This is a genomic window from Microbulbifer sp. TYP-18, from assembly GCF_040932045.1.
Classification (GTDB): domain Bacteria; phylum Pseudomonadota; class Gammaproteobacteria; order Pseudomonadales; family Cellvibrionaceae; genus Microbulbifer.
Genome location: NZ_JBFRBC010000001.1, coordinates 115,344 through 346,029, shown reverse-complemented (window position 1 = coordinate 346,029; position 230,686 = coordinate 115,344). Strand labels below are relative to the sequence as shown.

General features: G+C 58.3%; 183 protein-coding genes, 3 tRNA genes, 1 other RNA gene and 1 pseudogene (2 of these 188 only partly in view). 78 read left to right on the top strand and 110 right to left on the bottom strand.

The window, feature by feature from the left end:
• The 4 genes from ABVT36_RS01320 to ABVT36_RS01305 form a co-directional block, all read right to left on the bottom strand.
• Positions 1–375 carry the 5' portion of an ATP-dependent zinc protease gene (locus tag ABVT36_RS01320; RefSeq protein WP_368454897.1) on the bottom strand. Its footprint begins 324 nt before the window's first position, so 375 of the gene's 699 nt are visible here — the first part of the coding sequence; the start codon lies at positions 373–375; its stop codon lies off the left edge, out of view.
• Positions 376–610: 235 nt separating this feature from the next.
• Positions 611–946 carry a YqcC family protein gene (locus tag ABVT36_RS01315; protein ID WP_368454896.1) on the bottom strand — a complete coding sequence of 112 codons (336 nt, stop codon included), beginning with the start codon at positions 944–946 and terminating at the stop codon, positions 611–613.
• A gap of 88 nt (positions 947–1,034) precedes the next feature.
• Positions 1,035–3,182: an ATP-dependent DNA helicase DinG gene (dinG, locus tag ABVT36_RS01310; RefSeq protein ID WP_368455060.1), complete on the bottom strand. Its 2,148-nt coding sequence runs from the start codon at positions 3,180–3,182 to the stop codon at positions 1,035–1,037.
• A gap of 75 nt (positions 3,183–3,257) precedes the next feature.
• A complete protein-coding gene (locus tag ABVT36_RS01305; protein WP_368454895.1) occupies positions 3,258–4,427 on the bottom strand; it encodes a 1-acyl-sn-glycerol-3-phosphate acyltransferase in 1,170 nt (389 codons plus the stop codon).
• Between the two features lie 335 nt (positions 4,428–4,762).
• On the opposite strand from ABVT36_RS01305, the gene nhaC reads away from it, so the two are divergent.
• Together nhaC and pgi are read left to right on the top strand one after the other, a co-directional pair.
• Positions 4,763–6,268: a Na+/H+ antiporter NhaC gene (gene nhaC, locus ABVT36_RS01300; protein WP_368454894.1), complete on the top strand. Its 1,506-nt coding sequence runs from the start codon at positions 4,763–4,765 to the stop codon at positions 6,266–6,268.
• A gap of 1,113 nt (positions 6,269–7,381) precedes the next feature.
• The gene (gene pgi, locus ABVT36_RS01295) at positions 7,382–9,004 is read left to right on the top strand and encodes a glucose-6-phosphate isomerase (RefSeq protein WP_368454893.1); all 1,623 of its coding nucleotides are present in this window, start codon (positions 7,382–7,384) and stop codon (positions 9,002–9,004) included.
• A 23-nt stretch (positions 9,005–9,027) separates the two neighbouring features.
• Here pgi and ABVT36_RS01290 read toward each other — a convergent pair whose 3' ends face one another.
• From ABVT36_RS01290 to ABVT36_RS01250, 9 genes are all read right to left on the bottom strand, one after another.
• Positions 9,028–9,801: a slipin family protein gene (locus ABVT36_RS01290; protein WP_367148546.1), complete on the bottom strand. Its 774-nt coding sequence runs from the start codon at positions 9,799–9,801 to the stop codon at positions 9,028–9,030.
• Positions 9,802–9,837: 36 nt separating this feature from the next.
• Complete coding sequence (locus tag ABVT36_RS01285) at positions 9,838–11,280, bottom strand: nodulation protein NfeD (RefSeq protein ID WP_368454892.1); 1,443 nt, start codon at positions 11,278–11,280, stop codon at positions 9,838–9,840.
• A gap of 87 nt (positions 11,281–11,367) precedes the next feature.
• Positions 11,368–13,032, bottom strand: coding sequence for a gamma-glutamyltransferase (gene ggt / locus ABVT36_RS01280; RefSeq protein WP_368454890.1), 1,665 nt, complete (start codon positions 13,030–13,032; stop codon positions 11,368–11,370).
• Positions 13,033–13,101: 69 nt separating this feature from the next.
• On the bottom strand, positions 13,102–14,118 hold the full coding sequence (locus ABVT36_RS01275) for an aspartate carbamoyltransferase (protein WP_368454889.1): 1,017 nt from the start codon (positions 14,116–14,118) through the stop codon (positions 13,102–13,104).
• A gap of 354 nt (positions 14,119–14,472) precedes the next feature.
• Positions 14,473–15,909 (bottom strand): exodeoxyribonuclease I, encoded by a 1,437-nt coding sequence (sbcB, locus tag ABVT36_RS01270; RefSeq protein WP_368454888.1) that lies wholly within the window; start codon positions 15,907–15,909, stop codon positions 14,473–14,475.
• A gap of 549 nt (positions 15,910–16,458) precedes the next feature.
• Positions 16,459–16,944, bottom strand: a complete 486-nt coding sequence (locus ABVT36_RS01265) for an N-acetyltransferase family protein (protein WP_368454887.1) — start codon at positions 16,942–16,944, stop codon at positions 16,459–16,461.
• A 127-nt stretch (positions 16,945–17,071) separates the two neighbouring features.
• Positions 17,072–17,590: a GNAT family N-acetyltransferase gene (locus tag ABVT36_RS01260; RefSeq protein ID WP_368454886.1), complete on the bottom strand. Its 519-nt coding sequence runs from the start codon at positions 17,588–17,590 to the stop codon at positions 17,072–17,074.
• A gap of 220 nt (positions 17,591–17,810) precedes the next feature.
• The gene (locus ABVT36_RS01255; protein ID WP_368454885.1) at positions 17,811–18,311 is read right to left on the bottom strand and encodes a GrpB family protein; all 501 of its coding nucleotides are present in this window, start codon (positions 18,309–18,311) and stop codon (positions 17,811–17,813) included.
• 168 nt (positions 18,312–18,479) lie between these two features.
• Positions 18,480–19,019 carry a hypothetical protein gene (locus ABVT36_RS01250; RefSeq protein WP_368454884.1) on the bottom strand — a complete coding sequence of 180 codons (540 nt, stop codon included), beginning with the start codon at positions 19,017–19,019 and terminating at the stop codon, positions 18,480–18,482.
• 683 nt (positions 19,020–19,702) lie between these two features.
• Here ABVT36_RS01250 and argS point away from each other — a divergent pair.
• Positions 19,703–21,439 (top strand): arginine--tRNA ligase, encoded by a 1,737-nt coding sequence (argS, locus tag ABVT36_RS01245; RefSeq protein ID WP_368454883.1) that lies wholly within the window; start codon positions 19,703–19,705, stop codon positions 21,437–21,439.
• A 42-nt stretch (positions 21,440–21,481) separates the two neighbouring features.
• Here argS and ABVT36_RS01240 read toward each other — a convergent pair whose 3' ends face one another.
• Positions 21,482–21,805, bottom strand: coding sequence for a DUF2007 domain-containing protein (locus tag ABVT36_RS01240; RefSeq protein WP_368454882.1), 324 nt, complete (start codon positions 21,803–21,805; stop codon positions 21,482–21,484).
• A 530-nt stretch (positions 21,806–22,335) separates the two neighbouring features.
• Positions 22,336–24,054, bottom strand: coding sequence for a diguanylate cyclase (locus ABVT36_RS01235; RefSeq protein ID WP_368454881.1), 1,719 nt, complete (start codon positions 24,052–24,054; stop codon positions 22,336–22,338).
• 603 nt (positions 24,055–24,657) lie between these two features.
• Here ABVT36_RS01235 and gcvP point away from each other — a divergent pair.
• From gcvP to ABVT36_RS01190, 9 genes are all read left to right on the top strand, one after another.
• Positions 24,658–27,546: an aminomethyl-transferring glycine dehydrogenase gene (gene gcvP, locus ABVT36_RS01230; RefSeq protein WP_368454880.1), complete on the top strand. Its 2,889-nt coding sequence runs from the start codon at positions 24,658–24,660 to the stop codon at positions 27,544–27,546.
• A 627-nt stretch (positions 27,547–28,173) separates the two neighbouring features.
• Positions 28,174–28,464, top strand: coding sequence for a hypothetical protein (locus tag ABVT36_RS01225; protein WP_368454879.1), 291 nt, complete (start codon positions 28,174–28,176; stop codon positions 28,462–28,464).
• A gap of 84 nt (positions 28,465–28,548) precedes the next feature.
• On the top strand, positions 28,549–28,950 hold the full coding sequence (locus tag ABVT36_RS01220; RefSeq protein ID WP_368454878.1) for a hypothetical protein: 402 nt from the start codon (positions 28,549–28,551) through the stop codon (positions 28,948–28,950).
• Positions 28,951–29,017: 67 nt separating this feature from the next.
• Entirely contained in the window at positions 29,018–29,590 is a 573-nt protein-coding gene (locus ABVT36_RS01215) for a hypothetical protein (RefSeq protein WP_368454877.1), read from the top strand.
• Positions 29,591–29,737: 147 nt separating this feature from the next.
• Positions 29,738–29,956, top strand: a complete 219-nt coding sequence (locus ABVT36_RS01210; RefSeq protein ID WP_368454876.1) for a hypothetical protein — start codon at positions 29,738–29,740, stop codon at positions 29,954–29,956.
• A 974-nt stretch (positions 29,957–30,930) separates the two neighbouring features.
• Entirely contained in the window at positions 30,931–31,353 is a 423-nt protein-coding gene (locus ABVT36_RS01205; RefSeq protein ID WP_368454875.1) for a hypothetical protein, read from the top strand.
• A gap of 1,448 nt (positions 31,354–32,801) precedes the next feature.
• Positions 32,802–33,641 (top strand): hypothetical protein, encoded by an 840-nt coding sequence (locus tag ABVT36_RS01200; RefSeq protein WP_368454874.1) that lies wholly within the window; start codon positions 32,802–32,804, stop codon positions 33,639–33,641.
• A gap of 135 nt (positions 33,642–33,776) precedes the next feature.
• A complete protein-coding gene (locus ABVT36_RS01195; RefSeq protein ID WP_368454873.1) occupies positions 33,777–34,676 on the top strand; it encodes a hypothetical protein in 900 nt (299 codons plus the stop codon).
• Positions 34,677–35,471: 795 nt separating this feature from the next.
• A complete protein-coding gene (locus ABVT36_RS01190) occupies positions 35,472–35,942 on the top strand; it encodes a DUF3224 domain-containing protein (RefSeq protein ID WP_368454872.1) in 471 nt (156 codons plus the stop codon).
• Positions 35,943–36,039: 97 nt separating this feature from the next.
• On the opposite strand, the pseudogene ABVT36_RS01185 reads toward ABVT36_RS01190, so the two are convergent.
• Positions 36,040–36,804, bottom strand: a pseudogene (locus ABVT36_RS01185) (IS256 family transposase); the annotation flags it as partial.
• Between the two features lie 677 nt (positions 36,805–37,481).
• Between ABVT36_RS01185 and ABVT36_RS01180 the strand changes: the two are divergent.
• From ABVT36_RS01180 to ABVT36_RS01170, 3 genes are all read left to right on the top strand, one after another.
• Positions 37,482–37,682 carry a hypothetical protein gene (locus ABVT36_RS01180; RefSeq protein WP_368454871.1) on the top strand — a complete coding sequence of 67 codons (201 nt, stop codon included), beginning with the start codon at positions 37,482–37,484 and terminating at the stop codon, positions 37,680–37,682.
• A 971-nt stretch (positions 37,683–38,653) separates the two neighbouring features.
• Positions 38,654–38,902: a hypothetical protein gene (locus ABVT36_RS01175; RefSeq protein ID WP_368454870.1), complete on the top strand. Its 249-nt coding sequence runs from the start codon at positions 38,654–38,656 to the stop codon at positions 38,900–38,902.
• Between the two features lie 675 nt (positions 38,903–39,577).
• On the top strand, positions 39,578–39,904 hold the full coding sequence (locus ABVT36_RS01170) for a hypothetical protein (protein ID WP_368454869.1): 327 nt from the start codon (positions 39,578–39,580) through the stop codon (positions 39,902–39,904).
• A gap of 150 nt (positions 39,905–40,054) precedes the next feature.
• Here ABVT36_RS01170 and ABVT36_RS01165 read toward each other — a convergent pair whose 3' ends face one another.
• From ABVT36_RS01165 to ABVT36_RS01125, 9 genes are all read right to left on the bottom strand, one after another.
• On the bottom strand, positions 40,055–42,346 hold the full coding sequence (locus tag ABVT36_RS01165; RefSeq protein ID WP_368454868.1) for a hypothetical protein: 2,292 nt from the start codon (positions 42,344–42,346) through the stop codon (positions 40,055–40,057).
• Positions 42,347–42,735: 389 nt separating this feature from the next.
• Positions 42,736–43,470 (bottom strand): gluconate 2-dehydrogenase subunit 3 family protein, encoded by a 735-nt coding sequence (locus ABVT36_RS01160; protein WP_368454867.1) that lies wholly within the window; start codon positions 43,468–43,470, stop codon positions 42,736–42,738.
• A complete protein-coding gene (locus ABVT36_RS01155; RefSeq protein WP_368454866.1) occupies positions 43,471–45,153 on the bottom strand; it encodes a GMC family oxidoreductase in 1,683 nt (560 codons plus the stop codon). It abuts the gene before it with no gap.
• Positions 45,154–45,168: 15 nt separating this feature from the next.
• Positions 45,169–45,864: a DUF1080 domain-containing protein gene (locus ABVT36_RS01150; protein WP_368454865.1), complete on the bottom strand. Its 696-nt coding sequence runs from the start codon at positions 45,862–45,864 to the stop codon at positions 45,169–45,171.
• 38 nt (positions 45,865–45,902) lie between these two features.
• Entirely contained in the window at positions 45,903–47,159 is a 1,257-nt protein-coding gene (locus ABVT36_RS01145) for a sugar MFS transporter (protein WP_368454864.1), read from the bottom strand.
• Between the two features lie 23 nt (positions 47,160–47,182).
• Positions 47,183–48,247 carry a sugar phosphate isomerase/epimerase family protein gene (locus ABVT36_RS01140; RefSeq protein WP_368454863.1) on the bottom strand — a complete coding sequence of 355 codons (1,065 nt, stop codon included), beginning with the start codon at positions 48,245–48,247 and terminating at the stop codon, positions 47,183–47,185.
• Complete coding sequence (locus tag ABVT36_RS01135) at positions 48,240–49,424, bottom strand: Gfo/Idh/MocA family protein (protein WP_368454862.1); 1,185 nt, start codon at positions 49,422–49,424, stop codon at positions 48,240–48,242. The genes ABVT36_RS01140 and ABVT36_RS01135 overlap by 8 nt, the downstream gene beginning before the upstream one ends.
• A 225-nt stretch (positions 49,425–49,649) precedes the next feature.
• The gene (locus ABVT36_RS01130) at positions 49,650–52,454 is read right to left on the bottom strand and encodes a TonB-dependent receptor (RefSeq protein ID WP_368454861.1); all 2,805 of its coding nucleotides are present in this window, start codon (positions 52,452–52,454) and stop codon (positions 49,650–49,652) included.
• 609 nt (positions 52,455–53,063) lie between these two features.
• A complete protein-coding gene (locus tag ABVT36_RS01125) occupies positions 53,064–53,789 on the bottom strand; it encodes a helix-turn-helix domain-containing protein (RefSeq protein WP_368454860.1) in 726 nt (241 codons plus the stop codon).
• A 799-nt stretch (positions 53,790–54,588) separates the two neighbouring features.
• On the opposite strand from ABVT36_RS01125, the gene pepQ reads away from it, so the two are divergent.
• A complete protein-coding gene (gene pepQ / locus ABVT36_RS01120; RefSeq protein WP_368454859.1) occupies positions 54,589–55,899 on the top strand; it encodes a Xaa-Pro dipeptidase in 1,311 nt (436 codons plus the stop codon).
• Positions 55,900–55,983: 84 nt separating this feature from the next.
• Here the strand turns inward: pepQ and ABVT36_RS01115 are convergent, their stop codons facing one another.
• Positions 55,984–57,327 carry an ankyrin repeat domain-containing protein gene (locus ABVT36_RS01115; protein ID WP_368454858.1) on the bottom strand — a complete coding sequence of 448 codons (1,344 nt, stop codon included), beginning with the start codon at positions 57,325–57,327 and terminating at the stop codon, positions 55,984–55,986.
• 342 nt (positions 57,328–57,669) lie between these two features.
• Between ABVT36_RS01115 and ABVT36_RS01110 the strand changes: the two genes are divergently transcribed.
• Positions 57,670–59,715, top strand: a complete 2,046-nt coding sequence (locus ABVT36_RS01110) for an amidohydrolase family protein (protein ID WP_368454857.1) — start codon at positions 57,670–57,672, stop codon at positions 59,713–59,715.
• 28 nt (positions 59,716–59,743) lie between these two features.
• Here ABVT36_RS01110 and dcd read toward each other — a convergent pair whose 3' ends face one another.
• Complete coding sequence (gene dcd, locus ABVT36_RS01105) at positions 59,744–60,313, bottom strand: dCTP deaminase (RefSeq protein ID WP_367148326.1); 570 nt, start codon at positions 60,311–60,313, stop codon at positions 59,744–59,746.
• Between the two features lie 231 nt (positions 60,314–60,544).
• Here dcd and imuA point away from each other — a divergent pair, with 231 nt between their 5' ends.
• The 3 genes from imuA to ABVT36_RS01090 all read left to right on the top strand — a co-directional run bounded on the left by imuA (position 60,545) and on the right by ABVT36_RS01090 (position 66,070).
• Complete coding sequence (imuA, locus tag ABVT36_RS01100; RefSeq protein ID WP_368454856.1) at positions 60,545–61,240, top strand: translesion DNA synthesis-associated protein ImuA; 696 nt, start codon at positions 60,545–60,547, stop codon at positions 61,238–61,240.
• 13 nt (positions 61,241–61,253) lie between these two features.
• Positions 61,254–62,765: a DNA polymerase Y family protein gene (locus tag ABVT36_RS01095; protein WP_368454855.1), complete on the top strand. Its 1,512-nt coding sequence runs from the start codon at positions 61,254–61,256 to the stop codon at positions 62,763–62,765.
• A gap of 191 nt (positions 62,766–62,956) precedes the next feature.
• Entirely contained in the window at positions 62,957–66,070 is a 3,114-nt protein-coding gene (locus ABVT36_RS01090) for an error-prone DNA polymerase (RefSeq protein WP_368454854.1), read from the top strand.
• A gap of 186 nt (positions 66,071–66,256) precedes the next feature.
• On the opposite strand, the gene ABVT36_RS01085 is transcribed toward ABVT36_RS01090, so the two are convergent.
• The 3 genes from ABVT36_RS01085 to ABVT36_RS01075 form a co-directional block, all read right to left on the bottom strand.
• A complete protein-coding gene (locus ABVT36_RS01085) occupies positions 66,257–67,687 on the bottom strand; it encodes a DUF6531 domain-containing protein (RefSeq protein WP_368454853.1) in 1,431 nt (476 codons plus the stop codon).
• Positions 67,688–69,089: 1,402 nt separating this feature from the next.
• Positions 69,090–70,175 (bottom strand): hypothetical protein, encoded by a 1,086-nt coding sequence (locus tag ABVT36_RS01080; RefSeq protein ID WP_368454852.1) that lies wholly within the window; start codon positions 70,173–70,175, stop codon positions 69,090–69,092.
• Between the two features lie 161 nt (positions 70,176–70,336).
• Positions 70,337–70,810 (bottom strand): pilin, encoded by a 474-nt coding sequence (locus tag ABVT36_RS01075; RefSeq protein WP_368454851.1) that lies wholly within the window; start codon positions 70,808–70,810, stop codon positions 70,337–70,339.
• A gap of 454 nt (positions 70,811–71,264) precedes the next feature.
• On the opposite strand from ABVT36_RS01075, the gene pilB reads away from it, so the two are divergent.
• The 5 genes from pilB (at position 71,265) to ABVT36_RS01050 (ending at position 76,578) form a co-directional block, all read left to right on the top strand.
• The gene (gene pilB / locus ABVT36_RS01070) at positions 71,265–72,977 is read left to right on the top strand and encodes a type IV-A pilus assembly ATPase PilB (RefSeq protein ID WP_368454850.1); all 1,713 of its coding nucleotides are present in this window, start codon (positions 71,265–71,267) and stop codon (positions 72,975–72,977) included.
• Positions 72,978–73,080: 103 nt separating this feature from the next.
• On the top strand, positions 73,081–74,289 hold the full coding sequence (locus ABVT36_RS01065) for a type II secretion system F family protein (protein WP_368454849.1): 1,209 nt from the start codon (positions 73,081–73,083) through the stop codon (positions 74,287–74,289).
• A 3-nt stretch (positions 74,290–74,292) separates the two neighbouring features.
• Positions 74,293–75,165 (top strand): A24 family peptidase, encoded by an 873-nt coding sequence (locus ABVT36_RS01060; protein ID WP_368454848.1) that lies wholly within the window; start codon positions 74,293–74,295, stop codon positions 75,163–75,165.
• A gap of 585 nt (positions 75,166–75,750) precedes the next feature.
• Positions 75,751–76,356 carry a dephospho-CoA kinase gene (gene coaE, locus ABVT36_RS01055; protein ID WP_368454847.1) on the top strand — a complete coding sequence of 202 codons (606 nt, stop codon included), beginning with the start codon at positions 75,751–75,753 and terminating at the stop codon, positions 76,354–76,356.
• Positions 76,357–76,362: 6 nt separating this feature from the next.
• Positions 76,363–76,578, top strand: coding sequence for a DNA gyrase inhibitor YacG (locus tag ABVT36_RS01050; protein WP_368454846.1), 216 nt, complete (start codon positions 76,363–76,365; stop codon positions 76,576–76,578).
• A gap of 151 nt (positions 76,579–76,729) precedes the next feature.
• Here the strand turns inward: ABVT36_RS01050 and mutT are convergent, their stop codons facing one another.
• The 21 genes from mutT to rsmI form a co-directional block, all read right to left on the bottom strand.
• Positions 76,730–77,128: an 8-oxo-dGTP diphosphatase MutT gene (gene mutT, locus ABVT36_RS01045; protein WP_368454845.1), complete on the bottom strand. Its 399-nt coding sequence runs from the start codon at positions 77,126–77,128 to the stop codon at positions 76,730–76,732.
• Positions 77,128–78,324: a bifunctional glutamate N-acetyltransferase/amino-acid acetyltransferase ArgJ gene (gene argJ / locus ABVT36_RS01040; RefSeq protein ID WP_368454844.1), complete on the bottom strand. Its 1,197-nt coding sequence runs from the start codon at positions 78,322–78,324 to the stop codon at positions 77,128–77,130. The genes mutT and argJ overlap by 1 nt, the downstream gene beginning before the upstream one ends.
• A gap of 323 nt (positions 78,325–78,647) precedes the next feature.
• Positions 78,648–81,395, bottom strand: coding sequence for a preprotein translocase subunit SecA (secA, locus tag ABVT36_RS01035; RefSeq protein WP_368454843.1), 2,748 nt, complete (start codon positions 81,393–81,395; stop codon positions 78,648–78,650).
• Positions 81,396–81,555: 160 nt separating this feature from the next.
• Positions 81,556–82,494 carry a M23 family metallopeptidase gene (locus tag ABVT36_RS01030; RefSeq protein ID WP_367148340.1) on the bottom strand — a complete coding sequence of 313 codons (939 nt, stop codon included), beginning with the start codon at positions 82,492–82,494 and terminating at the stop codon, positions 81,556–81,558.
• Positions 82,495–82,714: 220 nt separating this feature from the next.
• A complete protein-coding gene (lpxC, locus tag ABVT36_RS01025) occupies positions 82,715–83,626 on the bottom strand; it encodes a UDP-3-O-acyl-N-acetylglucosamine deacetylase (protein WP_367148341.1) in 912 nt (303 codons plus the stop codon).
• Between the two features lie 392 nt (positions 83,627–84,018).
• Positions 84,019–85,230: a cell division protein FtsZ gene (gene ftsZ, locus ABVT36_RS01020; RefSeq protein ID WP_367148342.1), complete on the bottom strand. Its 1,212-nt coding sequence runs from the start codon at positions 85,228–85,230 to the stop codon at positions 84,019–84,021.
• Positions 85,231–85,325: 95 nt separating this feature from the next.
• On the bottom strand, positions 85,326–86,561 hold the full coding sequence (gene ftsA / locus ABVT36_RS01015; protein ID WP_367148343.1) for a cell division protein FtsA: 1,236 nt from the start codon (positions 86,559–86,561) through the stop codon (positions 85,326–85,328).
• A gap of 222 nt (positions 86,562–86,783) precedes the next feature.
• On the bottom strand, positions 86,784–87,614 hold the full coding sequence (locus ABVT36_RS01010) for a cell division protein FtsQ/DivIB (protein WP_368454842.1): 831 nt from the start codon (positions 87,612–87,614) through the stop codon (positions 86,784–86,786).
• Positions 87,604–89,061, bottom strand: coding sequence for a UDP-N-acetylmuramate--L-alanine ligase (gene murC, locus ABVT36_RS01005; RefSeq protein WP_367148344.1), 1,458 nt, complete (start codon positions 89,059–89,061; stop codon positions 87,604–87,606). The genes ABVT36_RS01010 and murC overlap by 11 nt, the downstream gene beginning before the upstream one ends.
• Positions 89,062–89,063: 2 nt before the next feature.
• A complete protein-coding gene (murG, locus tag ABVT36_RS01000; RefSeq protein WP_368454841.1) occupies positions 89,064–90,203 on the bottom strand; it encodes an undecaprenyldiphospho-muramoylpentapeptide beta-N-acetylglucosaminyltransferase in 1,140 nt (379 codons plus the stop codon).
• The gene (ftsW, locus tag ABVT36_RS00995; protein WP_368454840.1) at positions 90,200–91,426 is read right to left on the bottom strand and encodes a putative lipid II flippase FtsW; all 1,227 of its coding nucleotides are present in this window, start codon (positions 91,424–91,426) and stop codon (positions 90,200–90,202) included. Before ftsW ends, murG begins: the two co-directional genes overlap by 4 nt.
• Positions 91,423–92,808 carry a UDP-N-acetylmuramoyl-L-alanine--D-glutamate ligase gene (gene murD, locus ABVT36_RS00990; protein ID WP_368454839.1) on the bottom strand — a complete coding sequence of 462 codons (1,386 nt, stop codon included), beginning with the start codon at positions 92,806–92,808 and terminating at the stop codon, positions 91,423–91,425. Before murD ends, ftsW begins: the two co-directional genes overlap by 4 nt.
• Positions 92,809–92,815: 7 nt before the next feature.
• Positions 92,816–93,901 carry a phospho-N-acetylmuramoyl-pentapeptide-transferase gene (mraY, locus tag ABVT36_RS00985; RefSeq protein ID WP_367148348.1) on the bottom strand — a complete coding sequence of 362 codons (1,086 nt, stop codon included), beginning with the start codon at positions 93,899–93,901 and terminating at the stop codon, positions 92,816–92,818.
• Positions 93,901–95,286: a UDP-N-acetylmuramoyl-tripeptide--D-alanyl-D-alanine ligase gene (gene murF, locus ABVT36_RS00980; RefSeq protein ID WP_368454838.1), complete on the bottom strand. Its 1,386-nt coding sequence runs from the start codon at positions 95,284–95,286 to the stop codon at positions 93,901–93,903. The genes mraY and murF overlap by 1 nt, the downstream gene beginning before the upstream one ends.
• The gene (locus ABVT36_RS00975) at positions 95,283–96,800 is read right to left on the bottom strand and encodes a UDP-N-acetylmuramoyl-L-alanyl-D-glutamate--2,6-diaminopimelate ligase (protein WP_368454837.1); all 1,518 of its coding nucleotides are present in this window, start codon (positions 96,798–96,800) and stop codon (positions 95,283–95,285) included. The genes murF and ABVT36_RS00975 overlap by 4 nt, the downstream gene beginning before the upstream one ends.
• Positions 96,797–98,530 (bottom strand): peptidoglycan D,D-transpeptidase FtsI family protein, encoded by a 1,734-nt coding sequence (locus ABVT36_RS00970; RefSeq protein ID WP_368454836.1) that lies wholly within the window; start codon positions 98,528–98,530, stop codon positions 96,797–96,799. Before ABVT36_RS00970 ends, ABVT36_RS00975 begins: the two co-directional genes overlap by 4 nt.
• A gap of 55 nt (positions 98,531–98,585) precedes the next feature.
• Positions 98,586–98,861, bottom strand: a complete 276-nt coding sequence (ftsL, locus tag ABVT36_RS00965; RefSeq protein ID WP_367148352.1) for a cell division protein FtsL — start codon at positions 98,859–98,861, stop codon at positions 98,586–98,588.
• Complete coding sequence (rsmH, locus tag ABVT36_RS00960; RefSeq protein ID WP_367148353.1) at positions 98,858–99,784, bottom strand: 16S rRNA (cytosine(1402)-N(4))-methyltransferase RsmH; 927 nt, start codon at positions 99,782–99,784, stop codon at positions 98,858–98,860. The genes ftsL and rsmH overlap by 4 nt, the downstream gene beginning before the upstream one ends.
• Before the next feature lie 18 nt (positions 99,785–99,802).
• Positions 99,803–100,246, bottom strand: coding sequence for a division/cell wall cluster transcriptional repressor MraZ (gene mraZ, locus ABVT36_RS00955; protein WP_367148354.1), 444 nt, complete (start codon positions 100,244–100,246; stop codon positions 99,803–99,805).
• Positions 100,247–100,886: 640 nt separating this feature from the next.
• Positions 100,887–101,256: RNase P RNA component class A (gene rnpB / locus ABVT36_RS00950), an RNA gene on the bottom strand.
• 38 nt (positions 101,257–101,294) lie between these two features.
• Positions 101,295–102,134 (bottom strand): 16S rRNA (cytidine(1402)-2'-O)-methyltransferase, encoded by an 840-nt coding sequence (rsmI, locus tag ABVT36_RS00945; protein WP_368454834.1) that lies wholly within the window; start codon positions 102,132–102,134, stop codon positions 101,295–101,297.
• Between the two features lie 36 nt (positions 102,135–102,170).
• Here rsmI and ABVT36_RS00940 point away from each other — a divergent pair, with 36 nt between their 5' ends.
• The 4 genes from ABVT36_RS00940 to ABVT36_RS00925 are packed head-to-tail and all read left to right on the top strand — an operon-like array spanning position 102,171 to position 105,647.
• Complete coding sequence (locus ABVT36_RS00940) at positions 102,171–104,087, top strand: penicillin-binding protein activator (protein WP_367148356.1); 1,917 nt, start codon at positions 102,171–102,173, stop codon at positions 104,085–104,087.
• Entirely contained in the window at positions 104,077–104,448 is a 372-nt protein-coding gene (locus ABVT36_RS00935; protein ID WP_368454833.1) for a YraN family protein, read from the top strand. The genes ABVT36_RS00940 and ABVT36_RS00935 overlap by 11 nt, the downstream gene beginning before the upstream one ends.
• 12 nt (positions 104,449–104,460) lie before the next feature.
• Complete coding sequence (locus tag ABVT36_RS00930) at positions 104,461–105,051, top strand: SIS domain-containing protein (RefSeq protein ID WP_367148357.1); 591 nt, start codon at positions 104,461–104,463, stop codon at positions 105,049–105,051.
• Positions 105,052–105,053: 2 nt separating this feature from the next.
• Positions 105,054–105,647 (top strand): BON domain-containing protein, encoded by a 594-nt coding sequence (locus ABVT36_RS00925; protein WP_367148358.1) that lies wholly within the window; start codon positions 105,054–105,056, stop codon positions 105,645–105,647.
• 123 nt (positions 105,648–105,770) lie between these two features.
• Here the strand turns inward: ABVT36_RS00925 and ABVT36_RS00920 are convergent, their stop codons facing one another.
• A complete protein-coding gene (locus tag ABVT36_RS00920) occupies positions 105,771–106,961 on the bottom strand; it encodes an acetyl-CoA C-acyltransferase (protein ID WP_367148359.1) in 1,191 nt (396 codons plus the stop codon).
• Between the two features lie 194 nt (positions 106,962–107,155).
• Here ABVT36_RS00920 and ABVT36_RS00915 point away from each other — a divergent pair, with 194 nt between their 5' ends.
• A complete protein-coding gene (locus ABVT36_RS00915) occupies positions 107,156–107,749 on the top strand; it encodes a LemA family protein (RefSeq protein WP_368454832.1) in 594 nt (197 codons plus the stop codon).
• Between the two features lie 211 nt (positions 107,750–107,960).
• On the opposite strand, the gene ABVT36_RS00910 is transcribed toward ABVT36_RS00915, so the two are convergent.
• From ABVT36_RS00910 to zapE, 8 genes are all read right to left on the bottom strand, one after another.
• Positions 107,961–108,572 carry a Yip1 family protein gene (locus ABVT36_RS00910; protein WP_367148361.1) on the bottom strand — a complete coding sequence of 204 codons (612 nt, stop codon included), beginning with the start codon at positions 108,570–108,572 and terminating at the stop codon, positions 107,961–107,963.
• A gap of 402 nt (positions 108,573–108,974) precedes the next feature.
• A complete protein-coding gene (locus ABVT36_RS00905) occupies positions 108,975–109,370 on the bottom strand; it encodes a ClpXP protease specificity-enhancing factor (protein WP_367148362.1) in 396 nt (131 codons plus the stop codon).
• Positions 109,371–109,395: 25 nt separating this feature from the next.
• Entirely contained in the window at positions 109,396–110,022 is a 627-nt protein-coding gene (locus ABVT36_RS00900; protein ID WP_367148363.1) for a glutathione S-transferase N-terminal domain-containing protein, read from the bottom strand.
• Between the two features lie 111 nt (positions 110,023–110,133).
• The gene (locus tag ABVT36_RS00895; protein WP_367148364.1) at positions 110,134–112,335 is read right to left on the bottom strand and encodes a cytochrome b N-terminal domain-containing protein; all 2,202 of its coding nucleotides are present in this window, start codon (positions 112,333–112,335) and stop codon (positions 110,134–110,136) included.
• The gene (petA, locus tag ABVT36_RS00890) at positions 112,332–112,928 is read right to left on the bottom strand and encodes a ubiquinol-cytochrome c reductase iron-sulfur subunit (RefSeq protein WP_367148365.1); all 597 of its coding nucleotides are present in this window, start codon (positions 112,926–112,928) and stop codon (positions 112,332–112,334) included. Before petA ends, ABVT36_RS00895 begins: the two co-directional genes overlap by 4 nt.
• 303 nt (positions 112,929–113,231) lie before the next feature.
• Positions 113,232–113,624 (bottom strand): 30S ribosomal protein S9, encoded by a 393-nt coding sequence (gene rpsI / locus ABVT36_RS00885; RefSeq protein ID WP_367148366.1) that lies wholly within the window; start codon positions 113,622–113,624, stop codon positions 113,232–113,234.
• A gap of 15 nt (positions 113,625–113,639) precedes the next feature.
• Entirely contained in the window at positions 113,640–114,068 is a 429-nt protein-coding gene (rplM, locus tag ABVT36_RS00880) for a 50S ribosomal protein L13 (RefSeq protein WP_367148367.1), read from the bottom strand.
• A gap of 112 nt (positions 114,069–114,180) precedes the next feature.
• The gene (gene zapE, locus ABVT36_RS00875; protein ID WP_368454831.1) at positions 114,181–115,305 is read right to left on the bottom strand and encodes a cell division protein ZapE; all 1,125 of its coding nucleotides are present in this window, start codon (positions 115,303–115,305) and stop codon (positions 114,181–114,183) included.
• 480 nt (positions 115,306–115,785) lie between these two features.
• Here zapE and ABVT36_RS00870 point away from each other — a divergent pair, with 480 nt between their 5' ends.
• Positions 115,786–116,262 (top strand): YhcB family protein, encoded by a 477-nt coding sequence (locus ABVT36_RS00870; protein WP_367148369.1) that lies wholly within the window; start codon positions 115,786–115,788, stop codon positions 116,260–116,262.
• A gap of 58 nt (positions 116,263–116,320) precedes the next feature.
• Here ABVT36_RS00870 and sat read toward each other — a convergent pair whose 3' ends face one another.
• Entirely contained in the window at positions 116,321–117,511 is a 1,191-nt protein-coding gene (gene sat, locus ABVT36_RS00865) for a sulfate adenylyltransferase (RefSeq protein WP_367148370.1), read from the bottom strand.
• A 159-nt stretch (positions 117,512–117,670) separates the two neighbouring features.
• On the opposite strand from sat, the gene ABVT36_RS00860 reads away from it, so the two are divergent.
• Positions 117,671–118,819, top strand: coding sequence for a S1C family serine protease (locus tag ABVT36_RS00860; RefSeq protein ID WP_367148371.1), 1,149 nt, complete (start codon positions 117,671–117,673; stop codon positions 118,817–118,819).
• A 51-nt stretch (positions 118,820–118,870) separates the two neighbouring features.
• Here the strand turns inward: ABVT36_RS00860 and hisD are convergent, their stop codons facing one another.
• The 5 genes from hisD to ABVT36_RS00835 form a co-directional block, all read right to left on the bottom strand.
• Entirely contained in the window at positions 118,871–120,181 is a 1,311-nt protein-coding gene (gene hisD / locus ABVT36_RS00855) for a histidinol dehydrogenase (RefSeq protein ID WP_367148372.1), read from the bottom strand.
• On the bottom strand, positions 120,171–120,821 hold the full coding sequence (hisG, locus tag ABVT36_RS00850) for an ATP phosphoribosyltransferase (protein WP_367148373.1): 651 nt from the start codon (positions 120,819–120,821) through the stop codon (positions 120,171–120,173). Before hisG ends, hisD begins: the two co-directional genes overlap by 11 nt.
• A 107-nt stretch (positions 120,822–120,928) precedes the next feature.
• Positions 120,929–122,191: a UDP-N-acetylglucosamine 1-carboxyvinyltransferase gene (murA, locus tag ABVT36_RS00845; protein WP_367148374.1), complete on the bottom strand. Its 1,263-nt coding sequence runs from the start codon at positions 122,189–122,191 to the stop codon at positions 120,929–120,931.
• Positions 122,192–122,204: 13 nt separating this feature from the next.
• Positions 122,205–122,438 carry a BolA family protein gene (locus tag ABVT36_RS00840; protein ID WP_367148375.1) on the bottom strand — a complete coding sequence of 78 codons (234 nt, stop codon included), beginning with the start codon at positions 122,436–122,438 and terminating at the stop codon, positions 122,205–122,207.
• An 88-nt stretch (positions 122,439–122,526) separates the two neighbouring features.
• On the bottom strand, positions 122,527–123,177 hold the full coding sequence (locus ABVT36_RS00835) for a phospholipid-binding protein MlaC (protein ID WP_367148376.1): 651 nt from the start codon (positions 123,175–123,177) through the stop codon (positions 122,527–122,529).
• Positions 123,178–123,537: 360 nt separating this feature from the next.
• On the opposite strand from ABVT36_RS00835, the gene ABVT36_RS00830 reads away from it, so the two are divergent.
• From ABVT36_RS00830 to yjgA, 12 genes are all read left to right on the top strand, one after another.
• Positions 123,538–124,509 carry a KpsF/GutQ family sugar-phosphate isomerase gene (locus tag ABVT36_RS00830; RefSeq protein WP_367148377.1) on the top strand — a complete coding sequence of 324 codons (972 nt, stop codon included), beginning with the start codon at positions 123,538–123,540 and terminating at the stop codon, positions 124,507–124,509.
• A gap of 15 nt (positions 124,510–124,524) precedes the next feature.
• A complete protein-coding gene (locus ABVT36_RS00825) occupies positions 124,525–125,091 on the top strand; it encodes a KdsC family phosphatase (RefSeq protein WP_368454829.1) in 567 nt (188 codons plus the stop codon).
• Positions 125,092–125,173: 82 nt separating this feature from the next.
• Positions 125,174–125,740: an LPS export ABC transporter periplasmic protein LptC gene (gene lptC / locus ABVT36_RS00820; protein WP_367148378.1), complete on the top strand. Its 567-nt coding sequence runs from the start codon at positions 125,174–125,176 to the stop codon at positions 125,738–125,740.
• On the top strand, positions 125,727–126,269 hold the full coding sequence (gene lptA / locus ABVT36_RS00815; protein ID WP_367148379.1) for a lipopolysaccharide transport periplasmic protein LptA: 543 nt from the start codon (positions 125,727–125,729) through the stop codon (positions 126,267–126,269). The genes lptC and lptA overlap by 14 nt, the downstream gene beginning before the upstream one ends.
• A gap of 95 nt (positions 126,270–126,364) precedes the next feature.
• Positions 126,365–127,090 carry an LPS export ABC transporter ATP-binding protein gene (gene lptB, locus ABVT36_RS00810; RefSeq protein WP_367148380.1) on the top strand — a complete coding sequence of 242 codons (726 nt, stop codon included), beginning with the start codon at positions 126,365–126,367 and terminating at the stop codon, positions 127,088–127,090.
• A 249-nt stretch (positions 127,091–127,339) separates the two neighbouring features.
• The gene (locus ABVT36_RS00805) at positions 127,340–128,782 is read left to right on the top strand and encodes an RNA polymerase factor sigma-54 (protein WP_367148381.1); all 1,443 of its coding nucleotides are present in this window, start codon (positions 127,340–127,342) and stop codon (positions 128,780–128,782) included.
• Positions 128,783–129,390: 608 nt separating this feature from the next.
• Complete coding sequence (gene raiA / locus ABVT36_RS00800; RefSeq protein ID WP_367148382.1) at positions 129,391–129,681, top strand: ribosome-associated translation inhibitor RaiA; 291 nt, start codon at positions 129,391–129,393, stop codon at positions 129,679–129,681.
• A gap of 3 nt (positions 129,682–129,684) precedes the next feature.
• Positions 129,685–130,146 (top strand): PTS IIA-like nitrogen regulatory protein PtsN, encoded by a 462-nt coding sequence (gene ptsN / locus ABVT36_RS00795; RefSeq protein ID WP_367148383.1) that lies wholly within the window; start codon positions 129,685–129,687, stop codon positions 130,144–130,146.
• A gap of 102 nt (positions 130,147–130,248) precedes the next feature.
• Complete coding sequence (gene rapZ / locus ABVT36_RS00790) at positions 130,249–131,109, top strand: RNase adapter RapZ (protein ID WP_367148384.1); 861 nt, start codon at positions 130,249–130,251, stop codon at positions 131,107–131,109.
• A 31-nt stretch (positions 131,110–131,140) separates the two neighbouring features.
• Entirely contained in the window at positions 131,141–131,410 is a 270-nt protein-coding gene (locus ABVT36_RS00785) for an HPr family phosphocarrier protein (protein ID WP_367148385.1), read from the top strand.
• Between the two features lie 216 nt (positions 131,411–131,626).
• Positions 131,627–132,994 (top strand): magnesium transporter, encoded by a 1,368-nt coding sequence (gene mgtE / locus ABVT36_RS00780; protein ID WP_367148386.1) that lies wholly within the window; start codon positions 131,627–131,629, stop codon positions 132,992–132,994.
• 36 nt (positions 132,995–133,030) lie between these two features.
• The gene (gene yjgA / locus ABVT36_RS00775; RefSeq protein WP_367148387.1) at positions 133,031–133,549 is read left to right on the top strand and encodes a ribosome biogenesis factor YjgA; all 519 of its coding nucleotides are present in this window, start codon (positions 133,031–133,033) and stop codon (positions 133,547–133,549) included.
• A 121-nt stretch (positions 133,550–133,670) separates the two neighbouring features.
• Here yjgA and ABVT36_RS00770 read toward each other — a convergent pair whose 3' ends face one another.
• The 8 genes from ABVT36_RS00770 to ABVT36_RS00735 all read right to left on the bottom strand — a co-directional run bounded on the left by ABVT36_RS00770 (position 133,671) and on the right by ABVT36_RS00735 (position 144,128).
• Positions 133,671–134,525 (bottom strand): hypothetical protein, encoded by an 855-nt coding sequence (locus tag ABVT36_RS00770; protein WP_368454828.1) that lies wholly within the window; start codon positions 134,523–134,525, stop codon positions 133,671–133,673.
• A 167-nt stretch (positions 134,526–134,692) separates the two neighbouring features.
• Positions 134,693–135,226, bottom strand: coding sequence for a peptide-methionine (R)-S-oxide reductase MsrB (gene msrB / locus ABVT36_RS00765; RefSeq protein ID WP_368454827.1), 534 nt, complete (start codon positions 135,224–135,226; stop codon positions 134,693–134,695).
• A 101-nt stretch (positions 135,227–135,327) separates the two neighbouring features.
• Positions 135,328–139,488 carry a YhdP family protein gene (locus ABVT36_RS00760; RefSeq protein WP_368455059.1) on the bottom strand — a complete coding sequence of 1,387 codons (4,161 nt, stop codon included), beginning with the start codon at positions 139,486–139,488 and terminating at the stop codon, positions 135,328–135,330.
• 57 nt (positions 139,489–139,545) lie between these two features.
• Positions 139,546–141,033, bottom strand: a complete 1,488-nt coding sequence (gene rng / locus ABVT36_RS00755; RefSeq protein ID WP_368454825.1) for a ribonuclease G — start codon at positions 141,031–141,033, stop codon at positions 139,546–139,548.
• The gene (locus tag ABVT36_RS00750) at positions 141,026–141,643 is read right to left on the bottom strand and encodes a nucleoside triphosphate pyrophosphatase (protein ID WP_367148391.1); all 618 of its coding nucleotides are present in this window, start codon (positions 141,641–141,643) and stop codon (positions 141,026–141,028) included. Before ABVT36_RS00750 ends, rng begins: the two co-directional genes overlap by 8 nt.
• A 127-nt stretch (positions 141,644–141,770) precedes the next feature.
• Positions 141,771–142,259: a rod shape-determining protein MreD gene (gene mreD / locus ABVT36_RS00745; RefSeq protein ID WP_367148392.1), complete on the bottom strand. Its 489-nt coding sequence runs from the start codon at positions 142,257–142,259 to the stop codon at positions 141,771–141,773.
• Positions 142,237–143,079 (bottom strand): rod shape-determining protein MreC, encoded by an 843-nt coding sequence (mreC, locus tag ABVT36_RS00740; RefSeq protein ID WP_368455058.1) that lies wholly within the window; start codon positions 143,077–143,079, stop codon positions 142,237–142,239. Before mreC ends, mreD begins: the two co-directional genes overlap by 23 nt.
• A 14-nt stretch (positions 143,080–143,093) precedes the next feature.
• Positions 143,094–144,128: a rod shape-determining protein gene (locus ABVT36_RS00735; RefSeq protein ID WP_367148393.1), complete on the bottom strand. Its 1,035-nt coding sequence runs from the start codon at positions 144,126–144,128 to the stop codon at positions 143,094–143,096.
• A 461-nt stretch (positions 144,129–144,589) separates the two neighbouring features.
• On the opposite strand from ABVT36_RS00735, the gene gatC reads away from it, so the two are divergent.
• Genes gatC through cysZ form a run of 5 tightly spaced genes read left to right on the top strand, consistent with a single transcriptional unit; the run spans position 144,590 to position 149,038 of the window.
• Positions 144,590–144,877: an Asp-tRNA(Asn)/Glu-tRNA(Gln) amidotransferase subunit GatC gene (gene gatC, locus ABVT36_RS00730; RefSeq protein WP_367148394.1), complete on the top strand. Its 288-nt coding sequence runs from the start codon at positions 144,590–144,592 to the stop codon at positions 144,875–144,877.
• Between the two features lie 45 nt (positions 144,878–144,922).
• A complete protein-coding gene (gene gatA / locus ABVT36_RS00725) occupies positions 144,923–146,395 on the top strand; it encodes an Asp-tRNA(Asn)/Glu-tRNA(Gln) amidotransferase subunit GatA (RefSeq protein WP_368454824.1) in 1,473 nt (490 codons plus the stop codon).
• 2 nt (positions 146,396–146,397) lie between these two features.
• A complete protein-coding gene (gene gatB / locus ABVT36_RS00720; RefSeq protein WP_368454823.1) occupies positions 146,398–147,849 on the top strand; it encodes an Asp-tRNA(Asn)/Glu-tRNA(Gln) amidotransferase subunit GatB in 1,452 nt (483 codons plus the stop codon).
• 31 nt (positions 147,850–147,880) lie between these two features.
• A complete protein-coding gene (locus ABVT36_RS00715; protein WP_368454822.1) occupies positions 147,881–148,180 on the top strand; it encodes a PA4642 family protein in 300 nt (99 codons plus the stop codon).
• 12 nt (positions 148,181–148,192) lie between these two features.
• Positions 148,193–149,038, top strand: a complete 846-nt coding sequence (gene cysZ, locus ABVT36_RS00710) for a sulfate transporter CysZ (protein ID WP_368454821.1) — start codon at positions 148,193–148,195, stop codon at positions 149,036–149,038.
• Positions 149,039–149,224: 186 nt separating this feature from the next.
• On the opposite strand, the gene rhlB is transcribed toward cysZ, so the two are convergent.
• On the bottom strand, positions 149,225–150,682 hold the full coding sequence (gene rhlB, locus ABVT36_RS00705) for an ATP-dependent RNA helicase RhlB (RefSeq protein WP_367148399.1): 1,458 nt from the start codon (positions 150,680–150,682) through the stop codon (positions 149,225–149,227).
• A 92-nt stretch (positions 150,683–150,774) separates the two neighbouring features.
• A complete protein-coding gene (locus ABVT36_RS00700) occupies positions 150,775–151,410 on the bottom strand; it encodes a DoxX family protein (protein ID WP_368454820.1) in 636 nt (211 codons plus the stop codon).
• Positions 151,411–151,508: 98 nt separating this feature from the next.
• Here ABVT36_RS00700 and ABVT36_RS00695 point away from each other — a divergent pair, with 98 nt between their 5' ends.
• Both ABVT36_RS00695 and ABVT36_RS00690 read left to right on the top strand, forming a co-directional pair.
• A complete protein-coding gene (locus tag ABVT36_RS00695; protein WP_368454819.1) occupies positions 151,509–152,897 on the top strand; it encodes an MATE family efflux transporter in 1,389 nt (462 codons plus the stop codon).
• A gap of 96 nt (positions 152,898–152,993) precedes the next feature.
• The gene (locus ABVT36_RS00690; protein ID WP_368454818.1) at positions 152,994–154,409 is read left to right on the top strand and encodes a succinylglutamate desuccinylase/aspartoacylase family protein; all 1,416 of its coding nucleotides are present in this window, start codon (positions 152,994–152,996) and stop codon (positions 154,407–154,409) included.
• A 206-nt stretch (positions 154,410–154,615) separates the two neighbouring features.
• On the opposite strand, the gene ABVT36_RS00685 is transcribed toward ABVT36_RS00690, so the two are convergent.
• Genes ABVT36_RS00685 through hemA form a run of 4 tightly spaced genes read right to left on the bottom strand, consistent with a single transcriptional unit; the run spans position 154,616 to position 158,753 of the window.
• On the bottom strand, positions 154,616–155,530 hold the full coding sequence (locus tag ABVT36_RS00685; RefSeq protein ID WP_368454817.1) for a cation diffusion facilitator family transporter: 915 nt from the start codon (positions 155,528–155,530) through the stop codon (positions 154,616–154,618).
• The gene (gene prmC, locus ABVT36_RS00680; RefSeq protein WP_368455057.1) at positions 155,499–156,380 is read right to left on the bottom strand and encodes a peptide chain release factor N(5)-glutamine methyltransferase; all 882 of its coding nucleotides are present in this window, start codon (positions 156,378–156,380) and stop codon (positions 155,499–155,501) included. The genes ABVT36_RS00685 and prmC overlap by 32 nt, the downstream gene beginning before the upstream one ends.
• Positions 156,381–156,393: 13 nt before the next feature.
• Positions 156,394–157,476: a peptide chain release factor 1 gene (gene prfA, locus ABVT36_RS00675; protein ID WP_368454816.1), complete on the bottom strand. Its 1,083-nt coding sequence runs from the start codon at positions 157,474–157,476 to the stop codon at positions 156,394–156,396.
• Positions 157,473–158,753, bottom strand: a complete 1,281-nt coding sequence (hemA, locus tag ABVT36_RS00670; protein ID WP_368454815.1) for a glutamyl-tRNA reductase — start codon at positions 158,751–158,753, stop codon at positions 157,473–157,475. Before hemA ends, prfA begins: the two co-directional genes overlap by 4 nt.
• Positions 158,754–159,065: 312 nt before the next feature.
• On the opposite strand from hemA, the gene ABVT36_RS00665 reads away from it, so the two are divergent.
• From ABVT36_RS00665 to ABVT36_RS00615, 11 genes are all read left to right on the top strand, one after another.
• A complete protein-coding gene (locus tag ABVT36_RS00665) occupies positions 159,066–160,871 on the top strand; it encodes a tetratricopeptide repeat protein (protein WP_368454814.1) in 1,806 nt (601 codons plus the stop codon).
• Positions 160,855–161,529 carry a lipoprotein insertase outer membrane protein LolB gene (lolB, locus tag ABVT36_RS00660; RefSeq protein WP_368454813.1) on the top strand — a complete coding sequence of 225 codons (675 nt, stop codon included), beginning with the start codon at positions 160,855–160,857 and terminating at the stop codon, positions 161,527–161,529. The genes ABVT36_RS00665 and lolB overlap by 17 nt, the downstream gene beginning before the upstream one ends.
• A 128-nt stretch (positions 161,530–161,657) precedes the next feature.
• A complete protein-coding gene (gene ispE / locus ABVT36_RS00655; protein ID WP_368454812.1) occupies positions 161,658–162,587 on the top strand; it encodes a 4-(cytidine 5'-diphospho)-2-C-methyl-D-erythritol kinase in 930 nt (309 codons plus the stop codon).
• Positions 162,588–162,606: 19 nt separating this feature from the next.
• A tRNA-Gln gene (locus ABVT36_RS00650) sits at positions 162,607–162,681 on the top strand.
• A gap of 159 nt (positions 162,682–162,840) precedes the next feature.
• Complete coding sequence (locus ABVT36_RS00645) at positions 162,841–163,770, top strand: ribose-phosphate pyrophosphokinase (RefSeq protein ID WP_367148438.1); 930 nt, start codon at positions 162,841–162,843, stop codon at positions 163,768–163,770.
• A gap of 199 nt (positions 163,771–163,969) precedes the next feature.
• The gene (locus tag ABVT36_RS00640) at positions 163,970–164,602 is read left to right on the top strand and encodes a 50S ribosomal protein L25/general stress protein Ctc (RefSeq protein WP_367148409.1); all 633 of its coding nucleotides are present in this window, start codon (positions 163,970–163,972) and stop codon (positions 164,600–164,602) included.
• 6 nt (positions 164,603–164,608) lie between these two features.
• On the top strand, positions 164,609–165,217 hold the full coding sequence (gene pth, locus ABVT36_RS00635) for an aminoacyl-tRNA hydrolase (RefSeq protein WP_368454811.1): 609 nt from the start codon (positions 164,609–164,611) through the stop codon (positions 165,215–165,217).
• Positions 165,218–165,299: 82 nt separating this feature from the next.
• Complete coding sequence (ychF, locus tag ABVT36_RS00630) at positions 165,300–166,391, top strand: redox-regulated ATPase YchF (RefSeq protein ID WP_368454810.1); 1,092 nt, start codon at positions 165,300–165,302, stop codon at positions 166,389–166,391.
• 136 nt (positions 166,392–166,527) lie between these two features.
• Complete coding sequence (locus ABVT36_RS00625) at positions 166,528–167,442, top strand: DMT family transporter (protein ID WP_368454809.1); 915 nt, start codon at positions 166,528–166,530, stop codon at positions 167,440–167,442.
• Between the two features lie 130 nt (positions 167,443–167,572).
• Positions 167,573–167,649 (top strand) — tRNA-Met (locus tag ABVT36_RS00620).
• A 43-nt stretch (positions 167,650–167,692) separates the two neighbouring features.
• A tRNA-Gln gene (locus ABVT36_RS00615) sits at positions 167,693–167,767 on the top strand.
• Between the two features lie 470 nt (positions 167,768–168,237).
• On the opposite strand, the gene ABVT36_RS00610 is transcribed toward ABVT36_RS00615, so the two are convergent.
• The 6 genes from ABVT36_RS00610 to ABVT36_RS00585 form a co-directional block, all read right to left on the bottom strand.
• Positions 168,238–168,963 carry a SapC family protein gene (locus tag ABVT36_RS00610; RefSeq protein WP_367148413.1) on the bottom strand — a complete coding sequence of 242 codons (726 nt, stop codon included), beginning with the start codon at positions 168,961–168,963 and terminating at the stop codon, positions 168,238–168,240.
• A gap of 165 nt (positions 168,964–169,128) precedes the next feature.
• Positions 169,129–170,694, bottom strand: coding sequence for a tryptophan halogenase family protein (locus ABVT36_RS00605; RefSeq protein WP_368454808.1), 1,566 nt, complete (start codon positions 170,692–170,694; stop codon positions 169,129–169,131).
• 36 nt (positions 170,695–170,730) lie between these two features.
• Positions 170,731–171,435: a SapC family protein gene (locus ABVT36_RS00600; RefSeq protein WP_368454807.1), complete on the bottom strand. Its 705-nt coding sequence runs from the start codon at positions 171,433–171,435 to the stop codon at positions 170,731–170,733.
• A gap of 19 nt (positions 171,436–171,454) precedes the next feature.
• Positions 171,455–173,023, bottom strand: a complete 1,569-nt coding sequence (locus ABVT36_RS00595; protein WP_368454806.1) for a tryptophan halogenase family protein — start codon at positions 173,021–173,023, stop codon at positions 171,455–171,457.
• A 152-nt stretch (positions 173,024–173,175) separates the two neighbouring features.
• Positions 173,176–175,749 carry a TonB-dependent receptor gene (locus ABVT36_RS00590; RefSeq protein ID WP_368454804.1) on the bottom strand — a complete coding sequence of 858 codons (2,574 nt, stop codon included), beginning with the start codon at positions 175,747–175,749 and terminating at the stop codon, positions 173,176–173,178.
• A 482-nt stretch (positions 175,750–176,231) separates the two neighbouring features.
• On the bottom strand, positions 176,232–176,852 hold the full coding sequence (locus ABVT36_RS00585; protein WP_368454803.1) for a DUF3047 domain-containing protein: 621 nt from the start codon (positions 176,850–176,852) through the stop codon (positions 176,232–176,234).
• Between the two features lie 525 nt (positions 176,853–177,377).
• Between ABVT36_RS00585 and ABVT36_RS00580 the strand changes: the two genes are divergently transcribed.
• Positions 177,378–178,448 carry an IS5 family transposase gene (locus tag ABVT36_RS00580; RefSeq protein WP_368454802.1) on the top strand — a complete coding sequence of 357 codons (1,071 nt, stop codon included), beginning with the start codon at positions 177,378–177,380 and terminating at the stop codon, positions 178,446–178,448.
• 311 nt (positions 178,449–178,759) lie between these two features.
• On the opposite strand, the gene ABVT36_RS00575 is transcribed toward ABVT36_RS00580, so the two are convergent.
• The 7 genes from ABVT36_RS00575 to edd all read right to left on the bottom strand — a co-directional run bounded on the left by ABVT36_RS00575 (position 178,760) and on the right by edd (position 187,391).
• On the bottom strand, positions 178,760–179,635 hold the full coding sequence (locus ABVT36_RS00575) for a GyrI-like domain-containing protein (RefSeq protein WP_368454801.1): 876 nt from the start codon (positions 179,633–179,635) through the stop codon (positions 178,760–178,762).
• 406 nt (positions 179,636–180,041) lie between these two features.
• Entirely contained in the window at positions 180,042–181,478 is a 1,437-nt protein-coding gene (gene pyk, locus ABVT36_RS00570; RefSeq protein ID WP_367148419.1) for a pyruvate kinase, read from the bottom strand.
• Positions 181,479–181,480: 2 nt separating this feature from the next.
• A complete protein-coding gene (gene gap / locus ABVT36_RS00565) occupies positions 181,481–182,515 on the bottom strand; it encodes a type I glyceraldehyde-3-phosphate dehydrogenase (RefSeq protein WP_368454800.1) in 1,035 nt (344 codons plus the stop codon).
• Positions 182,516–182,596: 81 nt separating this feature from the next.
• Positions 182,597–183,229 (bottom strand): bifunctional 4-hydroxy-2-oxoglutarate aldolase/2-dehydro-3-deoxy-phosphogluconate aldolase, encoded by a 633-nt coding sequence (gene eda, locus ABVT36_RS00560; RefSeq protein ID WP_367148421.1) that lies wholly within the window; start codon positions 183,227–183,229, stop codon positions 182,597–182,599.
• A gap of 35 nt (positions 183,230–183,264) precedes the next feature.
• Positions 183,265–183,978 (bottom strand): 6-phosphogluconolactonase, encoded by a 714-nt coding sequence (gene pgl, locus ABVT36_RS00555; protein WP_368454799.1) that lies wholly within the window; start codon positions 183,976–183,978, stop codon positions 183,265–183,267.
• Between the two features lie 77 nt (positions 183,979–184,055).
• A complete protein-coding gene (gene zwf, locus ABVT36_RS00550) occupies positions 184,056–185,516 on the bottom strand; it encodes a glucose-6-phosphate dehydrogenase (protein ID WP_368454798.1) in 1,461 nt (486 codons plus the stop codon).
• Positions 185,517–185,573: 57 nt separating this feature from the next.
• Positions 185,574–187,391 carry a phosphogluconate dehydratase gene (gene edd, locus ABVT36_RS00545; protein WP_368454797.1) on the bottom strand — a complete coding sequence of 606 codons (1,818 nt, stop codon included), beginning with the start codon at positions 187,389–187,391 and terminating at the stop codon, positions 185,574–185,576.
• A gap of 1,014 nt (positions 187,392–188,405) precedes the next feature.
• On the opposite strand from edd, the gene ABVT36_RS00540 reads away from it, so the two are divergent.
• Complete coding sequence (locus ABVT36_RS00540; RefSeq protein WP_368454796.1) at positions 188,406–189,494, top strand: LacI family DNA-binding transcriptional regulator; 1,089 nt, start codon at positions 188,406–188,408, stop codon at positions 189,492–189,494.
• A gap of 28 nt (positions 189,495–189,522) precedes the next feature.
• Here the strand turns inward: ABVT36_RS00540 and ABVT36_RS00535 are convergent, their stop codons facing one another.
• The 5 genes from ABVT36_RS00535 to ABVT36_RS00515 all read right to left on the bottom strand — a co-directional run bounded on the left by ABVT36_RS00535 (position 189,523) and on the right by ABVT36_RS00515 (position 195,809).
• Positions 189,523–190,851 carry a sugar MFS transporter gene (locus ABVT36_RS00535; RefSeq protein ID WP_368454795.1) on the bottom strand — a complete coding sequence of 443 codons (1,329 nt, stop codon included), beginning with the start codon at positions 190,849–190,851 and terminating at the stop codon, positions 189,523–189,525.
• Positions 190,852–191,010: 159 nt separating this feature from the next.
• Positions 191,011–192,138, bottom strand: a complete 1,128-nt coding sequence (gene nagA, locus ABVT36_RS00530) for an N-acetylglucosamine-6-phosphate deacetylase (RefSeq protein ID WP_368454794.1) — start codon at positions 192,136–192,138, stop codon at positions 191,011–191,013.
• Between the two features lie 18 nt (positions 192,139–192,156).
• The gene (gene nagB-II, locus ABVT36_RS00525; protein ID WP_368454793.1) at positions 192,157–193,155 is read right to left on the bottom strand and encodes a glucosamine-6-phosphate deaminase NagB-II; all 999 of its coding nucleotides are present in this window, start codon (positions 193,153–193,155) and stop codon (positions 192,157–192,159) included.
• A gap of 84 nt (positions 193,156–193,239) precedes the next feature.
• Positions 193,240–194,181, bottom strand: a complete 942-nt coding sequence (nagK, locus tag ABVT36_RS00520) for an N-acetylglucosamine kinase (protein ID WP_368454792.1) — start codon at positions 194,179–194,181, stop codon at positions 193,240–193,242.
• A 473-nt stretch (positions 194,182–194,654) separates the two neighbouring features.
• A complete protein-coding gene (locus ABVT36_RS00515; RefSeq protein WP_368454791.1) occupies positions 194,655–195,809 on the bottom strand; it encodes a tetratricopeptide repeat protein in 1,155 nt (384 codons plus the stop codon).
• Positions 195,810–196,147: 338 nt separating this feature from the next.
• Here ABVT36_RS00515 and ABVT36_RS00510 point away from each other — a divergent pair, with 338 nt between their 5' ends.
• Positions 196,148–197,674 (top strand): peptide MFS transporter, encoded by a 1,527-nt coding sequence (locus ABVT36_RS00510; RefSeq protein ID WP_368454790.1) that lies wholly within the window; start codon positions 196,148–196,150, stop codon positions 197,672–197,674.
• 288 nt (positions 197,675–197,962) lie between these two features.
• Here ABVT36_RS00510 and ABVT36_RS00505 read toward each other — a convergent pair whose 3' ends face one another.
• The 6 genes from ABVT36_RS00505 to ABVT36_RS00480 form a co-directional block, all read right to left on the bottom strand.
• The gene (locus ABVT36_RS00505; RefSeq protein WP_368454789.1) at positions 197,963–198,787 is read right to left on the bottom strand and encodes a sulfite exporter TauE/SafE family protein; all 825 of its coding nucleotides are present in this window, start codon (positions 198,785–198,787) and stop codon (positions 197,963–197,965) included.
• A gap of 43 nt (positions 198,788–198,830) precedes the next feature.
• Positions 198,831–199,604: an MBL fold metallo-hydrolase gene (locus ABVT36_RS00500; RefSeq protein ID WP_368454788.1), complete on the bottom strand. Its 774-nt coding sequence runs from the start codon at positions 199,602–199,604 to the stop codon at positions 198,831–198,833.
• Positions 199,604–200,785 carry an outer membrane protein assembly factor BamC gene (gene bamC / locus ABVT36_RS00495; RefSeq protein WP_368454787.1) on the bottom strand — a complete coding sequence of 394 codons (1,182 nt, stop codon included), beginning with the start codon at positions 200,783–200,785 and terminating at the stop codon, positions 199,604–199,606. The genes ABVT36_RS00500 and bamC overlap by 1 nt, the downstream gene beginning before the upstream one ends.
• Positions 200,786–200,819: 34 nt before the next feature.
• Complete coding sequence (gene dapA, locus ABVT36_RS00490; protein WP_368454786.1) at positions 200,820–201,695, bottom strand: 4-hydroxy-tetrahydrodipicolinate synthase; 876 nt, start codon at positions 201,693–201,695, stop codon at positions 200,820–200,822.
• Between the two features lie 107 nt (positions 201,696–201,802).
• Complete coding sequence (gene lpxL, locus ABVT36_RS00485; protein ID WP_368454785.1) at positions 201,803–202,768, bottom strand: LpxL/LpxP family Kdo(2)-lipid IV(A) lauroyl/palmitoleoyl acyltransferase; 966 nt, start codon at positions 202,766–202,768, stop codon at positions 201,803–201,805.
• Between the two features lie 152 nt (positions 202,769–202,920).
• Positions 202,921–203,154: a DUF2789 domain-containing protein gene (locus ABVT36_RS00480; RefSeq protein ID WP_367151728.1), complete on the bottom strand. Its 234-nt coding sequence runs from the start codon at positions 203,152–203,154 to the stop codon at positions 202,921–202,923.
• Between the two features lie 300 nt (positions 203,155–203,454).
• Between ABVT36_RS00480 and ABVT36_RS00475 the strand changes: the two genes are divergently transcribed.
• Positions 203,455–206,100 carry a TonB-dependent receptor plug domain-containing protein gene (locus ABVT36_RS00475; protein ID WP_368454784.1) on the top strand — a complete coding sequence of 882 codons (2,646 nt, stop codon included), beginning with the start codon at positions 203,455–203,457 and terminating at the stop codon, positions 206,098–206,100.
• A gap of 190 nt (positions 206,101–206,290) precedes the next feature.
• On the opposite strand, the gene fabV is transcribed toward ABVT36_RS00475, so the two are convergent.
• A complete protein-coding gene (fabV, locus tag ABVT36_RS00470) occupies positions 206,291–207,469 on the bottom strand; it encodes an enoyl-ACP reductase FabV (RefSeq protein ID WP_368454783.1) in 1,179 nt (392 codons plus the stop codon).
• Between the two features lie 310 nt (positions 207,470–207,779).
• Between fabV and ABVT36_RS00465 the strand changes: the two genes are divergently transcribed.
• A complete protein-coding gene (locus tag ABVT36_RS00465) occupies positions 207,780–208,352 on the top strand; it encodes a tRNA-(ms[2]io[6]A)-hydroxylase (RefSeq protein ID WP_368454782.1) in 573 nt (190 codons plus the stop codon).
• 18 nt (positions 208,353–208,370) lie between these two features.
• Entirely contained in the window at positions 208,371–209,576 is a 1,206-nt protein-coding gene (locus ABVT36_RS00460) for a hypothetical protein (RefSeq protein ID WP_368454781.1), read from the top strand.
• Positions 209,577–209,613: 37 nt separating this feature from the next.
• On the opposite strand, the gene ABVT36_RS00455 is transcribed toward ABVT36_RS00460, so the two are convergent.
• From ABVT36_RS00455 to ABVT36_RS00445, 3 genes are all read right to left on the bottom strand, one after another.
• Entirely contained in the window at positions 209,614–210,234 is a 621-nt protein-coding gene (locus ABVT36_RS00455; protein WP_368454780.1) for a sterol desaturase family protein, read from the bottom strand.
• 179 nt (positions 210,235–210,413) lie between these two features.
• On the bottom strand, positions 210,414–211,316 hold the full coding sequence (locus tag ABVT36_RS00450; protein ID WP_368454779.1) for a universal stress protein: 903 nt from the start codon (positions 211,314–211,316) through the stop codon (positions 210,414–210,416).
• A complete protein-coding gene (locus ABVT36_RS00445) occupies positions 211,316–212,806 on the bottom strand; it encodes a SulP family inorganic anion transporter (RefSeq protein ID WP_368455056.1) in 1,491 nt (496 codons plus the stop codon). The genes ABVT36_RS00450 and ABVT36_RS00445 overlap by 1 nt, the downstream gene beginning before the upstream one ends.
• A gap of 383 nt (positions 212,807–213,189) precedes the next feature.
• Here ABVT36_RS00445 and ABVT36_RS00440 point away from each other — a divergent pair, with 383 nt between their 5' ends.
• The 8 genes from ABVT36_RS00440 (at position 213,190) to ABVT36_RS00405 (ending at position 223,898) form a co-directional block, all read left to right on the top strand.
• Entirely contained in the window at positions 213,190–214,470 is a 1,281-nt protein-coding gene (locus ABVT36_RS00440) for an efflux RND transporter periplasmic adaptor subunit (protein WP_368454778.1), read from the top strand.
• A 71-nt stretch (positions 214,471–214,541) separates the two neighbouring features.
• On the top strand, positions 214,542–215,243 hold the full coding sequence (locus ABVT36_RS00435) for an ABC transporter ATP-binding protein (protein ID WP_368454777.1): 702 nt from the start codon (positions 214,542–214,544) through the stop codon (positions 215,241–215,243).
• Between the two features lie 12 nt (positions 215,244–215,255).
• Complete coding sequence (locus tag ABVT36_RS00430) at positions 215,256–216,575, top strand: ABC transporter permease (protein WP_368454776.1); 1,320 nt, start codon at positions 215,256–215,258, stop codon at positions 216,573–216,575.
• Positions 216,576–216,584: 9 nt separating this feature from the next.
• On the top strand, positions 216,585–217,787 hold the full coding sequence (locus ABVT36_RS00425; protein WP_368454775.1) for an FtsX-like permease family protein: 1,203 nt from the start codon (positions 216,585–216,587) through the stop codon (positions 217,785–217,787).
• Between the two features lie 91 nt (positions 217,788–217,878).
• Entirely contained in the window at positions 217,879–218,430 is a 552-nt protein-coding gene (locus ABVT36_RS00420) for a nuclear transport factor 2 family protein (protein WP_368454774.1), read from the top strand.
• Between the two features lie 108 nt (positions 218,431–218,538).
• On the top strand, positions 218,539–219,891 hold the full coding sequence (locus tag ABVT36_RS00415; RefSeq protein WP_368454773.1) for a sigma-54-dependent transcriptional regulator: 1,353 nt from the start codon (positions 218,539–218,541) through the stop codon (positions 219,889–219,891).
• Positions 219,891–221,216: a PAS domain-containing sensor histidine kinase gene (locus ABVT36_RS00410; protein WP_368454772.1), complete on the top strand. Its 1,326-nt coding sequence runs from the start codon at positions 219,891–219,893 to the stop codon at positions 221,214–221,216. The genes ABVT36_RS00415 and ABVT36_RS00410 overlap by 1 nt, the downstream gene beginning before the upstream one ends.
• 366 nt (positions 221,217–221,582) lie before the next feature.
• A complete protein-coding gene (locus ABVT36_RS00405) occupies positions 221,583–223,898 on the top strand; it encodes an immune inhibitor A domain-containing protein (RefSeq protein WP_368454771.1) in 2,316 nt (771 codons plus the stop codon).
• A gap of 119 nt (positions 223,899–224,017) precedes the next feature.
• On the opposite strand, the gene ABVT36_RS00400 is transcribed toward ABVT36_RS00405, so the two are convergent.
• Positions 224,018–224,980, bottom strand: a complete 963-nt coding sequence (locus ABVT36_RS00400; RefSeq protein ID WP_368454769.1) for an AraC family transcriptional regulator N-terminal domain-containing protein — start codon at positions 224,978–224,980, stop codon at positions 224,018–224,020.
• A gap of 388 nt (positions 224,981–225,368) precedes the next feature.
• On the opposite strand from ABVT36_RS00400, the gene ABVT36_RS00395 reads away from it, so the two are divergent.
• Both ABVT36_RS00395 and ABVT36_RS00390 read left to right on the top strand, forming a co-directional pair.
• Complete coding sequence (locus tag ABVT36_RS00395; protein WP_368454768.1) at positions 225,369–226,511, top strand: efflux RND transporter periplasmic adaptor subunit; 1,143 nt, start codon at positions 225,369–225,371, stop codon at positions 226,509–226,511.
• A gap of 108 nt (positions 226,512–226,619) precedes the next feature.
• Entirely contained in the window at positions 226,620–229,826 is a 3,207-nt protein-coding gene (locus ABVT36_RS00390; RefSeq protein WP_368454767.1) for an efflux RND transporter permease subunit, read from the top strand.
• Positions 229,827–230,327: 501 nt separating this feature from the next.
• Here ABVT36_RS00390 and ABVT36_RS00385 read toward each other — a convergent pair.
• Positions 230,328–230,686, bottom strand: partial view of a sugar MFS transporter gene (locus ABVT36_RS00385; RefSeq protein ID WP_368454766.1) — the end only. It continues 967 nt past the right edge of the window; the window shows 359 of its 1,326 coding nt (coding positions 968–1,326); the start codon falls outside the window, past its right edge; it ends in the stop codon at positions 230,328–230,330.

Sequence of the window (230,686 nt, the reverse complement as noted above, 5' to 3'; positions counted from 1 at the left end):
GGTAAGTTCCTGGGCGTTCAGCGAAGAGGTCGCAGCCCCTGTGTCGATCAGCGAATCGAGAATCACCCCGCCGGGTTCGATTGCGAAGCGCTCAACCGCACCCAACACCAGTTTGTCTTTGGCGACGGGCACTTCGACTATTTTTTCGTGGGTTCGTTCGATCACCCGCTCGACCACTTTCACTTCCGGCTCGGCACAGACCACCGGCTCCTGGGCCGGGCACTGCACACCCGGGGCAGAAGTCCGGCCGGGCTCACCCGCTACCGCGCTGGCAGAGGATGCGGGAGCGGGCTGCTGCCAGGGCATATGCAGCGATTCACAGCCAGCCAGCAACTGGGCAGCCAGCACCAACCACAGATGAGAAAAGTTTCGCATTCTTACCTACTACCTTAACGACCGATTATTGTGACCATCCTTGCGCTTGGATCGCAATCCGGCCTCTCCCTGTTGGTCATCTTGGGGGAATGCCCTGCTCCGATCTGGACAGGGGGCCGATGTTACCGCATCGGACCCTCAGCTGAACAGCCGCCCTCCATAGCCGGCGCTACGGACAATCGAAGATGGCACTCCCTCTTTGACGGGATCTATGACGTTGATCACAAACCATGGCTCAAACAGTTCCCGGGCCGCGCTCCAGGCGCCGGTCTATTTCCCGCAGCTGCTCGATCAGGGCGTGAAAACGACCGCTGTTTTCGAAAAACTCCTCCGCCACAGGTGCGATACCGCACCGCTGGGGCAGCGGTTGTCCCGACTCCACCAGTTGGCGCATACGGGGCAGGAACACAAATTGCAGCCACTGCGGCAGCGTCAGAGTGTCCAGGCAAAAGGGTTCGGTGCTTGCGAGCGCCTCCGCCGTGGGCCTTTCCAATGACCACAGCTTCAGCCGTCGCAGCTCCGCCTCCAGCCGCAACAGCTGATCGGCCAGCTCCATATAGATTTCATCCATCAGGGTATTCCCGCAGCCTGTTCACAATCAATTCGACGATCCCTGCTAGGGTTAACGGTTCACAGCGCCCCCGGAGTGAGCCGTCCCGCTACTCGATATGACGGCTGAAAGGGGGCAGCGAATCGAGCATCGCGCGCCCGTAGCGCCGGCTGACAACACGTCTGTCCAGCAGGGTCACAGTGCCGCTGTCCACCTCGGTACGCAACAGGCGTCCACAGGCCTGGACCAGCTTCAACGCTGCATCCGGCACTGTAATCTGCATGAAAGGGTTGCCTCCACGGGTCTGGACCCACTCCGCCAATGCCGCATCGATCGGATCATCAGGCACTGAAAATGGCAGCTTGGCCACCACCACATGCCGGCAATAAGCGCCCGGCAGGTCCAGCCCCTCGGCGAAGCTGGCGAGCCCAAACAGGACACTGTGGCCGCCGCTGTCCACCACCTCCCGGTGCATTTCCAGCAGCTGCCGACGGGACTTTTGTCCCTGCATCAGTATTCGCTGACGCCAGTCATCGGGCAGAGCCTCGCACACCGTTTCCATCTGTCGCCGTGACGAAAACAGCACCAGTGCTCCCGCCGACTCCTCCAGAATTTGCGGCAGAGCCCGCACCACCGCATCCGTGTGGCGGTCACTGTCACCCGCATCCACGGCACTGGCCGGCACCTGTAAAGTCGCGCGGGAGAAATCGAATGGGCTGGGCACCACCAGATAAGTGGCGCTGTCGGGGGTGCCCGCACGCATTTTCAGGCGGTCGAAACGCCCCAGGGCGGTCAGTGTCGCGGAGGTGAGCACGGCGCCATAGCAGCGGCGCCAGAGGCTGTGGTTCAGTGTATCGCCCGCGAGAATCGGCGAGCAACATACCTCAAAGTCTATGCCGCCACTCCGTTCCACCAGCGTTACCCAGCGCGCCCGGGGCACGGACCCGGCTTCATCCGCCCGCGCGTAGCTGGCCCACAGCAGCAGGTTGGCCTCGCCCCGACCGTGCCAGCTGCCAAGCACTGGATACCATCGCTGTAAATCCACCTCCGGCACCGGGCTGTAGGGATCCTCCAGCAGTCGCTGGACAGTCTGCAGCATTTTGCCCAGCAGGTCGTGCAGCTGGTCAAACTCCTCGCGCAACTTTTCCGCCAGCTGCATCAAAGGCTCCGGCACCACACCGCCGTCAAAGCGATACCTCGCGCTGGCACCGCGGGCCCTTTGATCCTCGAACTCACAAATCTGCTCAATCAGCGGCCACATTTGCTCCAGGCCCTGCTTCGCGGACGCCATTGCCGCCGGCAGCTGCTCCCCGCACCGATCCAGATCGCCGCCATCGCCAATCTCAGCCAGCATCTGCGCGAGATTCTTGTTGGCCTGGTCCAGCCAGCCGCTGGAGGCACCGATGCGACTGTGGTGGGAAAAGTGGCTCAAGGCCTTTTCCGGCAGGTGGTGCGCCTCGTCCAGCACATAGATGCTCTCTTCCGGGGGTGGCAGAATGGCTCCTCCCCCAAGGGCCAGATCCGCCATCAACAGATCGTGATTCGCCACTATCACCCGGGCTTTACCCAGGCTCTCCCGGGCGCGAAAGAAGCTGCACTTGCTCACATGCTGGCAGCGCCGGCCGCTGCACTGGCGGTGATCGGTAGTAATGTGGCTCCAGTCGGCCGCCGCAATGGTGTCGGGCCAGTTGTCCCTATCCCCGTCCCAGGCGCCGGAGGCCAGCTGGTCGGCCATGCTGCGATAGAGCTTGACGCCGGCCTCATCCGGCTGCTGGGGCTGCTCGTCCGGGTAGAGGCCCATATTGAACGCCTGTGTATCCGGCGAGAAACTCGACAGCAACTGGTCCAGTTTGCTCAGGCAGAGATAGCGTCCCCGCCCCTTGGCGAGGCTGATATCGAACTGCAGGCCGCTGTACTGGGCCACCTCGGGCAGGTCCTTGTGTACCAGTTGCTCCTGGAGCGCCACCGTCGCGGTGGACACCACCAGGGTTTTGTCACTGGCCTCCGCCAGCGGGATGGCGGCCAGCAAATAGGCAACCGTCTTGCCGGTGCCGGTGCCGCCCTCCACCACACAGATATGCTCGCCATCGGTTTTTTCCGCGTCCCGCGCTCCGCTGCTGTCCTGGGCGATACCGCCGAGCGTGCGGGCGATGGCCGCTACCATCAGCTTCTGGCCGTAGCGGGCTTTCAACTCACGGCCGTTTAAAAACTGGCTGTAGGCGGCCTGAATGGCCTTCTTTTGCGGATCTTTCAGCACTTGGGAATAGTGGGCAAGAGGTTTGTCTGGATACTGGGCGGCATTATCCACGAACCACCCGGCACCCTCCAGTCATTACCGGTAAGCCAGTTTGGACACCACCGGGTTGGCGTAGGCCTGCAGGGCCTTGGGGCGCCAGCGCTGGTCGATATGCTGCATACGCTGCTCGAACTGCCGCCGGATATCCCCGTCTGCATCGGCACTCCAGGGCCTCTGTGGCCAGGACACCGGCAGGTCCGGGGTCTCCCCGTAGAGCATCTCGTAGGCGATCAGGTTGGTGGGGTGCAGCACATAGTTGCCAATAACCTGCCGGTCTATCTCTTCCGCAAGGCTGCTGACATCGGCGCAATCCCCCTCAATGGGGGTGCCGAAAGCCGCGTGGACATGCCCTTTGTGACCAACCACGCCCTTGGCGATAGCGCCCAAGTCCTCGTGTTCGGCCTTGCGATAGGCCTCCCGGTGCTCTTTGACGTACAGCTCTTTGGCTTTCCTACGGTCACAGGGATCCCACTCATAGGAGATCGCCAGGGGCACTATGTGCAGCTGGCGCCAAAAATCGGCGAAGGAGGTCTCCCGGTCCTTGGTCATCGCAAACATGGCCGCCAGTGCCGGATTGGTACGGTCCATTCCATCCTTGGCGCGCCCGGACATCTGGGCGATCCACACATGCTCATTGTCGTGCACGATTGAATGGTAAATATAATTTGACAGCTCAGTGGCCGCCTGCAGCTTCTCGCGGCGGTTGCTGGACTCGCGCCTCACGGTAAAACACTTGTTCAGCTTCATGATATCGGTGGCAAACTGCTTCGAAAGCAGATTGTCGCCAATGGCGATACGGGCTGTTTCGTGCCCTTCCTTGTACATGGCCAGAATCGACAGCGCCGGATCCATGGCGATATCCCGGTGGTTGCTCACGAACAGACAGGCGCGGTCCCGCGGCAGTGTGTCGAGCCCGGAGATAGTCAGGCCGCTGCTGGTGCGGTTCACCACCATGTCCAGGTACCGGGACACCACCTTCTGCACACCGCGCACATCCTTCACGCCGCGGAACTCAAAGCGCACAAACTGCCGTACCAGCCAGGCCACAGGCCCCTCCAGCCTGGCCAGTTTCGGCACCAACAAGTGTGCTGCCGCGTGGGACATTTCCGGATCGGCGATCAGGCGATCCAGCACATCGCGCACCTCCTCGTCGCGATAGGGGCGGATTTCGTCAAACCGGGAGCTATCCCAATCACCTGCTGTCATGCAATCATCACCTAAACCTGCCTGTGGACGCCATGCCACCTTCCGTCACGCCCCAGACCCGCGGCCGTGAACCCGGCGCACCATATTGCCGGGAAACCGCGGCACTATAAAGGTGCCGCCGGCCGTTCGCTGGGGCCGGGTAGCCCGGTCGTGCCGGCGCAGAACATACCGGAAGCACCGGCGAACTGCCAGCGCAAAAGCGACCGGCCCCTATGGACAGTTGGAGGTGCAGTCGCCAGAATAGCCCGCTGATCAAGGCTTGCGATGATCCACAACAACGATAAAACGACACCCAGTGGCTTCCCAAGAGCCTCGCAGCAAACCAGGAGTCCAGCTTGAACCAGCCAGATACCAGTTCCACCCCCCGCACCCCCAGCCTCGGGGACTCCCTGCTCCCGCTGGGTATCCTGATCGCCCTGCTGTCACTGTCGGTCTACCTCTACGGCTCCGACTCCTCCTATGGGCCCAATCAGATAGCGCTGCTGTTGTGCGCCGGCGTCGCGGCGCTGATGGGCATGAAGAACGGTCGCAGCTGGCGCGATATGGAAGACGGCATGCTGAAAGGCATAGGGCTGGTGTTCGGCGCCATACTGATACTGCTGGCGGTGGGTGCCCTGATCGGCAGCTGGATTCTGGCGGGTACGGTCCCGTCGATGATTTACTACGGGGTACAGATACTGTCGCCGCAGTGGTTCTACGCCGCCAGCTGTGTCATCTGCGCCATAGTGGGCCTCAGCATCGGTTCCAGCTGGACCACCGCCGGCACCCTGGGTGTGGCACTGATGGGGATTGCCGCCGCCCTGGGCCTGTCCCCGGCAATAACCGCCGGGGCAGTAATTTCCGGCGCCTATTTCGGCGACAAGATGTCCCCCCTGTCCGACACCACCAATGTCGCCGCGGCGGTGACCTCCAACGACCTTTTCCTGCACATCCGCCACATGCTCTGGACCACCATGCCGGCGTTTGTCATCGCCCTGGTGATCTTCGCGGTAATCGGCCTGTCAGCGGAAACCGCCAGCACCTCCTCGGCGGATATCCAATTGCTGCTGGGTGCGCTGCAGGAGGAGTTCAATATCTCCAGCGTCAGCCTGCTGCCACTGGTGCTGCTGCTGTTTATGGCCTGGCGTAAGATCCCCGCCTACCCCACCCTCATCATCGGCGCCCTGGTGGGCTGCGTCATCGCACTCATCTTCGAACCGGAGACGGCGCGCCGGCTGGGGGGTGGTGAGGGCTCCCTGGCGGGTCTCAAAGGCGCCTGGCACAGCCTTTTCGACGGCTACAAATCCTCCTCCAGCAATGAGAATGTTGCCGAGCTGCTGTCCAAGGGCGGCATGAGCAGCATGCTCAACACCATCTGGCTGATTATTTCCGCCATGGCATTTGGCGGCGCCATGGAGCGGGCCGGATTCCTCGAGCGGATAGTCCACTGGGCCCTGTCCCGGGTGCGCACCGTGGGCGGCCTTATCACCTCGACGGTGCTCACCTGCTTCGGCATGAACGCCGCCGCCGGCGACCAGTATATGGCCATCATCATCCCCGGCCGTATGTTTCGCGACGCCTTTGCGGAAAAGGGCCTGCACGGCCTGAACCTGTCGCGCACACTGGAAGACTCGGGCACCATCACCTCCGTGCTGATTCCCTGGAACACCTGCGGCGCCTATATGAGCGCCACCCTTGGCATCGCCACCTTTGCCTACGCGCCCTTTGCGCTGTTCAACATCCTCTGCCCGCTGATGGCAATCACCTACGGCTGGCTTCACTTCAAGCAAATGCCACTGCCATCGGAAGCTTCAGAGCCGGCACTGGAACCCGATAGCCAGATGGCATCGAAATCGTCTTAATGACTTGTTGAAAAGCCTTCCCTGGCTTTTTTCAAAAGCCAGCGAGGTTGATCCCTGGCTGATGCGCGCCGACCGCACACTTCTCACAGTTTGTGTAAAGGCGCCCGATGGAGCCACCCCTGCGGCGGCACTTGTGAACCGGCCAGGTAAAAGCATGGCGAAAGGCGCTGCGTTTTGGAAAAAAAACAGTGGCGCGGCATTTCATCCCCACAAAAAATATTTTCCCGGACCAGGGACCGTCGGCAGGGGCGGGTGACAGAAAAACCTTTAAATTAAGGTGTTTCCGTGCGCCAAACTGGCACCATAAACACCCCAACTTCATCGGTGGCAGCTATTTAAACAGTACGCCTATTACACTCCATTGGGCGGTTCCTTTGTAGAAAATATTTTTGCAAAGCCGGCCGAACGGATGACGTTTTATTGGCTATGCTAATGGCTAACATCAACGGAAAGGAGTTAGGGGATGAATTTCACTCCAGCCAAGTACTTACTGGGAATTATCGGTGCACTGATTCTAGCCGGCTGTTGCGCAGCGCCTCCCGCGCCCGTTGCTTGCCCTCCAGGCGCTGAACAGATTCCTATGTCCATGGCCTGTCCTGCGGACGCGGATTGTTGGATGGCTTCGGATCAGGTTCGGTGCATGAAAGTGGTCAAGTGAGATCACCGTCGAACAGGCCCAGTATGGTGATACATACCGGGTCCTGTTCACACCATTAACCCGGCAATCGAGTAGATGGCTTTTCATCTATCGGATTGTCGCCGTTGAAATCCTGCGCAAACACGCGTAACCGTCGCTATTTCAAATGGCCCCCAGCGGCGCTTCCCTGTGCCTCATTGAGCCGACAACCTTTGCGGTTGCCGCGTGAATGCAATGGGTGGCCACTGCGGAGGCGTTTTTTCAGCCAGCGGTTTGCCCGAATTCCCACAGATGCCCTTCCGCGGCGAAGCCCGCTGCAGTTATTTTCAACTCCTTAGTCCTGGCTAGATTCGCGGTTTGCGGATAGCATTGTGCGTCCATTCGGCCAACCCGGGCGCTCCGCGATCCCGCCCCGGTTCCTGGGACGACAATCCCGCACGGCCTCCCGTGAATCAAGAGCAACAACATAAATCGACATGACCAGCGAAAACTCGGCCAACAGTCGCTTTGCCGCTATCGCCCGACTCAAATCCCACCGACAGCAAAACCAATGGTCCCTGCGCGACCTGTTTGCCAGTGATGGGGGGCGGGCACAGCGTTATAGCGCAACGGCGAACGGACTCTACCTGGACTACAGCAAGAACCATCTGCGGGAAGAGACCCTGCAGCTTCTCCTCGACTATGCACAGCAAATCTCGCTGCGCAGCCAGATAGACGAACTGCTGTCCGGCGGCAACATCAATAACACCGAACACCGCCCGGCACTGCATACGGCGCTGCGGTTTCAGGGTGAGCCCCGCAACGAACACGAGCTTGCGGTGGCGGACTGCCGCGCGCAGATGCGCGACTTCGCAGAGCGGGTATACGAGGGCCAATGGCGGGGATTTTCCGGCAAACCCATCCGCCATATCGTGAATATCGGCATCGGCGGTTCCGACCTGGGACCGCGCATGGTGGTCGAGGCGCTGCGACCCTGGCACCGCACCGGTATTGCAGTGCACTTTGTCGCCAATATCGATGGTGCCGACTTGAGTGACACTCTGGAGACACTGTGCCCCGAGGAAACCCTGTTTATCATCGCCTCCAAATCCTTTTCCACGCTGGAAACCAGGCACAATGGGCTGTCCGCCCGCGCCTGGATGCTAGGGGCCGGCTGCGCCGAGACACAGCTGGCGCAACACTTCGTGGCAGTGAGCAGCAATATCGTCGCGGCACAGGATTTCGGTATCTCCGCCGACAATATTTTCCCCATGTGGAGCTGGGTGGGGGGGCGCTACTCCCTCTGGTCCGCCATAGGACTTCCCATTGCCCTGGCCTGTGGTTTTGACGTCTATCAGCAGCTGCTCGCCGGTGCCCATGCAATGGACCGGCACTTCGCCGATACTCCAGCGAGTGAAAACCTGCCTATCCTGATGGCGCTGATCCACTTCTGGTACCGCCAGTGCTGGGGCGCCACCAGCCAGGTGGTACTGCCCTATGCACAGCGGCTGGCGAAATTCCCCGCCTGGTTACAACAACTGGATATGGAGAGTCTCGGCAAAAGCGTGGACCGGCAGGGGCAGCCGCTCCACTACCCCAGTGGCAGTGTTATCTGGGGGACCGAGGGCAGCAACGGCCAGCACTCCTTCCACCAGCTGCTGCATCAGGGTACCGACCTGATTCCGGCGGATTTTATCACCATCCGGGAACCCACCTCAGAGCTGCATGAACAACACAGGTGGCTGCTGTCCTGCTGCCTCAGCCAGAGCCAGGCGCTGCTGCAGGGCAAAAGCCTGCGCGAGGCGCACCGGGAACTGGAGGATCAGGGCTATACCCACCGCGAGGCCCACGCCCTGGCGCCGCACAAGATGGTACCCGGCAACCGGCCCAGCAACACGCTGATCGTCGAGAAACTCGACCCTTTCAATCTCGGCGCACTGCTGGCCCTGTATGAGCACAAGGTATTTGTGGGCGGCTGCCTGCTGGGCATCAATCCCTTTGACCAGTGGGGAGTGGAATTGGGCAAAGAGCTGGGAGCCAGGGTCTATGCAGCCGCGGGGGCGGAGGCGCCGGAGGACTGGGATGGATCGACCCGCGAGCTGCTCAAGCGCCTCTTCTGACCGGCACACTGCCACCCGTGGGATTAATCCCTAACCGGACTCCTGTCCCCGTTGAACTGTTTCAGCATCGGCTGGATCAGGTCCAGTGGCAGTGGGAATACGATGGTGGAATTCTTCTCGCCGGCGATGTCGATCAGCGTCTGCATATAGCGCAGCGTCATGGCGTTGGTATTTTTCGACAGCTGGTCCGCCGCCTCGGTCAGTTTCAGCGCGGCCTGGGCCTCGCCCTCCGCGTGAATCACCTTGGCCCGGCGGGAACGCTCTGCCTCCGCCTGCCGGGCGATGGCGCGAATCATGCTTTCGTCCAGGTCGATATGCTTGATTTCCACATTGGTGACCTTGACGCCCCAGGCATCCGTTTGCTCGTCGAGAATCTGCTGGATGTCGATATTGAGCTTGTCCCTTTCCGACAGCATCTCATCCAGTTCGTGCTTGCCGAGCACCGAACGCAGTGTCGTTTGCGACAGCTGACTCACCGCCTCGTGGTAATTCTCCACATTGATGATGGCCGATTGCGGATTCACAACCCGGTAATAAACCACCGCATTCACCTTGACCGATACGTTGTCGCGGCTGATAACGTCCTGGGTTGGCACATCCATCACCACCGTGCGCAAATCCACCCGCTCCATAGTCTGGATGATGGGGATGATGATGATCAGCCCCGGACCCTTCACCGCCTGGAAGCGGCCGAGAAAAAACACCACCGCCCGCTCGTACTCGCGCAGGATGCGGATGGCGTACATGACGATCAGCACGATCGCCGCGACTAGAAGCCCCAAAAAATAGCTGACCATATCGGTCCTCCTGTTTCAGTTCCTTCTCTCAGTGCTTTATTCGGGTTTTACGCTCAGGGTCAGTCCGTGTTGCTCCACAATGGTCACCTGCTGCCCGGGCACCAGTGGCTGCTCGCAGCTGGCACTCCAGATTTCCCCACCCACATGGACCAGAATGTCGCCGCCCTGTATTTCCATCACCACCGCCTGGCGCCCCACCAGAGCCTGCTCCACCACCGGGCGGGGCTTGCGCAGACTGCGCCCCGCCGCCGTCAACAACGCCAGCAGCAAGAGTCCACTGACACCGGCGATAGCGCCGATCAGTTTTCGCGACACCTGCATACCCGGCACATCGCTGTCGATCAGCATCACCGACCCTATCACCAGCGCTATCACGCCGCCTATGCCGAGCGCGCCAAAACTCGGCATAAACACTTCCGCCACAATCAGCAGTGCACCGAGAATAATCAGCGCCAGCCCAGCGTAGTTGATCGGCAGCACCTGCAGTGCGTAAAAGGCCAGCAGCAGGCAGATAATACCGACGATGCCGGGCACCAGTGCGCCCGGGTTGTAGCCTTCGAAAATCAAGCCGTAGATACCGATCAGCAGCAGAATATAGGCCACCTGGGGATTGGTGATCAGCGCCAGCAGTTCATTGCGCCAGTCCGGCTCGTAGCGCTGCACCGGAAGTTCGGCGACGTCCTCGGCGATCGTCACCTCTCCCGACTCCAGCACGACTTTGCGACCGGCAATCTGCTGTAACAGGTCCGTGGGGTCCTTCGCCACTATGTCGATGACATTGTCCCGCAGCGCCTCTTTGGCGGTCAGTGTTGCCGCATCGCGCACAGCCTTTTCGGCCCACTCGGCGTTGCGGCCGTGGCGGTTGGCAAGCCCGCGGATAAACGCCACAGCATCGTTGGTAACCTTGCGCTCCATCGCCGTGCTGCCACTCGCTTTTGCGGTGGCCTCATCTCCGTTTTTTTTCTCCGCATCGGCATCTTCCTTACCGCCGGAGTCGCCCGAATCGTCACTGCCCGGTTGCGACCCGGGTTGCGGCTGCCCCGGCATACCCCCCATCTGCACGGGTGTGGCGGCTCCCAGCGTGGTGGCGGGCGCCATCGCCGCTATATGGCTGGCATAGAGAATATAAGTGCCCGCGCTGGCAGCGCGGGCGCCGGAAGGATAAACGTAAGTTACGACGGGAATCCGGGCCGCAAGGATATGCTTGATAATGTCCCGGGTGGCGGCGTCCAGACCGCCGGGAGTGTCCATTTCGATAACAAACAGCTGACCGCCATTGTCCTCGGACTCTTCCATAGCCCGGAGCAGGTAATCAGTGGTCGCCGGTCCTATGGCGCCCTTGATTGTGAACAGCGCCACATGAGCGCGTGCCTCCGCCTGCTCTGTTGCCTGCCCTGCCGCAAGCATCGCCACCCCAAAAAACAGCAGTGCGGCGCACAGAAACAACCCCCTTGAAACCCCTGCAAATCGGTTCAGCATGGCACCAATCCTGGATGCGAGTGTGGCGGTGAACCCAGAGTAACAGAAATCTCCAGTGATGGTAGCGCTTAGGGCCTGTAACTGATGTCAGTCGAAAAATATTACCCGTGAATCGCCGCGGCCACTGGATTGGGAGGCGGCATCAAGCTTTCCGCCACGCTGCAGTATCACCTGCAGATCCCCGAAGCCGCGGGGGTCCAGCTGATAGCCCATACCGCTGAGATCCCCCAGGACAGAGGCATCCAAATGCCCGTGATGGCGAATCGTATCCCGCGGCCACAGCTGGTGGTGAAACCGCGGTGAATCGACCACCTGCTGGGCGCTCATGTCAAACGCCAGCGCATTCAGGATCGACTGGTAAACACTGGTGATAATGGTAGTACCGCCGGGTGACCCGGTCACCATCTCCACCTCCCCTTCCCTGAGCACAATGGTCGGACTCATCGAGGACAGCATACGCTTGTGGGGTTGTATTTCATTGGCCTTGCCGCCCAGGGCGCCGAACACATTCGCCACCCCCGGCTTGACGCTGAAATCATCCATTTCATCGTTGAGCAGAAACCCTGCCCCCCGGACCACAACCCCGCTGCCAAAACTGAGATTAATGGTGGTGGTGTTGGACACCGCATTGCCCCATCGGTCCAGGATGGAAAAGTGGGTCGTGTCCTCACTCTCCTTCAGGCCGGGCCGCACCGCCGGTGTTGGGGAGATCTCCGCCAGGTTGAGTTCGGCGCTGCGTTTGCGGATATACCCTTCCGCCAGTAGGGCATCTACCGGCACAGCGTAGAAATCCGGATCCCCCAAATATTCCGCCCGGTCGGCGAATACGCGTTTGCCGATCTCAGCCAGCAGGTGCGCGTATTCAGGGCTGTTATGTGCCGGAGATTGCCCGCCGCGGGTGGCCCGGTCATACATTTTCAGCCACTGCAACACCGCGATACCGCCGGAACTGGGTGGCGGTGCCGCCACAATCTCCCGACCCCGCCAGCGGGCGACAATCGGCTGGCGCCACTTGGCCTTGTAGGCGGCGAGATCCGCTTCGGTAATCAGGCCGCCCTCCTCGCGCATAAAACGGGCGATCAGCGCCGCCGTCTCACCGCGGTAAAACCCGTCCATTCCCTCTTCGCGGATACGGCGCAGGGTCGCCGCAAGTTCCGGCTGGCGAAACACCTCGCCGGCCCTCATACGGCCAAAATACTGGGGGAAATTGACCGAAGGGTGGGTTTTGCCCACTGCCTGCGCGTAATCCGCCACCTCCCGCGCAAGCTGGTCCGGCACCACAAAACCCTTTTCCGCGAGTTCCACGGCCGGCTGTACCAGGTCCGCCCAGCGCATGCTGCCATGACGCTGGTGGGCCTGCCACATACCCGCCACAGTACCCGGCACACCAGAGGCCAGGACGCCGTAGAGGGACAGGTCTGGAACCACCGCACCATCCCGGTCCAGGAACATATCCCGGCTGGCGGCGCCCGGGGCCGTTTCCCGGTAGTCGAGAAAATACTGGCCGCCATCCTTGTGGATCAGCATAAATCCACCACCGCCGATATTGCCGGCTTCCGGCAAAGTTACCGCCAGCACAAACTGCGCGGCAATGGCGGCGTCGACGGCATTGCCGCCGCTGGCCAATACGTCGCTGGCCACTTGCGCACTGAAACTATCCGGCATGGCCACCGCCGCCCGGTCGCCCCGCTCCCCCGCAAGCGTGGCAGCGGCGAACCAAAACGACATAAAAAACAAGCAGATAAAGCGCACAGACTTCCCCCTCTTTATTGCTTTAATTTCGATCCAGGTTGCAAACCCCGGCGAAGAAGACAGCCGCCGTCACACCGGCGAGCGGCGACTGTGCCAGCGCACCGGACAGGCGTAGTCGTCCACCAGTTCTTCAACACCCAGCAGCATGGCGAACAGCGCCATGCGCACCAACAAGCCATTGTCGGTTTGCCTGAATATCGCCAGGCCGGGATGCTCGTTGAGATCCGTATCCAGCTCATTGGCCTCGGCGCGGGAGTCCCGCGGCAGCGGGTGCATGATAACGGTGTTGGGTTCACAGTGACGGGTGAAGATTTCCCGGTTGAGGCGAAAGCGCCCGCGGTACTGGTTGGCCTCCTCCGGAGAGGCAAAGCGCTCCTCCTGAATGCGTGTGGAGTAGACGATATCCACATGGGAAATCGATGCCTCCAACTGATCGGTGATGACCACCTTGTGCCCCGCTGCGCGGAGTTTTTCCACCACCGCTTCCGGCATCGCCAGCTCCGGTGGGGAGACGAAGGTCAGCTGTACCTTGTCGAACAGACACAGAAGCTTGCACAGGGAGTGCACGGTGCGCCCGTATTTGAGATCGCCGATTACAGAGATACGGAAATCGTCCAGGGTGCGACCATTGGCCAGGAGTTCCTTGCGGATGGTATAGAGATCCAGCAGCGCCTGTGTGGGATGCTCATTGGCGCCGTCACCGCCGTTGACCACCGGCACCCGGCTGGCGGCCGCGAACTCAGCCACCGAGCCCTCTTGCGGGTGGCGCATGCAGATAACGTCGCTGTAACCGGACAGCACCCGCGCCGTATCGTAGAGGGATTCCCCCTTGGCCATGGCGCTGGCGGTGATACCGACGGTTTCGCGCACCGTCCCCCCCAACAGGTTGAAGGCGACACCAAAACTCAGGCGGGTTCTGGTACTCGGCTCCAGAAACATATTGCTGAGAATGGCCCCCTCCAGCACCCGGGTAACCTTGCGCCGCTGCGCATAGGGCGCCATGGCATCCGCCACCGCGAACACGCGATCGATATCCCCGCGCTCAAACTGGCACACAGAGAGAATATTGGCTCCGACAAAATCCATCACTACTCCATCTGTAGACGCCACAGCGGCGCCCTTTCTCACTGATGCGCTATTCTACGCCTGCCCCGGCCGGGAGAATAGCGGCCGTGAACACTCTGTTCGGGGGTCTAGGGCCTGTTGACACTAACTGAGATAGCCCTGCTGCTACTGGTTTTGTGGCCTGCAAGGCAGGAATTGCGGAGTGTGGTGGGTCCACATAAGCAATTTCTAACGCCGCAGGGCGCGAAACCAGGGGCAGCCCTTCGGGTTGTGCCGGAAAAGGCGCCACTCTTTGTTGCTCGTCGCTCATTTGGAACAACCAAACCGCGCTCCTCTTGCCTCGATTGGCACCTTTTCTGTCACAACAGGGCCAACTCAGTTAGTGTCAACAGGCCCTAGCAAACTATCACCCCAGGCCTCGAGTTGGTCCAGCAGCGCCGACCGGTCGGGAAACTGCTGGCGCAGCTGCGTCAGCAGCTCGAAATAGGGCTCCAGGGTGATACTGGCACCGGCGGCCGGGTCGGTCAGGCGCCGGTAGCGCCAGGCCTCCCAGCGCTCCCGCTCTGCGGCAGACAGAGTGGTGGGGAAATTGCGCGCCCTTAAACGAAACAACAGCTCCGGCAATCGCTGATCCGCGAAGGGCACCGCCTCCGCCAAGGCCTCGCCGCCGCGCTGTTCCAGCTCCCGGTGCAGGTGACGGCACAGGTCCCGGTCCGCATCGCTGAGAAAACCCTCGTAAAGGCTGGCCTCCACATCCCGGGGCGGAAACTCCCGGTCGAGAAAGACCCGCTCCAGTTTGTCCGCAAGATCCAGGCTCCTGAGACGTTGCCAGTTCGCCTCGCAGGCGGCCCTGTCGATACCCAATTCAGCGGCGCGTCGCTGGTCGAGCATTTTCGCGGGCACTAATACCGGACACTTGTTTAAATGCACCAGTTTCAGCCCCACCGGCAGCTCCCCTTCCCGCAACTGGTCGCGGGGCTTATACAGCCTTTCCCGCAGGTCGTCCGCGTCCAGGTCCAGCAACGGCTGGGGGTCCATGGCCAGGTTGGCGACAATAACAGCGTTGCGATTCACCGGGTGTGCCGCCAGCGGCAGCACATAGGTGAGGTGCCCCTGGCTGGCGGAGACCTTGCCGGACACATGCAGCAGCGGCTTGCGGCTGGGTAGATCGATCCGTCTGGCTGCCTCCCGCTTGTCCCGCATTCGGTATACGTAGTCGTAGAGCTGCGGCTGTCGGCTGCGAATCAACTGTGCCAGCCCGATGGTGGCCCGCACATCGGAGAGTGCGTCGTGTGCGCCCTCGTGGGCAATGTCGTTGGCCTGGGTCAGGGCCTCCAGGCGAAAGGACGGCTGCCCATCCTCCCGTTGCGGCCAGTGGATACCCTCCGGTCGCAGAGCGTAAGTCAGGCGCACCATATCGATGATGTCCCAGCGTCCGTTGCCACCGCGCCATTCGCGTTCGTAGGGGTCCAGCAGATTTCGGTAGAGGGTGTAGCGCGTGACCTCGTCATCGAAGCGCAGGCTGTTGTAACCCACACCACAGGTACCGGGAGCCCCCAACTCGTCCAGAATACGGCGGATAAAGTCAATTTCCGCCACCCCTTCCGCGAGCGCCCGTTGCGGGCTGATCCCGGTCACCAGACTGGCCATGGGCTGTGGCAGGCAATCGCTGGCGGGGCGGCAGTAGAGGGTCAGCGGTTCACCGACAATATTCAGGTCCTCATCGGTACGAATACCCGCAAACTGCGCCGGCTTGTCCGCGGCGGGATCGGTACCCCAGGTTTCGTAGTCGTGCCAAAACAATGTCGTCAAAATCGATTCCCCATTTTTAGTCCAGACTGGAACTGCAAGCCCCTGTGACTGCTTTATATTCGTGCCCGACAATCACAAAGTACCCGTCAGTGGGACCGTTTAAAACTCTGTTTCAGCCTGCCGGGACTGAGAAAACCATGCACAGTTTTTTCCGTAAACGGTTTGCTCCCCAGGCCGGTATATTTCTTATGGCGATCCGGGAACTGGTTAGCTGCCAGCGCCAGACTTTCATGCGGTATCAGGTGCGCCCACGCTCACAGGCCGTCAGTATACCGGCCTGGTGCAACTTGAGTAAGCCGCCCCTGTCCCCGACCCGCTTGCAAAACCGCCGGGCAGCTCCACGAGCGCAGAAGGCCCGCAGGCCCAGCCAGCCATAGCCCGCTTGTGCGGGGGTTTCGCGGGCAAGCGCCACAAGCCCGGGCTGACTTGTTACAGAAAGCCGTAACTAACAAAGCCCTCTATTTATTTGCCAAGACAATAACACCCAAAAGGAGGCGCTCCGCAGGGCGAGCCCGGCAGAGGCGTAGGGCTCCGGATCGACTTTGATTTTTAGGTAGTGACTGCGAAATTTCTAAGGGCGGAACCCTCGAACCTGAAATACTGCTTTTCCATAATTTGCTCGGCGCCAATTGCAGCATAGAATTCGCCTGCCACAGGGTTTGAAGTTTCCGCCGTCCAATCAAGTCGGTTACAACCATTATTAAGAGCATATTTTGCGATAAATTTCATAAGCATCCTGCCAACTCCAAGGCCTCGCGAAGATACCGAAACAAACAGGTCTTTCAGGTAAATCTGCCCGGCTAGTTTTGGCGCAGGATACAACACGGAGATGGTTGCAAAACCGACTACTTGATCTAACTCAGTTTTGGCCAGGAGAACCTGGACCCCGGATATTCTGGAAAATACACGATCCTGGAAATACTCCCTGATATCTGCAATCGCAGAGGCTTTTTCCCCAAAGTAATACTCCTCCAGCTCCCTGAATATAGGCAGTATTTGCTCAACATCGGTTTTTTCAGCAAACAGAATTTTCATAGTTATGTATTGGATAAAGAAACTCTTCAGTCAAACATTTTTTAACTTAGGAAACCTCTGATTAATTCTATAACTGTTAATACCAGGCGAAGAGCTAAGAACCAAGTTAGCCTGGTACATTTTTCGCCTACAATTTAACTCTATAAATATTTAGATTCTGAAGCTTACCATTAATCTCCATATAGTTTGGGACTGAATTTATGTGGTTGGCTCCAGCCCTTTCAGCAACCGCAATACTTGCCTTATTTTCATCGAGACACATGATTTTTATACTGGAAAGGCCCTGGTCCTTAAGTATTTTACCTACAGCGATTATAGCCTTAGAAATAATTCCATTCCCCCGCGCGGCTTCTGTAAGCCAATATCCTATTTCGGCTTCCAACAACTGGTAGCATGTAGACTTGACCCCAAAGATCCCCACAATTGCATGCTTTTGTTTAATTTTAAACCAACTTGCTCCCGGTTCACCACTATTTATACGTTTCATAATGTAGTTTTTAGCTGTTTCCTTATCTTTTACTTTTCCCACCCAATATAAGGATTGCTCAAGAAAGGTTCTATTTTCATCAATCACCGAATAAAGAACCCCTGCATCTCTTATGGATAGCGGTTCAAGCATGATCTCGTCAGATATTTTGATATTCATACTGGCATTTATCCGAAAATCAGAAGCATGCATAAAATCCACTCTATTTTTCTATCCAAACTTCTGTCCACATTGTCAGCAGCTAGACGCCTATCATTAAAAACAAATGAAACATTTAAAATTGCAATTAAGTTCAGTGTTATTTGTGTTTTTTGAAACAGAAAGCAGAATGCGAAGATCGCAAATTAAGCGCACAAAGTAAACCTTCGACTCGTTAGCTTTATTGGCAATCGCTTGATAGCACTCTTTGAATAAACGGCCATTTCTTTTCGGTATATGCTTCCCTATCATATGCCAGATCCTTTGCAAGCTGTCGCTTTAGGGCACTATACTCATCCGCAATAGTTTTATTACGCCTAAGTATATTTCTAAATCTAATACGCTCTATCCATAGATCACTCTTATACGGAACAAGATGCAAATGGTGTGTCCTGTAATCCGGAGCAGGCTTGCAGAACCAGTGCATAATTTCGGGCTTATAAGGATAGTAGCAGTAGCCATTATTTGAAAGTACTGGGATGGCTTCTTTTGAGCTAACGAGATCTTCTACCCCAAACATAATATCTATAACTGGTTTTGCCAACATGCCTGGAACAGCCGTGCTCCCCACATGCTCTATTTTACCAATCAGCCATCGGCCAATTTTTTCTTCGAGAAAATATTTTTCCTTTTCGAAGGCATTAATCCACTTATGACTGTATTCTTCTAACTGAATTTTCATACCAAATAAATTGAGCCAATAACGTCGCAATGAAAAACAAGATCTTAAAGCCTGATCCTTATTTATTAATTATTGATCTAAATCTGAAACACAATTTTGAACCGAACCCCGCACTGCAGGTTAGTGCAACAATAACCCAAAACCCATAAGCTACAGCATCGCCGACCTTTACACAGCTTCTCGTGGGCGCCCAAGTGCCGCAGCCGATAATGCACACCCTGCAAATACAATAATATGTGGAATATAAATAGTGTGTGCAGCGGTATACGCTGAGTACAAAGCGAACTCGCAGGTAATAAATGCAACTACAGAGGTTATCCATGGATTAACTTTTAAAAGCTTGGCTGCAGCCAGTATGAGCACGAAAACAAGTACGCCATACCCTAAGAGCTGCGTGACAAAAATATCCCAAAGTAAAAAACTACGACCAGAAATAAAATTTGCAATCGTCTCGGGTATAGCAATTGCTGCGGAGTATCCAGTTAGTATAACCCCAAGATACGCAGTAATTAGCCCGATCAACACGCCGGCAACTGTACTCTTCACTCTTCCCCCTGAATCCCCAACCTTTGAATAGTGGTTACACCAATCACTATTATGCTCATTGTTCTCTCGAATGCAATTATGCGCCATAACTATCAAAATGCCGCTGCGGATCAAGCAAATATATAAAACTAGCACTAATGCGCCATATAGGAGAATAATCATGCCGACCAGTATCCCAATAGCCAGCCCAGAGTTTAGCCTTCTGCATTTATGATTATTTGGTGAAATAAATCGCTGGGCTTAACCAGCAGTCATAATGATTAAAACCCCTCGTCTCACTTGGTCATTTCATTTGTAAAGCTGTGCCCATAACCCAGCGCCGCTCCTTTATGGCCGACACCTCTATATGGTTGCACTCTCTCTATATGGTAGGTGCTCTTGCAGCTGCTATTTTTGACGAGCATCCGGCAGCTCCAACGTATACTGGGTAAAGCAGTTCCCCGCGAGGGGTATTAAGCCACACGCCCGGATCGTCGAATCCATGCCTCCCGGCTGCGTGAGCAGAGCCCTTTGGTGGGTTTCGCTGCGGCTCTGGTCATAGGGGTAAAATACCTCCAGCGGAGCGCTGTCCGGAGTCAGGTGGCCGCCCTGGGTGTGCTTCCCTGCCCGACTCCTTTCAGGAGGCCCTGCCCGCGTGGGATCGCCCCTATGCCGCCAACCCGGGCCTGGAAGGGTCCCGGAAGGCTTATCAGCAGGCGATAACAGTACCCTGCCCGCTTCAATGCCACCCCTTTTTTAGCCTATGATACCGCTGCACTCGAGCGGTCACGGGGGCGCCGGCTTGCAAAGCCATGCCCCTCCCTTAAAATCGCGCCTTCCCAGACACCAAAGCAACGCTGTTTCCCATGAATATTCGCCAGCTCCTATCTGACAAATTCCACGCCGCCATGTTGGCCGCCGGCGCTCCATCTGAGTGCGACCCGACGGTGGCACCGTCCAAGCGCCCTGAGTTTGGCGATTACCAGGCCAACGGCGCCATGGCGGCCGCCAAGCGGATGGGTTGTGCCCCCCGCGAACTGGCGACCCGAATTGTGGAGAAGCTGGATAAGGGGGAAATGATCGACCGGGTGGAGATCGCCGGCCCGGGGTTTATCAATATCCACCTGAGTGATTCCTGGCTGGCGGACAGCCTGGGTGCAGCGGCGGCGGACAAGCGCCTGAACATCCCCCCGGAGGACAAGCCGCAGACCATCGTCATCGACTACTCCCACCCCAATCTGGCCAAGGAAATGCACGTCGGCCACCTGCGCACCACGATTATTGGTGACGCCCTGGCGCGATTGCTGGAATTCCAGGGCCACAGGGTTATCCGCCAGAACCATATGGGTGACTGGGGCACCCAATTCGGTATGCTGCTGGCCCACCTGGCGGACAAGCTGGAAAGCAGCGATGCCGAGGTCGCCCTGGCCGACCTGGAAACTTTCTACCGCGAGGCCAAGGTCCGCTTTGATGAAGAGGAGGGCTTTGCCGACCGGGCGCGGGAGTATGTGGTCAAGCTGCAGGGCGGCGACCCCGAGTGCCGGAAACTGTGGCAACAGTTTATCGATATCTCCATCAGCCACAGCGAGGAGATCTACCGCAAGCTCAATGTCACCCTGAAACGAGGCGACATCTACAGTGAAAGCCGCTACAACGACGACCTGCCGGTTCTGGTGAAACAACTGCTGGATGCGGGTATCGCAGTGGAGGACCAGGGCGCAATCGTGGTGTTCCTGGAGGAGATGGCGGACAAGGAGGGCAACCCCAGCGCAATGATTATTCAGAAACGCGGTGGCGGCTACCTCTATTCCACCACCGACCTGGCGGCCATCCGCTACCGCGCCGGCAAACTCAAGGCGGACCGGATTCTCTATGTGGTGGATGCCCGGCAGTCACTGCACCTGCAACAGGCGTTCACCGCTGCGCGCAAAGCGCATTTTCTGCCCCCATCGGTAACACTGGAGCACTGCGCCTTCGGCACCATGATGGGCGCAGACGGCAAGCCGTTCAAAACCCGCACCGGCGGCACCGTCAAGCTGGCGGAGCTGCTGGACGAAGCCGTCGAGCGCGCGGAAAAACTGGTGGCGGAGAAAAATCCCGACCTGGACAGTGGGGCCCGGAGGGAAATCGGCCGCGCGGTCGGTATAGGTGCGGTCAAGTACGCAGACCTGAGCAAGACCCGCACCAACGACTATGTGTTCAACTGGGAGGCGATGCTGAGTTTCGACGGCAACACGGCCCCCTACCTCCAGTACGCCTATACCCGGGTGCGCAGTATCTTCCGCCGCGCCGCTGTGGAGCCGGATCAGCTGAGCGGCCGGATAATCCTGGGCACAGCGGAAGAGAGGGCGCTGGCTCTCAGGCTCTGCCAATTTGGGGAAATCCTGCAGCAGGTGGCCCGGGATACTTTCCCCCATGTGCTCTGCACTTACCTCTATGAACTGGCCAGCGTCTATATGGCTTTTTACGAGGTCTGCCCGGTCCTCAAGGAGGGTGTCCCCGCGGAATTGCGCCAGAGCCGGCTGCGGCTGTGCGACCTGGTCGCCCGCACCCTGGCCACAGGTCTCGACTTGCTGGGTATAGAAGTACTGGAACAGATGTAGCAGAACGACCGGGGCCTTAGCCCGGCCCGCAGAAGAGCATTTTCAGGCGATATCGGCGGAGGGGGGAAAACCGGAGGTCTCGGGCATATTGGTGGTGCTGAGGTCCGGTGTCATTGTCACCAGCCCGGCCACCAGTTCCGAAGGGGTCAGGTCCCGGGGCTCCTCACGCAGTATTTCCTGCAGCAGCCGCCAAGCCGTATCGAACTGGCGATCGTCCAATACCCAGAGTTCCGTGCACCAGTCCGGCTCCCCCTGGCCGTGGGCCGATTTTTTTTGCGTGATCGCCGAGATCCCCGCTTTTTCAAGCAGGTTGTGGAGGTGGCTGACCATCAGCTGGTCACTGGCGATAAAAACCCTCTGCGCCATGACGAAACTTTCCCCTAGTCTCTGTTGCCCCCCGGTAACCTTCACGGTTTCCAGGGGGTACCTTTCAGACTAGATCAGCGACGCCGATTGCGCGACTTCGCCGCCGATAAAGATTGACAGAAATCCCCAAACCGGGCTGAGAAAAACCAGGGGGGCTTTTTTACAACCTGCAAAACCCGCGATTGCGCCTGAACGCGGAAGATTCAGGAGCGGTATTCCAGCTGGCGAGGGTCCATCGAAGGGGCTCTAAAAAAGCTATAAAGCTATGGAACCGGGGGCCAGGCTTCAGCGTTTCGATGGGGTATCTACCGGCGGCGGCAGCACCGGAAGAAACAGCCCCGACCGACACCTAACAGGTTGTTGAAAAAGGCATCCTGCCTGTTTCAAAACACGAAAAGCGAAAAATGTGAATTTCACTTTTCTCCCAAAATCAACGACTTAGACGTCGTCGATTTTGCCGGAACATCCATATTCCGGTACCAGGCGTCGAAATTCTGCGAATTTCAACAGCCTGCTAGGGCCTGTTGGCCCTAACCCGTCTCACTGCCCGCGGCAAATTCCAGCCGGCCGGCCGTGGTGCTTCCATCCGGCGGGGTTTCGTCTTCCGCCAGTTCCGGTGAAAATAACCGATAGCTGTTTTTACCGCCACGCTTGGCGTGGTACATGGCAATATCGGCATTGTCCATCGCCTGCTCCAGGGTCGCCCCGTGGACGGGAATAGCCACCACTCCGATGCTCAGGGTAACCTGCACCAGACTCTCGCCGATGCGAATGGGCTCGGCGACGATGCTTAACATCTTTTCCGCCAGCGCCACGTAGATGCCGTCATTGCCCAGGTCACGAACGAAGACACAGAATTCATCCCCCCCGAGTCGGGCAACCACACTGTCCGCCCGCATCACACCAGACAGGCGCCTGGCCACGATGCGCAGCAGTTCGTCGCCCCCCTGGTGCCCCAGGGAATCGTTGACCTTTTTAAAGTCGTCCAGGTCGATAAAGAAGAGGTAGCCACCCCCCCGCTGGTAGGCGCAATCCTGCAAAAACTGATTTAACTCTTCGATAATGCAGTGGCGGTTAGCGAGCCCGGTGAGCGCATCGCGCATGGCCATGCGCTCCAGCTCGGCCGTGTTCTGCGACACAATTTGCTGCATCACCTCCAGCTGGTCGCACACCGAAAGCACCATGTAATCGAGCACCTCTATTTCATCCAGGCGGTTGTGGTATTTGTTCACCGGCTCCACCAGATTGCGCACCGCCTCGAATTTGCCGTCGCTGAGCAGCGGAAGCGCTCCCGCCAGGCGTCGCAAACGCAGGATCGGCAGCCACAACATCATCATTACGGCGCCAATAAACACCAGGGTACCGATCACCGAAAGCAGCACCAGTTTGCGCAGCGATGCATCGATATGATCCATCTGCGCCGTCACATCGTCGACGATCACAAACCGGGCGCCGCCGCTGTCCCCATCGATAACCGGGAAGGTCTGCACGTCGTAACTGCGGCCATCATCCAATGGATAACTGCCGGAAAGGCGCGGCCCCGGCATAGCGGCTTGCCCGGCCGCAAACCGGCGCAGGAGCGGCAACACCGTCTCCTGTGAGGTGAGCGCAAGCACCTGGCGATGCCACTGCTGCAGGTACAGATCCCCCTCGACCTTTTCCCGCGGCTGCCTGGCGGACAGAATGCCGATATCGGATCCGGTGGTTTCCCGAAAGGCGGACAACTCGCTGGACAGAGAGCGGTCCACCTGGAGGGTCAGATCCGTGCCGTCACCGGCCACAACCGGCACCACCAAGCTCTGCACACAGGTGTCCGCACAGTGAATACTACTGAGGGGCCGGCCACCGATCACCACCTCCTGCACCTGCGCCGCGCTCAGGCGGCGGCTGGGCCTTCCCCAGGACACCAATTGCCCGCCCGAGCCGGAGTAGAGACTCAGGGATGCCAGGTTCCAGGTATGGCGCAGATAGTCCCACTGTCGATCAAAAATCCCGCGCAGACTGTCCGCATCCGCAGCCCTGTCTCCGTGCCAGAGAACAAACAACTGAGTGAGCCGGGTGAGATCCTCGCGGGCCCTGTGCCGCAGGCCCGCGACCTGGTGCTGGTAGGCCAGGTGGCGGTCAGTGCGGTTCTTTTCCACCAGCGATTTCAGGCTGTCTACCCCCATCAGGGTCAGAAAAAGACAAATCGCCAGCACCAGCAGTAGCAGACAGATAGTCGCCTTCACCCGCAAACTGTATAAACGCATCGTCCTGAATACTCCGGCCCCGTTGTTGCAGGCCCCGCTAAACTTTCGACGGTCCGGTTCCATCCGCATCCGTCACCTCCAATTTTTACCGGCGAAACTGCTAAAGCAGCCGCCAAAAGTACATTCGCAGGCCCCCGCCATCCCCGGGGCGGCGGGCCCCGTGTCGCGCATTCCAGTGCCGCCGCCGGCCACCGGGATACAGGCGCTGCGCGAAAAACCTGTGTGTATAACGTCGGACCGGCATTCTTCCAGAATAAAATTACGTCACGCCGAAAACAACAGCATAAGTGTCACAAATTCAGACACTTAAAAGCACATTGTTTCGCAATCCACGACAGATTGCCCCTCTTGTAACCGGTTGTTAAGATGCGCCCGGCCCGAGCCGGCCCACAATAGGTCCCAGCGCCGCTATTGCGCCGCACCCGGCCTCGAAGGACTGAGTCCGCCCGCCGATCACCGGGGCCAGCCAGCATCATCCCCGAGCGGGAAGCGCTGGCCGGGCGAGCCACGCCGCTACCTTCACAATCGGTTTTACCGGCGTTCGACAGCGGCGGTTGGCTCTATTCCAGCGACTTATCCCTGCGACTACAGGAACCGAAGTTTATGACCCAGCGAACTCTTCAGCAGTTGGAACAGCACGACGCCTTCATCCACCGTCATATCGGCCCCGACGAGCAGCAGGTCAGAGAGATGCTGGAGACCCTCGGCGTGGCCAGCCTCGACCAACTGCTTGAGAAAACCGTTCCAGCCGCGATCCGCGACGACCACCTGGATCTCGCCGACCCGGTCAGCGAAGAGGAGGCCCTGGCGGAGCTTCATTCCCTGGCGCAGCGCAACAAAATTTACCGCACCTTTATCGGCATGGGCTACCACGACACCATTACACCCAATGTCATACTGCGCAATCTGCTGGAAAATCCCGGCTGGTACACCGCCTATACCCCATACCAGCCGGAGATAGCCCAGGGCCGCCTGGAGGGGCTGCTGAACTTCCAGCAGATGGTCATGGATCTCACCGGCATGGAACTCGCCAACGCCTCCATGCTGGATGAAGGCACCGCCGCCGCGGAAGCCATGGCCATGTGCAAGCGCCAGGTAAAGCGCAACAAGAGCAATGTGTTCTTTGTCGATGCCGACTGCCATCCGCAGACCATCGCAATAGTCCAGACCCGCGCCGAACACTTTGGCTTTGAAGTCGTCGTGGGCTCGGTGGACACAGACCTGCCGGCCGAACTGTTCGGCGCCTTGCTGCAGTATCCCGGCTCCACCGGAGAGGTGCGCGACCTGACCGACATCATCGCCAAAGTGCACCAGGCCAACGGCCTGGTCACCGTGGCCACAGACCTTATGGGCCTGGTTGCGCTCAAGCCTCCCGGTGAAATGGGCGCAGACGTGGTGGTCGGCTGCAATCAGCGCTTCGGTATTCCCATGGGCTACGGCGGTCCCCACGCCGGCTTCTTCGCCTTCCGCGAAGCCTTCAAGCGTTCGGCGCCGGGGCGGATCATCGGCGTGTCGGTGGACAGCAAGGGCCGGCGCGCTCTGCGTATGGCCATGCAGACCCGCGAGCAGCACATCCGGCGCGAAAAGGCCAACTCCAACATTTGCACCTCCCAGGTACTGCTGGCAGTAATGAGCGCCTGTTACGCCATCTACCACGGGCCGGAGGGGCTCAAGACCATCGCCGCGCGCATCCAGCGCCTGACCGACATCCTCGCCACCGGCCTCACCAGGGAAGGCTTCAACCTGGCCCAGGATACCTGGTTCGACACCTTGAACATCACCGTGGGCGACAAGCAGGCGGAAATCTACCAGCGCGCCCTCGAGGCCCGGATCAACCTGCGCAAAGTGGGCGACGACGCACTGGGAGTCAGCCTGCACGAAACCGCCTCGCTGCAGGATGTCTCCGACCTTCTCGACGCCTTTACCGGCACCGCGCACGGGCTCGACCTGCAGGCGCTGGACAGTGAAATTGCCACCAAGGGCCCCCTGGGCGTGCCCGCCGCCCTGGTGCGCAGCAGCGACTTCCTCACCCACCCGGTGTTCAACAGCTACCACTCAGAAACCGAAATGCTGCGCTACCTCAAAACCCTGGAAAGCCGGGATATAGCGCTCAACCACTCCATGATTCCGCTGGGCTCCTGCACCATGAAGCTCAACGCCACCGCGGAAATGATCCCGGTGACCTGGCCCGAGTTCGGCAAGCTGCACCCCTTCGCGCCCGCCGACCAGGCCCAGGGCTACGCCGAAATGTTCTCCCAGCTGCAGCGGATGCTCGCCGCCTGCACCGGCTACGACGCCGTCAGCCTGCAACCCAACGCCGGCTCCCAGGGCGAGTACGCCGGCCTGATCGCGATCAAGAAATACTTTGCAGCCAGGGGCGAAACCCAGCGCGATATCTGCCTGATCCCCGCCTCGGCCCACGGCACCAACCCCGCCTCCGCCATGATGGTGAGCATGAAAGTGGTGGTGGTCGCCTGCGATGACAAAGGCAACGTGGACATGGCCGACCTCAAGGCCAAGGTGGACGAACACCGGGACCGGATCGCCGCACTGATGGTCACCTACCCCTCCACCCACGGCGTGTTCGAAGAAGGAATTCGCGACATCTGCGACCTGATCCACAGTGCTGGTGGCCAGGTTTACATAGACGGCGCCAACATGAACGCCCTGATCGGTGTGGCCGCACCCGGCAGGTTCGGCGGCGATGTCTCCCATCTCAACCTGCACAAAACCTTCTGTATTCCCCATGGCGGCGGCGGCCCCGGCATGGGCCCCATCGCCGTCGGCGAACACCTAAAACCCTTCCTCGCCAGCCACCCGGTCATCGGCATAGCGGGCACCGACCCCGGCAATGGCACCATTTCGGCGGCGCCCTGGGGCTCCGCCAGTATTCTTCCCATCAGCTGGATGTACATCAGGATGATGGGACGGAGCGGCATGAGGCGCGCCACCGAGATAGCGATTCTCAATGCCAACTATGTGGCCAGGCGCCTGTCCGAACACTATTCCCTGCTCTATACCGGCGCCAACGGCTTTGTTGCCCACGAGTGCCTGGTGGACCTGCGGCCCCTCAAGGACATCAGCGGCATCACCGAGGAAGACATTGCCAAGCGCCTGATGGATTTTGGCTTTCATGCCCCCACCATGTCTTTCCCCGTTGCCGGCACCCTGATGATCGAGCCCACCGAGAGCGAGTCCAAGGAGGAGCTGGACCGCTTTATCCTGGCCATGACCACCATCCGCCAGGAAGTGGAGGACGTGGTCAGCGGCAGCTACAGCGCCGAGGACAACCCGCTGCACAATGCCCCTCACACCCTCGAGGACGTGATGGCAGACCAGTGGCCCCACAGCTACTCCCGCGACGTCGCCGCCCGCCCGGCGCCCTGGCTGAAAGAGCACAAGGTGTGGCCCGCATCAAACCGTATCGACAATGTCTACGGCGACCGCAACCTTATCTGTTCCTGCCCGCCCCTGGAGAGCTACCTGGACTGAGCCCGGCCCTATAAGAAAAAATAAAAAAAGAAAAGGCGGCACTGGCAGGCTATTGAAATTCGAAGAATTTCGACGCCTGCTACCGGAATATGGATGTTCCGGCAAAATCGCCGATGCCTAAGTCGTTGATTTAGCGAAAAAAGTGAAAATCACATTTTTCGTTTTTCGCGTTTTGAAACAGGCAGGATGCCTTTTTCAACAACCTGCTAGCACCCTCAATAGAGGTAGGTTTTAGTGGCGCGAGCGAAGCTCACAGCGGACTGAGTCAAGAAATGGAGATCGGGACACGAGTTCATCTCGCTGAATACTGTATATACATCCACTCAAAAGATAAATTAACGCCATATCCCAGTAGCCGGCCTCATAAGTACCGACATGCCCCAGGCTCAAAAAGCCCGATTGATATTGGCTATCTGACTGATTTTATAGGATATTTGCAGAGATAACGGATGCTATAGAAGCCCCCCGGAGTTCTCATGAGTACCGAGGCTTGTTTTCCGCTGCAGGGAGCGGCCACTACCAAGGTGTAACCTTATGATTTTCATCGGTTTTTCATTCGATCAATACCGACGAAATGGGTGCTATAGACGGAATTCCGCCCAATAAGCCGTTATGTGCCATAGAGATATGGATAAACCAAGAGTTCTAGTCGAGTTTAACGAGATAGTACAAGATGAAGTCGTCTTGTTGTCACAATCCGATGAAGTTACGGATTCAGCGGGCAACTCCTTTCTTCTCAAGGAAGGCTTAGAGGTTTCTGTATATGAGTTCAATCATTACGACGGTGGCATCAAAGAATTTTTGTTTGCAGATGGCGTAGCAGAGTTAAACGAATTAAGTATAATTAGTGAGTGGAGCAAGGCAGTAAAATGGTGTTGCCGAATAAATGAAAATGGCATCACGGTTAAAAACACATAACAAGTCAGTTAACTTCGCGCCTACGGCACCAGATGCAGCTAAGCTGCACCGGTTATTGAGGTGTTATGCTTATAGGTGTTCGAGATGGAACTAAATTTTCAGTATGCTCACAATGATCATGACGAATCTGAAACTAAGCCAATTTCCGATTTACAGGAAGCACTAAAGGCATTTGATGACTTTGATTGGGAGGGCGAGGTCAAGAAAGCGAACGAGATCCAAAAATGTTCACCTACATTATCATTAATACTTGAGAGAAATAAAAATATGATTTGGGTTTCTTCCTGGGGTGAAATCCATGTGGAAGGTTTTGTATCTGAATGTTATTTTCTTGGGGTGTCCCCAATATTCCTAGGGTTTGGGAAAAAGAAAGGTACAGTTAACTTACATACTAATGACTTTTCTATGAATCAAGCTAGAGAGGCACTTTCATTATTTATTGATGGTTCTTACGAAAAGTTGAGAACATTGTACGAGAAGGCATAACAAGGTTAGCAACAGGACGCAGCAAGCTGCGCCTATTCTAACCGCGTTAAATTTGGCAAGCCCCAAGATGCCGCATGGGAAATTTGGTAAAAAAGTAATGCGAAAAATTGCCACAAGTATTTTGTTTGTTTTTACGATCTTGCCGAGCATTGTTTTTTCTCATTCGAAAGAGGATATAGCTCGGGAAATATTTATTAATGATAATGCCAAGAAGGAAATTTCGACTCTAAACGAAACCTTTGAAAATCAAAGAAAAATTTTCTTAGAGTCATATGAGCCATCATATGGAATAAATGAAGCTCATCCAGAAATTCTTGCCATGCAAGAGCAACTGTACATAGATGCAGTCGCGTCAAATGTTTTTAAGTTTGATTCAGATACGTTTGAAGAATCGTTAATTGCTGATGTGGTTTCATTGCTAACTCTCGAAGAGCTGTTGGAGTTAAGGAGAATTTATCAGCGCCCTGTATTCAAAAAATTAGAAAGTATAAATGAGTCAATGTTGAAAACCACAAAAGAATACATCGAAAAATGGAAGGAAAAAAATCAGCGTTCAGTTGAAGAATTCAAGGCAAGAAACGATAAAATTTCAATCAAACTTAAAGAGCTATTGGAGCTCCGTAAGAAGGATAAAATATAACAAGGCGTTGCAGACTGACATCTAACCAGATGTAGCCTAAGCAAGTGTCGGAACAATTACGCACTAGCAGGATGTTGATTTTGTCGCCCGGGGACATTGGCTTAGATACAATACGGAAAACTAGAACCCATAAAGGATTTCGGTTCAGTGCCCGGTTTGGATGTTATTCAGAAATCTCTTTTCACAACAGTGCAGTCGGAATCGCTTGTTCCAGCAGATCAACCCCTGAGGCCGATCAAAGCGCTCCTGAATGAGGCGATGAAGGACCTCAATGGCACCTACAGCTTCATGTTTGAGCCAAATAGGATCTATATGGCGGAGATTCTCAGTCCGCTGACCGGTGAAGCCGCAAAAAATAAAAAGTAAGGTACCCCTGAAAGCCTTGCCAAGTCCTGGGTTTCGGGCCGAAGTATTATTTGCGGCGGGGATGTCCCTAGTACCCCCAAGTAGAAGTAGGTTTTTTCGGTTCGCAGACTGTAGTGACGCGAGCGAAGCTCACAGCAGACTGACTCAAGAAATGGAGATCGGGACACGAATTCACCTCATGGAATACTGTATATGCATCTATTTAAAACGTAGGTTAACGCCATATCCCAGTAGTGAGCCTCATGAGTACCGACATGCCCGAGGCTCAAAAAGCTCGATTTATATTGGCTATCTGACTGATTTTATAGGATATTTGCAGAGATAGCGGATGCTATAAAAGCCCCCCCGGAGGTCTCATGAGCACCGAGGCTTGTTTCCCGCGGCAGGGAGCGGCCACTACCAAGGTGTAACCTTATGATTTTTATCGATTTTTCATTCGACCAATACCGAAGAACTGGACCGTATAGACGGAATTCCGCCTAATAAATTGTTATGTTTCATGAGAGCGTGAGTGGATGAAACTAATCGGAAGCAAAATGGAGAGAGATTTTCGGGAGGAACTGCAGAAATCAAATGAGCTTTTCTCTTCTCCTTCGAGGCTCCTTGATGCGCTTGAGTCTAAGGGGCACAACACTAACAATGCTTATGTTTTGCATTGGACTCCAGATCAAGGCGAAGACATATATATGATATTAATAAATGGCTCCTATTTGGTTAGTGTCGAACTAGATCGAATCAACCCAGGCGCACCTCCAATGTTTGAGCGCATAGAACTAGAAGAGTACAAGCAGGGTCTCAGTAGAATGAACCAAGTTAGGCTGTTAGTTGCACAGGACCTAGCGAGTGAAAAAACATAACAAGTCAATTAACTTCGCGCCTTCGGTGCCGGACAGCTTACACTGCGGTTCGCTCCGTTCCAGCTGCCGGTTATTGAGGCGTTAGTTTCCAGCATTAAACAAGGACATGAAATCCAGTTGAAATATTTCACAATACTGATATTCACAGGATCGCTCTTAGGGTGCAATGCCGGAAGCATAAAGCCAGAGACATTGGGTATAGGCTCAGTGGAGATTTTCCCTGATAAAAGTGTGTCTGTACTGGTCGATATCCAAAACGGTAATGTCGTAAGTGTTTCACCGGATAATTCCTCAGGAAACGTTACATTTGAATTATCAAAAATGTCGTCAGGGATGATGCTGTCGGCCACAAATACGCTAGATCAAGCTGTGAAATATGACATATACATGATCGATTACAGTGGTAAAAGACATTACACAAGCAGTTGCCCTATGATGGCTGGAGCTGGTGTATTTGAAAGCTGGCCCCATAATATCCCGGAATTAAGCATTGAAAATTTCAGAGTTCTTTCGGCTGGCGACGAACTTTCATGCCAATAGCAATGCATAACAAGGTGCTGTTTGGGGTGGCAATCCGCTGCGTTCTTTGCAACCCAAAAGCACGGTGTTACGGGCTAATCGAGCATGCTTAAAAGGAAATGCCCAAACTGCTCAAAAAAGGGCCTGAGAGTGCCGGTTCATAGCAACAATTATGTGTGTGGGGAGTGTGTCTCAATTTATCAGCGACCATGGCGGGCAAATTTCATCGAAGGAATGTTCGGATCAGCAATAGGAACTGAAGCGCCCTTTTATTTGTTCTTCTACTTTAGCTGGCTATCGGTTTTCGTGATCTTTGTCGTGTTGCCGCTGTTGGTGGATCAAGTGTTTAGAACGTTTGGTCCGATAAGATTCGGTCGCGTAAAAGATGCACTTCGTAGGTGCTCATAATAAGTTTAGGCAACATCGCTCTTTGGGGGCTGGACAGCCTAGCGGCTGCTGAATCCGATAATTGATAGAGAATAAAACAATGGATGAACTAAGAGGCCGAGCTTGGAGAAGATCCAGGACTAAAACTAAATCCCGAAAGAACAGTGCGAAAACTGAGAAGCCGTGGATTTCGGAGAAAAACTGGAAAATGATGTATACGCGCTCAGCAAAGCTACGTCGAGCTAGGCAGCTCGGTGCTGAGTACCCTAGGAGGGCTGTGCGTCAAACACTGGATATTGCGCAACTGCAGGATAAGTAAAGTATGAAGAACCTCCTGTTCATATGCAGTCGAAACCAGTGGCGTAGTCCTACGGCAGAAGCTATATGGCGAAAACACCCTGATTTCAATGCTAAGTCTGCCGGTACTAGCCCTAGGGCTAAGAAGAGTGTCAGCCCAGCGGAAATCCGTTGGGCTGACATGATATTCGTTATGGAACAAAAGCATAAAAACAGGCTTAAAGCGGAGTTCACTCGAATACTAGATCACAAGCCAATTTATGTTTTAGACATCCCTGACGAATACAAGTACATGGACCCAGAGTTAATCCGAGAGCTTGAAACTGCGATTGGGTCGTACCTGGAAAATTAGTTCCAAGATTGGTCCTTAACAAGTTGGTGTTGGTCGCCACTACTTGGCTAGGACAATTTGTAGCTGTGCCCTTTTGTGCATGGCTACGCCATAATTGCACAATGCCCACAACTACAAACTGCCTCAAATCAAGGCGTTATATATACTTAATAAGTTAAGTATCGCTACTAGAAGGTTGTTGAAAAAGACATCCTGCCTGTTTCAAAACACGAAAAGCGAAAAATATGATTTTCACTTTTCTCCCAAAATCAACGACTTATGCGTCGCCGAGTTTGCAGGAAGATCCATATTCCGGTAGCAGGCGTCGAACTTCTTCTAATTTCAACAGCCTACTAGAACAAAATCATATAAAAGTCATAAGAACGTCAGGAGTTTTAACACCAGTTCAATTAAACTGACTTATTTCTCAATAATATTTAAATAAGGATAAGTTATGAAGCATATTTGTATTTCAACTCTTCTGCTACTTCATGTGCTACTCATAAATAGCAGGAGTTATGGTCAAGATACAGTTTCAGCCTCTAAGGACCTTTATTTTGGGCTAACGCCTCCGGACATGGTAGCAATGCCTCTTGCATTAGACGCCATGTCTGCAGAGGGATGGGAGCTAGGTGGACTACACGGTTCAGGCATGGATGAATTTTACTTTATCTCCTCCCTTGCTGGACCTTTTCGGCCTGACGTTATCAGCTTTCGCAAGGAAGGTCGAGTCTGGAAGAAATACGACTTTTATTCTTCGGCAAGCGATATTATGTACTCGAAAGATAAGTACATAGAGCGAACCGAAACTGGCTGGTCTGAGATGAAAAGCATTGGAGCTGCTTTCGAAGACATAAGAATCATGCGCCTTACCGCTTCGTTAAAAGGAACCTTGGTTTTTGACGAAGTAGGTACTAATGGAAACGGCATTATTCGCTATTCACGTTTAGTAGATGGAAAACGTGAAGCGCCGAAACCCTTCGCTAAGGAAATAAATACTGGCAAATGGAATGCTCACCCTTTCATCGCTCCAGATGAGTCCTATATCATTTGGGATAGCGAGAGAGAAGACGGATATGGGAGAACTGATATGCATATCAGTTTTCGAAAAAAAGATGGCTCCTGGGGGGAGGCTATTAATTTTGGAGATAAGATAAACACAGACGGTTGGGATGGCGGAGCGTACGTAACGCCCGATGGAAAATACCTTTCCTTTTGCCCGAACTGCAACCCACCCTATGACAGGATGTGGGTGGATGCGAAGATTATTGAAACACTTAGGCCCAATGAGTAAACCATATAACAATCGCGACAAGAGCGACGCCAAAAGGCAGCGTGCCTTATGCTAGCGATATATGCACAGGTAAATCAATCGTCATCTGCATTATGGAAACTAAATCAATAATTGATTTTAAATTAAGGATAAACTATGAACCGCACTTACTCTTCAATTTTTATATTTCTCTTTACTGTAATATTTAGTGTTACTGGTTACGGTTTTGATAAACTTCCAGATTTAGAAAATCGCTATTTTGGTGAACAACCACCAGGCATCACACCCAAGCTATTTGCACCCAAAATACTTTCACCAGATGGTTTGTTTGAAGGCGGCGCATTTTCACCTGATATGAAATCATTTTATTTTACCAGGAAAAATGGCAAATATAAAGAACGTACATTTTTTGTTATTCATTATGAAAATAATCAGTGGAGCGAAGTGTATGAGACAGATTTGAAATGGCCTTTATTTTCTGCTGATGGTAATACCATGTACCTTGGAAAACAGTATAGCGAACGGACGGAAACTGGTTGGTCTCAGCCTAAAGAGATGGGAGAGTTCTTGAAAGAACAAGCTCACGGTTTGTCAGTTTCAGCTAAGGGTACCTTTTATTTTCCTTTTTTTAAACAGGAAGATAATGGCCATGGCAACATTGGTTATTCTCGCTTGGTAAATGGAAAATATGAAGAACCCATTAAATTGGGACCTGAGATTAACCAAGGTGATTATATCGCTCACCCATATATTGCGCCAGATGAGACTTACTTAATGTGGGATGTAGAACGAGATGAAAACCACGGTAGTAGCCAAGCAGATATTTATATTAGCTTTAGAGAGAGCGATGGTTCATGGGGGCAGGCTATAAATATGGGAAACGAAATAAATACACCAATTCATGAATCAAGCCCTCTTGTCTCGCCAGATGGAAAATATTTGTTTTTTAAGCGTGGTGAATGGGTAACGGAAAAAGATGGCAGCCGTAACTGGGTAAGTAAAAGTTACTGGGTGGATGCGCAAGTTATTGAAAACCTCAAGGCAAACAATAGTTGATTGAATATAGCGCATATGACAAGGCATTAAAGGCGGATTCGTAATAGTTGACTCGGCTTCGCTTCTCAGTATAGTCAACTATTACCCTTGCTTGAAGCGTTACGTGTCACAAGTATGGAACCAGAGATTTATAAAGTAGAATTGATTGGTAGTGGGTCTCTGTCTGTAATGGCCAAGCCGGTGTCTGGAGAATGGATAGAGGGGGAATTCGCAGGTATAGCGAGGTTTGGTATAAATAGAATAGTCTCGTTGCCAAAGGAGCACGAAGCAGCTTAAGTAGGATTGGATAGAGAGGCTGAGCGCACTACAGCCACCTTGATGACTGTTTTTCCACCTTACAAAATTGCACAAATTTTGTGCAGCGGCACGACTTTAGTAAAAGCGTTGGAAGACTGCAGTAGAATTGCTTCCGAAAGTGCAATTAAAATAATAAGTGGTGACGGTGGCCGATCTATATTGAAACTGTGCTGTATTTTCTGCAGGTTATACGGTGCTGCATACTAATTTTCATGTTTATATTAAATTCTGAATGATCAGTTCACAGACATGAGATAGTTGGGTTTTTCATGTTGGCTTTTTCGAAGGAGTAATGGTATTTATAAATATTTAGTATTTTTACAAATGGGAGCACAGAAATTTTTTTTCAGTGAGGTAGCTGGATTTTGTTTCGGTCACCATATATGCGTATATACAACTCCATCCACAACAAGACAAATCTGGGGATGCGTTGCAGACATTTCCCTTGAGCAATGCGCTCAGATTAATGAAATTTAATTTATTAGGAAAGGCAAGGCCATGCGAGCAAAAATCAGTGCATACTGTATTTTATTATTATTTTCTTTTTCTATTTTTGCGGAAGAAAATTCAGTCCAGGAAGGAAAAGAAATGAAAGCAGAAGGCAGTTTCGAGATAAAATTGGAGCCAGCAAATGACACAGTCGCTCCAGCCGGCCGAATGATTATTAACAAAAGTTATACCGGAAATATGGTTGGTACCGGCACTGGTCAGATGCTAAGCAAAAGAGCTGAGAGTGGCGTGGCTGTCTATTCAGCAATTGAAGAATTTGTCGGTAGCATAGGGGACAAATCCGGAAGTTTCACTCTCAGTCACTATGGTTTGATGTCTAAAGGTTCGCAGGAATTAACAATTAAAATCATACCTGGCTCCGGCAGCGGTGATCTGGCTTCGATTACAGGCTCACTTCAAATTAACCAAAACCAAGGCAAACATTCTTATATCCTTACTTATAAGCTGGAATCCGAATAACACCTGAAATAGATGTATTAATGGGTTAGACACGCCGGCCACAGAAGAAGTACAACGACAGAAAACAATAGCTGTTGTAGTGACAGCTGAGGAAGTGGATCTGGTGGATGATGCAGTGCTGGATCTCGGTCTTTGGGTAGATGCTCTCAATGGCCTCAGGGAAGCCCTGTAGGCCATCCACACAGGCAATCATGATGTCTTTGACCCCGCGGTTGTAGAGGTCGGTCAGAACGCTCAGCCAGTGGTGAGCACCTTCCTGGTCGGAGAGATAGAGCCCCAGTAACTCTTTCTTACCTTCGATGTTCAGGCCAAGGATCGTGTAAATGGCCTTGCTGGTATAACGGCCGTTTTCCTTGATTTTGTAGTGGATAGCGTCGAGCCAGACAATAGGGTAGACAGCCTCCAGGTCGCGCTCACGCCAGGCCTGCAGTTCAGGCAGCAGCTTGTCTGTAACGGCGTTGATGGTGCCGTTGGAGAGCTCCATGCCGTAGATCTCGGCAACGTGAGTACGAATGTCCTGGTAGCTGTTGCCGAGGGCAAATAGCGCGATGACCTTGCGCTCGAGTTCGTCGGTAAGCTGGGTTTGGTGCTTCTTAACGATCTGTGGCTCAAAGGTGCCGGCGCGATCCCGCGGCGCCTGCAGCTCGAAGCTGCCAGCGGGACCTTTCACGGTTTTGGAAGTGGTGCCATTCTTACGGTTGGGCTTGTCCTCGCTAGCGAGGTGCTCCTCCAGCTCCGCCTTCATGGCAGTTTCGGTGAGTTGTTTGATCAGTGGGGTGAGGATGCCGTCTTTGCCGCTGAGGTCTTTGCCCTCACGCAGCGCCTTGACAGCGGCATCCATATCGAAAGTAGGTTTGGTCATGGGTCATCTCTTTTTTTGCTAATGATAAAGAAATGACACAGAATTCTGAACACTACCGCTGTTCACGCTCCCCATGCACTGGACGGCCATGGCATCGAACACAAGGATCAACCGCTTGGGTGCCTTCTCGTGGCGGGCCACGAACTGGTCGAATAGCACCTCGTGCAAACCTACTGCCACGGAGCGATCCTGTTGGTGCCCAAAGCGGGACAGATGAGGCGCTGATCGCACTCGCACAAAGCAAAATGCCAGCATCGGAGACCAGGTCACCACCAGTGAAACCTGCAGTGATTTTGCGACGGGAAAGGGATGAAAATCGGAGTTCAGGCTGGTAGCATTCTGTCACGGCGTAATTTCTTATCGGACTGTTTTTAGCACCAATAACGATAAGGCTTTCCGCTGTTCTTGTATCCGGGCTCGTGCAAGATCCGGGTTAAAGCTTACAAAACCTTTGAGATTTTGCGAAGATAGTCGTTGTGACTACTATCTTGACTGGCTCTGTAGTACCAAGTAGTCGGAATGATCTGTCCTTCAATTGGAAAATAATTCGGCAACGAAGAATCGCTGAGAAAATAATAATCAGGATAGTAGTGATCGCGATGATTAAGATTTAAGGGGTATGTGAGAGTATGTGAATTGACACCGGGGTTGCAATCACTCAATTAGGGGAATAGAGAATGCAAAATGAAGAGATTGAAAAGAAGAGAGAAAAATTACTTACCTACTGTATAGCAATAGGCGCAGGAATGGGTGCCAGTCTTGGATCAGCTTTCGGTGCTGCATTCGGCAGCGTTGCAATGGGGGTCTCTTTTGGCCCGATAATAGGTTCTTGTTTGGGAATAGTCTATTGGGCCCTGATGAAAGATAAAAAGAATTAGTACAAAACTCCAGCTCCATATAAAAATGTGGTCGAATTCACAGCCTCTCGTCATTTGGCTTATGAACTAATTATTACGCTGGTGCAATATCAGTCAAATGTGGAGCTAAGAGTAATCACGCTATTAACTTTTGTAGTGGTCTACTAAACTCGGACACCAATTCCTGCGGTAGCGTTACCACCTGAAATAGAAGTGTTGAATGATTAGCTATACCAGCGGTACTGGTTGAATTTTAACCAGCCACCCTGGCGAGCAGACTTTGGGTTACCGGGGAACAGATTATTGATGCCTTGATGGACGGCAGAACGCTTCGCCAGCGTTGGAAAAACACACTCACTGTCACCTGATTCTTCAGCTCGATTGAATTAGTTGCAAAAAACGAATACCTTAGGTCAGCTGCCCTGGCGTCCAGCCGACAAACCTGTGCCGGCTATAAAAAATGGCAAAACAGATTAAAAATAGATAAAAAGCTCATTAAATAGCGCAAAGATGCTTACTCAGCCCACGATCGCCCCACAACAGTGGCGCTCGCGGGAAATCCATAACCACAGCCAATCGAATAACAAATTAAAATCAAATAGAGAAGGACCACATCATGACCGCGTAAATCAGGCATAGGCGCCACCTCCCGGTGCTGTCACACCGAGAGATGGCTAACCCCGAAAGATACACACATATCTAGCGAGGCTGTCTTGGATGATACGCCACACATTCGCTCGTCTTCAATAAGGTTCCCCCTGAAGCCGGGCTCTACTGGCCACCCCCGCCCCTGGCGCCGGGGTGTCCTGTGGCGTAGCGCGACCATTGGTGTGGTGCTTTACTTCAGCCGCGCACCGCCCCGGCTACGCGGCCTCTCCCCGGATTTATCTCTCATTTTCCCTAAGGACCGCGCCTGCGGCGAGAGAACCGACGTAAAGCTAATCGCGTTGTCAGCGCCTTTCCGTCACAGGCGATTTAAGGAGCCTATAAAGATGGCCGTATTCCCCTGTCGATTGTCTGAGCCACTACAACTGGAAAGCTTTTATACCATTACGCCCGTAGCCATCCACGACGATATCGTGGAGTTGGACATTGCGCCGTGCGAAGTTGGTCGCCCCCTATGGCTCAAGCGCTTATTTGAGCTGCAGGAACAAGCCTGGGAGCTGGCGGACTACCAGGCCATGTACCCCTCTTCCCATACACCAGCCCAACCCAAACCGACCAAACGAAAGCGACCTTGACCCCAAGGGCAGTATGCCCCTGAGGATTGTAAGGTCCCAGCCGTACCCAAGCGTCTACCCTCTCTTGCCCACACTGTGGGAAGGTAGGCGCAGTTAAGAAGATCTGTCAGCGACCTGCCTCTCCCCATCGGTACCGCTAATCGCTGCAGGCGACACTGCCCGTGTCTGTACCCAATAGAGGCCTCAAGGGGGAGATGGAGGGCGCCCTGCCGATACTCGTATCTGGGCAATGGTGCCGTTTTGTGGGAAGCGTGGCGTACCAACTATATACGGATCACAGTGATCATTATTTGAACGGGATATAGGACCGCATCAGAAAATACAGTAAATACAATGAGTTAGCGGTTCTAATATGATTCCATGAAAGTAATCTTGACGACCAATTCCCTACCATAGGTAGTTGTACCCATCTTATGTAAATGGGCAATTTTTAATCAGGTTTTCAGGGTTGGCGCAGAATTGCTTCCGAAAGAATAATCAGGATAATAGTGGTGATAACGAACACTATATCAATGTTATGCCGAATAGGAAGTTATGAGTCTATTCACAGTTAAAATAAGTGCTTCGAATTACTGGCTCAGGAACTCTGTGGATAGAGTAGCAATGCTCATAACAATCGCCATCTCAAGAACACACCTCGTGCTTTGGGTATTATAAATTTTCAGGAATCACACTATGAAATGGATGGTTTTACTTTTCACCCTTATATCTGCTAATGCATCATCCGAAGAAAAACCACCGGAACTATGGTCTTGGATAAAGGATTTAGATAAATCCAAAGAAGCTTGCGAAATTCAAAGTTCATATGTTTTACAATCACTTCATCTCGATAATCAAATAGAGAATCAGCACGGAATCTACGGTAACGTCAAATCTAATCGTGTAGTAGTTAAATGCATTGCAATTTCGCCCAACCAAAGCAAGCTGCTAGTCGCAGTAGCTGGAAACGACAGAAACTCCGTTGAAATAGTTCGCAATAAAATTATTCAATCAATAAACTAAATAATCTGAACTACTACACATAAAACCGTGTCTACTTTTCGTGGGTAGGATCACTTCCCGAGTTACCGATGAAAACCAGCCACCTCACTACCGCTAAACCAATTTTCCACTCCCGAAGATTACTTTTATACTCCGAATACCAAAACCCGCTTACCTACCCTGTGGGTTGCCGCTCCCGGGCAATGGAAATCCCACCGGGTCATCGACCAAATCCCCGGTGAGGCGCCCCCGAAAAGTACAGCCATAGGGCAGCGGGTAGACATCCAGCGGTCTCAGTTCAAACACAAACTCCACCTGCGGCTGTCCTGGCAATAGAACCGGACTGGGAAACAGGCGAATCTGGAAGCGGAATTCCTGCTCTTCATCGACGATGACCAAAACGCCGTCCCGGGTTATAGACCAAAGAACCAGCGTTGTTACAGGTTCCAGCGGCTCCAGGTCACTCAATAGCGCCCTGGCTTGCGTAAGGAATTCCAGCCGGAAGGGATTTCCGCAATTGATGCTAATTGCCTCCACTCCTTCCAGCGTACGAAACAGGCGCAGGGCTTCATCCAGCGTCACCAGCAGGTCGATATCCACCAGGTGGTCCTCGACCCTTTGCAGCCTTACAAATTCGTCCAGGCTGCGCAGCAGGTCGCTCTTTGGGGGCAATGTCTCAAATGGCTGTCTGGAATAGACGGAAGGCCTTTGAATCCACAACAGTGCGGCCCGCCAGTTGATTCTGGAGAGGATAAATGTCTGCTCAAAGTCCACCCCCCCATCCATGCGGTTATCGCGCTCGACACTCAGCAGGTTGCCCCGCTCGTCATAACCATAGATAAACGCAACCCTCGCGCCGGTGGCGAGCAGAGGCGAGTCCGGCCGAAGATCGCTTCTGGTTTTTACCAAAACCTGTCCCGATGCATTGTATTGATAGGTGACCTCAAACACAGCAGTCTTCTGACTGCCCACATGATCAAACCAGACTTCCCTCACCAGCTGTATGTCATCGTCATAAACAAATTCGCGCGACCGGTCGATATTGCCATCCTCGCCGAAATCCACCGTAACCAGCAGCAACTCTCGGCCCAATCCATACTCTCTCTCCACCAGCAGGCGCAGGGGGATATGATCCGGCGTTGTGCCCCGAAAACGCTGGCGAACTATTTGTCCCCGCTGGTTGTAGAAAAACTGCCACTGCCCTGTGCCAAGTTCCGCTGTATCGAAACCCAGCAGGACCAGCTGCGCCAGTTGGTCAAACTCCCTTACCCGGACCGGTATAGCTTCACCGGCAACAAAGAGCCGCTCGGTTTTCAGTACGCCTCCCGCAAAATAATCAAAACTGGCCAGCAGCTCCCGGTCCCGCCGCAATTCTGTCAGGCGCCCGGCGCTGTCCAATTGATAGAAGAGGGTAAACTGAATCCTGTGGTCACTGGTGGCGTCGCGGGTCTCGGTAACCCGAATTTCGTAAGCCAGATCCCCAAAAACATAGTCCCGGGTCTGGATCAGATCGAAGTTGCCATCTCCGTTGGTATCCCTGCGGATTTCGATCAGGTTGCCCGCACTGTCATAGTCGAAGCGGGCCAATTCATCGTCCACCCGAAGGGCTTCGGCCTCCAGGGTCAAACTGAGGATATTGCCGAATTCATCAAAGGTTGCCAGCTCGGCAATCGCCGTCAGGGGATCGCAGTCATAGTCCCGCAATATCTCTATCAGGTTACCCGGATCGTCGTACTTGTAGTCGATGATTTCATCCAAAAGCGGGGCGGTGAGGAAATCCAGGGTTTCCCCCACCGGCAAATAAAAACCGCTCACCAGCCCCACTGATCTGTAGTAGCTATCCAGCACCATTCCGGCATTCCTGACCGCAGCGGAATCCACCAGGCCCAACTCATCGGCGCGATTGGCAAAATAGATAAGGGGGGGGAAATGGCGGGAAAACACAAAAATACTGATCCCCAGATCCATCTGCACCCCGTTGAGAAGGTCCGGCACACCGGCGTCAAGCACCACGCCATTGCCCAGATCGGAATCCCGGTCAAACGCCTCCAGCAAAAAGAGGGTATTGTGAAAACGGTTAAAGGCACGCAACTCCGGCCAACTGGGAATTTGCGCGAATAGAAACTTCAGGTCGTTAAAAACCCTGTAAAGACGGAGTTGGGGAAAGAGGTCCCGCAGCCGGAGCCGTTCCCGTGCCGGGACCGCAAAGCCGATGGGAATGTCACCAATAAAAAAAGTGATGGTTTCGTCTTCCCTGAAGGAAAACTCACCCCCGCTTCCGGTGACACCGGATTGTGTTTCCGTGCGATAGGGCAAGCCGGCTACAACAACCTCGGTCAGAACACCGATCTGCACCCCGCCACTATCGCCATTGGTTGTGCCGTCACTCCCGTCCCCTCCACATGCCATCAATAAAGACAGGATTCCGGCCAGCAGACACCAGCACCATAGAAATCGCAACACCAGGCCCTCCCTGGCCCAAAACTCCTGGAGCCAACGCAATTAAGTGTGACTGGATAAGTTTTCGTGTCGATGAGGAATCATCTATTGGATCACTGGGTTAATAGTGTAATAGGTGTGCGGCGGTATATGCGGAGCAGTGCGCCAACAAACCCGGGCACGGCGCTCAAACCGCGATTTCACCACAGTGGGTCTCTGGCAGCTTGCTGAAAAAGTCCTCCCTGGTTTTTCCCAACCAGGGTTTGCGACCCGAAGCTCCCTGTTAAGGACAGCAGGGAGCCTTGCTTATGGAGAGGGCCTTACACAGTCGGCCTTACAGGGGGGGAGCGCCCGTAGAATGGGATTAAAATCCGGCCAGTGCCGGGTGGGGCAAATCTCCGTTGCCCCTGTCTCTACAGCGCCAGTCCAAGTTCATCCAGCAGTCCGTGCAAATGCTGCATCGCCTCCTTGGTGGGTCCGGGATAATCGCCGGCAATGGGTACATTGCCCAGGTAACCAATATCCTTGGTGCCCTGCGGGGTGCAAAAGAAGGCTGCCAGAACCAGTGCGCGCAAACGGGCAAAAGCCGCCGCCGGGCGCGTGAACTCCGCTGAAGCCAGCGCTTTTTTATAGGCGATGTCGTCAATAATCGACAGTCTCTGCGCGTCCCCCGCCACCAGGAACCCCTTGTCGAACCTGCGCCTGGCCTCATCCTCCAGCCAGCCGATAAGGCGCAGGATCGAGTCCCTGTCCCGCTGCTGCCCGGCGTAGGGGGCACTGACCCACTCGTTGACCACGTCGGGCACCTTCAGCTCCCTGGCGGAAGGCACATTGCCCTCCCGCGGCACCACAAGCTCCGAGAGCAGGGCCACCGTTTCCAGTTCCCGGGGTGCCAGTGTCAGTGGCCAGGGCGCCTCCGGGGGAACGATAAGATTGGGGTCCTTGCCATAGCCATTGCCGGTAATGGGTTTTAGCGACATGTTGGGCCAGTGTCCCTTCCCTGGGGAGTCGCCTTTGAGGCTGGATGCAAGCACCGGCGGCACTACCACACTGGCGGACAGCAGCCCCAGCCATTTCAGGGACTCCCTGCGTGTCAGCGCAGTCCTGTAACGCGCGTCGCTCTGCGCCTTATCATTATTGGAAGCCATTTAGAGCACCCCCTGCTTTAACTGCCCCGCCAGCCAGGAAGCGTTGCGCATGGCCAGGGTCATGATGGTCAAGGTACAGTTTTTGTGTGGATTGGATGCAAAGACGCCCCCATCCATCACAAACAAGTTGTCGCAATCCCAGGTTTGCCCCCACTGATTGGTTACCGAGTCCCGGGGGGAGTCGCCCATTCTTGTGGTGCCCACCTCGTGGATAATCTCACCCCCCTTGGAGATGGCATCCTCCGCCCTGGGCAGGGGGCCGGTAAACCTGGCGCCCATGGTTTCGAGGATCGCCCTGGCGGTTTTCAGGCCGTGGTGAACCTGCTTTAGTTCATGCTCCGACCACTTCCAGTGAAACCTGGCCACAGGAATACCCCACTGGTCCCTGACTTTGTCATCTATCTCCATATAAGACTGGGGGTTGGGTAACATTTCACCGCGCAGCGCAAGGCCCACATAGGAGCCGTAGGCTCTCTTGGCGATATCCTTCAACGGTTTGCCGTAGCCGTCCAGATCACCGGATACACCGGCGCCCGGCTCCCCGAATCCGCTGCCGATTTCGAAGTGATATCCCCGTGGAAAATCCAATGCACCCTTCGCCTGCTGCTTGTGGCCCCACCAGGGAATAAACAGGTGATTGGCGGTGTGTCCGTCCTCGTTGTAAATCGGCCGGCCCTGCAGCCCCGGAATCATCGCGCCCAGGTTGGCACCGGTGGAATCCATCAGGTTTCTGCCCACCTGACCGCTGGAGTTGGCCAGCCCCTGCGGATAACGCCTGCTCTTTGAATTCAGTAAAATACGCGCGGACTCGCAGGCGCTGGCGGCCAGGATAATGACACGGGCTTCCAGGGTGCGGCTGCTTTTGGTTTTTTTATCGACGAAGGTGACCGCCGTCACCCTCCCTTTGTCATCCACGCTCAATTCCCTGACCATGGCATCGGTGACCACCTGCAGACGACCGGTGGCTTTTGCCATGGGTATCAGGGAGGTGGTGGTCTGGAAGGCTGCGCCGATGGAACAGCCGTGACCACAGGGGGTGGCATAAAAACAGGCCGCGCGGTCGCCTTTGGGGCGCGTCAGCACCGCTCTGTGCATGGGTGCCGTTGGAATACCCAGCTTCTTCGCCGCCGCCGCTACCAGAAGTTCCGGCACCCGCGCTTTCGGCGGTGGCTGCAGTATGCCCTCGGAGGAGTCCGGCATATCGTCCAGGCCCGTGTTGGTGCCACAGACCCCGACCAGTTCCTCGGTCCTGTCATACCAGGGGGCCAGGTCGCTGTATTCGAAAGGCCAGTCAGCCCCCAGTCCATCGCGGCTTTTGCCCTTGAAATCATGCTCACTGAAACGCAGTGAAAAACGCCCCCAGTGGTTGGTTCTGCCCCCCAGCATACGGGCCCGCCACCAGTAAAAATCCGATCCTTTGGCGCGGGTATAAGGCTCGTTCGGCACCGTCCAGCCGCCATCCACAGTCGCATCGTAGAAACCGAAATTCTTGTCCGCATTGCCCGCGCCCATCAGGGGCGCATCGCCGTTGCGCCGGAACATGGGGGTTTCGGTTTTGGGGTCATAGTTGCGGCCCGCCTCCAGCATCAATACCCTGTGTCCCGCTTTTGTGAGCGTATAGGCAGCCATGGCACCACCGGCGCCGGAGCCGACGACAATCACTTCATAATCAAAATTTTCCATGCCAGGCACCCCGGATTAAATCTCTTTTATTTTGATATTCTTGAAGGCGACGCTATCGCCGTGATCCTGCAGACCGATATGCCCCGCATCCCCTTTGGCAAACCCTTGCCAATCCCTGAATTTGCTGTTTTCAACCAGTCGATCCCACTCCTCTCCACCAATCAGAATATCCACTGTCTGGTAGCCATTCTGCCAAACTTGCAGGTGTTTTTTCTCGAGCAGTATCCGCACCTGGTTCCATGCACCGACGGGTCTGTGGGAGTTTTTGGGGGACGCAATAAGGTCATAGATGGATCCGGACAGATGGGAGGCCACCTTGTTGTCCGCGTGGCGCTCATTGTCCAGCACCTGCACCTCGAGGGCATGGGAGTAGATCTGGCTGCCCAGTTCGTCCGCCAGCACAAAGATGCCACTATTGCCTGCCAGGGATATTTTCCACTCCAGTTTCAGGTCGAAATCCCGATAGGTTTTTTTCGTCAGGATATCGCCACCGCCACCCTCGGTCAGGACCATTTCCCCATCGACCGCCTGCCACTGTTTGCTCAGACCCGGCTTTTTAAAATTTCTCCATTTCCCCAGGTCGCGGCCGTCAAAAAGCAACTCCCAGCCCTGCTCTACCTCCTTCTCTGTCAACTGGTTATCCTGGGCGCACAGGCCCCAGGAAGCCCCAACAAGCACCACCGCTAAAATACTGTTTAATATTCTCTTCATTGCGACCTACCTCCTATGCAGCCGTAGGAATTGAAAAGCTAAATCTTATTTGAACCCAGGCCAGTGGATTCCGCAGAGTGATCAAGGTGAGTTGCATCGGAATTGCGGGTTTTATGCATATATATATTCAGCGCAACAAAAGCCAAAATACAGACCAGCGGAAAAACCCCCAGGTTCTGCAGGGTGGCCTGGCCGGCGATAAGCTCCGCCTCCTCGGGGCCGGCGCTGCGGGCGAGGGCAGTTTCCCGCGCCTGATCGATCCAGCGCCCGATAACCGGATTCCAGATGCTCACTGCGAACATGCCGATACCGCCCATTACCGATAGCCCGACCGCACCGGCCTGGGGAATGTTTTCCGCAACGAATCCCAGCATGGTGGGCCAGAAGTAGGTGACACCCAGTGCAAAGACAAGGGCCGATACATAGAGCATCCCCCCCGTAGACAGGCTCATACTGTATATACCGATGGACGTGGCCACCGCCGAATAGAGCAGAACCCCCTCCGCATTGAACTTTTTAACCACCGGGCCGGCAAAGTAACGCCCCACCGCCATGACGCCGGTGATCATCGCCATAATCAGCATCGGCGATGCCCCTGCGGCCCCTAAAATTCTCTCTATCCACTGCTGGGTGCCAAGCTCGCTGGTGGCAGTCAGGGTCATGCACAGTGCCATAAACAAAAACAGTGGCGAAACCAGGGCTGTCAGGTTATTTGTGGTGGAAGTGGTCGCCTGCTCCTCCCGGGGGAAATCCTGTTGCAGAACCAAATAACCGTACAGGACGGTTGGCAGCAACATAACAGCGATTTGCAGAGTCCAGTCCAATCCCAGATCGGTCATCAATTTTGAAACCAGGGCGCCCACTACGATTCCACCCGGAAACCAGACGTGAAACTTGTTGAGCATGGCGGTCTTGTTGTTCTGGTACAGGTTGGCCACAAGCGGGTTGCACCCCGCCTCCACCGAACCATTGGCAAACCCGATACAGAAACTGGAGATCAACAGACCCCAAAAACCTTCGGCCGCAATGGTGAGAACCAGGCCCAGCAGGTGGCCAAAAAATGCCATCAGGATCAGCTTTTTGGCACCGACCAGGTTGTAGAGCACTCCTCCGATCATGGTGGCGACGGGAAATCCCAGGAACGCCATCGCATTTATCCACCCCAGCTCGGCATCGGTCAGGGAGAAATCCCGGCCCAGCTGCGACAGGATACCGGCCCTGATTGCAAACGTCATAGCGGTCACTGTCAGAGCCAGACAGCTCGCAAAAAACAATTTATTTTTATTGATAGACATATGCCACCTTTAGGTTCATTTTTCTAGCCGGTAAAATCAAGCCCCAGTATTTCCCGGTTTAAACCCGGATCATCTCCGCTGGATGCGAAATCATCGAACTCCCGATCACTGGTTCTGATCAGGTGCCTGGCGATAAACTCCGCCCCTTCCCGGGCGCCGTCCTGGGGATGTTTAAAACAACACTCCCACTCCAATACGGCCCAGCCATCATAGCCATACTGTGTCAGCTTGGTGAATATCTGCGAGAAATCTATCTGTCCGTCACCGAGGGAGCGGAAGCGCCCCGGCCGCTCCCGCCAGGTCTGGTAGCCGCCGTAGACACCGCTGCGGCCGCTCTGGCGGTACTCGGCATCCTTTACGTGAAACGCCCTGATACGTTCATGGTAAATATCGATAAACTCCAGATAATTCATCTGCTGCAATACGAAGTGGCTGGGATCGTAGAGGATATTGGCTCTCGGGTGATTTCCCACAACCTGCAAGAACCGCTCGAAGGTCACCCCGTCGTGCAGGTCCTCACCCGGATGCAGCTCAAAGCACACATCGACCCCCGCGTCTTCGAACCGGTCCAGTATCGGCAGCCACCTGGCACCCAGCTCCCTGAACCCCTCATCCACCAGCCCCGGGGGGCGCTGTGGCCACGGATAAAAAGAGGGCCACAACAGCGCCCCGGAAAAGGTCGCGTGAGCGGTCAGGCCCAGTCTCTGGCTGACTTCCGCGGCCATGACAAGCTGTTCGATTGCCCAGGCTGTACGGCACTGGGGGCTGTTTCGTACCGATTCCGGTGCAAACGCATCAAACTGCCGGCTATAGGCGGGATGCACGGCCACCAACTGGCCCTGCAGGTGTGTGGACAATTCACTGATGGCGAGACCCGAGTCCGCCACCAGGCCCTTTATCTCGTCACAGTAGGTGGCGCTCTTGTAGGCGAGCGACAAATCGAACAGGCGTCTATCGGTCGTCGGTAGTTGTATTGCCTTGTACCCGAGCCCGGAAGCCCAGCGGCAGATATCAGCCAGGTTGTTGAACGGCGCTTCATCACTGGAAAATTGCGCCAAAAAGATTCCCGGACCTCTGATTTTACTCACCGACTACACCCTCGGACATCTCTGCTGTTAGTGAAAACGGCATCCAGTTCAGGCTGGATTGACCCGCATCCATGGTTTTTTCGATAAACGCCATACCCCGTATGGCCGCCTCTATACCGGGTACGTCAAAGCTGTTGTTGTCGCAATCCCGTCCATCCCGTTGCGCACGTATCTGCGCGCTGAAATTTTTGTAGATATTGGCAAACGCCTCCAGGTAGCCCTCCGTATGCCCGGCCGGGGCATAGGCGGCGCGGGTCGCCGCTGGGCTCATTTCCCCCACTCCGGTACGGATCTGTTGTGTAGGCTCGCTGTTGGATCTCAGCCACAGGGTGTTGGGGTCCAGTTGCGACCACTCGATGCTCTTTTTGTCCCCATAGATTCGCAGACGCAGATTGTTTTCGTCGCCAACCGAAACCTGGCTGGCCAGCAATACACCTTTGGCGCCGTTGTCGAACCTCAGGAGCACAGTGCCGTCGTCATCCAGTGTCCGGCCCTCTACCACTGTGGAAATGTCCGCACACAGGGCGGTTATTTTCAGGCCGGAGATATACTCAATCAGGTTTGCCGCATGCACGCCAATATCGCCAATACAGCAGCTTCTTCCGGAGCGCGCGGGGTCCAGCCGCCAGGCGGCCTGCTTGCTGCTCTCCGACGCTTTTGTGGCCAGCCAGCCCTGGCTGTACTCGGCGACGACCTTGACAATATTTCCCAGCTCTCCCCTCTCGACGAGGTGCCTGGCCTGCTTGACCAGGGGGTATCCCGTATAGACATGGGTGAGGGCATAGAGGCAGTTGGTTTTTTCGATAATTTCCTTAAGCTGTATCGCTTCCTGCAAATTCAGTGTCGCCGGCTTGTCGGAGATAACGTGAAAGCCATGTTCCAGTGCCGCCCGGGCCACTGGAAAATGCAGGTGGTTGGGCGTAACCACCGCCACCAATTCCATCCGGATATCTTTCGGCAGACTGGACTCCCGGGCAAACATCTCATCGTAACTGCCGTAGCAGCGGTCGGCCTCCAGATCCAATAGCCGTCCGGTTTGCAGTGTTCGCTCCCTATCGGAGGAAAAGGCCCCGCAGACCAGCTGGATATCCCGGCTGATGGCCGCGGCAATACGATGGATTTCCCCTATAAAGGCACCGCTGCCACCACCGACCATTCCCATACGCAGTTTTTTCATCTTACAAGCACCTGCGCTCATTATTCATAGTACCCACTCGACGACCGGATCACCGGGGAAGAGGTAAAAACTTTCACTGGACTTGCTTGGATTAATACTTCTCAAATTTATAACCCCCGAGAACTAACCATTGACCTGAAGCGATTTTCATATTCACATATTCCCGTGTCGGCGGGCGGGAACACTCCCTAAACACCAAAGCCCGCCGTCACAGGAGTTTGCAACTCAGAACTTATAGTTCAGGCCCAGGTAAATGCGGCGACCATAATAGTTGTAATAGGTCAGCCGGTTCTCCTGCTTCCAGAACCCCTCCTGCTTTTCCTCGGTAAGGTTGATCACCGAGGCGGTCAGGCTTAATCCCTCGTTGATGTAATAACTGGCATTTACATCCAGCTGACCATAGGCCTTGTCGTAGAGGTTATAACCCTGGTGGAGAGAACTGGCGCGGTCCTCCTTCCAGTTGTAGGAGGCGCGGACGCTGTAGGCGTCCCGCTCATAATATCCGGAAAGGTTGTACTGATGTTTTGCAGTGCCGGGAATTTCGGCCTCTGTCCTTACGCCGTTGTTCAACACGTCGGAGGTGCTGGTATCGGTATAGGTGTAGTTGGCCAGGACACCGAAGCCGTTTTCGAAGGCGTACTGGGCAAACAGCTCAACGCCCTGGGAAGTCGCCTCCCCTCCCCCGACTTTGGTGTTCATTTCAACTTCGATGGGCCCGTTGCAGCAGCTGTGCTCCCGTTCGACAATCTCGACGATGCTGATGGGTATATTGCTGATATCCTTGTTAAACAGGGTTATACCCAGCGCGGATGCATCGGCGTAGTACCACTCGATACCAATATCATATTGATCCGCCAGCAGTGCCTCCAGGTCTGTATTGGCGGAGGTCCCGGAACCGCGGCCGGTCCAGGAATCACTGGAGTTTATATTTACCGGCGGGCCATAGGATTCGGCCTGCCCGAGATCACTGTAACTGATTCTGGACATGGTTCTGGCAGCGGCGAAACGCAGCACCAGGGAATCGCTCAGATCCCAGGCCAGGTTCAGGCTCGGTAAAATATTGGTTGTATCACTGCTTCGATTGTTGGCGGTGGCCTCAGTGGATTCCTGGCCGATAATATCATCGTAGGTGGAGGTGGTGAGGTCCGTATTCACATAGCGGACACCGAAATTACCACGCAGGTCCTGCCAGAAAAAATCCGCCTGGGCATAGGTGGAGAGGATTTTTTCATTGATGCTGTAGGTGCCCGACAGGACAGGTACCACGGTGCGGGTGAAATTGTCGCTCACATAGCCTTTCAGCGCATTCAGGTCGAAAGGGAGGAAATTGATTGCCCCGGTTTCCCCCGCGCTGTTGTCCACCACCCCGTAGCCCAGCAGGGTGGAGGTGTCCGGGTGGAAATCCGGATTGTGGAACCACTCGGTTCCCGGCAGCCAACCCCGGTAACCGCCATTGTCTGCAATGCCATCATCCCAGCGGAATGTGTTTCTGAGTGAACGGATTTCGTGGTCCCGGTACTTGGTGCCCAGGTAGATCTTGCTGATAAATTCCCAGTCGGTATCAAATTCCAGGTCCAGCTGATAGTAATCCTCCCGGTCTTCGTTCTCTGTCGAATCAGAGCTGAACCAGTCGTAGTAGGGGTAGGCGTCGCGGTCTGTGGTCAGGTCCGTGGAGACCTCATAGCTCGGCTTTCCATCCGCGATGGACCAGAGCCAGCTGTTTACCGAGCCGTAGCGGGCATCCATGTTGGCCATGATGCGCTCGGAAACGCCGCCCTTGGCCTCGGTGCGGCCGATATTCAGGGTCGCGGAATAAGAATCCCCCTGGTAGCTGACCTCAAAATCAAAGGTGTCCGACTGCGAGTCCCCGGTGATGTCCTCGCCGGTGACCTGGGGAGACATCAACCCACGGCGTACCGCCACGCCGCCATTCACATCCGCATCGCCCCAGTTGGCGTCGTTGAGCAGCCCATTGTCGCCAAAACCGTAGGTGACGACGGTATCTCCATCCAGCTCCACGCCAAAGTAGGGATTGTGGTTGTCATTCCATTCAGCGAACGTCAGGCGCTGCTCGCGGCGGTTGTAGCCCAGGGAGGCACCAAAGTAGTTAAACGACAGTTCCAATTGGTCCGTGGGGCGCCACTGGGTCGTCAGCTGGTAGCCGTCCCGGGTCCTGTCCTGTCTCTGGTTTGAAATATCCATAGCCCGGGGTGCCCATACATTGTTGTACACCTCGCCGGTGGCCTGGTCGACAATCGCGGGTCTTTCGGCATCTGCCACAGTATCCGAGTGGAAGCGCCAGTGCCTGGCACCATTCTCAATACCAACTACCGTCCTGTCCTGATTGGTATATCCGGCCAGAATGCCGAAGGTTTCATCGGCGTTCTTCCAGGAATAGAGAGAACTGAAGTTCGGCTCCCACTCTTCGGTAGTATCCGAGTAGGTTGATTCCAGGGCGACAATGCCCTCCCCGGCGCCCAGTTCCAGGGGCTTGCGACTGTGGAGGATGACCGTGCCCCCTATTCCCCCCTCGTCGAGCCTCGCTTCCGGGCTCTTATAGACTTCCACCCGGCTGATCATGGCGGAGGGCAGCAGGGCGTAGTTGAAACTGCGAGTGGGCGATCCGCTGTCTGATGTGGAAATATAGTTTCCATTCAGCTGGGTGAGGGTCCAGTTAGCGCTGGTGCCGCGAATACTCACACGACTGCCCTCGCCACCACTGCGGGTAATCGTTATGCCGGGGACTCTCTGCAGGGAATCGGCCACGTTCTTGTCGGGGAATTTACCGATATCCTCTGCGGTGATGGCATCCACGATGGAATTCGAATCCCGTTTTATGGCCAGGTTTTTGGTGTTACTTCCCAGAATGCCAATAACCTCGATCTCTTCCAGTGCAGCTTCCTGCCCCGGAACCTCCTGTGCCACCGCCAGCCCGCTTGCCGCGACGGAAATCGAAACATACAATGCGGAGTGTTTGAAGAGTTTCACTCCCGATGCCGACAGGTGTTGGTAATCTATTTTATTTATCATCACGACCCCTCCCTTGCTATTCAAATTATCGCCGCCCGATTTAGTGTTGTTTTCAATACTTCCCCACGCGGTTTCACAAGCCCGGCTGAACCGCGGAAGACTGCAGTAACCCCTTGGAAATAACAGCTACTTGTCGAGCACTTCGATACTAGGCAAGAAGGGCCAATGGGAGGTAACCGATATTCGGTCTTCGATGCAACAAAATCGGCGTTTAGACTTTGTGCAAAGACCCAGAAGAATGAGTCCAGAGCCAAACTCTGCGCCTGTTAACCCGGCAACCCAATAAATGGTTCCCTGTCGATTGGATTGTCGCCTTTGAAAATCTGCGCAATTTCACAAAACGGCTGGTATCGGCCTTGTCCGACGGTGGACAGCCCCGTATAGCCCTGTCAGAGGGCGAACTCGACCCACAGCCTGAGGTTGCACCGAATTCATCAGAGGTTCCCTGACCCGTTGCTGAAAAAGGCATCCTGCCTGTTTCAAAACACGAAAAGCCAAAAATGTGAGTTTCACTTTTCTCCCAAAATCAACGACTTAAGCATTGCCAATTTTGCCGAACATCCATATTCCGGTACCAGACGTCGAAATTCTTCGAATTTCAACAGCCTACTAGGGCTGGACCTCCGCTCGATAATTGGCGGGCAGGAATCCAAACATCGCTTTGAAATGCCGACTGAAATAGCTGTGGGAGGCGAAGCCACTCGAGTAGGCAATTTCGGACACCGGCATTTGTGTTTCGACCAGCATACGGCGCGAATTCTCCAGGCGGATTTCTCGGAGAAACTGCATCGGCGTCTTCTTCAAATATTTTTTAAAGCGTCTCTCCAGGGCGCTGACCGACAAGCTGGCCACCTCAGCCAGTTCCTCAATCGTTATGTTGCGGCCATAGTTGTTCTTGATATATTCCACAGGCCTTTTTATCTTCTCCATGCCCGACAGGGTTTTTACGGTTTTCTTGAGGTTCCTGGCTACACCATAGGTACCAATAATCTCCCCCTGGGCGTTCTTTAGCGGTCGCTTGGAGGTGGTGAACCAGGCCAGCTCCCCGGACCTGTCTATATTCAGCTCCAGCCTTTCGGTGATAATTTCCCCGCCCATCACCCGCTGGTCATCCATCATAAAATTCCTGGCCAGGTAGGGGGGCGAAAAATCGAGATCGGAATGCCCCAACACCTGGCCTATGGACTTGCGACCTACATGCCGTACAAATTCCTGATTGCAGTGAATTACCCGTCCCGTATCGTCTTTTATCCAAAAAATCACATCGGAAAGCAGGTCGAACATGGCGATAATCTGCTGGGTTGTGATCTGGGCGAATATGGATTCGTATTTCATAGTTTCTCCATCGGCGTCCGTGCAGGTTGTGGCTGACGGCGGTCAGGTCGGTCACGCGTTTATTATGTAATGCAGCCGCACCCGCTACTTGCGGCCCTGGCGAGCTGCCGGTATCCAACCCTACCGGTTGGAAGTCCGCACTCCTGAGACGGAATTCACCCATTTGACCGCAGCCCTGAACGGCAAAGCAGCCGCGGTCGAATAAGGGGGCCATGGGACTATCTGTAATAGAGGGTAGGCAGAGGAATCCAGTGTCCGCACAAATCGGGGTTTGGGTCTCCAGTTTCTGCTGGCGTCCAGTTTGGGGAATCAGGCGGCAATACACAGAGACCGGGGGCGGGACACCCCTGTGCCGATTTAGCCCTGGACACATGGGCCCGCCCCAATTGACTGACCGGGCCAGCAACCCGCACCGACCGATCAGAAAACAACCACCTTATTAAACAACTATCGCCAAACCGGCGATATTCGAGCCAATTTGGGCGCTGATGAGGTTATTGAAGTTGACGGGGGCAATCAATCGGACACAATAAAATCGCAAAACCTTATTAAAAACGGGGTATTTGTTGTTATAAAAAATAATGATTTAGACGACAATGGAAGACCTGAGTACTCCATCGGGCAGGGGCCCTGGGGCCTATCGGGGGGCTGTCCATCAACCCATTGCCGCGGTGGCAATACTCCAGCAGTATCTGCTGTGACCCGGCGGAAATTCAGGTCAAATAACCGGCCTTGCGGCCATACACTATGCGGACGATTTAACCTGCGTTTTTGACGCGCCAACTCACAACAGGCAGCCATGGACAAACAACTCTTTGCCGAGCACCTCGCCACACTGCGGGAGCGCTACGATGACATCCTGGAACAAACCGGTTTCGATACCCTGAACGTGTTCAGCGGCAGGCCCAAGGTGCAGTTTCTGGACGACAACTACTACCCCTTCCGCTGCAACCCCCAGTTCAAGGCGCTGGTACCCGTCACCGACAATCCCCACAGTTGGATTATCTACCGGCGCGGGCAAAAGCCCAGGTTGCTGTTCTACCGCCCGGTGGATTTTTGGCACTATGTTCCGCCGGCGCCCCGCACCTTCTGGAGTGACCAGTATGATATCGACCTGCTGAACAGCCCGGCCGATGCCAAAGCCTTTCTTCAATCAGAGAACGCCGCCTTTCTGGGGGAGACCGACGGCCTGGAGGGCTGGCCCATCGGTATTCCCAACCCCGAGGAGCTGCTGGCCCGGCTGCACTGGTCGCGGGCCTACAAGACTCCCTACGAAATGGCCTGCCTGCGGGAAGCCAACCGCATCGCCGTGCGCGCCCACCGGGCCGCGGAAGCCGCTTTTCGCGAAGGCGCCAGTGAGTTCGAGATCAATCTCTCTTACCTGCGGGCGGCGGGCCAGGGGGAAAACCAGATGCCCTACGGCAATATTGTCGGCCTCAACGAGCACGCCGCCATACTGCACTATACCCACCTGTCGGGGCAGCGTATCCCCGAGTCGGAGCTGAAGAGTTTCCTCATCGATGCCGGCGCCGACTGCAATGGCTACTGTGCCGATATCACCCGCAGCCACGCCTTTCGCGATGGAGAATACGCGGAGCTGGTGGCGGCGATGGACGCAAAGGAACAGGAACTGGTGGCGGGGCTCAGACCCGGCGTCGCCTATGGGGAACTCCACCGCCAGTGCCACCTGAAGATCGGCCAGTTGCTGCAGCAGTTCGGTATTATCAGGACCTCCGCCGAGGGCGCGGTGGAATCCAACCTGACCGGCACCTTTATGCCCCACGGCCTGGGTCACTTCCTCGGTCTGCAGGTGCACGATGTGGGCGGCCACCAGACGGCAGCGACCGGGGGCATCACCCCGCCCCCGGCAGAGTATCCGTTTTTGCGGACCACGCGCACGGTGGAGGCAAACCAGGTGTTCACCATCGAACCCGGCCTCTATTTTATCGACCCATTGCTGGCGGCCCTGCGGGAGACCGACCTTGCGGCTGAAGTGCACTGGGACAAGGTGGACGCGCTGCGGCCGTTCGGCGGGGTGCGTATCGAGGACAATGTGATAGTCCACGGGGACCGCACGGAAAATATCACCCGGGACTGCTACGCAGAGTAATCCGCAGCTGCGGGCCCGGGCAGGCCCGCACATTCCTGCTTGGGACAGCAAGCTTTCAAGGGCGGCAACCCAATGGGCCAATCATCAATTGGATTGCGATAACCCCTTCTCCACTGTTTGGATCAATTCCGGGTTACCGGTCTCACGGGCCAACTCCAGAGCCGACTGACTAGTAACCGACTTCACCTGCGGATCTGCCCCCAATGCGAGCAAACCCTTTACCCAGGCCAAATCCTGGTCGCGAATGGCGTCGATCAATACCGGATTGTAATGAACGGCGTTTATATCGGCCCCGCCATCAACCAGCAGGCGTGTGGCCTCTAACTTACCCTCGTCGCGCCACCTGACATTATTCAGTGGCGTCCACCCCCGGCTATTGGTTTGGTTGGGGTCCATCCCCTTGTCCAGCAGAAATTCCAGCATTTCAGGGGAGCTTTCGCGGGCCGCCAAATACAGTGCGTTGCTGCCATCAGACCAGAGCGCATTCAGGTTGGCGCCATGCTCCAAAAGCAGTTGTGCCATCTCAAGCTGGCTTTTCTCCACAGTGCGCAGGAAAGGCGTCTTGCCTGTGGGCAACTTGCGGGCATCTACAGGCGCCCCCCGACTCAGCAGATAGCGGGCCAGGGCCAGATCGTTTTCATCCACCGCTTGGTCCAGCGGCGTCCTGAGAATATTGCCGTGGTAACCCAGCTCGGCACCGGCCTCGATCAGCATCGACAGCAGCTGTGGCGATTTGCCAAAATTTCGAAGGGATACCTGTAACGGCGTCTTGTTAAAATTGTCCAGCGCGTTAACGTCGGCACCCTTTTCCAGCAGCAGTTCCACCAGTTCGGCCTTGCGACTACTCACTGCCAAATGCAGCATTGTATTGCCTTGCCCATCCCGCAGTGCCACCAGCTCCGGGTGCTTGTCGATGTACTCCGCCGCCTTTTCGAATTCAGCGTTCACCGCCCACAGGATACGGTGCCCGGGTGAAGTGCCCGGATCAGGGTCCCGCTCAGCGTCTCCCATCTTTCCATTGAATGCCGCAAGCTCCTCCGCATTGAGCTTGCGATAGGGAAGAGGCTGTCTCGACGACTTGGCGCCAAGAACCAGAATATTGCCGTCGATCGAGGCGAGAAATTCGCGACCTTCAACCAGAATGGTGATGTCATTGCCCACGACCGACACCACCTGGTACTCCTTGGATTTCGACCGCGAGGCCCCGCGGATTTCACGGACTTCCGTCGCCGTAAATTCCACACCCTGGTTGTTCGCTAAGCGCCGCAGCATAGGCTCCATTACATTTATGAGGGAATCTTCGTTCTGGTCCCCGGCGGCCTTTCGAGCGGAGGCAATGAAGGCATTGATCGCAGTGTCATCCACTAACCAGGTGCCAATTAAATCCTTTTCGGTGACAACTTTGTCGCAGGCAGTGGGAAAACCCACGATTAAGACAAGTCCAATTATTATTGTTAGTTGTCTCACGACTCCCCCTATTGTTATACCGGCGATCCAACAGGTAATCCCTCATCTATTTTGTCGCCTTTGAAAGTCTGCGCAATGATATGGAAGGGCCTGCGTCGGTCTCCGCCCGGCAGTGGCATATCTTTTTACCACATTAACCGGTCAGTTGACTGAGTTGTCGGATAGATAAATGCCCAAAAAGTCACAAATATTATAAATGGCGGCACCTAAACTTCCTCCGTAATCAATCGCAATAGCCATAGTTGCCTTATTGGTGTAAACAGGCCCTAAGTTATATCAATAATCACAATAAGGTCCCCAACAATGAAAATCCCAGTCTGGTCCATTGCCCTGTCCGCAGTCCTGCTGGGAGGCTTTAGTCCTTCCCACGCAGAAACCATCGAATATGTGTTTTACGATAAGGAGGGCATCGCCGGCACGGAAGTGATTGAGTGGCAGGGAAACCGAGTCACCGGGCAGCTCAAACTGGGCTGGAACAATCGCCGCCTCGACCTGAAAGAGAGTTTCACTATCGGCGCCAAACAGGTGCCTGAGCAACTGCACATAGAGGGCACCAGCCCATTCGGCGCGCCGGTAAATGAAAAGTTTTCCCTGGTCGACGGTCTCGCCCAGTGGCACAGTGCCGACGAGCGCGGCAATGCGAAATCTTCCGCGCCGCAGTTCTACATACCCAAAAGCCCGACCCTGGCAGTGGAGTCGCAACTGGTAAAAGCGCTGCTGGCCAGTGACAACCGCACTATCAGCCTGCTGCCCCAGGGACAGGCGCGACTGTTTGAGCTGGACCGGTTGACCCTGGCCCAGGGCGAGGTGGAAGAAACGGTTTATCTCTACGGTGTCAGCGGCCTTTCCTTCACACCGCAACTGGGCTGGTTCGACCAGCGGGGCAACCTGTTCGCGGCGGACGAAGGGGGCTGGTTTGCAATACTGCGCAAAGGCTGGGACAAATCCCACCTGGCCCAACTCAAGGAACGGCAAATCCGCGCCGCCGACAAATACCTGCAGGACCTCTCCGCAAAACACACACTCAAGTCCAAGGCGCCGATTCTGATCAGCAATGTGAACCTGGTGGACGTAGAAGCGGGCAAGCTGTTGGAACAGCGCCACCTGCTGATCGAGAATGGCAAGATCACCCGCATGAGCATCGCGCCGATCCGGTTGCCCGGGATTACCCGTATCGACGGACGCGGCAGGACCCTGATCCCCGGGCTCTGGGACATGCACAGTCACCTCTCCCCCACAGATGGTGTGCTGAATATGGCCGCCGGCGTGATCAACGTAAGGGACCTGGGCAACACCCACGACAATATCATGCGCATCGAGCGGCTCTTCTCCTCCGGCCAGATAATCGGCGGCGATGTCTATCGCGCCGGGTTTATGGACCGGGAAAGTGAAAACGCCATGCGCATGGGCAAGACCACCACCAGCCTTGAGCAGGCCAAGGAAATAGTCGACTGGTATGCCGACCGCGGCTATATGCAGATAAAGACCTACAGCTCCATGGAGCCGGAGTGGATAGCCCCCCTGGCCGAGCATATTCACAGCCGCGGTCTGCGCCTGTCCGGCCATATCCCCGCCTTTATGACCGCCGAGGAGGCAGTGGATGCGGGCTTCGACGAAATCCAGCATATCAACATGCTGTTTCTCAATTTCATGGGCGCCATAGACACACGCAAACGGCTGCGCTTTACCGAAGTCGGCGAACACGCCCACGAACTGGATTTAAACAGCAAAGAAGTGGCACGCTTCCTGGACAAGCTGGCCCGCAAAGGCACAGTCGTGGACACCACCACCACCGTATTCAGCTCCATGCTGCTGCGCCAGCCAGGTAAGCTGGACCCGGAATTTGCCGCTATCGCCGATCATTTGCCCATCAATGTGCGCCGCCAGTTTATTGGCGCGGAACTGGATGTAAAACCGGAGCACCGGGAGGACTACGACCTGTCCGCCCAGGCGTTGCTGAACATGGTGCGCAAGCTCCACGAGCACAGGGTGCCGATGGTGGCGGGGAGCGACGGCATCCCCGGTTTCACCCTGCTGCGGGAGCTGGAACTCTACGCCAAGGCCGGCATCCCCAATGCAGACGTATTGCGCACCGCCACGCTGGTGCCCGCCAGCCTGGTGGGCAAACTGAACACAGGGGGCACTATTTCCGTCGGCAAGGACGCGGACCTGGTACTGCTGGACGGCAACCCCCTGGAGGACATCAGTGCGCTGCGCCGCACCGCACTGGTGATCGAGGGACAGAACCTCTACCGGCCGGACCAGCTGTACAGCGCGCTGGGCATTGAGCCATTCCACCCCTCAGTGCCGGTGTCACTGGACCAGCCCGGGGACACCGCCATCAATTGATTACTCCGGGCACCGATAGAGAAGGGAATCAGGCCCGCGGCAGGGTGACGCCGCGCTGGCCCTGATATTTGCCGCCGCGGTCCCGGTAGGACACATCGCAGACCTCATCGGACTCGAAGAACAGCATCTGCGCCACGCCCTCGTGGGCGTAGATCTTTGCCGGCAGGTTGGTGGTGTTGGAGAATTCGAGGGTCACATGCCCCTCCCACTCCGGCTCCAGTGGCGTCACATTGACGATAATGCCGCAGCGGGCATAGGTGGACTTGCCCAGGCAGATGGTCAGCACCGAGCGCGGGATACGGAAGTATTCCACCGTGCGCGCCAGCGCAAAGGAGTTGGGCGGAATAATGCAGGAGTCCCCCTCCACATCCACGAAGCTGTTCTCGTCGAAGGTCTTGGGGTCCACGGTGGCGGAGTGGACATTGGTGAAAATCTTGAACTCACCGGCGCAGCGCACATCGTAGCCGTAGCTGGAGGTACCGTAGGAGATCAGCCGCTCGCCATCGCCGTTGCGGCGCACCTGGCCCGGCTCGAAAGGCTCGATCATACCCTGCTGCTCGGCCATCCGGCGTATCCACTTATCGGACTTGATACTCACTCCGCCCCCTTCGAGTCGCTTCTGCTGGCCAGTAAAGAGGCCGAATCATAGCGGGTTTGCGGCGGGCACAAAAGTGCCGGCCCCGGCGGCCATTTGCCGGACGGGTGAAGGCCCCCGCCACAAGCGTCACCCGGCGCTTGCCGCCCCGAATGAACTACTGTATAAAAGCACAGTAACTACTGTATATAAATATAGTATTTTATTCCCGGGGCACAAGGCGAGGACGTCAGTGTGAACAGTGCAGAAAACTTCATACAGAACAAGGTGTTAAAGCAACAGCGCCTGCGCCGGCTGCTGGACCGGGCAGATATCTGGCAGGCCGCCAATGAACAGCGGCGCCCGCGCAACGGCATTGCCACCGGCTACCGGGGCCTGGATGCCCTGCTCAGCGGACACGGCTGGCCCCGCGGTGCCACCACCGAATTACTGGCGGACCAGTCCGGCATCGGCGAGCTGAGCCTGCTGCTGCCCACTCTGGCGGAGCTGACCCGGGACGGACAGATGGTGGTGCTGGTGAACCCGCCGCATATCCCCTATGCCCCGGCCCTTGCCGCCGCCGGCGTGCAGTTGGACAAACTGCTGATACTGCACCCCCGCGGTCAGCGGGACCAGCTCTGGGCCATGGAACAGTCGCTGCAGGCCGGCTGCTGTGGCGCACTGCTCAGCTGGCAGCCATCCCGGGAAGCAGGCGACAGGGATTTGCGCCGCCTGCAGATAGCCGCCCGCCAGGGCGACTGTCTGCACTTCCATTTTCGCCCCGGCAACTGCGCCGCTGCGCCATCGCCCGCCAGCCTGCGGCTGCAGCTGAGCAGCGACGGCGAACAGCTGACCCTGCAACTGCTAAAACAGCTGGGCGGACACTCTGGCCAGCGCCTGCAGCTGCCCCGCAGTCCCGACCTGACCCGTCGCGACCAGCCGCTGCACTGAGGGAGTCCGAACCATGCTCTGGCTGTGCATACAGTTTCCCAGGCTGCCCCTGGAAACCCTCACCCGCGCCCAGCACAAGCGCACGGAAACGGTGCCCCAGGCGGTGGTGGAAAAGCAGCTGGTGGTGGATGCCAACGGTCCCGCCCGGCAGCGCGGTGTCGAGACCGGACTCACCGTAGCCACCGCCTGCGCCCTCTGCAGCGACCTCTCCCTGCTCACCCGGGACACAGAGCGGGAGGCGCAGCTGCTGCGGGAACTGGCCCAGTGGGGTTACAGCTTTACCCCGGTGGTCTCCCCCCAGGCCGCCGGCACCATCGCCGACGGCGACATGCAACACGCCTGCCTGCAGCTGGAACTGAGCGGCTGTCTCAAAGCCAGGGGCGGCCTGCAGCCGCTGTTGCAACAACTGCGGCGCGAGCTGCGGCAGATGCGCATCAGCGCCCGCATGGGCCTGGGCCACAGCCCCAGTGCCGCACGGATGCTCAGCCAGTTGCCGGAGCACAGCCAGTGGCTGCGGGACACCCGCACCCCCCCCAGCCCGCAACAGTGGCGCCAGTGGATCAGCTTCTCCCCCTGCAAACTACTCGACTGTGACAACCGGACCCTGGCCAAGCTCTACGCCTGCGGTATCAAACGGGTCAGCCAGTTGCTGGCGATTCCGCTGTCGGAAGTGGGCAGCCGTTTCGGCCGCGACTTCGTCCAATACCTGGCGCGCCTGAACGGCAGCCGCCAGGACCCGGTCCCCGGCTACCAGCCGCCGGTGGAGTTTCACCGCGAACTGCCCTTTCCCAGCCCCCTGGAAAACAGCGAACAGCTGCTGTTCCCCGCCGGCCGCCTGGTGCGCGAGCTGTGCCAGCAGTTGCAGCGGCGCCAGCTCTACACCCAGAAACTGCGCTGGAAACTGGATTTCGGCCGGCAGGGCTGCAAGGTGGTGTCCGTGGAGACGTCGCGGCCACTGCTGGACCCCCAGAGACTGATCGCCCTCACCCGGTTGCAACTGGAGCGGCTCAGCCTGGAGCAACCGGTGCAGTCGCTGCACCTCACCTGCGATCAGCTGCAGCCGTTGGAACAGACGCTTGTGGACGAGGACCTGTTCGCAGACAGCGGCAAGCTGCAGCGCAGCCACCAGTTGCTGGACAAGCTGCGGGCGCGCCTCGGCCACCAGGCGCTGTCCGGCGTCAGCCTCAGGGAGAGCCATTTGCCGGAGCAGGCCTGGCAAACCGCCGACACCCCGCTAGCGGACCGCAGGGGCGGGCGCAAGGGCCGGCAGTTGCAGCCCGCCGGCGCCTGCCGGCCCAACTGGCTGCTGGCGCGCCCCACCCGCCTGCGCCATCGCGGGCAGCGATTGTTTCACCAGGGCGAGATGCAGTTGCTGCAGGGCCCGGAGCGTATCGACGGCTACTGGTGGCAGCGGTGCCGCCACGCCCGCGACTACTACATAGCCAGCGGCAGGGATGGCAGCCTCTACTGGGTGTTTCAGGATCTCAGTTCGGAGGAATGGTACCTGCACGGTATCTATGCCTAGCAGGCTGTTGAAAAAGTGTTTTTCAGCAGTCTGCTGTCCCCAACAGAAATGTGCCGCGCCGCCGGCCGCAAGCCGACGCGAGTCCTTGTAGAGCCAGCCGCGTAATTGCGCAGGTTTTCAAGGGCCACAATCCAATGGATGAGGGACCATCACTTGGATTGCCCGGTTAATAGTTCCATTCCGATCATTGCATGCAGTACGCCGAACTCTTTTGCCAGAGCAACTTCTCTTTTCTGCAGGGTGCCTCCCACCCTCAGGAACTGGTCCGGACCGCGGACCAGTTGGGCTACAGCGCCCTCGCCATCACCGACGAATGCTCCCTGTCCGGTGTGGTGCGCGCCTACAGCGAACTGGAAAAACTGAAAAGCACCCAGGACAGTTCGCTGAAACTGATCTGCGGCAGTTTTTTGCGGCTGCAGGAAGGCGGCGAGCTGGTGCTCCTCGCCCCGGATCACAGCGCCTACAGCGGCCTCTGCCAGTTGATTTCCGCCGCCCAGCTGCGCGCCCCCAAAGGGCAGTATCGGGCGGGCATCGGGGATATTGTGCAGTACTGCAGCGGCGCCATCGCAATCTGGCTGCCGGAAGCGGAAATCCGCCCGGTTCCGGCGGCGCTAAAACAACACTTTTGCGGCCGGCTCTATTTCGCGCTCTGCAATGGTTTGCAGTCCCAGCAGGGCGCCCGTATCCGCGAACTGGTGGACGCGGCCCGCAGGGAAACACTGCCCCTGGTGGCCACCAACGCCGCACTGATGCACTGCCGCAGCCGCAAACCGCTGCAGGATGTGCTCAATGCCAATTATCACAACTGCACCCTGGAGCAGTTGGGCTATCGGCTGCAGCAGAATGCCGAGCGCTACCTGCGCCCCCTGGAGGATATAGCCGCACTCTACCCCGGCCAGGCCATCGCCAGCACCGCAGACATCGCCGCACAGTGCCGATTCAGCCTGGCGGAACTGCGCTACCAGTATCCCTCGGAAGTTTTGCCGGCCAACCAGAGCGCCAGCGGTTATCTGCGGCAACTGGTAGAAGCGGGCCTAAAACAGCGCTGGCCCGGGGGGCCAAAAACAGAGATCGCGGAACAGATTGAAACGGAACTGGCGATCATCGCCGAACTGGGTTACGAGCACTATTTCCTCACCATTTACGACATAGTGCACTATGCCCGCAGCCAGCATATTTTGTATCAGGGCCGCGGCTCCGCCGCCAACTCCGTGGTCTGCTACTGCCTCTTTATCACCGAAATCGATCCCCACCATATCGGGCTACTGTTCGAGCGCTTTATCTCCCGCGAGCGCAGGGAACCGCCGGATATCGACGTGGATTTCGAACATGAGCGGCGCGAGGAAATTATTCAATATATTTACCAGAAGTACGGCCGCGACCGGGCCGGCCTCGCCGCCAACAAAGTCACCTATCGTTTTAAGAGCGCCCTGCGGGATATCGGCAAGGCGCTGGGCATAGGTTCCGCCACCATAGAGCGGCTGCAGGCGGAGCGCGCCTGGTGGGACAGCCTGGAGGCATTTCCCCAGCAGATGCAAAAAGTGGGGATAGATCCCGACAGCGCCGCCAGCAAAATGCTGCCGCAGTTGCTGCAGCAGATTTACGGCTTTCCCCGGCATTTATCCCAGCATGTGGGCGGCTTCGTAATCACCGAAAAACCCCTGCACACTTTAGTGCCCATCGAAAACGCGGCCATGGACGGGCGCACCATAGTGCAGTGGGACAAGGAGGATATCGAGGACCTGAAATTGATGAAGGTGGACGTGCTCGCCCTGGGTATGCTCACCGCCCTGCGCAAATCCCTCACCTATATGGGACTCTATGGGCCAAAGCTGCGGCTGCAGGATATTCCGGCCCAGGACCCGACGGTTTACGCAATGCTGAGTCGCGCCGACACCATCGGCGTGTTCCAGATCGAATCCCGCGCCCAGATGAGTATGTTGCCGCGACTGCAACCGCGCAATTTTTATGAGCTCACCATCGAGATTGCCATAGTGCGCCCCGGCCCTATCCAGGGGGGCATGGTGCACCCCTATCTAAAACGCAAGCAGGGGCTGGAGCCGGTCACCTATCCCCACGAAAAACTGCGCCCGGTACTGGAACGCACCCTCGGCGTTCCTATTTTTCAGGAACAGGTGATCAAGCTGTCCATGGTTGCAGCTGGGTTTAACGGCGGCGAAGCCGACCAGCTGCGCCGCGCCATGGCCAGCTGGGGCAAAAACGGGGATCTCTACCAGTTCCGGGACCGGCTGGTGCAGGGGATGCTGGCCAACGGCTACCAGGAAGCCTTCGCCGAGCAGTTGTTTAACCAGATGAAAGGCTTCGGTGCCTACGGCTTTCCAGAATCCCACTCCGCCAGTTTTGCCCTGCTGGCCTATTTTTCCGCCTGGATCAAACACCACCACCCGGCCGCCTTTTACTGCGGCCTGCTCAACAGCCAGCCGATGGGTTTCTACGCCCCCGCGCAGCTGGTCCAGGACGCCCAGCGGCACCATGTAAAAATACTGCCGGTGGACGTGCTCCACAGCCACTGGGACCACCGGCTGGCATTGCCTGTGGAGCAGCGGCCAGGGTCCGGCGCAGCTGGCGCACAGAAAACACCGGAAACAAAAGCGCCCATGTTGCGCCTGGGCATGCGGCTGGTCCGGGGTTTGAGCCAGTCCAGTGCCGAGAGCATCAGTGAACTGCGGGCAAAACAGGATTTTCGCTCCCTGGCGGATTTCCGCCGTCTCACCCAACTGAGCCGCGAACAACTGGCGCTGCTGGCCCGCGCCGACGCCTTCGGCAGCCTGGGGGGCAACCGCTATATGGATACCTGGCAGTCCCTGGATCGGGAGCCCCACCGGCAGGCCCCAGCCCCTCACAAACCCGCCAGTTCCCTGGAGGACCAGACCCGGGACGACTACGCCAGCACCGGGCTCAGCCTGCGGGAGCACCCGGTCGCCCTGCTGCGCCGGCGGCATCAATTGCAGAGTAATGCCAGGGCCGAAGAACTGTTCCATATCCGGGATGGGCAAATGGTGACCGTGATGGGGCTGGTCACCTGCCGGCAGCGGCCCGGCAGCGCGTCGGGAGTACTGTTTCTCACCCTGGAGGACGAGAGCGGAACCATTAATGTGGTGGTGTGGGAGCCGCTGCAGCAGCGCTTTAAAGCCGAGATCAAGCGGGGGGCTGTTTTACAGGTCCGCGGCAGGGTGCAAATCAGCGCGGTGGACAGGGAAAGCCAGCCGGTAATTCATCTGGTGGCCGGGGATATCCGGTGTTTGCAGTGGCAGAAGGTGCAAACGGTTCGAAGTTTCCACTAGCAGGCTGATGAAAAAGTAGCTTTCAACAGCCTGTTGTCCCGAACAGGGATGTTCGGGTCGCAAATCAAGCGTGTAACTGCTTGATTTGTCGTGGAGGGTTTGCGGACATGCGCCGCAAACCCGGGCTGAGAAAAGCCAGGGAGGGCTTTTCTCAGCAACCTGTTAGTTGCCGGGTTAATGCTGCTTTTAGGGTCCCACTACTGGTGTTGTCTGGCTGCCCAGCAAAAGGCCCGAACTGTCGTAGGTAAAGTCCGTCACCGATTCCGGTGTGGTGATTTTCAGCACCAGATTTAATGTGGCGTGCCACTGGGTGGTGACGGTCCTGGCTTCCGGCGTGCCGGCGGCCTCGGTTCTGCTCAGCTCCCGACCCAGGTTGTCCCGGGTAAAACTGGTGATATTCCCTTCCCAGTCGGTCTCGGTGGCCACAAAACCATTGCTATCGTAGGTGTAGGCCCTGTTGGCCGCCGCACAGTTGGCCGAAGCTTCGCCATCGATGGAGACAATACGCTTGACTCCATCTATATCCCCATAGTGATAGCTGGTCTGCTTGCCCAGGGCATTGGTCAGGCGCCGGGTATCGGCATCCACATAGGCCACATCCAACGACTCGGCGCCGCCATTGTGCTCGGTGCGAATGGCCCGCCCCAAGTCGTCATAGGCAAAGCTGCTGTAGATCGCACCGGCTTCATCTGTAACACCGGTCAGCGCATTGGGGAAGCGGCTGTCTTCATAACGAAAAAGCCGTTGCGGCGTGCTAATACCCGGGAAGGTGATGGAATGCAGCAAATCATTACCGGTGTAGGCAAACTGGTAAACAGAGTTGTCATTGCGGGTGATCTGGGTCAACTGACCATCCGTGTAGGCCAGGGTGATGCTGTTGCCATTGTTATCGGCGATTGAGGTTTGCTGGGCACCACTGCCATCGTAGGTGTAACTGATACCTTCGCCCTGCTGGTTCTCCATCCGCAGGATGCGCCCAGCTATATCATAGCGCTCCGTAAAACCATCCACTCTTAGCGTCCAGCCCAGGGGCTGCAGCTCTGCATCCAGGTCCCTGGTCACCTGCCAGTTGCGGTTGGCCAGGGCCACAAAGACTCCGCTCTCATTGACAAAATGCAGGTCACTGCCATTGGGACGGTAGGCAATCACCCTTTCCGTTACCCCATCCGCTAACGTGTAATGGGCCAGGAAATAGCTGTGGTTATGGCGCCACTGCTTTGAGGCATCACCGGTATATTCCAAAGCAGGGTCCCTGTCCAACGGCAGGGTGATAGGTTCCTCTCCGGCAGGCAGCGGCTGCTCAGAGTGTACTATGGTCCCGCCGGCAACCGAACCCAGGCTGTAACCAGCGCCGCTTTTGCTATGATTGCCAAAGCTGTTGTAAAACCAGGAAAAACTCAGGGGAAAATCCCCATTGGCCGCAAAAACCAGTTCCCGCTGCAGTTTATGGCCACTAAGAAAATTAATGGGGTTGCCGGCCTGACTGCTACAGTTATCGGGTTCCGGTGGAGCTACACAGTCCCTTGCGGCTTCGGACCAGGGCTTGTCTGCCGGGCATTCCTTTTCGCAAAGAGCGGTATCGTCGTTGTAAATGGTTGGGGATTGGCAGTTAGGCATTTCACAGGACTGGGTATCAGGATTAATCTCCCCGGAGGCACAAACACACAGATTGCCACTTTCTGATGAGGCTGAGCTTCCTACAGGACAGCCAGCCCTTGCCCAGTGTGCATAAAAAGCTTGATACTCATAACCCGGCAATGGTGCAACACTTTCGCATTTAAAATGCCATATCCAAGTAATTACCCCATCAATTATGCGGTTTTTTTTTGTTATAAATGAAGCATTCAGAGCCCCATCTGGAATAATACCAGTTACTGCAATTTCCACATCAGCCCCTGCACCCGACGCATTATATACCGCATTTTCTGCCGATTGACGATCGACAAAAAAACCAAGATAGAAATCCTCGCAAGAAGCACTGGCCTGTACCGGCAAAAAAGAAAAGCTAAAGAAAATAAAAAAAACTTTATAGATCAATTTTCCCGCCCTTATTTTATGGCACATTATAGTTAGCCTGGATCGAGAAAGCATCCGTAAACTCCAGAGTATCACGGAGATAGAAATAAAAAAATCATATTATAAGGAAACGTAACCATTTCCCTTAAGTGCATGAGCTGAAAAAACTTCCTTATATATCTCATACGTCTTACTTTTATCTCGCTTGAGAAATACCAAATCGATTACACATTCATTAAGTTTCGACAAATCGCTCAGAAATGAGTCCAGCTTCTGAACCGGTCAAATACTATTATACTCCTGACTATGCCAAATCCTACTACAATTTAATAGCCCTCTGTTTAACCCCATATTAACAGCCAGGATCTTGTTTACACCAACTAGCTAGCCCATTATATACCCCAGTCTTACTCTATTTGGAACCTCCAAAGTTCCCATCCCAGGATCAATAACAAGTTGCCAGATTTCATCAAGCCCGCAGACTATCATGACCATCTCGGGAGCCTCCCAATCGGGGGGAAGGTGGGTTTTTGCATTACCTTCCCGACTTCCGAGGCGCCATTTACCTATCCGAGAGAAATATAAAATACCCAGTTACGATTATGACCAGCTACAACACTACAAATATTGACGATCCAGCCCCACTTGGGCTGCCAGAAAATTGATACATGTCTTAATGTACCCATACTGTTGGGGCTAATCTTTGCCTCCGCAGTGATTGGAAAATAGGATTTGCCAGAAAATTTACGACACTTTTTTTGAAGTGACAGAAATATTCAGCCTACCCCCTTGCCCAACTCAGCGATTTTCACATATGAGAAGGCTATGGAAAGGATAAAATAGTTTGGCAAGGCTCGGCATTTTCAACCATATTCGGCTCGACAAGGAGTGGTGCTTGTTAGGTGCGGAATTCGCTAGCTTGACATTACCATGCTGAATACATTTTGAATTGTTGTGCCGCGAGCTCCGTCTACAATTCTACAAGAATTAGTCCAAGCAAGCTTTAAGAAATTGGACGCAATCTCTCCCTTACAATAGTATTTTTTCCTTTCCACATTACACTATCAATCAAATAGTGATGTATATTTATAAAAAGAACAAAGGCAATTAAGAAAAACAAGCCTCCAAATGCCTCACTTATCTCCGAAAAAGATTTATCCAAAATATCGGGCACAAAATGAAAGCACAAGGCGCCCAAAATAAAGGCGGGCCCCCACCAAAACAAAACTACCGGCTTAAGATAACCACTCCCTGCATCCCGGGCCTTTTCCTCATTAACCACTAAAACATGCGAAAAGAGCATATATTGCAGAGAGTGAAAAAGGGGAATAAAAAGAGCAAATCCGGGCAGCCTAAACAAAGGCAATAACCAAACATAGGCCGATATAAGTGCCAAAACTGCCGAAAACGTATCCTTAACGCCAGATGCACGACGATAAAGCAACCAACCTGAAACCAACCCCAGACTCAGGTAACCCAAAAATTCCGCTATAGATAGGACAGGCCTTGGGATTGCAGGCACCACATAATCATAATTCCAAAACTGGCTCTCAACCTCTAGATTTGAAAACAGTGCAAAGAAGGAGCAAAACCACAGTAAAAAGAGAGAATACTTTAAGAAGGACTGCTCTACAAGAGACAATTTAACCCCATTCATTCCATTTAAAATAATAAAGCACCCAAAGCATTGTTTGATATAGTGCCAACCCACTAGGAAAAACATGACAAATAGCGGCACTACAAGCAAATCCGTACGCTGCGAAAAACCAAGTACCAAAAACAAGCTTAACAATACTAGAGGAACAGCAATGCCCACAGAAAAAAACGGCAACTGTTTAAATAACAGCCCTTTATGTAAGCGATAAAATAGCAAATAACTTATCAAAAAGTGTGGCGAATTAATAAGAAAGGCCAATAGCCAACTGGTATACCACCAATCTCCCTCTTTCAAAGACTCACCGAACAATAGAAAGAGAATAAAAACAATGCCAGACAGGCCAAAAACAAAAAAACTATCTGTTGCAGGCCCTATCAACCCCTTTGATCCAGAGTTCCCAGTAGTTATAGCGAGTGATTCTGAATATGCCATAAGCCCGCGGCTATCTAGTAGAGTTAGTATTTACAATAGAAAGTAGAGCTTATCGGAATAACTTAAAAACTTGCTCCACAACACGTTTACAATCCCGAACCTCCAAATGCCAAGACCACCCGGAAACCAGGTAGTCTTGACAAAGAAGTTTTGACCCAGTGTTAGGGGGTAGGACCAGGAGCAGGACCAGGAGCAGCAGCAGTACTGCGGCACTCCGCAGGAACATATTTACTTTTAGCAGAATCTGTTACTTTACATTGCCAGGTAATACCACTAGCGTTAGCGCCAGCGGTAGGAGTAATGTCCAATATAACGCCTGCAGCAGCATTGGTATCCATGGTGACGGTAATCTTACCAGTTGCTGTTTCACAGGCCATACTCGCAACACTTCCTACTGCTGTTGTGAATGTATTAACTCCGTTACAGTAATTACCACTAGCTACAATATTACCGCCACCATTGGCAATATTTTCAGCGATTGTTGCTTTGGCTCCGGATGCCAGACTAAGCCCCTCGGATACGCGGGCACGGATCGTGTAGTCCTGGTAGGCCGGCAGCGCCACTGCGGCCAGAATACCGATAATCGCCACCACGATCATCAGTTCTATGAGTGTAAAGCCCTGTTGTTTTTTCATTGTAACCGTCTCCATACAGACATTGTGATTCGAGTTCGTTGTTCTAAATTCCCCTTAGGAAATCGCATTCAACAATACAATCTTTGTGCCAATTTGCGCAAGCGGGGTTTTACCCGGTAATAGTGCATTTTTGCCTGTTTTTTAAGCAAAAAACTTCCATTTTGGCCTTTTAACTCAGATAGTGACAAAAAACGTCACTTTAATCCCCAAACCGTCAAGGCTTACCCGGGTGCAGTTGCAGATTTTCCAGAGATATATTGGGAACGCTTAGAGAAGTTGGTTTTGCTCGATAGGACATAGATAAGGATAAAAGCGGGAGCCGCGCCGATTGGCGATACCGGCGGGTTTGGTTATAGTTGGACCTGGGCTGGCCCCGGGCCGCAGCTTTTTTCGCACCGGATTCGCACTGGCCCAGCCCATTAAAAATACAACTATCTTGAGCCAGATCAGAATCATGAGCAGTACCCCCCTCAACGGCCTGGCCAAGCGGCTGGTGGCGGACCAGGTCCTGGACGAGTCCACAGCCCTGTCGGCCACCAAGGCCGCCAAGCGGGAAAACCAGACCTTTGCCCAACACCTGGTGGAGGCCAAGCTGGTAAAGAGCCGCGAGCTGGCCCTGATTGCCTCCCAGGCGTTCGGCTCGCCCCTGTTCGATCTGGGCAGCTACAACTTTGACCTGATCCCCAGGGATATTGTCGACGAGCGGTTGATCGGCAAACATTTCGCATTACCGTTGTACAAACGGGGCAACCGGTTGTTTGTGGCGGTGGCCGACCCTACCAACCTGTCCGGACTGGACGAATTCAATTTCAATACCGGCCTCAACACCGACGCGGTGCTGGTGGAGGCGGACAAGCTGGCCAAGGCCATCGACGGCTACCTGTCCGACAACAGCGATATGGGGGCCGGCCTGGAGGGCCTGGACGACGAGGAGCTGGAGGGGCTGGAAGTGGGGGCCGAGGCCCCCGAGACCCGGGATAATGATGACACCGTTGGCGACGAGGCGCCGGTGGTGCGGTTCGTGAACAAGGTGCTGCTGGACGCTATCCGCGGCGGTGCCTCGGATATACACTTCGAACCCTACGAAAAAACCTACCGGGTGCGTCTGCGCACCGACGGGGTGTTGCAGGAGGTGGCCCGCCCCCCTATCCAACTGGCATCGCGGATCTCCGCCCGGCTGAAGGTGATGTCCCGGATGGATATTTCCGAGCGGCGCCTGCCCCAGGACGGCCGTATCAAGATGAAGCTGTCCAAGACCAAGGCCATCGATTTCCGTGTCAACAGCCTGCCCACCCTCTGGGGGGAGAAAATCGTGCTGCGGATTCTGGACCCGTCATCGGCCAAGCTGGGGATCGACGCCCTGGGCTATGAGGACGAGCAGAAAAAGCTCTATATGGATGCCCTGGCCCAGCCCCAAGGCATGATTCTGGTGACCGGGCCCACCGGCTCCGGCAAGACCGTCTCCCTCTATACCGGGCTCAATATCCTCAACACTCCGGAGCGCAATATCTCCACCGCCGAGGACCCGGTGGAGATCAACCTGGAGGGCATCAACCAGGTCAATGTAAATCCCAAGGTGGGCCTCAATTTCGCCGAGGCGCTGCGCTCCTTCCTGCGCCAGGACCCGGACATCGTTATGGTGGGCGAGATCCGCGACCTGGAAACCGCCGAGATCGCCATCAAGGCGGCGCAGACGGGGCACCTGGTGTTGTCCACTCTGCATACCAACTCCGCCCCGGAGACACTGACGCGACTGATGAATATGGGGGTGCCCACCTTCAATATCGCCACTTCCGTCAGCCTGATTATCGCCCAGCGGCTGGCGCGCCGCCTGTGCAACGAGTGCAAAAAGCCCGTCAACCTGCCGGAGGAGGTTTTGAAAAACCAGGGTTTCGATGTGGTCGCTATTCCCCGGCAGGAGTGGAAACTCCACCAGCCGGTGGGCTGTGAACACTGCTCCGATGGCTACAAGGGTCGGGTGGGGGTCTATGAAGTGGTTCGCATCACCGACGGCATCTCCCGCATTATAATGGAGGGCGGCAATTCCATTCAGATCGCCGACCAGGCGAAACAGGAAGGGTTCAACGACCTGCGCACCTCGGCCCTGCGCAAGGTGGCGCTGGGGGTCACCAGCCTGGAGGAGGCCAACCGGGTGACCAGTGATTAGACAGCCCAGCTTTTTAAACACAAATAGCCAAAAATAGCCACAGACAGTTCACTCAGGGTGCGGACCGCCGCACCAAGCCAGAATAACAAGGGGAAGCCTCACTATGGCCAATGCCAGCGCAGTCGCCTATGTCTACAAGGGTGTGGACAGCAAGGGCAACAAGGTTGAAGGCGAGATCAACGGCACCACTCCCGCGCTGGTGAAAGCCCAGCTGCGCAGGCAGGGGATCATCGCCCGCGTGCAAAAGAAACCCAAACCCCTGTTTGGCGGCAAGAAAAAGGTCAAGCCGGCGGATATCGCCCTCTTCACCCGCCAGATGGCCACCATGATGAAGGCCGGGGTGCCGCTGGTGCAGAGCTTTGAGATAGTGGCCGACGGCCTGGACAACGATGGGGTCAAGGAACTGATATTCAAGATCCGCGACGATGTGGCCTCCGGTATGCCCTTCGCGGAAGCCCTGCGCAAGCATCCTCTGTATTTTGACAATCTGTTCTGCAACCTGGTGGCCTCCGGCGAACAATCGGGGGCACTGGAAACCATGCTGGACCGCATCGCCACCTATAAGGAAAAAACCGAGTCCCTCAAGGCCAAGATCAAAAAGGCCATGACCTACCCCATCGCAGTGGTGGTGGTGGCCATAGTGGTGACCTCCATTTTGCTGATCAAGGTGGTGCCGCAATTCGCCGAGACCTTCTCCAGCTTTGGAGCCGACCTGCCCGCCTTTACCCAGATGGTGGTGGGAATGTCCGAGTGGATGCAGGAGCACTGGCTGATACTCCTGATCGCTGTGGTGTTGGGCATCGGCGGCATTATCGAGGCCAAGAAACGGAACAAAAAAGTGGCGGAGTTCTTCGACCGGTTGATTCTGCGGCTGCCCATTTTCGGCCAGATCACCTATAACTCCATTGCCGCCCGCTTTGCCAGGACCCTGTCCACCACCTTTGCCGCCGGCGTGCCCCTGATCGATGCGCTGCAGTCGGTGGCCGGCGCCACCGGCAATTCCGTCTACGAGAAGGCCACCCTGAATATCCGCGATTCCGTCGCCACCGGTATTCCCCTCAACAACGCCATCCGCGCCTCGGGTCTCTTCCCCAGTATGCTGGTGCAGATGGCGTCCATCGGCGAGGAGTCCGGTGCCCTGGACGATATGCTGGCCAAGGCGGCGGACTTCTACGAGGAGGCGGTGGACAATATGGTGGACAACCTCACCACCCTGATGGAACCCATGATTATGGCGGTGCTGGGGATACTGGTGGGGGGCCTGATGATCGCCATGTACCTGCCCATCTTCCAGCTGGGCCAGGTTGTATAGCCTATGTTGGAGACCCTTCTCTCCCACCAAACACTGCAGGTCGGTGGCGCCTTTGTATTGGGGCTACTGATTGGCAGTTTTCTCAATGTGGTGATCCACCGGCTGCCCATAATAATGGAGCGGGCCTACCGACGGGATTTCTTCGACTATTTTGGCCAGCAGCCGGATGCGGCGGAACAGCAATTGCTGGACACGCCCTTTAATCTATTTCTGCCCCACTCCCACTGTCCCCACTGCGAAGCGGAAATCAAGCCCTGGCACAATGTGCCCCTACTCAGTTACCTGGCGCTGAAGGGACGTTGCCGCCACTGCGGCAAGCCCATTTCCAAACGCTATCCGCTGGTGGAACTGGCCACCGGCCTGCTTACCGCCATTGTGGTCTGGCAACTGGGTTTCACCTGGCAGGCACTGGCGGCCTGCGGCTTCACCTGGGCGCTGGTGGCGCTTACCGGGATCGATTTCGACAAACAGCTGCTGCCGGATACCATCACCCTGCCACTGCTGTGGGCGGGGCTGCTGGTGAATATCTGGGGGCTCTTCGCCCCATTGCAGGATGCGGTGATTGGCGCCATGGCCGGCTACCTGTCCCTGTGGCTGGTGTACCACCTGTTCAAACTGGTGACCGGCAAGGAGGGTATGGGGGCCGGGGATTTTAAAATTCTGGCGGCCATCGGCGCCTGGTTTGGCTGGCAGCTGCTGCCGCTGGTGATTCTGCTGTCCGCCGCCGTGGGCGCCGCGGCGGGGATTACCTGGAGCCTGGTGGCCGGCCGCGACCGCCGCCTGCCCATCGCCTTCGGCCCCTACCTGGCCGGCGCCGGCTGGATTGCGATGCTGTGGGGGGCGGAGATTATGAGCTGGTATTTTTCCCTTTGGTAATCCAATCGATGGTCCCTTTGGTAATCCAATCGATGGTTCCTTTGGTAATCCAATCGATGGTTCCTTTGGTAATCCAATCGATGGTTCCTTTGGTAATCCAATCGATGGTCCCTCATCGATTGGATTGTCGCCTTGAAAATCTGCGCAATTACGCGAAATTGCTTGTTTTTCAAGGGCTCGCGCTGGCCTTCGACCAGCGGCGGTACATTCCTGTGCCGCGTTAATCCGGCAATTCAACCCTGAACCCGTATCGATTGGATTGTGGCCGATGAAAATCTGCGCAATGATGCAAAACCACCCCAGCTAGGGCCTGTTGACACTAACTGAGTTGGCCCTGTTGTGACAGAAAAGGTGCCAATCGAGGCAAGAGGAGAGCGGTTTGGTTGTTCCAAATGAGCGACGAGCAACGAAGAGTGGCGCCTTTTCCGGCACAACCCGAAGGGCTGCCCCTGGTTTCGCGCCCTGCGGCGTTAGAAATTGCTTATGTGGGCCCACCACACAGCGCAATTCCTGCCTTGCAGGCCACAAAACCAGTGGCAGCAGGGCTGTCTCAGTTAGTGTCAACAGGCCCTAGGAAAGCACCCTATGTACACAGTTGGCCTGACCGGCGGTATCGGCAGCGGCAAGTCCGCCGCGGCGGCCTGCTTCCGGGCCCTGGGCGTGCATGTGGTGGACGCGGACCAGGCGGCGCGCCTTGTGGTGCAGCCGGGCCGGCCGGCGCTGGAAAAAATCGCGGCCCGTTTCGGCACCGAAGTACTGCTGGAAAACGGCGAACTGGACCGCGCCTGCCTGCGCCGCCTGGTGTTCGACGACCCGGACCAGCGCCGCTGGCTGGAGGGACTGCTGCACCCGCTGATCCGCACGGAGATTATCGCCGCCCTGCAGGTGAGCAAAAGCCCCTATGCGATGCTGGAGTCGCCACTGCTGATCGAGTCCCGCCAGGACCAGCTGGTGCGGCGAATCTGTGTGGTGGACCTGCCGGAGCAGCTCCAGTTGGAGCGCGCCTGCCGGCGGGATGGCGCCGACCCGGTGCAGATCCGCAAGATTATGGCGGCGCAGCTGAGCCGCGCCCAGCGGCTGGCGCGCGCCGACGACCTGCTGGATAATAGCGGGGATTCCGGTGACCTGGAGCGGCAAGTGCAACCACTGCACCAGCGCTATCTGCAACTGGCCGCGTCAGACAAGAGATGAGATTTTATGCCGCAGGACACTTCCGACCCGACACCGACACTCCCCTGCCCCAGCTGCAAGCGGCCGATTACCTGGAGTGCTGATTACCCCCACCGGCCTTTTTGCAGCGAGCGCTGCCAGCTGATGGACCTGGGGGACTGGGCCAGCGAGTCGCACCGGATTCCCGGCCAGCCGGTGTACGATGATCTGCTCAGCGGGGATCTGGACCCCTCCCAGCACTAATAAGGTTGTTGAAAAAGGCATCCCGCCTGTTTCAAAACACGAAAAGCGAAAAATGTGATTTTCACTTTTCTCGCAAAATCAACGACTCAGGCGTCGCCGATTTTGCCGGAACCTCCATATTCCGGTACCAGGCGTCGAAATTCTTCGAATTTCAACAGCCTGCTAGGACCTGTGCGCGGATCGCTTCGATAATGGCCAGATTGGCGTCGGGAAAGCGAAACTCCCCCAGGGATTCCACCGGCACCCAGCGCACTTCCTGACCCTCGGCGCCACTGGGCTCGCCGTCGAAACCGGTGACCCACCAGGTATCCAGCAATACCCGCTTGTCGCCGTAGTCGTGCCGGATCTCCACCAGGGGTTGGAGCTGCGTAACCCGAATGGCCACTTCCTCGCGCAGTTCGCGGGTCAGTGCCTGTTTTGCGGTTTCACCCGCCTCCACCTTGCCGCCGGGCAGTTCCCAGCGGTCCCCCATATGCCGGTGGGCATGGCGCCGGGCGATCAGGATGGCGCCCTGCCGGTACACTGCGCCCACCGCCACATGCACCCACATCAGCTGCGGTACTCGGCGTTTATGGCCACATAGTCCCGGGAGAGGTCGCAGGTCCAGATATGTTCCGCCGCCCCGCCGCGGCCCAGGTCCACGGTGATGGTGAATTCCGGCCGGGCAAACACCCGCTGGCCCGCCTCCTCCGTATAGCCGGGCGCCAGCCCGCCGCCGGCCACCAGCTGCACTTCATCCACAAAGAGGTTGACCCTGGAGGGGTCCAGCCCCTCCACACCGGAATTACCCACGGCCATCACCAGCCGTCCCCAGTTGGGGTCCGAGGCGTAGAGGGCGGTCTTGACCAGCGGTGACTCCCCCACCGCAAAGGCCACTTTGAAAGCTTCGTCACTGGATGCGGCGCCCCGCACCTGGACGGTGACAAACTTGGTGGCCCCTTCGCCGTCCCGGACTATGGCCTGGGCCAGCTCCACATGTACCTGGACAATGGCGTCCCGCAGGCGCCGGTAGTTGTCATCGTCGGCCTTATCCAGCCGCGGCCCGGCGGTGCCGCTGGCGATCAATACAGCCGCGTCGTTGGTGGAGGTGTCCCCATCCACGGTGATACGGTTGAAGGATGCCGCCACCGATTCCCGCAGCAGTGACTGCAGCAGTTGCGGTTCTATATCGGCGTCGGTGGCCACATAGGCCAGCATGGTAGCCATATTCGGCTGAATCATGCCCGAACCCTTGGCCATGCCCACCACGCTGATGGTCTCGCCATCCAGTGTGACACTGCGCTGGGCCAGTTTGGGGCGGGTGTCGGTGGTCATAATGGCCCGGGCGGCATCACTCCAGCCATCTGCAGCCAGCCGCGAGGCGGCCACTGGTATGGCTTCAAGCAGCTTTTCCAAAGGCAGGGGTTCGCCGATCACACCGGTACTGAAGGGCAGTACCTGTTCCGGCGGCAGCTGCAACGCCCGGCCCACGGCGGCGCAGCAGGCGCGGGCATCGGCGATGCCCCGCTCTCCGGTGGCGGCATTGGCATTGCCGGCGTTGATCAGCAGTGCCCGCACGCCACCGCTACAAAGGTGCTCCTTCGCCACAGTCACCGGGGCGGCGCAAAAACTGTTGCGGGTAAAGGTGGCAGCCACGGCCGCACCCGGGTCCAGCGCCACCAGCACCAGGTCATCCCGGTTCCAGGGTTTGATATTGGCCGCTACGCTGGCCAGCCGGACTCCGGCGATGGACGCTATTTCCGTCATAGTGCCTTTCTGTCTCCCTAAGGTTGCCTGTACCCGGGACGGGGCTTTTCAGCAGACTGCCGACCCCTGCGCCCGATGAAGGGTCGCTATTATTTCCCCTGAAATTCGGGGACTCAAGGCATTTCCAAATTTATCTGCGGAATTCACTTAAATATCCGCAGATACTATTAACACGGCAATCCAAGAGATGTTTCTCCACCCATTGAATTGTGGCCCTTAACCCAGCGCGGCTACGGCACATCCCTGTGCCGCATTAAATCGGTATTCGTTGACGAAAAAGGCCCCGCTGAGCGGGGCCTTTGGGTCAATACAGGAATCGCGGCTTAACTCTGGGGGGACGACACCAGCTTGCCGCAACACTGTTTGTATTTTTTGCCGGACCCGCAGGGACAGGGGTCATTGCGCCCCACTTTGGGTCCGCGGCGCACCGGCTCCTGGGGCGGTGGCGCCGGCTGGTCGCCGGCCTCGGGCAGGGCGCTGGCCTGGGCGTGCTGCAATTCCAGCTGCTGGCGGCGCTGCTCTTCCAGGCGGCGCTGCTCCATTTCCTCCATCTGTTCGCGGGTCATGGGCTCCACATGGGCCAGCACGCGAATCACCTCATGCTTGAGGTTGTCCAGCAGACTCTGGAACAGGTGGAAGGACTCGCGCTTGAACTCCTGCTTGGGGTTCTTGTTGGCGTAGGCGCGCAGGCCGATACCGGCGCGCAGGTGATCCATGCTGGCCAGGTGCTCTTTCCACAATTGGTCCAGCACCTGCAGCATAATCTGCCGTTCGATGGTGGCCATCAGCCCGGTATCGCCGGTGGATTCGCCGATACGGGTCACCTTGGCATCGTAGGCTTCCTGTACTGAGGTGGTGATTTTCTCCCGCAGACTCTCCTCGTGCAGGGTGCGGTCCTCGTCCAGCCACTGCTGCACCGGCAGGGGCACACCCATTTCGGCGGTCAGCTGCTTCTCCAGGCCGGAAATGTCCCACTGCTCCTCGACACTCTGGGGGGGCACATGGCCTGAGATAAGTTCGTTGACCACGTCGACGCGAACAGCGGTGATGGTGTCGCTGATGTTGTCCGCCTGCAGCAGTTCGTTGCGCTGGCTGTAGATCACCTGGCGCTGGTCGTTGGCGACGTCGTCGTACTCCAGCAGCTGTTTGCGGATATCGAAGTTGCGGCCCTCGACACGGCGCTGGGCTTTTTCGATGGCGTTGGAAACCATCCGGTGCTCTATAGCCTCGCCCCGCTCCATCCCCAGCATCTGCATAAAATTCTTTACCCGCTCGGAGGCGAAAATCCGCATCAGGCTGTCTTCCAGGGACAGGTAGAAACGGGTTGCACCCGGGTCCCCCTGGCGCCCGGCGCGGCCCCGCAGCTGGTTGTCGATGCGGCGGGATTCATGCCGCTCGGTGCCGATAATATGCAGGCCGCCGGCCTCGATCACGGTATTGTGGCGCTGCTGCCAGGCCGCCTTTATCTCCGCCACCTCGGCTTCGGTGGGCTCCCGCCCCTGCTGTTCGCGCAACTCGGCGATTTCCGCCTCCCAGTTGCCCCCCAGCACTATGTCGGTGCCGCGCCCGGCCATATTGGTGGCGATGGTGACGGTGCCGGGGCGACCGGCCTGGGCAATGATCTGCGCTTCCTTTTCGTGGTACTTGGCATTCAGCACCTGGTGCTTGATCTTCGCCTTGGTGAGACGCCGGGACATTTCCTCGGAAGTCTCGATGGAGGCGGTACCCACCAGTATCGGCGCCTGCTTGTCCCGACACTCCTCGATGTCGGTGATCACCGCTTCCATCTTTTCTTCTTTGCTCAGGTATACCAGGTCGTTGCGATCGTCCCGCTGCACCGGCATGTTGGTGGGAATCACCACTACGTCGAGGCCGTATATCTGGCGGAATTCGAACGCCTCCGTGTCGGCGGTACCGGTCATGCCGGACAGCTTGGGGTAGAAGCGGAACAGGTTCTGGAAGGTGGTGGAGGCCAGGGTCTGGCTCTCGCTCTGGATCTGCACCCCCTCCTTGGCCTCCAGCGCCTGGTGCAAACCCTCGGACAAGCGCCGGCCGGGCATGGTGCGGCCTGTGTGCTCGTCGATCAGCACCACCTGGCCATTCTGCACTATATAGTCCACATCTTTGTTGAACAGCACATGGGCCCGCAGCGCTGCGTGCACATGGTGCAGCAGGCCCAGATTGCCCGGGGCGTACAGGGATTCGTCCTCCTGTATCAGGCCGCTGCGGGCCAGCAGGTCCTCGACCAGCTGGTGGCCGTCTTCGGTCATTTCCACCTGGCGGGTCTTCTCGTCCACCGAATAGTGGCCTTCGCCCCCGTCCACAGACCGCTGCAACTGCGGCACCAGTTTGTTCATGGCCACATAGAGGTGGGAGGAGTCCTCCGCGGCACCGGAAATAATCAGCGGGGTGCGCGCCTCGTCAATGAGGATAGAGTCCACCTCGTCCACGATGGCGAAGTTCTGCGGGCGCTGACTGCGGTCCTCCCGCCGCAACACCATATTGTCGCGCAGATAGTCGAAACCGAATTCGTTGTTGGTGCCGTAGGTGACATCGGCCTGGTAGGCGGTTTTTTTGTCCTCGGGGTTCTGATTGGAGACGATGACCCCCACGGACATACCCATAAACTCGTACACCGGCCGCATCCAGTTGGCGTCCCGGCTGGCGAGATAATCGTTGACGGTAACTATGTGCACGCCCTTGCCTTCCAGCGCGTTCAGGTAGGCCGGCAGTGTGGCCACCAGGGTCTTGCCCTCACCGGTGCGCATCTCGGCGATGCGCCCTTCATGGAGCGTCATGCCGCCGATCAACTGTACATCGAAGTGGCGCAAACCCAGGGAGCGGCGACCGGCCTCGCGCACTGCGGCGAAGGCCTCCGGCAACAGCTGGGCCAGGGTCTCGCCGGCGCCGAGGCGCTGCCTGAATTCATCCGTCTTGGCTCTCAGGGCGGCGTCGTCCAGCTGTTTGTATTCGTCTTCCAGCGCATTGATCTTTACGACTGCACGGCGCATGCGCTTCAACTCGCGGTCATTTTTTGAACCGAAGACCGTCTTTATCAGTTTGCCAATCATTATTCAGTAACCACTCAATTCTGTAGTGCGGTAGCGGCCATCTGGGGCGCCGGTTCAAAGCCGGGGCCGGGCGGCGGTACCGGGTTGGGGTGCAAGTAAACAGGAAGGCGCTGCGGCTGGCAACTCCAGCGGCAGCGCTGCGCACAGGGAAGAGTAGTTGCTAGCGGCCGGTGCGGCGGATGTAGCTGGCGGGATCGACCGGGCGGTCGTTCTTGTACACCTCGAAGTGTACATGGGGGCCGGTGGAACGGCCGCTGGACCCCATCAGGGCTATGACCTGGCCCCTCTTGACCACATCGCCCAGTTTGACCTTGAGCTTGCTGTTGTGCCCATAGCGGGTTTTGTAACCATTGCCGTGGTTGATCTCCACCAGCTGGCCATAACCATAGCGCTCCTCCGCCCAGGTGATGACACCGGCGGCCACCGCCACCACATCGGAGCCTTTCTTGCCGGCGAAATCAACTCCCTTGTGCCAGGAGCGGCGCCCGCTGAAGGGGTCGGTGCGGTAACCGTAGCGGGACGACATCCAGCCGCGGCCGATAGGGCGGCCGGCGATAAACTGCTCGTCCTGCAGCTGGCGCTCCGCCAGCAGGGATTCCAGGGTGGTCAACTGCATCTGCCGGTCTTCGATCTCGCCGGACAGGTCATCCAGTGCCTGCAGAAACTCGGGGGGCTGGTAGGGCAGTTCGGAGGCCCCGGCTATGCCCGGATCCTCCGGGCCGCCCACGGCGGGGGGGGTGCCGAACTGAAACTCCCCCTCGTCCAGTTTGGCTACAGTGGTGAGGCGTTCCCCCAGGGCGTCGATACGGGTCAGGCGGGCCTGCATTTCCGCCAGCTTCACCGTGACAGCGGTGAGCTGCTCGCGGGCCTCGCGATCCGCCCTGTCTATCTGCGCCTGCTGCTTGCGCAGGGCCTTGTTCCAGGCCTTTACGGTGCGGGCGTCAAAGGTGTCGCTTTCCGCCACGGGGATATTCATACCCAGCCAGAAGGCGGTGGCGGGCAGACCCAACAGGCACAGCCCCAGCAGGGCTCTGCTGAGGCCACCGAAGTTCAGGCTGCGGGAAACGCCGCTGCGCTCGTTGACGAAAATTACTTTCATATCAGGCGTTGTTGTAGAGTTGGGACTTTTTTGTTGTCGTAATTATTGTCGCACCGTAACCGCGGTCGCTTCTGTGCACTTCGTTCCACTCACGCCTTTCCAATGGCATTTGCGACTGTACTCTTTACTACCGGACCATACTTCTAAGTGGGTTGCCGAAAAACCCTTTTCAACAGGCCATCGGCAAAAAGCCGGCACTTCTGCCGGCTTTGTGTGTGATTCAAACTGCCAGTATTGGCTTCACATAGGAGATGGGCGCTTCTTCCTCTTCCTCGAAGGTCACCATTTCCCAGGCATCCGTCTGCGCGATGAGGCTGCGCAGGGATTTGTTGTTGAGCGCGTGACCGGATTTGTACGCCTTGTACTCACCGATCAGGCTGGTTCCCAGCAGATACAGGTCGCCGATGGCATCCAGTATCTTGTGCTTCACAAACTCGTCCTCGTACCTCAGGCCGCCTTCGTTGAGGATGCGGTAGTGGTCGATAACCACCGCATTGTCCACACTGCCCCCCTGCACCAGGCCCTTGGAGCGCAGGTATTCAATTTCGTGCATAAAGCCGAAAGTGCGCGCGCGGCTGACTTCCTTCACAAAGGAGGTGCTGGAGAAGTCCACTGAGGAGGTGAGGTTGCGGCCCTGGAATACCGGGTGATCAAAGTCGATGGTAAAGGTGACTTTGAATCCGTTGAAAGGCAGGAAGCTGACAACCTTGTCGCCCTCCTCAACGGTAACCGGCTTCTTGATCCGCAGAAACCGCTTGGGTGCCGACTGCTCCTGGATGCCCGCCGACTGAATCAGGAATACGAAGGGACCGGCACTGCCGTCCATAATCGGAACTTCCTGCGCACTCAACTCAACGATGGCGTTGTCGATGCCCAGGCCGGCCATGGCGGACAGCAGATGCTCGACGGTGGCCACCCGCACGTCATCCTTCACCAGGGTGGTGGAAAGCAATGTGTCACCTACATTCTCGGCCCGGGCCTCTATCTCGACCACCGGGTCCAGGTCTGTGCGACGAAACACTATGCCGGTGTCCGCGGGCGCCGGTTTCAGGGACAACACGACTTTCTTGCCCGTGTGAAGACCCACGCCTGTGGCGCGAATAGCATTTTTGAGTGTGCGCTGTTTGATCATGAAACCATCATTTTCCGGTAGGTGGGACTGGCACAGGGGCCACAGCAAGCGGCCGATAGTACCAGAAATCTAACGCCAAAACTATTGTTCGTCCGGCAGTCATCGGTTTTTGGCGGTTATCCCTTTTTCCGCACCTGCTAATCCAGCATAGCCACACAAAAACTGCGGCGCCAACCGGTCAAACTGCATCTATGATAGGGCCACAGAGGCGGGTTGAGCAGTCATCATCCCTGTCGCCCGGATAAACCGGGCACAGGCCCGGTCTCCGGCAGCGACGACCGGACTGGCCGGTCGCTGTATTGAGCGCCACCGAGACAGCTGCCGGCCCCGGGGAGCCGGCCGGCATGAGCGGTGCTGTTGCCGTCTCTAAGTGACGCCGGGACCTGACTTGACTAGTCCACCTGTTGGCGCAGGAAGGCCGGAATATCCAGATACCGCAGATCGGGATCATCCGGGTCATTGAGAGACGGCGCTGGGCGCTTGGGGCGCTCGCTCTCCGCACGGGTCCGAGTGTCGGCACTTTCCCGCACGCCGAGAGAGGCGCGAGCACTCTGACCTTCGCGGGTCTCGCGAAGTTCCCCGCGACGACCGGTTTCCACCAATTTGGCCGGCCGCGGCGCCTGCTGAACACCATCGCCGAGCCCGGCGGCCACCACGGTAACGCGCATCTCGTCACCCAGCTTGTCATCCACGGCGGTACCTATGACGACGGTGGCGTCATCCGAGGCGATTTCCTGCACTATCTCGCCCACCTCGGAGTATTCCCCCAGGGTCAGTTCCTGACAGCCACTCTCCTCGCTGCCGGTGATGATGTTGACCAGAATACCCCGCGCACCCTGCAGATTGACATTGTCCAGCAGGGGACTGCGCACGGCCTTTTCCGCCGCTTCGCGGGCGCGGCTCTCTCCCACCGCGGCACCGGAACCCATCATCGCCATGCCCATCTCGGACATCACAGTGCGCACATCGGCGAAGTCCACATTCATGATGCCGGGCCGGATCATCAGGTCGGCGATACCCTGCACCGCACCCAGCAGCACATTGTCCGCTTCGCTGTAGGCGGCCTTCATGGTGATCTTGGTTCCCAAGACCTCCAGCAGGCGGTCGTTGGGGATGGTGATCAGGGAGTCCACCTTGTCGCGCAGTTCCAGGATGCCCTCTTCGGCCACCTGCCCGCGTTTGCGCCCCTCGATCTTGAACGGGCGGGTCACCACCGCCACGGTCAGGATACCCAGGTCTTTGGCGATCTCGGCGACGACCGGCGCCCCGCCGGTACCGGTGCCGCCGCCCATGCCCGCGGTGATAAACACCATATCCGCGCCCTGCAGAACCTCGGCGATACGCTCCCGGTCCTCCAGCGCCGACTGGCGCCCCACATCCGGGTTGGCGCCGGCGCCCAGACCGCGGGTGATGTTATTGCCCAATTGCAGAATGGTGCGCGCCTGAACATCTTTGAGCGCCTGGGCGTCGGTGTTGGCGCAGATAAAATCCACGCCCTCCACCTCACTGACGATCATATGTTTGACCGCGTTACCTCCGCCACCGCCAACACCAATTACTTTGATGACAGGCTTGTCCTGTACGCTGTCCACTAGTTCGAACATTGCTGTTCCCCTTTTCTTGCTCATGCCAAATTCTTTCTTCAGTCCTTGATATTCAGCGCCGCGACACAGCGACCGCAGCGCCGATCTCAACTCGTTTACAAATTGCCCCGGAACCAGTGCTTCACCTTGTCCCACCACTGGTTCTCGCCGTGTGTCGGTGTCCGGCCGCCCGCCTCAACCCCTTCGTGCTGCATGGCGTGCATCAGTAAACCGACCCCGGTGGAATAAATCGGATTGCTGACTATGTCCGTCAGCCCCGCGATACCCTGCGGCACTGCGAGCCGCACGGGCATGTGGAAAATCTCCTCCGCCAGCTCGACCGCCCCCTCCATCTTTGACGAGCCGCCGGTGAGCACCACGCCCGCCGCACACAAATCCTCGAAACCGCTGCGGCGCAGCTCCGCCTGCACCAGGGTAAAGAGTTCGTCGTAGCGGGGCTCCACCACTTCCGCCAGTGCCTGGCGGGACAGGTCCCGCGGCGCCCGGTCGCCGACACTGGGCACCTTGATGGTCTCCCCTTCGCCGGCCAGCTTCGCCAGCGCGCAGGCGTATTTGATTTTCAGGTCCTCGGCGTGGGGAGTCGGGGTGCGCAGTGCCATGGCAATATCATTGGTCACCTGGTCGCCGGCGATGGGGATCACACCCGTATGGCGAATGGCACCGCCGGTGAAGACGGCAATATCGGTGGTGCCTCCACCAATATCCACCATGCACACACCCAGCTCTTTCTCATCGTCCGTCAGTACCGAGTGGCTGGAGGCCAGCTGCTCGAGAATGACGTCCTCCACTTCGAGGCCACAGCGACGAATACACTTTTCGATATTCTGCGCGGCGTTTACCGCGCCGCTCACCAGGTGTACCTTGGCTTCCAGGCGCACACCGGACATGCCCAGGGGTTCTTTCACCCCCTCCTGGTTGTCAATCAGGAATTCCTGCGGCAATGTGTGCAGAATTTTCTGGTCCGCCGGAATCGCCACCGCGCGCGCTGCGTCAATTACCCGGTCCAGGTCCTGCTGGGTCACCTCCCGGTCTTTGATCGCTACGATGCCGTGAGAATTGAGACTGCGGATATGGCTGCCGGCGATGCCCGCATAAACCGAGTGAATTTCACAGCCGGCCATCAGCTCAGCTTCTTCCACCGCGCGCTGAATCGACTGCACGGTGGACTCGATGTTCACCACCACACCTTTTTTCATTCCGGTGGATCGATGGGAACCGATACCGACCACATTCAGTTCCCCATTGCCGGAAACTTCACCGACAATGGCGACCACCTTTGATGTGCCGATATCGAGACCAACGATCATGCGCTGATCAGTTGCTTGCGTCATCTTTTTGCCAACCTCGCTGAACTGTACTCAGAACCGCATTTCCAATTCCGGCTTGGGCCCAAGCTCTGTGCCCGCCATTACCAAATCGATCGCCAAACAGTCCCTGAAAGATTGCTGAAAACCACTTTTCCAACAGCCTGCCAAAAAACCTGTTTGACACCAGCTTAACCAATTCTCATCCCTGCCTCTGCGCCCGGGCCGACACCAACCCCCAGTGGGTTACTACTCCTTCCGCTCTCTCCACTGCACCGCCACAGCGTTGCTATAGCGGGTATCCACCCGCGCAACCTTTGCCAGGTACGGAGCCAATACGCCGCGGCTCAAGTTGAGAAAGCGGTTGATTCGCTCCAACAACTCATCGTGCCCCAGATACAACTCAATGCCGGACACCAGTTCCAACTGCCATCCGGCCAGGTCGTCAAACGTCAACCGTTTCACTTCCATATCCCGTGCGGTCAGCAGCCCCGCAAGTGCCTGGTACTGCGACATAATCTGCTCAACCAGTTCCTCGTCACCGGCCAGTTCCGGCAGCCGCCCGGTGACCATGCCCGGCGGCCGCGGCAGCAATGCACCGCTGGCCACCAGCAGCTGGTCGCCGCCCCACACCGCCAGGGGCCGCGCCTCCTGCACCACCACCTCGACGCCGCGGGGCCAGCGGCGACTGACCGATGCCGCGGTGATCCAGGGGTGCCGCAGCAGGGCGGCCCGCATCCCCTGGATGTCCACCGAGAAGAAACCCCGCCCCAGGAACGGCAGTAGCATCTCCTCGATCTCGCGCTGGGAAACCGCGCGAAACGGCCCCCTCACCTCTACCTGCTCCAGCGCTTTCGCCCCGACCAGTCCGCCGATCGGAAATTGACGCCAGCCCTGCAGGCCTGCATAACCGACACCGGCGACGAGAGCGACCAACGCAACCGCCAGCAAAAGCAACTTTGGCACCCGGCCCATACCGGTATGCCCTTGCTTTTCAGGGCGGCGACTCGCTCCCCGCCCCCGCGTTTTTTTGACGGCCGCCTTCTTACCCGGCGAATTCGCCACCCGCTTAACCGTCATTGTCTCCCAGCCGCCACTCGGCGAGCTTCTGTGCCAGAGCGCCGACGTTGCCGGCCCCCTGTGTCAGCACTATGTCCCCGGGTTCTAACAAGTCCGCAAGGATCGGCGGCACCTGCTCTATCACCTCGGCAAAAATCGGGTCCACCTGACCGCGATTGCGCAGGCTGCGCGCCAGGGTGCGACCGTCGGCACCGGGGATCGGCGCTTCGCCAGCGCTGTAAACATCCAACAGCACCAGCTTGTCCACCTGCGACAGCACCTGTACAAAATCCTCGAATAAATCCCGCGTACGGGTGTAGCGGTGCGGCTGGTAGATCATCACCAGACGTCGCTCCGGCCAGCCGTCGCGCACCGCCTGTATGGTGGCCGCCACCTCGCGCGGATGGTGACCATAGTCATCCACCAGCATCACCTTGTGCGCCCCGTCGATGTCGCTAACCGCGTAATGGCCGTAGATCTGAAAGCGGCGCCCCACACCCTGGAAGCTCCGCAGGCCCTCCTTGATGGCCTCGTCGCTGACACCCTCTTCAGTGGCCACCGCAATCGCCGCGGTCGCATTGAGCACATTGTGGATACCCGGCGTCTGCACGCACACTTCCAATAGATCGCCGCCGGGTCGCTGCACCTTAAAATGGCTGCGCAGCGGTTCCTGATTCACATTCAGAATCCGGTAGTCGTTGCCCTCCTCAAAACCGTAAGTGGAGACAGGGCGGGAAAATTGCGGTATCACCGCGCGCACATGGGGATCGTCACCACAAGCCACCACCAGGCCGTAAAACGGCAGATTGTGTACAAAGTCGACGAAGATCTGCTTTACCTTCTCGAAGTCACCTCCATAGGTCTCCATATGATCCATGTCGATATTGGTGACCACCGTGACCATGGGCTGCAAATGCAGGAAAGATGCATCACTCTCATCCGCTTCCGCAATCAGGTAACGGCTGGCTCCAAGAGCGGCATTGGCCCCGGCCGCATTAACCAGCCCGCCGATAACAAAGGTGGGATCCTTCTTGTCGGCGGCAAAAATAGAGGCGATCAGGCTGGTGGTAGTGGTCTTGCCGTGGGTCCCCGCCACGGCGATGCCATAGCGGTAACGCATCAGCTCACCTAGCATCTCCGCCCGGGGCACCACGGGTATGCGGTTTTCCCGCGCGGCCACCAGTTCCGCATTGTCCTCGTGCACAGCGGACGAATTCACCACTACATCCACGCCTTGAATATTCTCCGCCGCATGGCCGATCTGCACCGCGACCCCCAGCTTGCGCAAGCGCTCAGTCACCGATGAGGTGCGCAAATCCGAGCCCGACACTTCATAGCCCTGGTTCTGCAGCACTTCGGCTATGCCGCTCATACCGGCACCGCCAATACCGATAAAATGAATGCGGCGGATACGGCGCATCGCCGGCACCCTGTAGCCGTTTTTCTCCACCGGCACTTGCAAAGACATATTCAAATCACCTCCCCGCGCCCGGTCGCACCCAGCCCCAGGACTTCAGCACAATTCGCCAACACCTGTTCGGTGGCATCCGGCCTGGCGACACTTCTCGCCGCCCGCGCCATTTGCAGCAGTTCTTCCGGCTGTGCGAAAAGCTGCTGTAACTTCACTGCAAGTTTCTCCGCACTCAGCGCGTCCTGCGGCATCACCAGGGCGCCACCGGCACGCTGCAGCCAATCGCCATTTTTTTTCTGGTGGTCATCGATCGCGAAGGGGAAAGGCACCATGATTGCCCCGACACCCGCTGCGGCGATTTCCGACACCGTCAGCGCCCCTGCGCGACAGATAACCAGATCGGCCTGACCATAGGCCCGGGCCATATCGGTAATAAACGGCACCACTTCCGCCTCCACCCCCAGCTTGCGATAGGTGGCGGCGGCGATATCCAGGTGACGCTGACCCGCCTGGTGGACAATATGGGGGCGAATAGCTTCCTCCAGCAGCGCTATGGCCTGGGGGACCACTTCATTGATCGCCAAAGCACCCAGGCTTCCCCCCAGTACCAGCAGGCGGGGATGGGACCCTGTCCCGATCCGCTGCTCCGGCGCCGGCAATTGCGCTATCTCTGCACGCACAGGATTGCCCACCTGCCGCCCCTTGCGCAGACCGCTGGGAAATGCCTCCAGAACCCGGGTCGCCAGCGGGGCCAGCAGGCGATTGGTGGTGCCGGCCACGGCATTCTGTTCATGTATGACCAGGGGTATGCCGCGCAGCCGCGCCGCCACCCCGCCCGGTCCCGTGGCAAATCCGCCGAATCCCAGCACCGCGTCCGGGTTAACTTTCTTCACTAAAGCCATTGCCTGACCCAGTGCCCGGGCAATCTGCAGCGGCGCTCTCAACAGTGCCAGCTTGCCCTTGCCCCGCACACCCTCAACAGCAATGGTGTGCAGCGGTATACCCGCATCCGGGACCAGCTGTGCCTCTATGCCGCCCTGTGTACCCAGCCATTCGACCCGTGCACCTCTCTGTTCCAGGGCACGGGCAACTGCCAGTGCGGGGAACACATGGCCGCCGGTACCGCCGGCCATCAACAGAAATTTGCGCCCCGCAAAAAGCCCGTCGTCCGGTACCGCACTGCGATTCGTCATCATCATGCGGCCTCCCCTTCCAGTTGCCGGTCACCCAACTGCACTGGATTGACGATCGGCAGCGGGCGGGCCACACCCTTGGGCGATTTTTTCCCGGCGGCGGATTGGGAGACTTCCATCTGTACCCGCAGTGCCAGTGCAAACAGTGCGCAGCAAACCACCAGACTGCTTCCGCCCGAACTGACAAACGGCAGGGTCAACCCCTTGGTGGGCAGGAGGCCCGACGCCACCCCCATATTGACGAACGCCTGGCTCGCCAGCAGAACGGCAATACCAAACGCCAGCAGTGCGGGAAATATCTCCCCCCGATCCAGTGCACTGCGAACCAGGCGCAACAGTGACCAGGTGAGCAGGGCGAACAGGGAGATCACCAGCAGGCCCCCGGCCAGGCCCCATTCCTCGGACAAAATTGCAAAGATAAAATCCGTGTGGGCCTCGGGCAGGTAAAACAGTTTCTGCACACTGTTCCCCAACCCGACGCCAAACCACTCACCGCGGCCAAAGGCGATTAACGACTGGGTCAGCTGGTAGCCGCTGGCAAACTGATCGCCCCACGGATCCAGAAATGTGGTCAGGCGCTGCAGGCGATAGGGACTCACCAGTGCCATAACCACCAGTGCACCGGCGGCCAGTCCCACCAGTGCGAAGGTGTGGGGCAGCCGCGCCCCGGCCAGGAACACCATCGCCAGTGCGGTTCCCGAAATCACCACCACCGAGCCGAAATCCGGCTGCAACAGCAGCAGCGCAGCCACCCAGGCGAGAATGACCACCGGCACCATAAAACTGCTCCAGTGGCGCAGGCGCTGATTGCGGCGGGTGAGGAAACTGGCAAAGAAAATCAGCATACAGAATTTGGCCACTTCCGCCGGTTGCACTGTGACCGGACCGAACATCAACCAGCGGCGGCTGCCGTTTACCTCGCGGCCAATACCGGGGATCAACACCAGCAGCAACAGCAGGCAGGAAAAAAACAACAGCGGCCAGGAGAGCCGCGACCAGACCGACAGGGGAATCTGACTGACAATGGCCGCCACGGCGATGCCCAGCGACAAAAATATCAGGTGCCGCTTGAGGAAAAACCAGGGATCGCCGTAGACGTCGGCCGCAAATGCGATTGAAGCCGACGCCACCATCACTATGCCGATGCTGGCGAGCGCAAGCACACAAAACAGCAAAATCGCTACGGACTGCTGACCGCCCTGGGGCAAAATTCCCTGCCGCCAACTCACGGCGCACCTCCCGCGGGAGCCGTGTCCATAAGGGCGGTGACGGCGCGGCGAAAATCCTCACCCCGCTCTTCGAAATTGCGATACCTATCGAAGCTGGCACAGGCGGGGGAGAGCAGCACATAATCCCCGGCCCGCGCCTGTGCGTAGGCTTTCGCTACCGCATCCTCCATGGAGTGCGCGCGCAGCAGCGGGCATTTGCCGGCGAATACACTGGCAATTTTTTCTCCGTCGGCCCCAGTGCACACCAGGGCCCGCAGCTTGCCGGCACTTTTGGCCATGGGCGAGAAATCGGCACCTTTGCCGTCGCCTCCCGCAATCAATACCACCTTGCGCCGCTCGTCGGCCAACCCCTCCACCGCGGCGCAGGCCGCGCCCACATTGGTTCCCTTGGAATCGTTGACGAATACCACCTGTTCCAGATCCGCAACCCTTTCGCAGCGATGAGCCAGGCCGTTAAAACGGCGCAGCACACTGAGCATCGGCTCGAACGCCAACCCCAGCGCATTTCCCAGGGCCAGGGCCGCCAGGGCGTTGGCGACATTGTGTCGCCCCACCAGCGCCAGCTCAGAGACCGGCATCAAGGGCTCTGTACCCTGCACCAGCCATTCCTGTCCGCCCCTGTGTTCGATCCCGAACTGGTGCAGGTCCGGCTTGTCCAGACCGAAACTCCACTCGCGCATATGAGTGTTCAGCGGAGCCCGCGTGAGGGAATCCGCCCGATTGATTACCACCTGCCCAGCGTGCCGGTATATGCGCTGCTTGGCACTGTGGTAAGCGGCCATGTCCGCATAGCGGTCCATATGATCCGCGCTGAGGTTAAGGATCGTCGCCACGTCGGGCGCCAGGGAAAAAGTGGTTTCCAACTGAAAACTGGACAACTCGAGAACGAACAGCTGTGGCAACGGCTGCTCCAGCATATCCAGCACCGGCACGCCGATATTGCCGCCGACACCTACCCTTGTCCCCGCCTCCGCGGCCATCCTGCCGAGCAGGGTTGTGACGGTGCTCTTGCCGTTGGAACCGGTAATGGCGGCGATTTGCGGCTTGTGTGCCAGTCCGTCCAGTTCCCGCGCAAACAGTTCTATGTCACCGACAATGGGAATCCCGGCCCCGGCCGCCTGGACCAGCGCCGGTTGGCTCAACGCCACACCGGGGCTGGCGATAATCTCACTTGCGGACAACAGGGTTGCCGGGTCCAGTGGACCCGTCTGCAGTGTCAACTGGGGAAACTGATGGCGGAAAGCCTCTAGCCCCGGCGGCTGACTGCGGCTGTCCACAACCACGGGGGTGTGACCGCCGCGCAACAGGTAGCGCACCACCGAAACGCCCGTAGCGCCGATGCCGATTACCACCTTTTTTTGCGAAGTCGCGATCAGTGCCATAATTTTGTCAACGCAGTTTCAGCGTCGCCAGCCCCGCCAGTACCAGTACCACCGTGATAATCCAGAAGCGCACTATGACGCGCGGTTCCGGCCAACCCTTCAGTTCAAAATGATGGTGCAGAGGCGCCATGCGAAAAACTCTCTTTCCGGTCAGCTTGAATGAAGCCACCTGTATAATCACCGACACCGTCTCGGTGACAAAGACGCCGCCCATGATGAACAGCACTATCTCGTGACGGGTGATGACCGCAATAATTCCCAGTGCAGCCCCCAGCGCCAAAGCGCCGACGTCACCCATAAATACCTGTGCCGGATAGGTGTTGAACCACAGGAAACCCAACCCGGCGCCGCCCAGCGCAGCGCAGAACACCGCCAGCTCACCGGCCCCGGGAATCGACGGGATGTGCAGATAGCTGGCGAACTCCACATGCCCAACGAGATAAGCGATGATGCCCAGTGCCCCGCCCACCATGACCGTCGGCATTATGGCGAGGCCGTCCAGGCCGTCGGTTAGGTTGACCGCGTTGCTGCAACCGACCACGACGAAATAGGTCAGCAGGATAAAAAATACCGGCCCCAGGTTGATGGCAACATCCTTGAAAAAGGGCACGAACAACTGGGTCTCCGCCGGAATGGTCGCGCTGAAATAGAGATACAGGGCCGCACCCAGACCCGCCACCGACTGCCAGAAATACTTCCAGCGCGCAATCAGCCCTCGGGGGTTTTTCTCCACGACTTTTTTGTAATCGTCCACAAAGCCCACGGCACCAAATACAAAAGTGACAAACAGTGTGACCCACACATAGCGGTTGGTGAGGTCGGACCACAGCAGGGCCGCGGAAAAAATCGCAGCCAGAATTAATGTACCGCCCATGGTTGGGGTGCCGGACTTGCTCAGATGGGTTTGCGGCCCGTCGTCGCGCACCGCCTGGCCCACTTGCAGCTGGTTCAGCCAGTGAATCATGTGCGGTCCCACCAACAGCGAAATTCCAAGCGCGGTGAGCACGCTCAGAATTGCCCGCATGGTGAGATAGTTGAACACCGCAAAGGTGCTCACATGTTGCTGCAGAAGTTCTGCCAGCCAGAGCAGCATCAGTTGTATCCTCCACCTTCACCGGTGTCAGTCAACGCCCGCACCACCAGCTCCATATGTGCGCTGCGCGAGCCTTTCACCAGTACCGTGGTGTTTTCATCCAGTTCATTTTTCAGCGCCGCAACCAGTGCCTGGTGCGCGCGGAAGTTGTGCAGCGGCTGCGCGGCGCTGCGGCCGAAGGCCTCGCTGGCCGCCACACCCAAAGGCCCCAGTGTGTAGAGGGCATCCAGCCCCCGCTGGCGCGCCAGCTCGCCCACCTCCCGGTGCATGGCTTCCGCATCCGCACCGAGTTCCGCCATATCCCCCAGGGCCAGAATTTTTCTGCCGCTGCGTTGCGCCAGCAGTTCGATAGCCGCCGACACTGAGCCCGGATTGGCGTTGTAGCTGTCGTCGATCACCGTAATACCCTTCCAGCCCCGTATTACCTGCAGCCGCCCTTCCACCGCCCCGGCCTGCGCCAGGCCCGCGGCGATTTCAGCCGCCGGAATTCCCGCCGCGCGGGCACAGCCAGCGGCGACCAGGGCGTTGTGCACCATATGCTCACCCAGCATCTGCAGCTTGACCGGGTGCGCCAGTTCGTCGACAACCAGGTCGAAGCCCGCCTGCCCCTCTTCATCCAGGGCAATATTGTCGGCGTGCACCGCGCAGTCCCGCCCCAGTCCAACCCGGAGCACCTGAACCCCCGGCGGTATCCGGTCCAGCCAATAGCCGGCATAGTGCTCATCCGCGTTGACCACCGCCGTCGCACCCGCTCCCAGGCCGGTATAAATTTCCCCCTTGGCGGCGGCGATCCCGGCCACCGAGCCGAAACCCTCCACATGCGCCGGCATTACGTTGTTGACCGCCGCGATAGTCGGCCTGCCGATACCGCAGAGATAACCGATATCGTCCGGCCCGTTGGCGCCCATCTCCAGAATCAGCACCTGGTCGTCGGGGGTCAATCCGAACAGGGTCAGGGGCACGCCGATGTGATTGTTCAGATTTCCCCGCGTGACGCAGACCTGGTGACGGCGGGAAAAAATTGCCGCGAGCATCGCCTTCACCGAGGTTTTGCCACAGGAGCCGGTAATTGCAATGACCGGACCCGAAAACTGTTCCCGGCACAGCCGGCCTATCTGCCCCAGCGCAATAGTGGTGTCAGCCACTTTCCACTGGGGCAGGTTCGAAGCATGAATCTCCCGCTCGACCACCGCGCCGAGTACCGAACCCTCCAGTTCGGCGACAAAATCGTGTGCGTCGAAATTTTCACCCACCAGGGCCACGAACAACGACTGTGGATCCAGATTGCGGGTGTCGGTACACACGCGATCAAAGGTGACGGAACCATTGATCAGCTCACCGCCAAATCGCTGCTGCAGCTGCCGCAGTGAAATCGGGCTGATCACGGCGCCGCCTCCGCACCGCCCGCTGTACCCGTCTGTGCCACGCGCCGCTGCAGTGCCGCCGCGGCCTGCTCGCGGTCGCAAAAGTGAATCCTTTCCGCACCGATGATCTGGTAGTTCTCGTGCCCCTTGCCGGCAATCAGGACAATATCGCCCGGCTCTGCCGCCGCCACAGCACGATCGATGGCGCGCCCGCGATCCTCCTCTACCTGGATATTGCTGGCAGCGCCCTCCAGCACATCCGCAATGATTTTCTGCGGGTCCTCACTGCGGGGATTGTCACTGGTGACAATGGCGTAATCCGCCATTTCCGAAGCGATGCGCCCCATGGGTGCGCGCTTGCCACTGTCCCGGTCGCCACCACAGCCAAACACGCACCAAAGTCTGCCTTTGCAGTAGGGCCGCGCGGCGGCGAGTGCGGCGCGCAACGCTTCCGGGGTATGCGCATAGTCCACCAGTACGCTGATGTCCTCCGCTCCCTGCACCCGGACCCGCTCCATGCGGCCGGGAACCGCCGCGATAGTCGGGAAGGCCGCGAGAATATCGGCGAACGGCATGCCTCCTGCGGCAGCGGCAGCCACCACAGCCAACGCGTTGTGGATGTTGAAGTCGCCGATCAGCGGCGCCCGCAACTCACCACTGCCCCAGGGCGTGGTCAACTGCACGGAAAAACCGCTGTCGTGACGCCGCAGGTCTGTCGCGTGCAAATCACCCGCCTGCAGACCGTAGGTCAGCACCTTGAGCCCGCGCAGCTTGCAGCGCTCCGCCAGCTGGGCGCCGAAGGGGTCGTCGAGATTGATAATGCCGCGCTTCAATTGGGGCAGGCCAAACAGCTTTTCTTTCGCCGCACCATAGGCCGCCATAGTGCCGTGGTAATCGAGGTGATCCCGCGACAGGTTGGTAAAGATCGCCGTATCGAACACCAATCCGTGCACACGCCCCTGGGACAGTGCGTGGGACGACACTTCCATGGCCGCAGCCCTGACGCCGAGGTCGCGAAAGGCCGCATACTCCGCCTGTAAACGCACAGGGTCCGGTGTGGTCAGGCCGGTTTCCCGCAGCTCGATACGGCCGTCCCGCCACACGCCGTTGCCCACGGTACCCATGACACCGGCACTGCCGAAATGCTGCGCCAGCAATTGGGCGGTGAGATAAGCGCAGGTGGATTTGCCGTTGGTGCCGGTCACCCCCACCAGGTAGATGGCGCCGGTGGGATGGTCGTAAAAACGCGCGGCAATCTCGCCGACACGCTTCGCCAGCCCGGGTACCACAACCACCTGAACCCCCGCGCGGGTCTCAGTGCTCAGAGCGTCGCCATCGGCCAGTACGGCGGCGGCGCCGGCTTCGATAGCCGCGTCGATAAACTGCCGGCCATCGACGGTGCTGCCGCGCAGCGCCAAAAACAAATCGCCGGGCTGCACCTGACCGCTGTGCAGGGCGACACCGGAAACCTCGACCTCGGGAATGCCCGCGTAACCGGGGACCAGTTGTATGAGAGAAACCCTGCGCTGACTCACGATTTACTACCTCTTTCGCTCAACTGCACTGCCAGCTGTTGTTCCGCGGGGGGCACCTGCGTAGGCGGCACCTGCAACAGGCGCATGGCACCCGCCATCACTGCTCCAAACACCGGCGCCGCCACTTCACCGCCATAGTATTTGGCGTGTGTCGGCTCATCGATCACCACCACCGCCGCCAGGCGGGGGCGCTCCGCGGGGATAAAACCCGCGAACACCGACCGGTAGCGATTATCCGCATAGCCCTGGCGACCGACCTTGTGCACCGTGCCGGTTTTGCCGGCGACCTTATAGCCCTGGACCGCCGCCTGCTTGCCGGTACCCCGCGCGCTGACAACAGTCTCCAGCATGGCCGTAACCTCCCCGGCCAGGTCCGCCTCCACCACCCGCTCACTGGCCGACGCCGTTTTGTCACTGCCCAAAACCAGGGAAACCGGGCGTTTGAGCCCGGCGTTGGCAAAGACACTGTATGCGCGGGCCAGTTGCACCCCGTTGACGGTCAACCCGTAACCAAAGGCAAAATTGGCCCGTTCAATGGGCCGCCATCGGCTGCGGGTGGGCAATATACCCGACGCCTCCCCGGGAAAGCCGCTGCCCAGCGCCTGCCCGAGACCGAGGCGGGCAAAGAGTTCGCGCAACTTGTCTGGCTGCAGGTCCAGGGCAATCTTGGTAATACCCACCTGGCTCGACTTGGTAATCACGCTGGTCAGGTCCAGCCTGCCGTAATTGACCGGATCCAACAGGGTCTTTCCCGGCAGTCGCACATAGCCGGGATTGGTGTCGATTGCCGTATGGGGCTGGTAGCGGCCGGTTTCCAGCGCCGCCAGGGCCGTCAGGGGCTTGACTGCCGAACCCGGCTCGAACTGGTCGATCAGGGCCCGATTGCGCATTGCCGCCGGTCCGACACCGATACGGTTATTGGGGTTGAACGAAGGCTGGTTGGCCATGGCCAGCACGTCGCCGCTGCGGGTATCGAGGATCACCATAAAACCGGATGCGGCATCATTTGCAGCGACGGCCCGCTTCAACTCCCGATAGGCGAGATACTGCAGGCGCATATCGATGCTGAGTTTGAGGTCGCGGCCGGGGCGGGCTTCCTGTTGAGTGGCCAGATCCTGGACGGTGCGCCCCTTGAGATCCTTGACCACCTGCTGGCGTCCCGGCTTACCTGTGAGCCAGTCGTCATAGGCCAGTTCAAGCCCCTCCTGGCCGCGATCGTCGATATTGGTAAAGCCCACCAACTGCGCCACCACCTCGCCGGCGGGATAGAAACGGCGGTATTCCTTCTTGCTGTAAACACCCGCTATGTGCAGGCCCAGGACCTTTTCCGCCTGCTCCGGTGCCATGTGACGGCGCAGGTATACGAACTCTTTACCGCGGTAACGCTGCAGGCGCTCGGCCAGGGCGGAGGGCTCCATCGCCAGTGCTACTGCCAGCTGCCGCAGCTGGTCCGGCCCTGCCTCGCGCAGCAGCGCCGGGTTGGCCCAGAGGCTCTGCACCGGGGTGCTCACCGCCAGCAGTTCGCCATTGCGGTCCAGAATCGAACCCCGGTAAGCGGCAATTTCTTCCGTGCGGATGGTGCGCGCACGGCCCTGGTCCTGCAGGAAGCGGTAACCCCGCTCCTCTTCCGGCAGTACCTGGAGGCGCGCCAGATGAAAGATCAGCGACAGGGCGAACAAACACAGCAGCAGAGCCACCAGCGCAAAGCGCCAGCGGGCGATACCCTGCATTGATCTCTGTTGTTTTTTTACAGCGCCCATGAAACTCCCTGTTCGCCTTATAAAACTATTGCCCGGTGACCATGACCCGCTCCTCGGGAGCCGGCACATGCATATTCAGCTTTGTCCGCGCCACCTTTTCGATGCGGCTGTATGCCGACCAGGCGCCCTTTTCCAGCAGCAGGCGCTCCTGTTCGGTGCGCAGCTGGTCGCGCATCTTCTGTGCGGCTCCCAATTGCGCGGTCAGCTCGCGACTGCGCTGCGTGCTGTGCACCACCGCCAGTGAGGACCCAAGCACCGCCAGCCACAATGCGCACAGGAGCAGCAGACCGGCCCGCTTCATACCAGTTTCTCCGCCACCCGCATCACCGCGCTGCGGGCGCGCAGATTCTCGTCCAGCTCCACATCGCCCGCCTTCACCGCCTTGCCCAGGGGGCGCAGGGATCTGTCGATCTGGCTCTCCATCACGGGCAGGCCCCGCGGCAGCTGCGGACCCCGCGCCCGGTCGCGCACAAAGCGCTTCACCATACGGTCCTCCAGCGAGTGAAAGCTGATCACCACCAGCCTGCCACCGGGCGCCAGCAAGTCGACCGACCGGCCCAGCGCCTGCTCCAGGTCCCTGAGCTCTCCATTGATATGAATCCGGATGGCCTGAAACACCCGTGTGGCCGGATGTTTACCTTTTTCCCAGGCCGGATTGGCCGCCTTGACCACTGAGGCCAGATCGAGGGTGCGTTCGAAGGGTCTCTCGGCCCGGCGGCGTACGATTGCCGCGGCCATTCGCCTGGCGAACCGCTCCTCGCCATACTCCTTAAAAACCCGCGCCAGCTCAGCTTCGGATTCGGTATTCACCCACTCCGCCGCACTGACGCCGCTACCGCTATCCATGCGCATATCCAACGGGCCGTCCTGGGTAAAGCTGAAACCCCGCTCGGCCTGGTCCAACTGGGGCGACGAGACGCCCAGGTCCAGCAAAATACCTGTCACCCGGCCGGGCCGGACTTCCGCAGCCCTATCCATGTCGGCGAATGAGCCGTGCCAGACCGCGAAACGGGGCTCGGCTGCAAAACGCTCCCTGGCGTAGGTCACCGCCTGCGGATCCTTGTCCACAGCCACCAGCCGCCCGCCCTCGTTGAGGCGCTGGAGGATCAGGGCACTGTGCCCTCCGCGGCCAAAGGTACCGTCGATGTAAAAGCCGCCCGGATCAGTGACCAGGGCATCGACGGCCTCGTGCAACAACACACTGCGATGCAAACCCTGGGACACCCGGGCCTTCTCCTTCGTCTACAGCGAGAGCGAAGCCATCTCCTCCGGCACATCACCCTCACCTTCGCTACTGTCGAGCCAGTCCATCCAGCGGTCCTCGCTCCACAACTCCAACTTCTTGCCCTGCCCCACCAACATCAGTTTCTTTTCCAGACCGGCGTATTCGCGCAGGGTCGGCGGGACCAGTACCCGCCCGCTGGCGTCCACCTGCAGCTCGCAGGCATAGCCGATCAACAGCCTCTGGGCACGGCGCGCCACCTTGTTAAAACTGGACAGCGCTTCAATCTTTGGCAGAATTTCACGCCACTGGGGCTCCGGGTAAACCAGCAGGCAGCGTTCCTCTGTGTGCGCTGTGACCACCAGCCGCCCGGCACAATCCTCCCGCAGCGTGTCGCGAACGCGCGCCGGTATCGCCAGACGCCCCTTGGCGTCCATATTGATGGCGTGGCTGCCTAGATACACTACTCTTCCCGGTTGACTGCTACCGCCTCGAAACAGACGCGACAGTGGTCGGGAAACTGCGGATAAAAATCAATGTCGCGCCATGCAGATAACCACCAATTAGCACTTACGCGCCACCGATACCCACAAAATCCCACTTTTCCCCACTTTCGACACTATAAATCTGACCGGCTCAAAGTCAAGGAAATAGACCGGGAAAAACCGACTGGGTACCAGTATCTACGGGGGTTTCAGGTGCTCGGCGGGCGTAGAAAGTGCATTTTTTAACCAGGCAAAACTGCCACTGAAGCAAGTGCTTACTTATAGAAGCTAAGAGTCTACTTTAAGTTCCTTGGGGCAGCTAATGACCTCGCCTCGGGCCAGCGTCAATCCTCGCCCGGGCGGCTCTGACAGCGGCCGATTCACAAGAATCCACTACGCAAACCACGTGTTAGTGGCCGCTAACATTGTAAGATTCCGCCGCAGGTCCCCGGCGACTCACCCGTTCATCGCCACAAAGGAGCTTTTTTGATCCACGGCAACGACACAGACGACAACCGGGGCTGCCCGCCAGGGGGCTGTGCAGCGGATTTGATGCGGATCTTTTGCGCGCCGAAAAAAGGCCGCCCGCGGCAAGGTCGCAGGGGGATTGAGGTCGAATTGGGTGAGCTGGCCTGTAAGCCGGGTTCTGTCGAGGACAATCATTCATCTGGGATGTCTGTCACCAGACACCTCAAGCGACCTACCCGCCCTCAGTGCGGGTCACACCTGTAGAGGGCCTATTTGGTCTTGCTCCGGACGGGGTTTACCGTGCCGCGGACTGTTACCAGCCGCGCGGTGCGCTCTTACCGCACCCTTTCACCCTTACCTGTACTTTCCCGGACCGAAATCCGGAAGAGCCATCGGCGGTCTACTCTCTGCTGCACTTTCCGTAGGCTCACGCCCCCCAGGGGTTACCTGGCGTCCCACCCTATGGAGCCCGGACTTTCCTCCGCCTCCAAAAAGGAAACAGCGATTGTCCAGCCAGCTCGCGCGCAAGCCTAATGAGCCGCGGGCAGAAGCGCAAGCGCTATTTCTGCGTGAGGCTCCAGTTGTAAAGCGCCTTCTTACTCGCCCCAGTAATCTCCGCCGTCAGCGCGGCGGCCCGCCTGGGCGGCAACTCCCCCAGCAACAGTGCCATGACCCGCTCCGCTTCACCGCTCAGCTCCTCCTCCCGGCGGGGTTCGGCACCCCGCACCAGCAGCACTATCTCACCCCGCTGCTGGTCGCTGTCCGCCGCCACCCAGTCCGCCAGCTCGCCCAGAGGCGCCAAGTGGATAGTCTCGAACGCCTTGGTCAGCTCGCGGGCGATCACCGCCTCGCGATCGGCACCGAAGGCTTCCGCCATCGCCCGCAGGGTATCCGACACCCGGTGCGGGGCTTCATAGAACACCAGGGTCCGCTCCTCCCGGGCCAGGGCCTGTAGGGCAACCTGTCTGGCAGTGGGTCGCGATGGCAGAAAGCCTTCAAAAGTAAAGCGGTCACAGGGCAGCCCGGCGGCACTGAGGGCAGCCACAAAGGCGCAGGCACCGGGTACCGGTATCACTTTGACCCCGCGCGCGCGGGCCTCCCGCACCAGTCGGTAACCAGGGTCGGAGATCAGCGGTGTGCCCGCATCGGAAATCAGCGCTAGGGTTTGTCCGCGCTCCAGGCGCTCCAGCAACTGCTCGCTGCGCCGTCCACCGGAGTGGTCGTGATAGGCGACCAGCGGGGTATCGATATCAAAATGGGATAAAAGTCGCTGACTGTGACGCGTGTCTTCCGCTGCCACCAAATCCGCGCATTGTAGAACTTCAATCGCTCGCGGTACCATGTCGGCCAGATTACCAATGGGTGTAGCAACGATATAAAGCACCTTGTCCGGCCCCATAGTTCACTCCAATTGTAAGTTTTGCGGGAGAAGAATATGTCCGCCTTTTCACGGCGCCGCTGTCCGCTTGCGGCAATCATCGCCACAGGCGTGCTGAGCCTGGCGTTGACCGCATGCCAGACAGTGGCCCCGCAGCGGGACAACCAGGCACCGGCGGGTACCAGTGCTGCCTCGGCAACGCGCGCCGACGCGGTGCAACTGCTGCAAAACGCGCAGAAATTGCCCTCGCCCCAGCGCGATCAACAGCAACTGCAGGCGGCCGCCATTCTATATGAGCTGGGGGACGCCGGGAGTGCCAAAAGCGCCGTAGCAAGCGTGGAACCGGCCCGGCTCGACGATGTACAGTTTGCCAGATACGTCCAGGTATACGGCAGCCTGCTGGCCGCTGACGACGAGTTCTTTCGCGCCCTGGACCTGGCCACTGCCCCGCGCCTGGAACACTCCTGGGCGCGGATTCCGGTATCCACTGCCCTTTCGCTGCGCAGCCTGAGGGCGGACCTCTGGGGCCTGCTGGGGGATCTGGACAGCGCGATTGAGGAGCGGCGCCATATCGCCGGCATCGCCTCCGGTGAGGCGGCAATTGAGGCCAACAACGACGGCTTCTGGCAACTGCTGACCCAACTTCCCTCCAGTGAGCTGCAACTGCGCGCAGACGAGGCCAGCGACGCACAGATGCGCGGCTGGTACCAGCTGGCGCTGGTGGGACGCGATACCCAGAGTGACATCAGTGCCCAGCTGGCAGCTCTCAGCCGCTGGCACCAGCACTGGCCCCATCACAGCGCCAGCCTTTATCCGCCCCGGGCGCTGCAACTGATAGAGCAGCTGGCCGCGCAGAGGGCCCAGCGCATCGCCCTGCTGCTGCCGCTCAGCGGCCAACTGGGCGGTGCCGGGCGGGCGATTCGCGACGGCTTTATGGCCGCCTACTACACCGGGCTGAACACCGGTGCCCCCGTCCCTGAGGTGCAGGTCTACGATACCGGCACTGAGCAGCCATTTGAGGAAATCTATCAGGCGGCGGTTGACGCCGGCGCCCAGGCTATCGTCGGTCCGCTGGACAAAACCAGGGTGGCCAACCTTCTGGCCACGGAAAAACTGCCGGTGGCGACGCTGGCGCTCAACTATGGGGAACAGGGCCGCCTCACCGACGACCTGGTCCAGTTTGGGCTGGCCGTGGAGGATGAGGCGCGCCAGGTTGCGCGTCAGGCCTATCGCCAGGGCCATCGCCAGGCGATGATCCTGGCCACCGACAGCGGTTGGGGCCAGCGCGGAGCCGACGCGTTTCGCGAGGAGTGGCAGCGGCTGGGAGGCAGTGTCAATTTCAGCTCCAGCTTCCACAACAGCACCAACTTCTCCAAACTGGTGAGCGATGCGCTGCTCATTCCCGAGAGCAAAGCCCGCGAGAGCGCCCTGCGCCGCAAGCTGGCCGCCCCGCTGGAATTCACCCCTCGACGTCGCGGCGATGTGGACATGTTATTCCTGGTGGCCCAGCCACAGCAGGCGCGGCAGATCAATCCGATGCTGACCTACTTCTACGCCAGCGACCTGCCGGTATACGCCACCTCACATGTGTTTCAGGGCAGTGTGGACCGCACCCGCGATCGCGATATCAACGGTGTTCGCTTTACTGCACTGCCGTGGCTGTTTGAGAGCGACAATCGCACCAAGCGCAGTATCGAAGACGAGGCGTCTCCGGCACCGGCCTTCGCCCGCCTCTATGCGCTGGGGGCGGACGCTTTTCGACTGCTCCCGCGCCTGCCGATGCTGCGCCAGTTTCCGGCGCAAAAGGTCTATGGCCTGACCGGTGCCCTGAGCCTCTCGGCGGATGGCCGTATTGAAAGAGAGCAGATTTGGGCACAGATCGACAAAGGGGCACCAGTACCCATAACCACTGCCAGCGGCCCCCTGGTTCCTCCCCCGGACAATCTCGATCTGTCCGGCACCAGTGACTTCTGACCAGGTGGCGGCCGCCGGCGGGACAGGAGCCGCCATGGAGGCCGTCGCAGCCCGCTACCTGACAGAAACGGGGCTTAGCATTGCGGCCCGCAACTATCGCTGCCCCGGTGGTGAAATCGACATCGTTGCCTGGGACGGAAACACTCTGGTGTTTGTGGAGGTCCGCTACCGGCGCAGCGATGCTTTCGGCTGCGCGAGCGCCAGTATCGATAGGCGCAAACAACAAAAATTACACACCGCCGCCGCCGATTACTTGCAGCGTCACAAAGTGGATTGCCCGTGCCGCTTCGACGTGGTCGCCATCGATGGCGGGATCGACAATATCCGCTGGATTCCCCATGCGTTCGAAGCTCGGGGATAGGGAATATCAACGATGGAACAAAGAGTCGTAACACTTTTCCACCGCAGCCTCGAAGCCACCATGAACGCCGGCGAGGAACTGGCTCCCCTGATCGCCGAGGCCAGCGAAATGGTGGCGCATACGCTGCTGGCGGAAAACAAGCTGCTGCTGTGCGGCAACGGCGTGAGCGGTGCCCTGGCGCAGAGCTTCTGCGCACAAATGCTGGGCGGGTTTCAACGCGAGCGCCCGGGGCTGCCCGCCATCGCCCTCAACGGCGACGCCGTCTCCATGGGTACCGTGGCCAGCAACCACGGCGGGGCGGAATCATTCGCCGGGCCGGTGCGCGCCCTGGGCCAGCCGGGAGATCTTTTGATCATCATCAGTAACGACGGGCGCGACTCCAACCTGGTCCAGGCGATGCGCGCCGCCCGGCACCGGGATATGGGTATCCTGGCCCTCACCGGCGGCGACGGCGGCGACTGCGCCGCCCTGTTGGACAATCACGATATTGAACTGCGCGTGCCTTCTGAGGTCGCTTCAGAGGTACACCAAATACACTTGTTAACCATTTTCTGCCTGTGCGACCTCATCGACAGCAGCTTGTTCGGTGGATATGAGGACTGACCATGACCAACAAATCAAACAACAGACAAGGCATCAGCCTGCTGCTGACCCTGTGCAGCGCTGTACTTCTCACCGGCTGCGCCACCTTACTGGAGGCCACCCACGACGGCCCCATTAAGCAGGACCCGGGCAAACGCTCCTTCGGTACCTATATAGACGACCAAAAGATCGAGACGGTGGCCACAGTAAACATCAACAAGGCAGACCCGGAACTCAAGGCCGCTAACATCAACGTCAATGTATTCAACGGCGTGGTGCTGTTGACCGGGCAGGTGGGCAGCAATGAACTGCGTATGCTGGCGGGCCGCACTGCGCAGCAGGTACACAATGTGCGCCAAGTGTACAACGAGATACAGGTACGCGGCAAGACCTCACTTCTGGCCAGCGGCAGCGATACCTGGCTGACCACCAAGGTGCGCAGCACCCTGTTGGCCAACAAGGAAGTCGATAGCGGCCGCATCAAAGTGGTTACCGAAAACGGTGTGGTTTACCTGATGGGTCTGCTGACCCGGGGGGAGACCGAACGCGCTGCAGATGTAACCCGCGGTGTGGGCGGCGTGCAGAAAGTGGTCAAAGCCGTGGAATATATCGACTGAACCGGGCCTCCCCGGAAGCAGCAAAACGCGCGGGCTGTGCCTGCGCGCTTTGCTCCAACAGGTGGTTGAAAACTACTTTTTCACAACACACTGCCAATGGGCGCGGCAAAAACTAAGGGGTGCTCACACCCGTTCAATCGCCACCGCTGTGGCCTCGCCACCACCAATACAAAGGCTCGCCACGCCCCGGCGCAGGTTGCGATTTTCCAGCGCGCCCAGCAGAGTGACGATGATCCGCGCTCCGCTGGCACCCAGTGGATGTCCCAGGGCACAGGCACCACCATTCACATTGACTTTGTCGTGGGGCAGCTCCAGTTCACGCATTGCCGCCATGGTGACCACGGCAAATGCCTCGTTGATCTCGAACAGGTCCACCTGATCCAGGGCCCAGCCCGTCTGCTGCAGGAGGTTCTGCACGGCTCCCACCGGCGCGGTGGTAAACCACTCCGGCTGCTGCGCATACTGGCTCTGGCCGCGCAGCACTGCGAGCACTTTCAGGCCCCGCCGCTGGGCCTCACTCTCGCGCATCAGCACCAGAGCCGCGGCGCCATCGGCAATGGAACTGGCGTTGGCGGCGGTCACAGTGCCGTCCCGGCGGAAGGCGGGTTTGAGCTGGGGAATTTTCTCCGGGCGGGCACTGCCCGGCCCCTCGTCCACAGACACCTCCACTTCCCCGCGGCGCGACGCCACTGTCACCGGGGTGATCTCCCGCGCGAAGCGACCGCACTCGATGGCTGCCTGGGCGCGCGCCAGGGACTCCAGGGCGAAACTGTCCTGTTCCTCGCGGGAAAAGGTGTACTTGTCGGCGGTGCACTCGGCGAAGCTGCCCATCAGCTGGCCATCGTAGGCGTTTTCCAGACCGTCGATAAACATATGGTCCTTGACCTCACCGTGCCCCAGGCGCATGCCCCCCCGGGCCTTGGGCAACAGATAGGGCGCGTTGCTCATACTCTCCATACCACCGGCCACAACCACCCTCGCCTCGCCGGTCAGCAGCGCATTGCGGGCCATCATGACGGTTTTCATACCGGATCCGCAGACCTTGTTGACGGTGGTGCAGGGCGTGCCGACAGGAATTCCCGCAGCCAGTGCCGCCTGGCGCGCCGGTGCCTGTCCCACTCCCGCGGGCAGTACACACCCCATCAACACTTCGTCAATATCGGTGGGAGCCACGCCCGCATCCTTCATGGCCGCGGCGATCGCAGCCGCGCCGAGCTGTGGCGCCGTCACCGCTGCCAGGGAGCCCTGCATGGCTCCCATGGGCGTGCGCGCCATACCTACTATGACGACCGGATCTGCGTTCACTTCGCTCATAAAACTGCTCCCAGGGTTGGTGCCATCGCCACTGTTGGCGACAACGGACTCATTATCGGTGCGGCATTATACCCGATGCGCCCTCAGACGATGTATCGACAGAGAACCGGCAGGTGGATGGAGTAGCCACAGCCTCTCCCGGCGAGGCCGCCGTGTTACTATCCCACCAAACCAATAACAAAGCGGAAACTCCTGTGGAAAACTCGAGCGCGATCTGGATATGGGCAATCGCCGCTGCTGCGTTGATATTCTATGTTGTTGGGGTTTACAACAAGCTGATCGCGCTGAAGAACCGCTGCCAAAATGCTTTTGCACAGATAGAGGTACAACTGAAACGGCGCTACGACCTGATACCCAACCTGGTGGATACCGCCAAGGTGTATTTAAAGCGAGAACGGGAAACCCTGGAGGCGGTCACAAGCGCCAGGAACCTGGCCCTGACAGGGCTACAAGCTGCCGCCGCCAACCCCGGCAGTGCCAGCGCTATTGCCGACCTGGGCCAGGCGGAAGGCGCCCTAGCCACTGCCCTGGGCCGCCTGCAGGTGGTCATGGAAGCCTATCCCGAACTCAAGGCCGACCAGAATATGCTGCAGCTCACCGAGGAGTTGACCAGCACTGAAAACAAGGTGACTTTCGCCCGCCAGGCATTTAACGATTCGGTGATGGCCTACAACATCTACAAACAGAGCTTTCCGCCGGTATTCGTGGCCGGTTTTTTTGGCCACCGACAGGACGGCAAACTGCTGGAGTTTGCCGATTCCGAGCAGTTTCAGGCGGCCCCCCGGTAGAGCCCTAGCAGGCTGTTGAAATTCGAAGAATTTCGACACCTGCTACCGGAATATGGATGTTCCGGCAAAATCGGCGACGCCTAAGTCGTTGATTTTGGGAGAAAAGTGAAAATCACATTTTTCGCTTTTCGTGTTTTGAAAAAGGCAGGATGCCTTTTTCAACAACCTGCTAGGCCAGTGGCGACCGGATAGGGTTCGTCAACTTACCCCCCTACTGATAGACCGGCTCTACTCCTATAAACCAGAGAATGACGGTGCCAATGCGCACCGTCACCAACAATACCAATCCCACCGTCACCACCGAAGTGGCGTACATGAACGACCGCTCCTTGTTGAGATTCATTAATATGGGAATCCCCTCGTAAATCAGGTAAATGGAATAGCAGGCGGCAAGCATATGCACCGCCACGTTCAGCCACAGATCCGGGTAGAGACCGATGAACCCAACCAGGAAAATAGGAGTGGTCACAAAAACCGCCAGAGCCGTACCCTCGTAGTGGCGGGTCGCCTCATCCCCCTCTACGGCGTAAGTCCGGGCCATCCAGTTAATAAATTCTCCAAACAGGTAGACGCCGACGAGAATTGCAACGTAAGTGACGATCGCCAGGGAAAGTGCACTGCCCTCGGTCAGTTTTGCGGTGTTGGTACCGATGGTGAAACCCACTCGGGTCACGCCAAAGTACAGCGACACACAGGGGATCAGGGCCAGAATCGGCACATGGCTGAGAAATACCTGTACGAAGGAGTGCTTGTCGGCACGGATGGATTTCCACTCTTTATCGGGATTGATGAGAATTCCGAGGGTATGGCTGAGGAATCGCATGGTGAGTCTCCCTGGTGTGCTTTGGCTGCAGAACCTCCGCCGCAGTCCCTATTGTCTCTGCGGGCACTGGCAGGTCGGGCCACCGGTTATTGCCGCCAGCCCTGTGAGGCTTTCAGCGCAATTTCCGCTGGGTATCCAGACCCATCGCCGGGCGCAATAGCCGGCGACAGAGGACACCGGTCTGTGTGACCGACAGAGACATAGCGTAGCGATACTAAGGTTCCATAGCAGTATCGGGGGCCGGCTCGCGATAGATCAATGCCCGGGAGAAATAAGTCGTGAAACTCAACGAGTATTCAGGGAGTGCCCACAGGCAACTTTGACTGCGGGGTTAAGTGCCGCCGCTAGAGAAGTTTAAGCGCCACAACCAATCGGTGGCGCTACAGGGGGAAGCTTTCGGCGCTATTTGACCACCCGCAGTGCCGGTTTCTTGGCGGACTTGCGGCCGAGACTGGTTGGGGGTGTGGGTTCCGGTGGCTCCGGCGTCTCCTCCGCCTCAAAGACCATACCCTGTCCATTTTCCCGCGCGTAAATTCCCACCACTGCGCCGACCGGTACCTGGATATCGGTGGGGACTCCGCCGAAACGGGCGCTAAAACGGATAGCGTAGTTATCCATACTGAGCCCCACCACCGCCGTCTCGGAAATATTCAGCACCATTTGCCCGTCTTCGTTGACATGCTGCTGGGGCACGAGGACACCCGACATAGCGGTATCCACCAAAATGTAAGGCGTGCACCGGTTGTCGGTAATCCACTCGTAAAAGGCCCGCAGAATATACGGGCGATTGGATGTCATAGCCGGCTTGCTCAACAGTAATCCCTCAGCGCATCTCGCGCTCGTATTCGGTCAGACTCTGCTGAAATGCCTCCCGGGAAAAAAGGCGGTCCATGTAATCCTGCAGGGGTTTGGCCTGCTTGGTCTTGGGGAGGCTGATCTCAAACTGCTCCAGGCGCCACAACAGCGGTGCCATGCAACAATCCACCAGTGAGAATTCCTCGTTCAAGAAATACGGCAGATCGGTAAACATTGGCGCTATACCCACCAGACTGTCCCGAAGCTCCTTGCGCGCAGCGGCGGCATCTTTGCCCCCGGCGACAATCCTGTCCACCAGCGGACACCAGTCGCGCTCGATACGGTACATGATCTGGCGGCTCTGCGCCCTTGCCACCGGGTATACCGGCAACAGGGGTGGATGCGGGAAGCGCTCGTCTAGGTATTCCATCATTACCTTGGTTTCGAACAGCACCAGCTCCCGGTCCACCAGAGTCGGCAGAGAATTGTAGGGGTTGAGGTCAGCGAGCTCAGCGGGCTGGTTGTCCGGCTCCACGTCAATGACGTCCACGGAAACCCCTTTTTCGGCGAGTACAATGCGCACACGGTGGCTTAAATGACTGCGACCATCAGAAAAGAAGGTCATGGAGGAGCGCTTGTTGGCGGGCACACCCATTTTCTAACTACCTCAGGCTATCTGGCCGTCACTGTCCGGCCAATGATCAAAAACACAAAAAGGGTGGCGGAGCGACTCCACCACCCGAAGTTTTTACTATCCAATGCACCTTCAGTGGTGCACGTCTTTCCAGTATTCGCGATTCAGCAGCCAGGCAAAGACAAAAAATACCAGGATAAACGCCAACACGAAAAAGCCGATACGCTTGCGCTCCAGAGCCATAGGCTCGGCGATGTACTCCATGAAATTCACCAGGTCGTACATAGCCTGGTCGAATTCCGCCGGATCCATGGAGCCCTTGACGCTGCCGACTTCGAGGCTGCCGCAATCGGCATCCATGATGGGATTGCCCAGTTCATCCCGCACCACGCTGCCGTGCTCCCGCTTTGGACCCGGTGCGCACTCCTGCAAACCCTGTAGTTCCATCAGCACATGGGGCATACCCACGTTGGGAAACACTTTGTTGTTCACGCCGGTGGGACGACTGTCATCCCGGTAAAAGCTGCGCAGATAAGTGTAGAGCCATTCCGGCGAGCGGGAGCGGGCCGACAGGGTGAGGTCCGGCGGCGCAGCGCCGAACCACACCTTGGAATCATCCGTGCGCATGGAGATCTGCATCAGCTCCCCGATTTTGCCATCACCCAGAACCAGGTTCTGCACCATCAGCTCATTGGGGATTCCCAGGTCGGTGGCCACTCTCTCCCAGCGCGAGAAGTTGGCGCTGTGGCAGCCCATGCAGTAGTTGACGAAGTATTTGGCACCTCGCTGCAGGGACGGCTTGTCCTGCAGATCCACATTGATCTGGTCCAGCTCAATAGTGCTCTCGGCACCCACTGCCTTGATTGGAATAAAGGCCAGCAGTAGCACAACGATTATGCCGCCGAAAAGGGTGCCAAAGGTCTTCTCCCCGGAGGGGCTAGTCACGCGCTCCGGCTCTGGCTTCACATGGTCACGCGCGGTGAGCCAGGGCAGTGCAGCGAAAAAGACCGCCATCGCCAGCGCCATGAGCGTCACAAACAGATTCACATCCCAGCTACCCACTGCCATCCACAGGAACAGGAAGCCGAACACGCCACTAACCACCCAGGAGGCAGCGCCTTTGCGGCCAGTGGGGTTGGTCCAAATCGGCATGGTGAAGAAATAGGCGAAATAGAACAGAGTGCCCACCTGTGCCAGAAAGTTGCGCCCCGGTGTCGGCGATTGCACACCCAGATACCCCAGGATAATAAAGACAGCGGCAAATACCAGCAGCAGCGCCTTCGGCAACAGTCCCTTGTAGCGGATAGAGCGCACCGGACTCTTGTCCAGCCAGGGCAGCACAAACAGTATGGCGATGGCTGCGCCCATGGCTATCAGGCCGAGGAACTTGGCGGTAAACGGCCCTATATCGATTGTCACCGCGCGCAAGACGGCATAAAAGGGAGTGAAGTACCACACCGGCGCTATGTGCTCCGGCGTTTTCAGCGGGTTCGCCTCCTCGAAATTGGCATGCTCCAGGAAGAAGCCACCCATCTCCGGGAAGAAGAACACCACCACACAGAAAATAAACAGAAATACGGCGATGCCCACCAGGTCGTGGACCGAGTAGTAGGGATGGAAGGCGATACCGTCGAGGGGTACGCCGTTTTCATCCTTGTTCTTCTTGATCTCAATACCATCCGGGTTGTTGGAGCCCACCTCGTGCAGCGCCAGAATATGCAGTACCACCAGCAATACCAGCACCAGCGGCAGCGCTATGACATGCAGGGAGAAAAACCGGGTCAGGGTGATACCGGAAATCAGATAGTCGCCGCGAATCCACTCCACCAGGTCTTCCCCGATACCGGGGACGGCCCCGAACAGGGATACGATGACCTGGGCGCCCCAATAGGACATCTGCCCCCAGGGCAGCACATAGCCCATAAACGCCTCGGCCATGAGCACCAGGTAGATACACATGCCGAAAATCCACACCAGCTCGCGCGGCGGCTTGTAGGAGCCGTACATCAACCCGCGGAACATGTGCAGATAGACAACAACGAAAAACGCCGACGCACCAGTGGAGTGCAGATAGCGAATCAGCCAGCCCCAGTCCACGTCGCGCATGATGTATTCCACCGAGGCGAAAGCGCCGTCAGCGGAGGGGTTGTAGTTCATCACCAGCCAGATGCCGGTCAACAGTTGGTTGACCAGGACCAGCAGCGAGAAGACACCGAAGAAATACCACAGGTTGAAGTTCTTGGGCGCATAGTACTTGCCCATGTGCCTGTCCCAGGCCTGGTAAATCGGCAGGCGCTGGTCTACCCAGTCACCGAAATCTGCCAGCCACTTCATGCGCTGCCCTCCTGGTTAACACCGATCACGATGATGTCATTGCTTTCATAGAAGTAGGGGGGCACTTCCAGGTTGGTGGGGGCAGGTACGCCCTTGTAGACACGGCCGGCCATGTCAAACTTGGAGCCGTGACAGGGACAGAAAAAGCCGCCCATCCACTCGGCGCCACCCAGGTCTGCAGCACCGACCTCGGGGCGATACATGGGGGCACAGCCCAGGTGAGTGCACAGACCCACCAGTACCAGTGTCTTCGCCTTGATCGCACGGTTTTCGGGATTCACATATTCCGGCTGGACGGACTCCTCGGAAAAGGGGTCGCGCAGAAATGGCTCCACCTTCACCAAGTTTTCCAACACTGCATCGGTGCGGCGCACCACGTACACCGGCTTGCCCCGCCACTCGACGGTAACCATCTGGCCCGGCTCCAGCTTACTGATGTTGTACTTCACCGGGGCGCCGGCGGCCTTGGCCTTGGCACTCGGATTCCAGGATGCGACAAACGGTACAGCCACGCCCACAACACCGGCCCCTCCCACCACCGAGGTGGCGGCGGTCAGGAATCGGCGCCGGCCTACGTTTACACCGTCACTCATGACGTTATTCTCCCATCACAGCGAAATTTCGCTGACCCAAACCCAATATATTCTTCCCACACCGAGGTCCCCGGAAACGCGTTTCGCGCCCAATTAACCCCAGAAATCAAGCGGATACAAATCCGCGCAATGTTAAAGAAAATGCCAATTTGATACAAGGCGAAGACTGTGGCGAACGTCGTCAAATGCCCATGGAATTGGCGAGCAATTGCACAAAAATACCGGGACCGGCGCCACACCGGGGCCGGTCCAAAAATCGCAGATATAAAAAAACCCGGTCGCGGACCGGGTTTTGAAAGCAAATTATCGCTTGGAGAACTGCGGCTTCTTGCGCGCCTTGCGCAGACCCACCTTCTTGCGCTCCACGGCGCGGGCGTCGCGGGTCACATAGCCGGCGCCACGCAGTGGCTGCCGCAGTGCTTCGTCGTACTGCATGAGCGCGCGGGTGAGGCCGTGACGGATAGCGCCCGCCTGGCCAAAGGAACCCCCGCCCTTTACGGTGACGTTGATGTCGAACTTATCCACCATATCGACCAGCTCCAGCGGCTGTCGCACAATCATGCGCGCCACTTCGCGGCCGAAATAGTCATCGAGGTTGCGGCCATTGACGGTGATCTTGCCCTCGCCCTGCTCGACGAACACGCGGGCGGTCGAGGTCTTGCGGCGGCCGGTACCATAGTATTGAGTCGTTGCCATTTGAGTCTTTCCCGTTTAGATCGCCAGTTCAATCGGCTGCTGCGCCGCATGAGGATGTTCGCTGCCGCTGTACACTTTCAGCTTCTTGAACATGGCGCGACCCAACGGACCCTTCGGCAGCATACCTTTCACTGCGCTTTGAATGGTGCGCTCGGGCGCTTTTTCGATCAGCTTCTCAAAGCTGATGGATTTGAGACCTCCCGGGTAGCCGGAGTGGCTGTGGTAGATCTTGTCCTTGGCCTTGTTGCCGGTCACGCGGACCTTTTCAGCGTTGATTACAACGATGTAATCACCGGTGTCCACGTGGGGCGTGTATTCAGGCTTGTGCTTGCCGCGCAGACGGTGAGCTATCTCAGCGGAAATACGGCCGAGAGTCTTACCCGCAGCGTCGACAATATACCAGTCGCGTTTTACCGCTTCCGGCTTGGCACTGTAAGTCTTCATGTTATAAAACACCTGCACTGGGCCGCAAAAGAGGCGGCCGTCCCACAAAAGAGCGCGAATACTACATAAGCGCCACGGGCTTTTCAAGGGATTTGTGGCCGCTATCCGACGCCTAATCCGACCGGTGCGGGCGCGCCAGATACTCCCGTGACTGCATTTCCAGCAGGCGGCTGATGGTACGCTGGAACTCAAACCCCAGGTGCCTGCCAGCGTACAGCTCCTCCACCGGCACCTCGGCCGAGATCACCAGCTTGACGCTGCGGTCATAGAATTCATCCACCAGGTTGATGAACCGGCGCGCCTGACTGTCCATCAGCCCTGTCAGCCTGGGCACCCCGGCCAGCAGCACACTGTGATACTCCCGCGCCAGCTCGATATAGTCGTTTTGCGAGCGGGGGCCATCGCAGAGCTGTGCGAACTCGAACCAGACCACACCGTCCGCCTCCCGCACCGTATTGATGTTGCGCCCCTCAATTTCCAGTACAGCCGCCTCGTGCACCGCCCCTCCCCCGACCATCAAGCCGTGAAAGCTTCGCATCAGGCTGGCCTCCGCCTCCGGATCCAGCGGCGAATGGTAGAGTTCGGCCTTTTCCAGTGCCCGCAATCGGTGGTCCACCCCGCCATCTACGTTCACTACCCTGGTGTGCCGGTTCAGCAGGTCGATGGCCGGCAGGAAGCGGGCCCGCTGCAAACCGTTGCAGTAGAGTCCCGCCGGCTCGATATTGGAGGTTGCTACCAGGGTGACACCGCGGCGAAACAGGGCATCCAGCAGGTTCGCCAGAATCATGGCATCGCCAATATCCGATACAAAGAACTCGTCAAAACAGATTACCCGGGCATCCCTGGCAATGTCCTCGGCCACCCTCTCCAGGGGGTTTTTTACCCCACCCAGGCGCTGCAGCTGCCGGTGCACATCGCGCATGAAACGGTGGAAGTGGGTACGGCACTTGTCCGGGAACGGCAGGGATTCATAAAAGGTGTCCATCAGGTAGGTTTTGCCGCGGCCCACGCCACCCCACAGGTACAACCCTTTCTGTGCAGCCGGACGTGGCGCCAATAGCTTTCTCAAGCGCGCAACAACCCCCTTTGGCGCGCGGGCTGCCAACAGGCGCTCATAGAGATCCTGCAGCTCCCCCAGCGCCACCCTCTGGGCCGGATCGGCGACAAAGTCCGGGCGCGCCAGATCGCACTGATAGCGCTGCATGGGTGTGAAGGGTACTACTTCGACTGGAGACATGACCTACTGAACTGAGAGTGGAGGCGACGGCACTCTACCAAAATCGTGCCGCAAACCGCTAGCCCCCGCCGCCTCTGGCTACGGTCAGCACCTGGCCACTTATTAACCGGGCAATAATAGGTGGCCCTGAGCTGGAAACCCTTGACACCTACCGGATTGTCCTCTTTGGAAACTTGAACAATTACGTAGAATCTCATGTTTTTCAATGAGTTACGACGGGCTCCGACCGGCAAGGGTACGCCCTTGAGCCACACTAGCCCGGCAGTCTATTCAGCTGCCGCGTTGATATTTAGGCGGTTTCAGGCGGCAACCCGACAGCGCGGCCGACGCGGGAGGTGGAATCGCGTATACTAAGGGCTGTCGCGCCAGCCTGGAAAAACGGACAATCCGCGCGGCTACAGCACTACGTCAGGAGCAGTAACCCGGCAGGCCCCAAAAGCCTGTCAGATGGCCGGGTTAACAGTCGAGGAGAAAGTATCAGTGCACTCTACATCGGTTTTGATCCTGGTTGGCGTCGTCGGTCTGGCACTGGGTGCCATACTTGCATTTCTCGCCAACCGCGGCCGCGGCGGTACAGATCGCACCCAGGAACTGGAGCTGCGCCTGAGCGAGGCCAACAGCAAGCTGGAGGATTTCCAGTTGCAGGTCAATGAACACTTCGACCAGACTGCACAACTGGTTCACAACCTGACTAAAAGCTACCGCGAAGTACACGAATACCTGGCCAACAGCGCAGTGCGGCTTTCCAGTCAGGATATTGGCCGGCAGATGCTGGAGGCCGGCAGCGGCAAACTGAGCGACAATGACGAAAGTCTCCGCGATGTGGTCCCACCGCGGGACTGGGCCCCCAAAGAACCCGGCGCGAAAGGAACCCTGGCTGAGGATTTCGGCCTGGACAAAGAGGCTATGGCGGGGCTGGAAAACACCGATGCCGCCGAGACCGGTGTTAGCCGCTGACAGCAACCCCGGTAGATACGCGCCCGCGGGAGCCCGGCGGGCGGTAAATTAGAGCCCGCTACAGGCTTTGGTAGTAATCCATCAGGATCTTCGCCACTTCCGGGCGGGAAAACTCCGGGGGCGGCGCTATCCCGTCACCCAGCATTTCACGCACTTTGGTGCCGGACAGCAGTATAAAGTCTTCCTTACTGTGATCCGGCGCATCGCGCATCATCACCACCCGGTTCAGCTTTTTCGAATAGGCGGTGTGGTCGGCGCGGAAAATTTCAATTTCCAGCGCGCCTTCCGGCACCCTGTCATCGAAGATGGACTGGGCATCGAAGGCCCCGTAGTAGTCGCCAACACCGGCGTGGTCGCGCCCGATAATCAGGTGGCTGCAGCCACAGTTCTGGCGAAACACCGCGTGCAGCACCGCTTCCCGCGGGCCGGCGTACAGCATGTCGAAACCGTAGCCGGTCACCATCACGGTATTGGCGGGGAAATAGAGTTCCACCATTTTGCGAATAGAGGCATCGCGAACCGGAGCGGGGATATCGCCGGATTTGAGCTGTCCCAGCAGCATGTGGATCAGCACACCATCTGCGTCCACACCCTCCATCGCCATCTTGCACAGCTCTTCGTGGGCGCGATGCATGGGGTTGCGGGTCTGGAAGGCCACCACCTTGCTCCAGCCGCGCTCGATGAACTCGTTGCGAATTTCCACCGCGGTGCGGAAGGTATCCGGAAAGTCATTCTGAAAATAGCTGAAATTCAATACCTCGATGGGCCCGGAAATCAGCTGGCGACCGGAGGACCTGAAGTTGGCCACGCCCGGGTGCCCCTCGTCCCGGGTACCAAACACCTGTGCGACCATGTCGTCCATCTGCCGCTCGGAAATCGACTCTATTCCCTGCACTTCCATCACTGCCAGCACCGGGTGCCCCTCCACCCGGGGGTCGCGCAACGCAATACGCCCGGCACCGGCAATGGCGCTGGCATCCCGCACTATATTGAGGACCGGTACCGGCCAGAAGAGTCCGTTCTCAGTGCGCAGCGTTTCGGCAACGCTCAGGGCGTCCGTAAGATTCATATACCCATGCAGAGGATTGAAGTAGCCAGCACCCAGCATTACCGCATTGGCAGCCGCAGCTGAGCTGACCACTATGGACGGCAGGGATTCGGCCTCGTGCGCCAGCTGGTGGTGCCTTTCGCTGTCGTAGACGAATCTGGGTTGCAGCTCGGCGCTGCCGTGGGGGCGAACCAGGGACATAGAGGTCTCCAAACTGAGAGCTAGACGAAATTAGCGGGATTTTGCAGCCGCCATTATACGGATTCGCGTCCACCGCCCAAGGGGCGCGGCGCAGGACAGAGGCCGCCGGTGCGCACGCGGCGGAAAACCGTATAATAAACACAAATCTAGGAGTTACCTGTGTCCCTGAAACGATTTTTGCAAGACTGGGCAATCCCCGCGGCCATTGGCCTGGCCCTGGCCGCAGCAGCCTTGCTGGTGTTCCCGCAACTGCGCGACGTCGACGTCGATCCAGGCGATAGCCAGTGGCAGGGGCCTGTCTCCTACGCCGATGCGGTCGACCGGGCTGGGCCCGCGGTGGTGAACATCTACACCCGCACTGCCATACCCCAGCGGAGTCACCCGCTGTTTAATGACCCGCTGTTTCGACGCCTGTTCAACAGCATGAACCCACCGCAAAAACAACGGCTGCAATCCAACCTGGGCTCTGGCGTTATCGTCAGCGACCGGGGATATATCCTCACCAATCACCATGTGGTCAACCAAGCTGATGCCATCGTCGTACTGCTGGCGGATGGACGCGAGGCACAGGCGGAGCTGGTGGGAAGCGATGCGGATTTTGACCTGGCGGTGCTCAAGGTGGAGTTGCCGCAACTCACCTCTATCGAGGTGGGAGATCCGGAACACGCACAGGTCGGCGATGTGGTACTGGCCATTGGCAACCCTTTTGGGGTGGGGCAGACCGTGACCCAGGGCATTATCAGTGCCACAGGCGCACGCAACGTCAAACTGGGTAGCAATGGTACCGGCGGCTACCTGCAAAACTTCCTGCAAACCGATGCGGCAGTGAATCCCGGCAATTCCGGCGGAGCACTGGTGGACGCCCACGGCCGCCTGCTGGGTATCAATACCTCCATTCTCAACCAGTCCAGCTACGCCGGCGGTATCAGCTTTGCCATACCGGCAAATATCGCCTTAAAAATCATGCAGGACATTATTGAGTACGGCCGCGTGGTGCCAGGCTGGCTCGGCATAGAGGCCAGTGGAGTCACCCCGGAAGTGGCGCGCGCTTTCAATCTCACGTCCACCCACGGGGTCATCGTGACCGGAATCTACAACCAGGGTCCGGCACACCGGGCGGGACTGAAGCCGGGAGATGTGATCACCCATATCGACGGCCTGCCGATCAACGATGGCAGACGCGGCGCCGCCGCTATGGCGACCCTGCGCCCCGGAGATACGGTTTCGATTACCTTTATGCGCGAGGGCGCCGTCAATACGGTGGAAGTCACCGTATCGGAAATGCCCCAGTCGGAAAAACGCACCTAAAGGTCCGGTCGAACACCAATCAGCACCGCCAAGGGCCTGTTGACACTAGCGCTACTCTTTCCTGAATCGGTACTCCGCCGAGCGCGCGTGAGCCTCCAGGCCCTCGCCCCGGGCCAGAGTGCCGGCGACCCGCCCGAGCCGATCCGCAGCCTGGGGCGAACAGCAGATGATTGAACTGCGCTTCTGAAAATCGTACACGCCCAGCGGTGATGAAAAACGCGCGGTACCGCTGGTGGGGAGCACATGACTGGGCCCGGCGCAATAGTCCCCCAGTGCTTCCGCAGTATAGCGGCCGAGGAATATTGCCCCGGCATGGCGGATCATCGGCAGATACTGCTGCGGGTTGTCCACCGAGACCTCCAGGTGCTCCGGAGCAATGCGGTTGGCCAGCGCGATGGCCGATTCGATGGAATCCACAGAGATCAGGGCACCCCGCCGCGCCAGGGAGGCGCCGGCAATGTCCCGCCGCGGCAATTCTGCCAGCAGCCTTTCCAGGGCGGCCGCCACCGCATCGAGAAAGCTATCGTCGGGACTCAGCAATATGGACTGGGCCTGCTGATCGTGCTCCGCCTGTGACAGCAGATCCATGGCGACCCAATCCGCATCGGTGGCGCCGTCGCAGATCACCAGTATCTCCGACGGCCCGGCGATCATATCGATCGCCACCTGTCCGAACACGGCGCGTTTGGCGGCGGCAACATAAACATTGCCCGGCCCCACTATCTTGTCGACCCGACGTATGCTTTGAGTGCCATAAGCCAGGGCCGCAATGGCCTGAGCGCCGCCCAGGGTATACAGCTCATCCACCCCGGCGATCGCCGCCGCTGCCAGTACCAGGTCACTGAGCTGATCGTCCGGCGCCGGCACCACCATGGCCACCGAGTTCACGCCCGCGACTTTGGCGGGAATCACATTCATCAGCACTGACGAGGGGTAACTCGCCTTGCCCCCGGGAACATAGACCCCTACCCGCTCCATAGGTGTAACTTTCTGCCCCAGAACAGTGCCGTCGGCCTCGGTGTACTGCCAGCCATCCTGTAACTGGTGTTGGTGATAGCTGTGTACCCGCTGGGCTGCAGTTTCCAGTGCGAGGCGATGCTGCTCGGAAATGCGCCCCAGTGCCACCGCCATTTCCTTTGGGGTCACGCAAAAATCCTCGGCGTTGACCAGCCGGCGGCGGTCCAAGCGGTTGCTGTATTCGATCAGGGCGGCATCACCCTGCCGGCGTACCTGCCGCAGTATGTCGGCCACTATCTGCTCCACCTGGGAATCGACAACCGATTCCCAGGCCAGCAATTGGGCCAGCTGCGCGTCGAAATCACTGTCCCCCGCGTCCAGGCGGCGAATCAAGTCACTGTGCATCCGCCCCCTCCCAGCGCGCTGCCACCACATCGGACAGTTTGCCGATCAAACTGCTGATCGACTGGTATTTCATTTTCATGGATGCTTTGTTGACGATCAGACGGCTGCTGATGTGGGCAATAGTGTCCCGCGCCTCCAGACCGTTGGCCCGCAACGTATTGCCGGTATCCACGATGTCCACTATCTCATCCGCCAGCCCCATCAGAGGCGCCAGCTCCATAGCCCCGTACAGCTGGATAATGTCCGCCTGGCGACCCTGTGCTGCATAGTAGCGTTTGGCGCTCTGTACAAACTTGGTGGCCACTTTGATCCTTCCGCGCGGCGGCTGGGCACCCCGGATACCCGCAGTCATCAGCCGACAGCGAGCGATACCCAGGTCCAGGGGTTCGTAAATGCCGTCGATCGCATGTTCAAGCAGGTTATCCTTGCCCGCCACCCCCATATCGGCGGCGCCGTGCTGTACATAGGTGGGCACGTCTGTGCCCCGCAACAGCAGAAAACAGACCCCTGGCTGATTGGTGGGAAAAATGAGTTTGCGGCTCTTGGAAATGTCTTCCAGCGGCTCCAGTCCGGCAGCATGCAGCAGCGGCAGGGTTTCCTCAAGGATTCTGCCTTTGGTCAGGGCGATGGTGATTTGCATGGGGTCCTGTTCTGGGTCGCGTGAAAAAAAACGGTGGAGCCCGTGTGTGTCTGGCCTGCTGATATCGATTGGCCACATCCGAGGACCCCTTTTTAGCCCGGGCGGCGTCAGCCCGGCAGGCGGCGGATATTCGCCCCCAGTTGCCGCAGCTTCTCCTCGATACATTCATAGCCGCGGTCGATATGGTAAATCCGATCGACCACCGTGGTGCCTTCAGCCAGCATACCCGCGATCACCAGGCTGGCTGATGCGCGCAGATCGGAGGCCATCACCGGGGCCCCTTTTAACCGCTCGACCCCGGTCACGATAGCTGTATTGCCCTCCAGGGTGATGTCAGCGCCCATGCGGTTCAACTCGTGAACCTGAATCAGGCGGTTTTCAAAAATAGTCTCCACCACCGCCCCCTTGCCTTCGGCCACCGCATTCACCACCATCAACTGCGACTGCATATCGGTGGGAAAGGCCGGGTAAGGTGCGGTGCGAAAGCTCACCGCTTTGGGCCGATTGCCGCGCATATCTAGCTCGATCCAGTCGTCGCCGGTATTGATATACGCACCCGCCTCCTCGAACTTCACCAACACCGCATCGAGAATATCCGCGCGGGTGTGTGTGAGCCGCACCTTCCCCCGCGCCGCCGCCGCCGCCGCGAGAAAAGTGCCGGTCTCGATTCGGTCGGGCATTACACTGAAGGTACAGGGATTCAACCTGGCTACACCGTGTACTCGCAGCGTATCGGTGCCCACCCCTTCGATCTGGGCGCCCATAGCAATCAGGAACTCGGCCAGATCGACGATCTCCGGCTCGCGCGCTGCATTGTGCAGTACCGTGGTTCCCTCGGCGAGCACCGCCGCCATTAGCAGGTTCTCGGTGCCGCCCACGGTCACCTTTTCCATCACTATGTTGGCGCCCTTCAAGCGGCCCCGGGAGCGGGCACGGATAAAGCCCCCGTCCACCGTAATCTCAGCACCCATGGCCTCCAGACCTTTGAGGTGAATGTCCACAGGCCGACTGCCGATGGAGCAGCCGCCGGGGAAGGACACATTGGCCAAGCCGTGGCGGGCGAGCATCGGACCCAGCACCAGGATGGAGGCGCGCATGGTCTTGACCAGCTCGTAGGGCGCGGTGAGTTCGTTGAGTGAGCGCGGGTCTATCTCCACGCCCAGTTTTTCGTCGATGGTGACATCGCAACCCATGCACCGCAGCAGGGTGAGCATGGTGGTGATGTCATTGAGATGCGGCAGATTGTGTATCTGCACGGGGCCGTCCGCCAGTATTGCAGCGGCGAGAATGGGCAGCGCCGCATTCTTGGCACCGGAAATCTTGAGGGTCCCCGAAATGGAGTTGCCACCCTCGATCAGTAATTTGTCCATTCGCTATCGAGCCCTATTTGCCGGCTTCTTCCGGCGTCAGCGTCTGCATCTGAACCGCGTGCAGCGTGCCATCGGCGATCTTGTCGCCCAGGGCCGCGTATACGAGCTGCTGTTTTTTTACCCTGCTGAGGCCTGCAAATGCGCTGCTGACCACAGTTACCACCAGATGGCTGCCCTCGAAGGCGACATCAGCGTGACTTTCGGGAATGTGCCCTTCCACCAGGGCTTTGATTTCATCGGCTTGCATAGGTGGGAAATATTTGAGTTGCCCAAGACAGCGGGCCAGTTTACTGCAAACTGCCGGGTTGCGCAGCCTCGCAACCCGGAAGCGGTACTCAACCCACCGTGTTGGCCACCTGCTCGGCTGACCAGGTGGCGATGACCTTGTCGATATCCTGATGGGTCTGCATAGCCTGGGCGAACTGGCTGCGGAAAGTCTTACCCAGATTGACCCCGTTCAGGATCACGTTGATCAGCTTCCACTGCCCGGCACGATTGCGCACCAGGGTATAGGAAACCTTGGTGACCCCCTCCTTGCTGCGCACTTCCTGCAACACGTTTACACGCCTTTTGGTAGGCGTGGAGCCGGGGTTGACCACCCTGACATCCATATCCCCAAAGTTGGCAATGCCCCTGGCGAAAGTCGACACCAAATCGCGGCGGAAAGTACTGGTGAAGCGCGAGCGTTGTGCTGCCGTGGCCTGCTTCGCATAGGTCCCCATGACCCCGCGGGCAATAAAATCGAAATCCACCACCGGCGCCAGTACACTATCCACAGCGCTGTAGTAGCGCTGGGGGTCCGAGTGCAGATACTGAGCATTGGCACGGATTACTCCCAGCAGATTCTGGGACACACCCTCGATCATCGCATAGGGATTCTGGGCCGCGCTGGCGACAGGCGCCCAGACGGAAATCAACAGGGCGACGCATGACGCGCTTAACCATTGCTTGAACTCCGAGCGGCGGAACAGTGATATCAGACTCACAAAAAACTCCTATTGGTAAATCATTCCTTGGACGCACACAGAGCCATAAAGTGCCGTGACGCCACTGCCCGATGTATAACCGGCAGCTCGACCCACCCGGCCTGGGTGCGATGCGAGCGGCCACACAGCTGACAGCAACGGCGCCAGACTATACCATGTCGCCCCCCTTGGCGTGACCCTACTGCGCTCAACGCACGGCTATTGTAGACGTCTGTGGAGGTTTTGCCCGTGGCGGGGGCGGTGTGGCATCGATCCCTCCTTAAAGGTTAGCACTGGGGAGGCCCGGTCGGCGGCCAGGTGGGATTTACGGTATACGCAGGATGTTTCTAAACTCAACAGAACCCGACGCGGAGTGACGCAATGACGCAGGACCTTATATTGCAGGCGGGGCGCCGCACTGTACGCATGGAAAATGCCGCGGTTGCCGCCCTGGAAAGCCGTATCGACGAGAATTTTAAACGCGCCTGTGAACAGATTTTACAGTGCCGCGGACGCACCATTGTCACCGGCATGGGTAAATCGGGCCATATCGGCAAGAAGATCGCCGCCACCCTCGCCAGTACCGGCACCCCCAGTTTCTTTGTGCATCCGGGCGAAGCCAGCCACGGCGACCTGGGCATGATTACACGCGACGATCTGGTGATCGCCATATCCAATTCCGGCTCCTCCGCGGAAGTGTTGACCCTGCTCCCCCTGCTGAAGCGGCTGGGCACCCCCTTGATCAGCATGGCCGGCAAGGCCGACTCACCCCTTGCCCAGGCCGCCGACGTCAACCTGGACATTGCGGTGGAAACCGAGGCCTGCCCGCTCAACCTCGCCCCAACCTCCTCTACCACAGTGACCCTGGTCATGGGCGATGCACTGGCGGTGGCTCTGCTGGAAGCGCGCGGTTTTACCGCGCAGGATTTTGCCTTCTCGCACCCCGGCGGCGCCCTCGGGCGGCGCCTGCTGCTAAAAGTCGAGGATGTGATGCACCGCGGCGACGAATTGCCGCAGGTCTTCCCGGAAACACCGCTGTACCAGGCGCTGCTCGAAATGACCAGCAAAGGCTTTGGCATGACCACTGTGGTCGACCGACAGGGCACTCTGTTGGGCGTCTTTACCGATGGCGACCTGCGCCGGGTAATCGACCACAAGGTTGAACTGGACAGTGCCACCATGGCAGAAGTCATGAGCCGCTACCCCAAGACGGTCGCGGCCAACACTCTCGCCGCCGAGGCACTCGGGGTCATGGAGGACAACCGGATTACAGCACTGGTGGTGGAGGACGACGCCCACCATCCCATTGGTGTGCTGCATATGCACGATATACTGCGCGCCGGCGTAATCTGATCAGGACGGTAAATCGTGAGCTCAAAAACAAATTCGAAAGAAAAAATTGAACGCCAGCTGTCCAGGGTGCGCCACCTGATACTGGATGTGGACGGCGTGCTGACCGATGGCAAACTGTACTTTGACAACAATGGCAATGAGCTGAAGACTTTCCACACGCTGGACGGCCACGGTATCAAAATGTTGCAGAAGTCCGGTGTGCAAGTGGCCATCATTACCGGGCGGCGCAGCAGTGTAGTGGAACGACGGGCGCATGATCTGGGAGTCCACAAGCTGATCCAGGGCCGCGAAGACAAACTCACTGCCCTGCACGAACTGTTTGCCCAGGAAGGGTGTCGGATGGAAGACATGGCTTATGTGGGGGACGACTATCCCGACCTGACGGTAATGACGCGGGTGGGATGCCCCATCGCAGTGCCCAACGCCGCGCCGCCAGTGCGCGAGAGAGCAATATGGGTCACCGAGGCCCGGGGTGGCGAAGGCGCGGTGCGGGAAGTCTGCGACCGGATCATGCGGGTGCAGGGCACTTTCGCAGCCGCCCTGGCCCCCTATATTGACACAGACACCCCCATTGGAAAGTGAGACAGAATAACGCATTGGCTGTCTCATCGGGCTCGGGGCCACCTTTGGGTCCGGGCGCGAAAATGTTTGACGGAGGAACCCTATGCGCAGCTGGTTGCCGCTGTTCATCCTCGCCACGCTGATTGGCGTCAGCCTCTGGTACGCCGACAGTGCCCCGGAGCAACTGCTGGGCAAAAGGCCCACCCAGCAGGAGAAAAACCGTGCTGCGGACCTGGTGATTCGCGATGCCCACACACGCCACTTCGACACTGAAGGCGCGCTGGCGTACATAGTCAACGCGGAGCAAATCACTTATTTTCAGTTTGCCCGTCGCGACCAGGCCGACCTGGCCGAGCCCCGCATCGTGTTCTATCAGGACGATAGACCCAAATGGCTTACAGAATCCAGACAGGGCATCGCATACAATAACGGCCAGAAAGTGGAACTGAGCGGCGATGTGGTCATCAACGAATTACCCGAGCCAGGCGGCCTGACGCTGGAGACCCAGGCCATAACCGTTTTGCCGCAACAGGAATTCGCCGAGACCGACAAACTTGTTACCATTACCTCCGGCACCAGCATAACGGAAGGCATTGGTATGCACGCACTGTTGAAAGAGAATCGGGTGAAAATCCTCTCCGAGGTAAAGAGTACCTATGAAAGCGATTAGTTACCTGGTGCCGGCCTTGTGTGCGGCCCTGCCAATGCTTTCCGGGCCGGCACTGGCACTGCCGGAAGACCGGGAACAGCCGGTCAGGATTCTCGCACACAATCTGGACGCCGATGGCGGCACCAACCTAACCATCTACAGCGGCGATGTGGTGATCACCCAGGGGTCGCTGCAAATTCACGCAGACCGGGTCGAAGCCCACCTGAGTGAAGGGGGCAAAATCCGGCGGGTGATCGCGGTGGGCAAGCCGGCGCGCTTCCAGCAGCAAATGGCGCAGAGCACAGTCCCGGTCAAAGCCCGCGCCCAGCGTATCGAATACACTGTGAAAACCGCCGAGCTGCTCCTCACCGGCAGTGCCCATGTGGACCGTGACGGCAATACCCTGGCCGCCGAGCGCATTGACTACGATCTCAACAGTGAGCAGATGCAGGCCAAGGGACAATCCGACGGTGGCAGGGTTGAGATGATCTGGAAGCCGGAAACACAAAACAACGGGCAATCCACCGACGATACAGCCCAAAGCCAGTAACACCCTGCGCTGTTACCCTAGAAATTTGCGACCCGCTCCCCCTGGCACCCTGGGTGCCGCTGCAGGAGCCGGGTGGGAAGTAAGTGGAAGACACTATGCCGACGCTGAAAGCGTTACACCTCGCCAAGCAGTACAACAAAAGGAAGGTTGTACAGGACGTCTCGGTAAGCGTCAGCAGCTCCCAGGTGGTGGGACTGTTGGGCCCCAATGGCGCCGGTAAAACCACCTGCTTCTACATGATCGCAGGCCTGGTACGGGCCGATGCCGGACAGGTGATGATCGACAATCTGGATATCACCCGCCTGTCGATGCACGGCCGGGCGCGCAGGGGTATCGGCTACCTGCCGCAGGAGGCATCGGTGTTCCGCCGCCTGACGGTGCGCGACAACATTCTCGCCATCCTCGAGACACGCCGGGACCTGAGCAGGGCCGACCGCCTGCAGCAACTGCGTGAACTGATGCAGGAATTCAATATTACCCATATCGAAAAGAGCCTGGGTATGGCGCTTTCGGGTGGCGAGCGTCGCCGGGTGGAGATAGCCCGCGCGCTGGCCACGGATCCCGACTTCGTGTTGCTGGATGAACCCTTTGCCGGGGTGGACCCCATCTCCGTCAAAGACATCAAACAGATAATTCGCCATCTGCGCGATCGCGGTATCGGGGTCTTGATCACGGATCACAATGTACGCGAAACGCTGGATATCTGCGAAACCGCCTACATAGTCAGTGAGGGCCATATCATCGCCGCCGGCACTCCGGCGGAAGTACTGGCCAACCAGCAGGTCCGGGAGGTCTATCTGGGTCACGAGTTTACCATCTAGCTGGTTGTCGAAAGCCCTCCCTGGCTTCCCTCAATCTGGCGTGTCCGCAACCCCTCCACGGCAAATCAAGTAGCTCACGCTTGATTTGCCGCGGCCCGATTACATTGGGGCGCCCATATTTACCCAGCCTTTCCCTCGCCCATTCCAAGCGGCACAGTTATTGCTTGTAATTGACCAGTCAGGAGTTTAGTCTGCTTCCTCGTCTCCCTAAAGACGATTCCTCCGCCGACTCAGTGTGCGACTCCTGGTATGAAGCAGTCCCTGCAGCTAAAACTCGGTACCCAGCTGACCATGACCCCTCAGCTGCAACAGGCCATTCGCCTATTGCAGTTGTCGACGCCCGACCTGCAGCAGGAAATCCAGTCCATACTCGACAGCAACCCACTACTTGAGGCGGACCAGGAGGAGCCTTCCGAGTGGTCCGGGGAGCAGCGGGAGCCCGAGCGGGGTACCGACAGCAGCGATGAGCGCACCACCGAAGAGGGCGACTGGAGCCAGGACATCCCCAGCGAGCTGCCGGTGGACACCCGCTGGGACGATATCTATGGCGGAGGCAGCTACAGTGGGGGCTTCGACACCGGGGACGAACTCTCCACCGAGCAGGGCAATGCCACCCCCGACAATCTCCGCAGCCATCTCTTGTGGCAATTGAACCTCACCACCCTCTCGGTGGAAGACAAGCGCATCGCGGAAAATCTTATCGACTGCATCTCTCCCAGCGGGTTTCTGCTCTCCAGCGTCGAAGAACTGGGCGCAGCACTGGGCGTCGACACCGACGATGTCGTGGCGGTGCTGAAAACGGTGCAACAGCTCGACCCGGCTGGCTGCGGAGCCCGCGATCTGCGCGAGTGTCTGCTGCTGCAACTGCGCCAGTTACCGGCAGACACCCCCTGGCTGAAACAGGCCCAGACCCTGGTAGGCGAGCACCTGCAGCTTCTGGGCAAGCGGGATTTTCGCCAGCTCAGCCGCCGCACCCGCCTCAGCGAGGCCCAGTTGGGTGAAGTCGTACGGCTGATCCAAACCCTCAATCCGCACCCTGGGATCGCATTTGACAATGATCAGCCCCAGTACCTGGTGCCCGACGTGGTGGTCACCCGGAAACAGCAACGCTGGCTGGTGGAACTGAACCCGGAAGCCACGCCGCGACTGAGAATCAACGGTAACTATGCCTCCATGATCAGGCGGGCCGACAAATCCAGCGACAATAACTTTCTGCGGGACAACCTGCAGGAAGCGCGCTGGTTTCTGAAGAGTCTGCGGAGCCGCAATGAAACCCTGCTGAAGGTCGCCTCCAGTATCGTTGACAGGCAGCGCGATTTTTTTGAACTGGGGCCGGAGGCGATGAAACCCATGATCCTGGCGGATATCGCCGAAACCATCGGCATGCATGAATCGACCATCTCCCGGGTCACCGCCAACAAATATATGCTGACGCCGCGCGGCACCTTCGAACTCAAGTACTTCTTTTCCAATCAGGTCAGCACCGATTCCGGGGAAGAGGCATCCTCAACAGCCATCCGCGCCATCATCCGCAAGCTGATCGACGCCGAATCACCCCGCAAGCCATTGTCCGACAATAAAATTGCTCAGGAACTCGGCCAGAGCGGGGTCAAGGTGGCCCGCCGCACCGTGGCCAAGTACCGCGAGTCCATGGGAATCCCCTCATCCAGCGAGCGCAAGAGACTGGTCTAGGGCCTGTTCACACTACCTGAGTTGGCCCTGCTGCTACTGATTTGGTGGCCTGTAGGGCAGGAATTGCGCAATGTGGTGGACCCACATAAGCAATTTCTAACGCCGCAAGGCACGAAACCAGGGGCAGCCCTTCGGGTTGTGCCGGAAAAGGCGCCACTCTTCGTTGCTCGTCGCTCATTTGGAACAACCAAACTTCTCTCCTCGTGCCTCGATTGGCCCCTTTTCTGTCACAACAGGGCCAACTCAGGTAGTGTGAACAGGCCCTAAGAAACCCAATCGCTGAGAGATTATCGACTGGATTGTCGCCCTTGAAAACCTGTGCGATTACGCGAAATCGGTTACTTTTCAAAAGCTTGCAACGGTCTCCACCGGCGGTGGCACTGTCTCAGGACGCCCCGCCCCGCCAAGCTGCAAGACCCCCGGTTACAGCTCCGGGCCCGGGGTCACCAATTCGAGACACCAATCTGTCGCCGACAGATAAATCAACCCGGCGCATCTCCAAACCCCCGACTTTGAGTGTATCCTTCCATTTTGGCGTACTTCCTAGTAGGGTTGCCGCCCTGGCGGAGCTAGCGCCAGCAAGCAATACTCTCTTTGAGGAGAATTCCATGCAGATCAACATCAGTGGCCGCCACCTGGAACTGACCCCGGCTCTGCGCGATTACTGTCGTGAAAAACTGGAACGGCTCTCCCACCACAACGATTTGATCACCAGCGTCCAGATCACCCTGTCCATCGAGCGGGAGCTTCAGCGCTCCGAAGCGCTGATACACGTGAACGGGGCCGAAATCTTCGCCAATTCCGAAGCGGACGACATGTACGCTGCAATCGATGCACTGACCGACAAACTTGACCGGCAGTTGGTAAAACATAAAGAAAAGTTGCGCAAGCACCGCTAAGTTATGATCCTGGAAGCATTACTCTCACCCACCCTGAGTCTGTGCAAACTGCCGGGAAGCAGCAAAAAAAAGCTGCTCCTGAACATCGCCCAAGCCATCGCCGAACAGTATCCGCAACTGGACGCCGATACCGTGTTCAACCGGCTTATCGCCCGGGAGCGGCTGGGTTCCACCGGCATCGGTGAGGGAGTGGCAATTCCCCACTGCCGCCTCCCCGGTTGCGAAGGGCCCATTGGCGTTCTGTGTACTACCGACCCAGCAGTGGATTTTGACTCTGCTGACCGCCAGCCAGTCGACCTGCTGTTTGCCCTATTGGTGCCGGAAAACTCCGAGCAACAGCACCTGGAAACCCTGGCCGAGATAGCGGCACTGTTCAGCGACAGCCGGGTTAGAACCAAATTACGTCGAGCCCAGAGTGGCGACGAGCTGTACGCACTGGCAATTGACAGCGCTGCCGCCGCATAATGCACCAGTGGTGAGAATTATTGCCGCCCGGGACAGAGCTCAAACCCACCTGTCATACCCCGTTTGCATGAGGCGGCAAGCCAGTCACAAAGGGATTTCCCCATGCGCGTGGTCATCATCAGCGGTCGTTCCGGTTCCGGCAAGAGTTCTGCGCTGCAGTTGCTGGAGGACGTCGGCTTCAACTGTATCGACAATATTCCCGCCAGCCTGCTGCCGGAGCTGATCAACCGGGTCCGGGAACAGCAACGCGGAGAGGAGACCAGCCTGGCGCTCGGCATCGACGCGCGGAATCTGTGGCAGGACATCCAGCAGGCCCCGGAAGTCATCGAGAAACTGCGTACGAGCGGGGTCAAATGCGACGTCTTCTATCTGGATGCCCGCTCGCCGGTGCTGGTCCAGCGTTTCAGCGAGACCCGCCGCAAACACCCCCTGAGCGACAATCGCACCCATCTGGTCGAGGCGCTGAACCGCGAGAAGGAGCTGCTGGCCCCGCTCGCCGCCATGGCCGACCTGGTGATCGATACCAGCAGCCTCAGCCTGCACCAGCTCCGTGAACTGGTAAAAAACCGCGTCGTGGGCGACGACTCCCCCGAGATGGCAATACTGTTCCAGTCGTTCGGGTTTAAACACGGCGTACCGATTGATGCCGACCTGGTGTTTGACCTGCGCTGCCTGCCCAACCCCTACTGGGTGGCGGAACTGCGCAATAAAACCGGTCTCGATCCGGAGGTGGTGGAGTTTTTGCGCCAGCACCCGGAAACCGGGGCCATGCAGAGCGATATCACCCACTTCCTGCAGCGCTGGCTGCCGTCGTATCAGAAGAGCAACCGCAGCTACACCTGCGTAGCCATCGGTTGTACCGGGGGGCGCCACCGCTCTGTCTACATGGTTGAACAGCTGGCTGGGATATTCCGGGAGCAGTTCCGCAACATCCAGATTCGCCACCGGGAGCAACAGAAATAATTCGTCAATCCCCCGCAAGTCGCAGAAAAAGATGCTGAAAAACCGTCTGCTCATCGTCAATAAACTCGGACTGCACGCGCGCGCCGCAAGCAAGTTTGCGCAGACCTCCGCGCGCTTCGAGGCGGATATCAGGGTCCACTGTCGCGGCAAGTCCGTCGATGGCAAGAGTGTCATGGCACTGATGCTGCTGGCTGCAGCCAAAGGCACAGAGCTGGAACTGGAAGTGTGTGGTGCAGATGAGGATGTCGCGCTCGCCGCCATCAGCTCACTGGTGACCGATCGTTTCGGCGAAGCTGAGTAGAGATCAATCCCGCATATCATTGACCCGGCGACTCAAAAAGCTGCAGGGTACACGCATGTGCCAGCGCCGAACTGAGAGCGGCGCAGGCCCGGTGAGAAAGCCAGGCAATACGCTTTTCAACAAACTGGTGGTACCGCTATTGCCGACACTCGCGCCGGCCCGGGGTCGGCAGCTATAATTCCCGCCTCACCTCATTCCGGCAGCAAGGGGAAGCCTGTGTCCAACCCGCCTTCCGCGGAAATCCAGTTTCCCGCTCAAAATCGCCTCGGCGAACTGTTTGCCGCCCTGGACAGTGGTACCGGGCGCGAGGTGCGGCACATGCTCAGCACCCTGTCCCCGCAGAGTATCGCCCAGCTGGTGGAAAGCTCTCCACCCAAAATCCGCCAGGTATTGTGGAAACTGATCGACAAGGAGGTGGAAGGCGAAGTCCTGCAGGAACTGAGCGAAGAGGTACAGAGCCAGATCCTGGCAACCATGGACACCGAAGAGATGGTGGCCGCCATGGAGGGGCTGGACGCCGACGACGTCGCCGATATTTTGCAGCACCTGCCGGAGCGGGTAATGGCGGAAGTGCTGTCAGCGATGAGTGAAACCGACCGCCTGCGGGTGGAGAGTGTCCTCGCCTACGACGAGGAGACCGCCGGTGGTCTGATGAACACGGACACCATTTCCGTGCGCCCCAATCTCACCCTGGACGTGGTACTGCGCTATCTGCGCCGCCATGAACAGCTGCCGGAATCCACTGACAACCTGTTCGTGGTCAACCGCAAAGACCAGTATATCGGCCTGCTGCCATTATCCCGCCTGCTCACCAGCGATCCATCGATCACCGTGCGGGAAGTGATGAACACGGATGTAGACCCGATTCCGGCGGATCTCAGTGACACAGAGGTCGCACGGCTGTTTACCAAATACGACTGGATCACCGCCCCTGTGGTGGACGAGCACAAGCGTCTGCTCGGGCGGATCACCATCGACGATGTGGTGGATGTGATCCGCGAGGAGGCGGACCATTCGCTGATGAGCCTCGCCGGCCTGGACGAAGAGGAAGACACCTTCGCCCCGGTGCGCCGCACAGCGCCGCGCCGGGCCATCTGGCTGGGCGTCAACCTGCTGACTGCACTGCTGGCCTCCTGGGTCATTAATCTGTTTCAGGATACCATCGACAAGGTGGTGGCCCTGGCCGTGCTGATGCCCATCGTCGCCAGTATGGGCGGCGTCGCCGGCAACCAGACTCTGACGGTGGTGATTCGCGGCATGGCACTGGGGCAGATAGGCCGCAGCAATCTCAGCTGGCTGCTCAACCGGGAACTGCTGTCCGGCGCCCTCAACGCCCTGCTCTGGTCCCTGGTCCTCGGCGCCATCGCCGGCTTGTGGTTTAACGACAGCAGGATCGCCATCACCATCCTCGCGGCGATGGTCATCAGCCTGATTACCGCCGCGCTGGCGGGCGCCACACTGCCGGTAATACTGCGCGCGCTGCACATAGACCCGGCGCTGGCCGGGGGCGTGGCACTGACCACCGTCACCGACGTGGTGGGCTTCCTGTCGTTCCTCGGCCTGGCCACCTGGTTTTTTGCCTGACCCAGAGTTTTGATAAGACTGCAAAAGAATTTGTGTATGGAACAACCCGACGACTTTAGCGACTCCGGCGACGAACTGCCAAAAAGCAAGACCCAGGTCAAACAGGAAATGCACGCGCTGCAGGAACTGGGGCGCCGTTTAAGTAAATTGTCACCGGCACAGCTGGACACTATTCCCCTGGAAAATGATCTGCGCGAAGCGCTCGACACTTTGCACCGGATCAAGTCCAACGAAGCGCGACGGCGACAGCTGCAGTACATCGGCAAGCTGATGCGACGGGTCGATAGCGAGGCCATTGAAGTGGCCCTGAACCAATTCAGGGAAAGGGACCAGCAACACCTGCGTGTGGACCGCTTGGCGGAGGAGTGGCGCAGGCAGCTATTGGAGGGCGGCAAAGACGCGCAAAAGAAATTTTTTGATCGTTTCCCCCAGGCAGACCACCAACACCTGCGACAACTGGTGCGCGATGCCAAGCGGGAGATTCAACACAACAGGCCCCCCGCCAATCAGCGCAAACTGTTCCGTTACCTGCGCGACCTTCTGGCATCACTTTAGCGGGCTGTCGAAAAAGTAGCTTTCAACACCTTTTGTCATGGACAGGAATATTCGGGCCCACGCAACCCTCGTCGCCCGATGGTATCCAAGCGACGACAGTGATCAACCACAGGCAATCGGCTCAGCCCGTCTGCACCGCCGGCTCAGCGCCGGTTTCCGCCTGCCACTGGAACAGGTTCATCTCGATACAGAAGAAGGCCACCAGCCACAGAAAGGCATCCCAGAAATCCAAGAAAGTGCCGCTGATCCCCCAATAAAGGGCACACAGCAACAGGGTGAAATACAACGATGCCTTGATCATCCGCGAGTAGTGCATTATCCGGTTGGACAATTCGTGCCGCAGTTGCAGCCACACATCGAACGCCAGGACAGCCACCAAAAGTAGCCAGGCGCCGGCATTGATCACATCGGTCCAAGCCAGCCTTTGGATGCTATGCCAGGAGTCCACTGAGCCGAGCACCTGGGCACCGGCCAGCCGCAGTGTTTCGCCGCTGCCCAGAGCGGCGCAATTTGCTGTAGTAAGCGCCACATAGTCATCAGCCCCCTGGACCAGCGACCAACCGCCCTGCGCCGCCAGCTCGCAAACCGGCTGAAGATTGGGCAGCAACTGGCCCAGCGAAATCATTTCAACCACATAGCCGTAAAAGGAATACACGATAAACAGATAGCAGACAGCGGAAATTGCATTGAGGGACCATTTCACCCCACCGCGCAGCTTGTGGTCCGGCAGGACGAAAGTCTCCAGTTCGAACACCAACAGCAGGATCACCCAGGCCAGGGTGTCAATGGAATCGTTGTAGGCCTCGATCACCCGACCCGGCTGCACGCCGTCGGCAAACACAGCCGCGGCTACCGCATGGTTTTCCAGGAAAAACGCGCCCACATTGAAGACGAGCAACAGGTAGACGGTGTACTTGAACACCCGGAACAGGGTGTAGCGGTCTATGGGTATTCCCGCCGTGGTGGCATCAGACATCTGCACGGACCTCAGCTTATTGATTATGCTTCGCGGAAGCCGGCGGCGGGTACATTTGTCACTGTGCAGCGAGTGGCAAAACGCCGGGCAACCGGCGCTTCGCAATACCACTGCTCAATCCCTGCCTGCGGCACGACCCTTGGGCCACAGGCAACAATATCGAACAATTATTCGGTTTTTGCAACACTGGGAACGAAATCCAGTGCCAGTGAGTTCAGGCAGTAGCGCAGGCCGGTGGGTCCGGGGCCATCCTTGAACACATGGCCCAGGTGCTCACCGCAGGCCGACAGAACTTCGGTGCGTTTCAGCCCCCAACTGTAGTCGTCTTTGAGCACTACATTTTCCGGATGCGCCACATCCCAGAAGCTCGGCCATCCGGTGCCCGACTTGTACTTGTGAGAGGAGCTGAACACCGGCAGGCGACAGCCGGCAGAGACGTAAACCCCCTCCGCCTTGTTGTTCAGCCACTTGCCCGTAAAGGGTCGCTCAGTGCCCTTTTCCCACAGTATCTCGAACTGGTCCGGTGGCAAAAGCTCCCGCCAGACCGACTTGGGAATCGCAGTCAGGTTGGTTCCCACGGCAATATTTTCCCGAGCCTGGGCCGCGGTCATCGACTTGTCCCGCTCGTGCTCCGCCTCGGTACAGGCCGACAGAGTGGCGAACACCAGTAACAGCGGCGTGAGAAACCTTAGATTACCCATGGAAGACTGCCTCTCATGTTGACTTATTGGGTACAGCTTTGAGTATTCTTTCGCGCCACAGTTCAACTGGCAACCTGTGGGAAAGCCTCTTTCAACAGTCCCTAGGGCGGAGGGGACGAAGGCGTGCCCGGTCCCGGCCACTCGGCCACGTCCGGTTTGGCACCCTGTTCGCTGGCCGCACTGCCCTGCCGCTGGGCTCCCTCGTCATCAAACATCTTGTCGAAACGAATATCCGGGTCCGCCCAGTCACCACTGATGCGGTAGCTGACCGAAGCCACTTTGTTCACCTGTTTCTTGAACACTTTGCTGATCAGATACACACCCGCGGCAGCGGGCAGTCCACCGGCAATCGCCGCCACCAGCGCCAGGTTGTTACCCACCGGCAGGGTGGCCACCAGGGTCAGGTCCAGGTCCTCGCGGGCCACGTTGAGCTGCCCCGCCATCTGCAGCTCACTGGTGGGCCCGTCCACCTGAATAGGCACGGCGATCAGCAGCTGGCCATCCCCTTCGAAATTCACTTCACCGCGCACCCGGTCGAACGCCATGCCGCTCTGATACAGATCGGAGAAATCCAGTCGCAGCCGCCGTGCCCAGGTGTCGAAATTGAACAGCGACAAAAGCCGCAGCAGCGCCGAGCCGGCGCTGCCCGTGGAGCGCAAGAAGCGCCCCTTGCGGATATCGATTTTCAGCTCCCCCACCAGCTGTTTGCCCACTGCCGCTGCCGGCGAGCCACTCCAGCTCAGGGCGGTATCAAACCGCGCATACTCGCTTTCGATCGCGGGCTCCTGCCCCCAGGCCTTCTGCACATCGGCCAGGTCGGCGGCGCGCAGAGCGCCGATAAACTGGGACGACTCGCTGCCGTCCGGGTGGCGCAACCACATCAGCTGTGCGCCCAGTCTGTCCTCTCCGGAGCCGCGTCCCTCCACCGTGATCCCGCGCGCGGTGCCGCGAATATCACTCAACACCAGGCGGTCCGCAGAGGGGCGCAAGCGAAAGGACCAGCGGCCCAAATCCTCTTCCCCCAGGCTGACACTGTCGGCACTGAAGTCGAGTTGGGGCAAACTGCTGAAATCGAAACCCGACCAGGGATCGGCGACCAGCTCCACTGCCCCGGACTCGCCTTCGGCGGATTCCGGTGACGGCTTCTCCGATGCCTTTGGTGCGGGCAGGCGCAGATACCGCAACTTCAGCTGCAGCGGGGTCTCGGCATTCAAAATACCGCTGAACTGGCCACTCGCGGTCTCGCTGTCGAAATCGATACGCCAGTCCGCGCCGACCCCGCGACCCCGCGCATGCAGGTTGGCGATCTCTTTCTGGCCCAGGATCAGCCGGTCGGTCCCCAGATCCAGGGTGACGGGCAGCGGGCTGCTGTCCGCCGCCGGCGTATCCTCGCCCTGCGCCTGACCTTCGGCGGCGATATCATAGACTTCCAGTACCCGGCGCCAGGAGGTCAAATCCACTTGTGATAGGTCCCCGGTAATCGACAGTTCACGAGCGGTGGGGAGCTTGGCCGCTGTATTGAGGGCGATGTTGCCGCGCACCAGCTCGCCCCCGACCTGCCAAAAGCGCCCCTGCAGTTGCTCGCCGTAACTGAGATGGTAGAGACTGCCCTGCTCGCCCACCGGTACGCGCAGTACGAGATTGCTCCTCTCCTCTGCGGTTTTGTCCAGTGGCGGCGGCAGGTTAACCGCCACTCCTTTGAGGTCAGTAGTCACCTCCACCACCGCTGCGTAGGGCATCTCTTTGGTCCGCGCGGGAATGGTCACCAGGGTGCGGTAATCGAATATGCCATCCAGCCACTTCAGCTCCGGGCGCCCGGACCAATCGCCCACCGCCGCCACGTCGGCACTGCCGCGGACCACCACCTGCGTATCGCGCTGCGAACCCTGACCCGGGTGCTCTATCTCGGCAGTCAGCGGGCGGCCCCACAGACTGCCGTTCAAGCGGGTCCCGCTCAGACCGCCGTCGCTGTCGTAGAGCACCCGCCCGGCGAGTTCTTCGATATCCAGCCGCAGGTCGCCCAGCTGCAGTTTTCCCTCCCGCAAATCCACCTGCACAGTTTGCTGCGGTTTCAGGCCACTGCCCCCCAGTGGCTGGGACAGGGTCAAGCTGCCGCTCAGATCGCCATCCAGTTCCCAGCTGTCGAAAGCGTCGCCCAGATGCTCGCGCAGAGGGGAATCCCGCAGCAACCGCAGGCCACTTTGGGCCGGCCCCGCCACCTGCGCGCGCACTCCCAGTAAGGAACCCCCTCCCAAAGGCGCCGGCGTCAGGGCTACCTCGATGTTGCGCGCGGTGATATCCCAGAGCTTTGCAGCACTGGCGCTGACCTGGACATTGCGATCATTGACCAGCAGCCGGGCGTCAACCTCGCGGGCTGTTGGCCACCCCGACGCATAGTCGATACGCCCCTGACTGACCTCCGCCTGCAACTGTACAGTCTGCCGTTCCGCATGCCGGCCCAGTGCCAGCAGTTGCGCGTCGTCGCCCTTTTGGAAGGAGTAGCCGCGATAGATAAAGGCGGCCTGGGGCACCCGCCCGGGGTTGTCCGCTCCCAGTGCCCCGTCGAGCCAGGCGCGGAGACTTTCACTGGTGGTCACCGGTACCAGCGCCCCTTGGGCGGATACGGGTGCATCGCGCAACCCCAGCGCCAAAGTGAATTCAGTTGCGCGGCTGCCGGGAGTGAACGGCAGCCTTAACAGAAACTGCCCCGCAACCTGCCCCAAGGCACCGTCCATTTGCAATTCGCCGGAATAGACCTGCACCGAGTTTCGATCGCGATCCACATGCCAGGCAACCGAGCCGGCGGTGCGCTCAAATTCGAAACCCTGGGGATAGAGTTTGGGGAAATGCAGGTCCAGGGCGCTGCCGCTATCCAGGTCGACGCGCCCGTTGGCGCCCTGCAACTCCAGATAACCGTTCAGGCCGCGCACCGCCGGCGCGCCGAGATGCGCCTGGGCGGTGACATCCACCAGGTTGGCCGCCAGAGTGATTTTTCCATCGACACCCCGGGCAAATTGGATTGACTCCAGTCGACCCTCCGGTGCCAGCGCCTCCAACCAGTCCCGCGCCGGCCCCTGCAACACTTGCAGCCGCCGCAATATACGACTCCAGGCCCCCAGCTCCAGCCGGTCGGCGGACAGCCGCAGACCGGTCTCCTCATCGTTGCGGACCAGCAGATTTAGCGCCGGTATCGGCTGATCCCGCCAGTCCAGGCGCACATCCTGCAACGCCAGCTGCCAGTTCTGGCCCGGCTGCCACTGCCCGGAAATATCTCCGGCCAGCGATTGCAATGGCGCCAGCAACGGCGGCCGGCTGTCCGCAGACGCTTCCGCATCACCTTCTGCCACCGGCGCCGCTTCCCCCACCTGTGCCAGGCTCACCTGGCCCTGCAACCGGTAGCCCACCTGGAAATCGGAGCTTAACCACAGGCTGCCGCTGGCCAGTTTGCTGCCCGTCCAGTGGAAGCGCTCCGGCACCGGGGTCAGCTGATGCAACAGAGTGATCACCTCCTCATCCACCTGCAGATCGTCCAGATGCAGATAGCCGCTGAGCGCGAAGTTTTCCCTGTCCCGCGGATTGCCGCGCCCCTCCAGTATCAGGCGCAGGGTTTCCCGGCCGACCGGCGGAGCATCCGTGTCGTCACTGTCCCGGGACAGGAATGCCCGCGCACTCAAGCGGCGAAAGTTGCCGCTGTACTCCAGCAACACCTGCGGTACATTCAACTGTGCGGTCCCACCGTCTTCGAGGCGCACCGCCAGCGCGGCATCCCGCACCAGCACCTTTGGACTCAATTGAAAAATACGCGCCGGATCCCCCAGGGCCAGGGTGGAGCCGCCACTACCCGCTGGCGGCTCCGCTGCGGGGATGGGAAACCCCTCAATATGCCAGCGGCCATTGTCCAGTTGGCGAATAGCGGCGCTGAAATCGTGTACCTCCAGGTTCTTCCAGACCAGTTCGCGGTTCCACAGGCTGGCCAGCAGGTCCAGGTGGAAGAGACCGAAGCCCATTTGTACCTGCCCGGCGTCACCGAGTCGCAGATTGTGCAGCTCCAGCGCTACTTCCAGCGCCCGCCAGCGCAGTGACAGCCCCGCCACCTGTACCGGCACCCCCAGCTGTTCTCCCAACCAATCGCTGATCTGTGGACGGTACCGCTCCACCTGTGGCGACAGGAGACGACCCGTCTGCACCATCAGCGCCAGGGCGATCACCAGTGTGATCACCAACAGCCAGAACTTGCGCGCCAGCCAGCGCAGGGCGCGCATCACGGCGAGCTGGCCCTTTGCGGCCCCGGCCTGGGGTACGGCCGGTCTGTTGCGACGCTACACGAGAACAATATCGTACTGCTCCTGGTTATAGATGGGCTCCACCTGAAACTGAATCGGACGCTCGATGAACTCCTCCAAATCGGCGACATTGGCCGACTCCTCGTCGAGGAGCAAGTCAATCACCACCTGGCTCGCCAGGACCATGATCTTTTCGCTATCGTAAGCACGCGCCTCGCGGAGAATTTCGCGAAAGATCTCGTAGCAAACGGTTTCAGCGCTCTTGAGGGAGCCGCGCCCGGCGCATACGGGGCAGGTCTCGCACAAAAACTGTCCCAGCGACTCGCGGGTACGCTTGCGGGTCATCTCCACCAGGCCCAGTTCGGAAACACCAGTGATGCTGGTTTTGGCGTGGTCCTTCTCCAGCGCCTTTTCCAGTGTGCGCAACACCTGCCGCTGGTGCTCGGCATCCTTCATATCAATAAAGTCGATAATGATGATTCCGCCCAGATTGCGCAGTCGCAGCTGGCGGGCGATGGAGGTGGCCGCCTCGAGGTTGGTCTTGAAAATCGTCTCTTCGAGATTCCTGTGACCCACAAAGGCCCCAGTGTTGACATCGATTGTGCTCATCGCCTCGGTCTGTTCCACCAGAAGGTAGCCGCCGGACTTCAGAGCCACCTTGTTGTGCAGCGCTTTTTGAACCTCTTCCTCCACACCGTAGAGATCGAACAGAGGTCGCTCACCGGGATAATGTTCCAGGCGGGCGGCGATTTCCGGGGCATACCTGTCGGCGAATTCGACCGCTCGACCCAGGGCCTCGCGGGAATCGATGCGAATCTTCTCCATATGCGGCCGCGCCAGGTCGCGCAGGGCACGCATAAACAGCGGCAGGTCCTCGTAGATCACCGACGGCACGGAACCGGCGCCAATACTCTGTTCCAGCTCACTCCAGAGTTTGTACAAAAAAGGAATGTCCCGCAGCAGCTCCTCTTCACTCACGCCCTCGGCGACGGTGCGCAGGATAAAGCCCCCATCGCCGTGCTGGCCCTGCTCAGACAGCTTTGCCGAAGCCTGTTCCACCAGCCCGCGCAGGCGCTCGCGCTCGCTCTCCTCCTCGATCCGGTTGGAAATACCAATGTGGCGTGTCTGTGGCATATAGACCAGAAAGCGGGTGGATACCGAAAGGTGGGTAGTCAGGCGGGCCCCCTTGCTGCCGATGGGGTCCTTGACCACCTGCACCACCAGCGACTGGCCTTCGCGCACCGATGCGCCTATATCCGCCACCTCAGCATCGCGCGCCTCCATGCCCTCATCATCCAGCGGCGCTATGTCCGAGGCGTGAATAAACCCAGCCCGCTCCAGACCGATATCCACGAATGCCGCCTGCATACCCGGGAGCACCCGCACCACTTTGCCCTTGTAGATGTTGCCCACAAGTCCGCGGCGGGCGGTGCGCTCCAGGTAAACTTCCTGCAGCACGCCGTTTTCCACCAGGGCGACGCGGGTTTCCATCGGCGCCACATTGATCAGCAACTCCTCACTCACCGCAAGCCCCCTGCCAGTAGTGAATACCAGCCTGCTCCAGCATCGGCGCCAGCGTTTCCAGGGGCAGCCCCACCACATTGCTGTAACTGCCGTTGATAGCCTCCACCAGCACGGCGCCACGCCCCTGTATGCCGTAACCTCCCGCCTTGTCCTGCGGCTCACCGGTGCGCCAGTAGGCGTCGATCTGTGCGCGGCCCAGGGAGCGGAAACACACCCGGGTCTCCGCCAACTGGCAGTCTGAGCGCCCTGAGTCCGCAAGGCACACAGCGGTCAGCACCCTGTGTTCAGACCCGCACAGTAGCGCCATCATACGGTGGAAATCCGCCAGATCCCGCGGCTTCTCCAGCACTTCACCGCCCTCCGCCAGGACCAGGGTGTCGGCACCCAGGACCCAGTCGGCCTCTCCGGCGGACAGCCACTGGCGGCCGGCCTCGGCCTTCTCCCGCGCCAGTCGCAGCACATAGGCCCGCGCCGACTCGGAAGGGTGCCGGCACTCCACCAGTGCTACCGGCCGCTGGCAAAAGGGCACACCTATCTGCGCCAGCAGCTGTGCGCGGCGCGGCGAGGCGGAGGCAAGGAGAAGCCGGCTGTCTGCGGGGGAATTTGGCACTTCAGGACTTATTGTTGGTGAATCAGCAGCTGATTATAATCATATCGCTCGAAAAATAAGCGATTTTTACGCAAATTAACCTTCGATAACGGCACCTGGCCGATTTCGGGGCATTCGCCCGCAGAGGTCATCGCACCTGCAGGCGGTCGGCCATCAGGTTCAGCCAGAACGCCAGCCAGGGCCACAGGAGGGCACTGGTGACTGCCGGCCACAAAAAGACCAGGCCGGGAGCCGATTTGCCCGCGAAACTGTGAATCCAGTTGCCAACAACCTGATTGATACCCACCAGAACGAATACCCAGAGCAGCTGCTGCGCCGGATTGAACGCCCGCGTGCGCCTGTAGGTCAGCAGGCTGAAGTACGCCAGCACCGCCAGCGCCAGTGCGTGGGAGCCGAGCACCGCACCGGTCACCAGGTCCTCCACGATGCCCACCAGCCACGCAAACACAACGCCCAGGCTCTCCGGCATACGAGTGGTCCAGAAGACTACCAACAAGGCTGTAAACGCCGGGCGGAACCACAGCCACTCAACCGGCAGTGGCATCACCGCCAGTAGCAGCGCCGCTACGGCGGTGGCGAGGATAAACCAGCGATTATGGGGTTCCAGCAGATTCATCTTGTTCGCTTATCACCGCCAGCACAAACCGACTGCGGTTCATTCTCCCCTGGGGCCGCACCTCCGCATCCGCAAATGGCCGCCCGGGATCCCGGCGCACGGAAATGACCTCCCCCACCGGATAACCGGAGGGAAAACGCCCGCCCAGGCCGGAAGTCAATAACAGGTCCCCCTCGCGGATATCACTGGTGTTGGCCATATAGCGAAGCTTGAGGCGATACAGGTCACCGGTGCCCTCCACCACGGCGCGCACACTGTTGCGCAGCACCTGCACCGGCAGTGCGTGACTGGCATCCGTAATCAGCAAAACCCGGCTGCTGGAGCTGCCGGCCTCAATCACCTGCCCCAGCAAACCGGTGGCATCCATAATCGGCGTGCCGGGCCCGACTCCGTCGTCGCGCCCCTTGTCGATCACCAGCACATGCTCCTGCGGATCCGGGGACACGCCAATCACCTCCGCCACCAGAACCCGCTCACTGACCGTTTCGGCGGAATTCATCAGTTCCTTGAGCTGGGTATTTTCCGCCCTCACCGCTGCCAGCAGCTGACTGCGGTGCTCCAGCAGCAGCAAGCGGCGCCGCAAACGATCGTTCTCCTGCTCCAGCTCTTCGCGGGATTGCAGGCTCTCAGCCACCCAGTCGCTGACTCGACCGGGGGTATCGGTGATCTGGTAGAACGGAGCTGCCAGGGTCGCGGCACGCTCGCGCAGGGGCTGCAGCCAATCGGTGAAAAGGCCTATAGAGATAAGTGCGACCGCCACCAGACCCAGTAGCAGGATACGGGACTCCGGCGAAGGGCCGCGGCTGAATAACGGCTTAATGGGATTCCCCGAATTCAGTTAGACACCAGGTAGAGGCGGCTCTTGTCCATCATATCGAGCGCCTTGCCTCCACCCCGGGCGACACAGGTCAGAGGGTCATCGGCAACGATCACCGGCAGCCCGGACTCCTCCATCAACAACCGGTCCAGGTCCCGCAGCAGGGAGCCACCGCCGGTCAGGACCATGCCGCGCTCGGCGATGTCCGATGCCAGCTCCGGCGGGGACTGCTCCAGCGCGCTTTTCACCGCCTGTACTATCCCCGTCAGGGGTTCCTGCAGCGCTTCCAGGATTTCGTCGGAATTGAGCGTAAAGCTGCGCGGCACCCCTTCCGCGAGATTGCGGCCGCGCACGTCGATTTCACGCACTTCGCTGCCAGCGTAGGCGCAGCCGATTTCCTCCTTGATGCGCTCGGCGGTGGCATCCCCGATAACACTGCCGTAATTGCGGCGCACATAGTTGACGATGGCCTCGTCAAACCGGTCGCCGCCGATACGCACGGAATCGGAGTAAACGACACCATTCAGGGAAATGATGGCGATCTCAGTGGTGCCCCCACCAATATCCACCACCATGGACCCGCTGGCCTCTTCCACTTTCAGGCCGGCGCCAATGGCGGCGGCCATGGGTTCTTCAATCAGCCACACCTCGCGGGCGCCGGCACCCATGGCGGATTCGCGGATAGCGCGGCGTTCCACTTCCGTGGACTGACAGGGTACGCAAACCAACACCCGCGGGCTCGGGCGCATCCAGCTGTGCTCGTGCACTTTCTTGATGAAGTGCTGCAACATCTTTTCAGTGACCTGAAAATCGGCGATAACGCCATCTTTCAGGGGGCGGATAGCGGTGATGTTGCCGGGGGTCCGGCCCAACATGCGCTTTGCCTCGACACCTACCGCCTCGACGATCTTCTGGCCGTTGTAGTGGCGAATGGCGACAACGGATGGCTCGTCCAGCACTACCCCCCGGTCGCGCACATAAATCAGCGTGTTGGCGGTTCCCAGGTCGATGGATAGATCACTGGAAAACATGCCGCGCAAACGTTTAAACATGAAATTCTGTTACCCTGTACTGATGGCGGTGCCCGGAGAAGGGCAACGCAAGTGCGAACTTAATGCACCGTCATTAAACCGGCAGTCTGCCTGATTCGCCGGGTTAATCGCTGCTGAAAGCCTAGTTGGTCCACGGAAAAAATTCTGAGTTCCGGGCCGCATTTTTTACCCGTAGGTCCGGCGCCGGCCAGAGCCGCGCCAGAATCGGCAAACTCTAACAACGGCGGGAATTGAGGGCAAGGCTGAATCCGGGTTATCGCCATCGGCTCAAGTTCCGCCGATCCGGGCCTGCCGCCCAGTGTCCGGGTGCACATCACCCACAGCCGCAACCGGGGCGTTTGTCAGCGAACGGCTCTTTTGTGCTAAATTTGCCCCTCTTTGCGCCGCGTCCCACAGTCCAGTGCGGATCTGGCAGCGCCCACCGGAGAGACAGCAAGCAATCCAAAGGAGCCCAAAGCACCATGGCCGTGGACACTCAGACTATCGACCGACTGGCGGAGCTGGCCCGCATCGCCATTTCCACGGAAACAGTGGCAGAGGTTGCCGACCGGCTCGGAGAAGTGCTGCAACTGGTGAATCAGTTGCAGAGTATCGACACTCGGGGAATCGAGCCCATGTCCCACCCGCTGGACGCGGTACAGCGTCTGCGCGCCGATGAAGTCACTGAAGCGGATCAGAGCCGGGCCCTACTGGCTCTGGCTCCCGAGACCGAGCGGGACCTGTATCTGGTGCCCAAGGTAATCGACTGAGACAGACCCGACTTTGGCCGACTGACCACATTCCCGGAACCCCCAATGCACCAGCTAACCATCGCCGACATCATTCGCGGCCTGCGCGCCAGGCAGTTTTCCTGCACCGAGATCACCCGACACTTTCTGGACCGGATCGCACAGCTGGACCAGCGCTACAACAGTTTCATTACCGTCACCGAAGAGCAGGCGCTGCGGCAGGCGCAGGCGGCGGATAAGCGCCTGGCGGCCGGCGATGCGCCGGCCATGTGCGGTGTTCCCATCGCCCACAAGGACATCTTCTGCACCAGTGGTGTGCGCACCAGTTGCGGCTCGAAGATGCTCGACAATTTCGTGCCACCCTACGATGCCGCGGTGGTGGAGAACTTCAACCGCGCCGGCAGTGTCACCCTGGGGAAAACCAACATGGACGAGTTCGCCATGGGCTCCTCCAATGAAACCAGCCATTATGGTGCGGTGAAAAACCCCTGGGATACCACCCGCGTGCCCGGCGGCTCTTCCGGCGGTTCCGCCGCCTCCGTGGCTGCCCTGCTGGCACCGGGAGCCACCGCCACCGATACCGGCGGCTCCATCCGCCAACCGGCGGCCCTGACCAATACCACCGGGGTAAAACCTACCTATGGTCGCATCTCCCGCTGGGGCATGGTGGCCTTCGCCTCCAGTCTCGATCAGGCCGGGCCCCTGGCCCGCAGCGCCGAAGACGCCGCCCTGATGCTGTCCGTGATGGCCGGCAGTGACCACCGCGATGCCACCAATCTCGGGCACGCCTCCCAAGACTTCACCAAAGGGCTGGACAAGGAAATCTCCGGTGTGAGAATCGGCGTGCCCAGGGAGTACTTTGGCGACGGTCTGGACAATGATGCCGCCGCGCGGATAGAGGCGGCACTGCGGGAATTCGAAAAACTGGGTGCCGAACTGGTGGATATCAGCCTGCCCCATGTCCATCTGGCGGTACCGGCCTACTATGTCATTGCGCCGGCGGAGGCCTCCGCCAACCTTTCGCGCTTCGATGGTGTCCGCTATGGCCACCGCTGCGAAGAACCCAAAGATTTGCGCGATCTGTATATGCGTTCCCGGGGGGAAGGGTTCGGTGAAGAAGTGCAGCGGCGGATTCTGGTGGGCACCTATGTGCTCTCTGCCGGTTACTACGATGCCTACTACAACAAGGCGCAGCAGGTGCGCCGCCTGATCAAGCAGGATTTTGTCCAGGCCCTGGAGCGGGTGGACGTGATTATGGGGCCTACTTCGCCATCTCCGGCATTTCCCCTGGGAGCCAAGAGCGCGGACCCGGTTGCCATGTACCTGGAGGACACCTACACCATCGCCATCAATCTGGCCGGACTGCCCGCAATGTCGATGCCCTGCGGACTTGTGAACGGCTTACCGGTGGGACTGCAAATTATCGGCAATTACCTCGAAGAGGCGCGCATGCTGAATATTGCGCACATCTACCAGCGGGCGACGGACTGGCACCTAGCCGCCGCACCCGGCCTGGTATCGGACCGGACGGGAGCATAGCTGTGGAATGGGAAATCGTTATCGGGCTGGAGGTACATGTCCAGCTCGCCACCAAGTCGAAACTATTCTCCGGCGCCAGCACTGCGTTTGGGGCTGCACCCAACACCCAGGCCTGTGCCATCGACCTGGCCATGCCCGGCACCCTGCCGGTGCCCAACGAAGAGGCATTTCGCTTCGCCGTACTGTTTGGCTTGGCGATGAATGCGGAAATCGGCCAGCGCTCGGTATTCGAACGCAAAAACTACTTTTACCCGGATCTGCCCAAGGGGTACCAGACCACCCAGCTGGCGCAACCGATTGTGGGACCGGGGGAAATCGAAATTCATCTGCCGGACGGGCACCGCCGGACAGTTCGCCTGCACCATGCGCACCTGGAGGAGGACGCCGGCAAATCACTGCATGAGGATTTCCACGGCATGTCCGGCATAGACCTGAACCGCGCCGGCACGCCACTGATCGAGATCGTCTCCGAGCCGGACCTGCGCAGCGCCGCCGAAGCGGTGGCCTATCTCAAGAAACTACACAGTATCGTCACCTATCTGGGTATTTCCGACGGCGACATGTCCCAGGGGTCCATGCGCTGCGACGCCAATGTCTCAGTGCGCCTGAAGGGCGACGAGAAGCTCGGCACCCGCACCGAACTCAAGAACATCAACTCCTTTCGCTTTGTGGAAAAGGCCATCAAAGTGGAAGCGCAGCGACAGATCGACATTCTCGAGGATGGCGGCCACATAGAACAGGAAACCCGCCTCTACGATGCGGACAAAGACGAAACCCGCTCCATGCGCAGCAAGGAGGTGGCCAACGACTATCGCTACTTCCCCTGTCCGGACCTGTTGCCGGTCGAGCTTTCCGATGACTATATCGCTAAGCTGCGCGCCCAGCTGCCGGAACTACCCGATGCCAAGAGCGCACGCTTCGCCACTGAATACGGATTGTCCTCCTACGACGCCGACCAGCTCACCCAGGAGCGGCCGCTAGCCGATTACTTCGAAGCGACGGCGCGCCAGTCCGGCGAGGCAAAACTGGCGGCCAACTGGGTTATGGGCGAACTGGCGGCGCTGCTGAACCGCGAGGGGCTGACGATCGAGAAAACACCGGTGACCGCACAGCAACTGGCGGGGCTGATCGCGCGTATCGTGGACAACACTGTCTCCAGCAAGATTGCCAAACAGGTGTTCGAGGCCATGGCAAACGGCGCGGGTGACGCGGATACGGTCATCGAACAGCAGGGACTCCGGCAGGTCTCGGATACCGGCGCCATCGAGCAGATGGTGGACCAGGTCATCGCCAACAGTGCCACCCAGGTGGCAAACTATCGCAACGCGGATGAAACCAAGCGCCCGAAAATGATGGGCTATTTTGTCGGCCAGATTATGAAAGCCTCCAAGGGCCAGGCCAACCCGCAGATCATCAACAAGATCCTCAAGAAAAAACTCGACGCATTGCTGTGAGCTGCAACGACACCGCAATTAGGGAGGCACTATGAGCCTGAAGAAAGACAAACAGAAAGTTCTCGGAGAAGTTTTCGACCAGCAGCGTATCGCGGGCTTTCTGGTGGGCGAAGCACCGGCGGGGGTCTCCCGGGATTACCATTTGCTGGAGCGCGCCTACCGCGGCATGAAGGCGGAAAACTTCGCCACCTTTGTACAGCTTTTCCTGGCGCAAAACCTGGATATCAACAGTACCGGACCTGACGGGAAAACCCTGCTGGAGCGCATAACAGGACACCGCCAGAGCGCAGAATATGCTGAAGTTCTGCGGGCTGCCGGAGCCCGCGACTAACTAGGAAACACCATGACATCCAATCCGGCGCACGGGGCCCACGCACTGGTACGCGGCGCACAGCTGCTGACTCAGCGGGAATTGCGCCCCTTTATCATAGTGCCCCTACTAATCAATCTGGTGCTGTTTATAGCCCTCACCGCCTTGATGCTGTCGCAGCTCAGCGGCCTTGTGGACTATTTACGCAGTCTGCTTACACATACGCCGGTGGACACGGAAAGCATGTCCTGGTGGCGCGCCTGGATGGCAACAGCAGCGGCCTGGGCAGCGATGGTGTTCCAGTGGCTGGCCTGGCTTATCGCCATTGCGGTGGTATTGATGTTTCTGTTTATCTACGGGTATGCGTTCGGCATCATTACCAATATCATCGCCGCACCCTTCAACGGCCTGCTGGCGGAGAAAGTCGAGGAGCTCCTCACCGGCAGGGCACCGCCCTCGGAACCCCTGCACCGGATGGTTTGGCGCACCCTGGGCCGCGAATTGCGCAAACTGGGGTATTTCCTGGGTTGGGGCATTCTGATTTTTATTGTCGCACTCCTGACCAGCTGGACCGTGTTTCTGCCCGCTGCACTGGGTGCACTCTGGGGTGCCTGGTGTATGGCGATTCAATATGTGGACTACCCGCTCGACAACCATCAGCGCCCCTTTCAGGAAGTCAAAAGCGTGCTAATGCGACGCAAGCTGACCACTCTGGGTTTTGGCGGCACAGTAATGCTGGCCAAAATGGTGCCGGTATTGAATATCTTTGTAATGCCGGCCGCGGTTGCCGGCGGCACGGCCCTGTGGGTGGAGCGGCTGCGCAAGGAGGGAGATCCGGGTGCTGACGCCCTCCCGGGAAGGGATTTGGAAAAAAGGTAAACCCTGGCCCCGGTAAATTCTGCCAGCCAACGATGATCCCCTATCGTTGGCCTACCGGCCGCTTAGCCGGTTGTTAAAAACTACTTTTTCAACAACCGATCCAACCCTGTGCAACTAACTACAGAGCACCGGGCCACAGCGCGTTTTGAGGTGGCTTGCGCCCGGGGGCCTAAAATTCCGTGTTCGCTACCTGCGCCTTCTCTCGCCAGCTCCGCGGCGGCCGCCCCCGCGACTACTTTGACTGTGCGAAACCCTGACTTTTGGGGGCCGCACCAACAGCGTCTCCGGAGGCTGCTCACATTTTAATTTGTGCCCCAGCAGTGCCTCGATTGGCTCCAGGCGCATGGCATCGTCCTCACAGGCAAAACTGATGGAGGTGCCCTTCTTGCCGGCCCGGCCAGTGCGCCCAATGCGGTGCACATAGTCCTCCGGCTCCTCCGGCAGAGTGAAGTTCACCACATGGCTGATACCGTCGATATGGATACCGCGACCGGCCACATCGGTGGCCACCAGCACCTTGGTCCTGCCGCTTTTGAAATCCTCCAGCGTGCGCACACGCTTGTTTTGCGCTATCTCTCCCGACAGCAGGCCGGCAGACACACCGTGGGCAAGCAGGTGCTCGTGCAGCCGGCGACACTGGTCGCGCCGGTTGGCAAACACGATCAGGCTGTCAACCTGATCGCTCTGCAGTATGTTGTACAGCAATGTGTACTTTTCCTCACTGGCAGCGAGATACACATGTTGCTCCACTGTGTCAGTGGCCACCCGCTCCGGCTCGATTTCCACCACCACTGGGTTGTCCGTCCACTGTTCAACCAGGGAATCGACCTCCGGGGTGAAGGTGGCGGAGAAGAACATAGTCTGGCGGTGACTTTTGCGCGGCGTCTGGCGCACGATACGGCGCACCTGGGGAATAAACCCCATATCCAGCATGCGGTCCGCCTCATCGATCACCAGCACTTCCACCTGATCCAGGTAGCAATCCCGGTTACCGACAAAATCCAGCAGGCGGCCGGGGGTGGCCACCAGGATGTCCACCAGCCGCTCGTTTAAATTACGCTGCTGTTTGGTGTAGTCCATGCCGCCCACCAGGGTGTGGATTTCCAGGTCGGTGTACTTGCACAGGGCTTTGGCATCGTCGGCGATCTGCATCACCAGCTCGCGAGTCGGAGCGATGATCAGCGTGCGGGCCTCGCCCGCGTAGCGCTCTCCCTCGAAGGGGTTTTTCAGCAGGTCATCTATGATGGTGATCAAAAACGCAGCCGTCTTGCCGGTGCCGGTCTGCGCCTTGCCCACCAGATCGTGTCCGTTGAGGGTGTGGGGCAGGGAGCGCCCCTGGATCGGCGAGCAATACTGAAAACCGAGGTCATAGATGCCGTGCATCAGCTCCAGCGGCAGGCCCAGGTCGTGGAATCGCACCTTGCCCTTCTGCTGCTCCGGCAACTTGAACTCATCCAGGCTCCAGGGCTTGGCAGTTTGCCGCGATCTCTGACCCCGGCGCCCACGACCACGAGCACGCCCGCCACCACCCTTTTTGGCGGCAGCTTTGTTACCTTTTGGCTTGACCTCGGCCGAGGCCGGTTCGGGCTGGGACTTGTGCGCTTCCTGGCTGGCTGAAGTGCGGCGGAACAACTTTCCTATCAAATGTATTACTCGCTGACATGATCAAATAATCGGCGAGTATATCATCTAAATGGACAAGAAAGCGCGGTGTGTATCAGAAAGCCCGGCCCCAGCTAAGTGGCAGCTGACCCGCCATTCGACATTCTCCGGCACAGCCAATAGTCGAGGCTGACGAAACGCCCGCCCCCACTGCCGAGCAGCGCCAGCAGCATAATGAAGTAGGTCGCCGCAAACTCGATGCCGTTTTTCAGAATAGTGAAGTTGCCTGCTTGCGTCAGCCAGTCGTAGTTGCCGTATTCCTGCAGCAGTTCCACGGCCTTGGCCTTGCGCACCACCGCCTCCTCGATCAGATCCTTGCGCCACTCCCAGGGCATGGTCAGCGTGGTTTCCGGCAGCGCATGCCATCCGTACTGCCAGTGAGCAGTCACCGCGGCCACCGCCATCACCACCAACAGCGGGACAGCCACCAGGCGCACAGCCAGTCCCACCAACAGCGCCACCCCGCCCAGCAGTTCAGTCAGCGCCGCCAGCCACGCCATCAACATCGGCGCGGGCAGTCCCAGTCCCCAGTCGGGGTTGCCGAACCAGGCCGCCACATCGTCGATATTGGCTACCTTGTTGAGACCGGCGAGAATGAATATCGGCGCCAGAAACAGCCGCAAGGCCAGTGGACCCAGCCAGTCCAGCCTGCCCACAAAGTGGAGAAAATTCCCGTAAAGTCGATTGAACCCGTTGACAGCGCCATCCATAATCCCGCCCTCTTTTGCGATTGATTTTAATTTGGCTTTAGTCGAGCTGTAGTCCCATCTGTTACACATCTCGCAACATGGTCCACCGGCTGCACCCCATGGTCAAGATTTACAAACGGGCCACATCCGCCGAACTGTCCCGTATTGCCACACTCGGCGGCCCACTGGTGATCAGCAACCTGGCGGTCATCAGTATGGGGGTCGCGGACACTATAGTAGCCGGCCGCGCCGGAGATGTGGACCTGGCCGGACTGGCTCTGGGTTCCAGTATCTGGGCGGTCTGTGCGGTGACCCTGATCGGCCTGCTGGCCGCTGTCTCCCCTCTGGTCGCCCACCTGCGGGGTGCACGGAACGAAGCCGGCGCTGCGCAGGAACTGAAACAGTCCCTGTGGATAGCCCTCGCGGGCGGGCTGACCGTCCTGGCGGCACTGCTGTCGGCACCCTGGTGGAGCGGATGGATCGATACCGAAGCGCCGGTACGCCAGGTGATGCTGGACTACTTGCAGGCACTGGCCACCTGCGCCCTGCCTTTCGCCCTGGGCATCGCGCTGCGCGGTTACTGTGAGGGCATGGCCCAGGTGCGCGCGGTGATGCGGATCTACCTGGCGGCGGCGCTGCTGAATATACCGCTGGATGTGATCATGGTTTTTGGCTGGGGGCCCATTCCCGCCATGGGTGGCGCCGGCTGCGGCTGGGCCACCAGCCTGGTGAACTGGGCTGTCGCCCTGGCGCTGTTCTGGCACGCGCGCCACGAGCCCACCTATCGCCACCTGGATTTGCGGCTGGCCCTGCCCCGGCCCAGGTGGGAAACACTGCGGCGGCAGATGGCTATCGGTTTGCCCATCTGTATCGGCTCCGGCAGTGAGGTGACCTTCTTCGCCAGCCTCACGCTCCTACTGGCGCCCTATGGCGCCACCATTGTCGCCGCCCACCAGATCGCTATGAATATCGGCTCGATTTTCTATCTTGTCGCCCTGGCCCTGGCCCAGGCCCTGAGTATTCGCGTGGCCCAATTGCTGGGTCAGGGGCGCCCGCGGCGGGCGCGTTTCTCCAGCAAGGTGGGGGTTGCCAGCGGTCTCTTGTACGCCTGCGGCACAGGGTTATTGTTGATCACACTGCGCCAGGCTTTTGCCTCCGTGTATACCAGTGACAGCGAAATTATTGCAGTGGCCGCCAATCTGCTGCTGCTGTGCGCCGCCTTCCAGCTTGTGGACGTGGCCCAGGCCATGGCCTGGGGCGCACTCAGAGGCTACAAGGACACCAGAGTCCCCATGTACCTGCAGATCTTTTCCTACTGGGGCATCGGCCTGACCAGCGCCTATTGGCTGGGAGAAAATCTCTGGGGCGTCTATGGCTATTGGGTGGGTATTTGTATCGGGCTGGGTGTCGCGTCGATTCTGCTGGGGATTCGCCTGTGGCGGATCAGTCGCAGGGCCATAGACTATCCGGGCGGGTTTCAGCTGTCGGCAAAGGAAACGCAACCCTGATGGAACGGTTTCGCTATACTCGCGCTCCAATCCTTCGCTCAACCCCTGGCCCAAGGGTCGGTTAGGCCTTACCGATACAACCACCGGAGTCTCCGCATGCCCCCCCACCCGTCCCTGTGCCAGCCGTACCGCGTCCTGTTGCTGGCGCTGTGCCTGACATCCACAGCGGTCGGCGCCTCGACCGGGGGGGAAAGCAACCCGGGTGAAGAATCACTGCCCCAGGCGGAAAATCTGCAACTGGACCAGCCCACCAGCGAAGAGGCGCTGGCCACACCCATGCCGGTGTCGGTGGTGGACGACAGCGATTCACAGCCTGTCGAGAGCGAAGGCGAAGAGCCGGAAGCGGGCGACGGAGAGGAGCCCAGACCCCTGCGCCTGCTGGGAGCGGAAGTGCCGCCCGCCACCTCGACGCGCCTGGCCTGGTCCCCGAGCCAGCACTTCGAGGGGGTCTACAGCCCCACTGCGGTACTGGTTGTGAACGGGGCAGCGGAGGGCCCCACACTGTGTCTCACCGCCGCAGTTCACGGCGATGAACTGAACGGTATCGAAACGGTGCGACGGGTGATGTACAACCTGGACGCCGCCACGTTGCGCGGAGCAGTGATCGGTGTACCCATTGTCAATCTGCAGGGGTTTCACCGCGGCTCCCGCTACCTGACCGACCGCCGGGATCTGAACCGACACTTTCCCGGCGACCCGCAGGGGTCGTCGGCAGCGCGTATCGCGCACTCGTTTTTTCACGAGATCATCAGCCACTGCAACGCCGTTGTGGACCTGCACACAGGCTCTTTCTATCGCACCAATTTGCCGCAACTGCGCGGCGACCTGACCGACCCCAAAGTAGTCACCCTCACCAAGGGTTTCGGTTCCACTGTGGTGCTGCACAGCGAGGGTGCCAAGGGCACATTGCGCCGCGCGGCTGTCAATGTGGGAATTCCCACGGTTACCCTGGAAGCCGGCGCGCCGATGGTACTGGACGAAGTGTCCGTGAGCCACAGCGTGAAAGGCATTCGTACGCTGCTGAACCAACTGGATATGGTCAAACAGTTCCGACTCTGGGGCGACCCGGAGCCGGTGTACTACAACTCCACCTGGCAGAGGGCCACCACCGGCGGCATTATCTTCAGCGAGGTAAAACTGGGCGAAGTGGTGCGCAAGGGCGACCTGCTCGGCACCGTCACCAACCCCATCACCAACGTGCGCACCGAGATTCGCTCGGAGCACGATGGACGGGTGTTGGGAATGGCGCTCAATCAAGTGGTGCAACCGGGATTTGCCGCCTACCACATAGGTATCCAGGCACCGCAGACACAAATCAGTGCACCGCAAGAGGTGACTGCGGAAAGCGGTTCTGAAGAGCAGGTGGATATCACCACCGCGGAAGCCGGGGCGGAAGGGACTGCGCCAACTGTGCCTGTAGATGCTGGAGAGGGGAATCCCCAGCAGGAAGAAGAGCCGGACGCTCAGGTCAATCCCGCTGCAACCGTCGATCCTGATGGTGAAGACGACTAGCGGTTTTTTCTAACAGGTTGTTGAAAAAGGCATCCTGCCTGTTTCAACACACGAAAAGCGAAAAATGTGATTTTCACTTTTCTCCCAAAATCAACGACTTAGGCGTCGTTGATTTTGCCGGAACATCCATATTCCGGTACCAGGCGTCGAAATTCTTTGAATTTCAACAGCCTGCTAAACCCGGGTCTGCAGCCCAGCTCCCCGCGCTAGTCCAGCGTCTTTGGGTCACCGATAGAATCGCCAATCCAGTGCCGGTGCTCCGACAGGGGTTCCGGCTGCAAGGTGATATGGTCGATGTCGAAGCGTCGCACCAGCGTGTCCCGCAGCCGCTCCAGCACTGCCGGCCAGCACTCCAGATCGTCTACCACAACATGGGCGGACAGGGAGATAGTGCGCGAATCCAGACGCCAGATATGCAGGTCGTGCAAGGATCGCACCCCCTCAACCCCCGCCAGGGTCCTGCCCACCACCGGCAGACTCAGCTCCCGCGGCACCCGCTCCATCAACACGTCCACCGCATCCCGCAGCAGGCGCAGGCTGGAGACCGCGATGAGCGCGCAAATCAGCAGCGAGAGCAGCGGGTCTATGGGTGTCCAGCCGGTAAAAAAGATAACCGCACCCGCCAGCAGCGCCGCCACCGAACCCAACAGGTCCCCCATGACGTGCAACAGCGCACCGCGGATATTCAGGGTCTGCTCGCCGCGGTGCAGCATCCAGGCCACCAGCACATTCACCAGCAGTCCTATGGCCGCTATCGCCATGACCATGCCCCCGCGAACCGGCTGGGGGTCCATCAGCCGGTCGATGGCGGCAGAGCCGATGGCGAAGATGATCAACAGCATGAATACCGCATTGGCCATAGCGGCCAGCACCTCGGCCCGCCCCCAGCCGAACGACAATTGGCGGTCGGCCGGCCGCCGCGCCAGCAGCGCCGCCACAGCGCCCAGCGCCAGAGCCAGACCGTCGGTGGCCATGTGCCCCGCATCGCCGAGTAGCGCCAGAGAGCCGGACAGCCAGCCGCCCACCGCCTCCACCACGGCGAAAGCCAGGGTAATTACCAGCCCCCATACCAGCGGGCGCAGGTGGCCGTCACCCTGATGGTGATGTACGTGATCGTGCATGAACTCGCTCCGTGGATTGCGCGACTCGCCGCCCTATGGTCAGCCGCTCACGCCCGCCATAGTCGCGGCGACTACTCACCTCTCCCAGCCCCGCGCCGGTAAAAATATCGCGTACCGCGGGCGCCTGTTGCCAGCCGTGTTCCACCACCAGCCAGCCAGCCAGTGCGAGAAACTCCGGCGCCCCCGCGGCAATCGACTCGATATCCGCGAGGCCGCGCCGGGCCGCGATCAGCGCCGAACGGGGTTCAAAGCGCAAATCACCCCGGCGCAGGTGGGGATCGGCGGCGTCGATATAGGGGGGATTGCTGACAATCAGGTCGAAGGTTTCTGGCGGGACCCGGGCAAACCAGTCACTCTGCACCAGCACCAGGTTCCCGCATCCCAGCGCGTCGCGATTGCGCTCCGCCACCGCCACGGCACTCGCGGATTTGTCCACCGCCAGTATCTGCCAGCCCGGCCTCTCGTGCGCCAGCGCCAGTGCTATGGCGCCGCTACCGGTACCGAGATCCAGGGCCCGGCATTGCGCCTGGGGACTCAGCTCCAGCGCAACTTCCACCAGCAGTTCGGTTTCCGGGCGCGGGATCAGAGTGGAGGTGTTCACCTCCAGGGGCAGCGACCAGAATTCCCGCCGACCGGTCAGGTAGGCCACAGGCTCGCCCCCGGCGCGCCGCCGCAGAAGACTGTCGAAGCCGTCCTGCTCCCGGTCCGACAACAGGTATTCCGGCCATGCATAGAGCCAGCTGCGCCCTCTGCCCAGTATGTGTCCCAGCAGCACCTCCAGGTCCAGCCGCGCACTGTCGCTTTGCGGCAGCTCGGCGGTACGGCGCAGATTGTCGCGGACACTGCCCACCGGCCGGCCCGCGTCAGCCGCCAAGTGCCGCGAGCTGATCCGCCTGGTGCTCGGTGCGCAGCGGATCGATGACTTCGTCCAGCGCGCCCTGCATCACCTCGTCCAGCTTGTACAGGGTCAGGCCGATACGGTGGTCGGTCACCCGTCCCTGCGGGTAGTTGTAGGTACGGATACGCTCGGAGCGGTCGCCGCTGCCCACCAGGTTGCGGCGCGCATCAGAGATTTCCCTGGCCGCGGCGTCCTCCTGCTCACTGGTGAGCCTGGCCTGCAGCAGCGCCATGGCCCTGGCCCGGTTTTTGTGTTGCGAGCGCTCGTCCTGGCACTCCACAACAATACCGGTGGGAATATGCGTTAAACGCACCGCCGAATCCGTCTTGTTGACATGCTGGCCACCGGCCCCGGAAGCGCGGTAAGTATCGATACGCAGATCCGCCTTGTTGATCTCGATGGCATCGCGCTCGTCGGGTTCAGGCATGACCGCGACGGTGCAGGCAGATGTGTGGATACGCCCCTGGGATTCGGTTTCCGGCACCCGCTGCACACGGTGAGCGCCCGATTCGAACTTGAGTCTGGCAAACACATCCTCACCGGCCACGCGGGTGATGATTTCCTTGTAACCGCCGTGCTCACCGGGGTTCTCGCTGAGGATTTCCAGGCGCCAGCCACGCTTTTCCGCGTAACGCGAATACATGCGGAACAGATCCCCGGAAAAGATCGCCGCTTCGTCGCCACCGGTGCCGGCACGGATTTCCAGGAACACGTTTTTGCGGTCGTTGGGATCCCGGGGCAGCAACAGCGCCTGCAGCTCGCGCTCCAGGGGCGCCAGCTGCTCCTCCGCCGCGCGCAACTCCTCCCGCGCCATCTGCCGTATTTCCTCGTCGCGCTCATCGAGCATTTCCCGCGCCGCACCCATATCCTCCTGCAGGCGCTTGTAGCGGCGGTAACACTCGACCACCTCCTCAAGTTCGGAATACTCCCGGGAAAGATCCCGGAACTGCTCCTGATTGCCAATAATCTCCGCATCGCCGAGCAGCGCCGAGACCTCCTGGTGGCGTTCAACGAGATGATCCAGCTTGTTTAACAGCGATACTTTCATCGGTCCTTCTTACTCTCTGCTTCAGTTCCATCGACGGCATCCAGGCCGACGATTTCCCTGGCGACACGCAACCGTTCCAGATCGCCTTCGGCGGTGGCGCGCCTGATGCTGACTGTGGGTGCGTGAATCAGTTTATTGGTCAGTGAGCGCGCCAACTGCTCCATCAACTGCCGCGGATCGCCGCCCTGGTCCAGTTGCTGTAACACCCGGCGCAGTTCCCCCTCACCGATTTCCTGGGCCCGGCGACGATAGCCGCGAATAGTGTCCACCGCTTCCAGTGAGCGCCGTTCGCGCATAAATTCCCGCGCCGCACCCGCAACGATTTCCTGCGCCGCTTCGGCCGCCTGCTGGCGCATCCTGCGACCCTCGTCAATCACGCCGCGGAGGTCATCCACCGTGTACAGGTAGACGTCGTCCAACTGGCTCACCTGGGGCTCGATATCCCTCGGTACGGCGATATCCACCATAAAGACAGGGCGGTGCCGCCGCTGCTTGAGTGCCGACTCCACCGCACCCTTGCCCAAAATCGGCAGCTGGCTGGCAGTAGAGCTGATAACGATGTCCGCGCGCGGCAGGTGTTCGGGGATATCCGCCAGCAAAATTGCCTCGGCACCGAAGTTCTGCGCCAACAGCTCCGCACGATTGAGGGTTCGGTTGGCGACGATCAAGCGGGTAATGCCCTGCTCCAGCAGGTGGCGCGCGACCAGTTCGATCGTCTCCCCGGCACCGATCAACAGCGCTGTCTGCCGGCTCAAATCCGTAAAGATCCGCGATGCCAAGGACACTGCGGCATAGGCCACGGAGACCGGGTTTTCGCCGATCGCGGTTTCTGTCCGCACCCGCTTGGCGACGGCGAATACCTGCTGGAATACATTGTGCAGCACCGGGCCGACGCTGCCGCTTTCCCGCGCTACCGAGTAAGCGGACTTGATCTGGCCCAGGATCTGCGGCTCCCCCAGAACCATTGAGTCGAGCCCGCAGGCGACGCCCATCATATGCCGCACCGCATTCTCACCGCTATAGGAGTAACAACTCTGCTGCAACTGGTCCACTGACAGCCGGTGGTAGCTCGCCAGCCACTGGAGCAGCTGCAGCTCGTCTACAGCGCCGTAGATCTCCGTGCGGTTGCAGGTAGACAGTATTGCCAGCTCGGCACACTGCAGCGCATGTCGCGCATCCGCCAGGGCGCCCGCGACCACTTCCGGGGCAAAAGCAACACGTTCGCGCACCGCAACCGGCGCACTGTCGTGGTTGATTCCCAGAACGAGGATCGGCATAGGACTCCGTCGGTATTGAATTTCTGGCTGGGGAGGGCCCACCAACCATAGTAAGGCGGCCGGTGCTCCGGCGCGCATTTTCCCGGCCAGCCGCTGCGCATGCAAGCGCCCGGGACAATCCCTCTGCCGCCAGGCCCCCTGGCAGCTCAACCTGCCGGCCAAATCGCGACTAGAATTATACGGCGGTTGGCGAGAGCGGCACTCTGGCTCACCGGCATAATCCAAGGTTCACCAAACCACAGAAATTGCGCTTGCCGCCCACAACCCGCTAGGCTAACTGCGGCGCCATCGCAACCATGGACAAAAGCCCCTATGCAGTCTGCCAGTATTTCCACAGCCGCCGGCAAAGTTGTCTCCATCCGGCTTGCTGGCGCAGTACTTTCCTTTCTGCTCTCCTCCTGCGCCCCGGTCGGCCAGGCGCCGGCACCGGAAGATACCGCCGTAGCCCCCGCTCCGCCGCCCCCGCAGAATACCAGAGCTGAACCGGCATCCCCGGAGGTAAAGGAGAGACCCTTCCCCATCGAAACTTTGTACACCCTGCTGGTGGCCGAAGTCGCAGGCAGTCGCGAACAATACGACTTGGCACTGGCGAACTATCACCACCAGGCGGAATATACCCGGGATGCGGGTATCGCCGCCCGCGCGACCCGCATAGCGCGCTTTCTCAATGCCCGTCGCGCAGCCCTGAGCTCGGCCAGACTCTGGGCGGAGCTGGAGCCGGACGAAGCGGAGGCACATCTGACCGCGGCCGCAGAACTGACTCTGGCCGGCGACCTGGACTCGGCGCTGGTACATGCAGAGCGCGCCCTGGAACTGGGTGGAAATGCGCCGCTGCAATCGCTGGCCGCCGCCGCTGTCTCCAACCGCGCCGTGGCCGAGCGGGTGATACCGGAGTTTGCCCGCCTGGCGCTGCGGTACCCCACCAATCCCGAGGCACTCCTGGCCCATGCCATGCTGCTGCGAGCCACGGAGCAATACCAGCCGGCGCTGGCCATAGTCCGCAAGGTGCGGGAACAGCATCCGCTGTTGATGGACGCACCACTGCTGGAGTCCCGTATTCTGGCGGATCAGGGTGACCGGCAACAGGCATTGCGACTGCTGGAACAGCTGGTCGATCGCTATCCCGACAAAACCCGCCCGCGCCTCCAGTACGCGCGCCTGCTGATTCACGAGGATCTCGACCTGGCCCGGCAGCAGTTCGCCACTCTGGTGAAGCAGCGTCCAGATGATGGCGGCCTGATCCTGTCGCTGGCGCTGATTCGCTACGAAACCGGCGACTTGGCCGGATCCAAACCACTGTTTCAGCGACTGCTGCAACTCCAGCAACACCAGTCGGCAGCCCATTTTTATCTGGGCGGTATCGAAGCCAAGAATGGCAACGCCCTGGAGGCGGTCAGCCACTATCGGGCGGTCGAGCCCGGCAACGATTATCTCAAGGCCATTTCCCGCGGCACTGAACTGCTGGCTGCCGCGGGTCTCGACGACCGCAACAGCGACTGGTTCAACGAACTGCGGGAGGACCACCCGGAGCAGGCAGAGCACTTCTACCTGCTGCAGGCCAACCTGCTGCGCAAGTACGATCGGCACCGGGCGGCACTGGAGCTGCTCGATCGGGCGCTGGCCAGCCACCCCCAAAGCGGTCGGCTGCTGTACATCCACGCCCTGGTCAATGAACACCTGGGGCACGACGCCGAATTCGAGCAAGGCATCCGCGGACTGCTGAAAAGGGATCCCGACAACGCCACACTGCTCAACACCCTCGGCTACAAGCTCAGCCAGGACGACGCGCGGCTGGACGAGGCATCTTCACTTATCCGGCGCGCCTTCGCGCTGCGCCCGGACGATCCGGCCATTATCGACAGCATGGGGTGGATAGAATACCGTCTCGGCAATTATCCGGCGGCCGTAGAGCATTTGCAGCGGGCGCTGGAAAAATACCCGGACCACGAAATAGCCGCACATCTCGGCGAGGTTCTGTGGATGCAGGGCAATCGTGAACAGGCAATGGAAGTCTGGCAAAAGGGGCTGCAACTCAACCCCAACAGCCAGTTAATTCCCGCGGCCATTGAGCGCTTACAAATCAAACCAGCAACGGAACAGCATGCCTCGGACAACTGACGAATACTGCCTACAAACCGGCCCTTTCCTGTTTGGCTTGGCTCGCCTTGCGGCACTGACACTGGTGCTCGCCGCCTGTGCCGGCAACCAGCCCCAGCAGCCACAACCGCAACCGGAACAGCAACCGCGCGAGACGCCCGGGACCGAAACGCCATCGGTTGCGCAGCTACACCAGTGGACCATCATCGGCAAACTCGGTGTGCGCTCGCCGCGGGACAACGGCAGTGCCAACCTCACCTGGAAACAGCAGTCCGCACCCAATTACCACATTCACCTGAGTGGCCCTCTTGGAGCCGGCGCTACCGTCATCAGCGGCAGCCCCGCCGGCGTCAGCCTGCAACGGGGCAACGAACCCGCCATGCATGCGCGCGATCCCGCCCAGCTCACCCTGCAGACACTCGGCTGGCCGCTTCCGGTGGGCGAGATGTTCTACTGGGTGCGCGGACTCGCCGCACCGGGCAGCAAAGCCGATGAACAACGCAACAGTCAGGGACAGCTGTTGAGTTTGCATCAGGCGGGTTGGCGGCTGATTTTTAGCGGCTACCAGGCCATTGGCGCCTACTCGCTGCCGACCCGAATCAAGGCTGAAACCAACCAGGGCGCCGGGCCGGTGAGTGTAACCCTGGTCATCAAGGAATGGCTGCCGAAAGGTTCCTGAGCCGCCTCTGTCCGTTTGCCGAAAGCCCTCCCAAGCTTTTCTCAATCCGGGTTTGCAGCGGTCCGCAAACCCTCTATTCGGGTCAGCGGTGCGCCGGCACGCCTCACCCGTTAAGATGCGCGTTTCAGGTGAACAGAAAGCTTGCACCCGCCATGCCGCAATCCAGTATCCCGACAACAGCTTCTCTGCAACTTCCGGCACCGGCCAAACTCAACCTGCTACTGCGTGTCCTCGGGCGCCGGGCCGATGGCTATCACCAGTTGCAAACCCTGTTTCAATTGCTGGACTACGGCGACACACTGGAATTCTTCACCCGCGACGACGACAAAATTTCCATCGATGCGGGCGACCTGGATATTCCACTGGAGAACAACCTCATCTATCGCGCCGCACGCGCCCTGCAACGGCACTGCAACTGCGCGCGCGGTGCGCATATCAAACTGCACAAGGTTCTGCCCCAGGGTGGCGGTATTGGCGGCGGCAGCAGCGACGCGGCCACCACTCTCCTGGGGCTGAATTACCTCTGGCAGTGTGCGCTTTCAGCTGAACGGCTGGCGCAGCTCGGCGGCGAGCTGGGTGCCGATGTGCCGGTATTCATTCACGGGCATACCGCCTGGGCGGAAGGTGTGGGGGAGGTGCTCACGCCGGTGATCACGCCAGGACGCCACTTCCTGGTGGTCGACCCGCGCCACAGCGTCAGCACCGCGGCAGTGTTCCGCCATCCCCAATTGACAAGGGATTCCGCCGCAATTACATTACCGCACCTTCGCAACGGGCACCTGGATACTAACTGGCTGAGGCGCTATGCCGGAAACGATTGCCAGGCCCTGGTGGAAAGCCTCTGTCCACAGGTGCGCTCCGCCAGAGAGTGGCTGCAGCAATTCGCCGAAGCGCAATTGACAGGCACCGGGAGCTGTGTTTTTGCCGCTTTTGCATCGCGGCGCGCAGCGGAATCCGCGCTCGCGGAACTGCCGGAGAAGTGGGGCGGTTTTGTCGCTACTGGCGTGCGGGAATCCCCGCTACATCAGAAGCTCGCGAAGCTGGCGGCCACCACGTAAAATGGTCGCCGTGGTCTGCTGGGGCGTAGCCAAGCGGTAAGGCAGCGGGTTTTGATCCCGTCATGCGTAGGTTCGAATCCTACCGCCCCAGCCAAATTTTGCCGATCCGCACCACACCCTTCGGCGCCTGTATTGTTGACGGCAACAAAATGACGCTGGCGCACCCCGGCCGGATTGCGCCAACAGGGACATCTACACTTTTCACGTCCACACTCACGTAAAAATCTAAAGGGTACTCGAAGTGGCTGACTTGATGGTCTTTACCGGAAATGCGAACCCGGAACTGGCACAAAAGATTGTCGACCAGATGGCAATCCCCATGGGTGACGCAGTGGTGAAACGCTTCTCCGACGGCGAGATTGCGGTCGAAATCACCGACAATGTGCGAGGCCGCGACGTCTTTGTGGTTCAATCCACCTGCCAGCCCACCAACCGCAACCTGATGGAGTTGATCCTCCTGGTCGACGCCTTGCGTCGCGCATCGGCGGGCCGCATCACCGCGGTAGTGCCCTATTTCGGCTACGCGCGCCAGGATCGCCGCGTGCGCTCCCAGCGGGTACCGATTTCCGCCAAAGTCGTGGCGGACATGATGGTCAGTGTCGGCATTGACCGGGTGCTGACTGTCGACCTCCACGCCGAACAGATTCAGGGCTTCTTCGACGTGCCGGTAGACAACGTCTACGGCTCCTCGGTACTGCTGGACGACATCGAGCGCCAGAGCTATGGCGATCTGGTGGTGGTATCCCCGGATATCGGCGGTGTCGTGCGCGCCCGCGCGGTAGCCAAAAGCCTCGACTGCGACCTCGCCATCATCGACAAACGCCGCCCCGCGGCCAATGTGGCCGAAGTCATGAATATTATTGGCGAGGTCAACGGCCGCACCTGCCTGCTGGTGGACGACATGGTGGACACCGCCGGCACCCTCTGCAACGCCGCCAGCGCATTGAAGGAATGCGGTGCGCAGAAAGTGGTCGCTTACTGCACCCACCCGGTACTTTCCGGCAAAGCCATCGACAACCTCAACAACTCCGTATTGGACGAACTGGTGGTGACCGATTCCATCCCCCTGGGCGACAAAATGGAAAGAGCCCCAAAAATCCGGCAGCTGACACTGTCCGCGATGCTGGCGGAGTCGGTGCGCCGCATCAGCAACGAGGAATCCCTCTCCGCCATGTTCCGCTAGCGGGGCCGCCACCGTACTCTCCCCCACCCCCGGCCGGGCCCAGCCACTGGCGCCCGCCGGCCTATTACCTTAGAATACGCGCCCGCCCGGCAATGCCGGGCGTTTACTATTGGCTTCGGGGAATCCCCGGCCAGTTTTCGACAACGCCAGAGCGGTCCGGTCGCAGGTCGCTTTGGGCAGACGATTCGAGGTTTAACCCATGTCTGACATTAAATTGAACGCCAACGCCCGCAGCGATGAAGGGAAAGGTGCGAGCCGCCGCCTGCGTCGCCTGGAGGGCCGTGTCCCCGCCATCGTATACGGTGGCAGGGCCAAGCCGACCGCCATCTCCCTGCTGAGCAAAGACCTGTTTAAAGCCCTGGAAGATGAGACCTTCTTTTCCTCCGTACTGACCATCAGCATCGAGGGTGGCAAGGAAGAAAAAGTGATCCTGCGCGACCTGCAGCGCCACCCGGCCAAGCAGATACTGCTGCACGCGGATTTCCAGCGGGTCTCCGCCAACACCAAGGTGCACATCAAGGTTCCGCTGCACTTTTTGAACGAAGAATCCTGCCTGGGTGTAAAGGCTGGCGGTATCGTCTCCCACACCCTGAACGAACTGGAGATCAGCGCGCCGGCTTCCAAGCTGCCCGAGTTCATCGAAGTGGACCTGGCAAATCTGGAGATCGATGGCAACATCCACATCTCTGACATCAAGCTGCCCTCCGGGGTCGTGTCTGTGGACCTGAGCCACGGCGAAGACCACGACCTGGTGGTTGCGTCCGTACACAAGCCGCGCGGCGCTGTCGAAGCGACAGACGAGGCAGCTGAAGGCGAAACCGAGGAAGAGTAACCCCCTTTGTCGACAGCACCGGATACGCCAATCCAACTGATCGTAGGGCTGGGCAATCCCGGTCCGGAATATGACCGGACCCGCCACAACGCCGGTGCCGACTTCGTCGCCGAGCTGGCGCGCCACCACGGCGCCCAGCTCGCACAGGACAGCAAGTATCGGGGGTTCTGCGGCCGCATACATATGGGTGGGCGGGACATCCGCCTGCTGATTCCAACCACCTACATGAACCGCAGTGGCCAATCGGTTGCACCGCTGGCGAACTTTTTCAAGATCCCCATCGAAGCCATTCTCGTCGCCCACGATGAACTGGACCTGCCCCCCGGTACCGCGCGTTTCAAATCCGGCGGCGGCCACGGCGGTCACAATGGGCTGCGGAGCATCATCTCCTCGCTGGGCAACAACCGCGACTTCATGCGCCTCCGCCTTGGTATCGGCCACCCGGGCAACGCCCGCGACGTGGTTAATTTTGTGCTGCAGCGCGCCCCTCAAGCAGAGCAACAGCTGCTGGCGGAGTCCATCGGTCGCGCGGTCGATATCCTGGCCACCGCAGCGGCCGGAGACTGGGGCGTGGCCATGAAGACGCTGCACTCAGCCAAGGCAACTGCGAAGTAGGCCCGGCGGGAACACTTCACCAAACACAAGTCAGTGGGTGCGCAAAGCCCGCCCATTAGCGAAAGCAAACAGGAACCAGACCATGGGTTTTACTTGCGGTATCGTCGGCCTGCCCAACGTAGGCAAATCCACCCTGTTCAATGCGCTCACCAAGGCGGGTATCGATGCGGAGAACTTCCCTTTCTGCACCATCGAACCCAACGCCGGTGTAGTGCCAGTGCCAGACCCGCGCCTCGACAAACTGGCGGAGATAGTCAAACCGCAGAAGCTGATTCCCACCACCATGGAATTCACCGACATTGCGGGCCTGGTAGCCGGCGCGTCCAAGGGCGAGGGCCTGGGCAACAAGTTCCTGGCCAACATCCGCGAGACCGACGCTATCGCCCATGTAGTGCGCTGTTTCGAGGATGACAATGTCATCCACGTCGCCAATCAGGTGCACCCAGCGGCCGACATAGAGGTCATCAATACGGAACTGGCTCTGGCGGACCTGGATACCGTGGAGCGGGCACTGCAACGCTTTACCCGCGCCGCCAAGGGACAGGACAAGCACGCTATCAAGATGAAGGCCCTGCTGGAGGAAATATTGCCGCACCTGAACGAGGCCAGACCGCTGCGCTCCTTCGGCCTGGACGCGGACCAGTTGGCAGACCTGCGGGAGCTGAGCCTGCTGACGGTCAAACCCACCATGTATATTGCCAATGTGGACGAGGACGGCTTTGACAACAATCCGCACCTGGACTCGGTCAGCGCCATCGCCGCGGAGGAGAACGCCGTAGTCGTACCCATCTGCAACAAACTGGAAGCGGAAATTGCCGAGCTGGAAGACGAAGAAAAGCAGGAGTTCCTCGATGAGTTGGGCATGGAGGAACCCGGCCTCAATCGCGTTATCCGCGCCGGCTACCAGCTGCTTGGCCTACACACCTACTTCACTGCCGGCCCAAAGGAAGTTCGCGCCTGGACAGTGCCCCTTGGCGCCACCGCACCTCAGGCCGCAGGCAAGATTCACACCGACTTTGAGCATGGTTTTATCCGCGCTGAAGTCGTAAGCTACGCCGACTTTGTGGCCCACAATGGGGAATCTGGAGCCAAGGAAGCGGGCAAGTGGCGACTGGAGGGCAAAGACTACGTGGTCGCCGACGGCGACGTGATCCATTTCCGCTTCAACGTCTGAAGTATTTTCCAGAGCCCCGGCCGGCAGTGACAGTGCCGGCCATTTGCCCCGGCACACAAATACGCCGACGGCGGTCTCAGATACCACCGTTACCCCCCGATAGGCACCAGGATACATAACAGAGGGCGAGTCTCACGTGACTGAATCCAATTGGCGTATCGGCCTGCCACTCGCCCTCATCACCGCTTTTATGTGGGCCCTGCTGCCCATCGCTCTGAAAGGCCTGATCGACACCATCAGCGCCGCCACCGCCACCTGGTATCGGTTTGTGGGGGCCGCATTACTGGCTGGCACCTACTACGCCTGGACCCGGCAACTGAATTTGAGCCGGCTGCTGCGCAGACCCTTGCTGCCTTTCACCGCCATCGCCGTAGCCGGCCTCTTATGCAACTATTTGACCTATGCCACCGGCCTGCACTTCATCACACCCGGGGCGGCCCAGGTAGTCATTCAGCTAGCGCCACTGCTGCTAATGGTTTCCAGCGTATTGTGGCTGGGAGAACACTTCTCCCCGCGTCAGTGGCTGGGCGTAATCATGGTCACCGGCGGCCTGCTCCTGTTCTTCAACCAGCGCCTGCCGGAACTGTTCAGTGGGGCCAACACTGACTACCTGCTGGGGCTGGGGCTCATAGTGGTCGCGGCCCTGGGCTGGGCCGCCTACGGCTTCTTTCAGAAAAAGATCCTGGCCCAGGCCAGGCCCCAGGATCTGCTGGTTCTGATTTATCTCGCCGGCACCCTCTGCTTTCTGCCATTGGCGGAGCCGCTCAGTGTTAGCGCACTGGATGGACCCAGCCGGATTTTACTGCTGTTCCTCACCGCAAACACTCTGATTGCCTACGGCGCCTTCAGCAAAGCCCTGACGGTTTGGGAAGCCTCCCGGGTGAGCGCTACACTCGCCCTCATACCCCTGCTGACACTGGGGTTGAGCACAGTGATCGGTGCCCTCTGGCCCGGGTACATAGAAGTAGAGCCACTAAACTGGATCAGCTGGCTGGGGGCAGCGCTGGTGGTCTGCGGCTCCCTGTTTGCCGCCATAGGCCGGGGCCGATAGGAACCCCACGAGGGCCGCAATCGAATCCCTCAGTCAAGCTAACTTACTGAATTAGAAGCGAAAACAAGGGGTTGACAGCCCCGGCCCGGCACCTGATAATGCGCGCCCTCGGTCAGCCGCAACGACCAATGGCAAGGTAGCTCAGCCGGTTAGAGCGCAGCACTCATAATGCTGAGGTCGGGAGTTCAAGTCTCCCCCTTGCTACCATTTTCTTTTCCAGTCGGGAGCAAACTGTTCTCGGCAAAGATACTGGGGCGTAGCCAAGCGGTAAGGCAGCGGGTTTTGATCCCGTCATGCGTAGGTTCGAATCCTACCGCCCCAGCCATATCACCCATCTCAATTTAGGACACCGGGCTATCCATTGACAGGGTCACAAGCCCCTCCAGCAGACCTACTTGAGATGAACCGGGCAAGCACCCAGTACCTCCCCACCAGAAAGTACCTTGCAGCAAGTTGGCACAAGGTGCGGATACAAGCTCAAGGAACTGGAAATATGCCGCTGGGGCACGCTGCGCAGATAAAACTCCACCTGAGGCTGGCAGGGTAATTAGAATAGAGGAAACGCAACCCTCAAACCCTCTGTGGCACAGCCCCGCAGACTCGGGACTGTCGAGTAGCTGCCGATTGCCATCGACAGTGCCGCCAGAACCACCTGTGTGCTTCTCGATGAAACAGTCGGCAACCAAACAGCTCCTCTAGGATCTATCTGATTGCCGCTTCTCCCCACCAGAGACTTATTTCGCCCCAGGTCAGGCCGCTCAAATATAACCCGGGATCCTCAATGGTTAAACAGCCTCAGGCATTATTGGTCGCGTGCATTTTGGCCAGACGGGTCAGCTGATGCATGGAGCTGAGCTGACAGTAGAGCGGCGGCAGGAAGCCTCGCTTGTGGAAATCAGCAAAGTCGTCCGCAGATAGCTCGTTCAACTTTTTTTCATTAACCATATGAAGGCCGTTCAAGTTGATCTTCTCGGCACCGGCGGTAACGGTGACGGTCTGCTCCATCAACAGGTCCTTCTCCACCAATACCTGTACAAACGCACGGGTCATCTGGTCGCTTTCCAAATAGCCCACCAGGCTCTCTTTTTTGGCCTTGAGGTATTCAGATTCACTCCCCTCTTCCGTAAACAGTGGATTACCTTCCTCCTCATTCACCAGCGGGCTGTTTTCGATGATACCAACCATCAGCTGACCCTCTTCCTTGCCACTTGGAGCGAGCAAAAATGGGTGGTTGCGAATACTGGCGGGCAGGAAAACACCCTGCCAATTACCATCGGCATCGAGGAAAAGGTTTTCACCTACCTTGAGGCCTAACAGGGCAACAGCCTGATACTGTTCAGATTCGGAATTCTTGACAAAAACAATCGGATATTCAGCCCCCAGACGAGTCATCTCGTGTGCGGTCACTGGTACCATATGTGCCTTTTTGACGTGATCAAAGCCCCCCAGCTCGCGAACTTTCAGCTTGTGGTGGGCTTCTTTACTCAAGGGGACAATCTTTGGGGCTTCGTTATCGGTCATACAACACCATCAGATCAGTTGGTTATTCTGGTTTAGCGAATCCGACAGTATATTTTCCGCACAGGAAAAGGGAAGCATTAACCGCAGCTTTCGCGCAAACCAACTTAAACCGGCTTTTGACGAAACCCCGTAGAGGTTAAAATATACACGCCTGTGACCGATTAGTCATATTGTGGAAAATCCGTACCGGTATGCCTTCTCCACCAGCTCCCGCTGCAATGGCAATTCCCCGGCAAGCCTCTCGTTCAACTGCCGAACTTCCTTAAAGTGGCTTCTCGCCAATGCCTCATCCCCGAAAGCGCTCCGGTTCATAGTCAGGTCGGTACGAAAACCCATACCGTAGAGAACAAAAAGGTAGCTATCCAGGACGAAGGGTTCGAACGCATGATCGAAGTCAAACCTGCTTGGCGGGTGGAAGCGCCAGTACTCCAACCGCTCTCTGAGGCTTTCGGGCACTGTCGCCGGGTCACGGTTATCGATCCAATACTGTGTATCGCACCGCCGGGAAATACAATAATGTAGTTTTATGAAGTCAACCGTTTTGTCCCAACGATACGCAAATATCTTATTGTACTTTTTCTCTACCAGAGGCATTGCCTCCCTCACCCGGGGAAACTGTTCCGCCAGCATATTAGCCCCCGCCTCTATCAGAAAAATAGCGGATGCTTCCAGAGGCTCTATAAAAGCTGCGGACATTCCCAGTGCGACACAGTTGTTCTTCCAGAACTGACGGCGATAGCCCAAAGAAAAATTTATCTTGCGTACATCCAACGTTTTGCCCCGGGGCCCGATATATTCACGCAATATCCGCTCCGCTTCATCGCGCTCGCAATGACTATTACTGTATACCATCCCCACGCCCCGCCGTGTATGAAGACCGATATCCCAGGTCCAGCCAATACTGTGGGCCGTGGCAATTGTATGCGTCGCTATCGGCGCATCCTCAGATTCATAGGGAACCTGGACTGCAAGCGCAGTGTCGTTAAACACCGTATCCCGGATCGACTTCCACCCTACACCCAATGCTTCACCCAGCAGCAGCGCTCGCGAGCCACTGCAATCCACAAAAAAATCTGCCTCCAGTTCCGGAAATTGTGCGTGGTCTGTCGCCACACCCTCAATAAATCCATCGTGCCCGACTTTTACCTGGGTTACATTGGCGCGAATATGGCGCACGCCCAGATTTTCTGTGCAGTGGCGGGTCAGAAATGACGCAAATTTGTGCGCATCCAGGTGATAAGAATAATTCTGAATGGCCATATAGGCGGGAGTGGTGATCTTCTTGGGGGCGAGGCCATTGCGACAGGTAAACACCTGGCTTGCCGAAGCTTCATCATAAGCATTGCCACCTGCTTCTCCCAGCAACCAGTAGGGTGCCAGGTTAAACTCGTGGGCCGAATGAAAAACAGCACTGAGGGGATGAAAGTAGCCGTGTCGGCCGGCCTGCTCCGGATTATCCCTCCAGTTAATGAACTCCGAGCCCTGCTTGAAGGTCGCTTCACACTCGCGCATGAAAGCACCTTCATTAACCCCTATTGTCTGCAGGGTCGTCCGCATCGTCGGCCAGGTACCCTCACCCACACCCATAATCGGCACATTGGGTGACTCCACCAAAGTAATTTTCACCGCATCCTGGCCACGGACATTGAGCCGGGCAGCCAAGATCCCCGCCGCAAGCCAGCCGGCTGTACCACCCCCGACGATCAATATTTCATCTGTTCGCCGTTGCATCTGCCCCCCTTCGCGGCTTGCCTGCCCAGTGTCATTTTATCTATTCTCCTTGCGGTGAATCAGCGATTGCACCATACCGGTAGATACAACAAGTGCGTAAATTACGGGCAGCAATGCCTTGCGGCGTAACTCCAGAAAGTCCGCATCCGGCAAATCATTCAAACGGCTTTCGTCAATAACATAGAATCCGGTCAGATCATACGGTTCTTCACCACTTAACTGCACCGTCAGCCGGCGAGGAGTCAGAAGTTGCTTCTCTATTAAGAGGTCAATCAAGTGCCCGGTGCCACGCATACGGCGCTCAGTTTCGAGCAGTGCTTTTGAGCGATTCTGCAAAAACTCGGTTTGATCGCCCCCATCAGTAAATAATCGCTCCCCGCCCGGCTCTGCAAAACCAGGGGCCTCCTCATCAATGCAAACCACAGCCTGGTCTCCATTGTCTGGATTTGCAATCAACACAAATGGATAGTCTTTCACCTGCCGAGGAATATAGGCTCCCCCCCAAGCTTCCATTTCGGCAAACAGATTTTCACCAGGTCGCAACCCTGTTAGGACTACCAGGTTAAACTGCCCGGTAGAGGAGTCCTTGACAAAAAGAACCGGATAACTCCGGCTGGCTTGTAAAACTTCATGAAGAGTCAGGGGAAGTATATGGCTCTTATCCGCGTGCGGAAAGGCGGGATCCAAACGCAAAGTCAAATCCCGGTGGTCCGCCTTATTTAGGGGCTTGATACGAGCCATGAATTTTTCTCCTGAATTATCAGATTTTTGGCATTCCAAAACGAATAACTTTCTCTACCAGTGTTCTGTGGTCGGGGAGTTCATTCGCCAGGGCGGCTTTGATCTTATCCACTTGATTTAAACGCCTTACCGCCTCCTCCTTGAAAGCAAGGCGCTGAGTTTCGACCTGATATCCACTGGCTTGCATTCCATAGAGTACATGCTGGTAGCTTTCCTGAGGGAAGGGCTCAAAGGTACTGCTGAACTGATACTTGCTGACACCGTGGCTACGCCAGTAGGCTAGATCGTCCGACAGGGATGCCGGTATTGTTTCCGGGAGCCGGTTATCCTGCCAGAATTTTCCGGTTCGTTCAGAAAGTACATAATGCATTTTGATAAAGTCGATAGTCCTTTTCCATCGAAAACTCATGGACTGATTGAACACTTTGCGCACGTACGGCATATCTCCGCGAGTTCGGGGCAACATCTCCGCCAGCATATTCGCGGCCGCCTCAACCAAAAAGATGGCGGATGCCTCAAGGGGCTCGACGAAAGCTGCCGACAGACCAATTGCCAGGCAGTTATTGTGCCAAAATTGCTTCCGGTAACCAATATTCATGCGAATGGTACGGGACTTTAGTTCCCTCACATCCATCACACCTGTGTCGACGAGATATTTGCGTAACGTCGCTTCTGCCTCGTCATCACTCACATGTGCGGACGAAAAAACATGTCCCGTGCCGCGCCGGTTTTGTAACGAGATATCCCAGATCCAGCCGGCATCCTGCGCTGTGGATTTGGTAAAGCAGGGAATAGGGGCATCATCACTGGAATAAGGGGCTTGAATCGCTATGGCGGAATCTGTCAACAGAATATCGTTTATCGATTCGAAATCGATTCCACACGCCTTACCCAGCAACAGGCTGCGAAAGCCGCTGCAATCGACAAAAAGATCCCCCTCAATCTCACGGCCATCCGATAATTGGAGCGCGGCTATATCTCCATTTTCCGCCCACCGAACCCCATGGAAGTTCCCCTCACAGTGTTTCACGCCAAGCCGTTCAATAGCGTGTTTGGCGAGAAATTTTGAAAAAGACCCCGCATCCAGATGATAGGCATAACTGATCAGCCCATCGTACTGACGGGTCGTGACTTGCTTCGGCGCAAGCCCTAACTCGCAGACGTGAGCCTGAGCGCTGACCGCATCGGCATAGGCTTTTTCTCCAGCTAGGCCCGCCAACCAATAGGGTGCCAGGTTAAAATCGGCAGGATCAAAAATCGAACCAAATAAATGATAGTAATGTCGGTCAGTACCACTAGCATCCATCCGCCAGTTTACGAAGCGGGTCCCCTGCTTGAAGGTAGCCTTGCATTCACGCAGGAAGTCACCCTCATCAATACCAAGCTCCGCCAGTGTTTTACGCATCGTTGGCCAAGTACCCTCACCTACGCCGATAATCGGAATATTGAGAGACTCTATCAAAGTCACCTTATAATCGATGTTGTTAGAAAGGCTGAGCTGTCGGGCAAGCTTGGCGGCAGTTATCCAGCCTGCGGTGCCCCCTCCGAGAATTACTATTGATCTGACTTTGCTTTGATTTACGTCCACCCTGTACCTCTGGGGGCTTTATTCTGATTATTTGCGATGGATTTTCTCCGTTTTCTGCATGCCCGGCAACCTGAAACAGAGAAAGGAAGGCCCCAGCCTTCCTTTTTTCTGCTACTGCGGGCACAGGTTACTGTCCCTTTGACTATTTTTCCCTACAGACGATAACTGGCTTTCAGGAAGTAGCGTGTACCATTGTCGTTAGATACACGCAGGGTTCCCAGACCATCACCATGTAGTTCGCGGGTGACCTCACCCAGTAGATTTACACCTTCCAGGCTGATATCGAGGTTTTCCAATACGTGCCAGGTCAGTGAACCATCCAGAAAAGCCTGATCAGCAAACACACTACTGCCGCCAATACCCAGGCCCTCAGCCAGAAATTCGTCCCGATAGGTATAGGCGAGACGCGCGGACAAAAAATTGTTCTCATAGTAACCGGTCAGGTTGTACGAGTTCTTGGAAGTGCCCGGCAGATCGATGGAGTTACCGCTGGCATCTTCACCTTCACCTTCTACATATGTGTAGTTGGCGACCACGCCGAATTCATTGAAGTTCTGCTGGTATTGTAATTCAAGACCCTGCAATTTGCCGCCACGCCCCTGAGTTGGTACGCCCACCTGCCAAGTACTGCCATTGATCTCCATTGGCACCGTGGACTGCACTACAAAAGACTGGATATCTTTGGAAAAGACCGTCACCGAAGCCAGTGCCTCTTCTGAAAAATACCATTCCAGCCCAATGTCGGTCTGCGTCGCTCGGAACGGATCGATTTCTATGTTTCCTGAGTTAGCCTGCTGAGTGACAATACTGCTGATGCTGATCACCGGCGTCAGCTGCGAGTAGCCAGGACGACTCATCACACGTGCGGCAGACATCCGCATGATCACGTCTTCGGATATGTCAATCGCCAGGTTCATACTAGGCAGCCAATCGGAGTAGTCCGCCCGCAGGGATTCCTTGCCCTCCTCATAGACAGCCACCGTCACTTCCTCGTCATCAATCATCCGAGTTTCAGGATGGAACCTGTGGCGGGTACCAGTCACGTCGGTGCCGACGTAGCGCACACCGACGTTACCGCGGTAGCTTTCACCTTCAAAGTCGGCCTGCACATATAATGCGGTGATGTCTTCTTCCACTTCACCCCACGCGGCTCGGTCGAAGCCATTAAAAAAATTCAGGCCATTATCCGTAGCAGTGGAATTTTCGTCGACATAGGCTTTATATGCGTCGGCATCGAGGCGGACGAAGGAGGTAAAGGAACCGAACAGGCCCTCACCGGAATGCTTGATAGTACCATCGGCGAAATCCTCCAAACTGTCGATACCGGACAGGTCAGCATCACGTGAGTACGAGGAGGTGGTAAAGGCGTGCTGACGTATTTTCAAGCCGGTTTTGAATCTGCTGATGGCACCCCACTCCACGTCAAAGCCGAGGTCTACTTGACCATAGGTTTCTTCATCAGTCAGGTCCAGTGAGTTGACACCGCCCCAAACAAACTTTTGCCAGCTCGGGTCCGCTGGATCGACACCTTGCGGAGCGATCATCATGCCGCTGGTACCGTCAAAATTGTAGTCGATGGTGATGCCTTCGGCTGCGAGAGCGTTGGTTCCCCAACCACCATTGTAGTTGCCGCCGTTACCGCCATTGGCCTGGGTCATACCTAGTGCGCCGTGCACGGTATAGCTATCCCCTTGAAAATCACCAGTGAAACTGACCACTTCGGAATCCATTACCGCATTGCGGCTGTTGGTGTCCTGCACCAACCAGAAGTTGTCTGTGGCGGTACCGATAGTCGGATAGCCACCCGGTGTTGTACGGGAACCGGATGCTGCGGTGATGACTGAATCCGGGTTGGGAATAACCAGGAAGTTTTGATTGGTGTTTTCCGCATCAATTTCTGTGGCGAAATAGTGCAGGCCAAGTTCAAGGCTGTCGCTAGGGCGAAACTGCGCGGTAATATCAAACGCTTCGCGTACGCGGTCCTGATTGAACTCGGCGATACCCGCTCCCGCCCAGCCTTCTTCCCAATAGTTTTCTCCTTTGTGAGCGCGACCAATGGTTTCCACACGAGAAACTGCGGCCAAAACACCGAAGGTTTCAGCGTCATTTTTCCAGCTGGCCAAGCTACTGAGACCCAAGCCCACATCTTCGTCGTCTATGGTGTTGGTCATCATCTCAGAAGACGCATACACAGTCAGAGGATCAAGCTCAAGGGGCTTGCGGGTATTAACCACTACGGTGCCACCAACACCACCTTCATCCTGGGAGGCCACCGGCGATTTATAAACTTCAACACTGGATACCATCTCAGATGGCATCAGATCCATGTTGAAGCTGCGTTTGTTCGCCTGCTGAGAGAACCAACCAGTGGAAGCAACGAACTGTCCGTTCAACAAAACCTGAGTCAACTCCGGATTGGTACCACGAATGGAGACCTCGTTGCCCTCACCGGTAAAGCCGCGGTTGATAGATACACCGGACACACGCTGCAGGGATTCCGCAATATTCTTGTCCGGAAACTTGCCGATATCTTCGGCCGATATTGCATCAACTACAGCATTGGCATCACGCTTGGTATTGAGGGCGGACTGGAGCGCACCGCGAATGCCGACCACTGTGATTTCTTCCAAAGCCTCGTCGGGCTGAGCGGTTGCCAGCGGCACCATCAGGCCACCACTAAGCACCGCCGCGCTGACAGACAACGCGAGTTTATTGCGCTTATACATCGTGTTTCCCTTCCTTTCTTATTGATATAAAAGGTTTATTTGGATTTTTTACCTTGCACTGCCAAATGATAGCGCTGTCATAAAAAGATGATAGCGCTGTCATCTAACTGAAAACCATACACAGAAAAAAATCAAAAAGCTACCGCTTTGCGAGGAAATAGCACTTTGGAAACAGCGATTTGCGATTACTTCACCTTCACCGCGACATAAAAAGGTCAAGAGCTAACACAAACCAACCGAAATAATTTATATATCTTTTATGAAGAAAAAAAATAAAAGTAATTTATGGCACAAAAGTCAAAATAATCGAACTGCTTTTCATTCTTAAGACATAATCATTGAGGTACCGGGAGTTTACCCGGGCTGCGCAGGCAGACCCATGACCTCTTTGTAATCAGTAACTTTGTGATTCTGGCGTCCATTTGATAACCCTCGGTACCCTGTCGAAATTTCTCATGGGAGGATCAGTTGAACACTCCCATTTAACGCGCCGACCAGCTAATAGGTCCATACCACGCCTGCTGGACACCTCCAGCGTTGTCGCTATCCGTCATAATAGCAATCGCTTTGATCTCGTCGATATCTTTGTTAAAAAAGCGCTTGAAATCAGCGACCACATCGCGACGCTGTTGATGCCACTGGCCATCATTGCCTGTCTGCAATACCACCATTTGAGCATTTTTTGGCACAAAGGGATTGCGCCAGCTCTCGCCTATGGCTTCCTGACTGCTCCAAATGTAATTCAGGGCAATAGTTTGCCAGGGAAATGGCCCGGTCTTTGCGACCACATAAACCCTAGCCGCAAAATCATCTCCATGCTTTAACCGCTCCTGGCTGTTCTGCCTGGGCAGGGCCCGCCATTGCCACTGCAAGATCGGTTTCTTACTAACATCAAAGTCTTTTTCAAAAAACAAACCCGAAGCACTGTTGTCCGCCTTGGCAGCGACCACTGCCATGTCTTGCTGTTCGTCCAGCCGATACTGTGTTTCGCCTACAAAACTGCGATCTTCCCAGTTAACTATCTGCTGGGCATCGTATTCTTCTGCCACCGCCAAAGGCCCAAATGTCATCGTTGCCATCAGGGTAAAAATTGTTCTTTTCATCAGCTTCCTCTTACTACTAACGTCCACAAAAAAAGCCCATAGATCACTATTTAACCAGTACTCATTTCGTACAGCCGTTAACAATTGACAGGCTCAAGCCTTTCGCCAGCTGTTTCACATTGCCATATCAGCCCTCGCTGGCCAGTTCCAGGTGTTAAATGGCACTATTCCAGTGTTTGGCAGGTAACGATGGATAAAGTTTCACCCGGAATGGATTGGGGAAAAGCCTGTATTGTGCGGTGGACGACATGCCACAGAAGCAAATTATTGCGACCAGAAGAGGAGATGAAGTCACACGCTATAAATACACAACCTATTTTTCTAATTTTTTCTCAATAGTTGGTATATGGTATCCATTAACATAAAAAGGTCCGGTGGATATGCAACAAAGCGGGGCTCAGCTACCACAGGCGCCAGCACCACAAAGCAGCCCTAGCAGGCTGTTGATTTTGTCGCCTGGGAACATTGGGTTAGATACAATACGGAAAACTATAACCCACAGAGGATTTCGGTTCAGTGCGCGGTATGGATGTTTTTCAGGAGTCTCTTTTCACAACAGTGCAGTTGGAATCGTTTGTTCCAGCAGATCACCCACTGAGGCCGATCAAAGCGCTCCTGGATGAGGCGATGAAGAACTTCAACTGGCTCTTCAGCAGCATCTATTGCGAAACCGGCAGGGAGTCCATTCCGCCAGAACGCCTTATCAGGGCTCAGTTGCTCCAGGTGCTTTACAGCATCCGCAGTGAACGGCAGCTGGTTGAACAGATCAACTACAACCTCCTGTATCGGTGGTTTGTCGGCTTAACGATTGATGACAACGTCTGGAATCACTCCACATTCAGCATTAATCGGGATCGGCTGCTGGAAAACGATGTGATTACGGAGCTGTTCGAAGAGGTGGTTGAGCTGGCTCGTAAACGCAAGCTTCTTTCCGACGAGCACTTCAGCGTAGACGGCACCCTGATTCAAGCCTGGGCTTCGCAAAAGAGCTATCGCCGTAAAGATGACAATAGCGATCCTCCTGCGGGCGGTGGTCGCAACCGCGAAGCGAATTTCCACGGTGAAAAGCGCAGTAACGTTACCCACGAGTCGAAGACGGACGGTGATGCGCGGATGGCCAGGAAAGGCCCTGGTAAAGAAGCCAAGCTGTCGTACATGGGTCATACCGTGATGGAAAACCGTAACGGGCTGATTGTTAAGGCTGCGGCCAGTCTCGCTACTGGCAAAGCTGAGCGGGAAGTAGCAGCGGACTTGCTGGCGGAACTTCCCGGTATGAAGAAGCGCACGGTTGGTGCAGACAAGAACTATGACACCGCCGGGTTCGTGGAAGATTGCAGGGCCATGAATATGACGCCCCATGTTGCCCGGAATGACAATCGTATTGGAGGCTCTGCCATTGATGGTCGCACCAGCCGGCACGCTGGCTACCAGATCAGCCATCGGAGCAGAAAGCGGGTAGAAGAACCATTTGGCTGGGGTAAGTCAATTGGTCTCATCAGGCAGATGAAAGTACGCGGTTTATCGAAAGTGAACAGTGTCTTTATGCTGACGATGATTGGCTGGAACCTGACTCGAATGAGGGCGTTACAGGGATAGTCCGTCTTGAAGGCGGGGAAAGCCTGCCACCGAGGCCCGTAAGGGTGAAAAATGGCCTTAAATCGTCCATTTAGGCCGAGAATTTCAGATTCAAACGGTCAACGTGTTCGAATTTGGGTGAAAATCAACAGCCTGCTAGTTTAATGATCATACAGGTTACTTGCTCCCCAAGGCGAAACTGGCCAAAGGGTTCTATGATAGAAAAGGCAGTTCTGGGTATAGCCGTATCCGGCTACTTACATGGCTACTTATCGCAAGTCACAATACATAGATTTCATTCAATCGGCTCGCTAGCGTTAGGCCGAATAATTCTACACATGCAACTCAATCGGCAAGTAAATGTCTGTTATTATCTCATTCTCCGTTATTTCCGGGAAAAAAGAAATTCTTTCCAGAAAAACAGGGAAGTCTCTAAGCTGATAATCAGATTTCGCGAGCCACCTTGAGTATAGGTAACTCACAGCCACGCCCAATGAATCATCACTTCCTATGTGCCGAATTACTGCACAGGTCCCTGCAGGTATAACTTTATTCAAGATTCCATTTGTATCTTCCTTCACTTTTTTTTCAATAGAACAACACAAATCAAATCTATACTCATCCGGAGCAGTAAAGTTTGGGTCATCGTACAGCAAATTAAACGTCTTACTCTTGTCGGGAGACAAGCGATTTTTCTTCCTCCACTCTATAAATTTTTTTATAGTTTCGCCAAGTAATTTTGGCGCACCTCTATGTTCCATTACTGCCACTAATGTTGCAGGAAACTCAACCAATTGCACATCAAAGTTTGCCTGATCCTTCATAAGTTTTATCCTTAGCCTCGAAATAGGTTCATATTTAGAATACCAAAGAGTCCAATCAGGAACCCGCCTGAAAGCGGAAGGGCTTTTATTGAATAGTTTTTTGAAAGCGCGACAAAAAGCTTCGTGACTTTCATAGCCGTTAGCCAGAGCAATATCAACGATCTTCGCATCACCACGGTAGGCAAGTTGATATGCCGCTCTTTTAAGCCTGAGCAGCTTAACGAGGGACATAACCGATATACCAAAGAATGCCGAGCACTGTCTGTGAAAATGATATTTTGACAGATAGGTCAGCTGACACAATTTATCAATATCGAGAGCAGAATCAAGATTTGCCTCTATATAGCGAATAACTTCACAAAACCGGTCCTGGTACTTCAACATCTCAACAACCCTTTCTCCTTAGCTCCTTGATAATAAAAACCATCAGGTTATCAATCTTGACTAAAGTTGCTGAATATTAATGAGTACATTAGATTTATATAGCGAGTACCATAGCCACTATTATCCACGCCGCCACTTAGCAATTGATTCTGCATCCAATTATCAAAGAGTGGCTGCAATCAGTTACACAAACTTAACTGCACAAAACAAAGCTGATCATGACTGGTATCCCATAAATCACTAACGGGTATAGTGCCATATATTCATTATTTTTAAACTACCCAGACCTCCCTATCGAAACAGCAGTCAAAAGGACTCCACGGGTGTCAGGGAGTGGTAAAGGGAGGAGAGAACCCTTCCTTTACACAGAGATATAGAATGGACTTACGGAAATTTCGTGGGAAATTTACTCAACTTCCTTGATCCGCATTGAGCTGGTGTGCCCACCCGCATTGAGCCGCTCTCCCTGGGTGATCAATACACGCTGGCCTTTCTGCAATTCAATATGGGAGCCCAATACCTGGATGATCGACTCGGTCAGATGCCCGAGTGGCACCGACGCTGGATCAAAGTCTCCGGGTTCCACACCGCGTAGCAGCACCAGCTGGCGCGCCACGCGCGGGTGGCGGGTCAGGGCATAGATAGGCAGACGGGTAGAGGCTCTGGACATGATGCGTGGCGTGCGCCCGGATTCGGTCAGCGCCACCACGGCGCAGAGGTTTTCCACCCTCGCGGCCACGTCGATTGCGGCCTGGGCAATAACTGTGTCGATACGGTCAGAGGCGCTCTGCTGCGCTGCCGGTCGCGCGACACTACCCAGATATCCTTCCGCACCTACAATGACTTCACTCATGGATTCCACTGCTGCCACGGGGAATTCACCCGCGGCCGTTTCAGCGGACAGCATCACTGCATCGGTACCATCGAGCACGGCGTTGGCCACATCCATCACCTCCGCACGGGTAGGGGTAGGGCTGGTGATCATGGACTCCATCATCTGGGTCGCGGTAATCACACCCCGGTCCAGCGCATTGGCACGATTGATGAGTTTTTTCTGCACCCCGATCAGCGCTGCGTCGCCTATCTCTACACCCAGATCACCACGGGCCACCATGATCGCATCGGAGGCGAGTATCAGGCTGTCCATCTGGGCATCGTCCCGGACCGCTTCCGCCCGCTCGATCTTTGCAACTATGGCCGCCTGGCTTCCCACCTGGCGCAGGGCGGCGCGCGCAGTATCGAGATCTTCCGCGCTGCGCGGAAAACTCACCGCGAGAAAATCCACATCCAATTCCGCCGCCAATTGGATATCCCTGTAGTCCTTGTCGGTCAGGGCAGACGCGGAGAGGCCGCCACCGAGCAAATTAATACCTTTGTTGTCGGACAACTGGCCACCCTGCAGTACACGACAAAAAAGCTTGTCCGCGGTCTTGCCGGTAACTTCCAGCCGGATTTTGCCGTCGTCCAGCAACAGAAGATTACCGGCCTGGCAGTCGTCCACCAGGCTCGGGTAATCGACCCCGACACGCTGCTCATCCCCACCCTCGGGCGGGCAGTTGAGGTCCAAGGTGAACTCGCTGTCGTTTTCCAGCCAGATACTGCCCTCGGCAAAGCGGGCGATGCGGATCTTTGGTCCCTGTAAATCCCCCAGCACAGCGATCAGCTTGCCCTGGGCTGCGGCGGCCCGGCGCACCTCCTCGACCCGGCGGCGATGATCCCCGGCTTCACCGTGGGAAAAATTGAGCCGCACTATGTTCACGCCGGCCCTGACCATTTCCTCGATGACCCTCGGCTTGTCGGTGCCCGGTCCCAGGGTTGCTACGATTTTTGTATGTCGAATCATAATTACGCGGTTTCCGCCATTTGCTCTTGCGCTTGCAGCACTTCCGCCATGACCAGACTGGTGTCGAGCATGCGGTGCGAAAAGCCCCATTCATTGTCGTACCAGGCCATCACCTTGACCAGGTTGCCGTTGACGCGGGTGTGATTGGCGTCAAAGTGGCTGGATGCGGTAGTGTGATTGAAATCCACCGACACCAGGGGCTGGGCACAATAAGTTAACACGCCGCGGCTGTCCTGTGCCGCTTTTCGCAGGATGCTGTTGACTTCATCGACGCTGGTTTCGCGGCCGACCACAAACTGGCAATCAACCAGGGACACGTTGCTCACGGGCACCCGCACTGCCATCCCGTCCAGTCTGCCCTTGAGTTCCGGCAATACCAACCCCACTGCGGCGGCGGCACCGGTTTTGGTGGGAATCATGTTGTCCGCCGCGGCCCGTGCGCGATAGATATCGGCATGCACCGCGTCCTGCGTATTTTGGTCGTTGGTGTAGGCGTGTACTGTGGTCATGAAGCCGCGCTCAATCCCCAGTGCAGCATGCAGGGCCCGGGCCACCGGCGCCAGGCAATTGGTGGTACATGAGGCATTGGAAACGATATTGTGACCGGGCTTGAGCTTGTCTTCGTTCACCCCATACACCACGGTCAGATCTGCATCCCTGGATGGCGCAGAAATCAGAACCGCACGCGCGCCTGCGGCCAGGTGTGCGGACGCCGCCTCCCGATCGGTAAAGCGGCCGGTGCACTCAAGCACCAGATCGACATCCAGTTTGTCCCAGGGTAATTTGCTGGGGTCCCGCTCCCGACAGACCTGTACCCGGTCGCCGTCGATCACCAGTGCATCCCCTTCCGTTGATACCGGCGTATTGAAGCGTCCATGCACAGTATCGAAGCGCGTCAAATGCGCATTGGCCTCCACCGGAGCGAGATCATTGATGGCCACCAGACAGATACGATCCGTGTAGGCGGATTCGTAAATCGCGCGGGTAACATTGCGACCGATGCGGCCATAGCCATTGATGGCAATCCTCAGTTTCATTGCGGGAGCCTCTGTATTTTTACCTTCATCTTAAATTAGCGGTATATACCGACTAGTTTGCGCTGCCACCGGACTCAAACCTTACGGTTGTGCAAGGGCCTTTGCCTGAGCGGCCAGACGGGTGATTTCCGCCCAGTTTTTCTCCTCTACCAATCTGGGATTCGCCATCCAGGAGCCGCCGACGCAAACGACATTGCCCAGGCGCAGGTAGTCAGGTGCATTGGCTGGGCCTATACCGCCGGTAGGGCAGAAGTTTACCTGTGGCAGAGGGCCGGCCATGGACTTCAACATCGCAGCGCCACCGGCGGCTTCGGCGGGAAAGAACTTCTGGTAGCGATAGCCACGTTCGAGCAACTCCATCACCTGGGAAGGGCTGGTGCCCCCTGGCAGCAGCGGTATCTCGGCCGTTTCGGCCGCATCCAGCAGTGCCGGCGTGGCCCCCGGACTGACCGCGAAGCTTGCACCGGCATCCGCAGACCTGCGCAGATCCTCACCGTTGAGTACCGTCCCGGTGCCCACATGGGCCTCGGGGAGGTGCTTACTGATCTCCGTAACCGCCGCCAGCGCCGCTTCGGTGCGCAGGGTCACTTCAAGCACGTTCAATCCACCAGCAAACAGTGCCCGCGCCAGTGGCACGGCATCTTCGCTGCGGTCGATCACCAGCACCGGCACTACACCGGCCTGCTCCAATATGGGTGCAAGTTTCTGTTGCATAACTCTTTCCAAAAATACCTATTTTGTTGCCCTTTCTACGGAGACCAGTAGACAGTGACCGGAGTCTGCCCCTGCCTGAAGAGGCTGCGTACGGGCATGGCCAGCTCGTCGCTGCCGAGCAGCGCCTCGCGGTAGACACAGAGCTTCTCTTCACCGGTAATCAGCAGTTTGATATCGCGCGCGTGCAGAATTGCCGCCAGTGTGAGAGTCATCCGCTCGGTATAGTCGCCGGTCACTTTACTGGGCAGGGCGGTGATGGCACTGCACAGTTGTTTACCGGCGGGGTCCAGCGCGGCTTTTAAACCCTCCGCGTGGGGAAACAGGGAAGCGGTATGCCCGTCACTGCCCATGCCCAGCACACAGACGTCATAAGGCTGTACCAGACGACTGTAGCGGTGTTCACACTCACCCTGCCCTTCCCCGGCCGTACGGTGCTCTGTCTTCATGCCCAGCAAGGGGGCCTCCCCCGCATAGTTTTGCCGCAGGGACTGCTCGATAAACGCCTGGTTGCTGCCACTGTCGTTTTTGCCCACCCAGCGTTCATCCACCAGTGCCACGGTGATATCAGACCAGGGCAGTGGTCGCTTAGACAGTTCCCGGTAAACCGGCTCCGGGGTACTTCCACCGGAAACCAGAAAACTCGCAGCTCCCCTGTCCCGGATACCCTTTTGCAGGCCACAGGCACAGTCGTTTGCCAGCGCCTGCACCAAACGTTCCCGGTCGGGGTAAAATTTCTCTTCTGTCATCATGGTCTTGAACTCAAACTGGGCCCTGAGCGGGGTCGGCTGCCGGCTAATGTTTGCGTCACTTTCTGTCGCGACCTCATTTACTTGGCGTTAAACCAGTGGCGCCCGTCCTGCTCCAGCAGAACATCGGAGGACTCGGGTCCCCAGCTGCCGGCGCGATAGAGTTGCGGCTGGTTTTGGGTCTCACGCCAGTGCTCCACAATCGGGTCTATCCACGCCCAGGCCGCGGCCACTTCTTCCCTGTGGATAAAAAGCGCTGAGTTGTTGGCCGCGGCATCCAACATCAGGCGTTTGTAGGCGTCGCTGCGGAAGCTGTCGTAGGTGTCGGAGAGCGTCAGATTCAATTCCACCGGTTGCAGCTCCATGGATAGGCTGTCCATCTTCTTGGCCATTAACACAAGCTTGATGCTCTCTTCCGGTTGCAGCCGGATCACTAGCCGGTTGGGTATCACTTCGCCGGCTGACTGTGGATATACCCGGTGTGACACTTTCTTGTACTGAATCACGATTTCCGCACAGCGCTTTTCCATACGCTTGCCGGTGCGCAGGTAGAAAGGCACTCCCGCCCAGCGCCAGTTATCGATATGTGCGCGAATTGCCACGAAGGTTTCCGTACCACTGGATGCCGCCTGTAACTCTTCCAGGTAACCCAGCACCAATTCTTCGCCCACACCACCGGCGACGTACTGACCGCGCACAGTGTTGTTATCCACTGTCTCACCCACCAGCGGGCGCAGCGCCTCCAACACCTTGATCTTTTCCGCGCGGATATTTTTCGCCGTCATGCTGTTGGGCGATTCCATTGCGATAAGGCACAGCAGCTGCAGTAAATGATTTTGCACCATATCCCGCAGGGCACCGGTCGCATCGTAAAAGCCGGCACGGCCCTCCAGGCCGACGGTTTCGGAAATACTGATCTGGATATGGTCAATGGTCTGCGCGTCCCAGAGGTGTTCGAACAGGACGTTGCTGAAACGCAGTGCCAGTAAATTCTGGACCGTTTCCTTGCCGAGATAGTGGTCAATGCGAAAAATATGCGCTTCCGGGAAGTGGCTGGCGATCTTGCCGTTGATTTCGTCGGAGGTCTGCGCGTTGTAGCCCAGCGGTTTTTCCACTACCACGCGGGACTGCTCGCTGATCAGCCCTTTGAGCGACAAATTCTCGCAACAGGGACCGAATACTGCCGGCGGGACAGCCAGATAAAAAATCCTTACCCTATCCCCCTCGGCACCCAGGATATCCGCCAATTGATCCCAGTGGGCGTCCGGCACGGCGATATCCAGAACCACCGAGTGCAGCAGCTGGCTGAACTCCCGCCACACAGAATCACTGTACTCACCGGCGCGGAGATGGGTCTGCAGGGCTGTCTGCGCTGTCTCCAGATACAGATCCGCGTCTTCCCGGCGGCGGCACACCGGCAGGATCCGACAGCCTTCGGCAAGACTGCCTTCCATGTATGCGCGATAGAGGGCCGGTATCAGTTTTCGCAGGGCCAGATCACCGCGACCGCCAAACAACACCACATCAAAAGGGTTAACCATAGATTTTCGCTCTAATTTTCCGTTTCCTGCCCTGTGCCCTGGAGCCCGTGGATTCAATCAATAGAGGATGCTGGCACCGCTCTCGGCACCGCTTGCCAGCGCACGCGCATTGGCGAACAGTTCGCGCCCCATACCGCGGGCATGGCTACTCAGATCCCCTCGGGCAGCCTCGCGCGCAGCCAGTTCCGCCTCATCCACATGGACCACCAGGGAACCCGCCTCCGAGTCCAGCTCAATCATGTCGCCGTCGCGCAGCCGCGCTATGGACCCGCCTTCAGCCGCCTCGGGCGATACATGAATCGCTGCCGGCACTTTGCCGGACGCTCCGGACATACGACCGTCGGTAACCAATGCCACCTTGTAACCGCGATCCTGCAGCACCCCCAGGATGGGAGTCAGTTTATGCAGCTCCGGCATACCATTGGCTTGCGGTCCCTGAAAGCGCACCACGGCGATAAAATCTCTTTCCAGTTCACCGGCCTTGAAGCTTTCCAGCAGCGCATCCTGACTTTCGAACACTATGGCTGGCGCCTTGATATGGAGCTGCTCCGATTTCAGGGCCGACACCTTGATAACACTTTTGCCAAGATTCCCTTCCAGCAACTGCAAGCCGCCATGCTCCAGGAAGGGGTTATTGGCGGGCCGGATAATGGTGGCATCGCCGCTCTCCGCCGGTGTGGGACGCCAGACCACCCCTTGCCGATCCTCGCTCAGGAAGGGGTCGTGACAGTAGGGCTTCAACCCGGACTGGCCGAGAATGGTATGCACGTCGTCGTGCAGCAAACCCGCGTCCAGCAACTCGCGGATCAGCAGCTGCATACCTCCGGCGGCAGCGAACTGATTGATATCCGCTGTCCCGTTGGGGTAGACGTGGCAGAGCAGTGGCACCACCCTGGACAGTTCCGCCATATCCCGCCAGGTAATCTGAATCCCCGCCGCGCGGGCCATGGCGATCAGGTGCAGGGTATGGTTGGTCGACCCACCAGTGGCCAGCAGGCCGACTATGCCGTTGACGAAAGTCTTCTCAGAGAGAACCCTGGCCAGGGGTGTGTACTGGCTGGGTTCGGTAATCTGTGCCAATTGCCTTACCGCGGCTTCGCTCAGGGCGTCGCGCAGCTCGGTGCCCGGGTTCACGAAGGAACTGCCGGGCAGTTGCAGCCCCATTATTTCCACCAGCATCTGATTGCTGTTGGCGGTACCGTAAAAGGTGCAGGTTCCCGGACTGTGATAAGACGCGCATTCCGCCGCCAGCAATTCCTCCCGGCTGGCCTTGCCCTCGGCGTACAGCTGCCGCACCCGTACCTTTTCCGTGTTGGCAATACCGGTGGGCATAGGGCCCGCGGGTACGAATACTGCCGGCAGGTGGCCGAATGCCAGCGCACCGATGATCAGCCCCGGTACAATCTTGTCGCAGATGCCCAGATACAGGCCACCTTCAAATACATCGTGGGACAGGGAGATGGCGGTGGCCATGGCTATGACATCGCGGGAAAACAGGCTGAGTTCCATCCCCGCCCTGCCCTGCGTCACCCCATCGCACATAGCCGGCACACCACCGGCCACCTGCGCGGTCGCACCGCAGTTGGCAGCGGCCTGCTTTAATTTTTGCGGATAGGTGCCATAGGGCTGATGTGCCGACAGCATATCGTTGTAGGCGGTGACTATGGCCAGATTGGGGCCGCGACCGGAGGCGATCAGGTTTTTCTCCCGCTCCCCGGAAGCCGCAATTGCATGGGCCAGGTTGCCGCAAGACAGATGGCTGGCTGCGCGACCCTCCCGGCGTGCATGCTCCACCTGTGCCAGGTACTGTCCGCGCGTCTCTTCGCTGCGCTCGACGATACGCTCAGTTACTGCTTTTAACTTGCTGTGCACCATGTAGCATCCGCTCTGTTGTTCACTGTAGGGTGGCTTCCAGGCACTTGTGCCTGTGTGCCGAAAACCTTCGACTGGCAAGATAGTGACTGCGCCTGGACAATTTGGGCTGCCAGCTGCCCCCCTCTTACAGCAACACTATCGTCGGCCTGACGAAAGTTTTTGTAATGTGATGTTCCAGGGTGACCAAAGTGGCCGCGAAATGCGCATGGCCCCCTTGATAAGATAGCGTTACCGGATTGATTCCCCCCGAACCCGGCCCAACGCGGACCCATTGCTGCCTGCCTGTTCTTCTGGCTTCTAAAGCGCCACCTAACGGATCTGCACCCAATTTGCTCGTGACAGGCGCCTTGCCCCCTACTGGGAATATCGGGCAGGCCACCCGAAATGGTTCATCAGAGCGCTATTATGTAGTAAAACTACAAAACATTTCAACCCATCCTCCACGGACGTAATCATCGGATTCAGAGCCTCTAATGCCCCCGCCCAGCAGGCCCCAGCTACCCTTCAGCCCAAGACCGTCGTAGCTGGTGGGCGGGGAGGCGGGTTGATCACTTATTCGCCAACCACCCCGTTTTGAGCCCAATCGCCGCTCTTTGTCGAAAATTTGTAATAAATCTACAATCTGTATTCAGCCAATGCGCCTTTGGCACATCGACCGGGGGTCCAACCCAGGTGATTGGGGACAGCCTGGGTTCCGCATCGGTGATCGCCCTTAGGCTTACCAACGCCGTGTTTGGGCCTTTTGACACAGGCTCCCACCGACGACAGCGCTATCAAATTGACCGGGATCGACTATGCTTTGCCAGTGGCATCCAGGCTGGCCCATACACCAGCCGGGATATCCCGGGTCCCGCGTCGCGGAAAATCAAGTGGCAGCCATTTGCTGGTAACATACCCCGGGGAACCCGGATTAAATCGGCGCAACCTCAGACTTTGCATCGAATTAATCTGAATTCCCCAGGCCCAGCCGGCCGACTGATCGCCGCTGCACTAACAACAGGGACAAACTCTGCCATGAAAGTAACAATCAGTGACGTCGCCGCCCGTGCCGGTGTCTCGATCAAGACGGTCTCCCGCGTCATCAACAACGAACCGTCCGTACGCCCGGCCACCCGCCGAAAGGTGATGGACTCGGTTGAGGCCCTCAACTACCAGCCCAACCTTGCAGCGCGCAACCTGGCCGGCACCCGCTCCTATACGATCGCGTTCATTTATGACAATCCCAATGCCTACTACGTCATCGATATGCAGAACGGTATTCTCGATGCCTGCAAAGCAAGGGGCTACGAGTTGCTGATTCACCCGAGCAACTTCAAGTCCACTCAGGTATACGAGGAACTGCGCAACCTGGTGGAACACTCAAGAGTGGCGGGCCTGGTCCTTACACCGCCCTTTTCCGAACAACAACAGGTGATCGATACCCTGCAAAGTCTCGGGGTGGATTACGTACGGATTATCTCCACCTCGGCCGCCGGCGGCGACGAAGAAAACTGCATCATGGTTGACGACAGCCAAGCCGCCTTTGACCTCACCCAGCACCTGCTGCAGTACGGTCACCGGCGCATCGGCTTTCTCTGCGGCGGCGAGGAGCATGTATCCACCCAGGGCCGCCTGGACGGTTACAAGCGGGCTCTGCAGGGCGCCGGCATTCCCCTCGACGAATCCCTCATCCTCCAGGGGGAATACTCTTTTGATTCCGGCGTACAGGGCGCCAAAAAACTGCTGCATGTGGACAACCCACCCTCGGCCATTTTCGCCAGCAACGATGAAATGGCCGCAGGGGCACTGTTCGCTGCACGCCTGATGGGCATAGCGATCCCGGAACAGCTTTCCATTGTGGGCTTCGAGGACAGCCCCTTCTCCCGCCAAACCTGGCCAACACTGACCACCGCGCACCAGCCCAATAATGAAATTGCCAAATGTGCCGCCGCTCTGGTCCTGAGCAAGGCCCGCAGTAAAGGGGCCGCGGAGAGCGCCGCTGCCTCCAAAGGCGCTGGCATTGTGAGAAAGTTTACCCCGTCACTGGTGATCCGGGACTCCAGCGGCCCGGCGCCCCAAAGCCTTGATCTCGGACAACAGAGCCTAGTCAAAGGGGCGAGATAACCCAACCCCTTATACCGGCACTCCCAGGCTACCAGCTCCGCATCTTGTGCCCTTTTACGGCGTAAAACAGAATAAAAAGGTAGGCGGGCACCGCTATCAGGTAAGCCGCCTGACCATCGCCCGTATCCGCAAAATGTCCGTACAGCGGCGGTAAAATTGCACCGCCGGAGATGCCCATGATCAGCAATGCCGAGCCCCTGGAGGTAAACTTGCCAAGCCCATCCAGCGCCAGCGGCCAGATAGCGGGCCAGCACATGGCATTGGCAAAGCCCAGTAACGCGACAAAGAACACCGCATTTGGAACTTCCGGCAGGCCCAGCAACGACAGGCTGGCGGCGGAAAGTGCAGTATTTTCCAGGGATCCGGTCATAACCAGTAAGGTAAAAAGGATACCCAGAATGGCAGAGATCAAAAGCGCTGTCTGCTGACTCATAAGGCGGGGAATGACGGCGGTGCCGTAAAGGTAACCCAGCACCATAAAAATCATCGTATAAGAGGTCAGAACAGCCGCATCCGCAGTATCCATTCCCGCCTGTATCCCCAGCAGGCCGATAGCGTCACCGGCAATGACCTCCACTCCCACGTAAAAAAACAGCGCCACTGAGCCCAATACCAGCCGGGGAAATTTCATCAGCCCCCCCAGGGTTACGGTTGTCTCCTCCTGACCCTCGACAACACCTTCGTCAATGTCGGGCAGGGGCGCAAACAGCATGGCCACCGCAAGGATACCGCCGAGCAGAGCCATACCCAGGTAGGGACTGACCAGCTGACCCGCCAGCTCGTCCAGTTTCGCCTCCTTCGCCAATGGACTCAAAGCATCCAACTCGACAGTGGATATACCGCTGATACCGGACATCACCAGCACGGCAAAAACTATCGGGGCGACAATTCCCGCTCCCTTATTGAGCAACCCCATGATGCAAATCCGTACCGCCGCGGTCTCTTGTGACCCCAGCCTGACGATATAGGGGTTGGACGCAGTCTGTAGAATAGTGAGGCCTGAACCCACCACGAATTGCGCCAGCAGAAAAATACCGAACATACGACTGTAGGCGGCGGGAATAAAAACAAGCGCACCGAGCGCCACCAGCGCCAGCCCCAGCGCCATACCATTTTTATAACCCGTTTTTTCGATGATGGCGGCCATCGGCAGTGCCATAACCGTATAGGCGATATAAAAGGCGGACGCCACCAGCATGGCTTCGAAAGCGCTCAGTTCACAAATTGTCTGTAAAAAGGGGATCAGGGCACCATTAAGCCAGGTGACAAAACCAAAGATAAAAAACAGAAGGCCGATAATCACCATCGGCAATTTGCTATCGCTTATCTCACTTTCAACAACGGCTGCTCGCATCATAAACCTACCCTTTGTTATCGTTTTTTAACTTTGGCCATCCAACAAACCTTTTTATACCCACTGTAGAGCCGCTCCGGCCGACAGCTTTCGATACCATTTTTGCTTCCGCGATTCGCTCGACCAACGGCCTGATGTTGACCGGGCAACCATGGGACGGGCCTATTGGGAAAAGACTTCCCGCCCGTCTATCCAGGTCTTTTGCACCTGCAGCTCGCTGTTGAGCAAAATATAATTAGCCCGCGCCCCTTCCTCGATGCGCCCACCCTCTATGCCCAGATACTGCGCGGGATACAGCGAAGCCATGCGCAACGCCTCGAACAGATCCACGCCGCACCAGTGGTGTATATTGCGCACCGCAGCAATCATATCCAGGTGCGACCCCGCCAGCTCGCCGGTACTGGAAGTTAATTTGTCCCCCTCCCTGGTCACCACCCGGTCAAACAGAGGAAAAGACGCTTCATCGCTTCCCACCAGGGACATGGCATCGGTAACCAGCATCAGCTTGCCCCGCGGTTTGGCCTTGAGCGCCAACAGCATGGCCTCCGCACTTACATGGTGGCCGTCGGCGATCAAACCGCACCAGGCATCATCGCTGATCAGCGCCAGCCCCACCATCCCCGGTTCCCGGGACTTCAGTGGAGACATGGCGTTGTACAAGTGGGTAAAGCCTGTGGCCCCGGCCCCCAGAGCGGCCGCCACAGTATCGCCATCGGCGTTGGAATGACCGAGACAAACCCTAACCCCCAAAGATACCAGGCGGCGGATATCCTCCGCTGAAACATTCTCCGGCGCCAGGGTAACCATTTTCAGCCCCAGGTCCCCACGGCCATAAAGGCGCAATTCCGCTGGGCTGAGAGGGCGGATAAAACGCTCCTCGTGGGTACCTTTTTTGGGGACACTCAGGTGCGGACCTTCAAAATGCAGGCCCAGCACTCCCGGAACAGCATCCCGCAACGCAGCCGCCACCGCATTCGCGGCCCTTTCCATCACCGGCGCTTCGTCTGTAATCAGGGTCGGCATAAAACCCGTGGTGCCATAGCGGGCGTGTGCCGCACCCATCCTGCGCAAAGTGTCCAGAGAGGGGTCGTTATTGAACAGGGCACCGCCGCCGCCATTTACCTGCACATCGATCAGGCCCGGCGCCAACAGTCCATACAACCGCTCCGCCCCCGACAAACCAGCTGGGTCGATAGACTGCACCCGGCCAGCGTCATCCACCACCATCGACACGTCCCGGTGCAGACGTTCACCGTCGAATAACCGCTCCACAATGTAATTTCGCGCCACTGGAATCTCCGCCTGCAGTCAGAGGGTACGGGTCACTTTTTTGAGACCGGCGGGCTGGTCCGGGTTGATACCGCGGCTCACTGCAACATGTGCCACATCCAGGTAAAAACGCTGCAGCAGTGCCAGTGGTGCCACCCGCGGATGCACCCCCCCAGTGGGCACATGGAGATTCACCAGAGTACCGCCACGGCGCATGACATCTGCAATCTGTTCACTGTGCACTGTGTAGGATTCATCTTCGATGGGCACATTGACCACCGTCAGCTGCCGCTCCACCAGGGTCACCGGGCCGTGCAGGAATTCCGCGCTGGAAAAGGATTCCGCGTGGATGTTGCACACCTCTTTCAACTTGAGTGCCAATTCCCGGGTAATGCCGTAGCCGGGCCCACGCCCGAGCACCACCAGGTTGTTCACATCGGCCAGGTCTTCAGGGCGCAGCTGCGGACTGGCCTCGACTGCCTGTGCCAGGGTCCTGGGCAGGGTTTCTACAGCGTTCAGCAGGTCGCTGTCCTGGGTCCAGTTCGCAACAAGCTGCAACACCGCCGACAGGGTGGCAAGATAACTCTTGGTGGCAGCCACCGCCTTTTCCGGCCCGGCCCACAAAGGTACCACCAGATCAACAACGTCACCCACGGGTGCACTCTCGTCGTTGACCAGTGCCACCGTATAAGCACCAGCCTGCTGCGCCATTTCGGCCAGGGCGAGAACATCGGGGCTGCGGCCGGACTGCGAAATCACCAGAACCAGAGCGTCCTCTAGCTTGAGTTTGCGGCCGTAAACGCTGGATACAGACGGGGCGGCGGCAAAGGTGGGCGTACCCGTTTCTATTTCTATGAGGTACTTGGCAAAAACACCGGCGTGATCTGAAGAGCCGCGCCCTACAATCATTACCAGGCGGGGAGGCTTGCGGCGCAACCGTGCGCCCAGCTCCGCCATGATTGACGCATTGTTCTTCAGCTGTTCCTCGATACGATCCGGCGCCTCACGCGCTTCAGATTCCATAACCGTTGTGACCATTGCCTGTCGACCTGTGCAATATTGTTGGCGACGGTAACGCCACCGTTGAAAAGACCCGAGCGCGCTGCCTAGGGCCTGTTGACACTAACCAAACAGCGCCTTGCCACCCAGCCCGGCGCTCACCGGTTTGACATTGCCCTCCTCGCGCTCCAGTTCCTGTCGCGCCAGATAAACACAACCGATTTCCGGGGGCTCCAGCGGCTCCTCCAAACGCTCGATCACCCGGGGCTCCAGCCAGCGGGTCATACTGGCGGCGAGGCCGCCAATCATCGACAACCGCGGTGGCTCCAATTGCAGCAGCTTGTCTGCCATAGCACTGATATAGCTGGCGCCGTCGCGCACTATCGCCTCCGCCACCGGATCGCCGGCTTCCGCACACTGAAATACCGGAATGGCCAATCGCGCATAGTAACTGGGGCACTCTCCCCGGATTCGTTCGAATACCTCGTTGGGAGTGGTCGCCGCCAACACTTTCAGCAATTCGCCTTGCAGTTGCGATTCCGGGGCCAGGCCGTCCAGAGCCATCAGGAGATACTTGACCGCTTCCAGTCCTATCCAGGCACCACTGCCCTTGTCGCCGTGAGGGAAGCCATGACCGCCGAGCAGTGTGCGCTGACCATCGACCCAGGCGTAGCCACAGGATCCGGTACCGGCAATCAGCACTGCGCCGCTGCCACCGCGATGGGCACCCAGACAGGCCGAGTGCTGATCGGTTGTCAGATACATTTTCTTGAAAGGGTGCGACCAGGAAGACATCTCCTGGTAGAGTCGCGGCATATTGACCCCGGCCAGCCCCACCCCGGCGACCAGTTCGCCCAGGGTTTCAGGCGGCAGCCCGGCGTCGGCCAGTGCCAGGGTTGTGGAGCCCAATATCGAATCAAGGGTCTGGTCATAACCATGCAGGGGGTTTGCGGGCCCCGCCAGGCCGGTACCAAGGACCCGATCGTTCACATCCACGATAACGGCCCGGCACTTGCTGCCACCGCCGTCAATACCGATCCAAAGCCTATCCCCGAAAGCAACCATCTGTACCGGCCCCTAAGATTTTCCAGTGCCATATGACTGATCCGGGCTCGCCGGTTGTTTTACCGCGGTCCCGGGCACCTGTGTCAGTGTGCGGGTGATACTACAATATCAATGACAGCGTTGTCATACCATTTTTCGAAAAAACCGGTAAAAAGTAGTCTCGCACCATCGCGCTGACCAAAAAACATGCAGTGTTTTTTCAGTATAGAGACACCCGGCTGGCTGGCCTGAGGAGAGCCGCCAAGCACAACCGTTTATGGCTGAAAGGGGCCGTGAAGCCGGATGAGCTTTGTCAGCCAAGTTATGGGGCTGGTGATGCGAGCACTTCGAGCAGAGTTGCAGCAGATCGCGATTTAGGAGCCGATGGTACATCGCGTTAACCGACACAAGCTTTCCCGACCGGCACTGTCCTGCCCTCGGGCTTGTTTACTGGAATTATTAGGCCTGTGCACACTAACTGAGATAGCCGTTAATTAATTCTGTTCCCCATTCCGAATCAGGTATTTCAGCTTGTTCATATAGGCATTGCGGGTCTCTGCCCGTTCCGCCAGGGCAAAGGCCGCACGAAAACTGTCCTGGGAATCTTCGAATTCGCCCAGCCGGTAGCGCGTCAAACCCAGGAGAAAATGGAACCGGTGGTCGCTGTCATATTTCCACAGAGCGCGCCGTAACTGCTTTTGTGCCCGCCGGTATTCCCCCTCTTCGTACGCGGATCGGGCAAGATAGTAGAGATAATAGGGGTTTCTCTCCCGGTGGTAGCGCACCCGCTCGGCATAATAGTCTGCGACCTCAAAAGCTCCCTGACGCCGATACAGGCGCTCCAGATTGCTCAGCGCCACCAGGTTTTCCGGCTTGAACAACAGCGCCCGATGGTAGCTTTGCTCCGCCTCCTCTTTGTGCCCAAAGCGGCTGTACAGCGCACCTAAATTGGACCACAGATTTGAATTTCCCGGCTGTAGTGCCAGTGCCTTGCGCAGATAGAGGAAAGCCCTTTTACCATCGCCGGCATTCATAAGCTCTACGCCCCGGTTGCTGTAGTACTGCGCCAGCACAACAACATCAGACAGTTTACGCTGCTCGTACACCGGGTCATAGGCGGCCAGATTGAAATCCACCACCCGGCGTCCCCGGGGGTGTTCGGACACCATGTTGATGTGGCGGTAAACCACGAACGTCTGAGGATCCTCATGTCCCCAGACAGGGGGCACGTCCACCTCGTTGAACGACGCCTCTACCCCGAGTTCCCGGGCCATAGCCACCATCATCAGGGTAAACGCCAGGCAGTTACCGCGCCGCTCGCGAAAAGTACCCCCGGCGGTGAAGGTGCTGTCCTGGTCGTATTCGACGTGGAACTTCTGTGTTTCAAAGGCTTCTATCAGCGCCGCCAAACGCCGCTGCGGCGAGACGTCCGGCGCTATGTTCGCCAGGAAATCGCGCATCTCCGCCGTGATTGTCATCACCGGGTCCCGCGGCAGTTCGCCGGGATCCACTGGCCGGCCGAGTATCGCGGCGCCGGACAGCAGATGGTCCGGCACTATCTCCACCGGTTGTTCCACCGGCATCTTGCCGGCGCAACCCACAAAGGCGCCGGCGACGACCAGCAAGGCCGCCATTAGCGGGGTTTTCATCGTTATACATCCGCCGATTCACTGTCTACCACGGCAGGGTTTACCACCATTCCCCCAGCTTGTGAACCGCAATGAGATGACCGGCAAGGTTACATTTGTAACGAGTCGCTTGAATCACTGACAGCTGGTACACTCCAGGGGTTGCTTTGGAGGCGGCCACTGTGTGCGCAGTTGCGGTCCCATCGCCAATGACACCAGAGGGGGAAACCCTCTCCGCGGTCTGGACAGATAGCCGGACCAGTGAATGGGTGCCGTGCCCGAGCGCCCCTGAAACCCGGGAGCACCTCGGCGCGCCGAGGTATGCTCGATTAGAGCTATAACAACTGGAACTTCAGCTTATGTCGTCGAATACGTATCAGAACAGTGATGGCTTTTTCGGCCATCCCAAAGGACTCTCCACACTGTTCTTCACCGAAATGTGGGAACGGATGAGTTACTATGGTATGCGCGTCCTGCTCGTACTGTTTATGACCGCCAGCCTGCAGGAAGAGGGCCTCGCCTTTACCGTCGCCGCTGCAACCGCCATCTACGGACTCTATACCGGTGCAGTCTATTTCCTCGGCCTGCCGGGCGGCTGGATTGCAGACCGATTGCTGGGCGGACAGCGCACCGTCTGGTACGGCGGCATCATCATCATGTGCGGCCACATAGTGCTGGCGATTCCCAGTGATCACACCTTCTTTATTGGCCTGATACTGGTTGCAAGCGGAACCGGGCTGCTCAAACCGAATATCAGCGCCCTGGTGGGCCACCTGTATCAGCCCGAGGACGTGCGCCGGGACAGCGGTTACGCCCTCTATTATATGGGTATCAACATAGGCTCCACCCTCGGCTACATTATTTGCGGCTACTTCGGTGAAAAGGTGGGCTGGCACTGGGGTTTCGGTGCCGCCGCCGTGGGTATGGCCATAGGCCTGGTTCAGTACCGCCTGACAATCGGCAACCTGGGCGATGCCAGCCTGAAACCGGAAAACCCCCTGTCACCGCAGAATGCCAAACTGGCCTGGCGCACAATTGGCGCTGTACTGGTGGCTGTGGCATTGATCACCGGCCTGACCATGCAGGGGGTCATCACCATCGATCCCGTCACCGCGGCCCAATATGTGGCCGTAGTCTTCACCCTCACGTTCCTGGCCTATTACGCATTCATCTACTTCGCTGGCCAGTTGAGCGGCGCGGAGAAAAAGAAACTCTGGGCCCTGTTCCTGGTCTGCGTAGCCTCCACCTGTTTCTGGTCCGGCTTCGAGCAGGCCGGTTCCTCCCTCAACCTATTCGGCCGCGACTACACTGACCGCGTGATTGGCACCTTCGAGGTTCCGGCGTCCTGGCTCCAGAACGTCAACCCCATGTTCATTATCCTGCTGTCCCCCTTCTTTGCGGCGCTCTGGATCAACCTGGGCAAGCGTATGATGGACCCCTCCTACGGGATGAAATGCGCTATCGGCCTGGTTATCATGGGCAGTGGCTTTGTGGTGATGTTCTTCGCCGCCCAGTACGCCGCCCAGGGCCTGAAAGTGGCCCCCTACTGGCTGATTACCACCTACTTCCTGCATACAGTGGGCGAACTGTGTCTGAGCCCGGTAGCCCTGAGTGCTGTCAGCAAGCTGTCCCCCCGCCGTTTTGCCGGCCAGATGATGGGGGTCTTTGTACTGACCTACTCCATTGGCAACATTTTCTCGGGTTTGCTGGCGGGGCATTTCGATCCGAACAATATCTCCGAGCTGCCGAATCTGTACCTGCAGATCAGCCTGTTTATCATCGGCACCGGCATTATCCTCTCGCTGATCGCCCTGAAATCCAAATACTGGGAAAGCAGTGATAGCGCGACTGAAGAAGGTGGTTCTCAAGTGGGGGCAAAGGCCTGATAAACCGCTCGCTCAAATTACTCCTTCTGCAACAAAAAGGCCGCCCGGATCAACCGGGCGGCCTTTTTTATCGCAACTATTAACCCGGCAATCCAGTGGATGAGCTCTCACCCATCGGGCCTTCGCCCTTGAAAACCTGCGTAATTACACTGAGCAACCTGCGCGGGTCTCCACCAGGCTGTAACACCCCATCATACCGCACCAAAGCGGCAACTTACTTTGTTGCTAGTTTTCAGCTCCCAGGAATAATTGCTTTTCATTAATCAGCTCCACCGAAATGGGTGGCACTCAGGACAGCACCAGCCCTAGATTCAACCAGACAAACCGAACACCGATCACACAGAGCAACAGCGCAAAACTGTTCTTAAGTATTTGGGGCGGCAGGCGATGGGCCAGCAGCGCACCCAGGTGTGCGCAGGGCGCGCTGGCCACCACTATGCCAATGAATGCCGGCCAGTAGATATAGCCACCACTCCCGGGCGGCAGCGATTCACTACCCCACCCCTGTACCGCAAAGCTAAGCGCACCGGCTATCGCAATGGGCAGGCCGCAGGCTGCCGAAGTGGCGACCGCCCGCTGTATCTTCACCCCACAGTGGGATAAAAAGGGCACCGTCAGTGAACCTCCACCGATACCAAAAATGGCCGATGCCCAACCGATCAATGCCCCTACTGCGGCAAGCGCGGGTCTTTTAGGCAGTGGGCTGACGTCCTCTGGAGCTACTCTGCGGCGCAGGCCGGCCAACCACATACGAATCGCGATCACCAGGGCAAAGACACCGATCAGCAGTTGTAGCCAGGCGCCGGGCAGCCAGTGCGCCGTCACACCGCCGAGCCAGGACCCGAGCAAAATTCCCGGTGTCATTGTCCGGAACAGCCGCCAGTCCACCGCTCCCCGCAGGTGATGGATACGAATGGCACTGGTGGAAGTCACCACTATGGTGGCCAGGGAGGTGGCCACCGCCATCTGGGTAAGCACTTCCGCCTCAATCCCCATGGCGGTGAACACCAGCACCAGTGCCGGGACTATGATCAATCCGCCACCCACCCCAAACAGGCCGGCGATGGTACCGGCCACGGCGCCGACTGCGAGATAGATCAGCAGGATTTCCATAGATTGGCCTCAATCCGGTCGCACCGGAGGTGCCGGATAAGGGTCAGCCGCGGGGCTCAATTTCCAGCCAGCCAAAACCCTGTTGCTGGCAGGCGAACAGGCAGTTGGCCACTTGCTCCGACACATCTGCCAGCGCTTTTCGCGCCAGCTCCAGGGTATTGTTCTTTTCGCTGATATGCGCAACCACCAGATGCTGTAATTGCTCCGCACCCACCCGGCGCAGGAAGCCCGCCGCCTGCTGATTGCTGAGATGCCCATAGGCTCCGCCCACACGGCGCTTCAGTGGCGCCGGATAGGGGCCCTGGGCCAGCATTTGCGGATCGTGGTTGGCTTCCAGCACCAGGGCGTCGCAGTCGCCGAAGTGCGACTCGATATGGGGTGTCACAGTACCCAGGTCGGTAAGCAGGCCCAGGCTGCTGGCGCGGCTGCGAAATACAAACTGGGCCGCTTCCCGGGCATCGTGGGGCACCGCCACCGGAGTCACCTGGATATCGGCCACCGCAAACGGTTGATAGCCTTCGATCAGGTGCGTCCGGGGGAGTTTACCCAAATCCCGCGCACGGAGTGTGCCGGGGGTCAGGTAGATGGGCAGGCCGTACTTTCGCGCCAGTGGCGCGACGCCGGAGAGGTGATCACTGTGCTCGTGGGTAACGAGGATCGCCGACAGGTCCGCCGGCGAAACCCCGAGCCGCGCCATGCGCCGCTCGGTCTCCTTGATGGTAAAGCCGCAATCCACCAGCAGGCAGTCGCCACCGCTGGCAACCAGGGTACCGTTGCCCTTGCTGCCGCTGCCAAGCGACGCAAATTTAAGTGTCATCAGATCAGATTCTGACGAATTGCCATCAACAGCTCGGAAGTTTTGCCACGGGATAGCGGCTGGCCGCGGGTATCGCGGATACGCACTTCAATCAGTCCGTTAGCACTGCGCAGCACCACCAGGTAACCGGGAATTTCTGTTGCCTCGGCGCCGCCGACACCCGATATACCGTCAAACAGTGCGGGTTCAGCGGTTGTGGAGGTATCGATATTGGCCATTAGCTGCGGCAGAGTCACTCCCTCCGCCTCTTCAGCCAGCGTGTCCTCGTCGTCGCTGCCCCAGGAAAACCAGCCGCCGTCCTTCTCCTCTTCGGACAGCTCGCGGGACTTGTCGAAGGTCACGTAAAAGATGCCTGTGGCGGTATCTTCCTGATGCAGGCGAAAGGCGCCCGAATTGAGGGCGTGGACCAGGGTCGCCACCGCTCTCTCCCGCTCCAGTCCCATAAACAGGTAGGGCTCGCGGCCCGCCGGCTCCTGCAGTCCCACCTTGACCGCTCCCCCTCCGATCGCCTGCGCCACCAGGGAGGCCGCCGCGCCACTGCTATCGGCGGCCAGCGCCGAGGACATCTCATCGATCATCCAGCCCTCCCGCTCCGGGTCGGTGGATTGAGCCGGCCATTCCACCTGCACACTGGCCGGCAAGCTCACCGGCGCGGAGAAGTGGCGGACATGGACTTCGGTGGTATCCGGCTGTACACCCGATTCCACCTGAAGAAAGAATTTGTCCTTGGTTTCCGGGGTCTGCTTGAAAGTCAGCCAGGCGGTCTCCATGCGGCCGGCATTGACATCGGACGACGCCAGCTGCAAACCGGACTGGCGCAGGAAGTAGTGCAACTGGGGCCAGACTTCCTCCGGGGGCTGCGATACCAGTACCCAGCGGCGGTTGCCCAGTTTTTGGATTTTGACCCTGTCCAGCCCCACATTGGCCGCCAGCGCCTGCGGACGGGGCACCTCGAATTTACCCCGCTCCAGGTCGGCTGTGCCGGTCTGGGGAACTTCGTACAGCTCCTCTTGCAGGGGGGCCTTGACCCCTTCGGGCATTCTCAGTGGGGGCAGGCTGTCCGCCAATTGGTAATCGTCACTGCGATCGCGGAAATAGCCGTCCTCGCCGCCAAAGATGCCACAGCCGGACAGGGCGATACTGGCGCCCAGAAGCGCGACCCCTGTAGTCAGTTTTGTCATTATCGATTCCCCAGTTGATACTTTGGTGAGGCTTTCAGAGCACACCCGCAGTGCGCAGTGCCTCGCGCACTGTGGCGTGATGCTGAGCGGATAGTCCAGTCAGCGGCAGGCGGATACCACCTTCAATACGGCCCATCTCTTTGAGCGCCCACTTTACCGGTATCGGGTTGGACTCCAGAAACAGCGCTTTGTGCAATATCTGAATGCGCTGGTCGATGGCCCTTGCCGTTTCCCCGTCTCCCCGCAGCCCCGCCTCGCACATCTGCGCCACTGCCGCGGGAGCCACATTGGCGGTGACGCTGATCTCACCCTTACCTCCCATCAGGATCAATTCCAGTGCCGTGGCATCGTCGCCGGAGTAAAGTGCAAAACCGTCGGGGAGTGTGTCCAACAGTTGGCGTGCCCGCTGCAGGTCGCCGGTGGCCTCTTTGATACCAACGATATTACCGATGGCGGCGAGGCGGCACACGGTGTCGGGCAGCATGTCCACTGCGGTGCGCCCGGGCACGTTGTACAGAATCTGCGGGATAGCCACCGCCCTGGCGATCGCCCTGTAGTGCTGGAACAATCCCTCCTGGGTGGGCTTGTTGTAATAGGGCGTTACCAGGAGGCAGGCATCGGCACCGCACTTGGCGGCATTTTCGGTCAGCTCCATCGCCTCGGCGGTGGAATTGGCACCGGTTCCGGCGATTACCGGAATACGGCCCGCCACCTGGTCGACCACCCGGCGAATCACTTCCAGGTGCTCCTTGACGTTGAGGGTGGCGGACTCGCCAGTGGTACCCACGGCCACTATGGCGCGGCTGCCCTGCTCAATATGCCACTCCACCAGATTGTGGAGGCTGTCCCAATCCAGGCTGCCGTCTGGGTACATTGGAGTAGCCAGAGCTACCATACTGCCGGAAAACATCCCATCTCCTTCGATTTTCGCACCATCTGGGGCGAAAACTGCGGCCCCAGTGAAGTGCGCTATATTACTGAGCGTTGCGGGCTCACGCCAGAATTATCCCGAGGGGGCTAGAGCGCCGGTCTCCTGCGCTTCTTTTTGCGCTTGCGCACACCTTCGTAGACGTCCGGCTCACCCGCCGGCCGGGTTTTGAACCGGCGGTGAACCCACATGTATTGCTCTGGATTGTCGCGTACCCGGGCCTCCACGAACTGGTTGACCAAAACGGCATCACGCAGTTCGTCGCCGGACGGAATCTCCTCCATCGGGGGGTAAACTTTCACGTGATAACCCCGGTCGTCTTCCAGCCGGGTCACCACATAGGGGACAACCCTGGCCCGTCCGATACGCGCGAATCTCGATGTTCCGGTCACAGTGGCCGCCGGGTGGCCAAACAGGGGGGCAAATACGCCCTGCCGGATACCGTAATCCTGATCCGGCGCATACCAGACAGCACGGCCCTGCTGCAAAGCCCGCAGCATACCGCGCACATCCTTGCGCTGGAACACCTGGGAATCGGCACCGTGGCGCTCACGCCCCTTGCGCTGCACATAGTCGTACACCGGATTCTTGTGTGGGCGGTACATGCCGTCCACAGTGTGGCACATGGAAATGAACTGGGCACCGATCTCCAGTGTCGTGAAGTGCATCGCCAGCAACACCACCCCCTCACCGCGATCCGCAGGCGCCCGCAAATGCTCCAGCCCCTCGATGGAAAACCACTTGCGCAGCCAGTCGTCACTCCGAAACCAGGCCATGCCGGTTTCCATCACAGCGATGCCGTTGGCGGCGAAATTGCGCCGCAACAGATCTTTGCGCTGATTTGCATTGAGATGCGGAAAGCACAGTGCCAAATTGCGCTCCGCGATAGTTCGGCGGCTGCCCGCCAGGCTCAGCATCAACCGGCCCAGGACACGGCCCAGGCCCAGCTGCCAGCGGTAGGGCAGCTGGGCCAACAGAAACCAGATGCCAAATACAAGCCAGGTCGGCCAGTAGCGCGGCCGCAGCAGAGCCGCGCGAAAACGGGGTTTTTCCATTGTCTGTTGTCTGCCGCAGAGGCGATCAAAAGCGGCGCATTATAGCCCCGGTGACGGCAAAGCGGCACCGGCTCCGGGACAAGAAACCGCCCCTGCTCGGTTTTTGCCCGCTCGGCAAAGTGGGGCGCCCCTCCCGCCCACACGGCCGGGAATCAATGACGCAACAGCGTATCCAGCGCATCCACCACCTCGCACCAGTCCGAATCCTCCTGAATGGCCTCGTGCAGGAAATCTCTCTGGCGCTGGGACCAAAACGGCGCAGTGGACAGCTTTTCGTCACCCTGCAGGTGGTGTCGAACAAGGAACTCGTCGATGGCCGCATCTTCGGAGGCGAGTCCCAGTTGGGCAAACAGGTCGTTTAACGTGTGGTGTCCGGTAGTATCCATTTCGACGCCCTTTTCTGTACGCAGGTCGCAACCATCCTGCGGTGGTGGCTGTGGCAGCCCTCAGTATAGGCGCCACTGCATCCGGCTCCTATGGATATGGCACTGCTGATGACCAAGCCCGCTTACCCGAAGTTTCATTACAGTAAATAGATCACGGCGCCAGTGCCGTCTTCCCATGTACCCTGGGGAAAAAATCACACTCCCGGAGAAGTCTTAGCTTGAAAAACCAAAGGATATGCTATAAAAAAGCCGAAAATAATAATTTTTTTTCACAAAACCACTAATAAAGAGGACATTCCTATGGAAAGGTGTTTTGCCAAAAAAACCCCTCTGGCTCTGTGCCTGTCGGCCATCATCTTCGGAGGACACAGCGCCGTCACCCTGGCCCAGGAGGCCGGGGCGACGCAGGACGAGCGGGAATTGGAGCTGGTGGAAGTCACCGGTTCCCATATCAAGCGCGCGCAAATGGATGGTCCCTCACCCGTGGCCAGCCTCAACGCCGAGGACATAGCCGCCACCGGCGTCACCGACCTGATCGGCCTGTTTACCAAATTGCCGGTATCCGGTCAGGGTACCTTTTCCACCCAGGCCAACAGCAGCGATGATACCGCCAATGGCGGCGCCAGCGTCTCCCTGCGCGGGCTCGGTGCCGACTCGACACTGATCCTGGTGAACGGCCGCCGGGTGTCGGTGAGCCCTTTCGCCAAGAACATCGATACGGCTTTCGTCGACATCAACAATATTCCTCTGGCCGCCATTGAACGGGTGGACATCCTCAAAGATGGCGCCTCCGCCACCTATGGTTCCGATGCCATCGCCGGCGTGATCAACATCATCCTGCGCGACGACTTCGATGGTGTAGAGATATCCGGCAAGGTGGGCGGTACCGCTGACGGTGGTGGCGGTGAAAGTAATGTGAGCATGGTATTGGGCAATGTGACTGACAACAGCAGCCATACCCTGATCCTCGATTATTTCAACCGTGACGAGATTCTCTACGCGGACCGGGACTATTCCCGCTCCGCCAACCAGGCCGCGCTGCGCCCCAACGACCCCTTTGCCACCGACTTCCGCAGCTCCTCCGGTATCCCCGGCACCATCGCCCTGGCCTCTGATCCCACAGATCGTCTACCCGATACCTTTGGCAATGACGTCTGCGCCGCCGAAGATATCGATGCGGCCAACAACCTGTGCCGCTACGACTATGCCCCCTTCATGTCCATGGTGCCCTCCACCGAAAGGGTCAGCTTCAACTATCTGGGCAGATTCGTACTTGGCGGCACCGTGGAGGCTTTCGCGGAGTTAAACGGCCAGAACAGCAAAACCACCGTCAAGGGTGCCGGCAGTCCCAGCTTTAACGAGCTGTTTATGGCCGGTGACAACCCCAATCACCCTTTTGCCGACATGCCGACCCATCCCTTTTTCGGCCAGGATCTGACCATGCGCCGCCGCACCACGGATATCGGCAATCGCCGCAAGGAAGCGGAGTCTGACTACTTCCGCAGTGTCGTTGGACTGGAAGGGGAACTGGGTGACTGGGCCTGGGAAGCCGCCTACAGCTATATCAAGAGCGACGCCGTGGAACGCGGCGTGGACGGCTTTCCCAATTCCCGCCGCATACAGGAGGCCATCGACAGCGGCCTGTGGAATCCGTTTGAACCCTCTTCCAACTCCGCGGAAGCCCTGGCCTACATTGAAACCACCACCACGCGGGTGGGCAAGTCCACCAACCGCTCCTATGACGCGCAGATTTCCGGCCCGGTGATGGCCATGCCCAGTGGCGACCTGATGCTGGCGCTGGGCGCCGAATACCGCCAGGAGTCCATCAGCGACAACCCCGATGACCAGTTCCTGCGCGGCGATGTCTTTGGCACCGAGGCCACCCAGGCCAACGGCAGCCGCAACAACACTGCGCTATTTGCTGAACTGGCGATCCCACTGCTGGACACTCTGGAGATGCAGCTGGCGGCCCGCCACGAGGATTACAGCGATTTTGGCACCACCACAGACCCCAAGGTGTCCTTTCTCTGGTCGCCGATGGACAGCCTTGCGCTGCGCGGTTCCTGGGGCACCGCCTTCCGCGCTCCCTCATTGTCGCAGCTGGGCCTGGGCCGCACGGATGAGTCCCCGACGCTGGTGGACAGCCTCCGCTGCGCGGCAGTGGGCAACGTCAACAAAGCCTGTGAGCCCCAGGAGTACACGGTGGTATTCGCCGGCAACCCGGATCTGGGGCCAGAGGAGTCGGAGAACTTCAACCTGGGCGCGATCGTGAACATCGGTGAACAGCTGACAGTGACACTGGATTATTACAACTACGAAATCGAGAACATCATCGATTCCGATACCCAGTTTGTGTTCAGCAACTTCGGTAGCGACCCCACTGTGGTCGACCGCCTGCCCTCCTCGGATCCCAACGATCCGGGCGAAGTCGTCACCATTTTCGATTCCTTCCGGAATATCGGCGACCTGTCCACCGATGGCCTGGACCTGGACCTGCGTTACAATCTGGACACCTCTTATGGCAGCTTCGGCTTTTCCTATGTCCTCAACTATATGTTGAGCTACGAGGATCGCCGCCCGGATGCCGACGGTGGCACTCGGGTGGATCGTGAAGCCGGAGACTACGAGCTGCCGGAAATGCGCTGGACTGCGGCGGTGGACTGGAACCGGGACAATGTGTCCGCGCGAGTGGCGGTCAATTTTATCGACAGCTTCGCCCAGGATGCCTCAGTGCAACAGCCGGGCATGAGCGATATCGATTCTATGACCACTGTCGACACCACGGTGAATTACTTCGGCTTTGAAGACATTACCATCACCCTGGGCGCAACCAACCTGTTCGATGAAGAGCCGCCGGTAGACTATGCGGACTTCATGGGCTTCGCCACTACAGTGCACAGTGGCCAGGGACGTTTCGCCTACCTGTCCTCCACTTACCGCTTCTAAACCGAAGCCACAACACCGCAATCCACTGTGTGGATTGCGGACACAGATCCCGCGCACTCCCGTTATTAATCCGGGGCGCGGGATTTTTTATGCGGCTGGGTATGGTGGATTGGATTGCCGGGCAGATAAAGCGAGGGATTGGCGGAAGGATTGCGGGAGCGGCGCAAGTCGCCCCCGCGACCATAGAGAATCAGGCGAAGTCGGCCGGAACCAGCGGGCTGGTATCCGCCGCGTAGTCCACACCGTCGACACCAAAACCAAACAGCTTGAGAAAATCCGCCTGATAGCCCCGGTAATCGGTGAGCTGGAACAGGTTTTCCTCACTGACCTGGGGCCACAGCGCCTCGATTCTGGCCTGGGTTTCGGCGCGCAGTTCCCGCTCATCCATACGATAGCGGTTGTCGCTGTCGAGACGCGGGCTGTCGCTGTAGAGTCCCTCAGTATAGAGGCGGTAGAGCTGCTCTATGCAACCCTCATGGGTGCCCTCCTCCTTCATCACCTTGTAGACCAGGGAGATGTACAGGGGCATCACCGGAATCGCCGAACTGGACTGGGTCACCAGCGCCTTCAGCACCGCCACATGGGCATCCGCCTCACTACTCGCGGAGATGGCCCGCGCCGCCCGGTCCAGATCCTCCTTGGCCTTGCCGATGGTAGCCTGACCATAGATAGGCCAGGTCAGCTTGTCACCAATATAGGTATAGGCCACCGTCTTGCAGTTATCGCTGAGAACACCCCCATCGGAAAGGGCCCGCAGCCACAGCTCCCAGTCCTCGCCACCCATCACTTTCACCGTCGAGGCAATTTCCTCTTCTGAGGCCGGCTCCAGGGTGATATCGCCGATTTCCAGTTTATCGGTATTCAGGTTTCGAGCCGTATAAGGCTTATCGATCGGCTTTAGCACCGAGGAGTAGAGTTGCCCGGTTTTGGGGTCAGTGCGCCGCGGGGAGGCAAGGCTGTAGATCACCAGGTCCACTTCACCCAGATCCTCCCGGATCATCTCGATGGTGCGCGCCTTGACCTCATCGGAAAAGGCATCGCCGTTGATACTCCTGGCGTAGAGACCCGCCGCATGGGCCTCCGCTTCGAAAGCGGCGGCATTGTAGTAGCCCGCCGAGGCGGTGCGTTTTTCCGTCGGTGGCTTCTCAAAAAACACCCCCAGAGTGCTGGCGCCACAACCGAAGGCCGCGGTGATCCGGGAGGCCAGGCCATAGCCGGTGGAGGCACCCACCACCAACACCTTTTTGGGTCCCCCCGTGATAGCCGGCTGGGACTTGATGTAATCAATCTGCTCGCGCACATTGGCGGCGCAGCCCTGCGGGTGTGCATTGGTGCAGATAAAGCCGCGAACTTTTGGCTGGATGATCATGCCTGAAACTCTCTCCTGTCGGTTTGGAGAAATAAAGGTGCCGGAGGAGCGTGGCTCCCGCACACCGTGGTTATTGGGTCACAATGGCGGCCATTCTAAAGCCGTACGCGTATCAGTCCAGCAGCGGGCAGCTCCGCCCCCTGCCAGCCTGTCCAGAATATCCCAGCTGCCGGCCAAAGCGCCCCCAAAATGGCCCGACTGCCCAAAACCTCCACGGGCAACGGTATAATCGCGCCAGTTGACAGGTGCCGGCGCCGATTGCGCGCCCTGACTTGCCGGCCTCTCCCTGACGCAAAAGGCTGCCCTCCCTATGTTTACACTGCGATTTACCACCCCGGCCAGCTGGACCCAGGTGGTACTGGCCGACTTCGACCGCTTTCTCCAGGACCACGCAGCGGCGGAAAAAAAAGCCTCCGGTATGGCGGTGTCCATGTTCTCACACTATCCGGACAAACCGGTTCTGGTGGAGGCAATGATCAATCTGGCGCTGGAGGAAATGAATCACTTTCGCCGGGTGATCAAACTCATGCACGAGCGGGGAATCTTTCAGGCCGCGGACGAAAAAGACCCCTATATCAATGGACTGCGCCAACTGATGCGCCGCGGCAGTGATGTCTATCTGCTGGACCGGCTGCTGCTTGGCGGCATTATCGAAGCCCGCGGCTGCGAACGATTCGGCCTGGTGGCGGAGGCCTTGCCAGTGGGGTCTTTGAAAACCTTTTACCAGGTCATTACCGAAAGTGAAGCCCGCCACCACGAGCTGTTTGTAGAGCTGGCATTGGAATATTTCTCCCGCGATACAGTCCAGGCTCGCCTGGACCAGCTGCTCGATGCCGAAGCCGACATCGCCGCCGCTCAGCCCCACCGCGCCGCTTTGCACTGAACCGGGCTGATCGCCGACGTGGAACACTATCTCCAGCGCTACGCCGAACCCGAGGTTCAGCTGCTGAGCACCTGGCCCGATCTCACCTTCAACCACACTCTGGTGGTCCCCTGCTACCGGGAAAAGCCCGATTTTCTGCCTGCGCTCGAGCGGGAATTCAGCGGCGCGGGACTCTTGTTGATTCTGGTGATTAACCAGCCGGATACCGATGACGGCGACCACAATGGCCCCCTGCTGGATGCGATCAAAGCGCGGGAAACTGCCATTTGGCAGAGCGATCACCTCAGCCTGCGCCACTGGGGCGACAACGGCGGCCTGCTGCTGGTGGAGCGCTGGCGGGATGGGCTTAGGCTGCCGCGCCAGCAGGGCGTGGGATTGGCGCGCAAAATCGGCTGTGATATCGCCGCCCAGCTTACTTTCAATGGATGTCTTTCCAGTGGCTGGATGCATTCCACCGATGCCGATACCCGGCTTCCCGCCGACTATTTTCAGGGGCTGCCGGACCCAATCGAACGGAGTGCCGCCATTTATCCTTTTGCCCACGAGGATGGTCCGGCATTGGTACATCGCGCCCATCGCCTGTATGAAGGCGCCCTCCAATACTATGTGGACGGCCTGCGCTGGGCGGGTTCCCCCTGGGCCTTTCACACCATTGGCAGTACCCTCGCCATCAGCGCGCATCACTACTGCGCCGCGCGGGGCTTTCCCCGCAGGGCCGCCGGGGAGGATTTTTACCTGTTGAACAAACTCGCCAAACTGGCGCCAGTGACGCAATTCCGCCAGCGGGGCAAACTCGTGATTCGCGCCCGTCTCTCCCAGCGAGTGCCCTTTGGTACCGGGCCCGCCACAGCCAGGATAGCCGCACAGCTGGAGGCCGGTGAGGAACCACTGTGGTATGCACCGCAGGTTTTCTCGGAATTACAGAAGTTTCTAACCATCGTCAGAAATTCCGATCCACCCGATACATTCAACGAGCCCTGGGCAGAAATTCCCATTCAGCTTGGCTGGTCGCGGTTTGTCCGCCATTGCCGGCAACAGAAACTCTCCCCAGAGCAGCAGCAACAGGCCCTGAAACACTGGTTCGACGCCTTCCGCACCCTGCGCTTTGTGCATCTTGTACAGAAGCACTTACATCCACCTCAGCCACTGCGGACCCTACTGGACAATCCCTCTCCGTTCGACCACACCTGCCAACCAGAAAAGCAAGCTATTTCGCCTAATTAAACAGGCTTTCAAAGGCGACAACCCAATCGATGAGAAATCATCGGTTGGATTGTCGGGTTAAGGAAGCTGCGGGAATTTCCGTTCGGTCACCTGCCTGCCCCTGATACAGGGTGCCGAACAGCCAGTCCCCAAGCGGATAAGTAATATTGAAATTGTAACTGCCCATCAGGCTCGGGTCGTGATGTTCAGTGTGTCGTCGGCGCAGCCGTGCCATTGCGGGTATTCGGCCCAGGGGCGAATCCTCGCGGGTGTGATAGGCGAAATGCAACAATTCGTAATTGAGGAAATAAGCGAACACCATGGCGGCGTAGAGCCAGCCCACATTGGCACCGAAAATCCAGGTGACCGCCAGGCCGGACGGCACTACCGACACCAACAGAAAAAACGTCACCAATACCGGGGGAAAGAGCACCGCGTGAAAATCACGGCTGTTCTCGAACGCCATGGCGTCCCGATGGAAAAAGCGGTGGTGACGCAGAGTGTGGCGCCGGTAGACAGGGCGCAGCAGGGGGAGATACCAGGCGTTGCGCCCGGGTCGCCGATGCATGGGGCCCCGGTGGCCCCAATACTCCACCAAATTCAGAAAAATAAAGGCCAGCGGCAGGGTCAGCCACTGGTACCAGACGGGCTGTCGTATCTGGGCGACACACACCACCATTGCCGCCAGGGTGACCGTCAGGGTAAAAGTAAAATGCAGCCAGCCGCGGTAGTGGCGGCCGATAAACTGCCGTCGATAGCGCTGGCGAAATGCCCGCAGTCCTTTACCGATGGGTTTGTCTGTCAGAATTGTCCCTCCCCGGCCCCGAGACCAATGGCGGAACAGGCGCCAGCGGCTATTTACCGCAACAGCAGCAGTGGCTGTTTGGTATTCAGCAACATTTTAGCGGTAACACTGCCCATCAGCAGATCGCGCAGTCGATTGTGGCTGAAGGCACCCATCACCGTCAGGTCGATATCATTTTCTTTCTGGTAGGCCACCAGGGCCTCGACAGTGCTTCCGGTCAGGTGACTGGCAGTGGCCGCAATCCCCGCCGCAGCCAGTTCCGCACCGGCCTCCGCCAATACTGCCTCGGCCTTTTGCGGTTCGCCCACAAACACCAGGTAGCAGGAAATATCGGCGAATAACCGGCTGCCCGCCACCATACTCAGCGCTTTTTTGGCCGCCTCGCCGCCATCGTAGGCCAGCATAATCCGCTTCGGCTGGCTAAAACCCCGGTTCACCACCAGAATTGGCTTGTGCAGCGAACGCACCACTGTTTCCAATTGCGACCCCAGCCCCTGCTCCGACTCACCATGCTCCTCTCCGCGGATACCCAGCACCAATACGCGAATCGTATCCTCCAGCTCAATGAGGGATTCCACCAGGTTGTCGTGGCGCTGACAGGTCACAACCTGCTCCACCCCCGCCATGGTGGCGCGCTCTCGCGCAGCCTGCAACATCAATTTGCCCTGCTGCACCATCAGGCGCGAGCGCTGCTGCTCCAGCGCTGTGAGTTCGTCCAGCAGATCCTCCTGGCTGCCAACGCCGATGCTGCCGGTCAGATCGGCGACCGCCGGCACATTGGTGCGTTCGATATTGTGCAGCAGCTTCAGTGGCGCGCCGATGCGTGCAGCGATCCAGGCGCCGTAGTCGCACACAGCCCCGGTGTGATGCGAGCCATCGATACACGACAGCACCACCGGCTCCTGCTGCAGCGAGTTGCCGTTGATTTCCTTATTGTTATTGCCGTCCGCGCCCATCAATGTCCTCCCAACACCCGCTCTATCTCTTCCGGCTTATCGTGCACCCCAAAGCGGTCGACTATGGTTTCACTGGCCTCATTCAGGCCAATCAACTCCACGTCGGCGCCTTCGCGGCGGAATTTGACCACAGCCTTGTCCAGCACGTACACCGCCGACAGGTCCCAGAAATGGGCGCGGCTCAGGTCGATAACCACCCTGTCCACTACCTCCTTGAAATCGAAGGCATCGATAAACTTATCGGCCGAATTAAAAAATACCTGCCCCACCACCCGGTAGACCCGACAGCCCTGGTCCTCACTCAGCTCGGAAGCCACATACATAAAGTGACTGACCTTGTTGGCGAAGAACAGCGACGCCAGCAGCACGCCCACAAATACACCATAGGCCAGATTGTGGGTCCACACTACCACAACCACCGTGGCCAGCATCACCAGATTGGTGGACAGGGGATGGCGTTTCAGATTGCGGATCGAGTCCCAGTTAAAGGTCCCTATGGACACCATAATCATCACCGCCACCAGTGCCGCCATGGGGATCACCGCCACCCAGTCACTCAGAAAAACCACCAGTGCCAACAGGCCCACACCGGCCACTAGGGTGGAGAGACGGCCGCGCCCGCCGGACTTCACATTGATCACCGACTGGCCGATCATGGCGCAGCCGGCCATTCCACCCAGCATACCCGCGGCGATGTTGGCGATGCCCTGCCCCTTGCACTCGCGATTCTTATCGCTGGGGGTATCCGTCAGGTCATCCACAATCGTCGCGGTCATCAGGGATTCCAGCAGGCCCACCACCGCCAGGGCGGCGGAATAGGGAAAAATAATCTGCAAAGTCTCCAGGTTGAGCGGCACCTCCGGCCACAGGAACACCGGCAGAGTGTCCGGCAGCTGGCCCATATCACCCACAGTGCGGATGTCCAGACCCAGGATCACAGCAACCGCAGTGAGTAGCAGGATACACACCAGCGGCGAGGGGATAACTTTGCCGACCAGCGGGATAGCCGGGAACAGGTAGATAATTGCCAGCCCCGCCGCAGTCATGGCGTAGACCTGCCAGCTACCCCCCGTCAGTTCCGGCAATTGCGCCAGAAAAATCAAAATCGCCAGGGCGTTCACAAATCCGGTCACTACCGCCCTGGACACAAAGCTCATCAGGCTGCCCAGCTTCAATGTGCCGGCAATAATCTGCAACACCCCGGTCAGCAGCGTCGCCGCCAGCAGGTACTGGAGCCCATGCTCCTTAACCAGTGTGACCATCAACAGTGCCATGGCACCGGTAGCCGCGGAGATCATGCCCGGCCGGCCGCCCACAAAGGCCATTACCACCGCGATACAGAAAGAGGCATAGAGCCCGACCCTGGGGTCCACGCCGGCGATGATCGAGAAGGCGATGGCCTCGGGAATCAAAGCCAGGGCCACCACCAGACCGGCAAGTACATCGCGACGGATATTGCCGAACCAGTCGGCTTTGGTCGAAGAGAGCAGGGAAGGCAGGAGCATAGAACGCAAATCGATTGGAATTGATCAAAAAAAGGCCGCGCACTCTACCATAAGCACAGGCCAGCCGCATGACTGGCTTCCATGACCCGCCATCCCCTCGCTGACCAGCGCTTTCGCAGTCGCCCACCGGCCGGTGCCGCCCGCCCTGTCCGCCTACGGGCAGAGCGGACAGCGGACACTGGTGGCGGACACCCGAACAGACCTGTCCCTGCCCGCAACTCCAAAAAATCTCATGTAAATCAGAGACTTAATTGGAGTCGGAAAGTTGGCACGGGGATTGCTCTACTTGCTTTATAAGTATCAAAGCCGCCTTCCCATGCACACGGTTGTCGGGAGTGCGAGGACACACAGAAGAAATGGACCCAAAGATGATCAGAGACACTTCCCGGCAGGACACCAGGATTGAAGCTGCACCGCCGTGGAAAAAACCCAAAATCTACTTGAGCGCTCTCGGCCTGAGCCTCACCCTGGCCTTCCTTATCTGGGGCATCAACGCCTGGCACAGCACCGGCTCGGTTGACAACACCCTCTCCCTGTCGCGGATCAATATCGCCGAGGTCCAGCGCGGCGACCTGGTTCGCGACCTGGTGGTACAGGGCAAAGTGGTCGCCGCCAACAGTCCCACCCTGTACAGCCCGGCCCAGGGCATTGTGAAGTTCGCGGTAAAGGCCGGCGATACGGTGGAGGTGGATCAGCCACTGGCTTCGGTGGAAAGCCCGGAGTTATCCAACCAGCTGGCCCAGGAAACCGCCCAGCTGGACCAGCTCACAGTGGAATTGCAGCGGCAGAAAATTCAGGCCAAGCGCCAGCGGTTGGAAAACCAGCAGAAAGCTGATCTCGCCAAGGTGAACCTCACCGCCGCCAAGCGGGAATTAAAGCGCGCCGAAGTTTCCATGGAAAAGCAGATTATCTCCCTGCTGGATTTCGAGAAAAGCAGGGACGATATGGCCCGCGCAGAGTTGGAATATGAACAGGCGGTACAAAATGCCGAGTTGGAGAAGGAGTCCCTGAGCTTTGATACCCAAACACTTGAACTCCAGGTCTCCCGGCAAAAATTACAGGTAGAGGAACTGCAGCGCCGGGTACGCGAACTGGAAATCCTCTCCCCCGTCAGCGGCACAGTCGGCAGCCTGGCCGTTTCCCAGCGCAGTGCCGTCGCCGCCAACACCCCGCTGATCACAGTGGTGGACCTCACCAGTTTCGAGCTGGAGGCCGCAGTACCGGAAAACTACGCCGACGACCTGGGGCTCAATATGGCGGTGGCCATCAACCTGGGAGGCAGCGAGCTGCCGGGCAGGATTACCGCAATTTCACCCGAGGTCATCGACCGCCAGGTGCTGGCGCGGGTGCGCTTCGCCGCGGGACAACCCAAAAACCTGCGCCAGAACCTGCGCCTCACAGCACGCATCCTGCTGGAGAACCGCAACGATGTCCTGCTGGTGAAACGAGGAGGATTTCTGGACCAGACAGGTGGCCGTTTTGTATTCCGCCTCAACAACCGGCAACAGGCGGAGCGGGTTTCAATCCAACTGGGCGCAATGGGACTGAAACAGGTAGAGATTGTCTCCGGCCTGCAGGAAGGGGATCAAATCATTGTCTCATCCGCCGAGGAGCTGGAAAACGCGCAGCTGGTCGCCCTGAAGGAATAACGCCGCACAAACAGAGAGCCGCCCACCCTAACACCGCAAAAAAAATTCAGTGATCAACAAGGAACTTCGCCATGCTCAAAATGCATAATATCCGCAAGAGTTTCCGCACAGATACCATCGAAACCCACGCCCTGCGCGACTTCAGCCTGGAAGTCAAAGAAGGGGAGTTTGTGTCCGTGACCGGCCCCAGCGGCTCCGGCAAAACCACCTTCCTGAATATCGCCGGACTGCTGGAAATCCCCACCGATGGCCAATACCTGCTGGACGGCGAGGATGTTAGTAACCTTAACGACCGGCAGCGTTCGCGCCTGCGCAACGAGAAAATCGGTTTTATTTTCCAGGGCTTCAATCTGATTCCCGATTTAAACCTGTTCGACAATATCGATGTGCCGCTGCGTTACCGCGGTTTTAATGCCAAAGAACGCCGCAGGCGTATCCAAAAAGTGCTGGAACAGGTGGGCCTGTCGGCCCGGGCCAAACACCTGCCGGCACAGCTTTCCGGCGGTCAGCAACAGCGTATCGCCATTGCCCGCGCCCTGGCCGGTGAGCCGCGCTTTTTGCTCGCGGACGAGCCCACCGGCAACCTCGACTCCCTGATGGCGCGCCAGGTAATGGAACTACTGGAATTTATCAATGAGTGGGGCACCACCATCGTTATGGTGACCCATGACCCGGACCTGGCCCGCCGCGCCCAGCGCAATATCCAGATTGTAGATGGGCAGGTCTGTGATCTGCACTCAGTTGCCCGGCAGCCAGATACGACCAGCGCCTGAGGAGTCACCGCCATGCTTGGATATTATTTTGCCCTCGCTTTGCGCAGCCTGCGCAGCACACCGATTTTGAGTAGCCTGATGGTTGCCGCCATCGCCATCGGTGTGGGCGCCGCCATGACGGTGCTCAGCCTCAACTATATGATGTCGCGCAATGCCCTGCAGCACAAAGACAATCTTCTCTACGCCGTGCAGTTGGATGCCTGGGATCCCAATCACGCCTTTACCAACTCTGGCAATAATCTACCCTGGCAGTTGACCTACCGGGATGCCCAGGCACTGCTGCGCTCGGAGATTCCCACCCGCCAGGTGGCCATGCACCGTTTCGGCTTTACCGTCGAACTGAAGGATTCGCAACTGCGCCCCTTTGTGACCTCGGCGCGGGTCACCAGCCGCGACTTCTTCGCACTATTCGATGTCCCATTTCTGTATGGCGGCACCTGGGATAGTTCGGCGGACCAGTCGCATACGCAATTGGTGGTACTGTCGAAGGCCACCAATGACAAGCTCTTTGCCGGCGAAAACAGTGTGGGCAAGAATATCACCCTCAATAGCGAACCCTTTACTGTGGTGGGGGTGATCGATCACTGGAACCCGGCCCCTAAAGTATTTGATCTTACCAATAGTGACTTTGCAAATGCGGAATCCATGTTCGTGCCTTTCGGCCTGCACCGAAAGTTTGAAATTTACACCTGGGGCAACGATAGAGGATGGGAAACCGGACCCAGACCAGCAGGTTATGAAGGCTATCTGCAAAGTGAGTCTGTGTGGATTCAATACTGGGTGGAGCTGCGGGATGGCGAACAAAAACAACAGTATGAAACATTCCTCACCGCCTATATCCAGGGGGAAAAAGCCCAGGGGCGCTTCCAGCGGCCGCTGAAATTCGCCTTGAGCAAACCCTCTGAATGGCTGCGGCTCAACGAAGTCCTCAGAGACGACAACCGCGTGCTGGGGTGGGTCTCCCTGGCGTTCCTGCTGGTTTGCATAATCAATGGGGTGGCCCTACTGCTGGCCAAGTTCCTGCGCAAGGCCCCAGAGGCAGGGGTGCGCCGTGCCCTGGGTGCCAGCCGCAGTGCCCTTTTTATCCAGTACCTGATCGAGAGTGCCGCTATCGGGATCATGGGTGGCATTGCCGGTATTGTTATCGCCCTGCTGGGTATACGCGCCAGTCGCCATTTGGCGATGGGATTGATCGACACAGTGGCCTCCATGAACTGGCTGATGATGCTCGCCGCCATAGCACTGGCGCTGATCGCCAGCCTGCTGGCGGGCCTCTATCCCGCCTGGCGCATCAGCCACACCAATCCCGCCATTTACCTGAAAACCCAGTGAGGCCCGCCCATGTTCGAACTTAAACCGATACTGTCGACCCTCTGGCATCACAAGGTTTCCGCGCTGCTGATTGCCCTGCAATTGGCACTAACCCTGGTGATCCTGAGCAATAGCCTGCTGATCGTTACGGACCGCATCGACAAAATGGCCCGTCCAACCGGCATGGATGTGGAGAATATTATTGTGGCGGATTTCCTCGCTATCCCCCAGGATTATGATATGGCCGGGGCGGTGCGTGCGGACCTGGAAATGCTCCGCGCCCTGCCCAATGTCGTGGACGCTGTCCACAGCCATCAGGTTCCGCTGTCCGGTTCCGGGTCCGCGAACAGCTACTTTGCTGAGCCCAATCAAAACATCGGCGGGGAAAACGCCAACTACTATAGGACCGGCCCCGAGTTTATAAACACCCTGGGGCTCAACTTGGTAGCTGGCCGCAATTTTACCCCGGCGGAGATGCAGGTTTATGCTTCCACCGAACGCGGTGAAGCGCATGTGGCGATCATTACGCGACAACTGGCAGAGAAGCTGTTTCCCGGTGAAGATGCCCTGGGCAAGTCTTTGTACGATGGTGACAATCCCATCGAGATTATCGGTATCGTTGAGCGGCACCTGGGCGCCTGGCTGGGCTGGTCGGATGCTGGCAATGTGGCATTTTTCCCCGGCCTGCAAACCACCCAGGGCATGGACTATCTGGTGCGCACAGAAGACGGCAAGCGCGACGCAGTCCTGCAAACCCTGGCTGACAAGCTTGCAGAGCGGGACCCGGACAGGGTAATTCGGGTAAAAAGCCTCTCGAACCATATGGCCCGGAGCTACGCCAGGGACAATCTGATGGTCAAGGTTCTGTCCACGGTTGGCGCCATGCTCAGCTTTATTGTGGCCCTAGGCATAGTGGGGCTCACCAGCTTCTGGATAAACCAGCGCACCAAACAAATTGGGGTGCGGCGGGCACTGGGGGCCACCCGTGCCAATATCAGCCGCTATTTCCTGCTGGAAAACAGCCTGATTGCCGGTACAGGTATCGCTTTGGGCGCCGCCGCCGCCCTGATCGCGAACCAGTATCTGGTGCGCGATTATTCCCAGCCTGTCCTGTCCCTGACATCGCTGGCCATATGCGCCCTGATGATTCTGCTGGTCAGCCTGGGGGCCGCTCTGGCTCCCGCCCTGCGCGCCGCCAATATTTCCCCGGCAACCGCCACCCGGAGTGTGTAGTGTAACGACCCTATGGCACCGGCAGCCCAAGCGGTTGTCGGGCTAGATAAACTGACAAAAACCGAATAAAAAACGCTTAGAGGAATTGGTTATGTTCAGACCCATCGCCCCGCTAATAATCACAGGACTTTGTATTTTAAGCCGTCCCGGCTACGCGCAAGAACACCCGGTAATTGCCGCGCCGGCTGTTTCGCCACAACTCACTGCGGAAATTACCAACATTGACCGGATATTTTTCGATGCAGTCTTCAATAACTGCGACCTGGAAGCATCCCGAAATCTGATCACCGCAGACTTTGAGATGTACCATGACAAATGGGGGAAAACCGCCAGTTCCGGGGCCGAGTTTCTCCGTGGTCTGGAGCGGATGTGCCAAAGGCGGGAGGACGGCAGCGATATCAGAGCGCGGCGGCAACTTGTCGCGGAAGGCATGAGAGTGTACCCGCTCAATAAGTTTGGGGCTATTCAGACAGGAACTCACCTTTTCTACGGCATCCGCGCTGACAATACCGAAGTGCTGCGCGAAAGTGGGCAATTTACCCATGTTTGGCAAAAGGTGGACGGCCAGTGGAAGCTGGCCAGAGTATTGAGTTTTGATCACCAGCCCGCCACCGGGCATCCAACTCGCCAACTTTCGGATTAGGTTGTCGTCAATGCCTTTGGCAGGACCGTTGGACAACCGTCTCACCACAGTTTCCACTCACGCGCAGTCACTGCATAATGGGCATACAGCGGTCGAACCCCTACCCCTATGGATAAAATACTGATTATCGACGACAACAGCGGTATCGTCTCCGCCCTGGAGATGCTGCTGTCCCTGCACAATCTGCAACCCCTCGGCGCCATCACACCCCAGGCCGGCCTGCAGCTGCTGCGGGAAGACAGGGACATCCGCCTGGTTATCCAGGATATGAACTTCAGCGCCGACACCACCTCCGGCGAAGAAGGCCGCGAGTTGTTTTTCGCCATTCGGGAGATCAACCCGGACCTGCCCATCATTTTGCTGACCGCCTGGACCCAGTTGGAAATGGCGGTGGAAATGGTCAAAGCCGGCGCGGCGGACTATGTGGGCAAACCCTGGGACGACAACAAACTGATTTCCACCATCAACAACCTGCTGGAACTGGGGGAACTGCAGCGGCACCAGCGGGTATCGCAACAGCAGGCCCTCCAGGCCCGCAACGACCTGGCGAAATCCTACGACCTGCAGGACATTGTCTATCGCAGTGAAAAAATGCAGACACTGCTGGAAATGGCCACCCAGGTGGCCAGGTCCGATGTGCCGGTGCTGATTACCGGACCCAACGGCGCCGGCAAGGAAAAGATCGCCGATATAGTGCAGGCCAATTCCCGTTTGCGCGGCGGCCCCTATGTCAAAGTTAATGTGGGCGCCCTGCCGGAAGCGCTGATGGAGGCAGAGCTGTTCGGTGCCGAAGCCGGCGCCTACACCGGCGCCGGCAACCGGGCCCGCCAGGGGCGTTTCGAGGCCGCCGACGGCGGCACCCTGTTTCTCGACGAGATAGGCGAACTCTCCGCCAGCGGCCAGGTGAAACTCCTGCGCGTGCTGCAGACCGGAGAGTTCCAGCGGCTCGGCAGCAGCCAAACCCGCAGAGTTGAGGTGCGGGTCATCAGCGCCACCAACAGCGACCTGCCCAGGGCCATTGAGAGCGGCGACTTCCGTCAGGACCTATTCTATCGACTGAACGTGATTGAATTGCGCCTGCCGTCCCTGGGGGAGCGCCGCGAGGATATAGTCCCTCTGGCAATGCATTTTTTGCGCCAGGGGGAAGCGCCAAAGAAACTGTCTCCGCAGGCGCTGACAGCATTGACCCGCCACCCCTGGCCGGGCAATGTGCGCGAACTGCAAAATGTAATGCAGCGCGCCTCGGTTCTGTGCGGGGGGGACACCATCGATGAAGCGGTTTTGGCGCTACCTGCACAGCCAGTCGCCGACCGGGCTGAAATGAGTTTTGAACCCAGCCGCGAGCTGCTGCAACAGACCCTGGCCAGCTGCAATGGAGTAATCGCCCAGGCCGCCCGGGAACTGGGCATGAGTCGCCAGGCACTTTACCGTCGCCTGGAAAAACACGGTATTCCCTATTGATGTCCAAGTTTTTTTCCCTGGAAGGGCGCCTGGTCGCCACCGCGCTCCTGGGGCTGGTGGTTGGCACTGCCATTCCCTGGCTGTTGTTGGCACTCGGCTTCGATCAACGCCTTTCCTGGACCCTGGGCATGCTGCTGGGCGTCCTAGTGCTTGTCGGCCTTATACGCCTGGTGCTGCGCCCACTGACCACCACTCTAAAAGCCCTGCGAAGCGGGCTGCTCAATTTTCGCGACGGCGACTTCTCCATTTCCCTGGTGCCGCCAAAAGTCCGCGAACTGCGCGAGATAACCAGCCTTTACAACGACATCGGCGAGCACCTGAGGCGCGAGCGCGCCCATATTTACCAGCGCGAGCTGCTCCTGGATACGGTGATCCAGAGTTCCCCTCAGGCACTGTTATTGATGGACCAGGGTGAGCATGTTATTTATTCCAATAACAGCGCCAGGAAACTGTTGAATAACGGCAGGCCCATCCAGGGTTTGCTGCTGGAAAAACTGCTGCCGAACAGCCCGCACGAAATCGCCAGTGCGATCGAAAACCGGCAAAACGGCCTGTTCAATTACAGCGACAAAAATGGTACCCATTCGATACATATCGGCAACAGCACCTTTATCCTCAACGCCCACAGGCACCGCCTGGTAGTATTGCGGGAAATGACCCAGGAGCTGACCCGGGCCGAGGTACAAATATGGAAAAAGGTGATTCGGCTGATCAGCCATGAACTGAACAATTCCCTAGCACCCATCTCCTCCCTGGCACACTCCGGTAAAATGCTGATCGCCAAGCCGGACAGGGCCGCCGATCTGGAAAAAGTGTTCGACATCGTCGCCGAGCGCTGCCAACACCTGACGGAATTCACTCAGGGCTATGCGCGTTTTGCCAAGCTGCCGGCGCCCAGTTGTGAAATGGTGGACTGGCGGGCCCTGATTGAGCGAATCGCACCACTACAGGAGTTCACCTTAAAGGGAGGGGTTCCGGAACGCCCGGGATATTTCGACCCGGTGCAGATGGAGCAGGCGCTGCTCAACCTGATCAAAAATTCCCGCGAAGCGGGCAGTGACAGCAAAGATATAGAACTGCGCATCAGTGCGGACGACCGCGGACAACAACTGGTAATTACCGACCGCGGTTCCGGCATGAGCGAAAAGGTATTGCAGCAGGCGCTACTGCCTTTCTTCTCCACCAAGGAGCAGGGGGTGGGACTGGGCCTTACCCTGTGCCGGGAAATCGTCGACGCTCACGGCGGGCAACTTCAACTGCTTAACCGCTCCGGCGGGGGCTTGCGAATAAACCTGTGGCTGCCCTGGGCAACAAGTGACTATTGATGCCCAGGCTTTTTTCGTTTGGCGCCAAATAAAATAACTTTTCTTGCTACAGAAATTTGTTAGATCAGCGCAATCATCCAGGCGCCAAACCTAGTCTCGGAGTGGCACACCAGTACCGCACCTTGCAAGCTTGGTGGTGTCACAAATGAATAACGCTAACCAGTTCTGATAAAAATCATTACGGCATACCAATTCTGAATCGTCAATTATTCGGCGGTCGGGAACTACCACCTTTGGCTGCCGCGGCCGGGTAAAGTCCTGATGCAAAGATCTAGGCCTGTTGACATTAACTGAGTTAACTGTTTTACGGCTTTCTTTCCCAGTCGTCGATGTTTAATAAGACTAATTTCCCACATGGAACACGTTATGCGAAAAATCAACAGTCTACTGTCGATCAGCACGCTCGCTCTCAGTCTGATGGCGTTCAATACCCAGGCCGCCATGCTTCCGGGAGCATCGGGCGCTCCTCTGGACCTGGCCATCGCCAACGAAAGTAAATTGATGGAAATGCTGAAGCGCTCAGGAAGGATCAGCGAAAGCGCGACTCTGGCCGAGGCCGAAGAAGTACTCAAAAATTACCTGAAAGAGCGCGCAGCCAAAGGCCAACGCCAAACCCATGATCGATCCGAGGAAACTGTTCAGATGCTGGCGCAGTCCCGGAGCGCTGGCACCGCTCAGGCCTTGCAAAACGGCAAGGGCAATAAGCTCGGCCTTGGCAATCAGCAAGTCCCCGCCCCACTTCAGGCAGAAGCCTATACAGGTGAAGCACGGACTGCGCGGGTACTCGCCATTCTGATGGAGTTCCCTGACTTCCCACACAATAGCATCGAGCCCTGGGAAACGAATATGTACTACGCGGATTACGCCGCGCAACACTACGCCGACCTGCTGTTTTCCACCAGTGGATTCGACGGCCCCAATGGAGAAAATCTGCTTTCTATGCAACAGTTCTACTGGCAGCAATCCGGCAATGGGTACTCCGTTGAAGGCGGCGTCGCCGGCTGGTATACCGCCAGCCAGCCCGCCGCTTTCTATGGCAACAACCAGAACGGGGATGCGCGCTCACTGGTGCGGGAGGCCCTGCTGGCCGCTGCCGCCGACCCCAACGTAGACCTGTCAAATTTCGATATAGAAGACCGCTACGACCTGGATGGTGATGGAGACTACTGGGAGGCCGACGGTCTTGTGGATCATATTATGATCTTCCATGCCACCGTGGGCGAAGAGGCCGGTGGCGGCCAAGTGGGTGAAGATGCTATCTGGTCACACCGCTGGAATCTCGGCAACGTGTTTGCAATCCCCGGCACCGCCGCAGAAGTGGGCTATTGGGGCGGTGCCATGGCCGCCTACGACTACACCATACAGCCGGCTGATGCCGCTGCCGGCGTGGTGAGTCACGAGTATGGCCATGACCTGGGCCTGCCTGACGAATACGACACTAACAATACCGGGCGAGGCGAGCCGGTTTCCTCCTGGTCCATCATGTCCAGCGGCAGCTGGGCGGGCGTGATTCCTGGCTCCGAACCCACCGGCTTTTCCGCTTGGGCTAAGGAATTCCTCCAACACAATCACGGCGGTAACTGGCTGCACGGCGTCACTATCACCCTAGAGGACATCCCATCCGAAGGGATTGAAGCCCTCCTCGATGAAGCTGTACACAAGGGTGCCAATAATGATGCCGTGCGTGTCGACCTGCCGAAAAAGAAAGTCGTTGTGACCGTACCCACCAGCGGTAACTACGCGTATTTCAGCGGCAGTGGCGATAATTTGCAAAATAGGATGACGGTAACTCTGGACCTCACCAAGGCCACCAGTGCCAATCTGTCCTTCAAAGCCTGGTACGATATTGAGCAAGACTGGGATTACGCTGCGGTGATGGTTGATGACGGTAATGACTTTGTCGCAATCCAGGGCAATATCACCACTGAAACTAATCCCCATGGTCAAAACCCCGGTCACGGTATTACCGGTGCATCTGGTGGTTGGATTGACGCCACTTTCGATCTCAGTGACTACTCAGGTCAACAGGTATCCCTGGCAATCACTTATCTGACAGATGGGTACGTGAGCAATCCAGGCCTCTACGCGGATGATTTCAGCATTCAGGTTGACGGAGAAGCTATGCTGTTGGACGATGGCGAAGACCAAAGCCAATTTGATCTGGCCGGCTTCACGCTCAGCCAGGGCTTCACTCTGCACGACCACTACTACCTGCTGGAATGGCGCACCCACCGCGGTGTAGACCAAGGGTTGGCCCATGTCAGTGTGGCGGGCGAATTGATGGAGTTTAATGAGGGGCTGGTAGTTTGGTATGCAGATACCAGTTATGACAACAACTGGGTTGGCGACCACCCAGGCAACGGTTTTCTCGGTGTCGTGGATGCAGACCAGCATATCAACACTTGGAGTGATAGTGCAGTAGCCTCAACCCGCTATCAGGTACACGATGCCGCATTCAACATCGATAAGTCCGCGAAACTCACTCTGGATCTGCTGACAAATTACGATGTGCTGCTGCGCGACAACTATACCAAGCGCAACCCACTGTTTGACGATACTAATGACTACAGCAACGCTGCTATTCCCGATGCGGGCCGTGCCATTTCTTCTTACGGCCTGAAGATTCGCGTCGTATCACAAAGCGAAGACAAGTCTGTAGGCAAGGTTCTGCTCTACCGTTAAGTCGGCACCCTCACTCGGCGGCACTTTTAGTGTCGCCTTTCCAGCAGCTGAGATCCGTTCCCCCCCACAACGCAATTCAGAAGCGACCATGCAGGGCAGCAGTAGCATAAAGACCTCAATCAGGCGGGCAACTGCCACTCATTGCGCAATTTACTCACATCCGCGCGCGGCGGCAGGCCGAACATACGGCTGTATTCGCGGCTGAAGTGGGAGGGACTCTCGTAGCCCACTCGGTAGCTGGCGGAGGCGGCCTCCAGGCCCTCGCTCAGCATCAGGCGCCGCGCTTCATTCAGGCGCAGTCTCTTCTGGAACTGTAAAGGCGACATACGAGTGATCTGCTTGAAACTGTGATACAGGGAGGATTCACTCATGTTGGCCTGTTCCGCCAGGTCGCTGATGCGCACCGACTCGGCAAAGCGATCCTTGAGTACCTCCACTACCCGTGACACACGGTTTGCCTGGCTATCCGCCATGGCGAACCTGCGCATATGCACCCCAATCTCTCCCATCAGGGCCCGATAGACAATCTCCCGCCGTACCAGGGGAGCCAGTATCCGGGCATCCCCGGGGTTTTCCACCAGATGCACCAGACGGGTCACCGCATCCAGTAAATCCTGGTTCATCTGGGCAACGGAGAAGCCACAGCTGACCTCATTGCAGTCAATGTCCGCTCCCAGGCCCGGGGCCTTGTCTCCCAGCTCCAGCACCAGATCCGCTACCTCTTTGGGATCGATGGTCATTCTCACTGCCAGAAACGGGGTCTCCTCGGACGCGAACTCCACCCTGCCCATGAGCGGCAGGTGTACCGAGGTCGCCACATAGCTGAGGGGCATATAGGTGGCCTCCCGGTCCCCCAGCCCCAGCGTCCTGCTGCCCTGGACAATAAAATTGAGTGACGGTGCAATGACCGAAGTGGTGCAGGTAGCCGGCCCATTGCTGCGGATCAGGATCAAACCGTCCACTTCGGTCTCGGTCCGTCCCGGCAGTGGAGCCTGCTGCAGCATTGTGCGGACCAGCTTTTGCCGGGCGGGTTCAAGCTCCGCGGGGACTGTCTCGGGTTTCACTCTGTCAAAGGCACTCATAAATCCCCCTGGCCCCCGCCAGTGGCCGGGTATCTTCAAACAAGGTAATGGGCGTGACTGTGGAGTTTTAGGCAATTTCTCCGTCCACTCGCAGAATTGGGCAATGGCTGCACGGGAATAGGCAAGTGCCATTTGGCCCAACCAGTCTGAGTAATTCCTTATACTAACCAAATTGTCATTAATGATAAAGCATTCATAAATTACCTTTGGTTACTTCTCGCAATGATCGCCTCCTTCATCCCAAAGGTCTGAATGCAAATAGAAATAGGCAATCAATCCACAGTTCCCGAATACCGCTCCAGACTCGCCCGCCCCTAGAGTTGTCCCCAAGTCAGGGAGGTGCAGATCCGCACAACCTCTCTTCCGCAGTCAAGGGAGTAAACGCCTTATGGTCAAGAAATTCGCAGCCACACTGTTCAGCTTCACTGCGCTGGCTTTGGCCGGCTGTAACGTCGGCGAACCGGCCGCACAGCTGCCGCCACCCCCAGCCGTGGAGGTGGCCCAGGTCAGTACTGAAGCCACAACCCTGTGGCGCAGCTTTACCGGCCGGGTGGCCGCGCCGGAGTCCGTACAGCTGCGACCGCGGGTCAGCGGCTATATCGACCAGGTGTCCTTTGCCGAAGGAGCGCTGGTGCAGCGCGGCGATGTGCTCTTTACCATCGACCCCCGCCCTTTTGAGGCCAGTCTGCGCGCTGCGGAAGCGGACCTGCAACGGGTGCGCAGTCAATTGTCTTTCAATACCAAGCAGGCTGAACGCGCCCAGCAGTTACTGGGCAGCAAGACTATCTCGCGGGAGGAATACGATCGCCGCGTGGCATCGCGGGATGCGGAGCGCGCCGCCCTGAAAGCCGCTGAAGCTGCAGTGGAAAAGGCGCGCCTGGATTTACAGTACACCCAGGTGAAGGCCCCCATCAGCGGCCGGATCGGCCGCGCAATGGTGACCCTGGGCAACCTGGCCAATGCCAACACAACCCTGTTGACCACCCTGGTTTCCGTCGACCCCATGTATGTCTATTTCGACAGTGACGAGCAGACTTTTGCGGAGAGCCGCCGTTTGCTCAGCGCCGATTCCACCCCCACAGTCCATATCGGACTTGCCGGTGAGGCGGGCTATCCGCACCAGGGCAAACTGGACTTCGTCGACAACCGCCTCAACAGCGATACCGGCACCATCCAGTTCCGCGCCGTGCTGCCCAACCCCGACGGCACCTTCAAACCGGGCCAGTTCGCGCGGGTGGAAATGCCCGTTGAAAAAGCAGACCAGGCTGTGCTGGTGGACAGCAAAGCCGTACTTACCGACCAGGACCGCCGCTACGTCTATGTGGTCACCCAGGACAATCTCACCGAACGCCGCCCGGTGGAGGTGGGCCCGCGCCAGGGTGAACGCACGCTGATCCGCAATGGCTTGCTGAGTGGCGAGAGAATCGTGGTCAACGGCCTGCAAAAGATTCGCGGCTCCGGTACACCCGTCACGCCAAAACTGGTCGCACCGCAAAACCTGGCGGAGATTGCCCAAGCTGCGCAGCGCTGAGTGCAAACTATGACGTTTGTGTCACCCAAGTCCGCTCGCGACGCTCAATCTTTGCAATCCAACAATGAAATTCCAGCGGCCAGTGCGCCGCACCCGGGGTAGCAGTCTATGAGTTTTTCCCGTTTCTTTATTGACCGACCCATCTTCGCCTCGGTGCTGTCGATCGTTATTTTTGTGGTGGGACTGATCAGCATTCCACTGTTGCCGGTGAGCGAGTACCCGGAGGTGGTGCCCCCCAGCGTGCAGGTGACCACAAGGTACCCGGGAGCCAACCCGAAAACTATTGCCGAGACTGTCGCCACGCCTTTGGAGGAAGCCATCAACGGTGTGGAGAACATGATCTACATGAAATCCGTGGCCGGCAGTGATGGCTCCCTGATCCTGAATGTGACCTTCAAACTGGGCACTGACCCGGACCTGGCCCAGGTGCGGGTGCAGAACCGCGTATCCCAGGCCCTGCCCCGCTTACCGGAGGATGTGCGCCGCCAGGGTGTGACCACGCAAAAACAGACCCCCAACCTGATGATGGCAGTGCACCTGAAGTCGCCGGACGACAGCCTGGACGCCACCTATATCCGCAACTATGCGGTACTGCATATCCGCGATGAGCTGTCGCGTATTCCCGGCGTAGGTTTGGCCGCCCTGTTCGGCTCCGGTGACTACGCCATGCGGCTGTGGGTAGACCCGCAAAAAGCCGCCGCCCTGGGCATAACCGCTGCAGATATCGTCAGCGCTGTGCAGGAGCAAAATGTGCAGGTGTCCGCCGGACAGATTGGCGCACAGCCCATGCCCGAGGGGGCCGACTTCCTGATTTCCATCAATGCCAAGGGCCGCCTGAAAAGCGAAGAAGAGTTTGGCAATGTTGTCTTGAAAACCGGTGCCAACGGAGAAATCACCCGCCTGCATGACATAGCGCGTGTAGAGCTGTCTGCCTCGGAAGATGCGTTGCGCGCCCTGCTGGACAGCCGCCAGGCGGTAGCCATCCCCATCTTTCAATCCCCCGGCTCCAACTCATTGGAAGTCTCCCGCGCCGTGCGCGACAAAATGGCGGAACTGGATGACCAGTTTCCCAAGGGCCTGGAATGGGAGGTGGTCTACGACCCGACCGTATTCATCAGCACTTCTATCAAATCGGTGATCAAAACCCTGCTGGAGGCGGTCCTGCTGGTGGTCCTGGTAGTGATCCTGTTCCTGCAGACCTGGCGCGCCTCCCTGATTCCACTGCTGGCGGTGCCGGTGTCCATAGTCGGCACTTTTGCGGGGCTGCTGGCCCTGGGTTTTTCCATCAACACTCTGACGCTGTTCGCCATGGTACTGGCCATTGGTATTGTTGTGGATGACGCCATTGTGGTGGTGGAAAACGTGGAGCGAAATATCGAGGAGGGCCTGACGCCACTGGCGGCCGCGCACCAGGCCATGCGCGAGGTGAGCGGCCCCATTGTTGCCATAGGACTGGTGCTCTGCGCGGTATTTGTCCCCATGGCATTCCTGGACGGCATCACTGGCCAGTTTTACCGCCAGTTTGCCACCACGATCGCCATCGCCACCATCATCTCCGCGGTCAACTCCCTAACCCTGTCCCCAGCCCTGGCCGCGACTTTGTTAAAACCCGCCGGCGCTGCACCGGATTTGCCCGCGCGCATTATAGAGCGGCTGTTCGGCTGGATTTTCCGCCCGTTCAATCGCTTCTTCCACCACAGCTCGGAGCGCTACCAGGGAGTGGTGGGGAAAAGTCTCAAGCGTCGCGGCCTGGTCTTTATCGTCTATCTGGCCCTGCTGGGAGGCACCTTCACCCTGTTCCAGGAAGTACCCGGCGGTTTTATTCCCACCCAGGACAAAACTTACCTGATCGGCAGTATCCGCCTGCCCGAGGGGGCCTCTCTGGACCGCACCGAAGCCGTGGCACGCCAGGTCAGTGCACTGGCGCTGGAAACCGATGGGGTGGCCCATGCTGCCGCTTTTGTTGGCTTTAATGTATTGCAGCGCACCAACACCCCCAATGTAGGCACAGTATTTATCCTGCTTGACGATTTCGAGGCGCGCAGCCGCAGTGCTCCGGAGATATCCGCCGAGTTGAACCATAAGTTATCGCAGATCAAAGAGGGGCTCGCCATCACCATTATGCCGCCGCCAATCTTCGGGCTGGGGGCCGGTTCCGGCTACTCCTTATACTTGCAGGACCGCAGCGGTGCCGGTTATGGCGAGCTGCAAAAAGCCACCCAGACACTGTCGGGGGCCCTGAGTCAGGTCACCGGCCTCAGCCATCCCTTCAGCTCCTACCAGGCCAATGTGCCCCAGTTGGATGCGGAAGTGGACCGGCTGCAAGCCAAGGCCCAGGGCGTGCGCCTGGGCGATCTGTTCGGCACCTTGCAGCTGTACTTCGGCTCCACCTATATCAACGACTTCAATCTGTTCGGTCGCACCTATCAGGTGGTGGCACAGGCGGACGCCCCGTTTCGCGACGAAGTGAAGGATCTGGACAACCTCTATACCCGCAACATCAATGGAGAAATGGTACCCATAAACACCATGGTGACCCTCCGCCAGAGCTACGGCCCGGACCCGGTACTCAGATACAACGGCTACCCCGCCGCGGACCTGCTGGGTCAGTCGAATCCCAAGGTGCTTTCCTCAGCCGAGGCACTGGCTACGGTGGAAAATGTCGCGGGCGAAGTTCTGCCCCCGGGCATGCACATAGAGTGGACCGATTTGAGCTTCCAACAGATCAACCAGAGCGACGCCGCTTTGGTAGTCTTCCCGCTCGCAGTACTGCTGGTATTCCTGGTGTTGGCCGCCCTGTACGAAAGCTGGGTCATGCCCCTGGCGGTAATCCTGATAGTGCCCATGTGCCTGCTGGCAGCACTCTTCGGTGTCTGGTTGACCGGCGGGGACAACAATGTATTCGTGCAAGTGGGCCTGGTAGTGTTGATGGGCCTGGCCTGTAAAAACGCGATTTTGATTGTGGAGTTCGCGCGGGACCTGGAACTGGCCGGCGAGGACACCGTGAAAGCGGCGCTGGATGCCTGCCGCCTGCGTCTGCGACCCATCATTATGACTTCGGTAGCCTTTATTGCCGGCGTAATCCCCCTGGTGCTGGCTCACGGCGCCGGTGCCGAGGTCCGCAATGCCATGGGCATCACAGTATTTACCGGCATGATCGGTGTGACCCTGTTCGGCCTGCTGCTCACTCCGGTATTTTATGTCGGCCTGCGCAAGCTTGCCGGTGGCAAAGTCTCCGCCCGCAAAGCACCGGAAAATTCCGAGTCTCTACCGTTGGAAGCCACATCGCGGCTGCAGGAAACCGCAAACACCTAACCCCATTGCCGCACCCGGCGCAGGAAACTGCGCCGGGTGCGGCTTTTTTACATAATTCTTTATTGCACCCCTGGCTCCAGCGCAGAATTTTCCACAGCCTTGTGTATCCTCTTCAGCGATCATCAACCACCCACTTCTCCTCGCCTATGCCACCATAAGTTGGCAATTGCCTTGTCCGCCAGGCTAGCGTTAATTGCGAAATTTACTATCCCGGCAACAGAAAAATGCCGGGATAATGTGGTACAAAGGTATGCCCACGCCGGACGGAAGCCGGCCCATGTCATTCCGCGTAATTGCGCAGGTTTTCGGGGGTGATAATTTTTCAACTTCTTCGCCCCCCTGACACATCACCGAAACCATCTCCTGTGCTTAGTGCTTGAGAGTGCCGAATTCCTGGAGAAAATACTCCAAGCTATTGATAGTTGGTTTTCCCAAAAGCGTTCAAATTTGAGGAAACTTTTAAAAGCAATAATTTACAGGGAACTCGGTAATGTTGAGAGGTCACGTCCAACTGCGCAGTCTGCATCCCTTGACGGCATAAAACAGGATAAAAAGGTAACAGGGCAGCGCTACCCAGTAAGCATTCACTATGCCGCCGCCGGCCTCGGCAATCCGACCAAAGGCCAGAGGTATCACCGCGCCGCCGGCGATGCCCATAATCAGCAAGGCAGAGCCCTGGGCGGTAAATCTGCCCAGGCCATCCAGGGCGAGCGGCCATATCGTCGGCCACACCAGCGCGTGGGCCAGCCCCATCAGCGCGACAAAAGTCACCGTATCTGGCACCACCGGAATAGCGGTCCATCCCCACAGGGCGCCGGCAATCGCCGAACTCTCCGCGGAACCAAAAAGTACACCGATGA

Bases quoted from the DNA above. Each gene is read 5' to 3' on its own strand.
- ABVT36_RS00715 (WP_368454822.1), top strand. From the start codon at position 147,881: ATGAGCCTGAAGAAAGACAAACAGAAAGTTCTCGGAGAAGTTTTCGAC.
- ABVT36_RS01255 (WP_368454885.1), bottom strand. From the start codon at position 18,311: ATGAAAATTCAGTTAGAAGAATACAGTCATAAGTGGATTAATGCCTTC.
- ABVT36_RS01125 (WP_368454860.1), bottom strand. From the start codon at position 53,789: ATGAAATACGAATCCATATTCGCCCAGATCACAACCCAGCAGATTATC.
- ABVT36_RS00580 (WP_368454802.1), top strand. From the start codon at position 177,378: ATGGATGTTTTTCAGGAGTCTCTTTTCACAACAGTGCAGTTGGAATCG.
- pgi (WP_368454893.1), top strand. From the start codon at position 7,382: ATGACCAGCGAAAACTCGGCCAACAGTCGCTTTGCCGCTATCGCCCGA.
- murC (WP_367148344.1), bottom strand. From the start codon at position 89,061: ATGTCTTTGCAAGTGCCGGTGGAGAAAAACGGCTACAGGGTGCCGGCG.
- prfA (WP_368454816.1), bottom strand. From the start codon at position 157,476: ATGAAAGTATCGCTGTTAAACAAGCTGGATCATCTCGTTGAACGCCAC.
- gatC (WP_367148394.1), top strand. From the start codon at position 144,590: ATGGCCGTGGACACTCAGACTATCGACCGACTGGCGGAGCTGGCCCGC.
- ABVT36_RS00510 (WP_368454790.1), top strand. From the start codon at position 196,148: ATGTCGTCGAATACGTATCAGAACAGTGATGGCTTTTTCGGCCATCCC.
- ABVT36_RS01065 (WP_368454849.1), top strand. From the start codon at position 73,081: ATGGCCAATGCCAGCGCAGTCGCCTATGTCTACAAGGGTGTGGACAGC.
- ABVT36_RS00700 (WP_368454820.1), bottom strand. From the start codon at position 151,410: ATGGATGGCGCTGTCAACGGGTTCAATCGACTTTACGGGAATTTTCTC.
- ABVT36_RS00605 (WP_368454808.1), bottom strand. From the start codon at position 170,694: ATGCAACGGCGAACAGATGAAATATTGATCGTCGGGGGTGGTACAGCC.
- rapZ (WP_367148384.1), top strand. From the start codon at position 130,249: ATGCGCGTGGTCATCATCAGCGGTCGTTCCGGTTCCGGCAAGAGTTCT.
- coaE (WP_368454847.1), top strand. From the start codon at position 75,751: ATGTACACAGTTGGCCTGACCGGCGGTATCGGCAGCGGCAAGTCCGCC.
- fabV (WP_368454783.1), bottom strand. From the start codon at position 207,469: ATGATCATCCAGCCAAAAGTTCGCGGCTTTATCTGCACCAATGCACAC.
- ABVT36_RS00940 (WP_367148356.1), top strand. From the start codon at position 102,171: ATGTCCGCCTTTTCACGGCGCCGCTGTCCGCTTGCGGCAATCATCGCC.
- ABVT36_RS00805 (WP_367148381.1), top strand. From the start codon at position 127,340: ATGAAGCAGTCCCTGCAGCTAAAACTCGGTACCCAGCTGACCATGACC.
- gap (WP_368454800.1), bottom strand. From the start codon at position 182,515: ATGAAACTGAGGATTGCCATCAATGGCTATGGCCGCATCGGTCGCAAT.
- ABVT36_RS00535 (WP_368454795.1), bottom strand. From the start codon at position 190,851: ATGATGCGAGCAGCCGTTGTTGAAAGTGAGATAAGCGATAGCAAATTG.
- ABVT36_RS00785 (WP_367148385.1), top strand. From the start codon at position 131,141: ATGCTGAAAAACCGTCTGCTCATCGTCAATAAACTCGGACTGCACGCG.
- eda (WP_367148421.1), bottom strand. From the start codon at position 183,229: ATGCAACAGAAACTTGCACCCATATTGGAGCAGGCCGGTGTAGTGCCG.
- ftsA (WP_367148343.1), bottom strand. From the start codon at position 86,561: ATGACGCAAGCAACTGATCAGCGCATGATCGTTGGTCTCGATATCGGC.
- ABVT36_RS01160 (WP_368454867.1), bottom strand. From the start codon at position 43,470: ATGGCTTCCAATAATGATAAGGCGCAGAGCGACGCGCGTTACAGGACT.
- ABVT36_RS00585 (WP_368454803.1), bottom strand. From the start codon at position 176,852: ATGAAAAGAACAATTTTTACCCTGATGGCAACGATGACATTTGGGCCT.
- ftsL (WP_367148352.1), bottom strand. From the start codon at position 98,861: ATGAAGCGGGCCGGTCTGCTGCTCCTGTGCGCATTGTGGCTGGCGGTG.
- ABVT36_RS01155 (WP_368454866.1), bottom strand. From the start codon at position 45,153: ATGGAAAATTTTGATTATGAAGTGATTGTCGTCGGCTCCGGCGCCGGT.
- ABVT36_RS00640 (WP_367148409.1), top strand. From the start codon at position 163,970: ATGTCTGACATTAAATTGAACGCCAACGCCCGCAGCGATGAAGGGAAA.
- ABVT36_RS00695 (WP_368454819.1), top strand. From the start codon at position 151,509: ATGGTCAAGATTTACAAACGGGCCACATCCGCCGAACTGTCCCGTATT.
- ABVT36_RS00395 (WP_368454768.1), top strand. From the start codon at position 225,369: ATGGTCAAGAAATTCGCAGCCACACTGTTCAGCTTCACTGCGCTGGCT.
- ABVT36_RS01010 (WP_368454842.1), bottom strand. From the start codon at position 87,614: ATGACGGTTAAGCGGGTGGCGAATTCGCCGGGTAAGAAGGCGGCCGTC.
- gatA (WP_368454824.1), top strand. From the start codon at position 144,923: ATGCACCAGCTAACCATCGCCGACATCATTCGCGGCCTGCGCGCCAGG.
- ychF (WP_368454810.1), top strand. From the start codon at position 165,300: ATGGGTTTTACTTGCGGTATCGTCGGCCTGCCCAACGTAGGCAAATCC.
- ABVT36_RS01215 (WP_368454877.1), top strand. From the start codon at position 29,018: ATGCCGCATGGGAAATTTGGTAAAAAAGTAATGCGAAAAATTGCCACA.
- ABVT36_RS01315 (WP_368454896.1), bottom strand. From the start codon at position 946: ATGGATGAAATCTATATGGAGCTGGCCGATCAGCTGTTGCGGCTGGAG.
- ABVT36_RS01195 (WP_368454873.1), top strand. From the start codon at position 33,777: ATGAACCGCACTTACTCTTCAATTTTTATATTTCTCTTTACTGTAATA.
- mreD (WP_367148392.1), bottom strand. From the start codon at position 142,259: ATGAATCTGCTGGAACCCCATAATCGCTGGTTTATCCTCGCCACCGCC.
- ABVT36_RS01265 (WP_368454887.1), bottom strand. From the start codon at position 16,944: ATGAAAATTCTGTTTGCTGAAAAAACCGATGTTGAGCAAATACTGCCT.
- lpxL (WP_368454785.1), bottom strand. From the start codon at position 202,768: ATGGAAAAACCCCGTTTTCGCGCGGCTCTGCTGCGGCCGCGCTACTGG.
- bamC (WP_368454787.1), bottom strand. From the start codon at position 200,785: ATGACAAAACTGACTACAGGGGTCGCGCTTCTGGGCGCCAGTATCGCC.
- ABVT36_RS00415 (WP_368454773.1), top strand. From the start codon at position 218,539: ATGGATAAAATACTGATTATCGACGACAACAGCGGTATCGTCTCCGCC.
- ABVT36_RS01075 (WP_368454851.1), bottom strand. From the start codon at position 70,810: ATGAAAAAACAACAGGGCTTTACACTCATAGAACTGATGATCGTGGTG.
- ABVT36_RS01225 (WP_368454879.1), top strand. From the start codon at position 28,174: ATGGATAAACCAAGAGTTCTAGTCGAGTTTAACGAGATAGTACAAGAT.
- edd (WP_368454797.1), bottom strand. From the start codon at position 187,391: ATGGTGCACAGCAAGTTAAAAGCAGTAACTGAGCGTATCGTCGAGCGC.
- ABVT36_RS00405 (WP_368454771.1), top strand. From the start codon at position 221,583: ATGCGAAAAATCAACAGTCTACTGTCGATCAGCACGCTCGCTCTCAGT.
- ABVT36_RS00665 (WP_368454814.1), top strand. From the start codon at position 159,066: ATGCAGTCTGCCAGTATTTCCACAGCCGCCGGCAAAGTTGTCTCCATC.
- ABVT36_RS00830 (WP_367148377.1), top strand. From the start codon at position 123,538: ATGACGCAGGACCTTATATTGCAGGCGGGGCGCCGCACTGTACGCATG.
- ABVT36_RS00600 (WP_368454807.1), bottom strand. From the start codon at position 171,435: ATGGCTCGTATCAAGCCCCTAAATAAGGCGGACCACCGGGATTTGACT.
- ABVT36_RS01110 (WP_368454857.1), top strand. From the start codon at position 57,670: ATGAAAATCCCAGTCTGGTCCATTGCCCTGTCCGCAGTCCTGCTGGGA.
- pepQ (WP_368454859.1), top strand. From the start codon at position 54,589: ATGGACAAACAACTCTTTGCCGAGCACCTCGCCACACTGCGGGAGCGC.
- murD (WP_368454839.1), bottom strand. From the start codon at position 92,808: ATGGCACTGATCGCGACTTCGCAAAAAAAGGTGGTAATCGGCATCGGC.
- ABVT36_RS00970 (WP_368454836.1), bottom strand. From the start codon at position 98,530: ATGCAGGGTATCGCCCGCTGGCGCTTTGCGCTGGTGGCTCTGCTGCTG.
- secA (WP_368454843.1), bottom strand. From the start codon at position 81,395: ATGATTGGCAAACTGATAAAGACGGTCTTCGGTTCAAAAAATGACCGC.
- rpsI (WP_367148366.1), bottom strand. From the start codon at position 113,624: ATGGCAACGACTCAATACTATGGTACCGGCCGCCGCAAGACCTCGACC.
- murG (WP_368454841.1), bottom strand. From the start codon at position 90,203: ATGATGATGACGAATCGCAGTGCGGTACCGGACGACGGGCTTTTTGCG.
- ABVT36_RS01175 (WP_368454870.1), top strand. From the start codon at position 38,654: ATGGCCGTATTCCCCTGTCGATTGTCTGAGCCACTACAACTGGAAAGC.
- lptC (WP_367148378.1), top strand. From the start codon at position 125,174: ATGCGCAGCTGGTTGCCGCTGTTCATCCTCGCCACGCTGATTGGCGTC.
- sat (WP_367148370.1), bottom strand. From the start codon at position 117,511: ATGTCCCTGGTTCGCCCCCACGGCAGCGCCGAGCTGCAACCCAGATTC.
- ABVT36_RS01170 (WP_368454869.1), top strand. From the start codon at position 39,578: ATGAAATGGATGGTTTTACTTTTCACCCTTATATCTGCTAATGCATCA.
- ABVT36_RS01060 (WP_368454848.1), top strand. From the start codon at position 74,293: ATGTTGGAGACCCTTCTCTCCCACCAAACACTGCAGGTCGGTGGCGCC.
- ABVT36_RS01305 (WP_368454895.1), bottom strand. From the start codon at position 4,427: ATGACAGCAGGTGATTGGGATAGCTCCCGGTTTGACGAAATCCGCCCC.
- lolB (WP_368454813.1), top strand. From the start codon at position 160,855: ATGCCTCGGACAACTGACGAATACTGCCTACAAACCGGCCCTTTCCTG.
- ABVT36_RS00450 (WP_368454779.1), bottom strand. From the start codon at position 211,316: ATGGGCGCGGACGGCAATAACAATAAGGAAATCAACGGCAACTCGCTG.
- ABVT36_RS01145 (WP_368454864.1), bottom strand. From the start codon at position 47,159: ATGTCTATCAATAAAAATAAATTGTTTTTTGCGAGCTGTCTGGCTCTG.
- ABVT36_RS00590 (WP_368454804.1), bottom strand. From the start codon at position 175,749: ATGTATAAGCGCAATAAACTCGCGTTGTCTGTCAGCGCGGCGGTGCTT.
- hemA (WP_368454815.1), bottom strand. From the start codon at position 158,753: ATGCCGATCCTCGTTCTGGGAATCAACCACGACAGTGCGCCGGTTGCG.
- ABVT36_RS01290 (WP_367148546.1), bottom strand. From the start codon at position 9,801: ATGGTCAGCTATTTTTTGGGGCTTCTAGTCGCGGCGATCGTGCTGATC.
- argJ (WP_368454844.1), bottom strand. From the start codon at position 78,324: ATGACGGAAATAGCGTCCATCGCCGGAGTCCGGCTGGCCAGCGTAGCG.
- petA (WP_367148365.1), bottom strand. From the start codon at position 112,928: ATGAGTGACGGTGTAAACGTAGGCCGGCGCCGATTCCTGACCGCCGCC.
- ABVT36_RS00465 (WP_368454782.1), top strand. From the start codon at position 207,780: ATGTTTACACTGCGATTTACCACCCCGGCCAGCTGGACCCAGGTGGTA.
- ABVT36_RS00440 (WP_368454778.1), top strand. From the start codon at position 213,190: ATGATCAGAGACACTTCCCGGCAGGACACCAGGATTGAAGCTGCACCG.
- ABVT36_RS01050 (WP_368454846.1), top strand. From the start codon at position 76,363: ATGCCGCAGGACACTTCCGACCCGACACCGACACTCCCCTGCCCCAGC.
- ABVT36_RS01260 (WP_368454886.1), bottom strand. From the start codon at position 17,590: ATGAATATCAAAATATCTGACGAGATCATGCTTGAACCGCTATCCATA.
- ABVT36_RS01285 (WP_368454892.1), bottom strand. From the start codon at position 11,280: ATGCTGAACCGATTTGCAGGGGTTTCAAGGGGGTTGTTTCTGTGCGCC.
- ABVT36_RS00410 (WP_368454772.1), top strand. From the start codon at position 219,891: ATGTCCAAGTTTTTTTCCCTGGAAGGGCGCCTGGTCGCCACCGCGCTC.
- ABVT36_RS00420 (WP_368454774.1), top strand. From the start codon at position 217,879: ATGTTCAGACCCATCGCCCCGCTAATAATCACAGGACTTTGTATTTTA.
- ABVT36_RS00685 (WP_368454817.1), bottom strand. From the start codon at position 155,530: ATGCACGATCACGTACATCACCATCAGGGTGACGGCCACCTGCGCCCG.
- murA (WP_367148374.1), bottom strand. From the start codon at position 122,191: ATGGACAAATTACTGATCGAGGGTGGCAACTCCATTTCGGGGACCCTC.
- ABVT36_RS01130 (WP_368454861.1), bottom strand. From the start codon at position 52,454: ATGATAAATAAAATAGATTACCAACACCTGTCGGCATCGGGAGTGAAA.
- ABVT36_RS00910 (WP_367148361.1), bottom strand. From the start codon at position 108,572: ATGCGATTCCTCAGCCATACCCTCGGAATTCTCATCAATCCCGATAAA.
- lptB (WP_367148380.1), top strand. From the start codon at position 126,365: ATGCCGACGCTGAAAGCGTTACACCTCGCCAAGCAGTACAACAAAAGG.
- ABVT36_RS00900 (WP_367148363.1), bottom strand. From the start codon at position 110,022: ATGGGTGTGCCCGCCAACAAGCGCTCCTCCATGACCTTCTTTTCTGAT.
- ptsN (WP_367148383.1), top strand. From the start codon at position 129,685: ATGATCCTGGAAGCATTACTCTCACCCACCCTGAGTCTGTGCAAACTG.
- mutT (WP_368454845.1), bottom strand. From the start codon at position 77,128: ATGTGGGTGCATGTGGCGGTGGGCGCAGTGTACCGGCAGGGCGCCATC.
- ABVT36_RS00905 (WP_367148362.1), bottom strand. From the start codon at position 109,370: ATGACATCCAATCGCCCGTATATTCTGCGGGCCTTTTACGAGTGGATT.
- ABVT36_RS01030 (WP_367148340.1), bottom strand. From the start codon at position 82,494: ATGAAAGTAATTTTCGTCAACGAGCGCAGCGGCGTTTCCCGCAGCCTG.
- ABVT36_RS00895 (WP_367148364.1), bottom strand. From the start codon at position 112,335: ATGAAGTGGCTGGCAGATTTCGGTGACTGGGTAGACCAGCGCCTGCCG.
- ABVT36_RS00840 (WP_367148375.1), bottom strand. From the start codon at position 122,438: ATGCAAGCCGATGAAATCAAAGCCCTGGTGGAAGGGCACATTCCCGAA.
- ABVT36_RS00540 (WP_368454796.1), top strand. From the start codon at position 188,406: ATGAAAGTAACAATCAGTGACGTCGCCGCCCGTGCCGGTGTCTCGATC.
- ABVT36_RS01190 (WP_368454872.1), top strand. From the start codon at position 35,472: ATGCGAGCAAAAATCAGTGCATACTGTATTTTATTATTATTTTCTTTT.
- zapE (WP_368454831.1), bottom strand. From the start codon at position 115,305: ATGTCTCCAGTCGAAGTAGTACCCTTCACACCCATGCAGCGCTATCAG.
- ABVT36_RS00475 (WP_368454784.1), top strand. From the start codon at position 203,455: ATGGAAAGGTGTTTTGCCAAAAAAACCCCTCTGGCTCTGTGCCTGTCG.
- pilB (WP_368454850.1), top strand. From the start codon at position 71,265: ATGAGCAGTACCCCCCTCAACGGCCTGGCCAAGCGGCTGGTGGCGGAC.
- ABVT36_RS01090 (WP_368454854.1), top strand. From the start codon at position 62,957: ATGCAGTACGCCGAACTCTTTTGCCAGAGCAACTTCTCTTTTCTGCAG.
- msrB (WP_368454827.1), bottom strand. From the start codon at position 135,226: ATGGGTAATCTAAGGTTTCTCACGCCGCTGTTACTGGTGTTCGCCACT.
- ABVT36_RS01095 (WP_368454855.1), top strand. From the start codon at position 61,254: ATGCTCTGGCTGTGCATACAGTTTCCCAGGCTGCCCCTGGAAACCCTC.
- zwf (WP_368454798.1), bottom strand. From the start codon at position 185,516: ATGGTTAACCCTTTTGATGTGGTGTTGTTTGGCGGTCGCGGTGATCTG.
- ABVT36_RS00505 (WP_368454789.1), bottom strand. From the start codon at position 198,787: ATGGAAATCCTGCTGATCTATCTCGCAGTCGGCGCCGTGGCCGGTACC.
- ABVT36_RS00430 (WP_368454776.1), top strand. From the start codon at position 215,256: ATGCTTGGATATTATTTTGCCCTCGCTTTGCGCAGCCTGCGCAGCACA.
- ABVT36_RS00690 (WP_368454818.1), top strand. From the start codon at position 152,994: ATGCCCCCCCACCCGTCCCTGTGCCAGCCGTACCGCGTCCTGTTGCTG.
- nagB-II (WP_368454793.1), bottom strand. From the start codon at position 193,155: ATGGTCACAACGGTTATGGAATCTGAAGCGCGTGAGGCGCCGGATCGT.
- ABVT36_RS00925 (WP_367148358.1), top strand. From the start codon at position 105,054: ATGACCAACAAATCAAACAACAGACAAGGCATCAGCCTGCTGCTGACC.
- ABVT36_RS00480 (WP_367151728.1), bottom strand. From the start codon at position 203,154: ATGGATACTACCGGACACCACACGTTAAACGACCTGTTTGCCCAACTG.
- rplM (WP_367148367.1), bottom strand. From the start codon at position 114,068: ATGAAGACTTACAGTGCCAAGCCGGAAGCGGTAAAACGCGACTGGTAT.
- hisG (WP_367148373.1), bottom strand. From the start codon at position 120,821: ATGCAAATCACCATCGCCCTGACCAAAGGCAGAATCCTTGAGGAAACC.
- argS (WP_368454883.1), top strand. From the start codon at position 19,703: ATGAATATTCGCCAGCTCCTATCTGACAAATTCCACGCCGCCATGTTG.
- rsmI (WP_368454834.1), bottom strand. From the start codon at position 102,134: ATGGGGCCGGACAAGGTGCTTTATATCGTTGCTACACCCATTGGTAAT.
- ftsZ (WP_367148342.1), bottom strand. From the start codon at position 85,230: ATGTTCGAACTAGTGGACAGCGTACAGGACAAGCCTGTCATCAAAGTA.
- lptA (WP_367148379.1), top strand. From the start codon at position 125,727: ATGAAAGCGATTAGTTACCTGGTGCCGGCCTTGTGTGCGGCCCTGCCA.
- ABVT36_RS01200 (WP_368454874.1), top strand. From the start codon at position 32,802: ATGAAGCATATTTGTATTTCAACTCTTCTGCTACTTCATGTGCTACTC.
- ABVT36_RS00760 (WP_368455059.1), bottom strand. From the start codon at position 139,488: ATGCGCGCCCTGCGCTGGCTGGCGCGCAAGTTCTGGCTGTTGGTGATC.
- ABVT36_RS00575 (WP_368454801.1), bottom strand. From the start codon at position 179,635: ATGTTGAAGTACCAGGACCGGTTTTGTGAAGTTATTCGCTATATAGAG.
- cysZ (WP_368454821.1), top strand. From the start codon at position 148,193: ATGACATCCAATCCGGCGCACGGGGCCCACGCACTGGTACGCGGCGCA.
- lpxC (WP_367148341.1), bottom strand. From the start codon at position 83,626: ATGATCAAACAGCGCACACTCAAAAATGCTATTCGCGCCACAGGCGTG.
- ABVT36_RS00770 (WP_368454828.1), bottom strand. From the start codon at position 134,525: ATGTCTGATGCCACCACGGCGGGAATACCCATAGACCGCTACACCCTG.
- dapA (WP_368454786.1), bottom strand. From the start codon at position 201,695: ATGTTTTCCGGCAGTATGGTAGCTCTGGCTACTCCAATGTACCCAGAC.
- ABVT36_RS00425 (WP_368454775.1), top strand. From the start codon at position 216,585: ATGTTCGAACTTAAACCGATACTGTCGACCCTCTGGCATCACAAGGTT.
- ABVT36_RS01250 (WP_368454884.1), bottom strand. From the start codon at position 19,019: ATGATTATTCTCCTATATGGCGCATTAGTGCTAGTTTTATATATTTGC.
- ABVT36_RS01150 (WP_368454865.1), bottom strand. From the start codon at position 45,864: ATGAAGAGAATATTAAACAGTATTTTAGCGGTGGTGCTTGTTGGGGCT.
- ABVT36_RS00735 (WP_367148393.1), bottom strand. From the start codon at position 144,128: ATGTTTAAACGTTTGCGCGGCATGTTTTCCAGTGATCTATCCATCGAC.
- ABVT36_RS00435 (WP_368454777.1), top strand. From the start codon at position 214,542: ATGCTCAAAATGCATAATATCCGCAAGAGTTTCCGCACAGATACCATC.
- ABVT36_RS01180 (WP_368454871.1), top strand. From the start codon at position 37,482: ATGCAAAATGAAGAGATTGAAAAGAAGAGAGAAAAATTACTTACCTAC.
- ABVT36_RS01085 (WP_368454853.1), bottom strand. From the start codon at position 67,687: ATGCCTAACTGCCAATCCCCAACCATTTACAACGACGATACCGCTCTT.
- ABVT36_RS00390 (WP_368454767.1), top strand. From the start codon at position 226,620: ATGAGTTTTTCCCGTTTCTTTATTGACCGACCCATCTTCGCCTCGGTG.
- mraY (WP_367148348.1), bottom strand. From the start codon at position 93,901: ATGCTGCTCTGGCTGGCAGAACTTCTGCAGCAACATGTGAGCACCTTT.
- ABVT36_RS01220 (WP_368454878.1), top strand. From the start codon at position 28,549: ATGGAACTAAATTTTCAGTATGCTCACAATGATCATGACGAATCTGAA.
- ABVT36_RS00645 (WP_367148438.1), top strand. From the start codon at position 162,841: ATGGTCTTTACCGGAAATGCGAACCCGGAACTGGCACAAAAGATTGTC.
- nagK (WP_368454792.1), bottom strand. From the start codon at position 194,181: ATGGTTGCTTTCGGGGATAGGCTTTGGATCGGTATTGACGGCGGTGGC.
- hisD (WP_367148372.1), bottom strand. From the start codon at position 120,181: ATGCACAGTGACTTGATTCGCCGCCTGGACGCGGGGGACAGTGATTTC.
- ABVT36_RS01080 (WP_368454852.1), bottom strand. From the start codon at position 70,175: ATGGCATATTCAGAATCACTCGCTATAACTACTGGGAACTCTGGATCA.
- ABVT36_RS01275 (WP_368454889.1), bottom strand. From the start codon at position 14,118: ATGGATTTTGTCGGAGCCAATATTCTCTCTGTGTGCCAGTTTGAGCGC.
- ABVT36_RS01235 (WP_368454881.1), bottom strand. From the start codon at position 24,054: ATGCGTTTATACAGTTTGCGGGTGAAGGCGACTATCTGTCTGCTACTG.
- ABVT36_RS00455 (WP_368454780.1), bottom strand. From the start codon at position 210,234: ATGGTGGTGTGTGTCGCCCAGATACGACAGCCCGTCTGGTACCAGTGG.
- ABVT36_RS01240 (WP_368454882.1), bottom strand. From the start codon at position 21,805: ATGGCGCAGAGGGTTTTTATCGCCAGTGACCAGCTGATGGTCAGCCAC.
- raiA (WP_367148382.1), top strand. From the start codon at position 129,391: ATGCAGATCAACATCAGTGGCCGCCACCTGGAACTGACCCCGGCTCTG.
- ABVT36_RS00930 (WP_367148357.1), top strand. From the start codon at position 104,461: ATGGAACAAAGAGTCGTAACACTTTTCCACCGCAGCCTCGAAGCCACC.
- yjgA (WP_367148387.1), top strand. From the start codon at position 133,031: ATGGAACAACCCGACGACTTTAGCGACTCCGGCGACGAACTGCCAAAA.
- pgl (WP_368454799.1), bottom strand. From the start codon at position 183,978: ATGATGACAGAAGAGAAATTTTACCCCGACCGGGAACGTTTGGTGCAG.
- ABVT36_RS00610 (WP_367148413.1), bottom strand. From the start codon at position 168,963: ATGACCGATAACGAAGCCCCAAAGATTGTCCCCTTGAGTAAAGAAGCC.
- pyk (WP_367148419.1), bottom strand. From the start codon at position 181,478: ATGATTCGACATACAAAAATCGTAGCAACCCTGGGACCGGGCACCGAC.
- ABVT36_RS00920 (WP_367148359.1), bottom strand. From the start codon at position 106,961: ATGAGCGAAGTGAACGCAGATCCGGTCGTCATAGTAGGTATGGCGCGC.
- ABVT36_RS00500 (WP_368454788.1), bottom strand. From the start codon at position 199,604: ATGACACTTAAATTTGCGTCGCTTGGCAGCGGCAGCAAGGGCAACGGT.
- gcvP (WP_368454880.1), top strand. From the start codon at position 24,658: ATGACCCAGCGAACTCTTCAGCAGTTGGAACAGCACGACGCCTTCATC.
- ABVT36_RS00400 (WP_368454769.1), bottom strand. From the start codon at position 224,980: ATGAGTGCCTTTGACAGAGTGAAACCCGAGACAGTCCCCGCGGAGCTT.
- ABVT36_RS01135 (WP_368454862.1), bottom strand. From the start codon at position 49,424: ATGAAAAAACTGCGTATGGGAATGGTCGGTGGTGGCAGCGGTGCCTTT.
- ABVT36_RS00515 (WP_368454791.1), bottom strand. From the start codon at position 195,809: ATGAAAACCCCGCTAATGGCGGCCTTGCTGGTCGTCGCCGGCGCCTTT.